Source organism: Streptomyces sp. NPDC023541, from assembly GCF_055559995.1.
Genome location: NZ_JBVHJO010000001.1, coordinates 1 through 224110, shown reverse-complemented (window position 1 = coordinate 224110; position 224110 = coordinate 1). Strand labels below are relative to the sequence as shown.

General features: G+C 72.3%; 213 protein-coding genes, 6 pseudogenes and 1 riboswitch (1 of these 220 cut by a window edge). Of the genes and pseudogenes, 132 read left to right on the top strand and 87 right to left on the bottom strand.

Annotation, left to right across the window (positions count from 1 at the left end; all coding sequences use genetic code 11):
* Positions 1-391: the 3' portion of a PaaX family transcriptional regulator C-terminal domain-containing protein gene (locus ACZ3X1_RS01095; RefSeq protein WP_467275430.1), read on the top strand. It extends 5 nt beyond the left edge of the window; 391 of the gene's 396 nt are visible here — the last part of the coding sequence; its start codon lies off the left edge, out of view; its stop codon occupies positions 389-391.
* Between the two features lie 48 nt (positions 392-439).
* Here ACZ3X1_RS01095 and katG (ACZ3X1_RS01090) read toward each other — a convergent pair whose 3' ends face one another.
* Positions 440-2656, bottom strand: coding sequence for a catalase/peroxidase HPI (gene katG / locus ACZ3X1_RS01090; RefSeq protein WP_390074403.1), 2217 nt, complete (start codon positions 2654-2656; stop codon positions 440-442).
* A 216-nt stretch (positions 2657-2872) separates the two neighbouring features.
* Here katG (ACZ3X1_RS01090) and ACZ3X1_RS01085 point away from each other — a divergent pair, with 216 nt between their 5' ends.
* The 3 genes from ACZ3X1_RS01085 to ACZ3X1_RS01075 all read left to right on the top strand — a co-directional run bounded on the left by ACZ3X1_RS01085 (position 2873) and on the right by ACZ3X1_RS01075 (position 4288).
* A complete protein-coding gene (locus ACZ3X1_RS01085) occupies positions 2873-3283 on the top strand; it encodes a Fur family transcriptional regulator (protein WP_362631876.1) in 411 nt (136 codons plus the stop codon).
* A gap of 175 nt (positions 3284-3458) precedes the next feature.
* Positions 3459-3827 carry an STAS domain-containing protein gene (locus ACZ3X1_RS01080; protein ID WP_356814512.1) on the top strand — a complete coding sequence of 123 codons (369 nt, stop codon included), beginning with the start codon at positions 3459-3461 and terminating at the stop codon, positions 3825-3827.
* Positions 3828-3841: 14 nt separating this feature from the next.
* Positions 3842-4288: an ATP-binding protein gene (locus ACZ3X1_RS01075; protein ID WP_356814511.1), complete on the top strand. Its 447-nt coding sequence runs from the start codon at positions 3842-3844 to the stop codon at positions 4286-4288.
* A 54-nt stretch (positions 4289-4342) separates the two neighbouring features.
* Here ACZ3X1_RS01075 and ACZ3X1_RS01070 read toward each other — a convergent pair whose 3' ends face one another.
* The 4 genes from ACZ3X1_RS01070 to ACZ3X1_RS01055 all read right to left on the bottom strand — a co-directional run bounded on the left by ACZ3X1_RS01070 (position 4343) and on the right by ACZ3X1_RS01055 (position 6929).
* Entirely contained in the window at positions 4343-5254 is a 912-nt protein-coding gene (locus tag ACZ3X1_RS01070) for a SigB/SigF/SigG family RNA polymerase sigma factor (protein WP_356814510.1), read from the bottom strand.
* A 108-nt stretch (positions 5255-5362) separates the two neighbouring features.
* A complete protein-coding gene (locus ACZ3X1_RS01065) occupies positions 5363-6094 on the bottom strand; it encodes a metallophosphoesterase family protein (RefSeq protein WP_356814509.1) in 732 nt (243 codons plus the stop codon).
* Entirely contained in the window at positions 6091-6345 is a 255-nt protein-coding gene (locus ACZ3X1_RS01060) for a hypothetical protein (protein WP_356814508.1), read from the bottom strand. Before ACZ3X1_RS01060 ends, ACZ3X1_RS01065 begins: the two co-directional genes overlap by 4 nt.
* Positions 6342-6929 (bottom strand): nucleotidyltransferase family protein, encoded by a 588-nt coding sequence (locus ACZ3X1_RS01055; protein WP_390074706.1) that lies wholly within the window; start codon positions 6927-6929, stop codon positions 6342-6344. The genes ACZ3X1_RS01060 and ACZ3X1_RS01055 overlap by 4 nt, the downstream gene beginning before the upstream one ends.
* Before the next feature lie 266 nt (positions 6930-7195).
* Between ACZ3X1_RS01055 and ACZ3X1_RS01050 the strand changes: the two genes are divergently transcribed.
* The 5 genes from ACZ3X1_RS01050 (at position 7196) to ACZ3X1_RS01030 (ending at position 14720) form a co-directional block, all read left to right on the top strand.
* The gene (locus ACZ3X1_RS01050) at positions 7196-7876 is read left to right on the top strand and encodes an HAD family hydrolase (protein WP_467275426.1); all 681 of its coding nucleotides are present in this window, start codon (positions 7196-7198) and stop codon (positions 7874-7876) included.
* A gap of 72 nt (positions 7877-7948) precedes the next feature.
* Complete coding sequence (locus tag ACZ3X1_RS01045) at positions 7949-8431, top strand: DUF6328 family protein (protein ID WP_356813696.1); 483 nt, start codon at positions 7949-7951, stop codon at positions 8429-8431.
* Positions 8432-8637: 206 nt separating this feature from the next.
* On the top strand, positions 8638-12597 hold the full coding sequence (locus ACZ3X1_RS01040; protein WP_467275424.1) for a Pls/PosA family non-ribosomal peptide synthetase: 3960 nt from the start codon (positions 8638-8640) through the stop codon (positions 12595-12597).
* Positions 12598-12692: 95 nt separating this feature from the next.
* Positions 12693-14015, top strand: a complete 1323-nt coding sequence (locus ACZ3X1_RS01035; RefSeq protein WP_356813694.1) for a M1 family metallopeptidase — start codon at positions 12693-12695, stop codon at positions 14013-14015.
* A 234-nt stretch (positions 14016-14249) separates the two neighbouring features.
* On the top strand, positions 14250-14720 hold the full coding sequence (locus ACZ3X1_RS01030; RefSeq protein WP_467275422.1) for a hypothetical protein: 471 nt from the start codon (positions 14250-14252) through the stop codon (positions 14718-14720).
* A gap of 87 nt (positions 14721-14807) precedes the next feature.
* Here ACZ3X1_RS01030 and ACZ3X1_RS01025 read toward each other — a convergent pair whose 3' ends face one another.
* Positions 14808-15362, bottom strand: a complete 555-nt coding sequence (locus tag ACZ3X1_RS01025; protein WP_467275420.1) for a hypothetical protein — start codon at positions 15360-15362, stop codon at positions 14808-14810.
* Positions 15363-15433: 71 nt separating this feature from the next.
* The gene (locus ACZ3X1_RS01020) at positions 15434-17299 is read right to left on the bottom strand and encodes a serine/threonine-protein kinase (protein ID WP_467275418.1); all 1866 of its coding nucleotides are present in this window, start codon (positions 17297-17299) and stop codon (positions 15434-15436) included.
* A 408-nt stretch (positions 17300-17707) separates the two neighbouring features.
* On the opposite strand from ACZ3X1_RS01020, the gene ACZ3X1_RS01015 reads away from it, so the two are divergent.
* Together ACZ3X1_RS01015 and ACZ3X1_RS01010 are read left to right on the top strand one after the other, a co-directional pair.
* Positions 17708-19531 (top strand): VanW family protein, encoded by a 1824-nt coding sequence (locus ACZ3X1_RS01015; RefSeq protein WP_467275416.1) that lies wholly within the window; start codon positions 17708-17710, stop codon positions 19529-19531.
* A 183-nt stretch (positions 19532-19714) separates the two neighbouring features.
* Positions 19715-22351 carry a SpoIIE family protein phosphatase gene (locus tag ACZ3X1_RS01010; RefSeq protein WP_467276263.1) on the top strand — a complete coding sequence of 879 codons (2637 nt, stop codon included), beginning with the start codon at positions 19715-19717 and terminating at the stop codon, positions 22349-22351.
* 37 nt (positions 22352-22388) lie between these two features.
* Here ACZ3X1_RS01010 and ACZ3X1_RS01005 read toward each other — a convergent pair whose 3' ends face one another.
* A complete protein-coding gene (locus ACZ3X1_RS01005; RefSeq protein WP_467275414.1) occupies positions 22389-22691 on the bottom strand; it encodes an antibiotic biosynthesis monooxygenase family protein in 303 nt (100 codons plus the stop codon).
* A 130-nt stretch (positions 22692-22821) separates the two neighbouring features.
* Here ACZ3X1_RS01005 and ACZ3X1_RS01000 point away from each other — a divergent pair, with 130 nt between their 5' ends.
* Complete coding sequence (locus tag ACZ3X1_RS01000; RefSeq protein ID WP_467275412.1) at positions 22822-23820, top strand: RNA ligase family protein; 999 nt, start codon at positions 22822-22824, stop codon at positions 23818-23820.
* Between the two features lie 37 nt (positions 23821-23857).
* Here ACZ3X1_RS01000 and ACZ3X1_RS00995 read toward each other — a convergent pair whose 3' ends face one another.
* Entirely contained in the window at positions 23858-25942 is a 2085-nt protein-coding gene (locus ACZ3X1_RS00995) for a SpoIIE family protein phosphatase (protein ID WP_390074416.1), read from the bottom strand.
* 312 nt (positions 25943-26254) lie between these two features.
* On the opposite strand from ACZ3X1_RS00995, the gene ACZ3X1_RS00990 reads away from it, so the two are divergent.
* The gene (locus ACZ3X1_RS00990) at positions 26255-26608 is read left to right on the top strand and encodes a hypothetical protein (RefSeq protein ID WP_356813684.1); all 354 of its coding nucleotides are present in this window, start codon (positions 26255-26257) and stop codon (positions 26606-26608) included.
* Positions 26609-26646: 38 nt separating this feature from the next.
* Here the strand turns inward: ACZ3X1_RS00990 and ACZ3X1_RS00985 are convergent, their stop codons facing one another.
* Entirely contained in the window at positions 26647-28014 is a 1368-nt protein-coding gene (locus ACZ3X1_RS00985; protein ID WP_467275409.1) for a pyridoxal phosphate-dependent decarboxylase family protein, read from the bottom strand.
* Positions 28015-28119: 105 nt separating this feature from the next.
* Positions 28120-28644 carry a flavoprotein gene (locus ACZ3X1_RS00980; protein WP_467275407.1) on the bottom strand — a complete coding sequence of 175 codons (525 nt, stop codon included), beginning with the start codon at positions 28642-28644 and terminating at the stop codon, positions 28120-28122.
* A gap of 153 nt (positions 28645-28797) precedes the next feature.
* Here ACZ3X1_RS00980 and ACZ3X1_RS00975 point away from each other — a divergent pair, with 153 nt between their 5' ends.
* Entirely contained in the window at positions 28798-29631 is an 834-nt protein-coding gene (locus ACZ3X1_RS00975; RefSeq protein ID WP_467275405.1) for a hypothetical protein, read from the top strand.
* 217 nt (positions 29632-29848) lie between these two features.
* Here ACZ3X1_RS00975 and ACZ3X1_RS00970 read toward each other — a convergent pair whose 3' ends face one another.
* Entirely contained in the window at positions 29849-29983 is a 135-nt protein-coding gene (locus ACZ3X1_RS00970) for a hypothetical protein (protein ID WP_467275403.1), read from the bottom strand.
* A 101-nt stretch (positions 29984-30084) separates the two neighbouring features.
* On the opposite strand from ACZ3X1_RS00970, the gene ACZ3X1_RS00965 reads away from it, so the two are divergent.
* From ACZ3X1_RS00965 to ACZ3X1_RS00955, 3 genes are all read left to right on the top strand, one after another.
* On the top strand, positions 30085-30777 hold the full coding sequence (locus ACZ3X1_RS00965; RefSeq protein ID WP_390074421.1) for a DUF6882 domain-containing protein: 693 nt from the start codon (positions 30085-30087) through the stop codon (positions 30775-30777).
* 570 nt (positions 30778-31347) lie between these two features.
* Positions 31348-31992, top strand: a complete 645-nt coding sequence (locus ACZ3X1_RS00960; RefSeq protein WP_356813677.1) for a DUF4360 domain-containing protein — start codon at positions 31348-31350, stop codon at positions 31990-31992.
* Positions 31993-32041: 49 nt separating this feature from the next.
* A complete protein-coding gene (locus ACZ3X1_RS00955) occupies positions 32042-32737 on the top strand; it encodes a DUF4360 domain-containing protein (protein WP_467275400.1) in 696 nt (231 codons plus the stop codon).
* 83 nt (positions 32738-32820) lie between these two features.
* Here the strand turns inward: ACZ3X1_RS00955 and ACZ3X1_RS00950 are convergent, their stop codons facing one another.
* Both ACZ3X1_RS00950 and ACZ3X1_RS00945 read right to left on the bottom strand, forming a co-directional pair.
* Positions 32821-33009 (bottom strand): hypothetical protein, encoded by a 189-nt coding sequence (locus tag ACZ3X1_RS00950; RefSeq protein WP_467275398.1) that lies wholly within the window; start codon positions 33007-33009, stop codon positions 32821-32823.
* Complete coding sequence (locus ACZ3X1_RS00945; RefSeq protein WP_467275396.1) at positions 33003-33227, bottom strand: hypothetical protein; 225 nt, start codon at positions 33225-33227, stop codon at positions 33003-33005. The genes ACZ3X1_RS00950 and ACZ3X1_RS00945 overlap by 7 nt, the downstream gene beginning before the upstream one ends.
* A gap of 161 nt (positions 33228-33388) precedes the next feature.
* Between ACZ3X1_RS00945 and ACZ3X1_RS00940 the strand changes: the two genes are divergently transcribed.
* The 3 genes from ACZ3X1_RS00940 to ACZ3X1_RS00930 all read left to right on the top strand — a co-directional run bounded on the left by ACZ3X1_RS00940 (position 33389) and on the right by ACZ3X1_RS00930 (position 37851).
* Positions 33389-33940, top strand: coding sequence for a GNAT family N-acetyltransferase (locus ACZ3X1_RS00940; protein WP_467275394.1), 552 nt, complete (start codon positions 33389-33391; stop codon positions 33938-33940).
* A 220-nt stretch (positions 33941-34160) separates the two neighbouring features.
* Positions 34161-35240 (top strand): DUF7847 domain-containing protein, encoded by a 1080-nt coding sequence (locus ACZ3X1_RS00935; protein WP_467275392.1) that lies wholly within the window; start codon positions 34161-34163, stop codon positions 35238-35240.
* A 457-nt stretch (positions 35241-35697) separates the two neighbouring features.
* A complete protein-coding gene (locus tag ACZ3X1_RS00930) occupies positions 35698-37851 on the top strand; it encodes a discoidin domain-containing protein (RefSeq protein WP_467275390.1) in 2154 nt (717 codons plus the stop codon).
* Between the two features lie 69 nt (positions 37852-37920).
* On the opposite strand, the gene ACZ3X1_RS00925 is transcribed toward ACZ3X1_RS00930, so the two are convergent.
* From ACZ3X1_RS00925 to ACZ3X1_RS00910, 4 genes are read right to left on the bottom strand one after another with little or no spacing between them, the layout of a single operon-like run.
* The gene (locus ACZ3X1_RS00925) at positions 37921-39300 is read right to left on the bottom strand and encodes a GH1 family beta-glucosidase (protein WP_356813670.1); all 1380 of its coding nucleotides are present in this window, start codon (positions 39298-39300) and stop codon (positions 37921-37923) included.
* Positions 39297-40190, bottom strand: a complete 894-nt coding sequence (locus ACZ3X1_RS00920) for a carbohydrate ABC transporter permease (RefSeq protein ID WP_356813669.1) — start codon at positions 40188-40190, stop codon at positions 39297-39299. The genes ACZ3X1_RS00925 and ACZ3X1_RS00920 overlap by 4 nt, the downstream gene beginning before the upstream one ends.
* A complete protein-coding gene (locus ACZ3X1_RS00915) occupies positions 40180-41229 on the bottom strand; it encodes a carbohydrate ABC transporter permease (RefSeq protein WP_356813668.1) in 1050 nt (349 codons plus the stop codon). Before ACZ3X1_RS00915 ends, ACZ3X1_RS00920 begins: the two co-directional genes overlap by 11 nt.
* A 10-nt stretch (positions 41230-41239) precedes the next feature.
* Positions 41240-42604, bottom strand: coding sequence for an ABC transporter substrate-binding protein (locus tag ACZ3X1_RS00910; protein ID WP_467275386.1), 1365 nt, complete (start codon positions 42602-42604; stop codon positions 41240-41242).
* Between the two features lie 195 nt (positions 42605-42799).
* Between ACZ3X1_RS00910 and ACZ3X1_RS00905 the strand changes: the two genes are divergently transcribed.
* From ACZ3X1_RS00905 to ACZ3X1_RS00890, 4 genes are all read left to right on the top strand, one after another.
* Complete coding sequence (locus ACZ3X1_RS00905; RefSeq protein ID WP_467275384.1) at positions 42800-44104, top strand: ROK family transcriptional regulator; 1305 nt, start codon at positions 42800-42802, stop codon at positions 44102-44104.
* A 79-nt stretch (positions 44105-44183) separates the two neighbouring features.
* Positions 44184-45011 carry a class I SAM-dependent methyltransferase gene (locus ACZ3X1_RS00900; RefSeq protein WP_467275382.1) on the top strand — a complete coding sequence of 276 codons (828 nt, stop codon included), beginning with the start codon at positions 44184-44186 and terminating at the stop codon, positions 45009-45011.
* A 64-nt stretch (positions 45012-45075) separates the two neighbouring features.
* Positions 45076-45696, top strand: a complete 621-nt coding sequence (locus ACZ3X1_RS00895) for a nucleoside/nucleotide kinase family protein (RefSeq protein ID WP_467275380.1) — start codon at positions 45076-45078, stop codon at positions 45694-45696.
* A 127-nt stretch (positions 45697-45823) separates the two neighbouring features.
* Positions 45824-46351 (top strand): hypothetical protein, encoded by a 528-nt coding sequence (locus tag ACZ3X1_RS00890; protein WP_356813663.1) that lies wholly within the window; start codon positions 45824-45826, stop codon positions 46349-46351.
* 54 nt (positions 46352-46405) lie between these two features.
* On the opposite strand, the gene katG (ACZ3X1_RS00885) is transcribed toward ACZ3X1_RS00890, so the two are convergent.
* A complete protein-coding gene (katG, locus tag ACZ3X1_RS00885; protein ID WP_467275378.1) occupies positions 46406-48598 on the bottom strand; it encodes a catalase/peroxidase HPI in 2193 nt (730 codons plus the stop codon).
* A gap of 310 nt (positions 48599-48908) precedes the next feature.
* Here katG (ACZ3X1_RS00885) and ACZ3X1_RS00880 point away from each other — a divergent pair, with 310 nt between their 5' ends.
* The gene (locus tag ACZ3X1_RS00880) at positions 48909-49337 is read left to right on the top strand and encodes a Fur family transcriptional regulator (protein WP_467275376.1); all 429 of its coding nucleotides are present in this window, start codon (positions 48909-48911) and stop codon (positions 49335-49337) included.
* Between the two features lie 56 nt (positions 49338-49393).
* Here the strand turns inward: ACZ3X1_RS00880 and ACZ3X1_RS00875 are convergent, their stop codons facing one another.
* Positions 49394-49615: a hypothetical protein gene (locus tag ACZ3X1_RS00875; protein ID WP_467275374.1), complete on the bottom strand. Its 222-nt coding sequence runs from the start codon at positions 49613-49615 to the stop codon at positions 49394-49396.
* Between the two features lie 272 nt (positions 49616-49887).
* Between ACZ3X1_RS00875 and ACZ3X1_RS00870 the strand changes: the two genes are divergently transcribed.
* Positions 49888-50643 carry a crotonase/enoyl-CoA hydratase family protein gene (locus ACZ3X1_RS00870; RefSeq protein WP_467276261.1) on the top strand — a complete coding sequence of 252 codons (756 nt, stop codon included), beginning with the start codon at positions 49888-49890 and terminating at the stop codon, positions 50641-50643.
* A 48-nt stretch (positions 50644-50691) separates the two neighbouring features.
* A complete protein-coding gene (locus tag ACZ3X1_RS00865; protein ID WP_467275373.1) occupies positions 50692-51300 on the top strand; it encodes a 2'-5' RNA ligase family protein in 609 nt (202 codons plus the stop codon).
* On the opposite strand, the gene ACZ3X1_RS00860 is transcribed toward ACZ3X1_RS00865, so the two are convergent.
* Entirely contained in the window at positions 51289-52218 is a 930-nt protein-coding gene (locus ACZ3X1_RS00860) for a LysR family transcriptional regulator (RefSeq protein WP_467275371.1), read from the bottom strand. The genes ACZ3X1_RS00865 and ACZ3X1_RS00860 overlap by 12 nt on opposite strands.
* A gap of 71 nt (positions 52219-52289) precedes the next feature.
* On the opposite strand from ACZ3X1_RS00860, the gene ACZ3X1_RS00855 reads away from it, so the two are divergent.
* Positions 52290-52940 (top strand): maleylpyruvate isomerase family mycothiol-dependent enzyme, encoded by a 651-nt coding sequence (locus ACZ3X1_RS00855; RefSeq protein WP_362631804.1) that lies wholly within the window; start codon positions 52290-52292, stop codon positions 52938-52940.
* 327 nt (positions 52941-53267) lie between these two features.
* Here the strand turns inward: ACZ3X1_RS00855 and ACZ3X1_RS00850 are convergent, their stop codons facing one another.
* Entirely contained in the window at positions 53268-53462 is a 195-nt protein-coding gene (locus ACZ3X1_RS00850; protein ID WP_362629590.1) for an antitoxin, read from the bottom strand.
* A gap of 105 nt (positions 53463-53567) precedes the next feature.
* Positions 53568-53885 carry an SCO4225 family membrane protein gene (locus ACZ3X1_RS00845; protein WP_390074435.1) on the bottom strand — a complete coding sequence of 106 codons (318 nt, stop codon included), beginning with the start codon at positions 53883-53885 and terminating at the stop codon, positions 53568-53570.
* 256 nt (positions 53886-54141) lie between these two features.
* Here ACZ3X1_RS00845 and ACZ3X1_RS00840 point away from each other — a divergent pair, with 256 nt between their 5' ends.
* A complete protein-coding gene (locus tag ACZ3X1_RS00840; RefSeq protein WP_030036182.1) occupies positions 54142-54378 on the top strand; it encodes a hypothetical protein in 237 nt (78 codons plus the stop codon).
* A gap of 210 nt (positions 54379-54588) precedes the next feature.
* Here the strand turns inward: ACZ3X1_RS00840 and ACZ3X1_RS00835 are convergent, their stop codons facing one another.
* Entirely contained in the window at positions 54589-55035 is a 447-nt protein-coding gene (locus ACZ3X1_RS00835; protein WP_390074437.1) for a C40 family peptidase, read from the bottom strand.
* A gap of 312 nt (positions 55036-55347) precedes the next feature.
* Here ACZ3X1_RS00835 and ACZ3X1_RS00830 point away from each other — a divergent pair, with 312 nt between their 5' ends.
* Genes ACZ3X1_RS00830 through ACZ3X1_RS00820 form a run of 3 tightly spaced genes read left to right on the top strand, consistent with a single transcriptional unit; the run spans position 55348 to position 58258 of the window.
* Positions 55348-56679, top strand: a complete 1332-nt coding sequence (locus tag ACZ3X1_RS00830; RefSeq protein WP_467275365.1) for an MFS transporter — start codon at positions 55348-55350, stop codon at positions 56677-56679.
* On the top strand, positions 56676-57884 hold the full coding sequence (locus ACZ3X1_RS00825) for an anhydro-N-acetylmuramic acid kinase (RefSeq protein WP_467275363.1): 1209 nt from the start codon (positions 56676-56678) through the stop codon (positions 57882-57884). Before ACZ3X1_RS00830 ends, ACZ3X1_RS00825 begins: the two co-directional genes overlap by 4 nt.
* Positions 57869-58258: a YbaK/EbsC family protein gene (locus ACZ3X1_RS00820; protein WP_467275361.1), complete on the top strand. Its 390-nt coding sequence runs from the start codon at positions 57869-57871 to the stop codon at positions 58256-58258. Before ACZ3X1_RS00825 ends, ACZ3X1_RS00820 begins: the two co-directional genes overlap by 16 nt.
* A gap of 18 nt (positions 58259-58276) precedes the next feature.
* Here the strand turns inward: ACZ3X1_RS00820 and ACZ3X1_RS00815 are convergent, their stop codons facing one another.
* A complete protein-coding gene (locus ACZ3X1_RS00815; protein ID WP_356812940.1) occupies positions 58277-58777 on the bottom strand; it encodes a hemerythrin domain-containing protein in 501 nt (166 codons plus the stop codon).
* A 78-nt stretch (positions 58778-58855) separates the two neighbouring features.
* On the opposite strand from ACZ3X1_RS00815, the gene ACZ3X1_RS00810 reads away from it, so the two are divergent.
* Together ACZ3X1_RS00810 and ACZ3X1_RS00805 are read left to right on the top strand one after the other, a co-directional pair.
* Positions 58856-59980 carry a serine hydrolase domain-containing protein gene (locus ACZ3X1_RS00810; RefSeq protein WP_467276255.1) on the top strand — a complete coding sequence of 375 codons (1125 nt, stop codon included), beginning with the start codon at positions 58856-58858 and terminating at the stop codon, positions 59978-59980.
* Positions 59981-60069: 89 nt separating this feature from the next.
* Positions 60070-61620, top strand: coding sequence for a glutamate synthase subunit beta (locus tag ACZ3X1_RS00805; RefSeq protein ID WP_467275358.1), 1551 nt, complete (start codon positions 60070-60072; stop codon positions 61618-61620).
* Between the two features lie 86 nt (positions 61621-61706).
* Here the strand turns inward: ACZ3X1_RS00805 and gap are convergent, their stop codons facing one another.
* From gap to ACZ3X1_RS00780, 5 genes and pseudogenes are all read right to left on the bottom strand, one after another.
* Entirely contained in the window at positions 61707-62705 is a 999-nt protein-coding gene (gap, locus tag ACZ3X1_RS00800) for a type I glyceraldehyde-3-phosphate dehydrogenase (protein WP_356812938.1), read from the bottom strand.
* Between the two features lie 117 nt (positions 62706-62822).
* On the bottom strand, positions 62823-63779 hold the full coding sequence (locus tag ACZ3X1_RS00795; protein WP_356812937.1) for a GlxA family transcriptional regulator: 957 nt from the start codon (positions 63777-63779) through the stop codon (positions 62823-62825).
* A gap of 289 nt (positions 63780-64068) precedes the next feature.
* Positions 64069-65793 carry an acyl-CoA dehydrogenase family protein gene (locus tag ACZ3X1_RS00790; RefSeq protein ID WP_467275356.1) on the bottom strand — a complete coding sequence of 575 codons (1725 nt, stop codon included), beginning with the start codon at positions 65791-65793 and terminating at the stop codon, positions 64069-64071.
* Positions 65794-65883: 90 nt separating this feature from the next.
* On the bottom strand, positions 65884-66456 hold the full coding sequence (locus ACZ3X1_RS00785; protein WP_356812935.1) for a PadR family transcriptional regulator: 573 nt from the start codon (positions 66454-66456) through the stop codon (positions 65884-65886).
* Between the two features lie 198 nt (positions 66457-66654).
* A pseudogene (locus ACZ3X1_RS00780) lies at positions 66655-67140 on the bottom strand (MFS transporter); the annotation flags it as partial.
* Positions 67141-67248: 108 nt separating this feature from the next.
* On the opposite strand from ACZ3X1_RS00780, the gene ACZ3X1_RS00775 reads away from it, so the two are divergent.
* From ACZ3X1_RS00775 to ACZ3X1_RS00735, 9 genes are all read left to right on the top strand, one after another.
* On the top strand, positions 67249-67578 hold the full coding sequence (locus tag ACZ3X1_RS00775; RefSeq protein WP_467275354.1) for a hypothetical protein: 330 nt from the start codon (positions 67249-67251) through the stop codon (positions 67576-67578).
* 136 nt (positions 67579-67714) lie between these two features.
* Positions 67715-68023 (top strand): alpha/beta fold hydrolase, encoded by a 309-nt coding sequence (locus ACZ3X1_RS00770; RefSeq protein ID WP_467275352.1) that lies wholly within the window; start codon positions 67715-67717, stop codon positions 68021-68023.
* A gap of 262 nt (positions 68024-68285) precedes the next feature.
* Positions 68286-68411 (top strand): hypothetical protein, encoded by a 126-nt coding sequence (locus ACZ3X1_RS00765; RefSeq protein WP_467275350.1) that lies wholly within the window; start codon positions 68286-68288, stop codon positions 68409-68411.
* 492 nt (positions 68412-68903) lie between these two features.
* Positions 68904-71249, top strand: coding sequence for a DUF6777 domain-containing protein (locus ACZ3X1_RS00760; RefSeq protein ID WP_467275348.1), 2346 nt, complete (start codon positions 68904-68906; stop codon positions 71247-71249).
* Between the two features lie 249 nt (positions 71250-71498).
* Positions 71499-71951 carry a hypothetical protein gene (locus ACZ3X1_RS00755; protein WP_467275346.1) on the top strand — a complete coding sequence of 151 codons (453 nt, stop codon included), beginning with the start codon at positions 71499-71501 and terminating at the stop codon, positions 71949-71951.
* Between the two features lie 819 nt (positions 71952-72770).
* On the top strand, positions 72771-73373 hold the full coding sequence (sigK, locus tag ACZ3X1_RS00750; RefSeq protein WP_390074454.1) for an ECF RNA polymerase sigma factor SigK: 603 nt from the start codon (positions 72771-72773) through the stop codon (positions 73371-73373).
* Positions 73370-74122: an anti-sigma factor gene (locus tag ACZ3X1_RS00745; protein WP_362629537.1), complete on the top strand. Its 753-nt coding sequence runs from the start codon at positions 73370-73372 to the stop codon at positions 74120-74122. Before sigK ends, ACZ3X1_RS00745 begins: the two co-directional genes overlap by 4 nt.
* A gap of 136 nt (positions 74123-74258) precedes the next feature.
* Positions 74259-75524, top strand: a complete 1266-nt coding sequence (locus ACZ3X1_RS00740) for an NAD(P)/FAD-dependent oxidoreductase (protein ID WP_467275343.1) — start codon at positions 74259-74261, stop codon at positions 75522-75524.
* Complete coding sequence (locus ACZ3X1_RS00735; RefSeq protein ID WP_390074708.1) at positions 75518-76267, top strand: DUF1365 domain-containing protein; 750 nt, start codon at positions 75518-75520, stop codon at positions 76265-76267. The genes ACZ3X1_RS00740 and ACZ3X1_RS00735 overlap by 7 nt, the downstream gene beginning before the upstream one ends.
* Positions 76268-76359: 92 nt before the next feature.
* Here the strand turns inward: ACZ3X1_RS00735 and ACZ3X1_RS00730 are convergent, their stop codons facing one another.
* The gene (locus ACZ3X1_RS00730; protein WP_467275341.1) at positions 76360-78486 is read right to left on the bottom strand and encodes an MMPL family transporter; all 2127 of its coding nucleotides are present in this window, start codon (positions 78484-78486) and stop codon (positions 76360-76362) included.
* Positions 78487-78738: 252 nt separating this feature from the next.
* Between ACZ3X1_RS00730 and ACZ3X1_RS00725 the strand changes: the two genes are divergently transcribed.
* The 3 genes from ACZ3X1_RS00725 to ACZ3X1_RS00715 all read left to right on the top strand — a co-directional run bounded on the left by ACZ3X1_RS00725 (position 78739) and on the right by ACZ3X1_RS00715 (position 81237).
* Positions 78739-79353, top strand: a complete 615-nt coding sequence (locus ACZ3X1_RS00725) for a dihydrofolate reductase family protein (protein ID WP_362629525.1) — start codon at positions 78739-78741, stop codon at positions 79351-79353.
* 3 nt (positions 79354-79356) lie between these two features.
* On the top strand, positions 79357-80640 hold the full coding sequence (locus tag ACZ3X1_RS00720; protein ID WP_467275339.1) for a ClC family H(+)/Cl(-) exchange transporter: 1284 nt from the start codon (positions 79357-79359) through the stop codon (positions 80638-80640).
* Positions 80641-80721: 81 nt separating this feature from the next.
* The gene (locus tag ACZ3X1_RS00715; protein WP_467275337.1) at positions 80722-81237 is read left to right on the top strand and encodes an SRPBCC family protein; all 516 of its coding nucleotides are present in this window, start codon (positions 80722-80724) and stop codon (positions 81235-81237) included.
* A gap of 56 nt (positions 81238-81293) precedes the next feature.
* Here ACZ3X1_RS00715 and ACZ3X1_RS00710 read toward each other — a convergent pair.
* The 6 genes and pseudogenes from ACZ3X1_RS00710 to ACZ3X1_RS00685 all read right to left on the bottom strand — a co-directional run.
* Positions 81294-81637: pseudogene (locus ACZ3X1_RS00710) on the bottom strand (IS5/IS1182 family transposase); the annotation flags it as partial.
* A 348-nt stretch (positions 81638-81985) separates the two neighbouring features.
* Positions 81986-82942 carry a TIGR03557 family F420-dependent LLM class oxidoreductase gene (locus tag ACZ3X1_RS00705; protein ID WP_467275335.1) on the bottom strand — a complete coding sequence of 319 codons (957 nt, stop codon included), beginning with the start codon at positions 82940-82942 and terminating at the stop codon, positions 81986-81988.
* Between the two features lie 190 nt (positions 82943-83132).
* The gene (locus ACZ3X1_RS00700) at positions 83133-84053 is read right to left on the bottom strand and encodes an SDR family oxidoreductase (RefSeq protein ID WP_467275333.1); all 921 of its coding nucleotides are present in this window, start codon (positions 84051-84053) and stop codon (positions 83133-83135) included.
* Positions 84054-84248: 195 nt separating this feature from the next.
* Positions 84249-84611 carry an Asp23/Gls24 family envelope stress response protein gene (locus ACZ3X1_RS00695; RefSeq protein WP_467275331.1) on the bottom strand — a complete coding sequence of 121 codons (363 nt, stop codon included), beginning with the start codon at positions 84609-84611 and terminating at the stop codon, positions 84249-84251.
* Positions 84608-85330 carry a hypothetical protein gene (locus tag ACZ3X1_RS00690; RefSeq protein WP_467275329.1) on the bottom strand — a complete coding sequence of 241 codons (723 nt, stop codon included), beginning with the start codon at positions 85328-85330 and terminating at the stop codon, positions 84608-84610. The genes ACZ3X1_RS00695 and ACZ3X1_RS00690 overlap by 4 nt, the downstream gene beginning before the upstream one ends.
* Positions 85321-85995 (bottom strand): RNA polymerase sigma factor, encoded by a 675-nt coding sequence (locus tag ACZ3X1_RS00685; protein ID WP_390074466.1) that lies wholly within the window; start codon positions 85993-85995, stop codon positions 85321-85323. Before ACZ3X1_RS00685 ends, ACZ3X1_RS00690 begins: the two co-directional genes overlap by 10 nt.
* A gap of 158 nt (positions 85996-86153) precedes the next feature.
* Here ACZ3X1_RS00685 and ACZ3X1_RS00680 point away from each other — a divergent pair, with 158 nt between their 5' ends.
* The 5 genes from ACZ3X1_RS00680 (at position 86154) to ACZ3X1_RS00660 (ending at position 88582) form a co-directional block, all read left to right on the top strand.
* The gene (locus ACZ3X1_RS00680) at positions 86154-86639 is read left to right on the top strand and encodes an Asp23/Gls24 family envelope stress response protein (protein ID WP_356812911.1); all 486 of its coding nucleotides are present in this window, start codon (positions 86154-86156) and stop codon (positions 86637-86639) included.
* Between the two features lie 87 nt (positions 86640-86726).
* Positions 86727-86906 carry a hypothetical protein gene (locus ACZ3X1_RS00675; RefSeq protein ID WP_356812910.1) on the top strand — a complete coding sequence of 60 codons (180 nt, stop codon included), beginning with the start codon at positions 86727-86729 and terminating at the stop codon, positions 86904-86906.
* A 47-nt stretch (positions 86907-86953) separates the two neighbouring features.
* Positions 86954-87313 (top strand): Asp23/Gls24 family envelope stress response protein, encoded by a 360-nt coding sequence (locus ACZ3X1_RS00670; RefSeq protein WP_467275327.1) that lies wholly within the window; start codon positions 86954-86956, stop codon positions 87311-87313.
* A gap of 40 nt (positions 87314-87353) precedes the next feature.
* A complete protein-coding gene (locus tag ACZ3X1_RS00665; protein ID WP_467275325.1) occupies positions 87354-87935 on the top strand; it encodes a DUF6286 domain-containing protein in 582 nt (193 codons plus the stop codon).
* 47 nt (positions 87936-87982) lie between these two features.
* On the top strand, positions 87983-88582 hold the full coding sequence (locus ACZ3X1_RS00660) for an Asp23/Gls24 family envelope stress response protein (RefSeq protein WP_356812907.1): 600 nt from the start codon (positions 87983-87985) through the stop codon (positions 88580-88582).
* Between the two features lie 102 nt (positions 88583-88684).
* Here ACZ3X1_RS00660 and ACZ3X1_RS00655 read toward each other — a convergent pair whose 3' ends face one another.
* Positions 88685-89230 carry a hypothetical protein gene (locus tag ACZ3X1_RS00655; RefSeq protein ID WP_356812906.1) on the bottom strand — a complete coding sequence of 182 codons (546 nt, stop codon included), beginning with the start codon at positions 89228-89230 and terminating at the stop codon, positions 88685-88687.
* 261 nt (positions 89231-89491) lie between these two features.
* Here ACZ3X1_RS00655 and ACZ3X1_RS00650 point away from each other — a divergent pair, with 261 nt between their 5' ends.
* The 5 genes and pseudogenes from ACZ3X1_RS00650 (at position 89492) to ACZ3X1_RS00630 (ending at position 93400) form a co-directional block, all read left to right on the top strand.
* Entirely contained in the window at positions 89492-89767 is a 276-nt protein-coding gene (locus ACZ3X1_RS00650) for an isoamylase early set domain-containing protein (protein ID WP_356812905.1), read from the top strand.
* Between the two features lie 67 nt (positions 89768-89834).
* Positions 89835-90236, top strand: a complete 402-nt coding sequence (locus ACZ3X1_RS00645; RefSeq protein WP_467275322.1) for a cofilin family protein — start codon at positions 89835-89837, stop codon at positions 90234-90236.
* Positions 90237-90510: 274 nt separating this feature from the next.
* A pseudogene (locus tag ACZ3X1_RS00640) lies at positions 90511-91158 on the top strand (class I SAM-dependent methyltransferase); the annotation flags it as partial.
* 263 nt (positions 91159-91421) lie between these two features.
* Entirely contained in the window at positions 91422-92588 is a 1167-nt protein-coding gene (locus tag ACZ3X1_RS00635; protein WP_467275320.1) for an alanine--tRNA ligase-related protein, read from the top strand.
* A 527-nt stretch (positions 92589-93115) separates the two neighbouring features.
* Complete coding sequence (locus ACZ3X1_RS00630; protein ID WP_467275319.1) at positions 93116-93400, top strand: hypothetical protein; 285 nt, start codon at positions 93116-93118, stop codon at positions 93398-93400.
* Here the strand turns inward: ACZ3X1_RS00630 and ACZ3X1_RS00625 are convergent.
* Together ACZ3X1_RS00625 and ACZ3X1_RS00620 are read right to left on the bottom strand one after the other, a co-directional pair.
* Entirely contained in the window at positions 93397-95853 is a 2457-nt protein-coding gene (locus ACZ3X1_RS00625; RefSeq protein ID WP_467275317.1) for a CehA/McbA family metallohydrolase, read from the bottom strand. The two genes, ACZ3X1_RS00630 and ACZ3X1_RS00625, sit on opposite strands and share 4 nt — an antisense overlap.
* A gap of 158 nt (positions 95854-96011) precedes the next feature.
* Complete coding sequence (locus ACZ3X1_RS00620) at positions 96012-96803, bottom strand: SDR family NAD(P)-dependent oxidoreductase (protein WP_467275315.1); 792 nt, start codon at positions 96801-96803, stop codon at positions 96012-96014.
* 148 nt (positions 96804-96951) lie between these two features.
* On the opposite strand from ACZ3X1_RS00620, the gene ACZ3X1_RS00615 reads away from it, so the two are divergent.
* Positions 96952-97524 carry a TetR/AcrR family transcriptional regulator gene (locus ACZ3X1_RS00615; RefSeq protein WP_362629476.1) on the top strand — a complete coding sequence of 191 codons (573 nt, stop codon included), beginning with the start codon at positions 96952-96954 and terminating at the stop codon, positions 97522-97524.
* A gap of 197 nt (positions 97525-97721) precedes the next feature.
* Here the strand turns inward: ACZ3X1_RS00615 and ACZ3X1_RS00610 are convergent, their stop codons facing one another.
* A complete protein-coding gene (locus ACZ3X1_RS00610; RefSeq protein ID WP_356812896.1) occupies positions 97722-98258 on the bottom strand; it encodes an NUDIX hydrolase family protein in 537 nt (178 codons plus the stop codon).
* A 213-nt stretch (positions 98259-98471) separates the two neighbouring features.
* On the opposite strand from ACZ3X1_RS00610, the gene ACZ3X1_RS00605 reads away from it, so the two are divergent.
* Together ACZ3X1_RS00605 and ACZ3X1_RS00600 are read left to right on the top strand one after the other, a co-directional pair.
* On the top strand, positions 98472-99692 hold the full coding sequence (locus ACZ3X1_RS00605) for a cytochrome P450 family protein (protein WP_362629473.1): 1221 nt from the start codon (positions 98472-98474) through the stop codon (positions 99690-99692).
* Between the two features lie 72 nt (positions 99693-99764).
* A complete protein-coding gene (locus tag ACZ3X1_RS00600; RefSeq protein ID WP_467275312.1) occupies positions 99765-100718 on the top strand; it encodes a helix-turn-helix transcriptional regulator in 954 nt (317 codons plus the stop codon).
* A 47-nt stretch (positions 100719-100765) separates the two neighbouring features.
* Here the strand turns inward: ACZ3X1_RS00600 and ACZ3X1_RS00595 are convergent, their stop codons facing one another.
* A complete protein-coding gene (locus ACZ3X1_RS00595; RefSeq protein ID WP_467275310.1) occupies positions 100766-101101 on the bottom strand; it encodes an STAS domain-containing protein in 336 nt (111 codons plus the stop codon).
* 377 nt (positions 101102-101478) lie between these two features.
* Positions 101479-102276: a peptidoglycan recognition protein family protein gene (locus tag ACZ3X1_RS00590; RefSeq protein ID WP_356812892.1), complete on the bottom strand. Its 798-nt coding sequence runs from the start codon at positions 102274-102276 to the stop codon at positions 101479-101481.
* Positions 102277-102653: 377 nt separating this feature from the next.
* Between ACZ3X1_RS00590 and ACZ3X1_RS00585 the strand changes: the two genes are divergently transcribed.
* Both ACZ3X1_RS00585 and ACZ3X1_RS00580 read left to right on the top strand, forming a co-directional pair.
* Complete coding sequence (locus ACZ3X1_RS00585; RefSeq protein WP_467275308.1) at positions 102654-104159, top strand: hypothetical protein; 1506 nt, start codon at positions 102654-102656, stop codon at positions 104157-104159.
* A gap of 115 nt (positions 104160-104274) precedes the next feature.
* A complete protein-coding gene (locus ACZ3X1_RS00580; RefSeq protein ID WP_467275306.1) occupies positions 104275-104487 on the top strand; it encodes a hypothetical protein in 213 nt (70 codons plus the stop codon).
* Positions 104488-104490: 3 nt separating this feature from the next.
* On the opposite strand, the gene ACZ3X1_RS00575 is transcribed toward ACZ3X1_RS00580, so the two are convergent.
* Together ACZ3X1_RS00575 and ACZ3X1_RS00570 are read right to left on the bottom strand one after the other, a co-directional pair.
* Positions 104491-104922 carry a hypothetical protein gene (locus ACZ3X1_RS00575; protein ID WP_356812889.1) on the bottom strand — a complete coding sequence of 144 codons (432 nt, stop codon included), beginning with the start codon at positions 104920-104922 and terminating at the stop codon, positions 104491-104493.
* Between the two features lie 11 nt (positions 104923-104933).
* The gene (locus ACZ3X1_RS00570) at positions 104934-105290 is read right to left on the bottom strand and encodes a hypothetical protein (RefSeq protein WP_467275304.1); all 357 of its coding nucleotides are present in this window, start codon (positions 105288-105290) and stop codon (positions 104934-104936) included.
* A gap of 606 nt (positions 105291-105896) precedes the next feature.
* Here ACZ3X1_RS00570 and ACZ3X1_RS00565 point away from each other — a divergent pair.
* Positions 105897-107408: an MDR family MFS transporter gene (locus ACZ3X1_RS00565; RefSeq protein WP_467275302.1), complete on the top strand. Its 1512-nt coding sequence runs from the start codon at positions 105897-105899 to the stop codon at positions 107406-107408.
* A 662-nt stretch (positions 107409-108070) separates the two neighbouring features.
* The gene (locus tag ACZ3X1_RS00560; protein ID WP_390074486.1) at positions 108071-108520 is read left to right on the top strand and encodes a helix-turn-helix domain-containing protein; all 450 of its coding nucleotides are present in this window, start codon (positions 108071-108073) and stop codon (positions 108518-108520) included.
* 89 nt (positions 108521-108609) lie between these two features.
* On the opposite strand, the gene ACZ3X1_RS00555 is transcribed toward ACZ3X1_RS00560, so the two are convergent.
* Positions 108610-109212: a ClpP family protease gene (locus tag ACZ3X1_RS00555; RefSeq protein WP_356812690.1), complete on the bottom strand. Its 603-nt coding sequence runs from the start codon at positions 109210-109212 to the stop codon at positions 108610-108612.
* Position 109213: 1 nt separating this feature from the next.
* Positions 109214-109852, bottom strand: a complete 639-nt coding sequence (locus tag ACZ3X1_RS00550; protein WP_467275299.1) for a ClpP family protease — start codon at positions 109850-109852, stop codon at positions 109214-109216.
* A 396-nt stretch (positions 109853-110248) separates the two neighbouring features.
* Here ACZ3X1_RS00550 and ACZ3X1_RS00545 point away from each other — a divergent pair, with 396 nt between their 5' ends.
* Positions 110249-110965, top strand: coding sequence for a LuxR C-terminal-related transcriptional regulator (locus ACZ3X1_RS00545; protein ID WP_467275297.1), 717 nt, complete (start codon positions 110249-110251; stop codon positions 110963-110965).
* A gap of 965 nt (positions 110966-111930) precedes the next feature.
* On the opposite strand, the gene ACZ3X1_RS00540 is transcribed toward ACZ3X1_RS00545, so the two are convergent.
* Complete coding sequence (locus ACZ3X1_RS00540) at positions 111931-112413, bottom strand: DedA family protein (RefSeq protein ID WP_467275295.1); 483 nt, start codon at positions 112411-112413, stop codon at positions 111931-111933.
* A 500-nt stretch (positions 112414-112913) separates the two neighbouring features.
* On the opposite strand from ACZ3X1_RS00540, the gene ACZ3X1_RS00535 reads away from it, so the two are divergent.
* On the top strand, positions 112914-113090 hold the full coding sequence (locus ACZ3X1_RS00535; RefSeq protein ID WP_467275293.1) for a hypothetical protein: 177 nt from the start codon (positions 112914-112916) through the stop codon (positions 113088-113090).
* Between the two features lie 577 nt (positions 113091-113667).
* Here the strand turns inward: ACZ3X1_RS00535 and ACZ3X1_RS00530 are convergent.
* Positions 113668-114798 (bottom strand): NADH:flavin oxidoreductase, encoded by a 1131-nt coding sequence (locus ACZ3X1_RS00530; RefSeq protein ID WP_467275291.1) that lies wholly within the window; start codon positions 114796-114798, stop codon positions 113668-113670.
* Between the two features lie 154 nt (positions 114799-114952).
* On the opposite strand from ACZ3X1_RS00530, the gene ACZ3X1_RS00525 reads away from it, so the two are divergent.
* Entirely contained in the window at positions 114953-115489 is a 537-nt protein-coding gene (locus ACZ3X1_RS00525) for a MarR family winged helix-turn-helix transcriptional regulator (RefSeq protein WP_362629427.1), read from the top strand.
* A 127-nt stretch (positions 115490-115616) separates the two neighbouring features.
* On the opposite strand, the gene ACZ3X1_RS00520 is transcribed toward ACZ3X1_RS00525, so the two are convergent.
* Entirely contained in the window at positions 115617-116228 is a 612-nt protein-coding gene (locus ACZ3X1_RS00520) for a hypothetical protein (RefSeq protein ID WP_362629424.1), read from the bottom strand.
* A gap of 496 nt (positions 116229-116724) precedes the next feature.
* Between ACZ3X1_RS00520 and ACZ3X1_RS00515 the strand changes: the two genes are divergently transcribed.
* The 4 genes from ACZ3X1_RS00515 to ACZ3X1_RS00500 all read left to right on the top strand — a co-directional run bounded on the left by ACZ3X1_RS00515 (position 116725) and on the right by ACZ3X1_RS00500 (position 119583).
* On the top strand, positions 116725-117429 hold the full coding sequence (locus tag ACZ3X1_RS00515; protein ID WP_390074490.1) for a helix-turn-helix transcriptional regulator: 705 nt from the start codon (positions 116725-116727) through the stop codon (positions 117427-117429).
* A gap of 32 nt (positions 117430-117461) precedes the next feature.
* Positions 117462-117986, top strand: a complete 525-nt coding sequence (locus tag ACZ3X1_RS00510) for a DUF3291 domain-containing protein (RefSeq protein WP_390074492.1) — start codon at positions 117462-117464, stop codon at positions 117984-117986.
* Between the two features lie 94 nt (positions 117987-118080).
* Entirely contained in the window at positions 118081-118497 is a 417-nt protein-coding gene (locus tag ACZ3X1_RS00505) for a response regulator (RefSeq protein ID WP_356812679.1), read from the top strand.
* A 210-nt stretch (positions 118498-118707) separates the two neighbouring features.
* A complete protein-coding gene (locus tag ACZ3X1_RS00500; protein ID WP_356812678.1) occupies positions 118708-119583 on the top strand; it encodes an alpha/beta hydrolase in 876 nt (291 codons plus the stop codon).
* Between the two features lie 237 nt (positions 119584-119820).
* On the opposite strand, the gene ACZ3X1_RS00495 is transcribed toward ACZ3X1_RS00500, so the two are convergent.
* Together ACZ3X1_RS00495 and ACZ3X1_RS00490 are read right to left on the bottom strand one after the other, a co-directional pair.
* Positions 119821-120942 (bottom strand): nucleotide disphospho-sugar-binding domain-containing protein, encoded by a 1122-nt coding sequence (locus ACZ3X1_RS00495; RefSeq protein ID WP_356812677.1) that lies wholly within the window; start codon positions 120940-120942, stop codon positions 119821-119823.
* A gap of 175 nt (positions 120943-121117) precedes the next feature.
* Complete coding sequence (locus ACZ3X1_RS00490) at positions 121118-121612, bottom strand: DUF4232 domain-containing protein (protein WP_467275286.1); 495 nt, start codon at positions 121610-121612, stop codon at positions 121118-121120.
* A 355-nt stretch (positions 121613-121967) separates the two neighbouring features.
* Here ACZ3X1_RS00490 and ACZ3X1_RS00485 point away from each other — a divergent pair, with 355 nt between their 5' ends.
* Positions 121968-122603, top strand: coding sequence for a carbonic anhydrase (locus tag ACZ3X1_RS00485; protein ID WP_356812675.1), 636 nt, complete (start codon positions 121968-121970; stop codon positions 122601-122603).
* A gap of 19 nt (positions 122604-122622) precedes the next feature.
* On the opposite strand, the gene ACZ3X1_RS00480 is transcribed toward ACZ3X1_RS00485, so the two are convergent.
* From ACZ3X1_RS00480 to ACZ3X1_RS00465, 4 genes are all read right to left on the bottom strand, one after another.
* Positions 122623-123636 (bottom strand): L-threonylcarbamoyladenylate synthase, encoded by a 1014-nt coding sequence (locus ACZ3X1_RS00480; RefSeq protein WP_467275284.1) that lies wholly within the window; start codon positions 123634-123636, stop codon positions 122623-122625.
* Positions 123637-124035: 399 nt separating this feature from the next.
* Positions 124036-124764 carry a serine/threonine-protein kinase gene (locus ACZ3X1_RS00475; protein WP_467276251.1) on the bottom strand — a complete coding sequence of 243 codons (729 nt, stop codon included), beginning with the start codon at positions 124762-124764 and terminating at the stop codon, positions 124036-124038.
* Between the two features lie 659 nt (positions 124765-125423).
* Positions 125424-126248, bottom strand: a complete 825-nt coding sequence (locus ACZ3X1_RS00470; protein WP_356812674.1) for an ABC transporter permease — start codon at positions 126246-126248, stop codon at positions 125424-125426.
* A complete protein-coding gene (locus ACZ3X1_RS00465; protein ID WP_467275282.1) occupies positions 126245-127165 on the bottom strand; it encodes an ABC transporter ATP-binding protein in 921 nt (306 codons plus the stop codon). Before ACZ3X1_RS00465 ends, ACZ3X1_RS00470 begins: the two co-directional genes overlap by 4 nt.
* Before the next feature lie 265 nt (positions 127166-127430).
* On the opposite strand from ACZ3X1_RS00465, the gene ACZ3X1_RS00460 reads away from it, so the two are divergent.
* Entirely contained in the window at positions 127431-128552 is a 1122-nt protein-coding gene (locus tag ACZ3X1_RS00460) for a sensor histidine kinase (protein ID WP_467275280.1), read from the top strand.
* Positions 128549-129211, top strand: a complete 663-nt coding sequence (locus ACZ3X1_RS00455) for a response regulator (RefSeq protein ID WP_467275278.1) — start codon at positions 128549-128551, stop codon at positions 129209-129211. Before ACZ3X1_RS00460 ends, ACZ3X1_RS00455 begins: the two co-directional genes overlap by 4 nt.
* A 1039-nt stretch (positions 129212-130250) precedes the next feature.
* Here the strand turns inward: ACZ3X1_RS00455 and ACZ3X1_RS00450 are convergent.
* The 6 genes from ACZ3X1_RS00450 to ACZ3X1_RS00425 all read right to left on the bottom strand — a co-directional run bounded on the left by ACZ3X1_RS00450 (position 130251) and on the right by ACZ3X1_RS00425 (position 137252).
* Entirely contained in the window at positions 130251-130478 is a 228-nt protein-coding gene (locus ACZ3X1_RS00450; protein ID WP_467275276.1) for a hypothetical protein, read from the bottom strand.
* Between the two features lie 637 nt (positions 130479-131115).
* The gene (locus ACZ3X1_RS00445; RefSeq protein ID WP_467275274.1) at positions 131116-132054 is read right to left on the bottom strand and encodes a DUF2637 domain-containing protein; all 939 of its coding nucleotides are present in this window, start codon (positions 132052-132054) and stop codon (positions 131116-131118) included.
* Complete coding sequence (locus tag ACZ3X1_RS00440) at positions 132035-132349, bottom strand: hypothetical protein (protein ID WP_467275272.1); 315 nt, start codon at positions 132347-132349, stop codon at positions 132035-132037. The genes ACZ3X1_RS00445 and ACZ3X1_RS00440 overlap by 20 nt, the downstream gene beginning before the upstream one ends.
* 1198 nt (positions 132350-133547) lie before the next feature.
* Complete coding sequence (locus ACZ3X1_RS00435; protein ID WP_467275270.1) at positions 133548-134528, bottom strand: anti-sigma factor RsbA family regulatory protein; 981 nt, start codon at positions 134526-134528, stop codon at positions 133548-133550.
* Complete coding sequence (locus tag ACZ3X1_RS00430; protein ID WP_467275268.1) at positions 134525-135421, bottom strand: MEDS domain-containing protein; 897 nt, start codon at positions 135419-135421, stop codon at positions 134525-134527. Before ACZ3X1_RS00430 ends, ACZ3X1_RS00435 begins: the two co-directional genes overlap by 4 nt.
* A 952-nt stretch (positions 135422-136373) precedes the next feature.
* Complete coding sequence (locus ACZ3X1_RS00425) at positions 136374-137252, bottom strand: helix-turn-helix domain-containing protein (protein ID WP_467275266.1); 879 nt, start codon at positions 137250-137252, stop codon at positions 136374-136376.
* Between the two features lie 1271 nt (positions 137253-138523).
* Here ACZ3X1_RS00425 and ACZ3X1_RS00420 point away from each other — a divergent pair.
* Positions 138524-138862: a helix-turn-helix domain-containing protein gene (locus ACZ3X1_RS00420; RefSeq protein WP_467275264.1), complete on the top strand. Its 339-nt coding sequence runs from the start codon at positions 138524-138526 to the stop codon at positions 138860-138862.
* A 304-nt stretch (positions 138863-139166) separates the two neighbouring features.
* Complete coding sequence (locus ACZ3X1_RS00415) at positions 139167-140213, top strand: fatty acid desaturase family protein (protein WP_356812663.1); 1047 nt, start codon at positions 139167-139169, stop codon at positions 140211-140213.
* A gap of 1105 nt (positions 140214-141318) precedes the next feature.
* On the opposite strand, the gene ACZ3X1_RS00410 is transcribed toward ACZ3X1_RS00415, so the two are convergent.
* A complete protein-coding gene (locus tag ACZ3X1_RS00410; protein WP_467275262.1) occupies positions 141319-142038 on the bottom strand; it encodes an MBL fold metallo-hydrolase in 720 nt (239 codons plus the stop codon).
* A 185-nt stretch (positions 142039-142223) separates the two neighbouring features.
* On the opposite strand from ACZ3X1_RS00410, the gene ACZ3X1_RS00405 reads away from it, so the two are divergent.
* Together ACZ3X1_RS00405 and ACZ3X1_RS00400 are read left to right on the top strand one after the other, a co-directional pair.
* On the top strand, positions 142224-142793 hold the full coding sequence (locus ACZ3X1_RS00405) for a GNAT family N-acetyltransferase (RefSeq protein WP_467275260.1): 570 nt from the start codon (positions 142224-142226) through the stop codon (positions 142791-142793).
* 138 nt (positions 142794-142931) lie between these two features.
* A pseudogene (locus ACZ3X1_RS00400) lies at positions 142932-143033 on the top strand (hypothetical protein); the annotation flags it as partial.
* 128 nt (positions 143034-143161) lie between these two features.
* Here ACZ3X1_RS00400 and ACZ3X1_RS00395 read toward each other — a convergent pair.
* Together ACZ3X1_RS00395 and ACZ3X1_RS00390 are read right to left on the bottom strand one after the other, a co-directional pair.
* The gene (locus tag ACZ3X1_RS00395) at positions 143162-143665 is read right to left on the bottom strand and encodes a hypothetical protein (protein WP_467275258.1); all 504 of its coding nucleotides are present in this window, start codon (positions 143663-143665) and stop codon (positions 143162-143164) included.
* Between the two features lie 515 nt (positions 143666-144180).
* Positions 144181-144801: a hypothetical protein gene (locus ACZ3X1_RS00390; RefSeq protein WP_467275256.1), complete on the bottom strand. Its 621-nt coding sequence runs from the start codon at positions 144799-144801 to the stop codon at positions 144181-144183.
* Between the two features lie 992 nt (positions 144802-145793).
* Between ACZ3X1_RS00390 and ACZ3X1_RS00385 the strand changes: the two genes are divergently transcribed.
* The 6 genes from ACZ3X1_RS00385 (at position 145794) to ACZ3X1_RS00360 (ending at position 150278) form a co-directional block, all read left to right on the top strand.
* Complete coding sequence (locus tag ACZ3X1_RS00385; protein ID WP_390074515.1) at positions 145794-146168, top strand: DUF6247 family protein; 375 nt, start codon at positions 145794-145796, stop codon at positions 146166-146168.
* The gene (locus ACZ3X1_RS00380; RefSeq protein ID WP_356812656.1) at positions 146165-146428 is read left to right on the top strand and encodes a hypothetical protein; all 264 of its coding nucleotides are present in this window, start codon (positions 146165-146167) and stop codon (positions 146426-146428) included. Before ACZ3X1_RS00385 ends, ACZ3X1_RS00380 begins: the two co-directional genes overlap by 4 nt.
* 330 nt (positions 146429-146758) lie before the next feature.
* Positions 146759-147064 (top strand): protealysin inhibitor emfourin, encoded by a 306-nt coding sequence (locus ACZ3X1_RS00375; RefSeq protein WP_467275253.1) that lies wholly within the window; start codon positions 146759-146761, stop codon positions 147062-147064.
* 117 nt (positions 147065-147181) lie between these two features.
* Positions 147182-148660 (top strand): RNB domain-containing ribonuclease, encoded by a 1479-nt coding sequence (locus tag ACZ3X1_RS00370; protein ID WP_467275252.1) that lies wholly within the window; start codon positions 147182-147184, stop codon positions 148658-148660.
* Positions 148661-148904: 244 nt separating this feature from the next.
* A complete protein-coding gene (locus tag ACZ3X1_RS00365) occupies positions 148905-149432 on the top strand; it encodes a GtrA domain-containing protein (RefSeq protein ID WP_467275250.1) in 528 nt (175 codons plus the stop codon).
* Between the two features lie 480 nt (positions 149433-149912).
* Complete coding sequence (locus ACZ3X1_RS00360; protein WP_467275248.1) at positions 149913-150278, top strand: hypothetical protein; 366 nt, start codon at positions 149913-149915, stop codon at positions 150276-150278.
* On the opposite strand, the gene ACZ3X1_RS00355 is transcribed toward ACZ3X1_RS00360, so the two are convergent.
* On the bottom strand, positions 150262-150384 hold the full coding sequence (locus ACZ3X1_RS00355) for a hypothetical protein (RefSeq protein WP_467275246.1): 123 nt from the start codon (positions 150382-150384) through the stop codon (positions 150262-150264). The genes ACZ3X1_RS00360 and ACZ3X1_RS00355 overlap by 17 nt on opposite strands.
* Before the next feature lie 226 nt (positions 150385-150610).
* On the opposite strand from ACZ3X1_RS00355, the gene ACZ3X1_RS00350 reads away from it, so the two are divergent.
* Genes ACZ3X1_RS00350 through ACZ3X1_RS00340 form a run of 3 tightly spaced genes read left to right on the top strand, consistent with a single transcriptional unit; the run spans position 150611 to position 152558 of the window.
* Positions 150611-151036, top strand: a complete 426-nt coding sequence (locus ACZ3X1_RS00350) for a nuclear transport factor 2 family protein (protein ID WP_356812649.1) — start codon at positions 150611-150613, stop codon at positions 151034-151036.
* The gene (locus tag ACZ3X1_RS00345) at positions 151033-151944 is read left to right on the top strand and encodes an NmrA family NAD(P)-binding protein (RefSeq protein ID WP_390074519.1); all 912 of its coding nucleotides are present in this window, start codon (positions 151033-151035) and stop codon (positions 151942-151944) included. The genes ACZ3X1_RS00350 and ACZ3X1_RS00345 overlap by 4 nt, the downstream gene beginning before the upstream one ends.
* A gap of 14 nt (positions 151945-151958) precedes the next feature.
* Positions 151959-152558: a TetR/AcrR family transcriptional regulator gene (locus tag ACZ3X1_RS00340; RefSeq protein ID WP_467275244.1), complete on the top strand. Its 600-nt coding sequence runs from the start codon at positions 151959-151961 to the stop codon at positions 152556-152558.
* Between the two features lie 3 nt (positions 152559-152561).
* Here ACZ3X1_RS00340 and ACZ3X1_RS00335 read toward each other — a convergent pair whose 3' ends face one another.
* The 3 genes from ACZ3X1_RS00335 to ACZ3X1_RS00325 form a co-directional block, all read right to left on the bottom strand.
* Positions 152562-152894, bottom strand: coding sequence for a GYD domain-containing protein (locus ACZ3X1_RS00335; RefSeq protein WP_467275242.1), 333 nt, complete (start codon positions 152892-152894; stop codon positions 152562-152564).
* A gap of 198 nt (positions 152895-153092) precedes the next feature.
* Positions 153093-155219: a discoidin domain-containing protein gene (locus tag ACZ3X1_RS00330; protein WP_467275240.1), complete on the bottom strand. Its 2127-nt coding sequence runs from the start codon at positions 155217-155219 to the stop codon at positions 153093-153095.
* A gap of 85 nt (positions 155220-155304) precedes the next feature.
* Positions 155305-156090: a type 1 glutamine amidotransferase domain-containing protein gene (locus ACZ3X1_RS00325; RefSeq protein WP_356812644.1), complete on the bottom strand. Its 786-nt coding sequence runs from the start codon at positions 156088-156090 to the stop codon at positions 155305-155307.
* 288 nt (positions 156091-156378) lie between these two features.
* On the opposite strand from ACZ3X1_RS00325, the gene ACZ3X1_RS00320 reads away from it, so the two are divergent.
* The 5 genes from ACZ3X1_RS00320 (at position 156379) to ACZ3X1_RS00300 (ending at position 159913) form a co-directional block, all read left to right on the top strand.
* Positions 156379-157413 (top strand): AraC family transcriptional regulator, encoded by a 1035-nt coding sequence (locus ACZ3X1_RS00320; protein WP_467275238.1) that lies wholly within the window; start codon positions 156379-156381, stop codon positions 157411-157413.
* Between the two features lie 82 nt (positions 157414-157495).
* Positions 157496-157558, top strand: a riboswitch (guanidine-III (ykkC-III) riboswitch).
* A gap of 75 nt (positions 157559-157633) precedes the next feature.
* Positions 157634-158086: an Ohr family peroxiredoxin gene (locus ACZ3X1_RS00315; protein ID WP_467275236.1), complete on the top strand. Its 453-nt coding sequence runs from the start codon at positions 157634-157636 to the stop codon at positions 158084-158086.
* The gene (locus tag ACZ3X1_RS00310; RefSeq protein ID WP_467275234.1) at positions 158079-158519 is read left to right on the top strand and encodes a hypothetical protein; all 441 of its coding nucleotides are present in this window, start codon (positions 158079-158081) and stop codon (positions 158517-158519) included. Before ACZ3X1_RS00315 ends, ACZ3X1_RS00310 begins: the two co-directional genes overlap by 8 nt.
* A 245-nt stretch (positions 158520-158764) precedes the next feature.
* Positions 158765-159043 (top strand): WhiB family transcriptional regulator, encoded by a 279-nt coding sequence (locus tag ACZ3X1_RS00305; RefSeq protein WP_356812639.1) that lies wholly within the window; start codon positions 158765-158767, stop codon positions 159041-159043.
* A 297-nt stretch (positions 159044-159340) separates the two neighbouring features.
* Complete coding sequence (locus ACZ3X1_RS00300) at positions 159341-159913, top strand: EF-Tu/IF-2/RF-3 family GTPase (RefSeq protein WP_467275232.1); 573 nt, start codon at positions 159341-159343, stop codon at positions 159911-159913.
* A gap of 6 nt (positions 159914-159919) precedes the next feature.
* Here the strand turns inward: ACZ3X1_RS00300 and ACZ3X1_RS00295 are convergent.
* Positions 159920-160717: pseudogene (locus ACZ3X1_RS00295) on the bottom strand (IS5 family transposase); the annotation flags it as partial.
* An 818-nt stretch (positions 160718-161535) separates the two neighbouring features.
* Between ACZ3X1_RS00295 and ACZ3X1_RS00290 the strand changes: the two are divergent.
* The 15 genes from ACZ3X1_RS00290 (at position 161536) to ACZ3X1_RS00220 (ending at position 182136) form a co-directional block, all read left to right on the top strand.
* A complete protein-coding gene (locus ACZ3X1_RS00290) occupies positions 161536-162117 on the top strand; it encodes a carbonic anhydrase (protein ID WP_467275230.1) in 582 nt (193 codons plus the stop codon).
* Between the two features lie 23 nt (positions 162118-162140).
* On the top strand, positions 162141-163589 hold the full coding sequence (locus ACZ3X1_RS00285; protein WP_467275228.1) for a SulP family inorganic anion transporter: 1449 nt from the start codon (positions 162141-162143) through the stop codon (positions 163587-163589).
* A gap of 453 nt (positions 163590-164042) precedes the next feature.
* Positions 164043-164801 carry a hypothetical protein gene (locus tag ACZ3X1_RS00280; RefSeq protein ID WP_467275226.1) on the top strand — a complete coding sequence of 253 codons (759 nt, stop codon included), beginning with the start codon at positions 164043-164045 and terminating at the stop codon, positions 164799-164801.
* An 848-nt stretch (positions 164802-165649) separates the two neighbouring features.
* Positions 165650-167134 (top strand): aldehyde dehydrogenase family protein, encoded by a 1485-nt coding sequence (locus tag ACZ3X1_RS00275; RefSeq protein WP_390074534.1) that lies wholly within the window; start codon positions 165650-165652, stop codon positions 167132-167134.
* A gap of 14 nt (positions 167135-167148) precedes the next feature.
* The gene (locus ACZ3X1_RS00270) at positions 167149-168765 is read left to right on the top strand and encodes a GMC family oxidoreductase (protein ID WP_356812633.1); all 1617 of its coding nucleotides are present in this window, start codon (positions 167149-167151) and stop codon (positions 168763-168765) included.
* Positions 168762-169859, top strand: coding sequence for a quaternary amine ABC transporter ATP-binding protein (locus tag ACZ3X1_RS00265; RefSeq protein ID WP_467275222.1), 1098 nt, complete (start codon positions 168762-168764; stop codon positions 169857-169859). The genes ACZ3X1_RS00270 and ACZ3X1_RS00265 overlap by 4 nt, the downstream gene beginning before the upstream one ends.
* Positions 169860-170115: 256 nt before the next feature.
* Positions 170116-172002: an ABC transporter permease subunit gene (locus tag ACZ3X1_RS00260; RefSeq protein WP_467276249.1), complete on the top strand. Its 1887-nt coding sequence runs from the start codon at positions 170116-170118 to the stop codon at positions 172000-172002.
* Position 172003: 1 nt separating this feature from the next.
* Positions 172004-172990 carry an ABC transporter substrate-binding protein gene (locus ACZ3X1_RS00255; RefSeq protein ID WP_467275220.1) on the top strand — a complete coding sequence of 329 codons (987 nt, stop codon included), beginning with the start codon at positions 172004-172006 and terminating at the stop codon, positions 172988-172990.
* A gap of 422 nt (positions 172991-173412) precedes the next feature.
* The gene (locus ACZ3X1_RS00250; protein WP_356815591.1) at positions 173413-174018 is read left to right on the top strand and encodes a hypothetical protein; all 606 of its coding nucleotides are present in this window, start codon (positions 173413-173415) and stop codon (positions 174016-174018) included.
* A gap of 118 nt (positions 174019-174136) precedes the next feature.
* Positions 174137-174841 carry a hypothetical protein gene (locus ACZ3X1_RS00245; protein ID WP_362629287.1) on the top strand — a complete coding sequence of 235 codons (705 nt, stop codon included), beginning with the start codon at positions 174137-174139 and terminating at the stop codon, positions 174839-174841.
* A gap of 150 nt (positions 174842-174991) precedes the next feature.
* Complete coding sequence (locus ACZ3X1_RS00240) at positions 174992-176107, top strand: LLM class flavin-dependent oxidoreductase (protein ID WP_467275217.1); 1116 nt, start codon at positions 174992-174994, stop codon at positions 176105-176107.
* A complete protein-coding gene (locus ACZ3X1_RS00235) occupies positions 176104-176766 on the top strand; it encodes a CE1759 family FMN reductase (protein WP_467275215.1) in 663 nt (220 codons plus the stop codon). The genes ACZ3X1_RS00240 and ACZ3X1_RS00235 overlap by 4 nt, the downstream gene beginning before the upstream one ends.
* Before the next feature lie 104 nt (positions 176767-176870).
* Positions 176871-180311 (top strand): hypothetical protein, encoded by a 3441-nt coding sequence (locus ACZ3X1_RS00230; RefSeq protein ID WP_467275214.1) that lies wholly within the window; start codon positions 176871-176873, stop codon positions 180309-180311.
* Positions 180312-180403: 92 nt separating this feature from the next.
* Positions 180404-180703 carry a hypothetical protein gene (locus ACZ3X1_RS00225; protein WP_467275212.1) on the top strand — a complete coding sequence of 100 codons (300 nt, stop codon included), beginning with the start codon at positions 180404-180406 and terminating at the stop codon, positions 180701-180703.
* A 176-nt stretch (positions 180704-180879) separates the two neighbouring features.
* Positions 180880-182136: a M20 metallopeptidase family protein gene (locus tag ACZ3X1_RS00220; protein ID WP_467276247.1), complete on the top strand. Its 1257-nt coding sequence runs from the start codon at positions 180880-180882 to the stop codon at positions 182134-182136.
* Here ACZ3X1_RS00220 and ACZ3X1_RS00215 read toward each other — a convergent pair.
* Entirely contained in the window at positions 182121-183335 is a 1215-nt protein-coding gene (locus ACZ3X1_RS00215; protein ID WP_467275210.1) for a hypothetical protein, read from the bottom strand. The two genes, ACZ3X1_RS00220 and ACZ3X1_RS00215, sit on opposite strands and share 16 nt — an antisense overlap.
* Before the next feature lie 306 nt (positions 183336-183641).
* Between ACZ3X1_RS00215 and ACZ3X1_RS00210 the strand changes: the two genes are divergently transcribed.
* The 6 genes from ACZ3X1_RS00210 to ACZ3X1_RS00185 all read left to right on the top strand — a co-directional run bounded on the left by ACZ3X1_RS00210 (position 183642) and on the right by ACZ3X1_RS00185 (position 190252).
* The gene (locus ACZ3X1_RS00210; RefSeq protein ID WP_467275208.1) at positions 183642-186206 is read left to right on the top strand and encodes a molybdopterin-dependent oxidoreductase; all 2565 of its coding nucleotides are present in this window, start codon (positions 183642-183644) and stop codon (positions 186204-186206) included.
* Positions 186203-187174 carry an FAD binding domain-containing protein gene (locus ACZ3X1_RS00205; RefSeq protein ID WP_467275206.1) on the top strand — a complete coding sequence of 324 codons (972 nt, stop codon included), beginning with the start codon at positions 186203-186205 and terminating at the stop codon, positions 187172-187174. Before ACZ3X1_RS00210 ends, ACZ3X1_RS00205 begins: the two co-directional genes overlap by 4 nt.
* 262 nt (positions 187175-187436) lie before the next feature.
* Positions 187437-188153 (top strand): ribosome-inactivating family protein, encoded by a 717-nt coding sequence (locus ACZ3X1_RS00200; protein ID WP_362629264.1) that lies wholly within the window; start codon positions 187437-187439, stop codon positions 188151-188153.
* The gene (locus ACZ3X1_RS00195) at positions 188150-188974 is read left to right on the top strand and encodes a hypothetical protein (RefSeq protein WP_356816037.1); all 825 of its coding nucleotides are present in this window, start codon (positions 188150-188152) and stop codon (positions 188972-188974) included. Before ACZ3X1_RS00200 ends, ACZ3X1_RS00195 begins: the two co-directional genes overlap by 4 nt.
* Positions 188971-189747, top strand: coding sequence for a class F sortase (locus ACZ3X1_RS00190; protein ID WP_467275202.1), 777 nt, complete (start codon positions 188971-188973; stop codon positions 189745-189747). Before ACZ3X1_RS00195 ends, ACZ3X1_RS00190 begins: the two co-directional genes overlap by 4 nt.
* A 211-nt stretch (positions 189748-189958) precedes the next feature.
* The gene (locus ACZ3X1_RS00185) at positions 189959-190252 is read left to right on the top strand and encodes a WhiB family transcriptional regulator (RefSeq protein ID WP_356815690.1); all 294 of its coding nucleotides are present in this window, start codon (positions 189959-189961) and stop codon (positions 190250-190252) included.
* Positions 190253-190262: 10 nt separating this feature from the next.
* On the opposite strand, the gene ACZ3X1_RS00180 is transcribed toward ACZ3X1_RS00185, so the two are convergent.
* The gene (locus tag ACZ3X1_RS00180) at positions 190263-190553 is read right to left on the bottom strand and encodes a hypothetical protein (protein WP_356815689.1); all 291 of its coding nucleotides are present in this window, start codon (positions 190551-190553) and stop codon (positions 190263-190265) included.
* A 548-nt stretch (positions 190554-191101) separates the two neighbouring features.
* Entirely contained in the window at positions 191102-191359 is a 258-nt protein-coding gene (locus ACZ3X1_RS00175) for a hypothetical protein (RefSeq protein WP_467275199.1), read from the bottom strand.
* 215 nt (positions 191360-191574) lie between these two features.
* Between ACZ3X1_RS00175 and ACZ3X1_RS00170 the strand changes: the two genes are divergently transcribed.
* The 5 genes from ACZ3X1_RS00170 to ACZ3X1_RS00150 all read left to right on the top strand — a co-directional run bounded on the left by ACZ3X1_RS00170 (position 191575) and on the right by ACZ3X1_RS00150 (position 195457).
* Positions 191575-192102, top strand: a complete 528-nt coding sequence (locus ACZ3X1_RS00170) for a DoxX family protein (RefSeq protein ID WP_467275197.1) — start codon at positions 191575-191577, stop codon at positions 192100-192102.
* Between the two features lie 69 nt (positions 192103-192171).
* On the top strand, positions 192172-192774 hold the full coding sequence (locus ACZ3X1_RS00165; protein ID WP_467275195.1) for a TIGR03086 family metal-binding protein: 603 nt from the start codon (positions 192172-192174) through the stop codon (positions 192772-192774).
* Positions 192775-192845: 71 nt separating this feature from the next.
* Positions 192846-194228, top strand: coding sequence for a mycothione reductase (locus tag ACZ3X1_RS00160; RefSeq protein WP_467275193.1), 1383 nt, complete (start codon positions 192846-192848; stop codon positions 194226-194228).
* Positions 194229-194319: 91 nt separating this feature from the next.
* A complete protein-coding gene (locus ACZ3X1_RS00155) occupies positions 194320-194760 on the top strand; it encodes a VOC family protein (protein ID WP_467275191.1) in 441 nt (146 codons plus the stop codon).
* Positions 194761-194932: 172 nt separating this feature from the next.
* Positions 194933-195457 (top strand): hypothetical protein, encoded by a 525-nt coding sequence (locus ACZ3X1_RS00150; RefSeq protein WP_467275189.1) that lies wholly within the window; start codon positions 194933-194935, stop codon positions 195455-195457.
* A gap of 37 nt (positions 195458-195494) precedes the next feature.
* Here the strand turns inward: ACZ3X1_RS00150 and ACZ3X1_RS00145 are convergent, their stop codons facing one another.
* The gene (locus ACZ3X1_RS00145) at positions 195495-197930 is read right to left on the bottom strand and encodes a bifunctional serine/threonine-protein kinase/ABC transporter substrate-binding protein (protein ID WP_467275187.1); all 2436 of its coding nucleotides are present in this window, start codon (positions 197928-197930) and stop codon (positions 195495-195497) included.
* 175 nt (positions 197931-198105) lie between these two features.
* Between ACZ3X1_RS00145 and ACZ3X1_RS00140 the strand changes: the two genes are divergently transcribed.
* The gene (locus ACZ3X1_RS00140; protein ID WP_467275185.1) at positions 198106-199368 is read left to right on the top strand and encodes a hypothetical protein; all 1263 of its coding nucleotides are present in this window, start codon (positions 198106-198108) and stop codon (positions 199366-199368) included.
* A gap of 24 nt (positions 199369-199392) precedes the next feature.
* Here ACZ3X1_RS00140 and ACZ3X1_RS00135 read toward each other — a convergent pair whose 3' ends face one another.
* Entirely contained in the window at positions 199393-199842 is a 450-nt protein-coding gene (locus ACZ3X1_RS00135) for a hypothetical protein (protein ID WP_467275183.1), read from the bottom strand.
* A gap of 165 nt (positions 199843-200007) precedes the next feature.
* Between ACZ3X1_RS00135 and ACZ3X1_RS00130 the strand changes: the two genes are divergently transcribed.
* The 3 genes from ACZ3X1_RS00130 (at position 200008) to ACZ3X1_RS00120 (ending at position 203147) form a co-directional block, all read left to right on the top strand.
* Positions 200008-200679: a hypothetical protein gene (locus ACZ3X1_RS00130; RefSeq protein ID WP_467275181.1), complete on the top strand. Its 672-nt coding sequence runs from the start codon at positions 200008-200010 to the stop codon at positions 200677-200679.
* A 133-nt stretch (positions 200680-200812) separates the two neighbouring features.
* Positions 200813-202456, top strand: a complete 1644-nt coding sequence (locus ACZ3X1_RS00125; RefSeq protein WP_467275179.1) for a serine/threonine-protein kinase — start codon at positions 200813-200815, stop codon at positions 202454-202456.
* Positions 202457-202565: 109 nt separating this feature from the next.
* The gene (locus tag ACZ3X1_RS00120) at positions 202566-203147 is read left to right on the top strand and encodes a DUF4232 domain-containing protein (protein WP_467275177.1); all 582 of its coding nucleotides are present in this window, start codon (positions 202566-202568) and stop codon (positions 203145-203147) included.
* A 27-nt stretch (positions 203148-203174) separates the two neighbouring features.
* Here the strand turns inward: ACZ3X1_RS00120 and ACZ3X1_RS00115 are convergent, their stop codons facing one another.
* The 3 genes from ACZ3X1_RS00115 to ACZ3X1_RS00105 form a co-directional block, all read right to left on the bottom strand.
* Positions 203175-203432 (bottom strand): hypothetical protein, encoded by a 258-nt coding sequence (locus ACZ3X1_RS00115; RefSeq protein ID WP_356816016.1) that lies wholly within the window; start codon positions 203430-203432, stop codon positions 203175-203177.
* Positions 203419-203706 carry a DUF6400 family protein gene (locus ACZ3X1_RS00110; RefSeq protein ID WP_356816017.1) on the bottom strand — a complete coding sequence of 96 codons (288 nt, stop codon included), beginning with the start codon at positions 203704-203706 and terminating at the stop codon, positions 203419-203421. The genes ACZ3X1_RS00115 and ACZ3X1_RS00110 overlap by 14 nt, the downstream gene beginning before the upstream one ends.
* 502 nt (positions 203707-204208) lie before the next feature.
* Positions 204209-204442: a response regulator transcription factor gene (locus ACZ3X1_RS00105; protein WP_467275175.1), complete on the bottom strand. Its 234-nt coding sequence runs from the start codon at positions 204440-204442 to the stop codon at positions 204209-204211.
* 1047 nt (positions 204443-205489) lie between these two features.
* Here ACZ3X1_RS00105 and ACZ3X1_RS00100 point away from each other — a divergent pair.
* Positions 205490-205906, top strand: coding sequence for a CBS domain-containing protein (locus tag ACZ3X1_RS00100; RefSeq protein ID WP_356816019.1), 417 nt, complete (start codon positions 205490-205492; stop codon positions 205904-205906).
* A 185-nt stretch (positions 205907-206091) separates the two neighbouring features.
* Here ACZ3X1_RS00100 and ACZ3X1_RS00095 read toward each other — a convergent pair whose 3' ends face one another.
* A complete protein-coding gene (locus ACZ3X1_RS00095; protein ID WP_467275172.1) occupies positions 206092-206280 on the bottom strand; it encodes a hypothetical protein in 189 nt (62 codons plus the stop codon).
* 101 nt (positions 206281-206381) lie between these two features.
* On the opposite strand from ACZ3X1_RS00095, the gene ACZ3X1_RS00090 reads away from it, so the two are divergent.
* The 5 genes from ACZ3X1_RS00090 (at position 206382) to ACZ3X1_RS00070 (ending at position 211944) form a co-directional block, all read left to right on the top strand.
* Positions 206382-206621 carry a hypothetical protein gene (locus ACZ3X1_RS00090; RefSeq protein ID WP_356812251.1) on the top strand — a complete coding sequence of 80 codons (240 nt, stop codon included), beginning with the start codon at positions 206382-206384 and terminating at the stop codon, positions 206619-206621.
* 558 nt (positions 206622-207179) lie between these two features.
* The gene (locus tag ACZ3X1_RS00085; protein WP_467275170.1) at positions 207180-209153 is read left to right on the top strand and encodes a LodA/GoxA family CTQ-dependent oxidase; all 1974 of its coding nucleotides are present in this window, start codon (positions 207180-207182) and stop codon (positions 209151-209153) included.
* Entirely contained in the window at positions 209150-210343 is a 1194-nt protein-coding gene (locus ACZ3X1_RS00080; RefSeq protein WP_467275168.1) for an FAD-dependent monooxygenase, read from the top strand. Before ACZ3X1_RS00085 ends, ACZ3X1_RS00080 begins: the two co-directional genes overlap by 4 nt.
* Entirely contained in the window at positions 210340-211059 is a 720-nt protein-coding gene (locus tag ACZ3X1_RS00075; protein ID WP_467275166.1) for a hypothetical protein, read from the top strand. The genes ACZ3X1_RS00080 and ACZ3X1_RS00075 overlap by 4 nt, the downstream gene beginning before the upstream one ends.
* Before the next feature lie 249 nt (positions 211060-211308).
* Positions 211309-211944 (top strand): class I SAM-dependent methyltransferase, encoded by a 636-nt coding sequence (locus ACZ3X1_RS00070; protein WP_467275164.1) that lies wholly within the window; start codon positions 211309-211311, stop codon positions 211942-211944.
* Between the two features lie 351 nt (positions 211945-212295).
* On the opposite strand, the gene ACZ3X1_RS00065 is transcribed toward ACZ3X1_RS00070, so the two are convergent.
* On the bottom strand, positions 212296-212703 hold the full coding sequence (locus tag ACZ3X1_RS00065) for a DUF3662 domain-containing protein (RefSeq protein WP_356812250.1): 408 nt from the start codon (positions 212701-212703) through the stop codon (positions 212296-212298).
* Positions 212704-213068: 365 nt separating this feature from the next.
* Here ACZ3X1_RS00065 and ACZ3X1_RS00060 point away from each other — a divergent pair, with 365 nt between their 5' ends.
* From ACZ3X1_RS00060 to ACZ3X1_RS00050, 3 genes are all read left to right on the top strand, one after another.
* Positions 213069-213752 (top strand): maleylpyruvate isomerase N-terminal domain-containing protein, encoded by a 684-nt coding sequence (locus ACZ3X1_RS00060; RefSeq protein ID WP_467275162.1) that lies wholly within the window; start codon positions 213069-213071, stop codon positions 213750-213752.
* Positions 213753-214288: 536 nt separating this feature from the next.
* Positions 214289-214927, top strand: a complete 639-nt coding sequence (locus ACZ3X1_RS00055; RefSeq protein WP_467275160.1) for an HAD family hydrolase — start codon at positions 214289-214291, stop codon at positions 214925-214927.
* 476 nt (positions 214928-215403) lie between these two features.
* Positions 215404-215997, top strand: a complete 594-nt coding sequence (locus ACZ3X1_RS00050; RefSeq protein WP_356812244.1) for an isochorismatase family protein — start codon at positions 215404-215406, stop codon at positions 215995-215997.
* Between the two features lie 379 nt (positions 215998-216376).
* On the opposite strand, the gene ACZ3X1_RS00045 is transcribed toward ACZ3X1_RS00050, so the two are convergent.
* Complete coding sequence (locus ACZ3X1_RS00045) at positions 216377-216661, bottom strand: chaplin (protein WP_467275158.1); 285 nt, start codon at positions 216659-216661, stop codon at positions 216377-216379.
* 405 nt (positions 216662-217066) lie between these two features.
* Between ACZ3X1_RS00045 and ACZ3X1_RS00040 the strand changes: the two genes are divergently transcribed.
* Positions 217067-217459, top strand: a complete 393-nt coding sequence (locus tag ACZ3X1_RS00040) for a hypothetical protein (RefSeq protein ID WP_467275156.1) — start codon at positions 217067-217069, stop codon at positions 217457-217459.
* A 33-nt stretch (positions 217460-217492) separates the two neighbouring features.
* Here ACZ3X1_RS00040 and ACZ3X1_RS00035 read toward each other — a convergent pair whose 3' ends face one another.
* A complete protein-coding gene (locus ACZ3X1_RS00035; protein ID WP_356812241.1) occupies positions 217493-217777 on the bottom strand; it encodes a hypothetical protein in 285 nt (94 codons plus the stop codon).
* Positions 217778-217895: 118 nt separating this feature from the next.
* The gene (locus ACZ3X1_RS00030) at positions 217896-218525 is read right to left on the bottom strand and encodes a hypothetical protein (RefSeq protein WP_467275154.1); all 630 of its coding nucleotides are present in this window, start codon (positions 218523-218525) and stop codon (positions 217896-217898) included.
* A gap of 943 nt (positions 218526-219468) precedes the next feature.
* Here ACZ3X1_RS00030 and ACZ3X1_RS00025 point away from each other — a divergent pair.
* Positions 219469-219771 (top strand): hypothetical protein, encoded by a 303-nt coding sequence (locus ACZ3X1_RS00025; protein WP_467275152.1) that lies wholly within the window; start codon positions 219469-219471, stop codon positions 219769-219771.
* 902 nt (positions 219772-220673) lie between these two features.
* Here ACZ3X1_RS00025 and ACZ3X1_RS00020 read toward each other — a convergent pair.
* The 4 genes and pseudogenes from ACZ3X1_RS00020 to ACZ3X1_RS00005 form a co-directional block, all read right to left on the bottom strand.
* Positions 220674-221015, bottom strand: coding sequence for a DUF5713 family protein (locus ACZ3X1_RS00020; protein ID WP_356812238.1), 342 nt, complete (start codon positions 221013-221015; stop codon positions 220674-220676).
* Between the two features lie 33 nt (positions 221016-221048).
* Positions 221049-221332: pseudogene (locus ACZ3X1_RS00015) on the bottom strand (lamin tail domain-containing protein); the annotation flags it as partial.
* Between the two features lie 12 nt (positions 221333-221344).
* The gene (locus ACZ3X1_RS00010; RefSeq protein WP_356812237.1) at positions 221345-221821 is read right to left on the bottom strand and encodes a cupin domain-containing protein; all 477 of its coding nucleotides are present in this window, start codon (positions 221819-221821) and stop codon (positions 221345-221347) included.
* A 239-nt stretch (positions 221822-222060) separates the two neighbouring features.
* Entirely contained in the window at positions 222061-222366 is a 306-nt protein-coding gene (locus ACZ3X1_RS00005; protein WP_390074570.1) for a hypothetical protein, read from the bottom strand.
* Between the last annotated feature and the right edge of the window lie 1744 nt (positions 222367-224110).

Below are 224110 nucleotides of genomic sequence, written 5' to 3'. Positions count from 1 at the left end.
CGTACGGCTCGGCCTCAGCGCGTACGTGCACCTGTTCGCCGCCGACCACGCCGCGTTCAGCGACCTGCCCGCGACGGTCAGCTCCTGGTGGGACTTCCCCGCGATCGAGGAGCAGTACGCCGGGTTCACCGAAGCGTACGGACCCGTCGCCGCGGCCCTGGCACAGCGCGGCGACATCGAGAGCACCGAGGCGTTCCGCCACTACGTCCCGATGCTCACGCAGTGGCGCCGCCTGCCCTACCCCGACCCCGGTCTGCCCGCCGAACTGCTCCCTGCCGACTGGAACGCGGTGGCCGCGCGCCAGATCTTCCAGCAGCTCAACGACGTACTGGCCGCTCCCGCACCGCGGCACGTCCAAGAGGTCACCGGCCTGCCGGAGGAGACGGCCTAGGAGCGATCGGGGCCGGCCGGCACAGCCCGGCCGGCCCCGACTGCGACATCAGGCGAGGTCGAACCGGTCGAGGTTCATCACCTTGTCCCACGCGGCGACGAAGTCCCGGGCGAACTTCTCCTTCGCGTCGTCGCTCGCGTAGACCTCCGCCAGCGCCCGCAGCTCGGAGTTGGAGCCGAAGACCAGGTCGGCACGGGTGCCGGTCCACTTGACCTCGCCGGTGGCGGTGTCACGGCCCTCGAAGGTGTTGGCGTCCCCGCCCGCCGACGTCCAGGTCGTGCCCAGGTCCAGGAGGTTGACGAAGAAGTCGTTCGTCAGCGTGCCCGGGCGGTCCGTGAATACGCCGTGCGCGGTGTCGGCGTGGTTGGCGCCGAGGACGCGCAGACCGCCGACGAGGACGGTCAGCTCGGGCGCGCTCAGGCCCAGCAGGTTCGCCCGGTCGAGCAGCAGGTACTCGGCGGGCAGGCGGTTGCCCTTGCCGAGGTAGTTGCGGAAGCCGTCGGCGGTGGGCTCCAGCGCGGCGAAGGACTCGGCGTCCGTGTGCTCCTCGGTGGCGTCCACCCGGCCCGGGGTGAAGGGCACCACGATGTCGTGGCCGGCGTCCCGGGCGGCCTTCTCCACGGCGGCGGCGCCGCCGAGGACGATCAGGTCGGCCAGGGAGACCTGCTTGGCGCCGGAGTTGAACTCCGACCGGACGCTCTCCAGGACCCGCAGGACCTGCGCCAGCTCGTCGGGCTCGTTGACCTCCCAGCCGGCCTGCGGCTGGAGGCGTACGCGCGCGCCGTTGGCGCCGCCGCGCTTGTCGCTGTTGCGGAAGGTGGAGGCCGACGCCCACGCGGTGGAGACCAGCTGGGAGACGGTGAGGCCGGAGGCGAGCACCGCGTCCTTGAGGGCGGCGGTGTCGGCGGCGTCCAGGGGCTCGCCCTGGGCCGCGGGCAGCGGGTCCTGCCACAGCAGGGTCTCCGCCGGGACCTCGGGGCCGAGGTAGAGCGACTTCGGGCCCATGTCACGGTGGGTCAGCTTGTACCAGGCGCGGGCGAAGGCATCGGCGAACTCCGCGGGGTTCTCGTAGAACCGGCGCGAGATCTGCTCGTAGACCGGGTCGAAGCGCAGCGACAGGTCGGTGGTGAGCATGGTCGGAAGGTGCTTCTTCGACGCGTCGTGGGCGTCGGGGATGATCGCCTCCGCATTCTTCGCCACCCACTGGTGGGCGCCGGCCGGGCTCGCCGTCAGCTCGTACTCGTACTCGAAGAGGTTCTTGAAGAAGCCGTTGCTCCACTGGGTCGGCGTGGTGGTCCAGGTGACCTCCAGACCGCTGGTGATCGCGTCAGCGCCCTTGCCGGTGCCGAAGGAGTTGGCCCAGCCCAGGCCCTGCGCCTCGATGGGGGCGGCCTCGGGGTCGTCGCCGACATGGTCCGCCGGGCCGGCGCCGTGGGTCTTGCCGAAGGTGTGGCCCCCCGCGATCAGGGCCACCGTCTCCTCGTCGTTCATCGCCATCCGGCGGAAGGTCTCGCGGATGTCGCGGGCCGCGGCGATCGGGTCCGGGTTGCCGTTGGGGCCCTCGGGGTTGACGTAGATCAGACCCATCTGGACGGCGCCGAGGGGGTTCTCCAGCTCACGGTCACCGGTGTAGCGCTGGTCGTCGAGCCAGGTGGTCTCGGGACCCCAGTACACGTCCTCGTCCGGCTCCCAGACATCGGCGCGGCCGCCCGCGAAGCCGAAGGTCTCGAAGCCCATCTGCTCCAGCGCCACGTTGCCGGCGAGGATCATCAGGTCGGCCCACGACAGGCTCTGGCCGTACTTCTTCTTGACCGGCCACAGCAGGCGGCGGGCCTTGTCCAGGTTGCCGTTGTCCGGCCAGCTGTTGAGGGGCGCGAAGCGCTGCTGGCCCGCACCGGCGCCGCCGCGTCCGTCACTGATCCGGTAGGTGCCGGCGCTGTGCCACGCCATGCGGACCATCAACGGGCCGTAGTGGCCGAAGTCGGCGGGCCACCAATCCTGGGAGGTCGTCAGGACCTCAGCGATGTCCTGCTTCACCGCGGGCAGGTCGAGGGCCTGGAACGCCGCCGCGTAGTTGAACTCCTCGCCCAGCGGGTTGGCCACCGCGGGGTTCTTGGCCAGGATCTTCAGGTTCAGCCGTTCGGGCCACCACTGGCGGTTTCCGCCGCCCTGGGTGGGGTGCGCGGCCCGCTCGTGCGCCACGGGACAGCCGCCCCCGCCCTGCGCCTTGTCGTCCGTGACGATCGCGTCGTGGTTCTCAGACATGGGAATCCTTCCGTACCAGGGAGATCGCGGTGCCTAGATCGCCGTCCCGTACTCCCGCCGTTCGGGAGTCTTCCTACCTCTTGGTTATGAACGGAACCGATCCTACGATGGACCCAATCCAAGTCAAGATGAGTACCAAGCCCATATTCGATCGGATCCCGCAAGCCCGCCGGCGCACGGAGGGCAGACCGCGGAATCCTGGTTGGGGGAGCCGATATGAGTGACCTGCTGGAGCGGCTGCGAGGGCGCGGCTGGCGGCTTACGTCCCAGCGCCGGGTCGTCGCAGAGGTCCTCGACGGGGACCACGTGCACCTGACCGCCGACGAGGTGCACGCCCGCGCGGTCCGGCGGCTGCCGGAGATCTCCCGGGCCACCGTCTACAACGCCCTGGGCGAGCTCGTGGCCCTCGGAGAGGTCGTCGAGGTCACCACCGACGGCCGCGCGAAGCGCTACGACCCCAACGCGCACCGCCCGCACCAGCACCTGGTGTGCTCCGGCTGCGGCGTCATCCGCGACGTCCACCCGCACGGCGACCCGCTGGCCGTGCTGCCCACGGAGGAACGGTTCGGGTTCACCGTCGCCGCGGTCGAGATCACCTACCGGGGCCTGTGTCCGGCCTGCGCCTGACGCGGGGCCGCCACCCCTGGATTGACGTCCCGCATGCGGGGGTAGGCGCCGTGCAGAACCGGGCGAGCGACGCCGGAACGACCTCGGCGGACGCGGCCGATCACCGGTCGCGGAGCGCGGAGGGCAGCAGGACGAAGGCCCACACGTACCTGCTACTGGGAAGAGGTGGTTCCCGATGGCCCCGCCGGCGGACGGTGAGCGATTCGCCGTGGAGGTGCGGTCCGAGGGCGACGTGCTCGTCTTCACCCTGAACGGGGAGCTGGACCACGACACGGCCGAACCCCTGCGCGCGGCACTCACCGCGGCCGTCGACGGCGGTGCCCGCAGGCTGCTGGTGGACTTCTCCGGGGTGCGGTTCTGCGATTCCACGGGTCTGAACGTGCTCCTGCACAGCCGGCTCTCGCTGCGGGACGCGGGGGGCAGCATCGCCTTGGCCGGGCTGCGCGCACCTGTCGCCCGGATGTTCCGCATCACCGGTGCCGACGGGATCTTCCCCGTACACCCCGACGTGGCGCACGCGTTGGCCGAGCCGCGGCACGCGTGAGGGAGGAGCGCGCCATGGAGCCACGGCCACTCGACCGGAGGCGGAGCCTCCTGCTGACGGGCATGACGGACGTCGTCACCCGTTGCCGTGACTTCACCCGTGCCGCCCTGATCGACTGGAAGTGGATGCCGAGCGCCCGCGACGACGCGGAGGACGTCCTGCTGCTGGTGTCCGAGGTGGTCGCCAACGCCTGCCTGCACGCGGGCGGGCCGCACGCGCTGCTGCTGGAGTGCACGGACGACCGGCTGCGCGTCGAGGTCACCGACGGCAACCCCGCCGCCCCCACCCCGCGCCGCTCACGTCCGGATCCGGCCCGCCCGGGCGGTTACGGCCTTCTCATCGTGGAGCGGATCGCCCGGCGCTGGGGCACGCTGCCCCTCGCGGACGGAAAGTGCGTGTGGGCGGAGATCGACTCACCACTGCGGTCCCCGGACCTCTGGGGACCGCAGCCCGTTTCCTGACGCGCCCAGTGGCCGGCGGGGGGCGCGCGCCGCGCGGCGGCCTCCGCGCCGGCCTCAGTGCACGCCGTCGTCCTCCGGCGGGTGCGCCCGCTCCTCGCCGTCCTCGCCGTCCTCGGCGTCCTCCAGCATTCCTGCGCGCAGCTTCGCCATGATCCGGCTGAGGAGCCTGGACACGTGCATCTGCGAGATGCCGAGGCGCTCGCCGATCTGCGACTGGGTGAGCTCGTCGCCGAAGCGCAGCTGGAGGACCAGCCGGTCGCGCTCACCGAGCGCGGTGAGAAGGGGCTTGAGGGTCTCCAGGTCCTCGATGCGCTGGTACGCCTCCTCCTCCGAGCCCAGGGAACGCGGCAGGGAGCCGCCGTCGGAGTCCTGGCCGACGGAGGTGCTGAGGGACTCGGCGACGTAGCAGTTGGCGGCCTGCCGGCCTTCGGCCAGGGTGTCGTCACTGACGCCGAGGTGTTCCGCGAGCTCGTGGTCGGTCGGCCGGCGGCCCAGGTCCTGTTCCATCGCGTCACAGGACTTCGCCATGTCCAGGCGCAGCTCCTGGAGACGCCGCGGTACCTTCACCGACCAGCTGGTGTCCCGGAAGAAGCGCTTCATCTCGCCCGTGATCGTCGGTACGGCGAAGGTGGCGAACTCCACCCCGCGCTCGACGTCGTACCGGTTGATGGCCTTGATCAGGCCGATCGTGCCGACCTGGACGATGTCCTCGAAGGGTTCGCTGCGGTTGCGGAAGCGCCGGGCGGCGTACTTCACCAGGCTGAGGTTCAGCTCCACCAGCGTGTTGCGGACGTAGGAGTACTCAGGAGTGCCCTCGGCCAGGGAGCGCAGACGGTGGAAGAGCGCTACGGACATGCTCCGGGCGTCGTCCGTACTGACGGCCAGGGGGTTCTCGGGAATCTCGATGGTGTCCGCCGGGAGCCCGGTATGGACGCGGTCCGCGGTGCTGCGGGGCAGGGGGGTCATCAGTTTCCTCCGACGGGTCGGGGGGCTGCGCGAGGCGCAGCGGGGCCGTCGTGGGTTTCCCGTTCGGTTATATACCCGATCGTCGCGCGCTGACCCTTCCGGCGCCCCTCAGCCGGGCGACGGGGAGAGGTGGTACACGGCGAAGGCGCGGTCGATGACGGGCATGGCGACGTTGCGTACCCGCACCCCGCCGCTGGTCATCCCGTGTTCCGTGCCGAGGTGGGCGTGGCCGTGGACCGCGAGGTCCGCCCCGGCGCCGTCGATGGCCTCCGCCAGCAGGTAGCTGCCGAGGAAGGGGTAGATCTCCAGCGGTTCGCCCGCCAGGGTGTCCGGCACGGGCGAGAAGTGGGTGAGGGCCACACGGAGTCCGCTGCCCCGGGCGTCCAGCTCGCGCAGCGTGCGGCCGAGCCCGTCCGCGCACGCCCGGGAGTACCGGATGAAGGCCTTCATCTCCGGTTCCCCGAACTCTGTGGCGCTGCGGCCCGCGAAACCCCCGCCGAATCCCTTCGTCCCGGCGATCCCCACGGTGACGCCCCGGATGTCGAAGGTGGCGCAGTCACCCTCCAGGACGTGGACGCCTCCCTCGGCCAGCTCACGGGCCACGAGGTCCGGCTGGTCGCTCTGGTAGTCGTGATTGCCGAGGACGGCGACCACGGGCACGGGCAGGCCGGCGACCTCGGCGGCCACCACGCGGGCCTCCTCGCGGGTGCCGTGCCGGGTGAGGTCACCGGCCAGCAGCAGCAGGTCGGCGCAGTCACCGAGGGTGTCGAAGGCAGGCCGCAGGGAGCCGGCGCTGTCCGGTCCGAGGTGGATGTCCCCGACGGCGGCGATGCGGATCACGACAGCACCTCCGCCGGCCCGGGCGGCCCGACCCGGTGCACGGTCAGGTCCTCGTGCCAGGGCACGCCCTCCAGTTCCTCCGCGGCGATCCGCAGCACGGCCGCCCTGGAGGCGGCGTCGGTGACGACGCCCCAGACCATCACCCACGCCCCGCGCGCCTCCACGCGTACGCCCAGCTCGGCGATGTCCTCGCGCGCCAGGCGGTCGCGCAGGTGTCCCACGCGGTAGTCGAGGTTCTCGACGGAAGTCATGAGGTCCCCTTCCCCCGGTCGATGACCCGGAGCCGGTCGAGGAGGTACAGGAAGGCGTCGGGGAGCGGGGAGTCCCGGTGTACGCGGTCCAGCCGGCCCCAGTCGATCTGCTCGCGCAGCATCCGGGCCATCGGCAGCAGGTCTCCGAAGTCGCAGTAGTGCTCGGACAGGGCGGCGAGCAGGCTGTCCATCAGGTCGGTGGGGGCGAGGACCGGCATCCACACCGAGTCCACCGACTTCACCGGCGCCCGCTCCAGCAGCTCCGTGCTGACAGGCCGCCGGGCGAGCTCGAAGATCAGGTCGATCTCCTCCCCTCCCGTACGGCCCTTGACCAGCCAGTCCTCCGCGGCCCGGCGCATTTCGATGCCGCCGGCCTCCAGTGCCTTGATCGCCGCGTCGGCGTCCTCGCGCCGCATGCAGAAGTCCGTGTCGTGCTGGAACCGGGCCGGGACGCCGTGGGCGAACGCGGCCACGCTGCCGGCGAGCGCGAACGGCTGCCCCGACTGCTTCAGCAGCGCCGCGACACGTTTGGTGACCTGCAAGATCGCCTGGGTGTGGTCCTCGGGGAGCTGGCCGTCGGTCATGGTGGGCGGGCTCAGGGCCTCCTCCGGGGGAGGAGCCCCGCCGGAGGTGTCGGCCGGAGGGTTGTTCACGGAGGACCTCGCTCGTTCGATCCGGTAGACGGGCCGGGGATCCGCGCTGACGGCAGGCACCTTACCCGTCCGGCGCCGCCGAAACCCCCGTGCGGGGCCGGGCGAGTGGCCGGGAGAGCCGGGGGTAGGCGCCGTACGAGGCGGGGGCACCGGCGTTCCCGCACGGCCCCGGCCAACGATCCGTAGGGAGGCGGAAGATGAACCGCGCCGCTCTGTTCGATGTCGACGGGACCCTCGCCGACACCAACCACCTGCACGTCACGTGCTGGTGGGAGGCTTTCCGCCAGGCGGGCCACGACGTGGCGATGCACGACATCCACCGCGCCATCGGCCTTCCGGGCGAGGACCTCCTCGTCCACCTGCTGGGGGACGACCGCGACACCAGCGGGGACGAGCGGCTCACCGCGGCGCACGACACGCTGTACGCCACCTGGTTCGACCGGCTGCCCGGTCTCGACCGTGCCGCCGACCTGCTGCGCGAACTCGACCGCCGGGGCTGGCGGGTCGTCCTGGTCACGTCCGCGAGCGAGGCCGAGCTCACCGCGCTGAGGAGAGCTGTCGGCGCCGACGACGCCATCACCGCCACCACCAGCTCCGACGACGTCAGCGAGGGCAAGCCGGCCCCGGATCCGGTACGCCATGCCCTCGAACTCGCCGGGGCGGCCGCGCGCGACGCCGTGTTCGTGGGCGACACCGTCTGGGACATGAAGGCCGCGACGCGGGCCGATGTCGTCTGCGTGGGGCTGCTCAGCGGCGGGATCCCCCGGCGGGACCTGGAGGAGGCCGGGGCGCGTGCCGTCTACCGGCACCCGGCCGACCTGCTGGCCCGCCTCGACGACAGCCCCTTCGCCGACGGGTCCGGCAAAAGTGGGAAGTAGCACTCCGCCCGGTGAGCCGGGGCGGCGGCGCCCCGGGCCACACGAAACCCCACACGAAACCAAGGAGAGGGAATGACCGGCACCACCGAGGGACGGGACGAGAGCAAGCAGGAGCGCGCCGACCGGCAGTGGCAGGAGCTGATCCAGGAGATAAGGGTCGCCCAGACGGGCGTGCAGATCCTCTTCGGCTTCCTCCTGACCGTGGTCTTCACGCCCCTCTTCCACGAGCTCCCCCAGACGGACCAGACCATCTACGTCGTCACCATCGTCCTCGGCTCCCTGGCGACCGGCGCGCTCATCGGGCCCGTGGCCTTCCACCGCATCGTCTCCGGCCGGCAGATCAAGCCCGAGGCCGTGGCCTGGGCCTCGCGCCTCACCTTCGCCGGCCTCATCCTGTTGCTGGCCACGTGCACGGCGGCGCTCTTCCTCGTCCTGCGGGTGGCCGCCCACGACGCCCTCGTGCCCTGGCTGGTGACCGGCGTGCTGGTCTGGTACCTCCTGTGCTGGTTCGCCTTGCCCCTGTGGGCGCGGATCCGCTACACGGTCGAGAAATGACGCGGGAACCGGATCAGGAACCGAAAGCCACCGATCCCGGCCGGACGGGAGACCGTCGCCAACCGGCCAGACCCGAGGCTTCAACGAGAAAATCCTTGACCGCGCACTAGGCTGGGGGGTTGTTCGGCAACAGACCGGAACAAAAGGGGTGAGACAGGTCTCAGCCGGGGGAGCGGACCAACTGCCGGAACGACACGCGAGGGCCGATGCCAGCCACACCAGAACGCACTGAACTCGCCCTCCTCGACGACCGCGGCATCTACGACGCCACGGACGGAGCAACGGGAACGCACGAGGAAACCGCCAAGGCCGCCCGATTCCGCGCCGGGCCCGCCGCCCCGCCCCGCACGCTCGTCGACATCCTCGAAGCCACCGTACGGGCGTACCCCGACGAACCCGCCCTCGACGACGGCGCCACCCGCCTCACCTACCGCGCCCTGGCCGCCGAGGTCGAACGCGGCCGCCGCGCCCTCGCCGCCGCCGGGATCGGTGCCGGCGACCGCGTCGGCGTACGCGTCCCCTCCGGCACCGGCGATCTGTACGTGGCGATCCTCGCCGTCCTCGCCGCGGGAGCCGCCTACGTGCCCGTCGACGCCGAGGACCCGGACGAACGCGCCGACCTCGTCTTCGGCGAGGCCGGAGTACGGGCGGTGGTGGGCGCCGGACGGCACATCGACATCACGGGCGCCGCCGGCACCACGGGCGTCAGCGGCCCCGGCGGTGACCGCTCCGCCCGCCCCGGCCCCGACCACGACGCGTGGATCATCTTCACCTCCGGCTCCACCGGAAAGCCCAAGGGCGTCGCCGTCACCCACCGCAGCGCCGCGGCCTTCGTCGACGCCGAAGCCGCACTCTTCCTCGCCGAGGAGCCGATCGGACCCGGCGACCGGGTCATGGCCGGCCTGTCCGTCGCCTTCGACGCCTCCTGCGAGGAGATGTGGCTGGCCTGGCGCCAGGGCGCCTGCCTCGTGCCCGTCCCGCGCAGCCAGGTCCGCAGCGGCGCCGACCTCGGCCCCTGGCTGGTCGAACAGGAGATCACCGTGGTCTCCACGGTCCCCACCCTGGCCGCCCTCTGGGAGAGCGAGGCCCTCGGCGAGGTCCGACTGCTCATCTTCGGCGGCGAGGCCTGCCCGCCCGAACTGACCCAGCGGCTGGTCACCGAGGGACGCGAGGTCTGGAACACCTACGGCCCCACCGAAGCCACCGTCGTCGCCTGCGCCGCACTCCTGACCGGCGGGGAACCCGTCCGCATCGGCCTCCCGCTGAACGGCTGGGAACTCGCCGTCGTCGACGGAGCCGGCGACCCGGTCCCGATGGGCGGCAGCGGCGAACTCGTCATCGGCGGCGTCGGCCTGGCCCGCTACCTCGACCCCGACAAGGACGCCGAGAAGTACGCCCCCCTCGCCTCCCTCGGCTGGCAGCGCGCCTACCGCAGCGGCGACCTCGTCCGCGCGGAACCGGAAGGGCTCGTCTTCCTCGGCCGCGCCGACGAGCAGATCAAACTCGGAGGCCGCCGCATCGAACTGGGCGAGGTCGACGCCGCCCTCCAGGCCCTGCCGAACGTGGCGGGCGCCGCGGCCGCCGTCCGCACCGCGCGCAGCGGCAACCAGCTGCTCGTCGGCTACCTCGTCATCACCCAGGACGGCTGGGACCGTGCCGCGGCCGTCGAACGCCTGCGCGCCGAGCTGCCCGCTGCCCTCGTACCGCTCCTCGCGCCCGTCACCGAACTGCCCACCCGCACCTCCGGCAAGGTGGACCGCGACGCACTGCCCTGGCCGCTGCCCGACCAGGAGACCGCCCGCCCCGCCGAAGAGCTCCACGGCACCGAGGCCTGGCTCGCCGAGCAGTGGCGGGAGGTCCTCGGCGCGGCCGTCACCAGCGCGTCCGACGACTTCTTCGCGATCGGCGGCAACAGCATCGCCGCCGCCCAGCTCACCACCCGGCTGCGCACCCGCTACCCGAGCGCGGCCGTGCTCGACATCTACCAGCAGCCCACCCTGCGCCAGCTGGCCCGCCGCCTGGGGAAGTCCGTACCGGACGCGGGCGCGGCCCGCCCCGTCGCACCGGTGCCCTTCCGCTCCCAAGCCGTCCAGTCCCTCCTGCTGCTGCCGCTCCTCACCGTGCTCGGCCTGCGCTGGACGGTCGCGCTGCTGGCGCTCGGCAACGTACTGCACTGGTTCGGCCCCTACCCATGGGCGCCGTCGGCCTCCTGGTGGCTCGTGGCCGCCGGCGCCGTCCTGTTCTTCAGCCCCCCGGGGCGCCTCGCCATCGCCGCCGGCGGCGCCCGCCTGCTCCTGCGCGGGGTCGAGGCCGGACGGCACCCGCGCGGCGGCAGCGTGCACCTCCGGCTGTGGACCGCCGAGCGGCTGGCCGAATGCGCGGGCGCGACCTCCCTGACCGGATCCTGGCTGGAACGCTACGCCCGGGCCCTGGGAGCCAAGGTCGGTCCCGAGGTGGACCTGTACGCCCTGCCCCCCGTGACCGGCATGCTCAAGCTCGGCCGCGGCTGCGCCGTCGAGGCCGAGGTCGACCTCTCCGGGCACTGGCTGGACGGGGACCAGCTCGAGATCGGTCCCATGAGGATCGGCGCGGGAGCGGTGGTCGGCACCCGCAGCGTGCTCTTCCCCGGGGCGCGGATCGGCAAGCGGGCCGAGGTCGCCCCCGGCTCCGCCGTGGTCGGGACCGTCCCGACCGGCCAGCGCTGGGCCGGCGCGCCCGCCGTCAAACTCGGCAAGGCCAAACGGAACTGGCCCGACGAACGCCCGCCGCGCGCGGTCCACTGGCGCGCCATGTACGGGACCACCGGTTTCTGCCTCACCGTGCTGCCCGTCCTCGCCACCGTGCCCGCCCTGCTCGTGCTGAGCCGCTTCGTGCCAGCGGACGCCGGGCTCGTCGAGGCCCTGCGCGGGGCCCTGGTCGCACTGGTGCCCGCGGCGCTCGCCTTCGGCTTCGCCTACGCGCTGCTGCTGCTGGTCGGCGTACGCCTGCTGAGCCTCGGCCTGCGCGCCGGGAACCATCCGACGCACAGCCGGATCGGCTGGCAGGCCTGGGCGGTCACCCAGCTCATGGACCTGGCCAGGGAGACCCTCTTCCCGCTCTACGCCGGTCTGATCACACCGGTCTGGCTGCGCCTGCTCGGCATGAAGATCGGCCGCGGGGCCGAGGTGTCCACCGTACTGGCGCTGCCGAGCCTCACCACGGTGGGCGAAGGCGCGTTCCTCGCCGACGACACCCTCACCGCCCCCTTCGAACTGGGCGGCGGCTGGGTGCGGATCGGACACTCCGCGATCGGCCGCCGGGCCTTCCTCGGCAACTCGGGCATGGCCGCTCCCGGCCGCACCGTGCCGGACGACGGGCTGATCGGCGTGCTGTCCGCCGCCCCGAAGAAGGCCAAGAAGGGCAGCTCGTACCTGGGCCTGCCCCCGGTCAAACTGCCTCGGTCGGCCGCCGCCGCCGACCACAGCCGGACCTACGACCCGCCCGCACACCTGCTGTGGGCCCGCGGCCTGGTGGAGCTCTGCCGGCTCCTGCCCGTGTTCTGCTCGGCGGCGCTGGCCGTGCTGGCCGTGGCGGCCCTGTGCGCGCTGACCGCGCGGAGCGGCCTGGGCATCTGGGGCGCGGCACTGCTGTCCGGAACCGTCCTGCTGGCCGCCGGAACGGCCGCCTGCTGTGTGGCGGGCACCGCGAAGTGGCTGCTGGTGGGCCGACACCGGCCGAGCGAGCACCCGCTGTGGAGCGGCTTCGTCTGGCGCAACGAACTCGCCGACACCTTCGTCGAGGTACTGGCCGTGCCCTGGCTGGCCGGATCGGTGCCCGGGACGCCGCTGATGGCCTTGTGGCTGCGCGGGCTCGGCGCCCGGATCGGCCGCGGCGTGTGGTGCGAAAGCTACTGGCTGCCCGAGACCGACCTGGTCACCTTGGGCGACGGGGTCAGCGTGAACCGCGGCTGTGTGCTGCAGACCCACCTCTTCCACGACCGGATCTTGAGGACGGATACTGTGATCCTCCGCGAGGGCGCCACCCTGGGCCCGGGCGGCATCGTCCTGCCCGGCAGCACGGTCGGGGCGCGCAGCACCCTGGGCCCCGCCTCCCTCGTGATGGCCGGGGAGTCCGTCCCCGCCGACACCCGCTGGCTGGGCAACCCGATCGAGGCGTGGCGGTCCTGAGGGGCGGTGGCGCCGGCCGGGACGGGAGCGGCAGCGGGCACGACAGGGGCACACCAGCACGGCGTACGAGCACGGCGCAGGGAGCGGAAGCGGCAGTGAGCGGCCAGACCACAGCGGTATCGGACCCGTACTTTCCGGCCAACGGGGACGCCCGATACCGCGTGCACCGGTACGAGCTCGCCCTGGACTACCGTCCCGCCCCCAACCGGCTGGCCGGAACGGGCCGCCTCAGCGCGATCGCCGGCCGGGCGCCGCTCACCGAGTTCCACCTGAACCTGGCCGATTTCAAGATAGGCCGAGTCCTGGTCGACGGGCGGGCGCCGCAGTACACCCACCGCGGCGGCAGGCTCCGCATCCGGCCGGCCAAGCCGCTGCCGGCCGGAGCCGCCTTCACCGTCGACGTGCAGTGGTCGGGCAACCCCAAGCCGGTGCGCAGCCCCTGGGGCGGCCTCGGCTGGGAGGAGCTGACCGACGGCGCCCTCGTGGCCAGCCAGCCGGTCGGCGCCCCCTCCTGGTACCCGTGCAACGACCGCCCCGCCGACAAGGCCTCGTACCAGATCTCCGTCAACACGCCGTCCGCCTACACGGTCGTGGCCGGCGGCCGGCTGCTCACCCGGACCACCAGGGCCAGCACCACCACCTGGGTGTACGAGCAGCCCGCGCCGACCTCCAGCTATCTGGTCGGCCTGTCCATCGGCATGTACCAGACGGTGCTCCTCGGCGACCCCGGGCTCGGCGGCGTGGCACAGAGCGCCCACGTGCCCGCCCACCTGCTCCCGCGGTTCGCCCGGGACTTCGCCCGGCAGCCCGCCATGATGCAGCTCTTCGAGGAACTCTTCGGCCCCTACCCCTTCGGCGAATACGCGGTGGTCGTCGCCGACGAGGAACTGGACGTGCCGGTGGAGGCGCAGGGCCTCTCCCTCTTCGGGGCCAACCACGTGGACGGCGTACGCGGATCGGAGCGCCTCATCGCCCACGAACTCGCGCACCAGTGGTTCGGCAACAGCGTGACGATCACCGACTGGCGCCACATCTGGCTCAACGAGGGCTTCGCGAAGTACGCCGAATGGCTCTGGTCGGAGCGCTCCGGCGGCCGCACCGCACACGAGCAGGCGGCCGCCGCGCACCGGTCGCTGACCGCCCTGCCGCAGGACCTGCGGCTGGTCGACCCCGGCCGGAAGCTGATGTTCGACGACCGCCTGTACCAGCGCGGCGGCCTCGCCGTCCACGCGATCCGCCGCGCCCTCGGTGACGAGGCCTTCTTCCGCATGCTGCGCGACTGGGCCACCGTGCACCGTCACGGTGTGGTGAGCACCGCCGCCTTCACCACCCACGCCGCACGCTACGCGGCCGATCCGCTGGACGACCTGTACTCAGCCTGGCTGTACGAGGCACCCCTCCCGCCCCTGCCCGGGTAGTTTCCGGACGCGTTGCGTCCCCACCGCTCCACCCCTCCTCGGTGATCGTGCAGGTCAGAGGCTTGCCCGAGGCGGCCGGAAGTCGGTGTGGAGGGGCAGGGCCGCCCTTGCCCGGGGCCTATGCGGCTGCCAGCATTCAGCGCGCGCCCCGCGGGGCGCCGGGGCGGGAGCAGATCCCGGCGCCCCCCGTCGCACGGTTGTCGTCCGGTGAACAACGAGCCAGGAGTGCATCCCGTGATCCGATCGAAACTGCGTACGCTGCTGCTCGGTGGCGCCAGCGCGGCCGTCATGCTGGCCACCGCCCTCGCCCCCGCCACCGCGTCCGCCTCCCCGGCCCCGCACGCCACGGCCACGGCCGCCGGCTTCTGGTCCTGTACCGTCCCGCCCGGCTACACCTTCTCCTCCACCGCCAACACCCTGAACTGCGGGGGCAGCGGCTTTCGCACCTACTACTTCGTCCAGCCGCCCAGCGACGGACTGTGGGCCTGCACCGTGTCCGACGGGTTCACCTACTCCTCCACCCAGAACACGCTCGACTGCTCCACCGGTGGGGGCTTCCGCACCAAATACCTGCTGCGCACGCCGACGACCGGTCTGTGGGCGTGCACCGTCCCCTCCGGCTTCACCTACACGAGCACGCAGAACAGCCTCGACTGCTCGACCAGCGGCGGCTTCCGCACCAAGTACCTCCTGCGGGCCTTCTGACGCGGCGTCCGGGCGCCCGCCGGAGCGGTACGCACGCTCCGGCAGGCGCCCGGCTGCGGCCCCAGCGGCAGCGGCGCCGGCCGGGCACTACGTTCGCGGCGTGGGGGTGGGCGCCGGGGAGGTGGTGGTGGAGCCGCCCGCCTCCAGGCAGGTCAGGGACATCACCACCATGGCCTGAATGCCCTGCGCCGGCTCCGGGGCCGGGAAGCTCGCCAGGACGGTCCAGTTGCCCTTCGTGAGGGTCAGCGTGCCGCTGCCCAGGTCGGGGCCGGCCTGCCAGCCGTACTCGGAACGGGCCCGCGCGAAGGCCGACTTGAGCGCGGAGTCCACGGTGTCCGGGGCATGCCGGCCCGACAGCCGTTCACTGCACCGGCCCAGGGTGTCCGAGGGCTGCCGGGTGACCGTGACGCCCTCCGCCGCGAGGGCCGACGTCATCTCCGACACCACCGTCTCCGCAGGCAGCGGCGGACCCGAGAAGCGCGGGGGCAGCGGGCCGAGGTCCTGCAGGGCGGTGCCGCAGGCCGTGGCCGTCGCCGTCATCATTACCGCCATGACCAGGGACGCCAGGGCTGCGTGCCCCTGTTGCCGTCGCACGATGGTGTCCGCCCTCTCGGTTCGCCGTACGGTCGGCCAGTGTGCCATCCCGCCGATCGTGACGAACATCGGCCACCGTCGCGGGCGCGTCGGCCGGCCCTGATCCGCCGGACACCCCCTCAACCCTGCTTCGTCCAGCGCTGGGACGTCTCCCCGCCGCAGGTCTTCGTCACCAGGCCGCTGCTCATGCCGAGGTCCAGGCAGCCGCCGCCGAGGTCGCTGCGCAGGGCACCGCCCGAGCCCGTGCGCCACACCCGGCCGATGTCCTGGGCGCAGTCGCCGACGAAGACGGCCTGGCCGAGGCCGTTGGAGTAGAGGCAGCCCCCGCTCTGCTGGTTGACCAGCTTGAAGCTCCCGTCCGACCTGCTCTGTACGGTCCACCGGGCGGAGCCGCTCGCACAGTCCCCGAAGTCCGATGACCCGAAGACCTGGGTGATGCACTTGCCGTTGTTGCCGTTGCGGTAGCGGTAGGTGCCGGAGTCGAGGGGCGGGGGAGGCTGCGCCGGGGCCTTGGTGGGCGCCGTCGACGTCCCTCCGGCGGGCGGCCCGGATCCGCCGCCGTTGCCGCCGCCGGCGTTCGCCGAGCCTCCTGGGCCGCCCGAGCCCGGTGGGGCGCCGCCGCCGGGAACCGTGCCCGCGCCGGGACCGGTTCCGGCACCGCCGGCCGCCGTCACCGGTGCGCCGCCCGTGGCGCCCTGCGCCTGCCCCGGGACCTGGGCCGGCGGCTGTGCGGGGGAAGCCGTACCCGACGGGCTGCCACCGGCCGCCGACGCCGGGTCGGCCTGGGCCGTCACGGGAGCCGTCGGGGTGTTCTGTGCTCCGGCCCGCGGCGAGGAGGCGTGCGGCAGGTACTGGATGGCGAGTGTCGTGCCGCCGGACACCACGACGACGGGGAGGACCGCGAGGAGGACACGGGTACGGCGGCGCCGCTCGCGCCTCCCGGGCCCGTCCGGGGCGGACCCGACGACGGGCGTGGGCTCGGGTCGGCGGGCCTCGGCCTCCTCCTTCCCCGCTGCTGCCGGGTCCGGCCCCTCACTGGTGAGCGGGAGCGTGGGCACGTCGACGTCCTGCACGTTCGCGGCGAAGGCGGCCCGTTCGGCCAGGCGCTCGTCGATGGCCACCGGCCACAGCGGTCGCGTGAACGGGCCCTGCCGGGCAGCGCGTGCGAGGAGTTCCGGGGCCGTGGGACGGTCGTCCGGATCCTTGGCGAGGCAGGCTTCGACGAGCCCGGCCAGCTCCGGCTCCAGCCCCCGCAGCGGCTCCAGGTCGGGCTCCTCGTGGACGATGCGGTACAGCACGCCGTGCCCCGACTCGTCCCCGAAGGGCGGCCGGCCGCACGCCGCGTACGCGAGTACCGAACCCAGCGCGAAGACGTCGGTGGCGCCGCTCACCCGCCGCTTCCCCGACGCCTGCTCGGGAGCCATGTAGGCGGGCGTGCCCACGACCATGCCGGTCCTGGTCAGCCGGCTCTGTTCGGCGGCCCGGGCGACGCCGAAGTCGATCAGGGTCAGCCCGTCCAGGGTCAGCATGACGTTCGAGGGTTTGAGGTCGCGGTGCACCATGTCCAGCGCGTGCACCGGCGCCAGGCTCGCCGCGGCCTCCCGCAGCAGCAGCCACAGCGCGTCCGCCGGCAGCGGCCCGCCGTGCAGCGTGATGGCTTCCCGCAGGGTGAGCCCGGGGATGTAGGCGGTGGCGAACCACGGCGGCTTCGCCTCGCGGTCACTGGCGAGCAGCGGCGCGGTGGCGTCGGCGGGCAGCCGGGCGAGGTTGTCCAGCTCGTGCCCGAAGCGGCGCAGGAAGTCCTCGTCCTCGGCGACGACGGAGGACAGGAGCTGCTTGACGGCGACGTACTGTCCCTCACGGACGCCGAGGAACACCCGTCCCATGCCGCCGGCCCCGAGCCGCCCCGCCAGCGGGATCGGTCCGATTCGAAGCGGATCCTCCGCCTCCAGCGGCTCGGCCCCGCTCCCCGTCAGCTCTAACACGTCGCCTGCCCCGCTTGATGTGGAAACAACTTCCGGAAATCTATCCCGATGGTCCCAAGAGGGCAACGAGCCTGATGGGCAGCCGAGTTGCCGCTCCGCGGCGGGTGCGGACCGTATGGCGCCACGAGGCGGGGAGCCCATGACCGCCCCCGGTCGGCGGCCGGCTCGGGAGATACCCGGGGCGGGTGTGGGCGGACGATGCGGTTCCCCGTCCGGGGCCGGGCCGCAGCGGCCGCGCCGACAGCGGGAGGATCGCCGCGGCCCGCCCCGGCAGCATCGTGAGAATCCTTACATTCATCCCTCAATTGCCCCTTTTGGGGGAATCATGATTGCCGGTAACTGTCGTCTATGAGCCGCGCGAGCCGCGGCCCGCGCCGTCCGGGGACGGTCGGCGCCACTGGGAGTGACATGGGACGCGTGCGCGGCTTGACGGGCAACCGGCGGACGGCCCTGCCGATGGTGGCGGGCGGAGCCGTCGTCCTCGGGCTGGGCGGCCTCTACGTCACCGGCCTGGTGGCCGGCGGCGACGTCGACCGGGGCACGCGCGTACACGGCGTGGACATCGGCGGAATGACCGCGGCGCAGGCCCGCCGGGCGCTGGACCGGGAGCTCGGCCCCACCGCCGCGGCGCCCGTCGCCCTGAAGATCGGCGACCACGTCGAGAAGGCCGATCCCGCCGCGCTCGGGCTGTCCCTCGACACCGAGGCGACCGCCGACCGCGCCGTACGCAAGGGCTACGACCCCGTCACCGTCATCGGCGGCCTCTTCGCCTCCGGCCGGCGCGACGTCGAACCCGTGATCCGCGCGGACGAGGAGAAGGGCCGGGCCGCGCTCGACCGCATCGCCGAGACCACCGCCCGCGCGCCCCGCGACGGAGCCATCGCCTTCGAGAAGGGCGCGGTGAAGGCCGTCACTCCCCTCCCCGGCGTCACCCTCGTCGCGGACCGGGCCCTCGCCACCGTCCGCGACTCCTATCTGGGCACCGGCACCTCCCCGGTCGTGCTGCCGGTCGAGCGCACCGAGCCGGCCGTCGGCGCCGAGGAGACCGGGCGGGCCCTGAAGCAGTTCGCGCAGCCCGCCATGTCGGGTCCCATCGCGCTCACCGTCGCCGGCAAGAGCATGTCCATCACGCCCGCCGTGCTCGGCGAGCACCTGAAGATGCGGCCCGACGCCCAGGGCCGTCTCGTGCCCGCCCTCGACTCCAAGGGCCTGCTCGCCGAGCCCGCCGTGGCCCGCCCGATCGAGGAGGCCAGCCGTCCGCCCCTGGACGCCGCACCCCACGTCGGCCCGGACGGCACCGTGGTCCTGGCCCAGCAGAGCCGTGCGGGACGCAAGGTCACCGAGGACGCGCTCGGCAAGGCCGTGCTTCCGCTCCTGACCCGTACGGGCGCCGCCCGCAGCGGCGAGGTCGCCACCGTGGCCGTCCAGCCGGAACTCACGAGCGAGGCGGCCCGGCTCGGCATCAAGGAGAAGATCTCCTCCTTCACCGTCGAATTCCCCGCCGCCCCCTACCGCAGCACCAACATCGGCCGCGCCGTGGAGCTCATCAACGGCTCCGTCGTCCAGCCGGGCAAAGAGTGGAGCTTCAACCGCACGGTCGGTGAGCGCACCAAGGAGAACGGTTTCGTCGACGGCATCATGATCAATGACGGCCAGTACGTGAAGTCGCCCGGCGGCGGCGTCTCCGCGGTCGCCACGACCATGTACAACGCCGTGTTCTTCGCGGGCCTCAAGCCCGTCGAGCACGGCGCCCACTCCTTCTACATCGAGCGCTACCCCGAGGGCCGCGAGGCCACCGTCGCCTGGGGCACCCTGGACCTGCGCTGGATCAACGACTCCGGCCACCCCGTCTACATACAGGCCGAGTCCACCGACACCTCGCTGACCATCACCCTCCTGGGCATCAGGAAGTACGACGAGATACGCGCGACCAAGGGGCCGCGCAGCAACATCACGCAGCCTGCGAAGCGCACCGGGACCGGCCCGGCCTGCGAGGCCCAGACCCCCCTGGAAGGCTTCGACGTGACCGTCGGCCGCGTCTTCGTCCAAGGCGGCAAGGAAGTCCGCAGGGAAGAGTTCAAGACGCACTACACCCCGCGCGACGAGGTCGTCTGCACCCCGGAAACCCCCGGCGGGCCGCAGCCCCCGGCCCCGACGGCGCAGGCCGCGCCCGCCCCGTCCGCCGCCGCGGCCGGCCACTTCAGCGCCGCGGGCGCACCCCGCTCGTCCTGAGCGACGGCTCGGGACAAGGGGTGACACTCCCAGCGCGGATTGTGCATGCCGGGAGCCATGGAGGCCCGGAAGTGCTACAACTGGGTTCGTGACCATTCCTCGCCACCCGTGCCGGGCACGTCGGTGCGGTCACCTCTAGGCAACCGCTTCAGGAGCGTCGCCGGCCAGGTATTCGTCCTCCAGGTGGCGATCGTGGTGTTGCTCGCCGCCGGAGCGCTCCTGGCCCTCGTCCTCCAGTCGCGGCACGACATCGACCGCGAGGCACGCAACCGGTCGGTGTCGGTAGCCGAGACCTTCGCCCACTCCCTGGGCCTCCGGTCCGCGCTGAAGACCTCCGACCCCTCCGCGGTCCTGCAGCCCCTCGCCGAGGAGACGCGCAAGGCCGCCGGCGTCGACTTCATCGTGGTGATGGACACCGACGGCATCCGCTACACCCACCCCCAGCCGGACCGCATCGGGAAACGGTTCGTCGGCACGATCAAACCCTCCCTCGCCGGGAACGTCCTCACCGAGAGCGTCCAGGGCCCGCTCGGCAAGGAGATCCAGGCGGTCGTCCCGGTCAAGGACCCCGACGGCAAGGTCGTGGCCCTCGTCTCGGCGGGCCTCACCGTCGAGAACGTCACCGGCGCCCTCGACCGCCAGCTCCCCGTCATCCTCCTGGCCATCGCCACGGGCCTGGCCCTGGCGACGGTCGGCACCTGGCTGATCAGCAGACGCCTGCGCCGCCAGACCCACGGGCTCGGCACGCAGGAGATGACCCGCATGTACGAGCACCACGACGCGGTGCTCCACGCGGTCCGCGAGGGCGTCCTGATCACCGACGGTGACGGACAGCTACTGTTGGCCAACGACGAGGCCAAACGCCTGCTCGGCCTGCCCGACGACGCGGAGGGCCGCCACATCGGCGACGTGCCCGGCCTGGAGCGCCGGATGGCCGACCTGCTGCTCTCCGGCCGCGAGGCCACCGACGAGGTGATCGGCTCCGGCGACCGCCTGCTCGTCGTCAACCAGCGGCCCACCCACCCCCGCGGCCGGCCCGAGGGCGCGGCGGTCACCATCCGCGACTCCACCGAGATGCAGATCCTCACCACGCGGGCCGAGACCGCCCGCAGGCGTCTCAAGCTGCTGTACGACGCCGGCGGCGACGTCGGCACCACCCTCGACGTGGTCCGTACCGCCGAGGAACTCGCCGCCGTCGCCGTCCCCCGCTTCGCCGACTTCGTCACCGTCGACCTCGCCGACCAGGTCATCGACGGCGACGAGCCCGCCCCGGGCGCCGACATGCGGCGCACGGCGATCAGCGGCATCCGCTCCGACCACCCCCTCTACCCCGTCGGCCGACTGATCGACTTCCTGCCGTCCACCCCGCAGGCCCGCGGCTACGGCACCGGCCGGGCGGAACTCGTACCCGACCTGTCCAAGGCGCCGGGCTGGCAGGCCCAGGACCCGCCGCGCGCCCGCGCCATCGTCGACTACGGCATCCACTCGCTCATCGCGGCCCCCCTCATGGCCCGGGGCGTCGTCCTCGGCGTGGTCAACTTCTGGCGGTCGCAGAAACAGGAGCCCTTCGACGAGGACGAGCTGTCCCTCGCCGAGGAACTCGTCGCCCGCGCGGCGGTCAGCATGGACAACGCCCGCCGCTACACCCGCGAGCACGCCCTCGCCGTCACCCTCCAGCGCAGCCTGCTGCCGCGCGCCCTGCCCGAACAGAGCGCCATGGATGTCGCGCACTTCTACCTGCCCGCCCAGTCGGGAGTCGGCGGCGACTGGTTCGACGTGATCCCGCTCCCCGGCAGCCGCGTCGCCCTGGTCGTCGGCGACGTCGTCGGACACGGCCTGCACGCCGCCGCCACCATGGGCCGGCTGCGCACCGCGGTCCACAACTTCACCTCCCTCGACCTGCCGCCCGACGAGATCCTCGCCCGCCTGGACGACCTCGTACAGCGCATCGACCACGACCACAACGGGGACGCCGACGACGCGGACGGCGGCGGCGTCCTGGGCGCCACCTGCCTGTACGCCGTCTACGACCCGGTGTCCCAGCGCTGCACGATGGCCCGGGCCGGGCACCTTCCTCCGCTCGTCGTCGCCCCCGACGGCACCACGGAGATCGTCGAGCTGCCCGCCGGACCGCCGCTGGGCCTGGGCGGCATGCCGTTCGAGACCGCGGAACTGGAGCTGGCCGAAGGCAGCCAGCTGGTCCTCTACACCGACGGGCTGGTGGAGGAACGCACCCGGGACATCGGCGAGGGGCTGGAACTGCTCCGGGCGGCGCTGAGCCACCCCGACCGCGACCCCCACGACAGCTGCCGGGCCGTGCTCGACATGATGCTCCCCGCCCGGCCGACCGACGACGTGGCCCTGCTCATCGCGCGGACCCGGACCCTCGGCCCGGACCGGGTCTCCCAATGGGACGTGCCCTTCGAGCCGAGTGCGGTCGGCGCCATGCGCAGCGTCGCCGCCAAGAAGCTCGACGAATGGGACCTGACGGAACTCGGCTTCGCCGCGGAACTGATCCTCAGCGAGCTGATCACCAATGCGCTGCGGCACGGAAGCGAGCCGGTGCGGGTACGGCTCCTGCGCGACCACAACCTGACCTGTGAGGTGTGGGACGGCAGCAGCACCGCCCCCCACCTGCGGTACGCCGCCACCACCGACGAGGGAGGACGCGGACTGTTCCTGGTGGCGCAGCTCAGCGAGCACTGGGGTACCCGCTACACGCCCGACGGCAAGGTCATCTGGGCGGAACTGGCCCTGCCGGGTACCCCCGGCGGCGGCGAGGCCGTCCTCTCGGCCTTCCTGGACGTCGACCCCCTCTGACCGCCCTGACGCCTCTGACCCCTCTGACGGCGCACCCTCAGGGGGTGCCGGGCTCGGCGAGCAGGTCGTCGACGATCTGCAGACGGGTCTCCGGGAAGCGCTCCTCGACGGCCACCGCCATCATGGCCACTCCCTCCGCGTCGGGCACCGAGCACCGCTCCCGCGCCGCCTCGTCGGGCCAGCGGGCATAGGCCACCCAGGTGCCGTCGTCCGCCCGGTGGAGCCGTGAGCCGTAGCTCCCGCACCGGGCGTGGATGGCCGCCGTCACCCGGTGCCAGCCCTCGGTGAACCGGTGCTCCATGCCCGGACGGAGCCGCCACCGGTAGATCACAGCGAACATGCGAGGTTCCCCCTCGTCGCGGGTCGGTCGTACTGCCGTGGTCATCTTGCCGGTCGGGCGGGGCCCGGTGTGCCGTCCCCCTCCCGGAAAAGACCTGCTCCGCACGGGCCGTGATCGCTACCATCGCCCGGTGCACCGTGAACCCGACTGGTCCCCCTATCCCAAGATCCCCGCGAACACCCGGCTGGGGGAGGCCCGCGGCCGGACGTGGGTGGCCCACGAGAAGATCCACGGCGCCAACTTCGCCGTCGTGTGCGACGCGGCGGGCGTCCACCCCGCCAAGCGGCGCGAGCTGCTGGCCGACGGCGGACTGGACGACTTCTTCGGCGTCGGCCGGATCTGGCCCGCGCTGGCGGTCGCCGCGGCCCGTTGCGCGCGAGCCCTGCGGGCGGCCGCCGGCGCCGAGCCGTCGGCGGTCGTGACCGTGTACGGCGAACTGGCCGGCGGCCGCTACCCCCACCCCGACGTACCGGCCGTGCCGGGCGCGGGGCCCGTACAGACCGGCGTCTGGTACGCCCCCGACCTGATCTGGCTGCCCTTCGACGCGACCGTGACCGACGAGGACGGGCCGTGCTGGGTCGCCGACCGCACCCTGCGTGCGGCGGCGGAGTCGGCGGGCCTGCTCTGCGTGCCGCTGCTGGCCGAGGGGCCGCTCGCACGGCTCCAGGAGCTGCCGGCGCTCTTCCCGACCAGGCTGCCCGGCCTGCTCGGTCTGCCGGCGCTGCCCGAGAACCTCGCGGAGGGATTCGTCGTCAAACCCGCGGGGGAGTCCCGGGGGCCCGTCCGGCCCATGGCCAAGGCCAAGCAGCCCGCCTTCGCCGAGGACGAGCGGTTCGACGGCGCGCGCCCCTACCAGGCGCCGGCCGAAGGCGCCGCGGGCGTCCCCGGCTGGCTGCTCGCCCACGGCACCGGCCTGCTCACCCCGGCCCGCGCCGCGTCGGCGGTCAGCAAGCTGGGGCCCCGTACTCCGCCGGCGGACGTGGCCGCCGAGATCGCCCGGGACGCCGCCGAGGAGGCCGCCCAAGAGCTGGGCGGCCTGGACGGGGCCATGCAGCGGGCCCTGGAGGACTCCCTCCACGCGGGCGCCCTGGCCCTGGCCCGCTTCGACGCCTCCGACCGCCGGTCCTGACGCCGCGGCCCGCCGGCAGGCGCGGCCGGCCCGGGCCTCACCGGCCGGTCCGGTGGTTCCTGCCGATGCGGGCCGTCAGCAGGGCGATGTCGTCGTCGGCGGACGCCGGGACGAGGTGGGCGATCAGAGAGTCGCACAGGTGGTCGAGGGGCTGGAGGGGTTCTGTGAGGAGGCCGGTCAGCTCGCCCAGGCGCTCGTCGATGTCACGGTTGCGGGCCTCGATCAGCCCGTCGGTGTACAGGACGAGCAGGCTGCCTCCGGGGAGGGTGATGTCGGTGGTGGTGAAGGAGACCCCGCCGACACCCAGCGGCGCGCCGGGCGGGGTCTTCACCAGGTAGACGGTCCCGTCGGGCTCGGCCACGGCGGGCGGCGGGTGACCGGCGCGCGTGACCGTGCAGTGGCCGGTCGCCGGGTCGCACACCACGTACAGGAACGTGGCGAGCATCGGCTCCGCGAGGTCCGCGAGGGTCGCCTCCAGCTGGTGCAGCAGTGCGGCCGGCGGCATGTCGAGCCGTGCGAGGGCGCGGACGGTCGCGGAGAGGCGCCCCATCACCGCGGCGGCGGCGATGCCGTGCCCCATCACGTCGCCCATGAGCAGGCCGGCCCTGCCACCGGTCAGGGGGACGACGTCGTACCAGTCCCCGCCCACCTCGTTGACGTCGCTGGCCGGCAGGTACCGGTGGGCGATCTCGATGCCCGGCGGCGGGGTGATGTGCTGCGGCAGCATGCTGCGCTGCAGGACGACCGCGGTCTCGTGCTCGTGGTGGTAGAGGCGGGCGTTGTCGATGCTGATGGCGGCCCGCGCGGCGAGCTCGCCGGCGAGGGTGACGTCGTCGGAGCCGAACGGTTCGAAGGGCCGGGTGCGGAAGAAGGAGGCCACACCGAGGACGAGACCCCGCGCGATGAGCGGGACCATCATGAGCGAGTGCACGCCCGCCTCGACGAGCTGCGCGGGCCTCGGGGTGTGCCGGGCGGCCGAGGCGACCACCATGGCGTCGAGGTGGGCGACCAGGAAGGGCTGGCGGGCCGCGAGGGCCTGGGTGTAGGGGGCGGTCGCGGGGAAGGTGAGGGTCCTGCCCAGCGGCGCGAGGATCTGTGTGACCGTGGTGCCAACCAGCGGGGCCTTGCCCAGACGGCGCAGCGCCACGCCGCCGGTCAGCCCCATTCCCGGTTCGTTGCCGCAGGCGAGAGAGTCCAGGACGTCGACGGTGACGGCACTCGCCAGGTGCGGGACGGCCAGGTCGGCCAGCTCCTGCGCGGTGCGTTCGAGGTCGAGGCTGGCGCCGATGCGGGAGCTGGCCTCCGTGAGCAGGGCGAGCCGGCGCCGCCCCGCCTCGGCCTCGGTGTGGTCGCGCTGCTGCGTGGTGATGTCCAGCAGGGAGGCGATCACGCCGATCGGCTGGCCGCCGGGGTCCTCGGCCCGTACGTACGAGCACGCCCACACGTGGTCGTGGTCGGGGTCGGCGGGGGTCCTGCCACTGCGCAGGCGGTTGAGGACCGGTTCACCGGTCTCCAGCACCTGGCGCATGGCCTCCTCCATCTCGCCCGCGTTCACCTCCGGCAGCACCTCGGCCAGACGCCGGCCCACATGGGCCGACTCCGTCAGACCGTTCATCGCCTCCAGAGCCGGATTGACCTGCAGGAACCGCAACTGCGTGTCGAGGACGGCGATCCCGACGGGCGAGCGGGCGAACAGGCCGTCCCACACCGCCGACGCCCCCCGGATCCGGCGTGCCGCGTGCGCGTCCGCGGCGAACACCAGCACGGCCGAGGCGCCGTGCCGCCGATCTGGAACGGGGCAGGCCCAGATCTCCAGTTCGAGCGGATGGCCGTTGCGGTGCCAGGCGGTGACCGTACCCATCACCCCGCGGCCGGTGGCGGCCGTCTCCCACAGGGAACGGCCCAGACTGCGGTCGGCGCCGGGGTGGAGGAGGTCGGCGATGTGCCGTCCGAGCACCTGCGGCGGGTCATAGCCCAGCAGCTCCTGCGCGCCGTGGTTCCACCGCACGATCATCCCGTCGCCGCTCGTGGCCACGAGCGCCACCGGCAGGGCGCCCAGCCATCCTCCGGCGTCCTGTGCGGCGCTGCTGATCAGGTCCTCCAGCGGCATCTCCTCATGCATCCCGCACCCGCTCCTTCCGGGCGGACCCGGCCCGGCCGCACGGCCGGCCCGGATCGCGGCGCAGCTCCCGGCGGCCGCTCGCCGAGTGCGGTCCGCGGCTGCGTCTGTTCCCCTTCATCACCTTCATCCTCGCTCCGGGCGACGGGCGGCGCCCCCCGGCCGCCGCACTCGGGTGCGCGGGTCGCCCGTGTGCGGCGGCCGGCCCGTACCGGTCGGGTTCATCCGGTCGGCCGAGCACAGCAAGCCACCCGTGCCAGGCCGGGCCACGCTGTGGGCAAGGACCGCCACCACCGCACAGACGAGGACCGCACCATGTCCCACAGGCGACGTATCGGCATCATCGCGGGGGCCGCAGCGCTGCTGCTCAGCGCCACCGCTTGCTCGGGTCTGGGTCGGACCACGGTCGGCCAGCTCAGCTTCCGGGGCCATGACTCGCCGGTCGAGATCAACTACAACAACACCCTCGTCACCGGTTGCCACCGGATCGCCATCCCGGACGGGGCCACGCACGTCGCGAACCACACCCTCGTCGACGTCATCCTCTACCAGAACTTCGACTGCAGGCAGACCGACGAGCCCGACGACGGGATCTACGTGGCGACGACCCTCTCGGACGTGACGGCCCCCAGGACCCGCCCCTGGCGGAGCTTCAGCGTGGTCCACTGAGGCCTGCCAGTCGCTGCCGGCCAGGCGCTGCCGACCGGTCAGGGGCCGGCGGCGGCGCGGCGGACGGAGTCCAGCGCTCGCGTCACGTCGTCGTCGTTCGTCGACCAGTTGCTCACCGAGATGCGCATGACGCGCCGGCCGTGCCAGGTGGATCCGCTGATCCACGTCGTACCGTCGTCGAGCAACCGTGTGAGTACCCGCTCGGTGCGCTCGTCGCCGCCGAAATCGGCGCACACCTGCGTGAACACCACTTCGTTGAGCACCCGGGCGCCGTCGATGGCGGCGATGCCGTCGGCGAACGCACAGGCGTGCCGGCACAGTCGGTCGACGAGTTCGGCGACCCCCGAGCGGCCGAGCGACCTGAGCGCCGCCCACACCGTGAACGCCCTTCCGCGACGGGAGAGCTCGGGGACCGTGTCGACCGGGTCCCCGTGTTCGTGCTGGATGAGGTAGTCGCCGCGCAGACCCATCGCGGCCCGGAGCGCGGACGGGTCGCGCACGACGGCGAGACCACAGTCGTAGGGGACGTTCAGGGTCTTGTGCGCGTCCGTCGCCCACGAATCGGCGTACGCGCAGCCGTCGGTCAGGTGCGCGTACCGCGGAGAGGCGGCCGCCCACAGCCCGAAGGCCCCGTCCACGTGCACCCACGCGTCCGCTTCGCGGGCGGCGCGTACGGTCTCGGCGAAGGGGTCGAATGCGCCGGAGTGGATGTCTCCGGCCTGGAGGATCACGATGGCGGGACCGGGCCCGCCCTGGACCAGGACGCGCCGCAGGGCCTCCGGATCCATGCGCCCCTGGTCGTCGGCCTCCACCAGGGCGGGGGCGCCGAGCCCCAGGTAGCGCAGCGCCAGGTCCACGGCCATGTGCCGGTCCGCGCCGGCGACGGCCCGTACGGGCGGACCTCCGACGAGGCCGTCACGGGCGGCGCTCCAGCCGGAGCGCCTCAACACCTCGTCGCGCGCGGCGGCGAGGCAGGTGAAGTTCGCCATCGTGGCACCGGTGGTGAAGCCGACGCCGCAGTCCTGCGGCAGACCCAGCAGATCGAGCAGCCACGCGCCGGCGACCTCTTCCACCGCCGCGTACGCGGGCGAGGCGGCCCGCATCACGGAGTTCTGGTCCCAGGCGCTGACCAGCCAGTCCGCGGCGAGCGCGGCAGGCTCCGTACCACCGACCACGAACCCGTAGAACCGGCCGCTCGGGAACGCGGTCAGTCCCGGCTCGCAGGCCGTTGCCAGCAGGTCGACGACATCGGCCGGAATGCCGGGGGCATCGGGCAGTTCGGTCCCGAGCGCGCGCACGATCTCGTCGACCGAAGCGCGTGCGGGAACCGGCCGCTCGGACAGGCTCGCCAGCCACCGGACGGCATGCTCGTGCGCCCGCCGGAGCGCGGCCTCGCGCGCGTCCATACTTCGGACTATGGGACAGGAGCCGCCGCCCCGCAAGCCGCGGCTCGTACGTACGTTCTCCCTCGGTGGCGGTCCGTTCGGATCCGGGCGGTCGGTCGGCGCCGGTCAGTGCTGGACGGCGGTGTGGTCGAGGCCGCCCAGGGCGGCGCCCCAGGGGAAGGGGGTGGCGTCGGCGGCGGTGGTGTCGTGCTGGAGGAGCTGGACCCCTGCGTTCCGCAGCGTGGTGAGGGAGGTCTCGTACTGGGGGTGCGCGGCGAGGGCGCTGTTGGTGCACGAAATGGCGGTGACGGGGGTGCCGTTGCCGAGGGCTTCGGCGGCGAGGCCGATGGCGAGCCGGTCGGTGAGGCCCAGGGCCCAGGCGTTGACGGTGTTGAAGGTGGCGGGAGCGTAGAGGAGCGCGTCGGGGGTCGGCCACTGGTCCGGTTCGCCGGGCAGCTGGTACTGCCAGAGGACCGGGTGGCCGGTGAGTGCGGCCAGTCCGTCGAGGCTCTCCGCGAGCCAGTGTGCGGCGGTGGGGGTGAGCCCGAGGCAGACGTTCCAGCCGCGGGCCTGGGCGTCTTCGATGACGTGGGCGACGTCGAACACGGGTGGCGCGGCGGAGCAGAGCAGATAGAGGGTCTTCGTGGTCATGCGGCAATATGATCATATCGCTTGACCTCAAGTGTGGTTGAGGGAGCAAGATCGAGTCCATGGACACCGCACGGAGCGAACTCCTCCGGGGGGCCCTGGGCGGAGTTCGGCGCCCCTGTCGCAGCGCAACCGCCGGTGGGGGACAGTGGAGCTGTGGTCGATGTCGACGCGGTGGCAGCCGAGCTGTACGGGCTCAGGCCGGAGGAGTTCACGGCCGTCCGGGACGCTCACGCGGCCACCGCGCGCAAGGCGGGGCAGCGGGCAGAAGCGAAACGCATCGCCGCCCTGCGCAAGCCCACGCTCGCGGTGTGGGCCGCGAACCGGCTCGCCCGTGCCGACGCAGACCAGGCCCAGCACCTGCTGGAACTGGGCCGGGATCTGCGTGAGGCGCACCGGACCCTGTCGGGCCAGGACTTGCGCAAGCTGTCCCACCAGCAGCACGTGGTCATCGCGGCGATGGCCGGCGAGGCCCGTCGCCTGGCCGGCGAAGCGGGGCAGGACCTTTCCGCCGGGGTACAGCGGGAGGTCGAGCAGATCCTGCGCAGCGTCCTCGCCGACCCCGAGGCGGCCGACACCTGGGCGCGCGGAGTACTGGACAAGACGCCGTCCCCGGCCGTCGGCTTCGCCGAGGTGGCACCCGCACCGGGTACGGCGCCGCGACCGCAGCAACCCGAGCCCGAGACCGGGCCGCAGCGGCAGCCGGAACCGAACCCGAAGGCCGACATGCAGGAGGCGGAGCGGACGAGCCGGGAGGCCGAGCTGGCCGAGGAGGCCCTGGCGCTGGCGGAGACGGAGCGGGAACGGGCCCGCACCGGCCTCGGCGCGCTCGACGAGCAGATCGCACAGCTGGAGGAGCGGCTGGACCGCGCCCGAGCGGAGCGCGAGCGACTCGCGGCCGCCGCGGAGGCCGCCGAACGCAGCCACCGAGAGGCCGTGCGGGAGGCGAAAAGGGCCCGCACGGCGGCCCGGAAGGCCCGGCGCAGCTGACCGGACCGCGCCTCAGTTCAGGGGTGTACGGCCAGTCCGCACAGGCCGATCCCGTTCCGAGAGGCGTGCCGCCACAGGCGCATCGGGCCGTCGAGGACCCCGCTCCTCGCGTCGGGTGCAGGAGAGCCAGTCCTGGGAGTCCGCCGCGGCGCGTTCGACCGGCTGAAGGACAGCGCGCGCCCCACGGCCCCCAGGTGCTGCCGGACCTGAGCGGAGGTCAGCAGGGGGTACCCGCACCAGCCCGGCAGGAGGGCCGCTCGGGCGGACCGATGGCATGGAGGAAGGACGCGACCGGGTACTCCTCGAAGTGCACGGAGATGAACACGTGCTCCTGCGCCTGCTCGGCCCACACGTGTCCTTCCCCTCGGCCCTGCGGGCCCGGGGAGGCCCCATGGCGCCAGACCCCGCTCCTGATCCCGCCTGATAGACGGGACACCCCGTAGGGTCCTACGCATGATCATGAAGACTGAGTTCAGCGACGCCTTCCTGCTGGAAGCCGAACGGCATGCGGCGTGGGGGGCCGCACAACTGGAGGCCCTGACCGCGTTCATGCCGGCGGGACCCTGGACCGCGGACCTGGAGGCGTGTCTGTACCGGCAGGGCGATCTGCAACTCCGGGTCGCCGTGCTCGGCACGTACGACTTCCGCGAGCGGTCCTGGATGTGGGGCTGGGCCAACCCGGGGCTCCGCGGCAGCGAGGCCGTCGCCCTGACCGGCGCGATCGAGCGCTATGGACGGGCCCACGGGATCGCCGAGTTCACCGAGGAGGTCCTGGACCTGTCCGGCTTCGAGGACCCCCGCCGGGCCGCGGAGACGCTGGCCTTCGCGGGCATGGGTGTGGCCGAGGCGCCCGGGTACCTGGGCCTTCCGGCGGGGCCGGACAGCCAGGTCTACTTTCTGCCGGACGATCCGCAGGTCCCGCGGGCCGGCCTGGACGCGGTGTCGCTGCCGCGCCAACTCGTCACCGGAGCCGGCCTGATCGGCCGTTCTGCCCGGCGGGTGGTCACCGGCTATCTGGAGCACCACGGCCTGCCGTCCCGGGAGGACGGGCGCCTGATCCGGACCGACCTTCCCGGCGGCAGCGCGGCGGAGATCGAGTTCGACGACGCGGGCCGCATCGCCGCCGTACGCCTTACCGCGGTCTGACCGACGGACCGCAGACGCCGGGTCCTGTACGCACCCCACCCCGCCGCAGCCGCCCTCGGGCGGCCCCCCTCGCGGACCCTCCCCAGGACGCCGCCGGGCCTCCGTGCCCGGTTTCCGGACCGCGCCGACCGGCCTGCCCGCCCCGCCGCCCGCCGCGGCGGGGCACCCGGGCCGGTCGCTCCGGCCAAGTTGCGCAGCGTGCCTCTCGGGCCGTCAGTCCCGGCCGCTCCGGCGGCCCGCCGCCCCACCTGCGTCGCGACGTACCGCGGCCCGGCCCGGCGGGCATGGAACGCCAGGGTCGGCTGCGCCTGCTGGGGAGGGAGTCGACCTCGCCCGCCCCACCGAACCGGGCCATTCCGGTCCATCATGGGCATCACCGCCGGTCGGGTGGGAGGCCTCCGGCCGTCGCGGCCGGATACGCGCCGTCGTAGCGGAATTCGGCCACTGGACGGGTGCGCGCAGCGTGTCGGGGCGGTTGTCCATATCCCGTCCTGTCGCCGCACCGGCCCCCGTGGTGGCATGTGCATGCCGAAATCGGATCGGCGGCCCCCGATGAATGGAGAAACAAGGATGTTGCTCCGCAGGCTGACGGTCGGCGCGGCGGTGGTGGCGTTGTCCACCCTGGCGATGCCGGCACAGGCCCACGACGTCACGTATCCACCCGGGAGAATCACGGTCGACGTCGTCGGCGTGAACGGTTCGGGATGTCCGCAGGGAACGGCGAGCGTCGCCGCCGCCTCCGACAACACCTCCTTCACGGTCACGTACAGCGACTACCTTGCCCAGACCGGCGCCGGCTCCGGCGGGACCGATTTCCGCAAGAACTGCCAGCTCGCCCTCCAGATCCACGTGCCGCAGGGCTTCACGTACGCCATCGCCCGGGCGGACTACCGCGGCTTCGCCCACCTCCAGCGCGGGGCCTACGGCCAGGAGCGCGCCAACTACTACTTTCAGGGCATGGCTCAGACGACCCGCAGAACCCACCAGTTCAACGGCCCCTATTCCGACAACTGGCAGGCGAGCGACCAGACGGAGTACGCCGACCTGGTCTGGGCGCCGTGCGGCGAGGAGCGCAACCTCAACGTCAACAGCGAACTGCGCGTGTACGCCGGAACATCGAGCCCGCAGGCCCTGAGCTTCATGAGCATGGACTCCACGGACGGCAGCGTCAGCACGGTCTACCACTTCGCGTGGAAGGAATGTCCTGCGGTCTGACACGGCGTGAGCCCTCGGAACCAGCACATCACGGTCAGGAGTGACAACGATGTCCCATTCCTTGCCCCGCACCCTGTTCACCGGCGCCGCGGCCGCGGCACTGATCGCCACGGCGACCCCGGCCGGAGCCGCCGGTCCCACCCCGCAGATCACCGCACCGCCCGACAAGATCGTGATCGAACTCGCCACGGTGAACGGGTCCGGCTGTCGGGAGGGCACCGCGGAAGTGGCCGTCGCCCCCGACAACACTGCCTTCACCGTCACCTACAGTGACTACCTGGCCCAGGTCGGGCCCGGCGCGCCGCCGACCGGATTCCGCAAGAACTGCCAGCTCAATCTGCGGGTCCACGTTCCCTCGGGATTCACCTACGCCATTGTCCAGGCGGACTACCGCGGATTCGCATTCCTCCAGCCGGGCGCCTGGGGTCAGGAGAAGGCGAACTACTACTTCCAGGGAATGCCGCAGACCACCCAGCGCACCCATCAGTTCAACGGCCCGCTCAATGACAACTGGCAGGCGACCGACAGGACGGAGTACGCGGATCTCGTCTGGGCGCCGTGCGGTGAGAAACGCAATTTCAACATCAATACCGAACTGCGCGTCAACGCGGGCACGTCCAACCCCCAGACGGCCACCAGCTTCATGACGATGGACTCCACCGACGCGAGCGTGAGCACGCTCTACCACCTCGCCTGGCAGGCCTGCCCGGCTCCCCGGCCCCGTCCGAGCCAGGTCGGTCCGTAGGGCCGGCATCCTGAGCGGACCGCCGAGTGAGACACAACGGCGGTACGGGCTCCGCGGCCCGTACCGCCGTGCGCGTGGCCCGCTCAGGCGGTGCGCCGCGTCCCCGACGGGAAGTGGGCGCGTGCCTCGGGCGGGTACATGGGGACGACGGCGGCCGCGGCCGGCACATCGGGCAGGGCGTTGACGACGGCCCACCAGGCGGGGTCGATCCCGTCCATGCCGAGCCCGCCGACCCGCAAGGCCAGGAACACCGCACCCACGACCGTCAGCACCGCCCGGGCCCACCCCGCCCGGCCCGCATCCGGGCCGCCACGACCAGCCACGAGCCCAGGAGCACGGCCGGCACACCCGCCGACCGGGCGAGTTGGGTGGTGGCGGCGCTCCGCCCGGCGAACCCGGTCAGCTCCTCCAGGCCGGTGGGCGCTACCACGAACACCCCCAACACCCAGACCAGACCTCCGCCGCGACGGCCGCCAGGGTGAGTGCCCACGCCGCCTCCACCTGCTTCGGGCGCCCTGGGCCCGCGCTGCCGGTACCTGCCTTCATGGGGGCCCCCTCCCGGTCACGCCCCGTGGGAGTGCGAACGGGACGCCGAGGTTCCCCCGTCCACCACGCGCGTGCGCGGCACCGGTGATCGGTTAGGTTGGCGCCATGTCCGAACTGCGAACCGAACGCCTGGTCCTGCGCGAGTGGCGGGACTCCGACCTGCGACCCTGGGCGGCGATGAACGCCGACCCCGACGTCCGCGAACACTTCGACGGAGTACTCACCCGCGAGCAGAGCGAGGCGTCCGCGGCCCGCTTCCAGGCCGCCATCGAGCAGCGGGGCTGGGGCTGGTGGGCCGTCGAGGTGCGGGACACCGGCGAGTTCATCGGCTTCACGGGACTGGACCCGGTGGACGAGGACATGCCCTTCACGGGGGTGGAGGCAGGCTGGCGGCTGGCCCGCTCGGCCTGGGGACACGGCTTCGCCACCGAGGCCGCCCTCGCCGCCGTGGCCTTCGGATTCGACACCCTCGCACTGCCCGAGCTCCTCGCGGTGACCACGGCCGGCAACCTCCGTTCCCAGGCGGTGATGCGCCGCATCGGGATGACCCGTGACCCGGCCGACGACTTCGACGACCTCACCGTGCCCGACGGACCGCTGCGCCCGAGCGTGGTGTACCGGCTCCGGGCAGAGAGCCGCCACCCCGCCGGGAGGTGACCGGCGCAGGACGGCGCATCCGCGCACGCGGCCGCCCCGACAGGAGCCGCCCCTTCGCCACGGTCGGCGGTCCAAGGCGGCTGACCTGCGCGGGAGACGGCGACACCGGGACGGGGGCTCTGTACGGCCGCGGCCCGGGGCGGGTTACCGTATCCCTTCATTCGAGGGGGAAACAGAGATGTCGCACAACACGGGGTGGGCGCAACACCCGGGACAGCCCATGCCACAGTGGGGAGGCGGCTGGGTGCCGCCGTCGGCGCCGAAACCGGGCGTCATACCCCTCCAGCCGCTCAGCGTGGGCGACATACTCGGCGGCGCCTTCTCGGCCTTCCGCCGAAACTGGAAGGCCTTGGTCGGCATCGTCCTCGCCGTACAGGGCATCGGAATCCTGCTCGTGACCCTCGCGATCGGCATCGCCGTCGCGGTCGTGCACGACCGGTTCTCCGCCGTCTTCGACCTCGGGCCGGGGGAAACCGCCGCCCCCGACGACGTGATGGCCCTGCTCCTGGCCTTCGTACCGGCCGCGGTGCTCCTCATGGTCACGTTGACGGTCGGCGCGGCGATGATCAGCGCGCTGGGCCCGGCCGTGGTCCAGGAGGCCGTCGTCGGCCGCACCACGACGTTCGGCGCGATGTGGCGCCGCTGCTGGTCCCGGCTGCCGGCGGTGCTCGGCACCGTGCTGCTCGCCGGGCTGATCGCGGGTGGCCCGATGCTGCTCGTCTATGCGGTCTGCGTGCCGCTGGTCATCATGTCCGCCGACGGATCCGGGCCGCCGGCCGCACTGTTCGTGCTGATCCCGGGCGTCCTGGTCTGCCTGCCCCTCTCGGTGTGGCTCGCGACGCGCCTCGGCCTCGCGCCCGCCGTCGCCGTGTGCGAGGGACTCGGGACCGTCGCGGCGCTGCGGCGCTCCGCCCAGTTGGTCAAGGACGGCTGGTGGCGCGTGTTCGGCATCTCCATGCTGGGCTATTTCGTGGCGATGGCCGTGGGCTACGCCATCCAGATGCCGTTCAGCTTCATCGGGATGGCGGCGTTCCTGCCGAGCATGCTGGAGGCGGGCGACGGTAGCGCGGACCCGAGCGTGGCGATCGTCGGACTCGGCGTGTACGTGATCTGCACCGTGATCGGCGGCCTGGCCGGCGGGATCTTCCAGTTCGGCTTCCCGCCGCTGGTCCTGGCCCTGCTCTACGTCGACCTGCGGATCCGCAAGGAGAACCTCGCGGAGTCCCTGATCGCAGCGGCGATTCCGACCGACGCCCCGGCCCCGCCCCCGGCGGCGGCTCCGGCACCCGACCAGCCATGACAGTGCCCGCTCAGCACGGAGGATGACCGCCCGACCGACAGGGCCGTCGCCCCCCGACGCACGTTCCCGGCCGGCGACATGACTTCCGCCGGCGACCGCGGTGCCGCCCTAGACCTTGGGCGGCACCGCACCCGTCTCGGTGTCAGACATCGAACGCATCATGCGCCACCTCCTCCCCGCAGGGTCATTTCCTGAAGTGCCCACGGAAGCCATCCGACCCATCGGGGTGACGGGAGCGGTCGGCTGATCGATCGGCTTCGCCAGTACAGCGACGGGGAGATTTTTCGTCAACACTTTTCACAAGGATTGAAGAAACTCCGAGTTCACAGCCTTGGCACGCAGATGACGTCCCATCCGGCCTTCGATTCGTGAACGCTCAAGCCCTTGACGGCCTCCCCGCTGGGCAGTTCACTCACGCTTCGATCCCCCGGATCCACGACGTCAGGAGCACCCCCACATGCCTCCACGCCCCAGGCCGTCCCTCGCCGCGGCCCTCGCCACCGCGCTGGTGGCCGCCCTCCTCGTGCTGCTGCCCGGCAGTACGACCGCCCAGGCGGCGCCCGTTCTGCTCTCGCAGGGGAAGCCGGCCACCGCCTCCAGCATCGAAGGCGCCGGCACCCCCGCCTCTGCCGCCGTCGACGGTGACAACGGCACCCGCTGGTCGAGCCGGTTCGCCGACCCGCAGTGGATACAGGTCGACCTCGGCGCCGCTGCCCAGCTGAGCCAGGTGGTGCTGCACTGGGAGACCGCCCACGCCCGCGCGTACCGGATCGAACTGTCCACGGACGGATCGAACTGGACCACGGCCCACTCCACCGCCGCCGGCACCGGAGGGGTGCAGACCCTCGACATCACCGGCACCGCCCGCCACGTGCGGGTGTACGGGACCCAGCGCGCCACCGCCTGGGGCTACTCGCTCTGGGAGTTCCAGGTCTACGGGACCACCGACACCGGCCCCACCCTCCCGGGCGGCGGCGACCTCGGTCCGAACGTGATCGTCTTCGACCCCTCCACCCCGGGCATCCAGGCCCGGCTCGACCAGGTCTTCCAACAGCAGGAGTCCGCGCAGTTCGGTTCCGGCCGCTACCAGTTCCTGTTCAAGCCCGGAACCTACAACGGCCTCAACGCCCAGATCGGCTTCTACACGGCCGTCTCCGGCCTCGGCCTGAGCCCGGACGACACCACCATCAACGGTGACGTGACCGTCGACGCCGGCTGGTTCAACGGCAACGCCACCCAGAACTTCTGGCGCTCCGCCGAGAACCTCGCCCTCAACCCGGTCAACGGCACCGACCGCTGGGCCGTCTCCCAGGCCGCGCCGTTCCGCCGGATGCACGTCAGAGGAGGCCTCAACCTCGCCCCCAACGGCTACGGCTGGGCCTCAGGCGGATACATCGCCGACTCCAAGATCGACGGTCAGGTGGGCAACTACTCGCAGCAGCAGTGGTACACCCGCGACAGCTCGATCGGCGGCTGGTCCAACGGCGTCTGGAACCAGGTCTTCTCCGGCACCCAGGGCGCACCCGCGCAGGGCTTCCCGAACCCGCCGTACACCACCCTGGACACCACTCCGGTCTCCCGCGAGAAGCCCTTCCTGTACCTCGACGGCGACGACTACAAGGTGTTCGTGCCCGCCAAGCGGGTCAACGCGCGCGGCACCTCATGGGGCAACGGGACCGCCCCGCAGGGCAGCTCCGTCCCGCTCAGCCAGTTCTACGTGGTCAAGCCGGGCGCGAGTGCCGCGACGATCAACCAGGCGCTGGCGCAGGGCCTGCACCTGCTCTTCACCCCGGGCGTCTACCACGTCGACCGGACCATCCAGGTCAACCGGCCCGGCACCGTGGTCCTGGGTCTCGGCCTCGCCACCATCGTCCCGGACAACGGGGTGACCGCCATGAAGGTCGGCGACGTCGACGGGGTGCGCCTGGCCGGATTCCTGATCGACGCCGGACCTGTCAACTCGCCCTCACTGCTGGAGGTCGGCCCCGCCGGCACCACCACCGACCACGCCGCCGACCCGACCACCGTGCAGGACGTGTTCATCCGCGTCGGCGGCGCCGGACCTGGCAGGGCCACCCTCGGCATGGTCGTCAACAACCACGACACGATCGTCGACCACACCTGGATCTGGCGGGCCGACCACGGCGACGGAGTCGGCTGGGAGACCAACCGCTCCGACTACGGCTTCCGCGTCAATGGCGACGACGTACTGGCCACCGGGCTGTTCGTGGAGCACTTCAACAAGTACGACGTGCAGTGGAACGGCGAACGCGGCCGGACGATCTTCTTCCAGAACGAGAAGGCCTACGACGCCCCCAACCAGGCGGCGATCCAGAACGGCTCCGTCAAGGGCTACGCCGCCTACCAGGTGGCCGACTCCGTCAACGTCCACGAGGGCTGGGGACTGGGCAGCTACTGCTACTACAACGTCGACCCGACGATCCGTCAGGAGCACGGCTTCCAGGCGCCGGTCAAGCCGGGCGTGAGGTTCCACGACCTGCTGGTGGTCTCGCTCGGCGGCAACGGCCAGTACGAGCACGTGATCAACGGCACGGGAGCCCCTACGTCGGGCACCTCCACCGTCCCCTCCACGATCGTCTCCTTCCCCTGACCCCCTGACCCCCTGACGGCGCTGCGGGGCGGCCGGAGCCGCCCCGCAGCGCACTGCCCGCAGCCGCTGTCACCCGGTCCGATGGGCGGCGATGATCCCGGCGTAGTGGCGGCCGCTCGACTTGACCGTGCGCCGCTGGGTGGCGTAGTCGACGTGGACCAGGCCGAAGCGCTTGTCGTAGCCGTAGGCCCACTCGAAGTTGTCCAGCAGAGACCAGGCGTAGTAGCCCGCCACCGGCGCCCCCCTGCGGGCCGCCCGGGCACAGGCGGCGAGATGGGCCGCCAGGTAGGCGGTCCGTTCCGGATCGTGCACGGTGCCGTCCGGGGCGACGGTGTCGGGGTAGGCCGAGCCGTTCTCGGTGATGTGGACGGGCCCGGCGCCGTACTCCAGGTGCAGCCGCATGATCAGGGTCTCGAGACCGCCGGCGTCGACCTCCCAGTCCATGCCGGTGCGGTGGACGCCGGGGCGCGCGACCTGCCGGGCGTACGGGGCCGGACCGTCCGGATCGGCGGTGACGACCTGCGGGAAGTAGTAGTTGAGGCCGATCCAGTCCAGCGGAGCGGCGATGGCGGTGAGGTCCCCGGCGCGCTCGGGGAGGTCGACCCGGTACACGTCGCGCATGTCGGCGGGGAAGCCGCGGCCGTGGACCGGGTCCAGCCACCAGCGGTTGACGTGGCCGTCCATACGGCGGGCGGCGGCCAGGTCGGCCTCGCGGGGGGTCGCGGGCGCGACGGTGGAGAGGTTGTTCACGATGCCGATCCGGGCGCCGGGCGCGGCAGCGCGCACGGCGCGGGCGGCGAGCCCGTGCCCCAGGAGGAGGTGGTAGGAGGCCCGGACGGCGGCGGTCAGGTCGGTCAGCCCGGGGGCCATCCGGCCCTCCAGATGGCCGATCCAGGCGGAGCACAGCGGCTCGTTGAGGGTGGCCCACTGGGTGACGCGGTCACCGAGGCGCGCGGCCACGAGCCCCGCGTACGAGGCGAAGTGCTCGGCGGTCTCCCGTACGGGCCAGCCCCCGCGGTCCTGGAGGGCCTGCGGCAGGTCCCAGTGGTAGAGGGTGACGGAGGGCTGGATGCCGGCGGCGAGGAGCCCGTCGACGAGGCGGTCGTAGAAGTCCAGGCCCCTGGGGTTGGCCGGGCCGTCGCCGCCGGGGACGACGCGCGGCCAGGCGACGGAGAGCCGGTAGGCGTTGGTGCCCAGCTCCCGCATCAGGGCGATGTCCTCGGGCCAGCGGTGGTAGTGGTCGCAGGCGGTGTCACCGGTGTGGCCGCCGTCGACGGCGCCGGGGACACGGGAGAAGGTGTCCCAGATGGACGGGCCCCGGCCGTCCTCGGCGACGGCTCCCTCGATCTGGTAGGCGGAGGTGGCGGTGCCCCAGAGGAAGTCGCGGGGCAGCGCACCGACGTCGACGGCGTCCACGCCGGTGTCGGGGAGGCTTTCGGAGAGGGTCATTTGACGGCTCCTGCCGTGAGTCCGGCCACCAAGTACTTCTGGAGCAGAAGGAATCCGGCGACGACGGGGATGCTGACGACGAGCGAGGCGGCCATGATCTGGTTCCAGTAGACGTCGTTCTGCGTGGAGTAGCCCTGGAGGCCGACCGCCAGCGTGCGGGTGGTGTCGTTGGTCATGACGGAGGCGAAGAGGACCTCGCCCCAGGCCGTCATGAAGGCGTAGACGGCGACGGCGACGATGCCGGGCACCGCTGCGGGCACCACCACGCGGAAGAGGGCGCCGAGGGGCCCGCAGCCGTCGACGGTGGCCGCCTCGTCGAGGTCGCGCGGCACCGAGTCGAAGTAGCCGATCAGCATCCAGATGGAGAAGGGGAGGGAGAAGGTGAGGTAGGTGAGGATCAGCGCGCCGCGGGATCCGTAGAGGGCGATTCCGGTGGCGTTGCCGATGTTCACGAAGATCAGGAAGAGGGGGAGGAGGAAGAGGATCCCGGGGAACATCTGGGTGGAGAGCACCGTCAGGGTGAACAGGCGCTTGCCGCGGAAGCGGTGGCGGCTCACGGCGTAGGCCGCGAAGACGGCGATGACGACGGACGCCACGGTGGCGGTGCCCGCCACGATCAGCGAGTTCACCAGGTACTTGGCGAGCGGGACGGTGTGCCAGATGTCGGTGTAGGGGCGCAGCGTGAGCCCACTCGGGATCCACCGGAACCGTCCGGTGACGTCCTGGAGCGGTTTGAGGGAGCTGGTGACCATCACGAAGACGGGCAGCAGTGTGAAGGCGGCGAGCAGGGTGAGGAATACGGCCCGCAGCGCCCGGAACGAGGCCGGCGGATCGAGCGGGCCGCGGGTGCGGCGGCCGCCGCCCCTGGAGGAGTGCGTACTAGCGGGCATCGGCGTCCTTCCGGCCGCGACCGGTCAGGAGGAGGTACGCGGCGGTGACGAGGAGCAGGAAGAGCAGCAGCAGGACGGACATGGCCGAACCGGTGCCGAAGTTCCAGGTGACGAAGCTCGATTGGTAGATGTGGATGGAGACGAGGTCGGCGGCCTCGGGGGCCGATCTGCCGAAGAGCAGGAAGGGGGTGTTGAAGTCGTTGAAGGTCCACAGGAACAGGACGAGGACCAGGACCTGGTTGACGGCGCCGAGCGAGGGCAGGGTGATGCGCCGGATCTGCTGCCACACGCCGGCGCCGTCGAGCGCCGCGGCCTCGTACAGGTCCCGGGGGATGTTCTGCAGGGCGGCCGTCACGATGAGGAAGGCGAAGGGCCAGCTCTTCCAGACGGAGACGGTCAGCATGGCCCAGAAGCTGTTGTCGCCGATCAGCCAGAAGGTGTGCTCGGCGCCGCCGAGGCCCAGCTGGTCGTGGATGACGTGGTTCACCAGGCCGTTGTCCCGCTGGAACATGAACGCCCAGGTGATGACCGCCGCGTAGGCGGGCAGGGCGTACGGGACGAAGAACAGCGCGCGCAGCAGACCGCGGCCGCGGAAGGAGTGCTGGGTGAAGACGGCGGCCGCGGTCCCCAGCAGCCAGCACAGGGCGACGGACAGGAAGGTGAACAGGCAGGTGGTGAGGAAGGAGTCGAGGAGTGCCTTGCCGACGGGCCGGTTGACGTCGACGGCGAGCTCGTAGTTGTCGAAGCCCGTCCACGGGGCCCGGGACCAGTCCCGGATGAAGAACTGGGTGAGCTTGCGGAAGCTCATCAGGATCCCCATCGCCATCGGGACGAGGTGGACGAGCAGTTCGAGGAGCAGGGCGGGCAGCAGGAGCAGGTAGGGCAGGGCGCCGCGGCGGGCCCGCCCGGGGCGGCGGGGGCCGCCGCCGGACCGGCGGACGCGCGCGATGACGCCTCCGGTCCCGCGCGCGGTGGTCCCGGCCGCGGCGGTGGTGTGGGAGCCGGTCCCGGGTGGGACCGTACTGGGGGCGGAAGTCATGGCCGGCGTCTCAGTTCGCCATCTGCTGCTGGGCCTTGGCGAGCTTGGCCCTGACCGACTCGGTGGTCACCGGCCGGCCCGCCGCGGCATCGGCGAAGAGCTCCTTGACGGCCGTGCCGACGGTGGTCTCGAACTGCGACTCCTCGGGCACCTGGGGGAGCGGGGCGGCGCTGGTGGCGAGCGTGTCGCGCAGTACGGTGAGGTCCTGGTCCGCGAAGGCGGGGTCGCTCTGCGCCGCCTTGACGGGCGGGATGGAGCCGTAGGTCCTGTTGAGCACCTTCTGCTCCTCGTCGCTGGTCATGAACCCCACGAACTTCAGGGCGCCGTCGAGGTTGTCGGTGTTCTTGAAGACGGCCATGTTGATGCCGGCGACCATGGAGTTGACGTTCGCGCCGCTCGCGTCCGTTCCCGGGGCGGCGCCGGCCGGGACCGGGACGGGGGCCGTGCCCCAGTCGCCCTCCTTCATACCGTGGGCCTTGAACGAACCGGCCGCGTTCTGCCACAGCACCATGGCGGTCCGGCCGCTCGCGAAGTCCTGGAGGGACTGGTTCTTGTCGTATTCGGCATTGCCCGGCGCGACGATCCCGTCCTTGGCCATCAGGTCGACGTACTGCTTGACGGCGTCGACGTTGGCAGGGGTGTCGAAGGTGGGCCTGCCGGCGGCGTCGAAGAAGGAACCGCCGTGCTGCCGGGACAGGACGAAGACCTGGTGGATGTTGTTGGCGAGGTTGGCGCCCTCGGCCCCCAGAGCCCACTTGCCGGACTTTCCGTCGCCGCTGATCCTCCGGCCGGTCTCGACGAGCTCGTCCCAGGTGGCGGGCGGCTTGTCGATGCCCGCCTCCTGGAACATCTTCTTGTTGTAGTAGAGGGCGTACGCCATGGAGTAGAGGGGGACGGCGGCCGGGTCCTGGCCGGCGGCCCCGGCCGAGCCCATGGCCGACGCCACGAAGCGGTCCCGGCCTCCGACGGCCTCGAAGTTCTCGGTGTTCCAGGGCAGCAGCGCCCCGGTGGCCTGCAGCGAGGCGGACCAGGTGTTGCCGATGTTCAGGACGTCGGGTCCCTGCCCGGAGGCGGTCGCGGCGAGGATCCGGTTGAGCAGGTCGGACCAGGGGATCACCTCCAGTTTGACCTTGATGCCGGTCCGCTCCTCGAACTTCTTCAGCTCCGGGCCGAGGGCGGCCTGGTCGGCGGCTATGTCGGCGCCCTGGTTGGAGGCCCAGTACGTGAGCTCGCCGGGGGCGGAGTTCGAGCCGGCGCCGTCGGCGGAACCGCCACCGCACCCGGTGGCGGTGGCGAGCAGGGCGGCGACGGTGACGGCTGCGGCCGTGGCTTTGACCGCGGCTCTGGCCGTGGCTGTGGCTGTGGCTGTGCGCATGGCGGCTCGGTCCCTTTCGGAGAGGTCGGGAGGAAGGCCGGTGTCCTGCGGAACGCCTGCCGCGCTGGACCGACCGGTTTGGCCCAGGGCTTAATTTAGGACGTGAGTTAAGCCTCGTGGAAGGGTCGCGTCAAGTGGTCGCGCAAGGGTATGTTGCGAGCGGTGTCACGAGGACGTGACGGTGGAAGGGGCCAGATGACCACAGGGCGAAGCGGACGCACGGTACGGGACCTGCGGCGCGGCAACCGCAGCGCCGTGCTCCAGCGGCTGTACTTCGGGGGCCCGATGAGCCGCCAGGAACTCGGACCGGCCACCGGGCTGAGTTCCGGATCCGTCAGTAACGTCGTCGGCGAACTCGTCGCCGACGGGCTGCTGGAGGAGGCCGGGGTCGTCGACTCGGACGGCGGCCGGCCCCGCACCCTGCTGCGCGTCCGCCCCGGCAGCGCACACATGATCGGCGTCGACGTCGGCGAGACCCGGGTCCGCGTCGAGCTGTTCGACCTCACCCTGACCGAACTCGCCCGCACCGAGATGCCGTTGCTGCCGCGCGGCTGCTACGACGTCGGCCCGATCGTCGACCACGTCAGGACGGGCATCGCCACCGTCCTGGCCGACGCGGAGATCGGCGCGGACCGGCTGCTGGGCGTCGGGGTCGGCGTGCCGGGCATCGTGGACCACGACGCACCGGGCGGATCCGTGGTCCACGGCCAGACGATCGGCTGGGACGCGGTCCCGCTGGAACGGCTGCTGCGGGCCACCGGGGCCCTGCCCGAGGAGGTCCCCTACATCATCGACAACGGCGCGCGCACGCTCGGCCAGGCGGAGATGTGGTTCGGCGCCGGACGGGGCGCCAAGGACGCGGTCGTCGTGCTCTTCGGCTCGGGCGTCGGCGCGAGCCTGATCACCGACGGCTCCCCGGACGGCGGAAGCACCGAGGGCACCCCCCTCGAGTGGGGCCACCTGACCGTCTCCGTGCGCGGCAGGCGCTGCCGTTGCGGCGCGCTGGGCTGTCTGGAGGCATACACGGGCGCGGAGTCACTGCTGGCCCGGTGGGCGGAACGCGGCGGCGGCCCCGGCCGGCCCGGGGCGGTGGACGAGGAGGAGGCCCTCGCGGACCTGCTCGCAGCGGCGCGCGCGGCGGATCCGGTGGCCGTGGAGATCCTGGAGGAGACTGCGGAGTACCTGGGCGCCGGCCTGTCGGACCTGGTCAACCTGTTCCAGCCGGAGCGGATCCTGATCGGCGGCTGGGCGGGCCTGCTGCTCGGCCCCTACATCCTGCCGTCGGTCCGGGAGCACACGACCCGCTACTCGCTGCGCCACCCGGCCGGACGGGTCACGGTGGGCCTCGGTTCGCTGGGACCGGACGCGGTCACGGTCGGCGCGGCCACGCTCCCGCTGTCGGCCTTCTTCGCGACGGGCGGCCGCCGGGCCGCGCCGGAGCCGGCCGCGGAACCCCCGGCCTGGCACGCCTCGCTCTCCACCCGGGCGGGCGGAGCCTGACGGCGCGTACACCCGGCCCGGTCCCGTGCGGCGGGCCGAGCGCCACGCGCGCACGGCCGATCGACGGGACAATTGCCCCATGGCTGACACAGGACTGTCACCGGACGGCGCCGGCTCCCCGGGCGAGGGGCGTTACGGCGAGCGGGTCTTCCGGCCGGACCAGGGAGGCGAGGGCGACCGGATCGACCTCGGAGCCCTCACCTACGACGACACGACCATGGCCCGGCTCCGCACGCTGGGAGCGGGCCCCGGCTGGACCTGCCTGGAGGTGGGAGCGGGAACGGGCACGGTGGCCCGCCGCCTCCTGGAGGAAGCGGGCGTCGCCGAGGTCCTGGCCGTGGACCGCGACGTGCGCTTCCTCGCCGCGCACCCCGTGACCGGACTGACCGTGCTCCAGGCGGACGTCACCGCCGACGACTTCACTCAGGGCGCCTTCCGGCTGGTCCACGCCCGGTTCGTGCTCATGCACCTGCCCTCACCGCAGCGCATGGTCGCCAGGCTGAGCCGGCTTCTCGCACCCGGCGGCGTACTCGTCGTCAGCGACGCGGTCGACCTGACCACGGCCTCCGCGCCCGACACGCCGTACACCCGCGCCATGCGGGCCATGTGGCAGGGGCTGCGCGAGAGCATCGGCACGGACGTCTCCCAAGTGCCGCGTCATCCCGAACTGTTGCGGGAGGCCGGTCTGGAATCCGTGGCGGCCGAGATCCACGTACCGCCCCTCCAGCCGGGCAGCCCGATCAGCAGGTTCTGGGCCGACACCTGGGAACGTGCCCGCGAGGCCATGGTGGGCACCGGCCTGGTCGACGACGGAAAGCTCGACGAGGCCGTGCGCTACCTCGATTCCCCCGGATGCACGGGATTGTCACCGGGCATGCTCACGGCCTGGGGCTGGAAGCGGCCTTGAGCAGGCACTCACGGTCCTCCGTGCTTTCCGCCCGCGGGGCGCGGGCCTCGGGCAGGATACGCACGTGAAGACGACGACGGAGCTGGTGGCGAGGGCGGCCGCGCTGGCCGCGCAGGGCGGCCGGCGGATCCTCGGGGTGGCCGGACCGCCGGGCGCCGGCAAGTCGACCCTCGCCGCCCGGCTGGCCGAAGCGCTCGGTCCGCGCACGGCCGTGGTGGTCCCCATGGACGGGTTCCACCTCGCCCAGGCCGAGCTGCACCGGCTGGGGCGCGCCGACCGCAAGGGCGCCCCGGTCACCTTCGACGCGGCCGGATACGTGTCGCTGCTGCTCCGCCTGCGCGCGCCCGACGGGGCCACGGTCTACGCGCCCGCCTTCGACCGCTCCATCGAGGAGCCGATCGCCGGCAGCATCCCCGTCCCTCCGGACGTACCGCTGGTGATCACCGAGGGGAACTACCTGCTGCACGACGCGGGGGACTGGGCCGGGGTGCGGCCGCTGCTGGACGAGACCTGGTACTGCGCCCCGGACGAGGAGGCACGGGTCCGTCGCCTGGTCGAACGGCATGTGCGCCACGGCAGGGAGCCGGCCGACGCGCGTGCGTGGGTGGCCCGTTCGGACGAGGCGAACGCCCGCCTCATCGCCCGCGGCCGCCACCGTGCCGACCTCGTCGTCGACGCCGGCTGAGGGCGGCCGGGGGCCGTTCGGGGGTGCGGGCGTGGCGGAATGGGGTTGTCCGAATCCGCTGTTAGGGTGACGTGTGCTCGTCAAGGTGAGCGCATTTCGGTTCCTGACATTCCAACGGGGTTCAAACGTGAAGTTTCGTCATGTCCGTGCCATAGCCGTCTTCGGCATCGCCATCGTCGCGCTGACGGGTGCCCGGGGTTCCCACGGCGCCAGCTGTGGCGGAAGCAGCAGCTCCAGCAGCTCCGGCGGCAGCAGCGGTAGCACCACCAGCGGTAGCGGCGGCAGTGACAGCACCAGCGGCACCAGCGGTACGAGCAGCAGCTCCGGAGGCACCACCACCGGCGGTACCAGCAGGGACAAGGCCGAGCGCGACATCAGGATCGACAGCTGCAAGCTGGACAGCTCCGGCAAGAACCTGGTCGCCCGGCTGACCGTCACCAACAGCGGCTCGCTGGACCAGACTTACAGCATCACCATGAAGTTCAACCCGGCCGCCGGCTCCAGCGCGGTCGCGGCCCAGGCCCGGGTGACCGGACTCAAGGTCAAGGCCGGCGCCTCCCAGCAGACCGAGGCCACCACGCCGTACACCGGCAAGGGCGACGGCAGCGAGTACAAGGAGTGCGTCGTCTCCACCGCGTCGAAGAGCTCCCTCTGACACACGGCTGACGTCCCGGCCGGCCGCCACGAGCGGCCGGCCGGGACTCCCGCTTCAGACGAGGTCGAACCGGTCGAGGTTCATGACCTTGTCCCAGGCCGTCACGAAGTCACGGACGAACTTCTCCCGCGCGTCCTCGGACGCGTAGACCTCTGAGATGGCCCGGAGCTGGGAGTTCGCACCGAACACGAGGTCCACGGCGGTGGCGGTCCACTTGGGTTCGCCCTCGCCGCCGGCGTCGCGTCCCTCGAACACGTTCTCGTCCGTGGCCGACGCCTTCCACTGCGTGCCCATGTCGAGCAGGTTGACGAAGAAGTCGTTGGTCAGCGTCTCCGGCCGGTCGGTGAACACACCGTGCGCGGCGCGCCCGAAGCCGGTGTTCAGGGCCCGCATACCGCCGACCAGCACTGTCATCTCGGGTGCCGTCAGGTTGAGCATGCTCGCCCGGTCCAGCAGCAGGGTCTCCGGCGACAGCTTCTCTCCCGCCGGGAGGTAGTTGCGGAATCCGTCGGCCCTCGGTTCGAGCACGGCGAAGGTCTCCACATCGGTCTGTTCCTGCGTGGCGTCCGTGCGCCCCGGCGCGAACGGGACCGTGACGTCGTGCCCGGCGTTCTTCGCGGCCTGTTCGACCGCCGCACACCCGCCCAGGACGATCAGGTCGGCGAGGGAAACCTTGGTCCCCCCGTCCTGGGAGCCGTTGAAGTCCTGCTGGATCCCTTCAAGGGCCCGCACCACCTCGGTCACCTCGGGCAGGTCGTTGACCTCCCAGTCCTTCTGCGGCGCGAGCCGGATCCGGGCGCCGTTGGCCCCGCCGCGCTTGTCGGTGCTGCGGAAGCTGGCCGCGGACGCCCAAGCCGTGGTGACCAGTTGGGAGACGGTCAGTCCCGAGGCGAGGATCCGGCCCTTGAGGGCGGCGACGTCCCCGGCCGAGACCAGCTCGTGGTCGACCGCGGGGAGGGGGTCCTGCCACAGCTGCGGTTCGGGGATCCACGGGCCGAGGTACCGCGAGATGGGCCCCATGTCGCGGTGCAGCAGCTTGTACCAGGCCTTGGCGAACGCCTCGGCGAGCTTGTCCGGGTTCTCGTGGAAGCTCTTCGAGATCGGCGCGTAGACCGGATCCACCTTCAGCGCGAGGTCCGTGGTCAGCATCATGGGGGCGTGCCGCTTTGCGGGATCGTGCGCGTCCGGCACCGTGCCCTGCGCCGCGGCGTCCTTGGGCGTCCACTGCTGCGCGCCGGCGGGGCTCCTCGTCAGCTCCCAGTCGTACGTGAACAGGTTGTCCAGATAGCCGTTGTCCCACTTCGTCGGCTCGGTCGTCCACGCGCCCTCGAGCCCGCTGGTGATCGTGTCGACGCCCCTGCCGCTGCCGTGCGAGTTGTGCCAGCCGAGGCCCTGTTGCTCCAGCGGGGCGGCCTCCGGCTCCGGACCGACGTACTCGGGGTCGACCGCACCGTGACACTTGCCGAACGTGTGGCCGCCGACGATGAGCGCGACGGTCTCCTCGTCGTTCATCGCCATGCGCCCGAACGTTTCACGAATGTCCCTGGCGGCGGCGATCGGATCCGGATTGCCGTTGGGGCCCTCGGGATTGACGTAGATCAAACCCATCTGCACCGCGCCGAAAGGACCGGTGAGTTCCCGGTCGCCGCTGTAGCGCTCGTCCCCGAGCCAGGTGTCCTCGGGGCCCCAGAAGACCTCCTCGGGCTCCCAGATGTCCTCCCGTCCGAAGCCGAATCCGAACGTCTTGAACCCCATTGATTCCATAGCGCAGTTGCCCGCGAAAACCAGAAGGTCGGCCCACGAGATCTTCCGGCCGTACTTCCGCTTGACCGGCCAGAGCAGACGGCGCGCCTTGTCCAGACTCGCGTTGTCCGGCCAGCTGTTGAGGGGGGCGAAGCGCTGCGCGCCGGAACCTCCGCCGCCGCGGCCGTCGGCGATGCGGTAGGTACCCGCGGCGTGCCAGCTCATCCGGATGAAGAGCGGCCCGTAGTGGCCGTAGTCGGCGGGCCACCACTCCTGCGAGGTCGTCATCACCTCGAAGACGTCCCGCTTCAGCGCGTCGACGTCCAGGGTCGCGAACTCTTCCGCGTAGTCGAAGCCCTCGCCCATCGGATTGGCCTGGGGCGAGTTCTGGTGGAGAACCTGGAGGTCCAGCTGATTCGGCCACCAGTCCCGGTTCGTCCTGGGACGAGTGGGCGCGGGGGTCGGGGAAGGGATTGCTGGGTTCTCGCTTTCGCTGCCGGACACGTCCGTCCTTCTTCCTGTCTCGGTGCTTCCAACTGCTGGCTGCTCGCTCTTGACGGCGTCCGTATGGTCGCGCACCGCGGACCGCGCGGCGGAGAGAACACGCAGGGCTTTCCCGCCCAACCGGCTTTCCCGGTTTCCGCCCGCGCGGGAAAGAGGGGATAAGGGGAAGGATCGTAGGATCATCGTTATCACGCAGGCGTTGTGGAAAGCCCCGCCCGCATCATCGCCGGGTAACCTGTAGCTCGCTTTTCGGGCCCGTGACAGGTCCGCCCACTTCCTTTGTCCCGCCGAGCCCGAACGGGTGAGCGAAATGAGTGACCTGCTGGAGCGGCTGCGGGGACGCGGCTGGCGCATGACGTCCCAGCGGCGTGTCGTCGCGGAGGTCCTCGACGGCGAGCACGTGCACCTCACCGCCGACGAGGTGCACGCCCGCGCGGCCCGGCGGCTGCCCGAGATCTCCCGGGCCAGCGTCTACAACACCCTGGGCGAGCTGGTTGTCCTCGGTGAGGTCGCGGAACTCTCCGCGCACGGGCGCGCCAAGCGCTACGACCCCAACGCGCACCACCCGCACCAGCACCTCGTGTGCTCCGGCTGCGGCCTCATCCGCGACGTCCACCCGACCGGCGACGCGCTGGCGGGCCTGCCGACGCAGGAGCATTTCGGCTTCGCGGTGTCCGACGTCGAGATCGTCTACCGCGGGCTGTGCCCCTCCTGCGCGGCCGGTCCGCCGCGCGCGTGACCCTGGTCCGCCGCGTGCGTGACCCTGGTCCGCCGCGCGTGACCACGGAGCGACGGCTACCACTCGGGGTGGACGTCGTGACTGTCGTAGCGATCGCCCGCGGCGCTGACCCAGGGCCGGAAGCGGCCGGGCCCGGTGCTGTCGTGGGCGTAGCTCACCGGCTCGCGGGTGTCGTCGGTCACGATGACGGCCCCGGCCCGCTGGGCACTGCGCAGCGCATGCGTCCAGTGACGGCCGCGGTGGCCGGTGCGGTAGTCGGGGATCTTGCACTGGGACATCTCTGGTCTCGCCGTCTGGGTCTCTTCACCGAATCCGGACAGGACGTATACCCCTTTCGGCCCGGTTCGAACGTGTGTGTCCGGGCGGCCGGCCGTGCCGTGCACCGCGCCCCTCTCGTGCCGGGCGCGCGATGGCCCCAGAGTGGTCGTTCGCACCTCCTCCGCATCCGACAGCACCACTCGACCCATGGAGTTCCGCCGTGGCCGCGACCTCCGCATCACCGGGAACGACACCCGCCGCCACCCCGCCAGCAGAACCGGGCGCCGTCCGGATCGAACGGGACGGCCCCGTCACCACGGTGATCCTCGACCGCCCGGGGGTCCGCAACGCGGTCGACGGCCCGACCGCGGCCCGGCTCGCCGAGGCCTTCCGCGCCTTCGAGGCGGACGAGGACGCGGCCGTCGCCGTCCTGTGGGGCGAGGGCGGTACGTTCTGCGCGGGCGCCGACCTGAAGGCCGTCGGGACCGACCGCGGCAACCGGGTGCGGGCCGAGGGCGACGGCCCCATGGGTCCCACGCGGATGGAGCTGAGCAAACCCGTGATCGCCGCGATCAGCGGGCACGCGGTGGCGGGCGGGCTCGAACTGGCCCTGTGGTGTGATCTGAGGGTGGCGGAGCAGGACGCGACCCTCGGTGTGTTCTGCCGTCGCTGGGGAGTGCCGCTGATCGACGGCGGTACGGTGCGGCTGCCCCGCCTGATCGGCGAGAGCCGCGCCATGGACCTGATCCTCACCGGCCGCCCCGTGACCGCCGCCGAGGCCCACGGGATCGGGCTCGTCAACCGCCTCGTACCGCCCGGGGAGGCCCGCACCGCGGCGGAACGCCTCGCGCACGAGATCGCCGGGTTCCCGCAGGCCTGCCTGCGCCACGACCGGCTCTCCGTACGACAACAGCACGGCCTGGGGGAGCGGGAGGCCCTGGCGGCCGAATACCGGCACGGCCTCGTTCCGCTCACCACCGGTGAGACCCAGGCCGGCGCCGACCGTTTCGCGGCCGGAGCGGGCCGCCACGGCTCGTTCACCGGCTGAGGTCGCCGGCCCACGCCCTTGGCCCGTGTCCGGGGGCATCATGGCCGTGTGAACGTGTCCCCGGCCGCCGACGGCGGAGCCGGCGTCCCCGGCGTCCCCGGCTTCCTGGGGGTGGCACCCACGCCCCGGACCGCCGTGGTGTGGCTTCCGCCGGCCGGACTGTGGCCGGCCGTCCAGAGCATCCGGGCGGAGCACGACCCCCAGATCCGCCGCTGGCCCCCGCACGTGAACCTTGTCTTCGGCTTCGTCCCGGAGGACGACTTCGACCTTGCCGCCCCGCTGCTGGCGGCCGCGGCCGCCGGCATCGAGCCGTTCGACATCCGGCTCGGCGGGGTGCGCGCGTTCCGGCACCGCGGCTACGCCACCGTGTGGCTGGACCCCGCCGCGGCCGGCCTCGCCCCGTGGACGGCGCTCCAGGAGAGCCTCGCGGAGCCCTTTCCGGCATGCCGCGGCCGGTTCCCCTCGTTCACCCCGCACCTCTCCCTCGGGCGTACCCGCGACCCCCGGGGCCTGGCCGCGCAATGCACGGCCCGCCTGGGCAGCACGGCGGCACGGGTGGACGAGGTCGTGCTGCTCTCCCGCCGCGGTGACGAGCCCATGCGGCCCCGTGCCACGATCGGCCTGGGCACGGGCACGACCACGTGGTCAGCGCGGTGACGCCGTCCCCCTGCTCTCGGGCAGAGCGTCACGCAGGCGCTCCAGGAGCGTCCGCGCGGCAGGGCTCGCGGGTCCGGTGGCCGGCCAGGCGAGGACGATACGGGCACGCAGGCCCGGCTCCACGATCCTCAGGGAGCGCAGCACACCGCCGGGACGGGGTCCCTCTTCCCCGAGGGGCATCACCGCGATGCCCAGCCCGCGGGCGGCGAGTTGCGCGAGGACCTGCGGGGACGCCGCCTCGAAGGCCACCCGGGGCCGGAACCCGGCCCGGGCGCAGCCCCGTTCGAGTGCCGCCCGTACGCCGGTACCGCGCGGCAGGCAGATCAGCGGCCGGCCGCGCAGCTCGGCCAGGGGAACCGTGGTGCGGCCGGCGGGGGCGAGCAGCGGGTCACCGGATGCGACGGCGGCGCCGAGCGGCACGTCGACGACCGTCCGGTGGGTGAGGCCGGGCGGGGGCTCTTCCCCCGTGGGTCCGAGGAGGGCGATGTCGATCTCGCCGGCCAGCAGCGCGGTCTGCATCCGCTCCGAGGTGTCCTCGGTCAGGGCGATCTCCAGGGCGGGGTGGGCGCCGTGGAACTCCGCGAGGAACGCGGCGACGTCGAAGGCACGGCCGGTCGCCCCGGAGACCAGTCCGAGCGTGACCCTGCCGCGCAGCAGCCCGGTGTGCTCGTCCACGGTCTGCCGCACCGCGTCCGCGGCGGCCAGCGCCGCCCGTGCGTACGGCAGGACGGCCCGGCCCACCTCGGTCGGCGTCACCGACCGACCGGACCGGTCGAGCAGCGGCTGCCCGAGCTCCTTCTCCAACTGGCGGATCTGGGCGCTGAGCCCGGGCTGGGCCAGATGCAGCCGGGCGGCGGCGCGGGTGAAACCGCCCTCCTCGACGACGGCGACGAGATAGCGCAGCTGGCGGAGTTCCATAACCGATGATTCTAGGCAGGAGCAGATCAATCTATTGGAGGTATGGCGGCGTTGGCCGCAGGCTGGATCACATGGCGAACACGACTTCTCACAAGGTGCGGAAGGCCCAGATCAGGGCTTTGATCGCGGCGGAACGCCACGAGTTGGCCGATCTGCTCGACGCCCTGCGGGACGACCAGTGGAACGAGCCCAGCCTTTGCGTGGGTTGGCGGGTCCGCGAGGTCGTGGCCCACATGTCGATGGGGTTCCGGCTCTCCCTGGCAGCGACCATGGGCGAACTCGCCAAGGCCCGCGGGAACCTGCACCGCATGACCGACCGGCTCGCGCGCAGGGACGCGGCCGCCCATTCGACGGCCGAGCTCTCGGCGTTCCTGCGGGACGGCGCCCACCACCCGTGGACGCCGCCGGTCGGCGGGTTCGCGGCGGCCCTCGGCCACGACGTGGTGCACGGACTGGACATCACGGTCGCCCTCGGCCTCGACCGGCGCGTCCCCGAGGACCGGCTGCGCGTCCTGCTCGCCGGGATCCGGCCCAGCGGCCTGCGGTTCTTCGGGGTCGACATGGACGGAGTACGGCTGTGCGCCGAGGACCTGGACTGGTCGTACGGCTCCGGCTCGCCCGTCCGGGGCACGGCGCAGGACCTGCTCCTGCTCGCCTTCGGCCGCCGGCTGCCGCCCGGCCGACTCCGCGGCGAAGCGGGCGCCCGCTTCACCGCGGCCTGAGTCATGCGGCCCGCCCCGGCCGTGGCCGCTGGTGCCGGGGCTCCGCCCCGGACCCCGCGCCTCAATCGCCGGCGGGGCTGGGTTCGGCTGCGCGTTCCGGGAGCGAGCCGGTCGGTCCGGGATCCGGGCACGGCGCGGGCCGGTCCGCCGAGCCGAGGAGACACTCCGGCGGGGCACCGCCCCACACCACCAGCCCCGCCGGCGATTGAGGCGCGGGGTCTGGGGCAGAGCCCCAGCACCCACCGGCCAGCCGCAGCCGAACCGCATGCGCGAAACCAGCCCGCCCGGCGCAAGGGCGGGCACCGGCTGGCGTCGCGTGAAACGGGGTCAGCCCTGAGGCGGCGGCGGGTTCCCCTGGTCGCGGCGCAACTGCTCCCTGAGCTTGTCCTGGGCGGTGTCGACCTGACCGCTGTACTTGTTCTGGGTCTTGCCGTCGACGTAGTCACCGGCCTTGTCGATGCCCTGGTCGGCCTGGCTCTCGTGACCGCGCAGCATCTGCTTGAGCTTGTCCATCACTGACATGACGGCCTCCTTTGCGTCCGTCCCCCACGGCAAGGGTTGCCGATGATCGCCCAGGCCGCATCTGCGAGGCTCTGACCTCAGCGAATACCGTCTCGACCCGCGCCGTCAGAGGTCCGCGCGGCTCGTTCCCCGGCGTACCGCACGGACGATCAGGCCGAGCAGGAAGGCCTGGAAGAGGTACGAGAAGGCCAGGATGCACCAGATGGTGGCGTCGGTCTGCGCCCACGATCCCATCGAGTTGACCACCGAGAGCAGTACGGCCCCGGTGGGGACGGCCAGCATCAGGGCGAACAGCCCGGCCGTCTGGTCGCCTCCGTCGCCGGCGCCTATCAGCAGCAGGAACGCGGCCAGGCCGAGGTACATCCCCGACAGCCAGTTGCCGAAGGTGACGACGGCGAAGGTGCGCACCGGTCCAGAACGCATGGAACTCCTCGTGATGCCCGGGTGGGACGGCCGTGTGGCCCTGATGATCACCATGGTGGGGCCGCCCCGCCTGGCGCGTCAGAGTACGCGTACTCAGCACAGGTACTCGGCACACGTACTCAGTGTGCGTACTGCGCACACGGCTCCGTCAGCAGCACTGCCAGGTCAGGGCCCCGGCGGGAGCGGGCTGTCATTGCGGGTGGCCGACGCGCTGCCAATGGGCGGGACACGGGGGTCCGCATGGAACGATCTCCGCATGACAGAGAGCATGAGCCCGTACATGTCCTCGGCGCGGGTCACCGTCCTGGGGGTGCAGCCCGGCGACCCGCCCTTCCGGATCGTCGAGATCGACGGGGAGGTGGTGCGTATGGCGACATCCATGACCGACGTGATCCTGGCTGCCGCGGACGCGGGGATCACCATCCACGACCTCGACGATCCGGACGCGGTCCGCTGGGTCGGCGGCGGAAAACTCACCTGGCGGCTGCACTAGGGAGTCGGACACCTCCTGGCGGCACCGGGGCCCCGGGGGGCCGTGCCGAGCGGCCGCGCCGTGCCGTCGCCCGCTTTCCAGGTCACGCACACCACCGAGAAAGGATCGGTGACCGGGGGGCGGTCGACGTGCACGCGCGCGTGCGCCGGCCACTGCCGGCCAGGCGGTGAACGCGAACGCGCCGCGAACGGGTGGTGGATCATTGCTGGATCAGGTGGCGCGTCCGTATCGGACCGCTTCGCTCCAGATCCGTTCCAGCCGTACGACCGTGCCGGGACGGGGAGCGTGCCAGATCCTGTCGTGGCCGGCGTAGATGCCGACGTGGGTCATGGTCGCTCCACTGGGGAAGAAGACCAGGTCCCCGGCCGTGCGATCGGCCTTGGGGATGTGGCGGGTGTGCTCGTACTGCTGGTCGGCCGTGCGCGGGAGGCGTTTGCCGGCCTTCTTGAAGGCGTAGAGGGTCAGGCCCGAGCAGTCGAAGCGTCTGGGGCCGGTGGCGCCGTAGGCGTACGGCGAGCCCTGTTTGGAGGCGGCCACCTCGACGGCTTTCGCGCCGTACGACGGTGTCGCGTGAGCCGGGTCCGTGTGGCCGGTCAATGCGCCGGCCGCGAGGAGCAGTATGAAGAAGACGGCGCGTGCTCTGGGGCAACAGCACATCGGAGAAGTGCCCTTCAGGGCCTTTCGGAAGTCGGTCCTGGAGCAGGACATCATGACACCTCCGCAATCGGTTGGCAGGCGACAAATCAGATCAGCGGCCTGGTCCTGTTCTCGGTGGCAGTCGTCTTGGCTCTGACGGCGGACCAGTTTTCCCGCACGCCCTGCCTCTGCCGCATCGGACACGAAATGATCTGTCCCGATTTTGCGTTCGATTGGGGATGATAGGAACCAATGACCATCACGCCGCCGCCGATGTGCTGAATCGGGACGCCGACAGGTATCGGCCCGCCGCCGAGCGGGCACGCAGCACGGGTGACCCCGACCGAACTGCTCCCGGCGCCGCCGCACGCCGCTGCCCGCCGGGCCCTGCTCGCCGGTTCGGCGGGCAACCTCGTCGAGTGGTACGAGTTCGGCGTCTACGGCTGCTTCGCCACCGTCATCGCGGCCAACTTCTTCACCCCGCACGCGGGAGCCCCCGGCGGCGGCTCCGGAGCGCTGGTCGCCACGTACGCCTCGTTCGCCCTCGCCTTCTTCTTCCGGCCCGTCGGCGCCCTGCTGTTCGGGCGGATCGGGGACCGTTTCGGCCGCCGCCCCGCCCTCGTGCTCGTCATCGGCCTCATGACGCTCGCCACCACCCTGATCGGGCTCCTTCCCACGCGCGCCGACATCGGCGCCGCCCCCTGGCTGCTCACGTTCCTGCGCGTGCTCCAAGGGCTCTCCGCCGGCGGGGAGTTCGGCGGCGCGGTGTCCTTGATGGCGGAGTACGCCCCGCCCGGCCGCCGCGGCCTGTACGGCGCGTGGCAGTCCTTCACCGTCGCCCTCGGCCTGCTGGCCGGCGCCGGAACGGCCGCCGCCCTGGCCGTGGTCCTGCCGGCCGAGGCGCTGTACGGGTGGGGGTGGCGCATCCCCTTCCTGCTGGCCCTGCCACTCGGAACGGTCGCGCTGTGGCTGCGCACCGCGCTGGAGGAACCTCCGGGCGCGCCCCCTGCCGGCCCGCCCGGCGCAACGGAGTCATCCGAGGCGGTCGAGCGAAGCGGCCCGACCGCCTTGGGCGAGCAGGCCCGTGCCGTCGTGCTCGGCATCGCACGGATCATGGGCTGGTCGGCGGCCGGCTACACCTTCCTCGTCGTGCTGCCGTCCCATCTGCAGTCCGCGCTCGGCGCGTCGTTCCGGGACGCCCTGCTGGCCACCACCCTGGTCAACCTCGGCTTCGCCGCGTCGATCCTGCCCGCCGGACTGCTCAGCGACCGCGTCGGGCGGCGCCCCGTCATGCTCGGCGGTGCGCTCGGGATCGCCGTACTCGCCCATCCCCTGATGCAGTTGCTCCAGTCGCCCGGGGCGTCCCCGCAGACCCGTGCCGCGGCCGTGGTCACGGCCGGGGCGCTGGTCGGCCTGCTCGCCGGTCCGGGGCCGGCCATGCTCGCCGAGATGTTCCCACGACGCGTCCGCTGCACCGGGCTCGGACTCTCCTACGCCCTCGCCAACGCCGTGTTCTCCGGCTGCGCGGGGCTCTTCATCACCGCGCTGACCGCCCGGACCGCAGACACCGCCGTCCCCGCCCACTACGCCGCCGGCGCCTGCGCCCTCAGCGCCGCCGCGCTGCTGACCCTGCGCGGCAACGACCACCGGGAGCCGCTGCGATGAGGGTGATCGGCGTGATGTCAGGGACCTCGTACGACGCCGTGGACGCCGCCGCCTGCGACCTCGACCACCGGCCGGAGGAGCGCGCGCTGCACCTCACCCCCCTGGGCATGGTCAGCGAGCCGTACCCGGCCGGCCTGCGGGCCGACCTCGAACGGGCCCTGCCCCCCGCCCCCACCGCACTCGCCGAGGTATGCCGTCTCGACACCCGCATCGGACAGGCCTTCGGGCGGCTCGCCGTCCGGGCCGACCGCGAACTGTGCCGAGGGCGGGCCCAGTTGGTCGCCTCGCACGGCCAGACCGTGTACCACTGGGCGGCGGACGGACAGGTCCACGGCACCCTCCAGCTCGGCGAACCGGCCTGGATCGCCGAGGCCACCGGCCGCCCGGTCGTCTCCGGCTTCCGCACGCGCGACGTCGCGGCCGGCGGACAGGGCGCACCGCTGGTCGGCCTGGTCGACCTGATGCTGCTGCGCGGCCGCCCCGGAGTGCCGGCCGCCCTGAACATCGGGGGGATCGCCAACGTCACCGTCGTGCCCCGGCACGCGGACCCCGTGGCCTTCGACACCGGCCCGGGCAACGCGCTGATCGACGCCGCGGTACGCGAACTGAGCTGCGGACGGCTCGCGTACGACGAGGACGGCGCGCTCGCCGCCGCCGGTCGCGTACACGAAGGCCTGCTGCGACAGTTGCTCACCGAGCCGTACTACCGGCTGCCCGAGCCGCGGACGACGGGCAAGGAACTGTTCCACCCGGGGTATCTCCGCTCCCACCTGGGGGAGTTCGGACAGCTTCCGCCGCAGGACGTCGTCGCCACGCTCACGCGCCTCACGGCCCGGACCGTTGCCGACGCTCTGCGGCGGCTGGGCGCCACCGAGGTCTTCGCCTCGGGAGGCGGGGTGCGCAATCCGACCCTGACGGCGATGCTCCGCGCCGAGCTGGCCGGTACGCGGCTGCGCGCCTCGGATGAGCTCGGGCTGCCCGCCGCGGCGAAGGAGGCGTACGCCTTCGCCGTACTCGGGTACCTCACCCTGCACGGCCTCCCTGGCAACGCGCCCGGCTGCACCGGGGCCGCCGGCCCCCGCCTCCTCGGGTCGATCACCCCGGGCAGCCGCCCGCTCCGGCTGCCCGCCCCGCCGCCCCTCGCCCCGCACTCCCTGTCCGTGCGAGCGGACGGTGTCAACGTGCCGGTGTGCGCGCTGCCATAGGGCCCTTCGACGATGCCGTGCCGGCTCCCGACTGCCTCGCGGCCGCCGAACGCGGCGGCGCGACCACTCTCGCTGCCTGCCTGGTGCCCTCCGCCGACCGGGCCGACGTCAACGGCGCCGTCCGGCGCCACCTGGGCGCGCGCCAGGTGTCCTTCCCGCCGATGGACACGGCCGTGGAAGCGACCGGCACGGAGTACGGCCGCATCACCCCGCTGGGCCTGGCGGACGGCTGGCCCGTTCTGGTGGATCCGGTGGTCGCGCACATGCCCTGCGTACTGGTCGGCAGCGGGCGCCGCCGCGGCAAACTGATCGCTCCGGGCACGCTGTTCGCGCAGCTCCCCGGCGCGGAACTCATCGACGGCCCCGCCCTCTGACGTCCCGGCCGGGGCCCGTCACCTGCCCACGATCTTGCGAACGTTCTCAATGCTGCCGCAGTCCGACGCCAGCAGCCTCTCCCGCTCCGCCAGGAACGCGGCACCCAGCTCCGCCCGGCGCTCGTCCGGGACGTTCTCCCTGGCGCCGTTGAGGATGGTCCGCTCCTCCTCGTCCAGGTGGTGGGAGACCGCCTTGACGAGGTCCTCCAGACGTTCGTCCCACTCGTCGGAGCCGACGTCGTCCACCTCCAGGAGCTTCAGCAGCGCCTCGTTGCCCTCGGCGTGCTCCTCCTCGCCGTGCTCCACCTCTTCGTCGTCGACGCCCCTGAAGCGCTTGAGCGCACCGTAGACCTTGGCCTCCTCGGCCTCACCGTGGGCGATGAGCAGCGCCGAGAACTGGTCCCGGGCCGCTTCGCGGTCGGCCTCGATGCTCCGCATCCGGCGGAACAGCTCCTCCATCGTCCGGTGGTCCTCGAGAATCACCGCGACCACGTCCTGGTCCTTGCCCTGGTCCGCCATTCCACACGCCTCCTCGATCGGGGTTCCGGTCAGGCGCTTGCTCGCTCGCCACGACCTGAAACATCCCAGTGGGAGCCGCTGTCAGCGGCGGAGCACCTTGCGGGACTGGTGGACAGCCCCGACGGGCCCCCGGGAGTCATCGCCGTCCTGCGCGACGCAGATCACACCGAGGTCTACCGCGCGGGTGTGGCCGACCTGGAGAGCGGCAGGCCGCCGAGCGTGACCGACCACATGCGCATCGCAAGCGTCGCGAAGGCCTTCAGCGGAGCGGTGGCCCTGAGCCTGGTCGACCGCGGCCGGCTGGACCTGGACGCCACCATCGGTGAGGTCCTGCCTGATCAGCCGGCCGCGTGGCACGAGGTGACGTCGCGTCAACTCCTCAACCACACCAGCGGACTGCCCGACTACTCGGCCTCCCGGGAGTTCATCGACATCGTCTCCGAGGACCCCCGCCACCACTTCGACTCCCGGCGCCTGCTGGAGTTCGCCGACGAGGACCTCGGATTCCGGCCGGGCAGCCGCTACCACTACTCCAACTCCGACAACATCGCCGTCGCCCTGATGGCCGAGGCCGTCACCGGACGACGGTACGAGACGCTGCTGCGCGAGCTCGTGTACCGGCCGCTGGGCCTGACCGCCACCAGCCTGCCCCAGGGCCACCGGCTGCCCGAGCCCTTCCTCCACGGCTACCGGATCGACCCGCAGGACGGGCCCGTCGACGTCAGCGAGGCCGTGAGCGCCTCCGGGGCCTGGGCGGCCGGAGGCATCGTCTCGACGCCGAGGGACCTCACCGCCTTCATCCGGGGCTACGCGGGCGGCGACCTCATCTCGGACCGCACCCGCCGCCAGCAGTTCAAGTTCATCCCCGGCGCGCTCTCCCAGCCCCCCGGCCCCGGCCGCACGGAGGCGGGCCCGGCGATCTACCGCTACACCACCCGCTGCGGAACGGTGTACGGCCACACCGGCAACACGCCCGGCTACACACAGCTCGCGGCGGCCCCGGCGGACGGCAGCCGCTCGCTGACCTTCACCATCACCACCCAGACGTCCCTGACCGACAACCCCGAACTGCTCGCGCGGGTCCGGGAGGTCCAGGAGGACTTCGTCTGCGCCCTGCTGCGAGACTGGCCGCCGCGCCCCCCCGAGAGCCGGCGGAGGCGCAGGGCCGCGCGGCCCTGCGCGCCCGCCACGGAGGCGGCGTAATCTGGTCGGGCCGCCACTGTGAGCGCGCGCCGGGTGTACGGGTGCGCGCACCCGTACACCCCGCCGCGAACGATCCAGGGAGGCGGCGAGTGACCGATCCGTTCGGCTTCCTCAGGATCCCGCGCGAGCCCGTCCCGGCCCGCCCCGTCGAGGAACGGCTCGGCGACTGGCGCGAGGTCCACGCGGGCCAGGCCCTGCTCCCGCTCGTCTCCCGGCAGGCCGACCGCTGCATGGACTGCGGAATCCCGTTCTGCCACACCGGCTGCCCCCTCGGGAACCTCATACCCGAGTGGAACGCGTACGCCGCCCACGGCGACTGGCGCGCGGCCTACGAGCGGCTGCACGCGACCAACAACTTCCCGGAGGTCACCGGACGGCTCTGCCCGGCGCCCTGTGAGGACGCCTGCGTCCTTACGATCAACGCGGACCCGGTGACCATCAAGAACGTCGAGCAGACGATCGCGGACGAGGGACTGCGGCGCGGCTACATGGGGCCGAGGCCGCCGGAGCGGCACAGCGGCAAGACCGTGGCGGTCGTAGGCTCCGGTCCGGCCGGACTGGCCGCCGCACAACAGCTGACCCGGGCCGGTCACGCCGTCACCGTCCACGAGCGGGCCGACCGCATCGGCGGCCTGCTGCGCTACGGCATCCCCGAGTTCAAGATGGAGAAGACCCACCTGGACCGCCGGATCGAGCAGATGCGCGCCGAGGGCACGGTGTTCGTCACGGGCCACGACGTCGGAACCGCGGCAGACGCCGATGCCCATGCCGATGCACATGCACATGCCGAAGTCGACGCCGCAGAGCTGCGCGGCCGGTGCGACGCCCTCGTCGTCGCGACAGGAGCCGGCGAGCGCAGGGAACTGCCCGTCCCCGGGCGCGGGCTCCACGGCATCCACCAGGCCATGGACTATCTGACCTGCGCCAACCGGATACAGGAGGGCGACCTTGTCGACTCGCCCGTCACCGCCGAAGGCAGGCACGTGGTCATCGTCGGAGGCGGCGACACCGGATCCGACTGCATGGGGACGGCGCTGCGGCAGGGCGCGGTGTCCGTGGTCCAGCTCGACATCAACCCGGAGCCCGGCCCGGGCCGCACCGACGCCGAGCCGTGGCCGGTGTATCCGAAGACGTACCGGATCTCCCACGCCCACGACGAGGCCCGCGGCCGCGAGGGCCGTGACCCCCGGCTGTTCGCCTGCGCCACCCTGCGCTTCGAGGGGGACGCCTCGGGCCGGGTACGGGCCCTGCACCTGACCGCCGTCGAGCCGGTGGGCCGCAGCCCGCTGGCGGGCAGCGAGCGGGTCCTGCCGGCCGGGCTGGTGCTGCTGGCGCTCGGCTTCTCCGGCCCCGAACGGGCGGGTGGCCTGCGCGAGCAGCTCGGCCTGGAACTCGACGAGCGCGGCAACTTCGCGCGGGACGCCGGCTTCGCGGCGCGCGGCGGGCGGGCGCCGGGGGTGTTCGTCGCGGGCGACGCGGGCCGGGGCCAGTCGCTCGTGGTCTGGGCCATCGCCGAAGGCCGTGCGGCGGCCGCCGCCGTGGACCGCTACCTCACCGGCTCGACGTGCCTGCCGGCCCCGGTCGCCGCGCACGACATGCCCATGTCGGCGCTCGGCCGCATGCGCTACGGGGACTTCTGAAAACGGCACGCCCTGGAAAACGGCACGCCCCGGCCGGCCCGAGGGGGCCGGCCGGAGCGCGGGTCACTGACGGCGGGGCGGCTGCCTCAGCCCGCGGCCAGGAGCGTGAGGGTGTCGATCACGCGGTTCGAGAAGCCCCACTCGTTGTCGTACCAGGCGACGACCTTGACGTGGCGGCCGTCGACGCGGGTGAGCTCCGAGTCGAAGATCGACGAGGCGGGGTTGCCGGTGATGTCGGACGACACCAGCGGGTCGTCCGAGTACTCCAGCACACCGGCCAGCGGGCCCTGCGCGGCGGCGCGGTACGCCTCGAGGATCTCCTCGCGCGTCACCTCGCGGGAGACGGTCGTGTTGAGCTCCACGATGGAGCCCACCGGTACCGGCACCCGGATCGAGTCGCCCTGCAGCTTGCCGTCGAGCTGCGGCAGCACCAGGCCGATCGCCTTCGCGGCGCCCGTGGAGGTCGGCACGATGTTGACGCCGGCGGCGCGGGCGCGGCGGGGGTCGCGGTGCGGGCCGTCCTGCAGGTTCTGCTCCTGCGTGTAGGCGTGCACCGTCGTCATGAAGCCGTGCTCGATGCCCGCGAGCTCGTCGAGAACCGCGGCCAGCGGGGCGAGCGCGTTGGTCGTGCACGACGCGTTCGAGACGATGGTGTGCACGGCCGGGTCGTAGGCGTCGGTGTTGACGCCGTACGCCAGCGTCACGTCGGCGCCGTCGGACGGCGCGCTGACCAGGACCTTCTTGGCCCCCGCCTTGAGGTGGGCGCGGGCGGCGCCGGCCGACGTGAAGCGGCCGGTGGCCTCCAGCACAATGTCGACGCCGAGCTCGGCCCAGGGCAGCTGCTCCGGCTCCCGCTCGGCCAGCACCGTGATGCGGCGGCCGTCGACGACCAGGGTGTTCCCGTCGACGGTCACCGGGCGGCCGAGCCGGCCGGAGGTGCTGTCGTACGCGAGGAGCCGCGCGAGGGCCTTCGGCTCGGTGAGGTCGTTGACGGCGACGACCTCGAGGTCGCTTTCGCGCTCGAGCAGCGCGCGCAGCACGTTGCGTCCGATGCGGCCGAATCCGTTGATGGCGATGCGAGTCATGAGCGAGTCCCTTTCGTTCGCCATCAGGTTCGCGTCCCGGGGCCACCCGCGACAGCGGCGTGATCGCCACTGTTCAAAAGGATCTCGCCAGCCGGCGTGGCGGGATCCTCACGGGCCCTACTCGCCCTTCGTGAAGGTGCGCCGGTACTCGGTCGGAGTGGTGCCCAGGATCCGCTGGAAATGCAGCCGCAGGTTCGCGCCGGTGCCGAGGCCGACGTCGGCGGCGATCTGCTCGACACCGCGCTGCGAGCGTTCGAGCAGCTCACGGGCCACGTCGATGCGGGCGCGCATGACCCACTGCATCGGCGTGTAACCGGTGTCCTCCGCGAACCGCCGCGAGAACGTACGGGGCGACACCCCGGCGTGCCGGGCCAGCGACTCCAGTGTGAGGGGCTCGCCGAGCCGGATCAGCGCCCACTCCCGCGTAGCGGCGAACCGCTCACCGAGCGGCTCGGGCACGCTGCGCGGCACGTACTGCGCCTGGCCGCCGCTGCGGTAGGGGGCGGCCACCAGGCGCCGCGCCGCGTGGTTGGACGCGGCCACACCGAGGTCGCTGCGCAGGATGTGCAGACAGAGGTCGATGCCGGAGGCGGCGCCCGCCGAGGTGAGGACGCTGCCCTCGTCGACGAACAGGACGTTCTCGTCGACCCGGACGAGCGGGTGCTTGGCCGTGAGGGCCCGGGCGTAGTGCCAGTGCGTCGTGGCGCGCTTGCCGTCGAGCAGGCCGGTCGCGGCGAGCGCGAACGCGCCCGTGGAGATGGCGGCGAGCCGCGCGCCGCGCTCGTGGGCCGCGATCAGCGCGTCGAGGACGGGCCGCGGCGGGTCCTCGCGGTCCGGGTGGCGGTAGCCGGGGACGAAGACGATGTCGGCCCACGCGAGGGCGTCCAGCCCGTGCGTCACGTGGTACGAGAGGCCGTCGCCGCCGGCCACGAGCCCAGGGGCCGCGCCGCACACCCGTACCTCGTACGGCATGCTCGCGCGGGTCGTGAAGACCTGCGCGGGGATGCCCACGTCGAGCGGCTTCGCGCCTTCCAGGACGAGGACGGCGACGCGGTGGAGGCGGGAGGCTGACACGGGGTCGAGCCTACGCGGCGCACCGCGGGCGTCCTCCCGGGGCGGTCGCCGCCGGTGTGGTACAAGAGGCGGCCAGGGCCCAGGGCCGGCGGGGAGCCTTCGTCTTCGCAAGGGGCCGGCAGGACTCCCGGGAGCGGCACGACGCCGCGATGGAGCGGAAGATCGGGTCGCGCACGTGGGGTTCGAGGACTACGTGGCCGTCCTCGTCCCCGCCGACAGCTGACGGCGGCGCGCGCCCCCGGCGGGCCGCACGGTGGTGGTGTGCGGACCGCCGAGGGGAGTGGTGTGGCTACTGCGCCATCTCGTAGGCGCCGGCGAGGGCCTCGACGCGGGACCAGACGCGTGCCGAGCGGGCCTCGTCGATGACCGGGCGGCGGACGGCGGCCAGGGCCCAGGTCTGCTGCTCGGGCGTGCTGGAGTCCTTGCCGTGCAGCTCGACGGCGTGCTGGGAGAAGTCGCGCACGAGCACCGAGAACAGCTCGTCCAGCACGGACTCGTCCAGGTCCGTCAGGCGGGCCTGCTCCAGGATCAGCTGCCCGTGGACGACCAGGGCGAACAGCTGCCCCACGGAGAGGAGGAAGTCGAGGTCGCGGCCCTGCGCCTCGTCGGGCGCGACGGTGGCCGCGAACTCGGCGAGCGCGTCGGCCTGTTCGCGGAAGCGGGCGACGTTCGGCACGGCGGCGTAGGCGTCGTACGCCGGGCGCCAGTCGTGGAAGCGTACGGAGCCCAGGCCGCGGGCCGGTCCCTGCCGGAACAGGAAGTCGTCGTCGGCCGCGTCGCGGCGCGTCGGGACGGGCGCGTACTCGGCCGGCTCCAGCAGGTGGTTGCGCATGAACTTGAGGATCAGCGCGAGGTTGACGTGGACCGTGCCCTCGAGCTTCGGCAGTCCGCGGATCTCGACGGCCGCCTGGGCGAAGTAGTTGTCCTTCTCGAAGCCCTTGGCGGCGATCACGTCCCACATCAGGTCGATGACCTTCTCGCCCTCCGTCGTGACCTTCATCTTGGTCATCGGGTTGAAGAGCAGGTAACGGCGGTCGTCCGGTCCGGCGGAGCGGAAGTAGTCCACGGCGCGGTCGCTGAACAGCTTCATCCCGACGAGGCGGACGTAGGCGTCGGCCAGCTCGCGGCGCACGTGCGGGAAGGCGGTGACGGGCCGGCCGTAGAGGATCCGGTTGTGCGCGTGCGTGACGGCCTCGTACATCGCGTGCTCGCAGATGCCGATCGAGGCGGTGCAGAGGTTGAACTTGCCGACGTTCACGGTGTTGAGCGCGGCGTCGAAGGCGGCGCGCCCTGTGTGCAGGACGTCCTCGGCGGCCACCGGGTAGTCCTCCAGGCTGAACTCGCTGACGTACTTGGAGGAGTCGACGACGTTCTTCACGAGCCGGTACGCCGGGTGGCGGCTGTCGGCGGCGAAGAAGACGTAGCCGTCGGGGCCCTCGACGTCGGTGCGGCGGCCGAAGACGGAGACGAGTCCGGCGGCGTTGCCGTTGCCGATGTAGTACTTGGAGCCGCTGGCGCGGAAGCCGCCGTCGCCGTCGGGCTCCAGCAGCATGTCGGTGGAGTAGATGTCGGCGCCGTGGGTCTTCTCGGACAGGCCGAAGGCGAACACCTCGCCCTCCGACAGCAGTTGCGCGGCGCGCTCCCGGGCGGCGGCGTTGTCGCTCTGCCAGACCGGGCCGAGGCCGAGGATGGTGACCTGCCAGGCGTACCAGTAGTCGAGGCCGTAGAAGCCGAAGATCTCGTTGAGGGCGGCGATCCGTGCCGTGTCCCAGCGCTTGTCGGGCTCGTCCTCGCCGGCGGCGGCCGCCGGGGTCAGGAAGGTCGCGAAGAGACCTTCCTTGGCGGAGAAGGCGAGGAAGTCGGCCAGCCAGGCACGGGTGCGGTAGTCCTCGATGATCCGCCGCTTGCCGCGGGCCTCGAACCAGTCGACGGTCGCGCGCAGCAGCCTGCGGGTCTCCGGGTCGAAGTGGGCCGGGTCGTAGGTGTGCGGGTGGAACAGCAGGGGGTCGGACATGGCGGATCACCTTCCGAGGGGTCGGAGTCGGGGGTCGCGCGGGTGCGCGGAGGGAGGGAAGAGGAGGCGGGGTGGCGCGCCGGGTACGGCTCAGTCGGTCGCGGGCGGCGCGCTGCGGCCCAGCCGGTGGAGAGTGGTCAGGACGTCGTCGAGCCAGGCGATCGTCATCCGCTCCTGCGCGATCCCCCCGCGCAGCACGACGTGCTGGAGTTCCTGGCCGGCGTCGAGCGGCGCCGGGGCGTCGGGCCCGGTGAAGTCGCGCAGCTCCCCGGCGAGAAAGCGCGCGAGGCGGTCCCGGTGGGCCTGCTGGTGCCGCTCCACCTCGCGGATCAGGGAGGCCGGGTCGTCGAAGGCCGCCCCGCGGATCTTCACGGCGAGGTCGTGCCGCAGGCTCTCCGGCTCGATCGGCTCGTGCAGCCACTGCGCGAGCGCGGCCCGGCCGGGACCGGCGGCCGAATACTCCTTCTTGTCCGGCCGGCCCTGCTGCGGGATCGTACGGACGGCGAGCATGCCGTCGCTCTCCATGCGCCCCAGCACGCGGTAGATCTGCTGGTGCGTGGCGGTCCAGAAGTAGCCGATCGACCGCTCGAACCGGCGGGCCAGCTCATAGCCGGAGCCCGGCTTCTCCAGCAGGGAGACGAGGATCGCGTGTTCGAGCGCCATGCCCCGATCCTGCTATGCAACTCGTTGCATAGACAAGCGGCGGTGCCCAGGTGAGACGCGGCTCACCCGGGGGCTGGCCACGCGCCGCTCACAGCCTCTCGCCCGCGCCGGATCAGGCGGCGGCGTCGGGGATCCGGGAGCCGTGGATCATGGCCGGGACCCGGCGCGGCAGGTGGATGGTGGCGACCGGCGGGACCGTCAGGTCGGAGGCGTCCCAGGACGAGCAGATGCGAGGCGCCTCGACGGCAGGAGCGGGGCGGGGTGCCGCCGTTCGACCCGGACGAAGAGCGCGAGCAGGCCGGCCGCCGCGCCGAAGGAGCCGAGGACCAGGGGGTCGGTCCAGCCGGAGTGGCCCGCGGCCGTGAGCCCGTACACGAGCGCGACCAGGCCGGAGGTAACGGTGGGGCATCCGGCCACGTCGAGCCGGGAGCGGGGTCCTGCGGCCTCCTTCGGGTCGGCGGGTACGAGCCGCGCAGTGGCGGCGATGACCGCCGCGGCGCCGATGCCGGACGCGTGGAACACCCAGGGCCATCCGGGGCCTTCGGTGAGGATCCCTCCGAGCAGGACCCGGGCCGCGCCGCCCGCGCCGGAGACGGCACCCCAGACGCAGAGGGCCCTGGCGCGGGCGGGCCCGGGTGGATGGAGCCGCCTGACCAGGGCGAGTGCGGCGGGCGCGATCGCGGCTGCGCCGACGCCCGGCGCCCGCGCCGGGGGGTACTCACCAGGGCGTGGGCGGCACCTGGGTACACCCGCTCAAGCGGTGCCGGACACCCTCCGCATAGCCTGCCGTTCATGAGCCACCTGAAGCAGGACGCCGATCCGGCACACCAGGAAGACCCGCGACGTCGCGGCACGGGATCGCTGGTATCGGGCGTCACGGCCGTCGTCGCGTTCTGCTGCCCGTTCCTGCCCGAAGCGCTCCCGCCCCTGGTCCGCTTCCTGCCCCTCTATCTCGTCATCCCGCTCGGCATCTGCGCCGTCGTCTGGGGCAGTCCCGACCTCTGGCGGGCGCGGCGCAGCGAGCGGCCGGCTCCGGTACGGGCCCGTCTCGGGGTCCTGCTCGGCACCCTGGGCATCCTGGGGCCACTCGTCTGGTTCTTCTTCTACCTCGGCGCCGGCTGACCGGACGGCGGGTGGACATCGGCGGTGGGCGGAGCCTGTACCTGCACTGTTCCGGCTCCGGAAGCCCGACCGTGGTCCTGCTCTCCGGGCTGCACGAGGCTTCCGACCCGTGGTCGCTGACCGACACCGCCCGCCCGTGCCGAAGGCCCCGGCAGTGTTTCCCGGCGTCGCCGCGTTCACCCGCGTGTGCACGTACGACCGGCCCGGCACCATCCGCTACACACAGCCGCCCACGCTCAGCACCCGCAGCACGCCCGTGCGCGGCACCCGGGCGCTGCCCGCCATGGTCCAGGACCTGGACCGGCTGCTGACCGCCGCCCGCGTACCGGGCCCGTACCTGCTGGTGGGGCACTCCTTCGGCGGGATGCTCGCCCTGCGGTACGCGCAGGAGCACCCGGAGCGCACGCGCGGGCTGGTCCTCGTCGACGCGCTGGGCCCGCGTTGAAGCCCGCGATGGGGGCGGACTGGTCGGCGTACGTCGAAGCGCTCCGGCATCCCGGTACGCCGTTCGACGCCGACCGCGCATTCGAGCAGGTCGACATCGACGGCGGGGCCACCGCCATCGACCGCGGCGGCCCGCTTCCGCCCGTCCCCGTCGCGGTGCTCAGCAGGACCGAACCCTTCGCCGCGCCGCGCCCACCACGTTTAAGGACCTGCCGGCGAAGCTCGAGGCCGCCTGGCCCAAGGCCCAGCAGGCACTGGTGGGCATGCGGCCGCAGACCCCCCACCTGCTGGCGACCGGCAGCGACCACTACGTCCAGCTCCACGACCCGGATCTCACGATCGCGGCAGTACGCCTGATCGTCGACCGGCCGGCGGCGGCCCGGCCGTAACCGGCGCGGTTGTGTCAAGTCCCGAATGGTCGCGACATGACGCGGCCCGGGGGCGGGGGGCTTACTCAGGGGACGGGCTCACACCCAGTACGTGGCCCCACCGATGTCGCAGGTGACCAGACGGCCCCGCCCGGGGTCGTCCCTTCGCCGACTTCTGCTGCGCGGCACCGGTTTCGAGGTTCCCCTCCGGGATGTGGAGGCGTTGACGGCCAGAAGGAGCGAGCGCATGCGAGTCACCAAGATTGTCCCGGTGCCCTGTGTCAGGGGGCGAGAGTCGTGAGTTCCATACCTTCTTCGTCCGAGCACCCCACGGGCCCTCCGCCCGGTCCGCTGTCGGGACGGGGGTCGCAGCCGCAGCCCGCGCCCCCGCCGGAGGCTCCACCGCCGGTGCCACCGCCGCCGCCTCCGTCCCGGCCGACGGGCCCCCCGGCGTCCCCCGGCGGCGACGCGGAAGGGCGTCGCAAGCGGCGCTGGCGGTCGCGCAGGACCTTGGTGAGTGCGGGCACGGCGGCCGCCGTGGTCTCGGCGGCGATCGTCAGCTTCACCGTGCTGGGCGGTAACAGCGCGGCCGGCGGCGAGGTCTTCCTGGAGGCCGCCGCGGCGGCCGGACCCGATCCGTTCACCCCGTCGACGGCCACGGAGCCCGAGGAGGCCGTCGCCGCGCCCGGGACGACCGGGACGGTACGGGGCGGTACGGGCGGGGCGCGCACCCTCGAAGTCGACGGCGGACACCCGGGCCTGTACGGGGGCACCCGCAACGTCGCGAGCTGTGACGTGGAGAAGCAGATCAAGTTCCTCACGCAGCACACGGACAAGGGCGGTGCCTTCGCCGCCACGCTGGGCGTCCGGGAGGCCGGCATCCCCTCCTACCTGCGATCGCTCACGCCGGTCCGGCTGGGCTGGGACACCCGGGTCACCAACCACGGGTACAAGAACGACGCGCCCACCGGCTACCAGGCGATCCTGCAGGCCGGTACGTCCGTACTGGTCGACGGCCATGGTGTCCCGCGGGTCCGGTGTGCCTGTGGCAACCCTCTGACGCCGCCGGTCGCGGTCCGGGGGAAGGCCAGGCTCAGCGGTACGGAGTGGTCCTCGTTCCGGTCGGGAGAGCTGGTGGCGGTCAAGCCCGCCGCGAAGCCGGTGAAGGCCGTCACGGTGTTCGACGCGGATCGCAAGGCCTGGTACGAGCGCCCGAGCGGTGCGGTGAGGGGCCGGTCGGACCGCGAGGTCGAGCCGCCGCCGAGCCGGCCCGCCGGCTCGCCGTACCCGGCCCTGCCCCCGGCCCCCCAGGGATCGGTCCGGACGAGTCCCGCAGGCGCGGACACGAAGCCGCCGACGAGCCCGGACCGGGGCCCCGACCCGGCCCCGGGAGTGGCCCCCGGCCGAAACCCGGACCCTGCGCGGGAGTCAGGCGGCGAACGACACGGGGACGAGGGCGAGGCCCCGCAGAAGCACTCCCCGAAGCCCCGTGAAGGGCGCCCGGACCATGGCAACGACCCCGGGAAGGCGCCGGACGAGGCTCCGGTGAAGGAGCGGGGCACCGGCCGGGGTGACGAACCCGCGAATGCGCCCGGCAAGGCGCCCGGCAAGGCGCCCGGCCAGGAGCCGGGGTCGGGCCGGGGAAAGGAGCAGCCGGGCAAGGCCCGGGACGAGGCTCCGGTGAAGGAGCGGGGCACCGGCCAGTCCGAGGAACCTGGTGGGGCGTCGGGCAAGGACCCCGCGAACGCGCCCGGCAAGGAGCCGGGGACGGGCCGGGGACAGGATCCCGGCAAGGCGCCCGCGACGGCCCCGGACAAGGGCCCGGAGCCCGACGAGGGGGCCGGTCAAAGCACCGGCAAGCCGCCTGGTAAGCCGCCCGGTAAGGCTCCGGCGAAGGAACCGGGCACGGGCCACGGGAAGGACCCCGGCAGGGTGCCGGACGAGGCTCCGGCGAAGGAGCCGGGCACGGGTAGCGGCGACAAGCCTGCCAACGATCCCGCGAACGTTCCCGGCAAGGTGCCCGGACAGGAGTCAGGAACGCGCCCGGGCAAGGCACCGGGCCAGGAGCCGGGCACCGGTCACGGGTCGGACAAGGCGCCCGGCCAAGGCACGGGCAAGGTGCCGGGTCAGGAGTCCGGCAAGGGCAACGGTCAGGGGCCCGGTCCGGGATCGGGCACGGGCACGGGCCAGGCCCCTGAGAAGAATCCGGGACGGCAGGAGCCGGGCTCCGGCGGCCAAGGGTCGGGCCAGGCACCCGGGCCCGTGCCGCAGGAACCCGGAGGCGTGCCGGACAAGGGCTCGGGCAAGGCGCCCGGTCAGGAGACCGGTAAGGCGCGCCAGGGCACCGGCAGCGCCCCCGGCCAGGATTCCGGCGGCGGCTCGGGCCAGGAGCCGGGCGGCGGTCCCGCCCAGGGCACGGGCAAGGCACCCGCCCAGGGCACCGGGAAGGTGCCCGGCCACAGCACGGGCAAGGAGACCGGTAAGGCGCGCCAGGGCACCGGCAGCGCCCCCGGCCAGGGTTCCGGCGGCGGCTCGGGCCAGGAGCCGGGCGGCGGTCCCGCCCAGGGCACGGGCAAGGCACCCGCCCAGGGCACCGGCAAGGGCACCGGGAAGGCGCCCGGCCAGGGCACGGGCACCGGCAGCGGCCAGGTCCAGGGCGGGGGACAGGGGCAGGGGTCGGGGCAGGCGCCCGGCATGGGAACGGGCGGCGGGGACCAGGGCCGGAAGACCGGGCGGGATGCCGGCCACGAGCCCGGAAGGGACCGGGTCCAGGACGGCCCTGCCGAGGGGGGCGCGCAAGAGCAGTCGCGTCGATCCGACGGTTCGGGGAGCCGGGAGGAGGAGCCGCTGCTCAGGTAGCCCCCTGGATGCCGCAGCCGAGGCCGCCCCTTCCGGACCGGGACTCGAACCCGGCCGTGAGCGCAACACGGTCCGAGCAGCGTCGACAGGGTTCACGGCACCCACTCCGAAAGGAGAGATATGGCGGTTTGAATCTCTTGGCAATCTTTCACCCCGTTCGTCACGAATCTGTGGTGACGCTCCAGATGGTGAAGGAGCAGACAAAGCCGAATGCTTGATGAACCTGATGAAAGGGAGGAGGTGAGCCCGATGACCGCTTCGATGCACATGAAGCGCGTGGTCGTCGGAGTCGCATCCGCGGGGCTGCTGGCAGGCGGCTCGCTGCTGGGTCTGTCCGGTACGGCGAGCGCCGCCCCCGCGGCGGCGGCGACGGCGAACTCGACGGCCCCCGGCACCGGCACCAGCGACCGTGGTCACGACCGTGACCGTGACCGCAACTGGGACAACCGCCACGACCGCTGGGACCGCCGTGACCACGATCGGTGCACCTGGGTCAAGGGCCACTGGGCGACCGACAAGTGGGTCAAGGGCCACTGGGAACACATGTGGCATCCGGGTAGCTGGCACCACGGCTACCGGGACCACCACGGCAACTGGCACGACGGCTGGTGGAGCAAGGGCCACTGGAAGCAGCACTGGGTGCCCGGCCACTCGGTGAACCACTGGGTGCCCGGCCACTGGAACTGCCACAGCAAGTGGTAGCGCCGACCCGGGCCCGGCCGGGGTTCCGGGGCCACGGCCCCGGAACCCCCGCCGATCCACCCCCTGTCAGCGACCAGGTCTCAGGAACGACCACGGACACCGCCATCGCCACTGCAGCCGCACCCGCCCCCCACGGCGCCGTCAACGGTGCACCACCCCTGCCACCAGGCCCGCAGGCCGCCCGAGAAGCCCGCCGCGTGGCCGCTGTCTGCTCGCCGTCCACTCCGCGGACCGCCCGCACGACACCACGGAGGCCGTCCTCGTCATCGTCTCCGAGCTGAGGGCCAACGCCGTCCGGCACGCCCGACCGCCCTACGCCCTCACACTCGGTGTGCAGTCGGGCCCGGCCGGGATCGCCCTCAGCGACGCCTCCCGCTCGCCGCCCCGGCAGCCCAGCGGCCGCGGCCCGCCGGCGACGCGGGGGCGCGGCCTGGCGATCATCCGCGCCTCGGCGCCGAGTTCTTCGTCAGCCCCGCGCCCCTCGGCCAGCAGGTCATCGCGGCGCTCACCCGGCCCGAGCCCTGACCCACGACGCGTGTGGTGCGGCCAGGCGGAGGCCGGGCACGGCCAGACGGGCAGACAGGCAGGCCGCCCTGCCCCCCGTGCCCGGGCGCTCCGCCGGCACGCTCATCTGCTCCGTTTGCCAAAAGTCCGGCCATCCGTGCGCACTTCCGCTACGAAGAACCCTCGGACACACCTCACGGCCCGGCTCCACGTACCCAGGACAAGGACAAGGACCACCATGCGATGGACACCCCGCCCCCGGCAGGCCGGCATCGGCTGCCCCTTCGCCTTGTCGCCGCAGCCGGAGCCCGCCCCGTGAACCAACCACTCCCGTTCGGTCCAGGTCGCACGGGCCGTGTCAGTCACGCCGGCCGCAGCGACCTCTCCGAGGTCATGGACGAGGTCGCCCACGGCGACAAACAGGCCTTCTCCGCCCTCTACGACGCGCTCGCACCCCTGGTCTTCGGGATCGTGGTCAGAGTCGTACGCGACCGGGCCCAGTCGGAGGAGGTCGCGCAGGAGGTCATGATCGACCTGTGGCGGCAGGCCGCCCGCTACCGGCCGGACCACGGCAGCGTCACCGCGTGGGCGGCGACCATCGCCCACCGGCGGGCCGTGGACCGGGTCCGCTCCGCCCAGGCGTCCGCCGACCGGGAACAGGCCCAGGCGGCACGCGAGCACCAGACGGCGTTCGACGAGGTCTCCGAGCAGGTCGAGACCCGCCTGGAGAGCGAGCAGGTGCGCCGCTGCATGCGCGGACTGACCGAACTCCAGCGCCAGGTCGTGACCCTGGCCTACTACCGTGGCCTGACCTACCGTGAGGTCGCCGAAGCCCTGCGCACACCGCTGCCGACCATCAAGACACGCATGCGCGACGGGCTGATCCGGCTCCGCGACTGCATGGGGGTGACCACATGAAGCAACACCACTCCGACGTCCACACCCTCGCCGCCGCCTACGCCCTCAACGCCCTGGAGCCCGCCGAGCGGCAGGCGTTCACCGAGCACCTGCCGCAGTGCCAGGCGTGCCGCGAGGAGGTGGCCGAGTTCGAGGCCACCGCCGCGCGCTTGGCGGACGCCGCCGCGCAGTATCCGCCGGCCGCTATGAAGCACCACGTCCTGGCCGCCGTCGACGGCGTACGCCAACTGCCCCCGCGCGTCCCCGACACCGCGCCGACCGCGTCCATCGGCAGCGCGCTGCGGCGCCGGGCCGTACCCCTCGCGCTCGCCGCGAGCGTGGTCGCGGCCGCGTCGTTCGCCGGCCTGGCCGCCTGGCAGAACCAGCAGAGCGAGCAGTACCAGCAGCGGGCCACCCGGGCCGAGCAGCGTCTCGACGACGTCAGCACCGTCCTGGCCGCCCCTGACGCCCGTACGGCCCACGGCAGGGCCAGCAACGGAGCGGCCACCACCGTCGTCGCCTCCCAGCGGCAGAACAGGGCCGTCTTCACCGCATCCGGCCTGCCCGCACCCGCCCCCGGCAAGACCTACCAGCTCTGGCTCGACCACGACGGCACCATGCGCCCGGCCGGGTTCATCCGACAGGACGGCACCGTCCTCATCGACGGGGACACCGCCGACGCCGGCGCCGTCGGACTCACCCTCGAACCGGCCGGGGGTTCCCGCCGCCCCACCTCCGCCCCCCTGATCCTGATGGCCCTGCCCACCTGACGCCCCCGTCCGCGCCCCGGCGCGCACCCCGCCGATCCGCCCACCCTGCGATCTCCACCAATCCGCCCGCCCCTCCGCCGCGAAGAACGGGTGCGCGACCGCACCCGGCGGCGCGGTGAGTGGCGGGAGTGCTGAGGTGGAACACCGGAAAGCAGCGGTGATCGGCGCCGGGGTCGCGGGCCTGACGGCCGCCCACGTCCTGGCGCGCTCGTACGAGGTCACCCTCTACGAGGCCGACGGCCGCCTCGGCGGCCACGCCCACACCCATGAGCTAACCGGCCCGGACGGGCGGCCCATGGGCGTGGACTCGGGGTTCGTCGTGCACGACGAGCGCACCTGTCCGACCCTGCTACGGCTCTTCCGCGAGCTGGGGGTCTCCACCCAGGACGCCGAGATGAGCATGTCGCTACGGTGCGACGGCTGCGGCCTGGAGTACGCGGGCGCCCGCGGCCCGGCCAGCCTGCTCACCGGCCGGCCGGCGCTGCGCGGCCGCTACCTGCGCCTGCTCGCGCAGGTGCCCGTCTTCCACCGCAAGGCCCGCCGGCTGCTCGCCGACCCGCCCTCCCCTCACGTCACCCTCGGCGACTTCCTCCGCGAAGGCCGCTTCTCCCCGTACTTCGTCAGCCATTTCGCCCTCCCGCTGGTCTCCGCGGTGTGGTCGTGCCCCGCACGCACGGCGCTGGCCCACCCTGCCGCCCACCTCTTCACCTTCCTGCACCACCACGGCCTGCTGTCGGTCACGGGCTCCCCGCAGTGGAAGACCGTCACCGGCGGATCCGCCACCTACGTCGAGGCCGTGGCCAAGAGCGTGCACCGCGTCCGTACCTCCAGCCCCGTGCAGGCGGTCCACCGGGCCGCGCGCGGCTCCGGCGCCTGGATAACCACCGAGAACGGCGCCACCGACGGCTACGACGCCGTCGTGATCGCCACCCACCCCGACCAGGCCCTCCGCCTGCTCGCCGATCCCACCCCGGACGAACGGCGGCTCTTGGGCGCCTTCACGTACGCGCCCAACCCGGCGGTCCTGCACACCGACAGGAGCCTCCTGCCCCGCTCACCCCGTGCCCGGGCCAGCTGGAACTACCACCTGCCGGCCTGCGAACCCTCAACCGAGGCCGTCCGCGTCAGCTACGACATGAGGCGCCTGCAAAACCTGCCCGACGGTGCCGACCACGTGGTGACCCTCGGCGCCGACGACCGCGTCGACCCCGGCCGGGTGGTGCGCCGCATGCTGTACGAACACCCCGTCCACACGCCCGCCTCGGTCGCCGCGCAGAAGGAACTGCCGCGCCTGAACACCGGCGTGACCGCGTACGCCGGAGCGTGGCACGGCTGGGGCTTCCACGAGGACGGCTGCCGCTCGGGCGTGGCAGCCGCCCGCGCCCTGGGGGTGCGCTGGTGACCGGGGGAGCGGCGCCCGCCGCCGCGCTGTACGAGTGCGTGGTCGTCCACACCCGTAGCGCCCCCCTGCGCCATGACGTCCGGCACCGCACCTACCTGTGGTGCGTGGACCTCGACCGGCTGCCGGTCCTGCCGCGCCCGCTGCGCCCCCTCGCCCGGTTCGACCCGCGTGACCACTTCGCGGGCCGGGCACCCACGATCCGCGCCGGTCTGGAGGAGTTCCTCGCGTCCCGCGACATCGACATAGCCGGCGGGCGCGTGGTGATGCTCGCCCACGCCCGCGTCTTCGGCTTCGTCTTCAACCCCCTCAGCGTCTACTGGTGCCACGACGCCTCAGGGTCCCTCGTGTGCGTCGTCGCGGAGGTCCACAACACGTACGGGCAGCGGCACTGTTACCTGCTGCACCCGGACGCGGGCGGCCGGGCGAGGGCGGAGAAGCGGTTCTACGTCTCGCCGTTCTTCCCGGTCGAGGGCCACTACCGGATGCGCCTGCCGCTCCCCGAGGAACGCCTCCACCTGACCGTGCACCTCGACACCGAGGCCGGCCGGCCGTTCACCGCCACCGTGCGAGGACGGGCCCGTTCCGCCACGGCCCGCGCCCTCCTGCGGGCCGCCGCCCGCCGGCCCTGGTCGACCGCCGCCGTCCGGGCGGGGATCCACCTCCACGGCGTCCGTCTGCTCCTGCGCGGCCTGCCCGTACAACCCCGCCCCCGGCACACCCCGCAGAAGGGAATGGTTCCGTGATCCGCCCGGCCACCACGCCCGACCACCAGCCCCGGACGTCCGGGTTGGCCGTGTGGGCCCCGGGACTCGACTTTCCGTAGCCGGCCTGGTGATCACCGAGCCCGCGCCGCCGGTGCGCTGTGCGGGCCGGTTCCCCCGCCCGGCCGGGACAGCGTGCTGGGCCACCAGGCGCGAGGGCCGATGTCGATGATGAGGGCCGGCACCAGCAGGGAACGCACGACGAGGGTGTCCAGCAGGACGCCGAACGCGACGATGAAGGCGATCTGGACGAGGAAGGCCAGCGGGATCACCATCAGCGCGGCGAAGGTCGCGGCGAGGACGACTCCGGCGGAGGTGATGACCCCGCCCGTGGTGACGAGCCCCCGCAACACGCCCTCGCGGGTACCCGATCGGACGGTTTCCTCGCGCACCCGGGACATCAGGAAGATGTTGTAGTCGACGCCGAGGGCGACCAGGAACACGAACCCGTACAGCGGTACGGACGCGTCGGTCCCGCTGAAGCCCAGCAGGTGCTCAAAGACGAGCGCGGAAACCCCCAGCGTGGCGAGGAAGTTCAGCGCGACCGTCGCCACCAGCAGGACGGGCACGAGCACCGACCGCAGGAGCGCGACCAGGATCAGCAGGATGATGCCGAGGACGATCGGGACGATCACGGTGCGGTCGCGTGCCGAGGTCTGCTGGGTGTCGAACTGCTGGGCCGTGTATCCCCCGACGAGCGCGTCGGCCCCCGGCACGGCGTGCACGCGCTCGCGCAGCCGCTGGACCGTCCGCTTCGCGGCGTCGCTGTCGGCCGCCGCTTCCAGGGTGGCGTCCAACCGCACCCGGCCGTCCACGACGAGCGGAGCGCCCGGGCCGCCGGGTCGTCCGCCGCCCGCGGTGACGGGGACGACCGCCGCGACCCCTTCCGTGCTCTCGGCGGCCGCCCGTACCTCGGCGGCCCGGTCGGCGTCCGCGATGACGACGGCCGGATTGCCCGAGCCGCCGGGGAAGTGCCGGGCGAGGCTCTGCTGGGCGCCGACCGAGGGGGCGCCGCCCACGAAGATCTCGTCCAGCGGCACGCCCTTGGACGACAGCGCGGGGGAGAAGCCGGCCAGCACCACGAGCAGTACGGAGGTGGACACCCACACGCGCCGCGGCCCCCGGTCGATCAGTGCGGCGACACGGCGCCACACGCCGTGCCCCTCGCCCGCGGCGTCGGCCGGCCCGGGCACGGCGGGCCAGTACGCGGTGCGGCCCAGCAGGACCAGAACCGCCGGCAGGAAGGTCAGCGAGCTCAGCACCGCGCAGACGATCCCGATCGCGCCGACCGGCCCGAGAGCCCGGTTGTTCGTCAGATCGCTCGCCAGCAGGGCGAGCAGTCCCAGCGCCACGGTCGCCGCGCTGGCGGTGACCGCCCCCGCCGACCGGCGCACGGCGGCCAGCGCCGCGTCCGCCCGGTCGCCCCGTACGGCGAGCTCCTCGCGGAAGCGCGCCGCGACGAGCAGGGCGTAGTCGGTCGAGGCGCCGATCACGAGGATCGACAGGATCCCCTGGACCTGGCCGTCCACACGGACGGCGCCCCGGTCGGCCAGCGCGTACACCACCGCGCACGCAAGGCCCAGGGCGAACACCGCACTGATGATGATCACCAGTGGCAGCAGTACGCTGCGGTACACCAGCAGCAGGATCAACAGCACCGCTCCGAGGGCCACGCCCACCAGCAGCCCGTCGATCCCCGCGAACGCGTCCGACAGGTCCGCCTGGGTGGCTGCCGGGCCGGCGATCCCCACCGAGGTGCCCGGCACCCTTTGCACCGTCTGCCGCACCTCGTCCAGGACCGCCGGAAGTTCCTCACCCAGGTCGGGCGCGAGCGGGACGACCGCCTGGACGGCCAGACCGTCGGCGGAGACGACCGCCGGCGAGGGCGCGCCGGTGATTCCGGGCCGGCCGGTGAGGCCCGCGACGGCCCGCGCGGCGGCCTCCTGCTGCCCGGCCGTCACCGGGGCACCGTCCGCCGTCCACACCACGACCGCCGGGACGGACTGAGCCCGCTCGAAGGCCTTGCGGGCTTCGATGACCTGCGTCGACTCGGCGCTGCGCGGCAGGAACGCCGCCTGGTCGTTCGTGGCGACCTCGCGCAGCTTCCCCGCGTACGGTCCGAGCGTCCCGCCGATACCGAGCCAGACGAGCAACAGCGCGAGCGGAACGATCCAGCGGGCCCAGCGCGGTGCGTTTCTCAATGCGAGTCCTTGGGTTGTGACAGGTGCGTCGGCCGGTGAGGACCGTCCATGTCAACGACGGTCCCTCATCTCCCTTCCGGGGAAGCACCCGATCGGGTTGCACTTTCTCCGCACACCATGCAGGGAAAGTGCCGGGGTCGACCGGGGGCGACGCAGCCGCCGTGCGGGTGAATGGCCCGGGTGCCGACTACCGCGTGCCCTTGGATGGGGTCCGTACGCGGACGGACCGACCACCAGCTCCCGGAGACCGGTATGAGGAAGATCAAGGCGCAGCTGTTCATCTCGCTCGACGGGGTCGTCGAGGCACCCGACCAGTGGCACTTCCCCTATTTCGACGAGGAGATGGGCGCCGCCGTCGACGCCACCCTCGGCCGGGCCGACACCCTGCTGCTCGGACGCAGGACCTACGACAGCTTCGCGGGCGCCTGGCCGGAGCGGGAGGCGGCGGGCGGGGAGGACGCACCGTTCGCCAAGGTACTGGGCGACGCCCGCAAGATCGTGGTGTCGAACGGCCCGCTCGCGTTCACCTGGCGCAACTCCGAACAGCTCGCCGGTGACCTCACCGAGGGAGTCGCCGCACTCAAGGAGGAGCCGGACGCCGGGACACCCGTCTGGATCAGCGGCTCGGTCTCCGTCGTGCGCCGGCTGATGGCCGCCGGACTCCTGGACGAACTGAACCTCCTGCTGCACCCGATCGCCGTGCGTACCGGCATGCGCCTGTTCGGGCAGGACGCGACCCCGGTCCCGCTGGAGCTGCTGTCCTGCGAGACGTTCCGCACCGGGGTGCTGAACCTCTCGTACGCCCTGGCCGCCGCACCCGGCGGGGCGGCGTACGACGACGCCAAGACCCACCTCCCCCAGCACTAGCCGATGGCTGCCGCAGGCCGGGGGAGAGGCGGCCGCGCCTTCGTGGCCGCGGCGCTCGCGGGATGTCTGGTGGGGCTGGTCGGCGGCGGCTTCCGCTGGTGCCTGGAGCACGCCGACCTGCTGCGCGCGTCGCTGCTGGAAGCGGCCGCCGCACAGGGCGGGGCGGGCCGCCTGATTCCCGTGGCCCTCACCGCGGCGGGCGCGGCGCTGGCCTGCGCGATCGCCCGGCGGGTCCCGCACGCCCCGGGCAGCGGGATCCAGCACGTGGAAGCGGTGTGGCGGCAGGAGTCGGAGGCCGGTTCGGCCCGGTTGCTGCCGGTGAAGTTCGTGGGCGGACTCATCGCGATCGGTTCGGGCCTGGTGCTGGGCAGGGAGGGGCCGATCGTCCACATGGGTGCCGCGATCGGGTCCCGGGCGGGCCGGCGCGGCCGGCTGGACGCCGAGGGCGCCCGCATGCTGCACACCGCGCTGGGCGGGGCCGGCCTGGCGGTGGCGTTCACCGCCCCGCTGGGCGGGCTGGTGTTCGTCTGCGAGGAGGTCACCGGCACGGTGCGGCCCCGCCTGGTGCTGCTGACGCTCGTCGGCACGCTCTCCGCCGTGGCCGTCTCCCAGCCCCTCGTGGGAGACGCGCTCGTCCTTCCCGTCGCGGCCCTCCCCGCGCCACCGCTGTGGATGCTGCCGGTCTTCCTGCTGTGCGGGGTGACCGCCGGGGCGCTGGGCGCCGCGTACAGCGCGCTGGTCGTGGGGACCCTGGAGGTGTGCGACCGGCTGACCCGGGTTCCGCTCGTGGCCCGGGCGGCCGTCATCGGGGCCCTGGTCGGCGCGCTGATGGCCTTCGATCCGCTCCTCACGGGCGGCGGCGACCAGCTGAGCGAGCGCCTGCTGGCGGGCGGAGGCCTGACGGCGGCGGCCCTGACGGTCTGCCTCGCCGTACGGTTCGTGGCCGGCCCGCTCAGCTACGCGGCCGCGACGCCCGGCGGGCTGTTCGCCCCGTTGCTGGCCCTCGGCGCCCTGTGGGGGACGCTCACCCATGCCCTCGTCTCCCCCCTGCTCCCGGCGGACGCTGCGGGTCCGACCGCGTTCGCGGTAGTGGGAATGGCCGCCGTGTTCACCGGCGTGGTGCGGGCACCGCTCACCGGCATCGTCCTGGTGACCGAGATGACGGGTGCCGGCGTGCTCCTGCTGCCCCTGCTGACCGCCTGTTTCGCCGCCGCCGTGACCGCGGACCGGCTGGGGAGCGACCCCCTCTACGACACCCTGCGGCGCCGGATGCAGGAACGGTCCTGACGGGGCCCGGGCCGCGGGGCGGGGGCGACGATTGCGGGCGGGGCGGCTGCCGCTACCGTCGTGCCCCGAGGAGGGAGCCACATGCCCCGTACGTTCAGCGTCCGCGACTCCATCATCGTCGAGGCCGACCCGTCGACGGTCTACCAGCACGTCTCCGACCCGGCCCTCATGGGCCGTTGGAGCCCGGAGAACCTGGGCGCGACCCCGGCGGAGGGCCCCGGCACCGCGACCCGCGTCGGGATGGTCTTCGACGGCCACAACAAGCGCGGGCCGTTCCGCTGGACGACCCGCTGCACGGTGACGGCCGCCGACCCGGACGAGGTCTTCCGGTTCAGGGTCCACGCCATAGGCCTGCGCCGCCCGTGGCTGCGGGGCCCGATCGCCACCTGGGAGTATCGTTTCGCCACCGTACCCGGGGGCACCGAGGTCACGGAGTCGTGGACCGACGACCGGCGCGGTTGGCCCGACCCGGTGGCCAACACGTTCGACAGGATCGCGACGAGGGGGCACACCTTCGCCGAGTTCCAGCGGAAGAACATCCGGGCGACCCTGCGCAAGCTGAAGTCCGAGCTGGAGGCCCACCCCGACACCCCCTGAAGGGTGGTGCAGGGGCTCCGGCTCGGGCATGCGTGAGGAGTGCTCGGCCTGCCGTTTCACCGCGCCAGGGTCAGGTTGTGCACGGTGGCGACGGCCTGGACGGCGGGGTGGAAGCCGTCCACCTCTGGCGGCGGTCACGAAGGATCTACCCTCTCGATGCGGGCGAAGGTGTGCTCGATGCGGGCACGGACCCTTCGGCGTTCGGCGTTGGGCGTCGTCCTCCTCCTGCCCACGCAGGAGGGGACGTCCGGCCCTTCCGCCGTGCCGGACGATCGGCCCGGTGCCCGGGCAGGGCACCGTCCGCGATCACCGTCGCCCCGGCCGCGACGGCCGGCACATCGGCCTCGGGCCAGACATGGGCACCGGCCTTGGGGCCCGGCGCCGGCCGGGCCGACGCGATGGGATGGCGAAGTCGATCACCTGGGCCGTCGGGGCCCAGCAGCACGTTCGACGGCTTCAGGTCCGGTGCACCCGCCCGGCCGCGTGCACGCCGCGAGCGCCGGCTCCTCGGGGGCCGCCGACTCCGCGGGCGAGGGGAAGCGCCGTCTGAATCCGGATCCCGCGCCGGCCCGGGATGCACCACCTGCACGGCCACGCTGCGCCCGCCGCCTGCAGGGCCGGATAGACCCGTCCCATGCCCCCGCTGCCGAGCCGCGCGACGACGCGGTAGGGACCGACCGTTACGCGATCATCCGGAATCAACGCTTTCACTCGGCCCCCCACCTCGCCGGGGCGTCTCAACGCCCGCCTAGCTGACGAGGGCGGGCAGCAGTTTGTCGCGGGCGGCGGCGAAGAACGAATCCTGGTCCGGTCCGATCTGCCCGACGTACACCTCGTCGAAGCCGGCGTCGACGTAGCCGCGGACGGCTTCCAGGTGCTCCTCGACGTCGTCGCCACACGGCACGTTGGCGGACACCTCTTCACGGGTGACGAGCCGGCTCGCCTGCTCGAAGTGGGCAGGAGTGGGGAGGATCTGGGCCAGTTCACCGGGAAGGTGCTCGCTGGGCCACAGCCGGTGCGCGGTGTCGACCGCCGCGTCCCGATCCGCGCCCCAGCACACCTTCAGGCCTCCGATCACCGGCTTCCCGCCGCCGCCCGCGTCCCGGAAACGACAGATGGCCTCCTCGTCCGGGCCCATGGTGACGAAGCCGTCGCCGATACGGCCGGCGAGCTCCGCCGCCTTGGGACCGAAACCGGAGACGTGCACCGGCAGCCGCCCGTGCGGGGCGGTGTAGAGACGGGCGTTGTCCACCGTGTAGTGCCTGCCGCGATGGCTGACCAGGCGGCCCGTGAAGAGGGCCCGCATCACTTCGACCGCTTCCTCCAGCATGTCGGCGCGTTCGTCGAACGAGGGCCATCGGTCCCCGAGGATGTGCTCGTTCAGCGCTTCGCCGGTTCCCACCCCCAGAGCGAACCGGCCGTCCAGCAGCCGGCTGGAGGTGGCCGCCGCCTGGGCGGTCACCGCCGGGTGCAGGCGCACGGTGGGGCAGGTGACCAAGGTGGTCACGGGCAGGTCCACCGTCTGCGACAGGGCCCCGATCATCGACCAGACCAGCGGGCTGTTGCCCTGCGCGTCGTTCCACGGGTGGAAGTGGTCGGAGATCGCCAGACGGGTGAATCCCGCGTCGGCGGCCTTGCGGGCCTGGTCCAGGAGCTGGGCAGGGGTGAACTCCTCGCAGGAGAGGAAGTATCCGAAGGTCGTCATGGATCTCGTGCCTCCAGGGTGGCAGAGGTGGCGGACAACGGTCGGCCGTCGGTTCGCGCGTGCCCGTGCCCCCGGCGGCCAAACTTCCCGGGTCCCGGCCTCGGCGGGGCCCGCCCGGGTCGCCGCTCGACGCCTTCCCCACGACGGCGCCACAGTGGCCGTCCCCGCGCGGCACCGCCTCTGCGGCGGCTCAAGAGTCCCGGGGCGGGTTGAAGGCGTGCCAGTCGGCGAGGCCTCCGGCGCCCAGGACGCCGGCCTCGGCCGTCAGCTCGCCGCGCGCGGGGGTACGCAGCTCACGTCGGGCGATGCGGGCGACGATCGGCGGGAAGAGCGGCCGCAGTGGCTGGCACCAGCGCAGCCAGGGCGGCGCGTAGACGGAGTGGGAGCGGCGCGTGATCCCCTCCGCGAGCCAGCCAGCGACCTGCTCGGGAGTGCGGACCCGACGGGCGAACCGGGGTTGGTGGCGGCGCAGGGCCCGTAGTACGGGGAGCTCGTCGAGGCCGCTGATCATGTCGGTGCCGGTCCAGTGGACGTAGGCGATCCCGACGGCGACACCGTCGGGCTCCACCTCGCTGCGCAACGCCAGGGCGAAGGACTCGACTCCGGCCTTGGAGGCGCAGTAGGCGCTCATCATGGGGGAGGAGCCCAGCGCGGCGGTGGAGGCTACCTGGAGGAAGTAGCCACGCGTGCGGGTCAGCTGGGGCAGGAATGCCCGGGCGGTGTTGGCGGAGCCGGTGAGGTTGACGTCGATGACGCGCTGCCACAGGTCGACGGCCGTACGGTCGAAGGGCCCGCCGACGGCGATCCCTGCATTGGCGGCGACCACGCTGGCCGGTCCCAGCACCTCTTCCACGTGCCGGGCGGCGGCCTGCAGTGCCGCGTTGTCGGTGACGTCGGCCTCGACGCAGACGCTCCGGTTCGGCAGGTTGCTCGCCGTCGCGCGCAGGGACGCCTCCTCGCGGCCCAACAGCGCCACGGACATCCCCGCCCCGGACAGGTCCCGTGCCAGTGCCGCCCCGATTCCGCGTGCGGCGCCGGTCACGACCGCGACCCTTCCCCGCAGCGGGGTGCCGGGGTGGCGGTGTCGGCCGGGCGTGGAGATGTCGCGCATGCGCCCCTCGTTCCTCGTGCGGGCAGAGCCCGTTGGCCGGCCTCCGGCCTACGGCATCGCGCAGGCCGCACGGCCTCTCTAACAGTCCCGGGCTCCGCAGCCGGCGCACCCCCGCACCGGGCCCCACGTGTCACCCCGGGTGGCGTACATCGAGCGGACACACGGGGCGAAGTGCCGGCGCGTCCGGACGACGAGCTACTCGGTGCGGGTGACCACCACCAGGACGGTGACCGGTCCGGGGCTGCCGTGCTGCGCGAGATGGGCCGTCACCGCCGCCCGTACCCGCTCGCGGACGTCTCGGGCTACGTCGACCACGCGCCGGTCCGAGCGCAGCACGCACCGCACTTCCACCTGCCAGCCGTCTTCCGGCGTGTGCCGGCAGCGGATGCCGGAGAGGGGACGCCCGGCGGCCGTGTCGCCCGCGAGGGCATGCCTCGTCCGGGAGGCGACGCGGGAGAGAAGGTCACCGAGGGCGGGCTGAAGACCTTCCACCCCGGATACCCCGAGGGCGGCGCGGGCCGCAGCCCGGTGGACGTCCTCGCGTGCGGCGGCGGTCATCGGTCGCCACCCGTCGATCGGTCGCCATCCGTCGATCGGCCGCCACCCGCCGACCGCCCGTCGGCCGTGGCGCGGGGAACGTCCAGCACGGCGTTGATCGTCAGGTCGACCGCCGTGACCTGCAGGCCCAAGCCGCGGTGAGCCGCGTGCAGGACGGCTCGGCGCACCTCCTCGGCCCGCTGCGGCAGCGGCTGATCGAGTGCGGCCGCGATGGTGAGGGCGACGGTGTGCACGGCCCGTCTCCCCTGGACGAGCATGAGGCGGCAGCTGATGGCACGGGCGCCCGGCACGGTGTCGACGGCGCGGCGCAGCACCTTCGCGGCGGCGCTCTCGGCGATGTGCAGATCCTGACCCGGGTCGTCCAGCAGGAGCATGGCGCCCAGGCGCGTCTCGGCACGGACCACGCCGACGACGCGCTGCGCGAGAGTACGGCCGTCGGGCTGTTCCTCGGCGCGCAGGGCACGGGCGGCCCGGTCCAGGGCCGTCAGCCCCTCGACAGCCTGCCGGCACCACGTGCACGTACTGGTGTGCGGGTCCGCAGCGGCGACGCCGGCGGGCCTGCGCGCCTGTTCCCAGGCACGGCCGACGGGGCGCCCGCAGGGCAGCAGCTCGGCGCCGGCCCGCACCTCGGCCTCGTGGAGCGCCGGGGGCGGTGCCTCCACGGCGTCCACGGGCTCGGGGCGGTCGCCCGAGGGTCGGTGCGGGTCGTCTAGCGCCATGGGCGCATCGCCTCCGTCAGTGCGCGTCGTGCGCGGAAGAGCCTCCCGCGCACTGTCTGTTCGCTGGTCCCCAGGACGTGGGCGATCTCCTCGTAGTGCAGTTCGTGCAGCTCCCGCAGGACCCAGCACGCGCGCAGGTCCGGGGCGAGTTCCAGCAGCGCCCGCTTGAGGGCGGCGGTCGCGGCGTCCCCCTCGCACACCCGCGGCGGGGAGCTGCCGGCGTCCGCGGCGGCGGGCTCGGGGAGGGCGTCCAGGGGGAGGGGGCGGGGACGCCGGCGCAGGACGTTCAGGCAGCGGTTCGTCACGATGCGGTACATCCAGGTGCCGAAGGACGCCGTGTGGTGGAAGTCCGGCAGGCGTCGCCAGGCACTGAGGAACGCCTCCTGTACGGCGTCCTCGGCGTCCGCCCGGTCTCCCAGCAGATGCTGTGCCAGGGCGAGCAGCCGACCGCTGTGCCGCCGGACGAGGACGGCGAACGCGTCGTCGTCCCCCTCCGAAGCCCGGACGGCCAGCATGCCGTCGTTCAGGTCGTCAGGAGCGCCGGGAGCGTCGGGACAGCCGGCGGCGCCGGGGTCCCCCCGCCCGGCGGCGGAGCCGGTGGCCGGCTGCGGCGCAGGCAGGAACTCCGCCTCGTAGGGGGGTGGGGGCCCGGGCCGGTTGCGCATCGCCGCCCACTTTCGTCGGGAACGGTCCTCGCAGTCGCGTACGCACTTCAAGGGTAGGTGGAACGGATCGTGCGACAAGGGTGACGAATGCGTCCGGGGCGTGTCCAAACAGTCGAGGGCGCCACACCGGCACCCGTACGACCCTCGGGAGGTCCCTCATGTCGGACACCATCAGCCCCACAGCGGGTGGGAGCGAGCCCGGCGCGGGCTCGGCGGGCAAGACCCTGAAGGGCCGCAGTGGCGCCGGGGCGGCGCCCGAGACACGAGGCCGGACGTCCATATCCGACAGTGTGGTGGAGAAGATCGCGGGCATGGCCGCCCGTGAGGTGCCGGGCATCCACAGCCTCGGCGCCGGCGTGACCCGCACGCTCGGGGCCGTGAAGGACATGGTTCCGGGCGGCCGTCCCAGCGTGAGCCGCGGGGTGAAGGTCGAGGTGGGCGAACGGCAGGCCGCCATCGATCTCGATGTGGTCGTCGAGTACGGCGTGGCCATCGTGGACATGGCCGGCGCCGCCCGCACCCATGTCATCTCGGCGGTGGAGAGCATGACCGGCCTGGAGGTCGTCGAGGTGAACATCACCGTCGACGACGTTCACCTGCCCGACGAGGAGGACGAGGAGGCGGGCGAGGGCCGTGTGCAGTGACCCTGTCGCGCCCTCCTCGCCCTGTGGGCGACCGCGCACGGCGCACGACGCAGGACACACGTCGACGTGAGGATTCAGGTGAGTGAGATGAGCGCAGCAAAGGTGGGCCTGCTGGCCGGCATGGCCCTCGGCTTCGCCGCATTCTTCGGAGGCTTCTGGGCGTTCCTGCTCGTGGCCGTCCTGGGCGCGGTGGGCCTCATGATCGGCCTCATGGTTCAGGGCGATCTCACGACGTCCGACTTCAAGCGTTCCGGCGGCCCGCGGTGACCTCGCGGCCGCCCGCAGCCACGCCCGACGCAGGGGCCGCTCCGGCCTTGCCGGCGCTGCCGGCGGCCGAGCGCGGCGCCACGGTGGTACGGGACAAGGTGGTGGCCCGCATCGCGGTCCGCGCCGCACGGGAGGCTCTGGCCGCACGGGACGACACCTCACCGGCCCGCACGGATCTGGCCGCCCCACGCGCCTCGGTCACGGTCGGTGGCGGCACGGCGCGCCTGGGCCTCTCCCTGGACCTGCCGTACCCCCTCGACCTCGCCGACGTCTCCCGTCGACTGCAGCAGTACGTCAGCGATCGGGTGAGCCAGCTGACCGGGATCAAGGTCACCGAGGTCACCCTGGCCATCGAGCACCTGGTCCCCTTCGGCGGTGCGGGCCCGGAACGCGGGCGCGTGCAATGAGCCCGGGTTCGTGACGACCCCTCCCGGAAGGAGCGCCGGAATGAAAACGGATCCCGACCAAGCGCCCGCGCGAGACGTACCTCCCGCGCGCCGCCGACCCTGGTCCGAGCGCCGGATCCCCGCCGCACTGACGGCCCTGGTCGTCGCAGCCGCCACCGGAGCCCTCCTGTTCGACATCGTCCGGGTCCGCGCGGGCGGGAACGCCGCCGCCTGGCGTACGAGCCTCGCCCCGGAGCTGGCCACGCGCCCGCTGGACGACGTCTGGATCCGGGTCGGCGCCGTCGTCCTCGCCCTGCTCGGTCTCTGGCTGATCGTGCTGGCACTCACGCCCGGCCTGCGTCACCAGTACCCCTTGAAGTCCCCGGACGCGCACGTACGGGCCGTGCTGGACCGCGATGCGGCGGTCATGCTGCTGCGGGACGCCGCCCTGCGCGTTCCCGGCGTCAGCGGTGCGAGGATCCGCATGCGCCGTCACCGGGTCGCGGCACGCGCGGACGTACGGTTCCGCTCCCCGGCCGATGTCCGGGCCGATCTGGAGGCCGCCCTGCGGGAGCAGATCGACCGGCTGGCCCTCGCCGACCCGCCCGGGCTCGCCGTCCGGACCCGCTCCCGCCGCACGTGACGCGTCGTGGACGCCCTTCGTCCGCGACACGAGACAGGACGGATCTCATGAGGAAATCCGCGATCAACCGGATCCTGTTGGCCCTGACGGGCATCGTCATGCTCGGCTTCGGCGTCCTGATGCTGGCGGGCGGCTTCGACGTCTACCGGCGCTGGTCCCTCTCGTCTCCCGACGGGATGCCGTGGACCGCTCCCGACGCTGTGGTGCTGGAGGACGCGGACCGTACGCGGTGGACGGACGAGGCATGGTGGTGGCCCGCCGTCATCGCCGCCCTGGCCGTCGTGTTCCTGCTCGCCCTGTGGTGGCTGGTGGCGCAGCTGCACCGGACCCACCCCGGCCACATACGGCTGGGCGAGCCCCCCGCGGACGGGGTGGAACTGCGCGAGCACGCCCTCAGCGACGCGCTGGCCGCCGATGCCGGCCGGCAACCGGGTGTCACCCGCGCGCAGGCGCGCATGATCGGCCCGCCACGCCGTCCGAAGGCACAACTCGACCTCACCCTCACCCAGGACAGCGAACCCGGCCCCGTCCTGCGGACGCTGTGCGACGGCCCCCTGACCCGCGCCCGCCGGTCCACCGGCCGCGCCCGGCTGCCCGCCGAAGCGCGGATGAGGGTCACCCCGCACAAACCGCACCGCGCCCAATAGGGCCGGCGGCCCGGACGGTCGTGCGGCGGTGCGGGGCGGCGAGCGGGCGGCGGCGCGAGCGGCGGTGCGAGGGGCGGTGCCGGGCGACGGTGCGGGCGACGCTCACCCCGACAGCTCGGCCCGCCACTGCCGCGGCCACTGCCCCGGCGGCGGGGGAGCGCCTGCGATGCCCAGGTCCCGCCGCGCACTCTCGTAGAAGGCGTCCCGTGCCGCGCTCGCCAGCCGGTGCGCCTTGGTCCAGAGTTCGCCGTCGACCGAGTCCTCCCGTATCAGCAGCTGTATGGTCCAGATCGTCTCGTGCCAGCGCCGTGCGGCCGCGACCGTCGCGGCGTCCCCCACCAGGAGGACGGCCTCCCATTCCGTCGCACGGTGGGATTCGGCGTCGGCGAGCAGGGGCAGGCCGTCGGCCGGTGCCAGCGGATCGACCACGTCCGAGTATCCGAGTGAGGCGCCGATGCGCTGGGTGAGGCGGAGCTGCGCCTTGAGGGCGTTGGCGTAACGGCCGTACGTCTCGAAGCGCTTCTCGTCCCACCGCTCCTCCCGCTGCCGCGTCCACCGCCGGCGCTCGGTCAGTGTCTGCACGGCGTAGGAGCCGAGCGAACCGACCACGACGCCGATGAGCGCCGGTAGTTGATCGAGCAGTGCCACAGTCCCTCCCCGAACCGTACGCCTGGTGCCGCACGTTCGGTGCGTCGCGGCAGACAGCTCCTACCCACCTTCCGCACGGAGCACATGCGTTCGGCCGCCCCTCCTGTCCCAGAGCTGCCGCCGGTGCCGCCGGAGGCCGGCAGGCGCGGCCAGCCGGGTGACTTCTGCCCGTACCCCGGCCCGGTGCCACCGCGGCGCACGCACGCTGGCGTGAGGATGCACGGGCCGGTTCCCCCGTCCCTCCACCGCTGGAGTGTCCCAGTGCTCGAACGCAAGAAGCTCAAGGGCCGTACGCAGGTCACCTTCGTCCTCCCCGCGGAAACTCCGGACGGGCCGGTCAGCGTGGTCGGGGACTTCAACCACTGGAATCCCGCCGCCCACCCCCTGGAGCCCCGCGGCGACGGCACCCGCGCCGCGACTGTCGCGCTGCCCGCCCACAGCGCCCACTCCTTCCGCTACCTCGCCGCCGGCGACTACTGGTTCGACGACGAACACGCCGACGCCCACGACGGCACCAACGGCCGCATCCACACCTGACGGCAGCCGCTCCCGTCCCCCTGCCGCCCCACGCCGCCCGCACTGACCAGCACCGAGGTGAGACCCAGTGAGCAGCCCGATCGGTCTGTCGGAAGGCTGCGTTGCTGCCGTTCAGCACCTGAGGGAGCTGCGGGAGATCAACACCGTGGTCCTCCGCTACGCGGACCCCCCGGACGGCCTTGCCCCGGAGCTGGAGGCCAACCTGACCCACGACGAGCTGGTGCAGGGCCTGCCGTCGGACGAGCCCCGGCTGGTCCTCCACGAGCTGTCCTTCGCCAGCCCGGAGGGCACGCGGCGCAACGAGCTGCTGCTGATCTTCTGGATGCCGCCGGCGGCCGGTGAACAGGAGGAGATTTACACGGCGGGGTACTCCGCACTGAAGGAATACCTCGCCGATGTCCACGTCCACCTCACCGCCAGGCGCGCGGACCAACTGGCCTACCGAAGGCTGGTCGCCCTGGCCGGCTGATCCGGCCGCGCAGGCGACCGTGGCAGCCGCCGACGTCGAGGCACGGACGACCCCCTTCCACTGGAGCAAGGAGGCCCTGCGGCACGAACGGGGCTACCGGGTCTCGTCCACGCCGGCCACGGACAGGGCCTCGCGCTCCCGGCGGCCAGGACCTCGTAGGGCTACCTGGCCTGGGTGCGGGAGACCACCCCGCGCCGGCGGACAAGGGCGCCCCGGCCGCGCATGCCCTAAGGTCGTCCCCTGTGGCCGAACTCCCCGACTCCCCGAACTCCCCGCGTACCTCCGTGAGACGTCCGACGCCTACGACTCCGTCGTCGTCCGCTACGCGGATCTCGCCCGCGACTGGCTCGACGGCGTTCCGCTGGACCGCTCGGTCCTCGCCGCGTTCGCCGAGCTCGCGCTGACCGCCGACGCCGGGCCGGTGGCCGAACTGGGCTGCGGTCCGGGATATGTGACGGCTCATCTGCGCGGTCTGGGACTGGACGTCTTCGGCGTCGACCTCTCACCCGCCATGATTGACTTCGCCCGCGAGGCCCACCCCGACCTGCGGTTCGACGTCGGTTCGATGGACGCCCTGGGGCTGACCGACGGCGAGCTGGGCGGCATCGTGTCCTGGTACTCGGTGATCCATGCCCCGCCGCGGGAACTCCCTTCGTACCTCGCCGAGTTCCGCCGCGCTCTGGCTCCGGGCGGGCCCCTCCTGCTCGCCTTCTTCGAGGCCGAGGGCGGTCCAGTGGCGGCGTTCGACCACAAGGTGACGACCGCCTACCGGTGGCCGATCGACGACCTCGCGGAGATGGCCCGCGAGGCCGGGTTCGGCGAGGTCGGGCGGATGCTGCGAGAGCCCGGTCCGCAGGAGCGCTTCCGCCGGGGCCACCTCCTGATGCGGGCGCAGGACCGGCTCGGCGACGAACCGGGGTGAGCGTCTCCGCGACGTCCGGGCGGGCGAAAAACCGCGTGCCCGGCAGGCACCACCGCGCTACCGTTGCCCGCATGAACGTCAACGGCCCCAGCACCACCGCGACCGCGCGAGCGACCAGCTCGCCGGTTGCCGCCGCCTGACCTTCCCCTCCCCCCGGCGACCGGAAACGGTCCGTCGGCCATGCCGTGGCGTCCCCGCCCCGGCCGGAGACCCTCGGTCCCGTTCTCCGGTGCCCTCCCGCTGCGATGCCAAGGAGCCACCCCATGAACACCGAACAGCTGGTCGACACGTTCGTCGAGTACTTCGAGGAGCGCGAGCACCGCCGGATCATCGGCTCGACGCTCCTGCCACCACCCGGCGACCCCGTGCTCTTCACCACCTCCGGCATGCACCCGCTCACCCCGTACCTGGAAGGCCGCCCCCATCCGCAGGGCAGGCGACTGGTCAACGTACAGCGCTGCCTGCGCACCACGGACCTGGAGGAGGTCGGCGACGACACGCACCTGACGGTCTTCGAGATGCTCGGCACCTGGTCGCTGGGCGACTACGGCGGACCGCTCAGCCTCGACTGGGGATACGGTCTGCTCACCGAGGGACTCGGCGTGGATCCCCGCCTGCTGTACGCCACCGTCCACGCCGGCGACGACCGGACCGGGCCGGACACCGCCTCCCTCCGCCTGTGGCAGGAGCGGGGCGTCCCCGTCGAACTCACCGCCGAAGACAACTGGTGGTCCAACGGCCCGGTCGGCCCCTGCGGCCCCGACTCGGAGATCTTCCTGTGGAGCGGCGACGGCCCGCCCCGGTCCACTCCCACCCGCGACGACCGCTGGGTGGAGGTGTGGAACCACGTCACGATGAGCCACCGCCGACTCGACGACGGCTCCCTTGTGCCCCTGCCCCAGCGCAACGTCGACACCGGGCTCGGTCTGGAACGGCTGGCCTCACTGCTCCAGGGCAGGTCCTCGGTGTTCGAGTGCGACGTCTTCGACCCCTGGCGCCGCCTCGTACCGCACCTGTGGCACCTCGACGAAACGTCCCTGCGCGTGGTCTGCGACCACCTCCGCTCGGCCGTCGTGGTGCTCGGCGACGGCGTGCGCCCGGCCCACACCGGACGCGGATACGTGCTGCGGCGGCTGGTGCGACGGGTGCTCACGGTGCTGTGGCGCGACGACCCCTCCCACGGCATCGGGGACCTGCCGGAGGAACTGGTCTGGCACACCCTGGACCACTTCCGGCAGGACATGCCGCCGGGCGACGTGCTCCGGCTGCTCCGTGAGGAGGAGCACCGCTTCCGCGGGCTCCTGGAGCGCGGCCGCCGGGTGCTCGCCCGCCCCCGGTTCCACGGACTGCTGACCGAGGAGGACTTCCACTACCTCCACGACACCCATGGTCTGCCGCGCGGCCTGGTCACGACCCTGCGACAGGAATGACGACGACGACGCGGACGAGGTTGCCGACGCGGCGCGTTCACTTCGGCGCGACGGCTCCCGAGTCCGGCGACTGCTGCAGTCCGGACGCGTCGACCGCCTCGAAGTCGGACCCCTTGAAGGCCTTGAGCCCGGCGAGCTGGGAGTTGTCCCAGCCGGAGTTCTCCTCACCGGAGATGAACCAGGCCGAGCCGTTGTCCGCGACGAGCGACGACCCGGACCTACGAGGAGCGGCGCCTGGAGCTGATCCGGATCGGCTCGCTGCGGTTCACCGGCTGGACCTTCGCCGACGGGGCGGTCCGGGTGCTGCGCAGTCAGGGCCACTGCGCCGGGCATGTGATCGCGCACCTGAGGGACTGCGGCGTCCTCCACCTGTTCGACGAGGGGAACGGGGCTTGCGGTGCGAAGTACGACGCCGACCAGCTCAAGATCCAGACCGTGCGCGGCGCCGTCGCCGGCCTCTTCGAGCAGGGGAAGCCGCGATCCTCACCGACGGGCACGCCTTCGCGCTGCACCGGGCTGCCGCGGCGGTGTCCCACCTGGACGGGCTGCCGGTGCAGGCCACCGTCCTCCGGACGGCGGCACTGGGGCTGACCGGCGCGAACGGGCAGGTACGGCCGAGTACGTACACCACCCGCTACGCGCAGGCCCTCGCCGACGGGGGAGTGGGCGGCGCCGAGCCCAACCCGGTGTTCACCGCGATGATGGCGCTCGACGAACTCGCCGAACTCGACGAACTCGACGAGCTGGGCCTGCGCCCGGAACGGGGCGACGACGCCGACGCACCCTGGTCCCGCCCCGCAAAGGCCCCTTAGCCCGCGCTGATGGCCGCCACGTGGGTGGTGCCGTCGCGGAGGGCGGCGATGCGGACCTGCCCCGCGGGGAAGGGGTCCCTGCCGTTGGGGCCCGGTATCCGACCGAACGGGGTCCAGGAGCCGTCCGGCCTCCTGACGTTGTGCCAGACCCGTCCGTCGAGCCCGACCGCCACGACCTGGGCCGAGCCGTCCGGCGTTCCCGCGATGCCGATGGCGCTGGCCCCCATGGTGGCGGTGGTGGCGCCCCTCGGGGCCCGGAAGCCGCTCCAGGAGCCGTCCGGCCGCCGCAGTTGGTGGTAGACGATCCCGTCGATCCCGATCGCCAGGACCTGCGACGACCCGTCGGGCAAACCCGTGATCGCCAGGGCGGGGCCGGAGAACGTCACCGCACCGTTGTAGCCGGCCAACCGTCCCCACGGCGTCCACGTACCCGTACGCCCGCGGACGCAGTGGTACATGGCACCGTCCGTGCCGTAGCTGAGCAACTGGGCGGACCCGTCGGGCATGGCGGTGATCGCCACCTTCGTCGCACCCCAACGGCTCGTCGCGGTGGGACCGGGCACGGCCCGGAACCCGGGCAGCCCGCCGTCGGCCCGCCGCATCTGGTGGTACGTGGTGCCGTCCATGGCCGTCGCCACGATCTGGCAGGTGCCGTCGGGGAAGGCCGTGATGTCCGCCTCCCTGACGGTGAAATCGGTCGATCCGTCCGGCCCCGCGACACGTTTCCAGGGCCGGAGCGTGGCCGCACCACGCACGGAGGTCAGCCACAGGCCGTTGTCGGGTGCGATGCCCAGCACCGTCACCGAGCCGTCCGCCATGCCCGCCACGGCGCTCTGCACCCCGGCGAACGAGGCGGAGCCGCCGGCACCCGGCAGCGGACGCATGCCGCTCCACGATCCGTCGGGACGACGCTCGGTGTGGAAGAGCACGCGCCGCTCGACGTCGTACGGGGGCAGTCGGGCGGAGTAGAACCACACCGGGTTGGTGATGGCCACCAGTTGGTCCAGCGTGGTGGACGCGGGCTTGGGGCGGCGCACCTCCGCCCGGGCGAACAGGGACGCCTTGCCCCAGCCGCGCCACCTCAGCTGACCGCGGCCGCCGGCGTCGATGCAGGTGGCGGCCATGATGCCCCACTCGGTGTACAGCGCGGCGATGCTCTCCGGGGCGCCCGTCACGTTCAGGGTCACGTCGACGGCGTCGAAGAACGACAGGGGCAGCTCCTCGCCGGGCCCCGCCACCGCCGCGCCGGCGCGGGCCGTGAAGTCCACGGTCACGGCCGCGGATTCGACGGCGTACGAGCGCCCCGTGCGCAGCGCGTCCAGGACCGCCGGAGTTGACAGGCTGTCGGCGCGCACTACGTTGTGCGGCCGGCCGACGGCGTCCGCGGGGCTGTGGGCGTCGCTGTTGCCGACGGCCGCGACCCGCTTGCCGAGGCAGAGCATGACGTGCCAGGCGGCGATGTTGGCCGCGTCGTCCAGGGTCCACGGTCCGTTCCACACTTCCAGCGCGTCCACGCGGTCGAGGCCGAACTCCCAGAAGGATCCGGGTGCCGGGGTGAGCGGATGGGCGGCGATCGTCAGTCCGCCCAGACTGTGCACGCGCCGTGCGTGTCCCTCGAACTCGCCCTGGTTCGCGGGTCCGTAGCGCCAGTCCACCCATTCGCCCTGCGGCAGGCCGACGGCCAGCCAGTGGCCGTGCCGGGTGGTGACCTCCTCGGCGTTGATCACCAGCAGGTCGGCCGGTACGTTCCCCTTCCACGTGACGCCGGTCGAGCTGGTGTTGTGGTCGGAGGTGGCGATGAAGTGCAGCCCCTCCTGGCGTGCGGCCGCCACGATCTCGTCCACCGTGCGCTGGCCGTCGGAGTGCACGCTGTGCAGGTGCAGATCGCCCCGGTACCAGCCGGGGCCGCGTCCGGGCACCGCGGCGGGCAGGATGTCGTACGGGGTTCCGGGCAGCGGAGCCCCTTGGTGGAGGGTGACGTCGACCTGCCAGGCCATGCCGTCGGGGCTGCCGACCATGGGGCCCAGGATGACGGACCAGCGGCCGGGCTCCACCGGGCCGGGCACATAGCCGGGGGTGGCGTCCGACGCGGCGAGGGTGAAGCCGGACCGTGCGCCGCCCGACCAGCCGCGGAAGCCGGTCGGGCCGAAGATCCCGAGGTCCAGGATGCCGGCGGAGCCGTCGTGAGCGGTCGATACGGAGATTCGCTGCACTCCGGCGTCGACGTCGAAGGCGACGTACGCCCATTGGTCGTTGCCGTAGGGGGAGCGGCCCGTGTAGGTGGTGGTCACCGTATCGGTGCCCCGGCCCCTCGTCGCGGCGTGCGCGACCGGTGCCGGCGCCAGCGCGGCGGTCCCGCCCGCGGCCAGCAGTGCCCCTAATCGCAGCAGGGACCTGCGCTCGACCTGCGGGCCGGCCCCGGGCCCGTCACTCGGGAGGTGTCCACTTGGCACAGCCGTGCTCTCCGTTCACATGGGGTGGCATGGAAGGCGTGCAGGTGCGAGGACGAACGAACGACGCGAGGAGCAGAGGAGCAGAGGAGCAGAGACGCGGGAGGCGCGGCCCAGGTCGGGTGGTCAAAGCCCCGCCAGGCCGGCGGGGCCGACACGACCTAGCGGCGTGCGCGCTGGGCGTCGACGATCTGTCGCACGGAGCCGTCGACGTCCGTACGGGCCTGGATCCGCTCCGCGAAGCCGGGGAACTGCCCGGCTATGGCGCTGAGCAGCCGCAGCTCCAGCGGCGCGACGTTGACCTCGCACAGGTCCCGGCGGACGGCCCGTTCGACGCCGTCGGCCACCTGGCCCGGCGTGACGGTCCGGATGCCGTTCGGGGTGGCTGCGCCGGTGGCCGCGAACATCCCCGCGTCCCGGACGAAGCCGGGCTGGACCAGGGACACCCCCACCCCCGTGCCCCTGAGCTCCTGGCGCAGGGCGAGGGCGAAACCCCGCAGCCCGAACTTCGTCGCGTTGTACAGGGAGGTCGACTTGGTCGCCGCCTTGCCCGAGATGGAACCGACCAGCACGATGTGTCCGCGGCCGCGGGCCACCATGTGTTCCGCGAGCAGCCGGGACAACAGGACGGGAGCCCGCAGGTTGACGTCGAGGGCGCGGTCGAGCTGCTCCTCGGTGTAGTCGAGGAGGTCGCCGCTGGCGGGCAGGGCGGCGTTTGCGACGAGGACGTCCGAGTCGGCGCAGGCCTCGGCGAGGCGCATGACGTCCGACCGGACGGCGAGATCGGCGAGCACGGTCCGGGCCCCGCAGGCGTCCGCGGCGGCCTTCAGGGCGGCCTCCTGCCGGCCGGTGACCGTGAGGCGGGCTCCCTGCGCGGTCAGGCGTGCGGCCAGGGCGGCGCCGATGCCTCCGGTGGCCCCGGTGAGCAGAACGTTCGATCCGGACATCTCCACGACGACTCCCGTACGGCGTTACGGCGTTCTTCCACTGTTCGTTCGAACGAACAGTAGGGACCGCACCGCTGGTTGTCCACACCCCACCCGTCCCCAACTCCCCGGCCCCGCACGGCGATCGCGTCGTCCGATGGGGCAGAATGCGGACATGCCCCACGCTTCCGCCACCCGCCAGAGCATCATCGACGCCGTACTGCGGATCATCGGGCAGGACGGCATCGCGGCCGTCACCAACCGGCGGATCGCCAAGGAGGCAGCGGTCTCCCTGGGCTCCGTCACCTACCACTTCGCCACCCAGCACGAGCTGCTGCGCGAGAGCCTGCTGCACTTCGTGGCCGAGGAGACCCGGCACTTCACCGCGCTCGCCGACGAATGCTCCGACGAGCACTTCGACATCGGCCGGGCGGCCGAGGTGGTGGCGCAGGTCGCGGGCGGCAACGCCTTCGACAGCCGCCACATCGCGCCCTTCGAGCTGTACGTGCAGGCGGGCCGGGACGAACGGCTGCGTGCCGCCGCGGCCGAGTGCTTCGCGGCCTATGACCTGCTGGCCACGCGGATCCTGACCCAGCTGGGCGTGCCGGACCCCGAACGCCTGGCCGGCGCGGCCGTGGCCCTGGTGTTCGGGCAGCAGCTGCGCCGCCTGGCCACCGGAGCGCCCGCCGAGGACCTGGTCGACACGCTGCTGATCCTCACGAACTTCACCCCGGCGCACACCGCTTGAGGGCTGTCCCGCCATCCCCGGCGGGCGCACGGCGACCGCTACGGCGCCCCGCCGCGTTGTCGGAACGCCCGGATACGCCCAGCCCGGTATCAGGACGCTCCTGCGCCTTGCGGTGCACCGCATCCGGCGCCGCGCGCCGATCCACCGGGGACTACGGGACAGCCCTCAGGCGGTGTCGTGCCGCGGTGCGGCGCGGCTCAGTACGCAAGTCCCACGTGCGCGAGGGCCTGCTTCAGCAGCACCGCGTGGCCGCCCGGCATCTCGCCCTGCACGGCCTGCGAGGCCGCTTCCTGCGGGCTGAACCAGACCAGGTCAAGGGCGTCCTGCCGGGGACGGCAATCCCCCGTCACCGGCACGACGTAGGCCAGGGACACCGCGTGCTGGCGGGGGTCGTGGAACGGGGTGATGCCGGCCGTGGGGAAGTACTCGGCCACGGTGAAGGGCTGGAGGGAGGCCGGCACCAGGGGCAGGGCCACAGGACCCAGGTCCTTCTCCAAGTGGCGCAGCAGCGCGTCACGGATCCGCTCGTGGTGCATGACCCGGCCGGACACCAGCGTCCGGCTGATCGTTCCCTCCGCGCCGATCCGCAGGAGCAGTCCGACACTGGTGACTTCGCCGGTGGCGTTCACGCGCACGGGAACGGCCTCGACGTACAGGATCGGCATCTGGGCCCTGGCCATGTCCAGCTCGTCACTGGTCAGCCAGCCGGGCGTCGTTTCGGTCATGTCAGCCATTTCTTGATCATACTTTCCGCAGTGGGCGTTGGCCCAGATCGCGCGTCCATCGGAAACCGGCCGGCCGTCAGGTTGTCGTCAAAGCGGACAGTCGACGGGCCGTCGTGACGGTCCGCGACGGCTCCTCCGCCATGACCGAAAAGCAGCATTCATGGAGACTCGGGCGCATATCCTCACTTCCCATGGAGAGGGTGACCTATTCCGGGAGGCACGATGAGTGAGCAGCCGGTCCTACTTCCCTACGCCGACCAGGACTTCCTCGCAGACCCCTTCCCGCTCTACGGGAAACTGCGCGAGGACGGCCCCGTACGCCGTGTCGTCGTCGCGGGCGGCCTGGATGCCTGGCTCGTCACCCGGTACGAGGACGGGCTCGCGGCCCTGTCCGACCCCCGCCTCAGCAGCGACGTCCGCGACGCCTCGGATCCCCGGCTCCTGGCCCAGCTGCCCGAAACCGAGCGCGAGTCGATGCTCAGCAACATGCTCCGCAGCGACCCGCCCGACCACACCCGCCTGCGCCGCCTGGTCTCCCAGGCGTTCACCGCCCGCCGGGTCGCGCAGATGCGGCCCCGGATCCAGGCCATCACCGACCGCCTGCTCGACGAGATCGTGCCGGCCGGCCGCGCAGACCTCGTCGCGGACTACGCCCTCCCGCTCCCCGTCACGGTCATCGGCGAACTGCTCGGCGTGCCGGTCGACGACCAACACGACTTCCAGCACTGGACCGACCGCATGATCATGCGGGGAGCGGAGCCGCCGGACCCCGCCGTCGTGAACGAGGCATGGCAGCACATGCGCGCCTACGTCACCGACCTCATCCGGGCCAAACGGGCCCACCCCGGCGACGACCTGCTCAGCGGCCTGATCACGGCGCGGGACGAGGAACAGCGGCTGAGCGAGGACGAGCTCATCGCCATGGTGTTCCTGCTGCTGGCCGCCGGCTACATCACCACCGTCAACCTGATCAGCGGCGGCATCGCGATGCTGCTCGCCCACCCCGGCCAGCTCGACCTCCTGCGCTCCGACCCCGACCTCCTGGCGAGCGCCGTCGAGGAGTTCCTCCGCTACGACGGCCCCGTGAGCCCCGGCATCGCCCGCTTCGCCCGCGAGGACGTCGAGATCGCCGGTGTGACCGTCCCGCGCGGCGCCACCGTCCTGATCGCCTCGGCCATCGCCGACCGCGACCCGGCACGCTTCCCGGACCCCGACCGCCTCGACATCACCCGGCAGGACAACGCCCACCTCGCGTTCGGCCACGGCGTCCACTACTGCCTGGGCGCCCCGTTGGCCCGGCTGGAGGGGCACATCGCGATCGGCACCGCGCTGCGCCGACTCCCCGGGCTCGCCCTCGCCGTGCCGCCCGACGAGATCCGCTGGCGCCCGGGCGGACTGCGCGGCCCCCTGAGCCTTCCGGTGACCTTCAGCGCCGGTAGTTAGCCTGCCGTCCACGGCATACTGGAGGCTCCGGCGGCCAGCAGGTCGTGCCGAGCGTCGGCGAGGGAGAGCCCGATGACCAACCTCTTCTTCGAGAGCGGGAACCTGGAAGCCACGGAGGCGTTCCTTTCCGCCGCCTACACCCCCATGCAGATCGGCGGGCGCCCCGCGGACACCCGGGCGCGGATCTCCCGTACCGAGGTCGGCGGGCTGAGCGTGGACCGTCTGTCCTTCGGCTACACGATGGCCTACGACGCGGGGTGCCTGGGCAAGGTGTGTCTGGTGACGATGCACAGCGGAACCATCGTGGACACCACGGGCGGCCGCGAGGAGGTCTACGGCCCCGGCGAGACCTTCCTCCTGGCCCCTCACGACCGGCCGTACGAAGGGCAGGTGCGCGAAGCCCGGTACACGATCACGATGTTCGACCCCGGTCTGCTGGGCCGGGTCGCCGGCGTTCCCAGGGGGAAGGACGTCCGCATCACCGGTGCCCGGCCCGCCGGCCCCGCCGAGAACCGGCGGCTCGGCGCGGCCGTCGCCTACCTCCGGGACCACGTCCTCGACGACAGCGCCGCGGCCGCCGACCCCGACGGGCTGCTCGTCTCGACCGCCGCCCAGCACCTGGCGGCCTTGGTACTGGGGACCCTGCCGAACACCGCCCGCGGTGACGCGGCCACCCCACGGGAGACGCGCGACGCGCACAGCGACACCCTGCGCCGCGCCGTCGCCTTCATCGAGGCCAACGCCCACCGCGACATCACGCTCACCGACATCGCCGCCTCGATCCCGGTCACTCCGCGCGCGGTGCAGTACGCCTTCACCCGCCACGCCGACACGACGCCGCTCGGCTACCTCCGCCGGGTCCGGCTGACCCGGGCCCACTCCGAGCTGCTGTCCGCCGACCCGGCGGGCGCCACGACCGTCGCCGGCGTCGCCGGCCGGTGGGGCTTCGCCCACCAGGGCCGCTTCGCCGCCGCCTACCGGCAGGAATACGGCGTGCCGCCCTCCGTCACGCTGAGATCGGACTGAGCGGCCGCGGTCAGCACGCCGCGTCGGGCGAACCCGCCCGACACCTCCTAGGAGAGGTCGAACAGGGCGTCGGTGCCGGTGATGCGCAGCAGACGGTGGAACTGCGGGCCGGGATCGGCGAGGGTCAGGGTCCGCCCGCTCTGCTCGCACAGGGACCGTGCGTGGAGCAGGGCGTTGAGTCCGGTGGAGTCGCAGAAGTCGAGCCGCGAGAGGTCGACGACCACCCGCTCCGGAGCGGTGGGAGCGGTGCACGCCTCCTGGAGCGCCGAGCGCAGGGGGCCGACGTGGTCGAGGTCCATGTCGCCGGTGAGGGTGATGACGCTGCGGTCGGCGCGGGTGGCGAGCGTGACACTGTGCGGACCGCGGGCGGCCAGGGGGTTCATCTCGGTCCTGCCTTCGGTGTCCTGCCTCCGGGGGCGGGGCGGACCTCGGCAGCGGTCGCCCCGCCCCGACGCTATCCGGGCGGGCGGGCGCGTACAGCCCCTCAGACGAAAACCTGCAGGTGTTCGTTTGATGGACTGGCGGTCAGGGCGCGGCCCCTGATGCGGTGACCCGGCGGCTTGCGCCGGTGTTCAACGCGGCGGCCGGTTCCGCGCGCCGCCGGCTGCCGAGCCGGCGGTACGTGCTGGTCAAGTGGGACCGTGACGCACGGGCTCACCACCCGCCTGCACCTGCGCAATCGAGCCCACGCCGTGGGGACGCCCTGCGCGAAGGCTGCGGCTGACGCCTCGTCGGATGCGTGGGGGCGCCCGGTGCTCCGTCAGGACAGGAGGCCCGCCGGCAGGTGCTCCCCGATCGTCGCGGCCGGCCGTCCGGCGGCCTGGCGTACCAGGTCCCACAGCGGGTCCTCCCCCTCCGGGTCCGACAGGGGCCTGCCGAGGCGGGCGGCGACGTCCTGGCGGAGCTTCGGCAGCAGGGCGTACAGCCGGTCACCCGGGCAGGACGTGGCGTTGAAGTCCCGGTGCCCGTAGATCTCCGACGCGGGCAGGCCGTACTGGTCGCAGATGTGGGCGCACAGGTCGGCCAGCGCCGCGTACTGCGCCGCGGGCGGGGTCTGCGAGGTGTAGGTCCCCTCGTTCTCGATGCCGATCGACACGGTGTTCTGCCCGACGCAGTGCGCCGCGCGCACCTGGCGGGTGCCGGTGCGCAGCTCCGCGAGGCTGTTGTGGCGGCCCTCCATCACGAACGCCCCGCGGCTGACGGTGAAGTGCTGACCGGTGTCGATCCAGCCCTGCGCGTCCATGTGGTACGTCTGGATCGCCCGGGCCAGCGCGAAGGCGCGCTGCTTCGTGTAGTCCGTCACGTTCGCAGTCGCCGTGTGGTGGACGACGATCCGCTCCGGGCGGTTGGCGAGGACCACGACGGGTTCGGAGGCGGCCCGCGCACCCCAGGTGGCGCAGGCGATGATGTCCGGGCCCGCGGCCGAGTACGCGCGTCCGGCCGCGGCGACGGGCAGTGCCGCCGCGGTGGCCAGGGCGAACGCACCCGTGAGGACTGACCGGCGGGAGTACCGGCCCGCAGCGGGTGCCGGCTGGTGGTGCGGTGCGCGGAGGGTCATACGGTGCCCGTTTCCGTAGGAGGCTGCCCATTCAAGGGAGCCCGGCCGCACCGGTCGCGCAGACACACCGAGCGGCGACCGGACTCTCCCCGACCGGCCGTGGCGCCGACTCGCGCGACCGGCCCCCCGCCGCGACGGCGCTCATCGCGGGGCGGTTTGATGGGCGTGGACGAGCACGGGGGAGTAGGACGGGCCACGCCGCTCGGCGCGCGGGTCCGCCACCTCCGCCCGGCCGTTCGGCGGGTCCGGCGCCCGCATGTCCGCTCGGCGCGCGGTCCGGCACCCCCGCCCGGCCGTTCCGGACCCTCCCGCCGCCGTGACACAGGAGAACATCGACACCCCTGCCCGGGCGTCGTCCGCCCACATGACGGAGCACCATGGCTGACCAGCTCGAACCGCACACCACCCTCAACGACCAGCCGTTCCCCGAACTGCTGGGACTCGCCTGCCAGGCGGTGGTCAGCAGCGACGGACAGTGGCTCGCGGTCAGTTCGGTGATGCACCGGTACAGCCGGATCGCCGTCTACCGCACGGACGACCTGTCCTGCGCACACCTGCTGACCTTCACGATGGAAGCCGAATCCATCGCCTTCCACCCCGCACTTCCGCTGCTCGCCGTGGGCCTCGACAACGGCGACGAGTACTCCCGTGCGGGCGGACTCACCCTCCTCGAAGCCGACACCGGACACCGCGTCGACTTCACCGACCCCGCATGGGGCATCGATCCCCTCCGCTGGCTGGACGACCGCACGCTTCAACTCACCTTCTTCGCCATGGACGACGGCATCGACAGCCGCGTGGCGCGGGCGACCGTCGTACGCGAGGACTGGCGCGGTCTCCGCCCCGACGCCCTCGATCTGACCGGTCTCGACCGGACGGCGCAGGACCCGGGGGACCCGGGGGAACCGGGGACGTACGACGACGCGCCGCCCCCGCTGCAGACGCTGCGCACGCTCGCCGAGCGGGCGGGACGCGGCTACGAGGAGCAGGGCGCGGTCCGGGCCGTGGCGGGACTCGGCGACGGCCGGGTGCTCGCCACCCGCCGGGACGTGGCGGTGGAGTGCCGGGGCGCTGACGGTTCGGTCCTGTGGAGCGTGCCCGCGCCGTCCTCGTACGGCGGCACCCGGATCGAGCCGGCCGCCGACGAGCGGACCGTACGCGTGGCCGCCCCCGGTCCCGACAGCCGCACCCGGACCGATTTCCTGCTCGTCGACACCGCCGACGGCAGGGTCCTCGACCGCCGCTCGGTGCCGTTCTCGGCCGCGATGTGCGTCCGTACCGACGGGGTTTGGGCGATCCGGGACACCTACGACCGCTGCCTCGGGGCGGAGCCGCCGGCCCCGCCCAACACCCGGATCTTCGCCGCCGACGGACGCCCGCTGGGCTCGCTCCACGTCGCGGACCGCTACGACCTCGTCCCGCTCGACGCCCGCCGCTGCCCCGAGCTCCTGTTCGTGCGCGGGCGCCGCGACGTGGTCGCGCTTGCCCCCAACGGGGCCCCGGAGACGGTGCTCTTCAGCGCCGACGCCCCGCTGGGCCGCGCCGTGCACGCGGACGACGGCACCGGCGCCGCGCTGTACCACGGGCGGACGGAGCTCGTCCGCAGGGCCTTCCCGTCCGGCGGGGTCCAGTGGAGCAGGCCGCTGGAATCCGAGGTCATCGGCCTCGACACGCACGCGGGAGTGCTGCACGCCCTGTGCGCCGACGGCACCCTCGTCTCCGTCGACACGGCCGACGGCGCGCTCGTCGCCACGCGTCGACTGCCCCCGCACGGGCCGCTCTCCCTGCACGCGGCACCCGACGGAGCGGTCGTCGTCGGCACCGCCGCCGGCCAGGTGCTGCGCTGTCCGCCGGTCCGTGTGCCGAGCGGGACACCCCGCTGAACGGTTCGCCGCGGCCGACCGGTGAGCGGGTGGCGCGTACGGCGTGTACGGGGTCTACGGCGTGTCCACCGCCGTGCGGCGGGGAGGGCCGGCTCCGGCTGCCTACCGTGCTCCCATGAGCAGACGTCCCGCAGTGCCGTCGGCCCGGGTACGGCATCCGGCCCGCCCGGCCCTCCGAGTCCTGGAGTCCGGCAACATCACCAACATCCCCTTCCACGAAGGGTTGGGCTTCCGCGTCACCGGTGAGATCAGGCTTCCGGACGGCGGCCCGACCTCGTGGCCGATGTGGCGCGACCCGGCCCACGCGGACGACCGGAGCCCCGGCTGACGCTCAGGTCTGGCACTGCTTCGTCGCAGCGGGGGACCAGCCGCTCCAGGCGGCGCCGTCGGCCCGGGCGTGAACGCGGATCTCGACCTTCACGGGGCCGCACACCCGGGTGCTGCTTCCCACTTCGAGAGGACCGACGGACTCGCCGGCGCGCACGTAGGTGCGGCCACTGCCCAGCTTCTCCCAGTGACCGCCGTCGACGACGCGGAAGAAGGCCTCGTAGGCGACGTTGACTCCCTTGCTCCCGGTGTTGCGCGCCTTGATGTACGCCGTGATCTCGCGCGTGGGGAACCTGCCGGCGGATCCGCGCTGGGCGCTGATGCACCCGTTGACGGCCACCCGGCCGGTCGACGTCCCGCCGCCGCAGGCGACGGCTGCGGCGTCCGCGGTGGCCGGGGCCGCCAGTACGGCCAGTGCGGCCGCGGCCAAGATCATTCCAATGCGCCTCAGATGCAACGTTCCATGCCCTTCGTGGGGTCCGCCGAGTCAGCCGAGTCCGCCGTCTCGGAACAGACCATGGCCCGCTTCGGGCCCGAGGGGCAGGGGTTCCCTGGATCTTTCCCCCGAACGGAGTGGTGGGGGCTCTCGCGGGCGACGCGCCGCAGCTCGACGCCCCCGTCCCGCCAACCGGCGGGAGCGGCCCAGTGCGGGTGGGTGCACAGGCGGCCGGACAGCGCGATGAGCCGCCGACGCAGCAGGGTCGTCCCACCCCCGGCGGGCACCTGCGCGAGCTCGGCATAGGAGCGCAGCCACGCCGCCTGCAGCGCGACCAGGTCATCAGGGAACCGGAATGAAGCCGTCACCCCTACATTGCAACACATGTTCGATTTCCTGTGCGAGCGACGCGTGCGTTTCAGAAGCCTTGCCGGCCTTCCGGGACTCACCAGCCGGCGATCCCCCCGCCCTCGCCCGGCGCCGGCTCGACGCTCTGTAGGCCCTCATCCGCGGCCAACGCACCCTCGACAGCCGAACCTCGGTGATTCCTGATCGGCGAACTCGCCCGCGCCTTCGGCCTCGGCGGACGCGACCGCCGCGCCGGCGCCGCCTCCGAGCGGGCCCCGGCCGCGGTCACCCAAGCCGTGCGCAAGGGCCTGCGCCAGCAGGCGGCTACCTCCGCCACCTGGTCGTAGGGGCGGAAGTCAAGGTGGTGCAGCCGGTCATGTCGCTTGGAGGGCGGCGCCCAGCGGCCCGAACAGCCGGCAGCCGGCAGCCGGCCGACTCGGACGCACTGCTCGTCGCTCGGCGGCCGACGACCGAGGACGACCCGGGTGAGGCCGAGCAGGACCCTGTTCCGGGTCGGAAATGGTTTGAGCTTGGACGGCGGCACCGACAGGATCGGAGGCGACCGATGAGTTCTTCCCGGCGTCGCAGTCTGTCAGTGTGACCTGCCAGGTACGGAGGACACTCACATGACGGAAGGCATCATGCCCGCACCACACGCAACGCCCACCCTCTCGCCCGCCCGCGTTACCGCCGTGCTGCGCATCCTCGTGCTGTCCACGTTCGTCGTCCTCCTCAACGAGACGATCATGGTGAACGCGATCCCGCGGCTCATGCGCGACTTCGAGGTCACCGCAGCGGCCGCAGGGTGGCTGTCCACGGCTTTCATGCTCACCATGGCCGTCGTCATCCCGGTGACGGGGTGGTTCCTCCAGCGCGTGACCACCCGAACCGCCTTCGGTCTCGCGATGGCGCTGTTCCTCGCCGGCACCGCTCTGGCCGCGGTCGCCCCCGCCTTCCCCGTGCTGCTGGCCGCCCGCGTCATCCAGGCCGGCGGCACCGCCGTCATGATGCCGCTGCTCATGACGACGCTGATGACCCTTGTACCCCCGCATGACCGAGGCCGCGTCATGGGCAACATCACCCTCGTCATCTCCGTCGCACCCGCCCTCGGCCCCGCCGTCTCCGGTGTGCTGCTGCAGCTGGGCTCGTGGCGCCTGCTGTTCCTGGCCGTCCTTCCCATCGCCGGAGCCATGGCCGTGTTCGGCCGGCGCAACCTGATCAACATCGGCGAGCCGCAGGCCGCCCCCATGGACTGGATGTCCGTCCCCCTGGCGGCAGCGGGCTTCGGCGCCCTGGTCTACGGCCTGAGCGGACTCGGTGCTGAGAACGCCGCCCAGGCCCTCGTGCCCCCGGAGGCCACCACCCTGGCCGGCGCCGTGCTCGTAGGGCTGTTCGTATGGCGACAACTGGCACTGCAGCGCTCCTCCACCCCGCTACTGGACCTGCGCGCCCTGGCGTTTCGTCATTTCTCCGTGGCCTTGGGCCTGATGTGTCTTTCGTTCATGGCCCTCATGGGTGCGTTCATCCTGCTGCCGATCTACCTGCAGGAGGTGTGCGGCCTGACCTCCCTGCAGACCGGGCTGCTCCTCATTCCCGGCGGCCTGGCCATGGGCCTGCTCGGACCACAGGTCGGCAAGCTCTACGACCGACTCGGCGCACCACGCCTGGTCGTACCCGGCGCCGTACTCACAGCGCTGTGCCTCGCACTGTTCGCACTCACGGGCGAACAGACCTCCCCGTGGCTGGTGCTCGCCCTTCACGTGGCCCTGAGTGCGGGCATGGCGTTCGTCTTCACCCCCGTCTTCACCTCCGGCCTGTCCGTACTGCCGCCGCACCTCTACCCCCATGGCTCCGCCATTCTGGGTTCGCTCCAACAGGTCGCGGCCGCCGCCGGCACGGCCCTGGTCATCAGCGTCATGTCAGGACAGGCAGCCACAGCGGCAGCCGAGGGCGTCGACGCCGCCGGCGCCCTTGCCACGGGCATCCAATGGGGATTCGGCGTCGGCGCCGCGCTCGGCGTCCTGGCCGTGCTGGTTGCGTTGCTGATCCGCACCCCACCCGCGCCTCAACAGCCTGCTGCGCCGGAGGTCCAGGACGACGACGGCACAGCGACGAACACAACCGTCCACACACCCTGATACCGGGATCGGCTCGGCCCGGTGCCCGCCGCGACGAGGGGTGAACTGTTCCGCGAACACCGGGGGCAAGGGTGCACACGGGCGCGAGAGGGCGAAAGGCCAAGACGGCACAGGGGCCGTGCGGTGGTCGAATCGCCCAAACCTGGCCTTTCGGCCGCCTCGACCAATCCCTCTACCCGCAGGACGCCTACCACGTGCTGTCGGTGACGGTGCGACCTCGCGGGCCGAACGGCACGCGGCGACCGGGCCTGCGCCGAGGCCGTCCGCCGCGTTCATCGGTGTGCGCGCCTGGCGCCGGGTGAGGGCCGCGGTTCGGCGGGACGGTGACCCCGGTGAGTACACGGGGTAGCGCCCGTACCGTACTGCTGCCCGGCGGCACGGTTCCTCCCGGCGAAATCGTTCTGGGGTGCACCGCTGACGGTCAGGCGCAGCGGTTCGGCCAGGAGGCCGGAAACTCGCTCGCGCAGGACCTCCTGCAGTACGCCCAGCCGGAGCGAAGGCGCTCCCCGTCACGACGATCAGGGTCTGGCCCGCCATGTCCGGACCGAGCCGCCGCACCACGTTCAGCGCCGGACCCGCGTCGCCCCGGGCACCGGCGCGGCTTCACCCAGGGCAGAAGGCCACTCCCTTCCCCCAGCGCCCCGGAGCCCTAGGGTGAGGGGGTGAGCACTCATGCGCCGAACGAGTCCCGAGTCAACTCCCTGCGCCCGCAGGCTCCGTCGCCCGGTTCCGGCGGGGCGGCCGGCGCCCCGAGGCGACCCGTGGGGGCTCCACAACCACGCCCGCCGAGGGAGCCCCTGTGGCGTGACCTCGTCGGCGACGTGCTGCGGCGCGAGCGGCTCGCACAGGAGCGCACGCTCAAGGACGTCTCGGAGGCGGCCCGGATCTCGATGCCGTACCTGTCGGAGGTGGAGCGCGGACGCAAGGAGGCATCCTCCGAGGTGCTCGCGGCCGCCGCCCAGGCCCTCGGGCTCGGCCTCGCCGACCTGCTCCTTCTCGCCGGTGACCAGCTGGCCCGGCACGCCCGGAGCCGGGTGGTCCGGAGCCGCACATCGCCCACGTCGCCCACGTCGCCCACGGCGCAGTACGACGGCTTCTGCCTCGCCGCCTGACCGGACCGTGGGCCGACGGCCGGTACGGCGGGGGCGCGCCCCCGCCGTACCGGCCGCCCGCCGGCCCTCGGCCACGGCCGGGTTCGGGCTCAGACGAACGCGAACCGTCGGCTCAGTACCTCGTCGGCGAGGCCGTAGGCCACGGCCTCCTCGGCGGTGAACACCTTCTCCCGGTCCATGTCCGCGCGCAGCGTCGCCACGTCGTGGTGCGTGTGCCGGGACAGGACCTCCTCCACCTGCGAGCGGACGCGGACCATCTCCTTGGCCGCGAGGCTGAGGTCGGAGACCGTCCCCTGCCGGCCGCCGCTGGCCGGCTGGCCGAGCAGCACCCGCGCGTGCCGGAGCACGAACCGTCGCCCGGGATCTCCGCCCGCCAGCAGCACCGCCGCCGTCGACGCCGCCTGACCGACGCAGAAGGTGGAGATCGGCGCCTGCACGAACGTCATGGTGTCGTAGATCGCCATCAGCGAAGTGAAGGAACCTCCGGGCGAGTTGAGATAGATCGAGATCTCCTGCTCCGGGCTCGCCGACTCCAGGTGCAGGAGCTGCGCGATGACCACGTTGGCGACCCCGTCGTCGATCTCGGTGCCGAGGAAGATGATCCGCTCGTTCAGCAGCCGGCTGAAGACGTCGTAGGACCGCTCGCCCTGCGCGGTCCGCTCGATCACGTAGGGAACCGTGTACGACCCCATGTCACAGCCCCGTCCGTCGGCGCGGCGTGGCCGGGCGGATGTCGGCGAGCGACTCCACCACCCGGTCCACCATCCCGTACTCCCTGGCCTGTTCGGCCGTGAACCAGCGGTCCCGGTCGCCGTCCCGCGCGATCGTCTCCTCGCTCTGCCCGGTGTGCTGGGCGGTGATCCGCTCGACGGCCTTCTTGGTGAACTGGAGGTTCTCCGCCTGGATCTCGATGTCCGCGGCGGTGCCGCCGATGCCCGCCGAGGGCTGGTGCATCATGATCCGCGCGTTCGGCAGCGCGAAACGCTTTCCGGGCGTCCCCACGGTGAGCAGGAACTGGCCCATGCTGGCGGCGAAGCCCATCGCCAGCGTCGAGACGTCGTTCGGGATGAGCCGCATCGTGTCGTAAATGGCGAGACCCGCGGTGACCGACCCGCCGGGGCTGTTGACGTACAGGCTGATGTCGGAGCGCGGGTCCTGCGCCGACAGCAGCAGCAGCAGCGCGCACACCCGGTTGGCCGACACCTCGTCGACCTGGGTGCCGAGGAGGACGATCCGCTGGTCGAGCAGCCTTGCCGCGAGGTGGTCGTCGAAGTGGCCGGGCGGTGTGTCGGCCTCCTCCGCGCGGGGCGCGAGCATGGTGAGGGGAGTCATCTCTTCTCCTTTTCGAGGCGGATGCCGTCGACTCCACTCTTGACCCCGGGAACCCCCCGGACGCCGTTCCTCTGCCCCCGGCAGATCCGCCACGGGCGGACACCACGTCACGGCACTGGTGGTCGCACCTGATCAGTTCCTTGCCCACGCTGGACTCGAACGGCCTGCTCCACGTCTTCAGCACCACATGGTGCAGTCCGGTCAGCTCCGTGCCGGCCGCGCCCGGCGGGTGCGGGCCGCTGGTGCGGGTGTCACACCCGGTCGCTGGGCTGAGCGAGTGGATTGGGCCGGGGGCGTTGTAGTCGGTCCGGGCCGGGTATGCCGGGTGCCGCGGGGGGTACTGGTCACGGCGCCAACTCGCAGCGGCGTCGCAACGCCGGGAGGAAAGGAAAGCGCGTGAGTCGCGTCTTGATCGTCGAAAGTCATGACCGGTCCGGCCTGCGGCCGGTACTGGAGGCCATCGAGGCGATGGTGGTTGTGGGTGAAGCGGCTGATGCTGTGCAGGCCGTCAAAGCCGCCAAGGAGTATCAGCCCGATGTCGTGATCATGGATGTGTCCCTTGCCGGCCAAGGTGCGGTCGAGGCCACCCGCCAGTTGTTGGGGCTGGGCTTCCCTCCGAGGATTCTCGCGATGATCACCTCCAGCCCGGGCGGGAGGCTCCTTGACGTGCTCCGTGCCGGAGCCTCGGGCTTCGTCGTGCAGGACTGCGGTCCTGACGAGCTGGCTCACGCGGTGCGGATCGTGGCTGTCGGCGGCAACGTCCTCGATCCGAAGATCATGCAGACGCTGACCCGAGGCCGTCCTTCCGCGGGCGCCCATGATCTGCTGCAGAGGATCGGCAGCCTCACGGACACGGAGCGGCAGATGCTGGCCCTCATCGGCGGCGGGCACACCAACCAGCGGATCGCCGATGAGTGCCGTCTGTCCATCACCACTGTGAGGACACACGTCTCGCGCCTGGTCCAACGACTTGGACTGGAGCATCGGATCCAGGCCGCGGTCCTCGCCTGGGAAGCCGGGATCGTCGGACGGGACGGATTGCCGCAGGCGGCAGGACGGGCCCCCGGCGACGCTCACAGACACCCGGCCGCCGCTCAGTCGTCCCGGTGGTGAGGGCCGGCCCCTGCCCGGTCTGCGCGGGCGGGCGCGGCACTCGGTGTTCGCGGCCTCGCCGTTCGCGGTGCCCACACCCCGGACGCCACCGGCATGGTCCTGGAGGAGGCCGACCACGCGGTGTCCCAGCATGAGATCCACACCCGGTGTCGCAGCGGCGATCTCCCGCAGCAGGGGGTCCAGCTTGCTGCGTGGCAGGCCGCACCGCGGCGCCCATGGGCTACCAGAAATCCATTTGTTGCGGGACGTCGTGCGACGACGCACCGTAGAGCACCACGTCGCCGTTGTGCTGCGCAAACTGGCAGGGCGCACCGGTCGGAAGCCGCTCGATACGCCCGGCGAAACGACGTGGCCGCTCGCCGGCCTCCCGTCACCCCGCCGTCCCGGACAGGGTGATCGAGCAGCTGGAAGGGCGGAGCCCGACGGCTCTCCGCACGTCCGGTGTCGTGCGCGGGTGCTGCGCCCCGCCCGAGACCGGCCGCGTCGCCGCCCGGCGTGCAGTGCGGGGAGGTGCGAGGAGAGGGCTCCGGCGTGAACGGCGATGAGAGGGCCCCGGCGTGAACGGCGGTGTCAGCGCCGGGGGTCAACCCTCGCCGGCCCGCGTCACACAGGATGCGGAACCCTGCGCTTCTGTGGCGGGGCGATGGCCGGCCCCGGCTATGGTCGGGCGCAGTCCGCGCCGATAGGGCGTGCGCGGGCGAGGCCCGGTGACCAGAGCGCTCTGGCGGCAGTAGCACCGGGCCGCCCCACCATCCGCCGGACCGCTCGCGCGACGGTGTCGTTCGGCACGGGGTTGGTGCATCCGGGCCTCGGGGAAGGGCACCGGAGAACCGGCTGCGTGCGGCGCCTCGTTCCGGTGCCCGGCTGCGCCCGCATCCGGTTCAGGTCTCCACGACATCGGCCGCCACGGCTCCCGGAAGCCGGCCCGGGCCGAAGCCGCGGCACCGTGGCGCCCATGGGCCGGCCTACGATTCGTCGGCCGCGGTGTCACCGCAGGACGGGGCCGCCCTGCGTCTGCGGTACACCACCGCCCCGCACACCGCGAGGAGGAGGACGGCCACGGCGGAGACCGCGAGGGCCGGCCGCAGGGCGAAGAGCCTCCCCAGCACCTCGAGCACGCCGAGCCCCGCTGTCGCGTAGATCAGCGCCCAGGCCGCTCCGCCGACGAACAGGGCGGGGAGGTAGCGGGGCAAGGGCATGCGCATGCTGCCCGCGAGGAAGTTGGCGGCGGTCTGGAAACCGACAGTCAGGAAGGAGACGGCCACCACCGGCGCGCCCCACCGCTGGATCGCCCGCTCGGCGCGCTGGAACCTCGTCGTGGAGATGCGCCCGGCGAGCCTGGTGCGCCGGGCCCCGGCGCCGGCGAGCCACCCGACGGCGAACGTCCCTCCGGCGCGGAGCAGGACGATGACGTACAGGGCTCCGGCCGTGAGCGCGATCTTATCCACGAGGCATCGCCCCGATCTCCGGGCCGCACCCCGGCATGCCCGTCATCCGCATGCTCGGCCCGCCCCGGCGGGCGCACGACGCGCACAAGCCCGGTCACCACCTCTCACCTGCGCCCTGCCTCTGCGCGTTCCGCCTGGTTGCCGCCTGCGGCACCAGACCCCTGTCCGGTACGCCTGCACGTCAAACGAGGTTAGCCTAACCGAACACGCATACGGGATGCCGGGCTACCGGGCTACCGGAGGAGGAACGGCAGGGGCCTTGCACTGGCTGTTCACCCCGTCCCCGGCAAGTGCGCGGCGGTGGTGAAGATCGCGGTGGCGTGCCCGAGGCGGACGATGCCCACGGGCTTGGTGGCGAGGAGGGCGGCGGCGGAGGGCTGCCGTACGTCGGCGATCCCCGAAGGAGCACCGGCGGGGCCTCGCGGACGGCGTGAAGGGCAGTCCTGCGATGAGGGCCCCGTGCACCTGCCGTGCCTCCTCGGAGATCAAGGCGGTCCTGAGTGCGTCCCCGAGACCAGGGGTGGTTTCCCGCCACCCGTGACATCGGCGCCGGGCTCGCCCGCGAGGCGTGCCCCAACTGGCGGGCGGCCGCGGTCACACTGCTGCCGCTGCTCGTCAGGTGTCGCGAGGAGTCGCGCCACGAGGGCGTGGGCGTGCCGCTCGCGCCCCAGTGCTGAGAGGACGCGACCCCAGTGCCGCCCGATGTCCGCCAGGTGGACTGCAGCCTCGTGGACATCGGTGAGGAGTGCCCAGTCCCCGGCCAGGACGGTGCGCACCGCGGGGTCGGTGAGATCGCCGAGAGCGGCAAGGACGAGGTCCGGTTGCCCGTGGCGCCCGACGAGGTGGGCGGCCCTGCGCCGTACCTCGTCGGGGGTCGCCGAGCCGGGTCGGCGACCCGCTTCGACGGCCTCGGCCAGGACTTGCGCCGGTCAGGCCGCAGAGCAGGTCCATCGCCTCGCGCCGTGCGAACGGCTCTGCGGTGCGGGCGAGGCCGAGGAGCCGGATGGGGACCGGCCCGGTGCGGTCGGCGCGTACGGCCTCGAAGAGTGCGATGCGGGCGGGCAGCGGTCCCGTCGGCCACCGCTGCGTCCAGCCACTTCACGAGCCGGGGCGGGGGTCGCCCTTCCGTGCCGAGGATTCGTTCATGCTGCCGATCTTGTCACACGGTCACCGCCTCGAAGGGGCACAAGCGGCCATTGCTCCGGGAGGCCGGTGGACCGGACTCCCGGGGCAATCGCAGACAGGCGGGTGCCGCTAGCGGCTGAGCGACTTGAGGGCCGCCGCGTCGTACGGCTGCAGCTCATCGAAGCGGTTGCCGAGGACCTTCGCCGCCCACTGCGGGTCCTGGAGCAGCGCGCGTCCGACGGCGACCATGTCGAACTCGTCGCGGTCCATGCGGTCCAGGAGGTTGTCGATGTCGCCCAGCGCCGCACCCTCGCCGGCGAAGGCGCGGATGAAGTCGCCGTCGAGGCCCACCGAGCCGACGGTGATGGTCGGCCGACCGGTGAGCTTCTTGGTCCAGCCCGCCAGGTTCAGGTCCGAGCCCTCGAACTCGGGGAGCCAGTAGCGCCGGGTGGAGGCGTGGAAGGCGTCGACGCCGGCCGCCGCCAGCGGGGCCAGGATAGCCTCCAGCTCCTGCGGGGTCTGGGCGAGCCGGGCGTCGTAGGCCTCCTGCTTCCACTGCGAGTAGCGGAAGATCACCGGGAAGTCGGCCGAGACGCGTTCGCGGACCGCCGCCACGATCTCCGCCGCGAACTTCGTACGGGCCACCGCGTCGCCGCCGTACGCGTCGGTGCGGCGGTTGGTCCGCTCCCACAGGAACTGGTCGAGCAGGTAGCCGTGGGCGCCGTGCAGTTCGATGCCGTCGAAGCCGATCCGCTCGGCCTCCGCGGCTGCGTCGGCGAACGCGCCGATGACGTCGTCCAGGTCGGCACGGGTCATCGCCCTGCCGGTTCCCTCGGTGCCGTCGACGCGGATGCCCGAGGGGCCGACGGCGGGCGCGTCCGCGTACGGTGCCTCACCCTGCTTGCGCACCATGCCTATGTGCCACAGCTGCGGAACGATCGTGCCGCCGGCCTCGTGCACGGCTGCGGCGACCTTCGCCCATCCCGCCAGCTGGTCCTCGCCGTGGAACCGCGGCACCCGGTCGCTCTGCCCGGCGGATTCGTGACCGACGTAGGTCCCCTCGGTGACGATCAGGCCCACACCCGCGGCGGCCCGGCTGGCGTAGTACGCCTGCACGTCCTCGCCGGGCACGCCGCCGGGGGAGAACATCCGCGTCATCGGCGCCATCGCGATGCGGTTGGGGACGGTCAGGCCGTTCAGCGTGACGGGCCGGGAGAGGATCTCGGCCGCGCGGAAGGCGGTGGACGGGGTGACGGACATGAGGGTCCTCCGGTGTGAGGCTGTGGCTCGTCGGGGTGACAACGAGAAGTGCATAGTACACACGCTATGTATCATGCATATTGCTGCGGGGCCCCGCCGCAGAGGTCCGCCGGTCTGCCGGTCCGCCGGTCCGCCGGTCCGCCGGTCCGCGATAATGGAGCGCCGGAAAGGAGCGGGAGGCGGAGTGCTGGAAAAACTGGAGCGGGAGCTGATGCTTCTCTCGCGACACCAGGTGCTGGCTCGGCGCGAGCGCGACGCCGAACGCCTGGAGCGGTCGGCGTACCTGCTGCTCAGCCGGATCGACACCCAAGGGCCCATGTCTATCGGACAGTTGGCGGAGGCCTTCGGCCTCGACACCTCCACCGTGAACCGCCAGACGGCCGCACTGCTGCGCTGCGGACTGGCCGAGCGTGTCGCGGATCCGGACGGCGGCATGGCCCGCAAGCTGCGCATCACCGCCGAGGGCGGCCGCCGGCTCGAAGGAGACCGTGAGGTCAACCGGTCCTGCCTGGCCCGGGTGGTCGCCGACTGGTCCCCAGAGGAGGTGCAGGAGCTGGAGGACGTGCTGGTCCGGCTCAACCGCAGCGCCGAGGCCCTCGAAGGACGGCACTGGCCGCGCGCGGAGGAAGACGACACCGGCACCGCCTGCCGCCCGCAGGCCCCGCACGAACAGGCGCCGCCCGCCCCGTAGACCGGGGGCCGCCGGCCCGGTGTGGGTGGCACGTCGACGACCCGGCCGGCGCCCCCGCAGGGGGCGACGGCACCGGCCAGATCCGTCGAGGGGCGGGGCGTACGGGCCGGTCGAATGGCCGGGTCGACTACGCGGGGCGGGCGGGGAGGGTGTCGGTGGTGGATGTCCGTCGGCCCAGGGGGGCGAAAGCGAGGAGGTAGCAGAGTCCTCCGAGGGGCAGCAGGTCCAGGTCGATCGCGTTCGCGGCCGTGCCCAGTACGAAGAGTGCCTGCGCCCGGATGGCGGCACGCCCCTTGAGGGTGGCGAGCAGGATGATCATTCCCAGGTAGAGGAAGAGCGGTCCAACGGTGTAAACGGCCGGCATCACGCCCGGGACGTCCTGGACCCGGCCGAACAGCTCCCGCATCTCCGGCTTGTCCGCCGCCCGAAACCCCACATACAGGTCGATCAGCGCCTGCGTGGCGGCCGCCGCCACCCCCAGCAGCCCGGCCACGAGCCCGGCCTTGGCCAGCCGTCGCCGTACCGGCCCCGCGCCGGCCGTCGCCATGCGGTTCACCCCCGTGCATACCGCCCCGAAGAACAGCACCCCGAGCAGGAACGCGAGGTGGCCGACGGTCCAGGCTGCGCCGGGTTCTTTTGATCCCTCCGCCAGGAGGCGGACGGAGCCGTAGGCGATGAGGAGGACGGGGGCGGCGACGAAGGAGATACCGGCGAGACGTGCCGGCGCGTTCGGTGTCATGGCCTCACCCTGCCGCCCGCCCGTGCTGCGGGACATGGGTGATCGCCCCGACAACACCCCCAGGGGCCCTGGGGGTTGAGCCAGGGTCGGCGATGGGGCGGTCTCAGGGGTGGACGGGGCCGGGGACGGAGGGGTTCGAGAGCGCGGGCACTTCGACGGTGAACGCGACTCGGTCCAGTCCGGGGCCGTCGTAGTCCTGCTTCACCCCCCCCGGGGCCGTGAAAGCCAACCGGGTGGGGAACGCCTGCGATGCCGCGTTCTCCGGGCTGGTGATGCAGCGCACCCGGCGGCGCCCATGCGATCGGGCGAATTCGAAGAGGGCCCGGTAGCGAAGAGGGCCCGGTAGAAGGTGCGCCGGTACAGCCGGGGTAGCAGCAACGCACGTTCCGCCGCTCCCGCCCCTCCTCTGAGGCCGCCCCACCATGCGTCCAGCACGGCGAGCACGCGGAGGTGGTCGCCTTCTATATCCCACCTGTGTTGTTTCTAGAATGGCAGGGTGGAGGACATCGATGTGATCGCGGTGCTGCAGGATCCGGTGCGGCGCCGACTGTACGAGTACGTGGCCGCCCAGGGGCGCGAGGTCGGGCGCAACGAGGCGGCCGAGGCGGCCGGGGTGGCGCGGACGCTCGCCGCGCACCATTTGGACCGGCTGGCCGAGGCGGGGCTGCTGGAGAGCGGTAGCCGCCGCCTGACGGGACGCTCGGGGCCGGGCGCCGGCCGTCCCGCCAAGGTGTACACCCGGGCGCGCGTGGAGCGGTCCGTTTCGCTGCCCGCCCGCGACTACCGCACCGCCGCCGAGCTGCTCGCCGAGGCCGCCGAGGAGGCCGGGCTGGACGCCGGGCTGTGCGCGGCGGCGCGCCGCCGGGGGGAGTCCCTGCGCGGCGCGGCGGCGCCCTGCGGCGGGCTCGAAGAGGCCATGAAGCTGCTGGTCGCGCGCGGCTACGAGCCGCACCTGGAAGGCGGCGACGGCGACAGCGGCCACGACGGCGAAGGAGGTGAGGGAGGCCGGGAGCGCGTCGTCCGTATGCGCAACTGCCCGTTCCATGCCGTCGCCGAACGCTTTCCGCCGCTCGTCTGCGGCATGAACCTCGCACTGCTGGAAGGGCTGCTCGGCGCCAACGGCCCCGTCCGTGCGCGCATGGACGCCCGGCCGGGGGAGTGCTGCGTCGTCGTCGAAGCTTCTAAAGACAATGAGCATTGACATAGAAGTGGACTACGTGCTGGGATGAGGCCATGACCGAACCCGCGCACGCCTTCCACCTCGCCCAACTCAACGTCGCCACGCTCCTGCACCCCTTGGACGACCCGCGCATCGCGCCGTTCGTCGAACTGCTCGATCCGGTCAACTCCGCCGCCGACGCGGCGCCCGGCTTCGTGTGGCGGCTCGTGGAGGAGGGGGAGGCCGACGCCACCGGACTGCGCCCGGCGGGCGAGGACGTCATCGTCAACCTGTCGGTGTGGGAGAACCAGGAAGCCCTGTGGGACTTCGCCTACCGCAGCGGGCACCTGGAGGTGATGCGGCGGCGCCGTGAATGGTTCGAGCGGCACGTCGAGGCACACATGGTGCTCTGGTGGATTCCCGCCGGCCACCGGCCGACCGTCGGCGAGGCGCTGGAGCGGCTGAGCGACCTGCGGGCGCACGGGCCGTCGCCGCGAGCGTTCACCTTCGCCTCCTCGTACACCGCCGCCGAGGCCGCCCCGCACCTGGATGCCCGGCGCGCGAGGCCGGCCGACGAGGCGCGGGCGGCGGCGGTCTGAGGCGCGCGCCCGGTCCAGTCCAAGCCCGGTACGGCCAGCCCCTCCCCATCTCTCCCGGGTCGCCCCGCGCTGCGCCGGAAAGCACGATGGGAGGGTGATGACGGTATTGGTGGTCGGTGTGCCCGAGGGCGAGCAGCTGGAACTGCTCCGTTCGGGCATCCAGCGCAACCCGCACTTCCAGGTCGTGTCGCATGCCGACGACCCCGCCGTCGCCCTCGCGCACGCCCGGGTCCTGCTGCCCGACATCACGGTCCTGTCCCTGCCCGCCGGGATCGACAGCATCGACTCGGACCCGGCGGTCCTCCGCGTGTTCCGCGGAGTGCGGGGGCTGGACCCGCCCAGCGGGGTGGTGCTGCGGACGCCCTCCGCGCGCGTGCCCCGTGCGGTGTCGGGCCTCGTGGCCGAGGGAGCCGTCCATGTCGTGCGCGAAGGGGACTTTGAGGCCCTGATGCGGGCCCTGCGCACGATCGGGCTCCGCCGGGCCAGTTGCGACCCCGACGAGATGCCCTGACCCGGCCCCGGACCGTCACCACCCTCTCCGCCGACGGTCGACGGCGCGCGGGAGGCCGGGCGCCAAGCGGAGGAACCCGTACCGATTGATTTGATGATCATTCTCTGCGTACTGTCCTGAGGGGAACCCGGCAGGAGCTCGCCGCCACCCGGTGCCACCGGTGTCCCACCGATTCCTCGTGACCGACGGAGAGAGTGAGCGATCAGACAGATGCAGCCGACCCCCACCTTCGTCCTCGTTCACGGCGCCTTCGCGAACTCCTTCTCCTTCGCGCCGCTCCAGGCCGAACTCGGCCTCCTCGGGCACCGCTCCGTAGCCGTCGACCTGCCCGGTCACGGCTTCGAGGCCGGTTACCAGCGCTCCTACCAGGCACCGCAGGACCTCGAAGGGCTCGCCGCGGCGCCCGGCTCGATCCGGGGCGTCACGCTCGCCGACAACGCCAAGCACCTGATCGGCGTCCTGGAACGGGCCAAGCAGAACGGGCCGGTGGTCCTCGTCTCGCACAGCCGCGGCGGAATCACGGCCACCGCCGCCGCCAACGCACGGCCGGACCTGATCGACCGCATCGTCTACGTCGCCGCCTGGGCCCCGGTCGACCTGGAGGTCGGCGCCTACTACGCCGAACCGGAGATGGCCACGGTCGACGCGGCCTCCCTCAGCCTGGCGCTGGCCGGCAACCCCGCGGAACTCGGCCTGCTGCGCGTCAACTTCCGCACGGCTGACCCCGCCGCCCTCACCGCGTTCAAGGCGGCCTTCCTCGCCGACGGCACCGACGAGGAGTTCCTGACCTTCCTGAACACCTTCCAGCCCGACGAGAACCTCGACACCGGCACCTCGGCAGACCGGGCGCAGGCGGCGACCTGGGGCACGATCCCCAAGACCTTCGTACGCCTGGCCGACGACGCGAGTCTGCCGCTCGCCCTGCAGGACCGGCTGATCCGCGAGGGCAACGCCCTCACGCCGGACAACCCGTACGACGTCCGCACCCTGGCAAGCAGCCACCTGAAGTGGCTGGTCGACCCGGCGCCGGCGGCCCGGGTCCTCGGGGAGCTCGCCGCGCTCACGGTGCCGACGACCGGTTCCTGACGCAGCGCAGCCGGGTGAGGAGTGCGCCCACGGTGACCGCGCCGCCGCGCCGGGGCCGGTGAAGGGTCCTCAGTCCGGGGCCGTCCGCCGGACCCGGGTGGGCCGGCAGGGACCCTCGCGGCCGCCCTTCGGCAGGGGGTGTCCTGCTTGCCGATCATGCCGGGCTCCCGCGTCGCCCGGACAGGGGTCGTTCCCCGTCCGGGCTCCTGCGGGCCTCGGCGATCGCGTGGAGGAGGCTCAGGCGGCGGCCAGGGCCTCCAGGGCGGGGACCGTCTCGGCCGGGCTCGGCAGAGCGGCGTTCTCCGCGCGGAGGCGTTCGGCGGCCTCGCGCAGGGCCGGGTCGGCGATGAGCCGCGTCAGGAGCGCGGCGTCCACCTCGTCGGAGGCGGAGCGCAGGGCGGCGCCCGTCGCGGTGAGGGCCTCGGTATTGGTGAAGTGGTCGGCGCCCTGAGGGAGCAGGAGCTGGGGCAGACCGGCCTGGAGGGCGGTGAGCAGGGTGCCGGAGCCGCCGTGGTGGATCAGCGCGTCGGAGGCGGTCAGCAGCTCGGCCAGCGGGACCCACGGCAAGGGGCGGACGTTGTCCGGGAGAGTGCCCAGCGGCGCGAGGTCGGTGTCGCCGACGGCGAGCAGGAACTCCGCGTCCACCGACGCCGCGGCCTCGATCAGGCCGACGATGGCGCGGACGCCGTCCAGCTCGGTGAGCACCGTACCCAGGGTGACGGCGACGCGCGGGCGGGTACCGCGGCGGAGCAGTTCGAGGGGGACGGTGCCGCCGCCGTTGTACGGGAGGTAGCGCATCCGCAGGCCGCCCGGGTCGCCGCCGAGGGAGGCGGGGACGATGTTCAGCGCGGTGGACTCGGCGGGTCCGTCCACCCCGTACGTCTCGTACGCCTCGGTGAAGTTGGCGGCGAGCCGGCCGACCATGTCATGGCCGGAGGTGACGCCGAAGTTCTGGATCACCGAAGGGATCTTGAGCTTGGCCGCGACCAGAGGTGCCGAGGCCTGGAAGGAGTCGTAGACCAGCAGGTCGGCGCGCCAGCTTTCGGCGGCTTCGAGCAGACCGTCCACGGTGGAACGGGAGATGAGCGCGAAGCCGTGTGCCGCCCGGTCGAGTATCTGGTCAGAGGTCATGTCGGGCGCGACGTAACGCACCTCCTCGCCCGTGGACTGTTCGAACACGTCCCGGATGCTGCGGCCGTCGCCTATCTCGACGAGCGGAAAACCCGCCTGGCGCAGCTGGTGCAGCGGCTGCGAGCCGGCGAACAACACGTCGTGGCCGGCGGCGCGTAAGGCCTGCGCCGTCGGGACCATCGGAAAGAGGTGCCCGGCCGAGGCCGGGCCGGTGAAGAGTATGCGCACGGCTTCTCCTTGCCCATGGTGTGCCGGTCGGGGACGAGTCGTGCGGGCCCGCCCCCGGTTCCACCCGTTGAACTGCCGGAACGACGCGCGGTGTTCCCCATGGGAGATCGAAAACCAGACGTTCTGGGAGGACCGTGGGCAAGGCGCCGCCTCAAGGCGCGCATCAGAGCGCCGGCTAGCCGTTGCCGGATGACCTGAACAGGAAGTGCTCGACCACGCGCAGATCGGTGTTCCAGTACGTGACACGGGGGTTGGGACCGACGGTGAGGGTGCCCACCTCGGCCGACAGCCTGATGTCGAGCGGCGCCACCTCCCGGTTGCTGTCGGGGGCGCGGTCCTGGTAGCCGAGGGAGAACGAGGTGACGGTCCTCGTCTGCTGGCCGGCCCGGAAGACGAACACGCCGGCGTACGCCTTCTCCTTCGGCCCGATCGTGGCGGCGGCCCGCGGCTTGGACTCCGTCGGGGCGACCGGATCGCCGATGTCCGTGCCGAAGCGGACGTACGGGTAGTGGTAGAGGGTGCAGGCCTTGTCGGTGAAGTTGGTGGCCGTGATGAGAAGGTGTTGACCCGAGTCCTGCCGCCATCCCGACGTGTCGATCGACAGGTCGTTGTCGGCGATGGCCGCGGCCCCGAGGCTGTAGGTCTTCCAACTCTTGCGGGCAGTGCGCATGGTGGTCCCCGTGTGCCTTCACATGGCTTGAATGGTGCGGTCGACGCCCCGGTTCTGCCCCGCGCAGTGCCCGAAATGTGCGTCCCAGGGGACCCGTTACGCACTCAGGACGTGACGGCCCGTTCGGCCGACAGCGCGAGCAGCGCCTGGCTCGTTCAGCGGTTGTGCAGGACGTACGCAGAGCTGGGGACCCGTACGGGGCCGGGCAGCCGAGCCGCGCGCTGAGGTTCTGCCTCAAGGGCGCCCTCGCCCGGCGCCTGGGGTCCATGCGGGGGCCGGGCGACGTCGCCCGACCCGGCGCCTTCCGGCGGGACCGGTCCCAGCGCCGGCCGGTTCCGCCTCGTAAGCTGCGGCCATGACTGAGACCCAGACGCCCCGCGACGCCTTCGAGCTGCTCATGGCCGGCAACCAGCGCTTCGTCTCCGGCACGCCTGAGCACCCGAACCAGGACGCCACCCGCCGCACCCAGACCGCACCGTCCCAGCAGCCCTTCGCCGTGCTGTTCGGGTGCTCCGACTCCCGGCTGGCCGCCGAGATCATCTTCGACCGCGGCCTGGGCGACCTGTTCGTGGTCCGCACCGCCGGGCATGTCGCCGGTACAGAAGTGCTCGGCAGCATCGAATTCGGCGTGAGCGTCCTCAACGCGCCCCTGGTCGTCGTCCTCGGCCACGATTCGTGCGGGGCCGTCGCCGCGGCCTGCTCCGCCCTGGAAGACGGACAGACGCCAGGCGGCTTCGTCCGGGACGTCGTCGAACGTGTGACCCCGAGCGTGCTGGCAGCCCGCGCCGCCGGACGCGGGACGGCCGAGGAGATCCTGGACGAGCACATCGAGCAGACCGTGGACCTGCTGCTCGAACGCTCCCGCGTACTGGCCGAACGGGTCGCCGACGGCCGCCTCGCAGTGGTGGGGCTGTCCTACCGGCTGGCCGACGGCACCGCACACCCCGTCGCCGCCCGCGGCATCGATGCGGCGGTCCCCACCGCGTCCTGACCGTCCCAGTTGCGGCCGCTCACCGGGAGGGCCGGGGCCCCGCAGCCCGGCGAAGCCGGTTGGCGATCGCCAGCCCCAGCCCGTCCTCCAGCGGCAGGGAGGCGATGATGAGGTCGCACCCTTGCTGGTCGAGCTCGCGCAAGAATCCATACAAGCCGTGCGCGTAGGCGTCCATCGAACCGGGGACCGTCACCACCGCGTGCGCCTTCACCGGGGCGTCGGCGAAGGAGCCAGGCACAAAGACGCCGACCTTGTGCCCCAGCCCTTGCGCGAGCTCGGCCTCGGCAACGACCTTCTCCGGCTCGACCAGGACGACCCGCGCACGCGGCGCGTAGTGCGACGGGTGCTGGCCCGGTACCCGGACATGACTCGTCGAAGGCACCGCGATCGAGCGCTCCAGTACCGCTTCGAGGTCCTCGCGCGTCACCCCGCCGGGCCGCAGGATGCTCGGGATCTCGCCCGTGACATCGACGATGGTCGACTCGACGCCGACCTCGCAGGAGCCGCCGTCGAGCACGAAGTCGACGGCATCACCAAGCTCCGTACGGACATGTTCGGCCGTCGTGGGGCTGACCGAGCCGAAGCGGTTGGCGGACGGGGCCGTGACGCCGCCACCGAAGGCCGCCAGCACCGCGAGGGCGGCAGGGTGGTCGGGCACGCGCACGGCCACCGTCTCCATCCCACCCGTCGCTTCCAACGGCACCCGGTGGCCGCGCCGCAGGACCAGGGTCAGCGGTCCCGGCCAGAAGTGTTCGGCCAGCAGACGCGCGGTCGCGGGCACGGTCTCGACCCAGTCGTCCAGATGCTCCGCGGCGGCGATGTGGACGATCAGCGGGTGGGAAGGCGGACGCCCTTTCACCTGGAAGATACGCGCGACGGCGGCAGGATCCTCGGCGTTCGCGCCCAGACCGTAGACGGTCTCGGTCGGAAAGGCCACCAGACCGCCGGCGCGCAGCACCTCGGCCGCCCGCTCGATGTCACTGGTCGTTGCCGTCACCATCGCAGTACTCCATTGTTCCGTGCCCACGTCCATGACCTCGCCGGCAGATGACGGCAAGGACACGCCCTACGGACCTCATCATGCCGACCCGGCCCGGCGGTCCACCGCCAGGGCCGAGCCGGCCAGGGCCGCGCCGCCACCTGCGCAAGACCCGGAAGGGTCGTAACATGGTGCGGCCCCGGGTGCCGGGCAAGGTACCGGGGCCGCCGACCTGCACACGTCCATGAAGCGCCTTCTACGACCCGCACACGCCTCACCCCCACCAACGCCGCCGCACCGGTAAGGGCACGATCGGCGTCAACACCACAGCCTTCCCGCCTCACCTCGGACGACGCCCTCATGCAGCCGCTGCCCACTCCGTGCCCCACCGGCCAGTCCCTGACGCCACCGCCGTCGATGCCTTCAACGCCGCGTGCAAGCAAGCCGACGTACTCATGGCCGACCCGGACCACACCATGAGCGATGCCGCGTCCGAAGCGATCCGCGCCGCCGTCGTCCGCCTGTTCCACGCGCGGGAGGTCCGCTCCGACTCCTTTGGCCGGTGGCTGCGTAGACCAGGGTGGCGCCGAGCGCGTAGACATCTGCGGCCGGACCCACGTCACCACCGCGGAGCTGTTCGGGCGCCATGTAACCGGGGGTTCCCGGTGTCATGGCGGTCGTGGTGATCTGGGTGTGGTCGCCGGCCCGGGCGATGCCGAAGTCGATGACGCGCGGGCCGTCGTCGGCCAGCAGGACATTGGAGGGTTTGAGGTCGCGATGGGTGAGGCCGGTGCTATGAATCGCCTCCAGGGCGGCGACGATGCCGGCGGCGAGCACCCGCAGCGAGGCTTCCGGCAGCGGACCGACGGAGACGACAGCCTCGGTGACGGAGACACCTGGGATGTACTCGGTCGCCAGCCAGGGCCGCGGGGCGCTGGGGTCGGCGTCGAGGACCGCGGCCGTGAAGCGGCCGTCGACACGTCGGGAGGCCTCGACCTCGCGGGCGAAGCGACGCCGGAACTCGGCGTCGTGTGCATACTCGGCATGGGCGGCCTTGACCGCGGCGAGCCGCTGGTCGGCGGAACGGCCGAGGAACACCTCCCCCATGCCGCCGCTGCCAAGGCGGCCCACCAGTTCGTACGTGCCGATCCGCTCCGGATCACCGGCCTCCAGCGGCTGCATCACCAGGGTCCCCTCCCATCGTGCGGGAATGAGCGTACCGCCGATGCTGCCGCCAATCGGGGCTACCTCGGCGGGCTGCCGGCGCCAATCCGCTCCTTCCGCCGCCGGCCTGCTGCGAGTACCGGCGGTCGAACTGGTATCCGCACGGGGTGGTGTACGTTCACGTGTACGCCGACATCGGCGCGTCCTGGGCGGTGCGCATGCGTAGTTCCACCCTCCACAAGGTGCAGGCGCCGCTGATGGTGCTCATGGCCGTAGCTGCTGGACACGCACACCACCACCCGGTGAACCCTCGCGCTGCCGCTGTAGCGGGCGAAGGCCACCCGCAAGGTCGGTAGCGACAGCAGCAGGAGAGGCTGCCTGCGGTCTTGATGTCCACCGAGAACAGCAGAAACGCCGGACGGGAAGCACCGACTCGAACGCGACCCGAGCCGCTGTCCCGAGGACCGACTTCCGCAGCCCGCCACCCATCCCCGTCAGCCCACCTCCCCGTCAGGGTCGACGGTCCGGTCAGGTCTGCGGGAACCGTGCTCCGAACGCCCCGGCTCGGCCCGGTCGGCCCAACGCGGCCGCATGGACAGGAAAGAGGCACGCCGATCCCATGATGGGCCTTGCCCCCGGAGCGTGCATAGCGCGATGTGCGCGTCCTGGAGGCACGCTCAGACGTCGCGGCGCCTGATGACGAGCACGGCGAGTGCGACCGTGATCAGTGGCCAGAGCGCGTAAACGATCCAGGAGCCGGGGACCGTGGCGGTGTAGCCCAGGGATCCGGGATCCGGCTCCCAGGTCTGGACCAGGCGCTTCCAGGCGGCTGACACCATTGCATGGTTGATGTCCGCCGACCAGCGAGCGCTCTCCGAGAACATGGGGGGCAGCATCAGCAGGGTGAAGACGGTGGTGACCAGGGTCGCGGCGCTGTGGCGGAGCAGGCCGCCGAGGCCCAGACCGATCAGTGCGCAGACAGGTGCCAGCAGCGCGGATGCCACCAGTGCCCGGAGCACCCCGGGGTGGGTGAGGGGGACCCCGGCGTGCCGCTCGCTGAGGATGGCCTGGGAGACGAGGAAGGAACCGGTGGAGATGACCGTGCCGACCGCGGTCCACAGCGCGGCGGTGACGGCCGCCTTGGCCAGCACCACCGAGCCGCGGGCGGGGACGGCCACAGTGGTGGTGCGGATCAGGCCGCTGCTGTACTCGCTCACGACGGTAAGGGCGCCGACGCTGCCGGCGACGAGTACCAGCGTCCAGTAGCCGGCCGGCGGATAGGCGTCGAAGGGGAGGAATTCAGCGGGGCCGGAGCGGGCGGTGCTGTCCGCGAGCGTGGCTACGGCAGAGGACCCGATGACGAACAGGACGGTGAGTGCGATCGTCCACGGGCTGGAGCGCAGAGACCGCAGCTTGATCCACTCGGAGGCAAGCAGGTCACGGAAGCGGACGGGTGGCCCGGTGACGGCGGTGGTCGGGGGGACGGGGGCGGGCGTGGTCATCGGGGCTGTCCTGCCTGGTATTCGACGCTGCCGGCGGTGAGTTCCATGAAAGCCGCCTCCAGTGAGGCGGTGCGGGTGGTCAGCTCGTCCACACGGATGCGGTTTTCGAAGGCGAGCGCTCCGATCCGGTCCGCCGGGAGCCCGGTCACGGCGAGCTTCTCGGCGCCCGCCGAGCCCTCCGGCTCGACCGTGGCGCCCGCCGCGGTCAGCACCGCTGCCAGCTCGGCGGCCTGTGGTGTCCCGACCACGACGCTGAGGTGGGTGCCGCGGGCCGCGAACTCCCGTACCGACTCGGCGGCGATGAGCCGGCCCCGGCCGATGACGACCAGCTGGTCGGCGGTGTTCTCCATCTCCGACATCAGGTGGCTGGATAGGAAGACCGTGCGTCCCTCGGCGGCCAGGCGCCGGAAGAGTCGGCGCACCCAGAGCACGCCCTCCGGGTCCATGCCGTTGATCGGCTCGTCGAACACGAGTACGGGCGGGTCGCCCAGCAGGGCGGTGGCGATACCCAGCCGCTGCTTCATGCCGAGGGAGAACCCGCCGATGCGGCGGTTCGCCACCTCGGCCAGTCCCACTGCCTGGAGCACCTCGTCCACCCGGCGTCGCGGGATGGCGTTGCTGCGGGCGAGGGCGGACAGGTGGGCGGCGGCGCTGCGCCCGCCGTGGACCTGTGCGGCGTCGAGGAGGGCGCCGACGTGCCGCAGTCCGCGCGGGTGGTGGTGGAAGGGGACGCCGCTGACGGTGGCGCTGCCGGTGGTGGGCACGTCCAGGCCGAGGATCATCCGCAGGGTGGTGGACTTGCCGGCTCCGTTGGGGCCGAGGAATCCGGTGACCTGGCCTGGCCGCACGGTGAAGGACAGATGGTCGACGGCGGTCTGGCCGCCGTAGCGTTTGGTGAGTTCGTTGACTTCGATCACGGCACCCACAGTGCCGAGAGACCCCCCGTCCGGACATGGGGCCGTGGGCGGCAATCGCGCGGCCGGGTTAGCCCGTGGGCGTACGTCCCGGGCCTAATGCTGCGCGGGCGGTGGCCGGTTAGTCTCGCGGCGTGGACCTCATAACGATCACCCCGTTGCCTGTGCGTGTTGCGCACCGTGGCCTTGTTCCCGAGTGGGGGGCACGCCGCCGATGACGAGAACGAAGGCCGTGGCCTGGGCGGGGGCTGCCTCCCACCTTCTCGTGGTGGGTCTGCTGGTGGGGGGCGCGCCGCGGGCGTCGGGCACGGTCCACGGTGTCGGGTCGCTGATGGCCGTGAGCCTGCTCATCGGCGTGGTACGACGGATGCCGCTGCTGGCTCTGGCAATGGCGCTCTTCGGATCCACCGCCGTGGTGGTGGGCACTCCAAGCTCCGTCCATGCGGGCCTGTCGGTGGGGTATCAGGGCCAGTTCCTGTCGTTTGTGGCGGTGGATCTCGTCCTGGGCTTCATCGTCGCCACCTGCAGTCGGCGAGCCTCGCTCGCCGCCGTGGCCGTGTCTTTCGTCGTGCAGCTTTTGGTCATCGGCGTCTTCGCGCACGGGGACAACCTGACCGTCAACGTCGTGATCGCCCTCTTGGCGATGGCCGCATCCTGCACGGTCGGCCTGCTGAGCCGCGAGCGCCGGGAGCACGCGGTGGCGCTGCGTGCGCAGGAGGTGGCCGAGGCCGTGACCGCCGAAAGGCTGCGGATCGCACGGGAGCTGCACGACCTGGTCGCGCACAGCATCGGCATCATTGCCATCCAGGCCGGTGTGGGGAGCCGGGTCATCCAGACCCAGCCCGCGGAGGCCCGCGAGGCCCTGCGGGCCATCGAGGCCACCAGCAGGGAGACCCTGTCGGGTCTTCGGCGCACGCTGGTGTCGCTCCGTCAGGCCGACCTGGGCGCGACCGTATCGCAGCAGTCACCGCTCGCACCTTCGCCGGGGCTGGCGGACGTCGAACGGCTGGCGGCAGCGACCGCGGATGCTGGGATACGCGTCGACGTGCGCCGCAGCGGGGAGCAGCGTCCTTTGCCGGCCGACATCGATCTGTCCGCCTATCGGATCGTGCAGGAGGCGCTGACCAACGTGGTCCGTCACGCGGGCACCAAGCGTTGCCGGGTGGCCATCGACTACAGGGCGGAGGAGCTGTCCGTGGAGGTCATCGACGATGGGCGCGGCGCCACCGGGGACAGCTCGGCCCGCGGCTTCGGCATCATCGGAATGCGGGAGCGGGTCGCCCTGCTGGGCGGTGACCTCAGCGCCGGGCCGCGGACCGGGGGCGGCTTCCGGGTGGCGGCCAGGCTACCGCTTCCCGCACGCGTCGGAGTTCCGGTGGAGGCCCGATGACCGTTCGGGTGGTGCTCGCCGATGACCAGCCGCTGGTGCGTTCCGGTCTGCGCGTACTCATGGCCGATCACCCCGACCTGGAGGTCGTCGGTGAGGCCTGCACCGGTGCTGAGGCGGTCCAGCTGGTCAGGAATGTCAGCCCCGACGTCGTGGTGATGGACATCCGGATGCCCGGCATGGACGGGATCGAGGCCACCCGCCTGATCATGGCTGGTCCGGCGACGACCCGCGTCCTCGTCCTGACCACATTCGACGAGGACGACTACGTCTACGGCGCGCTCCGGGCCGGCGCGAGCGGCTTCATGGTCAAGGACATGGCGCTGGACGACATCCTCGCGGCGGTCCGCGTGGTCGCCGCCGGCGACGCACTGATCGCGCCGGGTGTGACGCGCCGTCTGATCGCCGACTTCGTCGGGCGCCCCGAAGTTGTCCCGCAACGCTCCCTGCGGCCGGTCGAGGGCATCACCGAACGGGAACGGGAAGTGCTGACTCTGGTCGGACGCGGACGGTCGAACACCGAGATCGCGGAGGACCTCTTCATCACGGTGGCCACCGCCAAGTCGCACGTGTCACGGCTGCTCACCAAACTGGGCGCCCGGGACCGGGTCCAGCTCGTGATCACCGCCTATGAAATGGGGCTCGTCACGCTGCCTCGCTGATGGTGCCCCTGGACCACATGGTGAGGTCGGAGATGTCCTGTGGCTCCCGTGTCGTGTACGAGCCACTGAAAAGGGCCGTCCTGGAAGTCAGGCGGGCTCCTCAGTGGCTCCGTCTGAACCTGGGCCGGGACAACCCAGGGTCGAAGAAGGCCGCGAACCAGTGCAACCGGACGGGTCCAGTGCGGTGCAGCCGGCCGAGGCAGGCCAGACTTCATAGGTGAGGGCGAGCGTTTTGGCCAGGGTTCGCCCCTGGCAAAGGACACCGCCTGAACTGCACCGTTCCTTTCGCTTAACGGACCCGTGGGTCGGGCTGTGTGCTGGAACGCCCGCGGGTGGTTGCAGGCTCACTGGTGCCGGGTGGGTGGTTCACGTGATTCGCCGACATCCGGGTCCGGCAGGCACAAGGGTGGGGTCGGGTCCGCAGCGAGGTGGAGCCGGCGCAGGGTGGATTCGGTTTCCCGCGCGAAGTGCTCCACGGAGATCAGGCGCTCCCAGAGGGGGTCGGGCATACCGGGCACCGCGGCGCCGCGGGCAGTCCACTCCGCTGCGAGCCGCGCATACAGGGGCGCGGATTGGTCTGCGACGTCTTCGGGGCCGCCGCGGCGGGCATGCCGACCGGATCCGGCAGCGTACGGCCGGATCTGCGTGGGAATGAGGGAACCGGGCATGAGCCGGGCCTGCCCCAGGACATGAGGCAAGAACTGTCGCTGATCAGCGGTCACGATCCTCAAAACGATTCTTGCGCCCGCCCGACACCGCTGCCCCGAACGCTACGGATCCTTGTGCGGCGGGGTGGTCCGAGGCCGGGGCATGATCACGGCACGTATGGATCACCGCCTCGTGGAAGTCCCGGGGCCCGATGGCACATCGGGGTGGACGGCGCTGGAGGGCGGCGCCGAGCACGACACTGCCGCGTCGAGGGCTGTCCGTGACGCGGTGGCCTGCCGGCACAACGAGCACATCCATCACCGCCGAACAGGATGGCATCGCCCGCGCGCGGCTTCAGCCCCGGCTGAGAAGGACCCGGTGCCCTGCCGATTCACCGTTGATGCTGCAGAGCGTCGGCACCTGCGGCGATGATTACGGCGAGCCGGTTGGCGAAGTCCGCGTTGCATCCTCCGAGCCGGACGAAGCCGTGGCCGGCCACTGGCCCGTCGTTGCTCAGGGAGGGAAGGGTCAGGTCTGCGAGCGCGAGCGCCGCCTGGAGGTTGCTGACAGCCTCTTCGCCGGCCCGGTAGGCGGCGTCCTGGCGCCGCTTGTACTGCATTCGTTCAGCGTGGGACAACTCGTACACCATGTTGCTGACCTCTTGTGGTAAACGTGGGGGATGAGGCGCCGGAGCGCGTTGTGTAGTCGGTCGCCGTGGGGGCCCGCCTCGCCCGGGCAGGACCGTTCCCCACGGCACGCCGCTCGGATGTGCCGCATTGACCGGACGTCTGGGGTGCCGGAGGTGCGGTCCGAGGCGCATCGCGGTGGATAGCCCCAGGCTCCGATGGGGCACGGGTGGGTAGACCGTCGGGTTGAGTCTGTGCACGGCCCGTGACTATCGGTTTCGATCTTCGTTTCAAAGGTGCAGGCGAGCGCCCCTTTGATGTGTGGGAAGGACTCGGGTGGCCAGGGAGTCAGCGGCTGCTACCGCCTTTGTGCTTCGCGGTCGCCGCCCATGGGATGCTCGACCCTCTTGCGTCGTGGTCCGACAGTGCCGTTTCCGGTGGGACGCTCGCCCAGCATTCCCACTTCCCGCGCGTGGACGGCGGACCGATCTCGCCGACGGCAAGACTGTCGGCCAGTCAGACTCCGCTGACAGTGCGGACTCGAGTAACCCAAACCCATGGCCCGAGCCTGGGACCGTGACATTGACTTGCACGAGTGGCACTGCTCCACGCGTACGACCGTTATGCGTCTTATCCGAATCTGTGACCGTGAGACGGAGAGCGGACAGCTGTGGTGTCTGCCGCGGGGTAGCCGGGAGGGAAACTGACCGGCCTGCGTCTGACTGCGGCCGTCTTCCCCAGCGGAACGGACGCAGAAAGCCTCGGGGTTCGATGTCGCGGAGCGGCTTGGCGCGGCGGTCGCGTGAGTGTGATCTGGCGGACCAGCTGTTGGAAGCAGGCCAGCGCCGCGACAGCAGGAAGAGCAGCCCCCGCCACGGCGGCGATCGTTCTGGGTGCCTGGGCTACGCACAGAAGCGTGGCCAGGGTGGAGAACAACAAAACGATGGACCAGGAATGAAGCGCGCGGCGCTGGTGCAGAGCGGATCTGAGGACGGACAGGGAGGCGACCACCCAGGGGCCGTAGATCAGCAGGGGCCACCAGGTGGCCACCTCGCGGTCCGTGTGGGGTTCGGCGCTGTGGCGCAGGGCGTCGCAGACGGCGAGCCCGCTGAGGACGCTGACCACAGCGGCGATGGCACCGACCAGCACGGCGGTGAACACACTGCCCGTTTGCAGCAGGGTCACTGCCGGTGGCTTCGACGGGTTCCGGCGGTGTCCGCCGGAGGCTTGTGTGGGCAGGCGCCCGGTAGGGGTGTGCTTCAGCCCCGCAACGAGGCCGAGCGTGCTGACCGTGTCACCGGTGACCCCGGTGACCCCGGTGTCGTCGACGTCGACGCCGACTCGGGTGAAGGGCTCCGGTTGCCCGGGCGCAGCGCTCTCCTGGAGAAGGATGGCGAGTTCCTCCACCGGGTCCCACGGCGGATGCACCTCACCGGGCACGCCGAGCGGTTGCCCGGTGGAGGCGTGCTGTACGTTCTCCGGCCGGTCCCAGAACGCGGAGGTCTCCGGCTGGGGGTGGACACCGTGGATGTCCGGGTACCCGTACGACTCATACACGTGAGCTGCCACCCCAGCACTCGCCGACAGCCGTCGCGGACGCCAACGTGTTCTCCATGCGCCTGCCGAACTCGACCTGGATCATGCTCATCGTGTGGAGGAAGTCCTCAAGGATCGGGGAGGAGTACCGAAGATCGATTTCCAGATCCTCGTGTCTCAGCGTGGCGTTCCGGGTCTCGCCCCAGCCGGTGGAGGGCGGAGTGAACATCCACTTCCCGATCCGGGTGGCCTCGGAGTGAAATCTGCCTCCCTGTCCGTCTTCCAGCGCAGTCCTGCGGAGGAAGACGGGGAGCTTTGCTGTTGCCATATTCCATAAACGCTCCCCGTGTCGGTCTGGGTGTGTGCCATCCGGGTGATGGTGGTCGACGAATAGGCGTTGACGCCGGCCAATCAGTTTTCCATGCCAACCAGGAGGGCAGTAGCCGCGCCCCATTCGGCGCCGCCATGCCCGCGACTCGGGAGGCGATGAGCTGCGGGCCACACACGCAGCGCGACGGACCCTTCACCCCGTCCCGCGCCGGCCTGGCAGCCACGCGCATGTTCCGATGCGACGGCCCTGCTGCGTGCCGCGCACCCGCGGCGGCGGCTCATGCGCGGCGGGATCGTCTCCGCATTTCGCCGGCTCTTGCCGCAAGCCGTCATCCCTCTCTGCCCCTCAGGTTGAGCCCCCATCGCCGGCTCCGTTGACTCCGCTTTCCGCCTAGCGGACGGCCCCGTAGCCCCACGGAACCGCACCGATCCTCGGCCTGCGGTCCGCCGGGTCACCTCCCCCCCCGTGGCCACCACAACCACCGACTGATCATCAAGGGAAGGCCGCGGAGACGGCCACAGCCAAGCGCCTCGTCGTCGGCGGTGACATCGTTCCGCGAGCCGTGGCCTGAAGAGCCCGACGCAGCAGGCTGGTGCGCCACCCAATTCCGCACCCCAGGTCGGAAAGGCGGCTGATACCGCCGAAAAACCCCGGCAATCCGTTCCGTACATTGCACGTGCATTAAAACCCCGGCAATCCGGACACCGGTGAAGGCGTACAAAAACCCCGACAATCTGTGCATTACCCGTTTCTGGCTGCTGAATGCGGCGTGGTGAAGCAGGGGTAGAGAATGAGGTCCCGCGGGGCCCGGCTGCGGTTCCTCCAACGCCTCGGAGACCTTCGGGGCCAGCTTGTCCACCTGCGGCGCCGGATCACCGCACCCCTGATGGTGCAGTCTGCTCATGGCTGCAACCGGGGCCGGTGTTGCTTGTCAGAGTCTGCTGAGGGGGATGGCACGGGCCATGCGCTGGTAGCCCGGCCTCGTTGGGGTTGATGTGGTCGCCGCTTGCACACCACCGGCCCCCGCCGGATCGGTTCGGCGTGCCCGCTGCGGCGACAGCCAAGACGTCAACGCGCAGTCGGCCTACGGGCGGCCGATCCAAATCTTCGGGCGGCGGGCCGGCTCCGCGGGGCACCGGTGCCGGCGGAGGGCCGGGCTTTCGCCACGAGCCCGGCCCCGGGCGGGAGAGAGGGTTCAGACGAGGTTCAGGTGCAGGCGGACGGTGGTGCCCCGGTCGCCGGTGTGTACCTCCGCCAGGTCGCACAGCTGCCGGACGGTCCACAGACCGTGGCCGTGCGGCCGCTTGGGGTCCGGTGGCAGGTAGCCCAGGACCCAGCCGGCCTCGGCAGGACCACCGGCACTGCCGAGATCCTTGACGTCGCAGATGACCCTGTGGCTGGTACGCCACACGGTGATCTCCCCGGCGCCGCCGCCGTGCTGAATGGCATTGGTGGCCACCTCGTTGGCGGCGAAGACCAGACGGTCCGCCGCGTCCCGGGACATCCCCAGCGACAGGGCCGTGCCGTTCACGAAGGACCGCACAGCGGTCAGGTCGGCGTCGAAGCGCAGGACAGCCTTACCGTCCGCGGGAGCCGGTGACAGCTCCCGACCCCAGGTACCGCCCAGAGGATCGGCGTAGTGACTGCTGGACTCGGCGGCGGGGCCGGTCACCAGCTGCGGATGGGTGCGCCGGGCGTCGGCCACCACGGCCTCGGGCAGGGCACGGGTGTCGTAGGGGCACACGATCCAGGCCGGGCAGTCGGCGAACGCGACATTGATGACCGACTCGTACCGGGTCCACTCATCGGTCTCCAGCACGTCCCGGCCGTGCCAGACCGGTTCACCGATCACCCGCACCTGCCGGTGACGGCCGGTCGCGGTCCGCTCGTCGACGTAGCGGTAATAGGCGGCCAGGGTCCGTCCCGGTGCCTGGTACCAGTCGTCGGCCCCGATGAACTCCACACTCTTGGCGGCGCTGCCCAGCTGCTGGCGCAGCAGGTCGATGTTGGCCGGTGTGGTGACGGCCAGGACCGCCTCGTCCTGTTCCAGACCGTCCAGGCAGAACGGGACGGTCGCGGTGAGGAAGGCCTCATCCGATCCGTAGACCAGGCCTTGGTGCACCAGGTGCGGAGCCTGGCCGGGCTGCTTGCCGTGCATGTCGATCCCAGTGTTCACGCCCGGACCTCCGAGGGGATGACGACCAAGGTGTCCTGCTGGTCGAAACCTGCCACGCTGATCACGTGGCACAGCATCGGCGCCAGCCCCGTCACCCGCAGACGCCGGCCCCGTGTCAGCTGCCCGGCGGTGTGCGCCAGGGCCCGCAAACCCGCCAGGTCGATGAACTCCAGCGCGCCCAAGTCCACGCGCACATCCCCTGACCATCCCAGAACCGTCTCCAGAGCCGTGGCCAGCGCACCGGTGGTGCGATAGTCCACGGTGCCAGCCATGCGCAGCACGCGTTCACCTTCCTCGAACGCAGGCAGGATGTGCAGCACACCGTCGCTGTGGAGAGGCTCTGCCTCCACCGTGCCGGGGTGGCACCGGTCGAATGCGTCCAGCTGATCCGGAGCGAACAGGCGGGCGTCGTACTGGCAGACCGCCGACGCGCGCTGGCCCGCGAACACCGCGTTGACCTTCGCCTCGTACTCGGCGAGCTGGTCGACTCCGGGGACGTCGCGCAGGCCCCAGCTCATCTCCCCGCTGACACGCAGCCCCGTATAACCTGCCTTGAGACTGTCGGTCACCTCCTGCCGCAAGGTGGCGACCATGGTTTCGGCGTCGAACCGGCCCGCCGCCAGATAGCTGTCGTCGGCAGTGGTCACCCGCAACTGACCCCGCGCTACAGCGGTGTCCACCTCCGCGCCAGCCGGCCGCAGCCATTCGAGCACCACGGCAGGATCCTGCTGCTCGGCGAAATACAGCACCCGCTCCCCGCGGGCAAGCCCTTCATGCAGGTATGCCGTGAGGACCCGGCGCTGCTCGGCGTCGTCGGCGAACGCCAGGCACACATGATCACCATGCCCCAGCTCCTGGACCGGCCGCTCCCTGCCGTCCTGTGTGATCACCACTGCCTCACGCTCCTTCCCGTCGACACATGAACCGGGCCCCGCGCCCACGCCTGGCGCCCGCCTGGACCAGGCCGCAAACGAACAATCTTACCGCCCAGCAGTCGCCTGCCGCGCCGCCGCTTGCGCTCGTCCGGCTCCGGCCGACATAGATGTGCGTGCGTTCGACGGGGGTGCCCCTATGGGTTTGGTCAAGGTGATGGGGCGGGGGCGTCGAAGGTGCCGTCTTGGCGAAAAGTCGCTCCTCGCAGCCCGGTGCCCACACCCTTGAGGCCCGCAAGGAGGGCAAGCGCGCGGTCACGGTCGCGTGGACTTCAGCTGCCCGCGCAGCCAGGCCCGCAAGGCGATGGCGGCGCGGATGCCGGCTCGGGCGGTCGCGGCCTGGGTCAGGCTGAGCGGACGTTTCTCGAGCTCACCGGTTCGGCCCATCGTCCGTACGGGCGGGCGCCTCCGGCCGTTCTCCTGACGGGGCCAGCTCGTGCAGTCGGCTGACCAGCCGAGCCAGGCCACGGGGAGCGGGTTGCGCTCCGCCCGGTCCGCGCGCCGGACCTCGGTCGCGGTGGGTGGTGGGGCGGCCCGGTGCTACTGCCGCCAGAGCGCTCTGGTCACCGGGCCTCGCCCGCGCACGCCCTATCGGCGCGGACTGTGCCCGACCATAGCCGCGGGCGGCCAGCACCCCGCAGCACAACCACAGCGTTCGGCATCCCGTGTGAATGCGGGGGTCGGCGTTGACGCCCGGCGCTGACACCGCCCCTTCCATGAGAACCCGCCCCGCGGATCCCTCTCCCGCGTCCCACCGGGGAGCAGATCCTTCAGGCGGTCCGCGGCGGCGACGACGCGGCCATCCGCACCCTGCTGGCCGACCTGGCCGACCTGGCCGCCACCGCGGACACCGCCGCCCTGCTGTACCTGCGCGAGCGCCTGTACGCGACGCAGTGACCTGCGGCTGCGGTGGTCACGGCCGGCCGGGCAGCGATGCGGCGATCGGCAGCTCGTCGGCGGCGCGGGTGATGAAGTGGCGGGTGTGCTCCGGGCTCAGGGCCTGGGCCTGGAGATGGTCGTACATGACTCTGTAGTGCTGCACGTCGGATCGTTTCTCCAGGTAGAGGTCGCTGGTGAACCGCTCCAGATACACCGTCCCCGTGGCGGCGCCTGGGAAGTCGAGGATGGAGAACTGTCCCGAGATGCCCGGATGGGCTCCCGCGTCGTGCGGGAGAACCTGCACGGTGATGTGTGGCTGCGCGCCGAGACGGTTCAGGTGCTGGAGCTGTTCACGCATGACCTGCCGGCTGCCGACGAGGCGGCGCAGGGCGGATTCGTCCAGCACGACCCATAAGCGGAAAGGGCGGGCCGGGTGGTGGGCCCGGGACTGGCGGCGCAGTCGGACCTCATGGCGTACGGCGATCTGCTCAGGGGTGGCGAGAGGGATCGTTTCCTCGATGACGGCCCGGGCGTAGGCGGGTGTTTGGAGCAGGCCGGGGATCACCAGGGGCTCGTAGGAGCGGAGGGAGGAGGCTTCCGTCTCCAGGCCGATGTAGGCGGCGTACGGGACCTCGCCGCAGGCGACCCACCAGCCCTGCCGGTCCGCTTCCGTGGCCATCTGCATCAACGCGTCGACGACCTGCGGGTCGGTGACTCCGTAGAGCCCGCACAGGTCCCGCACATCGCGGGGCTTGATGGCACGCCGGCCGTTCTCCAGGTGGCTGAGCTTGGGCTGGGAGATCAACAGGCGTGCAGCCACCTGCGTACTGGTCAGACCACGGGCCAGGCGGAGCCGGCGCAGTTCCGCGCCCAGCCTGCGTCGTCTGACGGTGGGGTTTCCGTTCACCGCCACGGGCGGTCTACCTCCGGCTCGGGACTGACTGCCGGCCACGGGCATTGCCGCAGCCGGGACCCGGGCGAACGACTTCGCCGCGCAGCGATGATCAACGGGGCCCTGTCGGCGAGTGTCACGTCGCGCGAGTACGGGCGCGTGCACTGTCCGAGCAGAGTTCACCCGGATGCCATGATCTTCCACCTATCTGGAAGCGGCGGACTGCGCTGGTCGGGTGCGCTGCTTGGTGCCATGGCGGGGGTAACGGCTGTGACTGGGTGTCATTGCATCAGGCGACCGGAGGCAAGACCGTAAGCGCCCTCCTCGCCCGGCAGCGCCAACACGCCGCCACCACCCGGGGCGACCGGTCGCCCCCTGCTGTCTGCCTGGTGCTTGTGGCCGGGCCCGTGGCGGTTAACCCGGCGGTGACCGCCTCGCGCCCTGCCCGTGTCGCTGTTCGAGCCCGATTACCTCGCTGTCGACACGCGAAAATCTATGTCGGCCGGAGTAGACATTGGGTGGTGGTGTGGTTATGGTTTCTCTCGTAACGCAGAGAGACCGCAGGGCCTGGCAGAGATGAACTGCCGGGCAGTAGTACTCGCAGTACCGCAGTTCCCGTAGTTGCAGTGCGTAGGACGGTGCGGTGGTGGAGTTTCGAAGCCAGAGCGTTTGCAGGACGGCGACGGGACTGGCGACCGGACCGGGTGGCCCGCAGTGATCAGGGGCTGCCGTGAGCAGGAGCAGTACCGCAGTTGATGCAGTGGCAGTACCCGTAAGTGCAGTACCCAGCAGTGAGGTCAGTGAGCGGTACCTCGGTGAAGGCGTCGGCTGCGGGCGCGCGCGCCGGGAAGTTCGGCAGTGGGGTTCTAAGCCAGAGCAGATGCAGGATGGGCGACGGGGCTGGCTGCCGAAGCGTGGCGCTTGGGTGAGGCCACGAGCAGTACGAGCGGTTCGCAATACAGCAGTACCGGAAGTACGCAGTACCAGCAGTACAAGTTCCCGTTTGGTAGGACCGAGGGAAGAACGGAGGAATTGGGCGCCATCAGGATCGCCCGGGCGGAAGTCGAGCCCGGGTACCGCAGGACATCGATAGTGAGGTGGTCTCCGGTCACGCATCCGCGATCCCCGCACCCCGACGGCATCTCGGTCGGGCATGCGGACACAGAAGGCCGGCGCAGTACTGAGGGCCGGCAGATGGTGTAGCAGTTCCTTCGGGGCCCTGGTGTCGTACGCACCAGGGCCCCTCCCCGCGTTCTGACCCCTTTCCCCCACCTGTTTCGCAGTGAGGTGCGATGACAGCAGACGACCCGATCAGCCGTCTCGACGACGACGGCTACCCCGCCTACACCATGGGCCGGGCCGCCGACATGCTCGGCACCACCCAGGGCTTCCTCCGCGCCATCGAAGAGACCCGCCTGATCACCCCGCTCCGCTCCGCCGGCGGACACCGCCGCTACTCCCGCCACCAGCTGCGCATCGCCGCCCGTGCCCGGGCACTCGTCGACCAGGGCACGCCCATCGAGGCCGCCTGCCGCATCGTCATCCTTGAAGACCAGCTCGAAGAAGCCCAGCGCATCAACGCCGCATACAGCCGCACTGCCGAAGCGGCGAACCCGACGGCCGCGGCCTGAGGCAGTACGCGCCCTCCCGGTCCGCGGAGACCACGTCGTCGGCGTCCATCCGGTGCCTGCCGCCGGAGGGAGCCCACGGCGAGGACGGCGTGGAGCAGCCCGCCTCAGCGGCAACGCCGGGCAGGCCGCGGCCGGCGTCCAGTCGCCGGGAGTGGGAACGGAAGGGGCGAACCGAGGCGTACGTCGATTCCTTTATCCCGGGTATGCGCGGTATGGGGAGGGCCACCCGCGTGCCGGGCGCAGCCCCGGGTAGGGCGCCCTGGCCCCCTCCTCTGTCCGACGGAACGGAAAGTGGCTTCTGATCATGAATTCCTCCGAGACGGTGCGTCCCCCTCTCATGCGGGCGGATGCGGGGAGCGACTTCGCCCGGCTCTCCCGGAAGATCCAGGAGGCCGGACTCATGGCCCGACGCCCCGGGTATTACGCACTGCGCATCGCGGCCGTGACGGCCCTGTACGCCGCCGGATGGACGGCCTTCGTTCTGATCGGCGACAGCTGGTGGACGCTGCTGGTGGCCGCTTTTCTGGCCTTCGTGTTCGGGCAGGTGGCGCTGCTCGCGCACGATGTCGCCCACCGGCAGGTCTTCCGGCTGCGCAAGGGCAGCGAGGTGTCCGGGCGCGTCGCCGGGAACCTCGGCATCGGCATGGGGTACGGCTGGTGGCAGGACAAGCACACCCGTCATCACGCCAACCCCAACCACGAGGACCTCGATCCCGACCTCGACCCGGACATCTTCGTCTGGACGCAGGACCAGGCCCGCGCGGCCAGGGGGCTGCCGCGCCTGCTCGGCCGCTCGCAGGCGCTCCTGTTCTTCCCGCTGCTCACGCTGGAAGGGTTCAACCTGCACGTATCCGGGGTGCGGTCGCTGTTCGACCGCTCGCTCAAGCACCGCATGTGGGAAGGGGCCCTGCTCACGGCGCACCTCGCCGCCTACCTCGGCGCGTTGTTCCTGGTGCTGCCGCCCGGCAAGGCGGTCGTGTTCCTCCTCGTCCACCAGTGCCTCTTCGGCGTCTACCTCGGCTCGATCTTCGCCCCGAACCACAAGGGCATGCCGATCCTGACGGGCGCCGAGCGGCCCGACTTCCTGAGGCGCCAGGTCCTGACCTCCCGCAACGTCCGCGGAGGCCGGTTGACCGACATCCTTCTCGGCGGCCTCAACTACCAGATCGAGCACCACCTCTTCCCGAGCATGCCCAGCCCGCACCTGCGCAGGGCTCAGACCATCGTCCGCGGGTATTGCCAGGAACTCGGGGTCAGCTACCTGGAGACCAGCCTGGTCGACTCCTACCGGCAGACCCTCGCCAGTCTCCACGCGGCGGGAGCCCCCTTGAGAAGGCCGCGGACCACCTGACGCCACCACCAGTCGGCACGCGCGAGGCCAGCTGGTCGGCGGGACACCGGCCGCAGCCGGGGGCCCAGCGGCCGGCGCGGGTCGGACCGGGCGCAAGGGACACAGGCCGCATTGCGAACGCTGCTACCGCTCCCCGATGTCCGTCCGGTGGATCACCGGGCACCCCCGTCTCGGGCGTGCGAGTGGCGGCGGACGACGACATTGCAGTCGGACACCCCGGGCATGTCCCCGGCCCGCCGGCACGCGGCCCGCCGTACCGCAGCGCCCGCGCACTCCGGACAGCCGGGGGCGGGTTCGGGCTCGCGCCGGGGAGCGTCACGTGCACCGGGCTGCCCTGGCCGACGGTGGGCGTGCCGGGCCTGCTGTCATACGCCATCGCCCTCAGAGCCCTTTCTCAACACGGTCCCCGTGACCGTTCCCCGAACGGAAAGGTTGAAGCCGGCGTGACACGGGCCTCGCCGCGTGGGGTGCGGTCAGAGCACGGCGACGGTGAACGGCCTGTCGGCGGAGTTGCCGCTGCTGTCGCTCGTGACGCTGAGTTCTTCACCGTCTGCGGCGTCGACTTCAGCGCGGCCGGGCCGCGGCTTCGTCGTACGCGGCGAGGGTGCCGAGAGAAGGGTGCTTGGCGGTGGCGGTGACGGAGTCTTCGTGCATGTCGCCGTCGGCTCTGGCGCGCGAACATCCGCCGCCGTCGGCTCCTGCCCGCGCCCGCCTCCCGGCTGTAGGTCTCCTCGGCAGCGGGCCCGCTCCCGCCCCAGCTCCCTCACCGCGGCAGCCCCCGGTCAGCCAGCACCGGCCGAAGCCGCGGTACCTGCCCCGGCAACAGTCCGCGCCTGCCAAGAACGCGGGGTACCGGCCGACGTCGATCCCATGCACCTCACCGGGCAGTACCCGGTCGCGGTCCTCTCCGGCCGGGTTGTCCGACGGGACGAGCCCGCTGGTCCGCCCTCTCGCGAGGGCAAGCCGCTCCCCGGCGGGTCTTGAACTCGGGCCTGGTCAAGCACGAAGGCCCCAGACCGTGCTGCATGGCGAAGGCGTACACGAGGAGCACGGCGGCGACCTCACCTCACCCGCAGGACTGATCCGACATCAGCAACGGGCCTCCTTACATCCAGTCACCCTCTGGAGCAGCTGCCCGGAGCGCAGCGCCCCCGTTCTTCATCAAGGGCTCGCCGTGGGGCACGCACACGGTCTCGACCTCTAGCGCGGCCAACCGCCGGAAGGAAGCGATGGCCTCCTCCCTGTCCACGTTGAACGGACCAAGGATGGCCCGGCCCTCTGTGGTGGCAACGATGTCGCCTGTGAACAGCACGCCGCTGGACATGAGATGGAGGGCGATGCTCCCCGGGGTGTGGCCTGGAACATGCAGGACGTGGACGGGCTCGGCCCAGCCGTCGAGGGTGTCGCCGTCGCGGAGCTCAACGTCCACTGGAACATGCTCCGTAGGAGGCACGCCCGCGTCGGCGAGTCCCGCCATGACCTGCTCGTGAAGGGCACGTTCTGAGGCAGTGAATACGGGCTCGGCTTCGGGGGCGGTGCCGCGGATGAACGGGGCATCCAGCGCACCGGCCAGAACTCGGGCGCCCGTTGCCGCGACGAGATCCGCAGCCGAGCCCATGTGATCGCCGTGGGAGTGGGTAAGAACGATCTGCCGCACGTCTTGAGGACGGCCACCGAGCTGGTCGAGGGCCTCCAGGATCGCCGGGGCGGACCCTGGCACACCGGTATCGATCAGGGCGTACCCGTCCGGCAGACGCACGATGTGCACGTGTCCGACGGGGAAGGGTATCTGCCAGACGACAGGGGTGATCTGAGTAAGTTCCATGGCGCGACGCTAAGGGGCGCCGGAGGAGCAGCCGGTCGCTTTGTGCTGCGGGCGAATTCTGCGCAGCGTGAACTCGCGGCCACGAGACGCCAATGGCTCCAGGGGCGGAAAGTCCCATGGGCGCAGACGTCCGCTCGGTACGACCGCCAGCAAGGTATTGAACAGCGCCGACGGGTGACCCCGCCATGGCTGTGATCGGCGCAGAAATCGGTTTGCCTCAGGGTGCTGCACGAGCAATGCTCGCCGCCATGACCGCAGATTTCATCGTGCGTCCTGCCCGGCCCGCCGATGCCCGGACCTTGGCCGAACTGCGTTGGACGTTCAAGCAGGAGGACCACGCAGGGCAACCGCCAGCTCCTGTTCGGCACCTGGAAGAGGCCGAGCACTGGATCCGCGACCGGCTCAGCGCCGGCCACTGGTTGGCATGGGTCACGGAGACCGAAGGCGAAATCACCGGTCACGTCTTCCTCTGTCAGGTGGAGCGGATTCCGGAGCCCTACGAGGACAACAACCCGGTCGGCTATGTAACGAACTTATTCGTCCTACCGTCACAACGGAACAAAGGAGCTGGCTCGGCGCTCCTTGAGGTGTTGAAGCAGCACTCACGCAGCGCCGGTCTCGAAGGCCTGATCGTCTGGCCATCAGAGCGCAGCCGCCCGCTCTATCAACGGTCCGGCTTCCAGCCTTCAGAGGAACTGCTTGAGCTTGAGTTCGGCGTTGACGTGCCTGTTGAGGGGAGCAGTCGAGGCGGTTAGTGGTTGAGCCACTGGTGCCAGCGGGTTGGGGTGGAGAGCATCGGCCTGAGGCGATGGCCCTCTCTATGGCGAGGTCGATGAGTTCTTTGTCCGACCGGAGGCGGCCGTGCGCGTCCGGAAGGTTGTTTCCGGAACCGCGACTACGTGGCGGCGTCGACGACGGGTCTGGGCGGCGAGCGGGTCCGGGTCCGGTTCATGCCGCATCACGACTGCCGGATCGAGGCGTTCGACGCCGCCACGGGCCGATACCTGGGCCCGGCCGAGCCCGCGGGCCCCGCGAGCGGTGCTGTGGTGCTGCCGCAGCCGGGCCGCGGCGTCCTGAGCAAGGCGGCGGTGCTGCGCGGATGTGCGCCGTCCGCCCGCCGGGCTCACGCGTGTGTCCACTCCCGCAGGAGGGCTTCGCGCTCGGGCGGCTTCGGCGTGCCAACGCTGTGGTCCCGGCTCCAGGTTGTGAGGGTCCGGGGGTCGGCCGTGCCCTCCCGGAAGCGGGCCAGGAGGCGCTGGGACAAGGTGATCTCCCGGGAGGTGTAGCCCCTGGTCGCCGCCGGCACTCGCACCTCCTCCGCACCGTCCTGCGTCTCCAGGACCAGGTACATCTGTGGCGGCTCCTCTCCGCCGTAGCTGGATCCCAGTGTGGCCACCGCTTCCAGCACCGCCGCCAGGAATCGGCCTCCGCCCCTTGCGTTGCCCTCCACGGGCGCGGCGTTCACGCCTGCAGAGCGCACGATCGACCACGGCCACGCCCGGATGCCGTCCGGGCCCCGCGCCTGTACCCCTTCGGAGGTGATACGGACGCAGTGCCCCTCCGCGTCCGGCGGGGAACCTACGTAAACCGAGTCCTCGGTGATCCAGAACAGTCCTACCATCGCCACGGCTGACTCCTGATGTGCGTGCCGGTCCGTCTCAGCTCCTACGATCGTTTCAATCGCCCTGCGGCGCCTGGTTCCAGTAAGCCCCACCCTGCCGAGCGGAGCATGACCCTGCATCTCGGGGCTTGACCGTCCGCGGGACAGCGCCCTCGGCCGCTGCTGCGCTTGAGCCGGCCCCGCGGCCGTTGGCGGGTACCCAGTCCGCAAGAGCGCCGGGCGTACCGATCGACCTTCGTGACGGCAAGGCGCTGCCCGGCGGCTGGAAGCTTGGCGTGAATCCTGGGCTGGTCAAGTCGGAGGGTCCCAGACCGTGCTGTGGGGCGAGGGCGTACCCGAGGAGCAGGGCGACGACCTCAACCTTGCCCGATACATCAAGGCCTGAGGACGTCGTTTGCCGTCGGGAGTTGATGTAGGGAGCGGACTGGCCGGCGATGGCCCGACAGCTCGACGGGCTCCAGCAGGCCGATGCCCCTGAAAGTCCTCGTGAGGAGCAGCGGGCGGGCGCCGCGGGGCCGAGGTCAGGGGATGCGGAGGCTGGCGAGGAGCCGCTCTTGCATTGCCTTCAGTGCCTTCTCGTTCGCCTCGGGACCGAGGACCAGCGCCTGCACGAGGTGCTTGTCGTCGGCTATGAGGCGAATAGAGCCGGTCAGGGGCTCACCGTCTGTCTCGGAGGTCAGACGCGCGTCGAGAGCAGGACGGCCGTCGAACGTCATCTTGCGAGCGTTGCTGCTGGTCAGAGGCTCGGCCGTGTTGATCATGTATGACTCGAGAACGCGCTGGAGATTGTCCTCGAGCGGGTACTGGTCGCCCGGCATGTCGTGGACGGCGAAGCCGACCGCTCCGTCCGGGGTATCCAGGCCGTACACGCGTGCGTCGACGGCCTTGCCTTCGATGGAAACGGTCGCCTTCCGGACGGTGGCCTTCCCGGGAAGCTCGGCGGTGATGCCACTGGGCGGATCGGCGGTCTCCACCCAGTCCACGGTGGGCGTACCGGTCATGGCCGTGACGTGCAGCGACGCAGGGGCGGAGGGGGCGGCGAACGCTGTGGTGGAAGCCGGCACACCCCCTGCGATCAGGACTACCGAGGCCGAAAGCATCACAAGGCGCTGTGTTCGAGAACGGTGAGTCATGCCGATCACTTCCCATGACGTGCTCGCTGACCGACGGCTCGGGCGCCCGCTCCCGAGCCCTCTCCCAGCGTCCGTCCGGATCTCTCCGGATGCACCCGGACGCACATGGACGGCGCCCGACTCCCGCCGGGCGCGGAAAACCCCGTTGTCGCTGAGACCAGGCCCCGAACCAGGCCCAACGCTGTTCTGGCCGACCGCGCCTGCTCCTCACGTGCCATCGGGGCCGTCTGCGGCGCCGGGGAATCCGCGGGAGGATGCGGCCGCGGCTGGGGCGCCGGGGGAGCGGGACCGGTATCAGGGGCCGGTTCACGGTCAGTGCGGATGCGGAGGTGCGGGCTCTGCTGGGGCTGTGGAAGGGGAACGTGGCCGCTGTCCATCGTGGGTTGACCGCTCGCGGGCCGGGGGCGAGGGTGTTCTAGCGCCGTCGATTCCGACGCTGCACCGTGCGATCCGGCGTGATCGGACGCCGGGGGAGTGGGCGGTCACAAGGGCGACCGGAAGGCCCCGCCCAAGCACGTTGCGGACGACCGTGACAGGAGGCCGCTGACCGCCGTGGACGAAGGGGCAGTGCGCCTGGCCGACGTCCTGGAGGCCCACCCGGACACCAGCGACCCCGGACTCCAGCGACGTCACCGACTCCGGCACCCGCGGCGACATCGTCTTCACCGCGGCCGGGGGTACGTGGGTGCTCGACTTCCAGGCCGGCGCCGACGGCAACGTGTTTCGGGACACGACCGGTGCCCCGGCCCCGGCAGACGGCCCCACTGCCGACGTGCTGCGCGACGTCGTCGTCCCCGCGCTCCTGGCCCACCCCGCCTTCGAAGCCATCACCGCCGACGGCGACACCCTCACGATCCACCTGGCCACCGGCCGCCACTACACCCTGGCCCTCAGCCCCGCCGCCTGGCCCGGTCGGCACACCACGGGCCGGGAACCGACATCGGCAACTGCTCGGGCCCGGGCCCTCGTGCCGCCGCTCACCCCGCAGGAGGGATCCGCCCATGACCGCACCCGCGGCGATCCGGCGCGCGTACCGTTGCGGTACGACCCGCCGCCGGGAGGAACCGTCGATGAGCGCCCAGCCCGACCACAACCCTGTCACCCCGCACGCCCCCGCACCCGGGGCGCCGGCCGACCTGCTCGCCCAGCTGCGCGCCGACCCGCGCGCCGCACAGTGGGTGTCGGCCTTCGAGCGGGATTGGGCGGCCGCGCTGGAGGAGTCCCGCCGAACCTTCTCCCTCGCCGGGCTGTACGAGGTCGTCCAGGACTGGCAGGGCCGCCTCGCCCACGCCCCGGCGGTCGACACGTTCGCCGCCTCCGGCTACGACGACAGCGAGGCCATCGACATGGCGGAGCTGCGAGGAAGGCGCCGGTGACCGCACAGCAGCCGTACGCGGTCCGCCTTTCCGCACCGGCCGCGAAGGTCCTCGACACCCTGCCCGAGCACGCCGAAGGCACCGTGTGGGACGTCCTGGACGCCGCGGCCGCAGACCCGTGGGGCTTTGGCCAGTGGAACGCCGAGGACCCCGAGGGTGAGGACGTGCGCTACGCGTCCGTCGGTCGGCTCTCCCTCACCTACTGGGTGAACCGGCCCCTGCGCCGCCTGACGGTCCTGAACATCGTCTGGCTCGGATAGCCCCCGAACCGGTACCCCGTGCCCGGCTCCGCGAGCAGGCCGGGCCGACGCGCGGAGCGCCGCGGGCGGGGTACTGACGCCGCGGGGAACCGGCCGCGGCGCTCGTCGGCGAGGCGGCGCCCGGGCGCATCGGCGAACGCTGGACGCTGACGCCCGGCCACGCGCCCGCGTACCCGGGCCCACGCTGGCCCCTCCTGACAGAAGTGATCGAAGGGGCGGAGACGGCGATCCTGAGCGGCATGCCATCCCGGTCGCCGCCGTGCAGCGGCGGTTTCCGGACGTTCGGGGGGAACGGGCCCCGCCGGGTGACAGCGGGCCGCGGTTCGGGGCATGCGCGCCAGTGGCTGCGACGCGCAGACCGTGTGCCACACCAGCGACCAGGAAGGAACGGCCATGCTGATAACGGTCACCCGCTCCGGAGGCTTCGCCGGCGGGGAGAAGCTCAGCGCACTCGACACGTCCGGCCGCACGGACGCCGCGGACCTCGAAGAGCTCGCCAAGCGGGCCGTCACACCCGTCGCCGACGGCTACCGCTACCGGATCACCGTCGACGACGAAGTGCTCGACCTCCAGGACCCCTGTCTGTCCGACGCCCAGCGCACACTGATCCGTACCGTCCTCGGCGTGGGCGGCTGACCGGCTCACCACGGGCCGGGCGGGCCGCCCCGCGGCGACCGGCGGCGGCGCGCCGGCCCGGCCCCCGGACGGGTCGCCCGCCGTGCCGGGACATGCGCGCCGCCCTACGCTCGGGGCATGCCACGCCGCCCGATGCGCCTGTCCGAAGCGGCCGAGGCCGCTCTGGCCACCGCCTTGAAGAAGCTCCGGACCGATCTGCAGGCCCGCTCGGTCTTCCCCGATCCGGTGCTCGCGGCGGCCGAGGCCGCCGCCCGCGCCCCACGGCTGCCCGACAAGGACGCCACCGACCTGCCGCTCTTCACGATCGACCCGCCCGGATCGAAGGACCTCGACCAGGCCATGTACCTCGAGCGGCGGCCCGGCGGCGGGTTCCGCGTGCACTACGCCATCGCCGACGTGGCCGCCTTCGTCACCGCCGGCGACGCGCTGGACGCCGAAGCCCACAAGCGGATCGTGACCCTGTACTTCCCCGACGGCAAGGTGCCGCTGCACCCGCCCGTCCTGTCCGAGGGCGCGGCCAGTCTGCTGCCGAACCAGAAGGTCCCCGCCCTGCTGTGGGAGCACGACCTCGACGCCCACGGCGAGGTGACCAGGTCGTCCGTGAGCCGTGCCCTCGTCCGCAGCAAGGCCAAACTCGACTACGCGGGCGTCCAACAGGCCATCGACTCCGGCACCGCCGAGGAGCCCCTGGCACTGCTGCGCGACATCGGCACCCTCCGCGAGGCCGTCGAGGCCGAGCGCGGCGGCATCTCGCTCAGCCTGCCGGACCAGGAGGTCACCTTCGAGGACGGATCGTTCCGGCTGAGCTACCGGGCCGCGCTGCCCGTGGACGGCTGGAACGAGCAGATCTCCCTCATGACCGGCATGGCCGCGGCCACGATGATGCTGGCCGGCGGTCCCGGCATCCTGCGGACCCAGGAGCAGGCTCCGACGCACGAGGTCGCGCGTCTGCGCCGCATCGCCCAGGGCCTCGGCATCGACTGGCCGCACCACGTGTCGTACGCCGAGCTGATCCGCTCGCTGAATCCGCACGACCACAAACACGCGGCGTTCCTCCACGAGGCGGCCGGCGCCCTGTTGCTGAAATCGGTCTACCGGTCTTTCCGCGACCGCGACGACATCCCCGCGCAGACGGTCCACGCGGCGATCGCGGCACCGTACACGCACTGCACGGCGCCGCTGAGGCGCCTGGTCGACCGGTACGCGGGCGAAGTGTGCGTGGCCGCCGGCGCGGACCGGGACGCGCCGGAGTGGGTACTGGCAGCCCTGGACGACCTGCCGGGCACGATGGCGAGGGCGAAGGGGAGTGCGGCGGACCGGCAGTCCGTGGACCTGGTGGAGGCGGCGCTGCTCATGGACCGGGTGGGAGCCACCTTCGACGCCGTGGTCATCGACACCGACGCGGAAGGGTCCCGACCGAACCCGCGGGAGGGGGAGGTGCAGCTGGCGGAGCCCGCCGTGCTGGGCAGCGTCACCTCTGCCGCCGCCGAGCTCGAGCTCGGCGCGAGCGTCCGGGTCAAGCTCCAACGGGCCGACCCCGCCTTCGCCGACAAGAACAGGCGGATCCTCTTCAGCCTGGTTGAGGGCGAGGGGTGACCGTCCCTGAACCCCACGCCCACACCCATTCCACCCGGACCCAAGAGCGGTCGTGTTGGTAAAGGCTTGGCCGCATTGGCACTGCTCCTGACCTGCGCATTCAACGGTTGCTCGCGGACGTGGCGTCAATTATGGCTCGACGTGGTGCCATTGCTGCGCCATAATGGCGTCATGAGTGGCGCGCCCGGGTCCTTCACCGACCGGTGGGCGCGTTCGCGGGTGGGCCGTCGAAGGGGTGGGGATCATGGAGACAGTGCAGAGCGGGCAGCGGGCGACGCGGCCCGGCGCCATCGCCGCCTTCGCCCGCTTCGTACTCTGCGGCGGCGGAGTGGGGCTCGCCTCCAGCTTCGCCGTGGGCGCCCTCGCCTCCTGGATTCCCTGGGTCCTGGCCAACGCCCTGATCACCGTGGTCTCCACGCTCCTCGCCACCGAGCTCCACGCCCGCTTCACCTTCGGTGCGGGCGGGCGCGCGAGCCGGCGCCAGCACGCGCAGTCGGCCGGGTCCGCGGTGGCCGCGTACGCGGTGACCTGTGTGGCAGTGCTGACCCTGCGGCAGCTGGTGGCGGCGCCCGATCCGATGCTGGAGCAGGTCGTCTACCTGTCGGCCTCCGCGCTCGCCGGTGTCGCGCGGTTCGCGGTGCTCCGCCTCTACGTGTTCGCGCGGACCCGCTCGCAGGCCGCGGGTCCCCTTCGTGCCGCTTGCACCCTTCCCGCCACCGTGGCCCGGCCCTCGGCCCACGCGAGGCCCGCCGAACTCTGCCGCGCCGCCTGACCCGTTCGGGGTGTGGGCGGGGGAGCGGTGCGGAGCCCCGGAAGCCCGGCGTCCAGAAGCGGCGCAGGAGCCGGACGGGCGTGGCGATCGGGATCGTCGCGGCCGTCCGGCGGCTCCCCCGAGGCCACCACCCACCGCCCCACCGCCCCGCCGCCCCGCCGTTCCCAGGGCGGCTACGACTCGAGATTCGCGACCCGGAGCCGGTCGTCGACCGGTACACCTCCGAGTCCCCGCCGGGGAACGGGCGCCCTCGTCATCTCGGGCGTGTGCGGCCGGTTCAAGGCCGCGCCTCGGTCGGAGTGAGCCCCGAGGCCCGTCGGCCGATCGGCTGACCGCCGCGAACGGCTCTAAATGATCGCAGAGTTATGCCCAAAAGGTGACTTTCCGGAGTTTGGGTCGGTCGGATAGCAATGGTGCGGCGCCTGGCACGGCCCGCCGACGGTCGGCGGCGAACCCGGTGCGCCGAGGAAGGAACGTCTCGTGCTTCGCACCCGTTTCGCCGTCACGCTGGCCACCATGGCCGTTACCGCCCTGGCCGTCACCGCGAGTCCCGCCTCGGCGGCCCCCGGAGACACGGTCAACATGTGCGCCAGTGCGCTCACCCCGGAGGGCTGGGTCGACGTCCAGTGGTGGAACAGCGGCGGGTGCGGCTCCGGCTTCACGCCCAACATGAAGCAGATCAAGGACCTCAGGGGCTACCCCGTGGGCACGCAGGTCAACGCCTGCGCGTCCACGTGGCCGCCTGCCGGCTGGACCATCACGAGCACCTACTACTCGAGCGGCTGTCGCTACTCCGCCGTCCCGAGCTTCAACCCCAACACCTGGACGCTCAAGCGCACTTCCTGACCTCGTCGAAGTCGAAGCCGAAGCCGAAGCCGAAGTCGAAGCCGAAGTCGAAGCCGCAGCAGACCCCCTCGCGGGTCGGCTGCGGCTTCGCCGCTTTCGTCGTCACTCCAGCGCGATCATCAGCGCTTCGCCCCTCGGCCGGTGCCCGGACCGCCGTGCAGGCCGAGGGCTTCAGGGGCGTCATCTCCCCGCGGCGGTTGCCAGTCGGGCGCCGGGCGCTGCTTGCTAAACGGACCGGCGGTCCGTAGGCTCGAGATCATACGGACCGACGGTCCGTTTATGTGCCCACGCGTGCGCCCGTTCCCGCTGCGAGCAGATCGGAAGCCTGAACCATGACCATCCCCATGACGGCCGCGGAGCTGTACCGCCACGGCCTGGAACTGCTGTTGGAGAAGGACATCCCCGCCTGGGTCGACCTGTGGGACACCGGCGGTGTCCTCGAATTCCCCTTCGCCCCCGAAGGATGGCCCCCGTGCCTCGAGGGCAAGGCCGCGGTCGGCGAGTACATGCGCCACTACCCCGACCACGTCGACCTGCACGACTTCCCCGAGGTGAAGATCCATCAGACCGCCGTCCCCGAAACCATCGTGGTCGAGATGCGCGGAGTCGGCCGCCTGGTGAAGACCGGCACCCCCTACGACATGACCTACATCGCCGTGGTCACGGTCCAGGACGGCCTCATCACCTCCTACCGGGACTACTGGAACCCGCTCGCCGCATCCCAGCCCGGCGCCGACTTCACGGGAGCCGGCCGATGACGACGACCGCCCCCGCCCCCGCCACCCTGGTCATCGGGGCCACCGGGACGACCGGCCGCCGCGTCACCGCCCGGCTGACCGCCGAGGGCCGGAGCGTCAAGGCGGCCGGCCGGACCGCCACCCCGCGCATCCCGCACCCGGGCGCCGAGGCCGTCCGATTCGACTGGAACGAGCCCGCGACCTGGGCCGAAGCCCTGGACGGCGTCGACCGCGCCTACCTGATCCCACCCATCGGCTCACCGGATCCGGCCGCCGTCATGCTGCCCTTCCTCCACAAGGCCCGCGCGTCAGGCGTACGCCGCGCGGTGCTGCTCAGCTCCTCGGCGATCCCCGCGGGCGGCCCTGCGGTGGGCCGGGTCCACGAACAACTGCCCGGTCTGTTCGAGGAGTGGGCGGTGCTGCGGCCCTCCTGGTTCATGCAGAACTTCGCCGGCTCCGCCCCCCACGCACGTACCATCCGCGAGGACGGCGCCATCCTCACGGCCGCGGGAGACGGCCGCGTCGGATTCGTCGACGCCGAGGACATCGCCGCCGTCGCCGTACGCGCCCTGACCGACGGGCGGGCCCCCGACACCGACCTGATCCTCACCGGGCCGCAGGCGCTGAGCTACGCCGACGCCGCCGCGATCATCACCGAGGTCACCGGCCGGCCCGTCGTGCACCGGCAGCTGACCTTCGAGGAACTGCGCGACCGCTGGGCGGCCGGGATACCGCTGGAGTTCGCCACCATGCTGGCGCAGATGGACCGTGCCATCGCCGGCGGCGCCGAGGACCGCACCACGGACACCGTGGAGCGCCTCACCGGCCGCCCCCCGGGGAGCCTGCGGGCCTTCGTCGAACGGGAGCTGGGCGCGACCCGCTCACACCAGCCGGCCGAATATCATTCCCCGGGGCCGAAGAGGCCGTAGACGAAGGAGGACCCGTGGCCCGACGTACGGAGCGCACGGAGCGCACGGAGCGCGCCGACGCCCAGCGCAACCGGGAAGCCGTCCTGGCAGCCGCCGACGCCCTGTTCGCCGCCAGCAGCAGCCCCCACGGCGTGTCGATGGACGACATCGCCGCGGCGGCGGGCGTGGGCAAGGGCACCCTCTTCCGACGCTTCGGCGACCGCGCCGGCCTCATCGCCGCCGTGATCACCTCCCGCCTCGAACCGCTGCAGCGCACGGTGCGCGAGGTGCAGGAGGCGACCGGTACCAAACCGCGGCAGCGGGTGCTGGCCCTCCTCGACACCTCGCTGACCTTCAAGATCGAAAACCGGAACCTCATGGCGGCCGCCGAGGACGCCGGGCTCAGCAGCCCGTACCGGGCCCAGCACTACGACTGGTGGCACGAAACGCTGCGGGCGGCGCTCGACCAGGTGCCCGGCGTCCACGACCCGGACTTCACCGCCCACGCACTGCTGGCCGCCATCCGGGCCGACCTCGTCGCACACCTGATCGACGAACAGAAGATGTCCCCCGAAGGCCTGCGCGGCTCGCTCGCGGCCTACGTCGACAACGTCCTCGGCGGCGAGGGCGGGTAGTCCTCACTGCTGCCGGCCGGGAGCCCGGTAGCGGATCTGCTCGGCATTGCGCAGGGCGTCCAGCGTTTCGTCGATGGTGAGCAGCACGGTCGTCTCGAACGAGCTGAGCGCCCCGCCCCCGCTGATCGCCAGCGCGACCGAGGCCATGGAGACGTTGTCGGGGGCCTCCCACAGGTTGTATCCGTCGTGGGTGCCGAAGGCGTACCAGAAGCCGTGCAGCTTCCCGCCGACGGACTCGATGTAGGACCTGGCGGCCGTCGTACGGTCTTCGGGGTGGCTCATCAGCCGTGCCCATGTGTCCGGGGTGTAGCTGAACCTCGACAGGTAGAGCGGCATCGTGCACCTCTTTCGTTGTGGGGAAGAGGTGCCCGCGGTCGGCCGGGGAAGGGCACGTGAGGTCCTCGGATCCCCCGGACGGCCGCCTCCGGACGGCCCCGCAGGCTCACCCCCGCAGGCGGCACGCCGCCCCCGCGGCCGACGCCGGCGAGGTGCCCCCGGGCCGCACGCGCCGGGGGCACCTCGGTCCGCCCGCCCCTACGGCGCCGCCGCCACCGGCATGACGTGACCGAGCAGGCCCTCCCGCGAGTACGGCCCCTCGCAGTCGGCGCGGTGGGAGACGAAGTGGTCGAAGACGGACGGTATGTAGCACCGGTAGAGGGGTACCGAGCCCGGCACCGCCTTCGTGTACACGTACCCCACCGCGCCGAGGGGCTGCAGGCCCTCGCAACCGGGATCCGGGGTCAGCAGCGAGTGGTTCGCCGCCTTGCACTCGTAGAGCCGGACCGTGCCGGGCGCGGGGTCCCGCAGCACTTTCCAGACCGCCTCGTGGGTGAAGCCGGCGGGCAGCGGCCGAGAGGACGCCAGGTGCCCGGCGTGCGGGCGGTAGCCGCGCACCAGGGGCGCGTACGGGGTGGTGTGGCCGTGGGCCCGGCCCCACGTGCGCAGGTAGCCCTCGGCGCCCCGCATGAGCTCGTCCACCACGTCCTGGCCGCCGGTGACCCGGATGTCCTCGATCCAGTCCGGTACGAGACCGTAGTGGGTGCCGCCGCCGTCCGTGTTGACGTCCCACACGCGCGAGCCGGTGACCTGCCGGTCGAGGAGCGAGCCGCCGTCCGGGCTGCGGAAGGGATAGCGGACCTGATCGCCTGCCGCGGCCCGGGGACCGGGCAGCCAGGCGAAGCCGTTCATGTCGGTGCCGATGCCGTACCCGGCGCCGTACCGGGCGCGCAGGGCGGCGTGTTCGCGTGCCTCGGCGGCGAACGCGGGGGCTTCGAACATGTGGCCCGTGATGAATCCGCCCAGGCGGTAGACCCGCTCGGTCCAGTTCTCGTCCATCCAGCCGTGCGTGGACAGGACACCGGAGTAGCGCTCGGCTTCCAGCACGCGCAGCGCCTGGTTCGCCGCCTTGACGCTCATGTGGTCGATCTCCAGCATCATGCCGCGCTTCATCATGCCCAGCACCGCGTACTCGCCCAGCGCGGTCAGGCCCCGGCGGTTGCACTGTGCCGCCTGCAGGGAGGCGCCGCCGTACTCCGGGAGTTCGACGCCTTCGGGCAGGGCTGCCCGGATACGGGCCGCCGCCTCGGCCTCGGTCTGCGGTGTTCCGGAGTTCGCGGTGTCACCGGTGAGCCCTGCGTGCTCGGCGGATCCCGCCGCCAGCCCGAAGCCGATCGGGTTGTCGTGCTCGGGCCCGGGGCACGGCTCCGTGCTCCAGAAGGTGCCCGTCGACAGGAACTGGCCGGCGTTGATGGCCATCCCCTGGGTGCCCGAGTCGAACCGTATGCCGCACAGGGCGTTGTCGAACTTGTGGCACAGGAACATGCTGCGCACGCCCAGGCGGTGCAGTTCGTCCAGACCGCGGTCGATGTCCTCGATGGTGCAGCGGGCGCTGTCCAGCACCTGCTTGCAGCCGAACGGTTCGGAGGTCTCCACCCCGAGGACGACGGCCAGCTTGCCCTCCTGGATGACCCTGCGCGCCTGGTCGGGGTCGGTGACGACCCGGAACCAGCCCTTGCCGCCGCCGCCGTACATGGCGTCCACGTAGGCCTGGAGCTCGTAGGTCTTCTGGATCTGGAGCCGGATCGCGGTCATCTCGTCACAGCCGCGGTCCTTGAAGAAGTACAGCGAGCAGATCACCCCGTTGGTGACCATGTCGTTCACCAGGATCCGCTGCCCGCCCCGCCAGGCCCGCTCCACCCAGGCGTAGTACGCCTGCTGGTGGGTGGCGGAGTCATGGGCCGGCCAGTCGCGGAACGTCGGCCAGCCGTTCGGGTCGTGGCGGCCGTCGCCTCCCTTGGTGATCATGTCGAAGAGGGCGAGGACGCCGTTCGGGTAGTGCTCGGGACAGTCCTTCAGCGCGTCGGCCACACCGGCGGTGGAGAAGACCTTTCCGCAGACCAGCCGCCCTCCGAAGCCCTCGTCGGACATCAGGTGGACGTGCGCGTCCACGTATCCGCGCACGCGGCCCTGGGCGTCGGTCCCGGTGAACGGCTCCCCGGTGACGTTGACCTGCGAGTCCGGGGCCGGGCGCGCCACGGGCTCCCACCACGGCGGCCCGGTCGGCGCGCCGGCGGCCGCGGGGCCGAGGGCCAGCGTCACCAACGCGAGGACCAGGCCGATCAGCAGGTACCGGCTCCGTCCCAAGGCTCTTCGTCGATTCATCCCCATCCCTTTCACGAAGCGTTCACGACACTGCGGAGATGGTCTTCCTCGGCCCCGGACGGCACCGCGTGCGCGGTCGCGGAGGTCAGACCGGGCGGTCCACGGCTCCCGCCGAACGCGCACGGACCAGGGCCAGGTAGTCCGCCGCGAGGCGGTGGCAGTCACCGGGCCACCGCGCCGAGACGTAGTTGCCGTCCGTGACGGTGAAGCCGCGTCCGGGCCGGGCGGCGGTGTCCCGTACGGGCAGCGGCGGGCCGGTGAGGAAGTGGCGCGGATCGGCGAGCGCCGCCGTGACCTCCTCCTGCACGGTGGTGGGGTAGGTGCGGTAGTAGCGACCCAGCCACAGCCGGGTGAGGTTCCACCCCGTCAGCTCCAGCAGGGAGGTCAGAGCCGTGGTCCGCCGGCCGTGGAGGACCGAGCGGCCGGTGGCGGGATCCTGGGCCCGGGCGGCGAGCAGCACCCCGTGGCAGACGGCGCCCACCGGCAGCCCCCGGGTGAAGACCCGGGCGAAAAGCCGCTGGGCGGTGGCGTCTTCGAGCAGCGTCCGCATGCGGGGGGCGTGGCCGCCCGGTACGAAGAGGCCGGTGATGTCGGCCGGACCGACCAGCGCGTCGGCGTCCGCGTACGAGAGGGGAGCGAGGAAGGAAGGGTCCTCGGTGAGGCGCCGGTAGGCGGCCAGCTCGGCGCGACGGGTCATCAGCCAGGGCGACAGCCAAGAGAAGCCGAGGTCCGTGAGCCGGGGATCGGCGAGCGCGACCTTCCCGTCCGGAGTGGCGAACCGCACCTCGAAGCCGGCGTCCCGCAGCGCGGCCCAGGGCACCGCCGCCTCGGTGGGGTCGTAGTCGCCTGCCGGGAGCAGGAAGAGAATCACGGCGTACTCCTCTGAGCGGAGTGATCAGGGCAGCACGTCGCTTCCGCGGCCCAGGGGCCCGACCCCCGATCTCCTCGGTGTCCGAAGGACGACCCTAGGAGCGGCGCGTGGCCCCGTCATTGACTCCGACGGCCAAGGCGTTGACTCTCCCGACCCCGACCCCGACCCCGACCCCGACCCCGACCCCGACCCCGACCCGACCCGCACCCCGCCGCCGCCCCCTCCCCGCGTGCGGCAGTCCGGCGGACGCTATTGACGGGGGTGGCGCGCCCGCATTGACTGACGGCCGTGTCCACCGTCGAGTCCCCCTCCGTCACAGGACCCTCCGTCAACGCCTCGTACGCCCTCGCGGTCCTGAGCGCGACGGCCGAGGCGGGCACCGGCGGAGCCGACTCCCGGGCCATGCCCACGGACCGGCTGGAGTACGGCGAGATGCGCGCCCTGTGGGACGAGGTGCTGGCAGCCCGGAGCGCCGGCCCGCACACCGGACTCCTCGTGGGCGACCGCATGCGGCCCGACGGCCTGCACATCCTCGGCCACCTGATCCTCACCTGCGCCAGCCTCGCGGACGCCGCACGGGCGGCCGAGCGCTACCACCCCCTGGTGAGCCAGGCGGGCACGGTGACCCTGCGCCGCCTGGGCGGCGCCGGCCGCATCTGCTACCGGCCGACCGTCGGCCCGCCCGCCATGCACCCCCAGCAGGTGGAAGCGGTCGTCAGCAGCATGGTGCGGGCGGCCCGCTGGATCGCGGGCGACGACTGGACGCCCCTGGCCGTGTCCTTCACCCACCCCCGTGCGGGCTCTGCGGAGCCGTACGCCCGCGTCTTCGGCTGCCCCGTCGCCTTCGACGCCCCGGAGAACGCGATCACGGTAGCCGGCGAGGACCTCGACAGGCGCCGCCCCCTCTACGACCCGGCGCTCAACGGCCTGCACCGGGCCTACGCCGACCGCCTCCTGCACCAGCTGTCCGCAGCGGCCCCGACCGTGGCCGAACGCGTCCGGCAGTGGCTGGAGCAAGCGGCGCTCGAGGACGCCGGCCCCGAAGGCCTCGCCCGGCAGCTCAACCTCAGCGTCCGTACCCTGCGCAGGGCCCTGCACGCGGAGGGCACCTCGTGGCGCGCGCTCCTCGACACCGCCCGACACGGCCGGGCCAGGCGGCTGCTGGAGACCACGGCCCTGCCCCTGGACCGGATCGCCCCGCTCGTCGGCCTGAGCGGGGCCACGGCCCTGGTCCGTGCCTTCACCCGGTGGGAGGGCATGCCGCCGGGCGCGTACCGCAGCCGGTACCGGCCCGCATCCCAGGCCTGCGACGGGACCGGCTGAGGGAGCGGGAACGGGCGGGGGAGCGGGTGAGGCACCCCACCTCCGGCGTATCCCCGGCCGACCGGGTCCGGTGCTAGATTGTCCGGCGGCCGGATCCTGGCCCCGGACGAGATGCGCCGTACCCGGTTACGCACGACGACGCGCGAGGTGCCGCACGAGCGGCACCGCCCGCTGTCCGCTCCCGGGCAGCGTCCTCGTCGAGCAAGATAGGCCGAACGCCATGACCGTGCCACTCACACGCAGCCTGTACCGGACGACCGCGCACGCCGTCGGGGGACGCACCGGATCCGTCCGCACGGACGACGGGCGCCTGGAGGTCCGTCTCGCGCCGCCCCGCAAGAAGGTGCCCGGCACCACCAACCCCGAGCAGCTGTTCGCGGCCGGCTTCGCGGCCTGCTTCACCTCCGCGTTCGCGGAAGTCGCCGCCGAGTTCGGGGCGGACGCCTCCGCCGCGCGGGTGGCCTGCGAAGTGGAGCTCGGTACGACGGACACACCCGCGGGCTACGGCCTCGCGGTGGTCCTCACCGTCAGCCTGCCGGGGTGGCCGGCGGCGGACCTCCAGCCGCTGCTGCACCGGGCGGACGCGGTCTGCCCGTACTCGCAGGCGGTACGGGGCAACGTACCGCTGACGCTCCTGGCCGTGGACGACCCGGCCACCGACGACCGTGCCTGAGCCGGAGCCGGCGGGCGAGGTCCGGGGCGTCCCGGCACCCCAGCGCGGCGCCTGGTTGCGGCGCGGCATCAGCCGCAACGGCGGACCGGTCGTCGAGGACCGGGACACCCAAGTGGTGTGGCTGCAGGCGGGGTCGTACTACGCCGACAGCCGCGGCTTCGCCGGTACGACCTCATTCGACGGCTTCCAGGTGCGCTTCCACCACCTCACCGGCGAGCCGGGCGACGACACCGGCACACTGCGCCGGGACGGCGCGAACCTCGTCGAGCGGGGCACCAACCCCGACGGCAGCACCTTCCTGGAGATCTGGACCCCGCTGCCCGGGGCGGACGGTGTCACCGGCTCCTGGTCCGGTCCCGACCACCACGTGGTGCGCGTCGGCCGGCACGTGGTGCACGTCGATTCCCGGGCGGGGACGTACTGGCGGCTGTGAGACCCGGCTGCCGCTCATCAACCGACAAAGAAACCGCAGGTCCCCGGCCTGCGGGCCTGGTATCGACACCTGCGTGCCGCCTCCTCACGGGGCGTGCGGCTGTTCGCCGGTGGTGTCGACACCCTTGGCGTCGGCCCGGCGCATTCCGCCGGCATCGGCCCGACCACGCATGGACCCGCGGGTTCCGGTGATACGAGCGGAACAGGCGGTCACGAAGGGCCGCCCCTGCCGGAAGGAAGCCGGGCGTGACCGACAACTCCCGTACGGACGTACTCCTCGACCCCCGACACGATGCGCCGCTCGACGGACCGTGCCGCTCCGGGGAACGGGAGGTCTTCGAGCGGGGCGCGAACGAGCGGGCCGAGGCCGCCCGGGAGCGCGAAGAGGCCGCCAAGGCCGTCTGCCAACGCTGCCCGGTCCGCCTCCCGTGCCGCCGCCACGCCCTCGCCGACCGGGTCCTGCACGGTGTGCGCGGCGGCCTCACCCCGGACGAGCGCCACCTCCTGTTGGCCCACACCCAGTGATCTGGTTCGGAGATGCGTGAGCGGTAGCGGCAGATGCGGTCGAGGGTCTGGTCGGCGGTCTGGGTCCCTTCGAAGGGCCGGGCCTCGTCGTTCCAGACCTTGATCCAGTTCTCAAGGGCGGCCTTGAGGTCGTCGAGGGAACAGAACACGCCGCGCTCCAGGCAACGCCGTTCAAGTTCGCGAACCATCACTAGGGCCTGTCCGATGGGACGCAGCACCGATCGGGCACAGGGTGGCCGCTGTTCGCTGTTAGCCTCGGCAGTCCGTTAATGGCTGGTCGTTGGGAAGGGAGCCCAGATGGAAGCACCGGGTAAGCCGTTCCTGATGCATATCGGAGATATCTTCTGGCAGAACCAGGGCGGGGTGGTCATACTGACCGGCCTGATCGAGCGCGGGCGGGTTCGTAAGGGCGACGCGGTGGAGATCGTCGGTTTCGGTGGGACCGCGCTCGTCGGCGTCGAACAGATCGAAGCTTTTCGTCGGTATGTCGACGAGGCGAGTGCAGGCATGAGCGTGGGCCTGTTGATACGTGGGACGGCGGCCGGCGAGGTGGAGCGGGGGCAGGTGCTGGCGGCACCTGGCTCAATCAGTGGACACGTCCGTTTTGCTGCGGACATCACGCTCTTGTCCGAGGAACACGTTGCTGCTGAGGTGCGCACTGGTGAGCGACTCCGCTTCTACTTCGGCACTGCCGCTGTAGCGGGTGACGTGATGCTTACCCGGGGATTGGATGTCTTGCATCCGCTCCACCGGGGTGACGTGACGATCACGCTCGAACGGCCTGTTGCCCTGGAGGAAGGGCAGTCCTTTGCTTTTCGGCACCGCGGACGGGCTGCTGGCTCCGGGCATGTGATGCGCCTTCTCGACTGAGCCTCGTCAATGGAGCCAGAGCCGAATCGTTGCGGCAGTGACCGTGCCGTGGAAGACGTAGACGCGCTTGTCGAAGCGTGTCGTCACGGCGCGTGATCCCTTGAGGTCATTAATCGTTCGTTCTACCTCGTTCCTGCGGGCGTAACTGGCCCGGTCGAACCCGGCAGGTCTCCCGCCCTTGCTGCCACGCTTCTGTCGATGGTCTCGCTGATCCCGGCGCTCGGGAATGGTGTGCTTGATCTGTCGGCGACGCAGGTAACGTCGGTTGCGGCGGGAGCCATACGCCTTGTCGCCGCTCAGGTAGTCGGGCCGAGTGCGAGGATGGCCGCCGGCCGGGCGCGGTACGCGAATGCGCTCCAGTACAGGGATCAATTGGGGCCCGTCGCCAGCCTGACCGGGTGTGACCAAGATGGCCAGCGGACGCCGACCGCCTTCGCCCGCCAAGTGGATCTTCGTGGTCAGCCCTCCTCGGGAACGGCCCAGCCCCTCGTCTCCCCGATGATGGGCAGGGCGGGCCCGTCTGCCCGGAACCCGTGGAGGCCCCTTGCGGGCGCCCGCCGCGTGCTGATGTGCACGGCACACCGTCGAATCCACGCCCACCATGGACCAGTCGATGCGGCCATCGGCATCAGCAACGGTCAAGACGGCCTGCAGTATCCCGTCCCACGTGCCGTCCGCCGACCAGCGGCGGTGCCTGTCGTGCACGGTCTTCCAACTCCCGAAACACTCAGGCGAATCCCGCCAGGGGATGCCCGTCCGTTGCCGGAAGAAAATGCCGTCGATGATCACACGACGACTCTTCCACCGATCCGGCAGACGGACCCCATCGACGCGGTCGGCGAGATAGATCAGCGCGGCCTGCGGGTCCATGCCGCAGGCGGCGGCGACGAGCTTGGGGTCCATGGTGTTGACCAGGTAGAGCAGTCGAGTGCCGCGGATCATGGGTGGGAAGCCGCAGGCGTCGAGGGCGTGACTGACACAGGCCGTGGACGCCGGCCCACGGCTGGACTTCGTCTGCCGGCTGACCATCACATGCGGGTTGCCCGTCCGCTGGTCTTCGCGGTGGGCCAGGCAGCGTTCCCCTGCCGCCCAAGACAGCGGATGCCCACCTGCTGCGAGCCGGGACAGACAGATTCGAGCCAACGAACCTCGCACTTTCGGGCTCTCTTCCGTCCGACACGTTGCGTTAACCGCGCAAACAACTTTGCCGCGTTAACGTGTTTCTTGACCAACCGTTGACTGGTTCTTGGTGAGTGCAACAGATGTCTTTTTCAGCTGGAGGGGTCGATGTTGCGAGGTGCGACAGCCGGGACTGCGGTCGCGGTCCCCGCCGCCGCCCTGCTCGCCGCCTGGTGCCGACAGGTGTCGCGGTGTTCGCACACGCGCACGGATCCCGATGTGCCACCGCCGGAGCCCAGTCCGGAATCCAGTCATCGGGGTAGGTGCCGCGCGCCCTCACCGGTCACGGCGAACCGCTGCCTCGACGGGCCGTCAGGCCCTCGCGCAGACCCGCCACGTCCCGGCGGCGCTCCAGGTCTTCCGCTGCTGACAGCGAAGCAGCGCCTGCCTCTGTCCTGCCCGTCCGACGCGCTGCCATGGCGCGCCAGGAGGAATGACCACGCATGCAGCCCCTCATCGACAACGCCCGCACATTCGGACAGCGCCCTGAGGAGTTCGCCAAGCTCGCCGAAGGCCAGTCACCAGAGGTCCTGTTCATCACCTGTTCCGACTCCCGGGTCGTACCGGCCCTGATCACCGGCGCTGCCCCCGGTCAGCTCTTCGAGCTGCGTACCGCGGGCAACATCGTCCCGCCGTACGCCTCCGAGCGGCCCACCTCCGAGGCCGCCACCATCGAGTACGCCGTGGAAGTGCTCGGCGTCCAGGACATCGTCGTCTGCGGCCACTCGCACTGCGGGGCCGTCGGCGCGCTGGTCCGCGGCGACGACCTCGACCCGGTCCCGGCCGTGCGGGACTGGCTCGCGTACGCCGCGAGCCGGCCGGTGTCGGCCGACCCGGACGACCCGGCGGTCGCCGAGTCCGTGCAGCACCACGTTCTCGCCCAACTTCTGCGTCTGCGTTCCTACCCCTGCGTGGAGAAGGGGCTGGCCGAGGGGTTTTTGCGGGTACGCGGCTGGTACTACGAGGTGCACACCGGGTCCGTACTCGAACACCGCGCGGGAACCGACACCTTCGAGGCTCTGTGAGCGGCACCGTGAACGCTGTGATCATGTCTCCCCATCTCAGGCGTGACTTTGCCGCCTCCCTCGTCGTCTTCCTTGTCGCGCTGCCGCTGTGCGTCGGCGTGGCCGTCGCCTCCGGCGTCCCGGCGGAACTCGGCCTGGTCACCGGCATCGTGGGCGGCATCGTCGCGGGGCTGATGCCCGGCAGCAGCCTGCAGGTGTCCGGGCCGGCCGCGGGTCTGACCGTGCTCGTCTTCGAGGCAGTCCGCCAGTTCGGGCTGGCCGCGCTCGGTGTGATCGTGTTGGCCGCCGGGCTCCTCCAGCTCCTCATGGGCGCGCTCCGGCTGGGCCGCTGGTTCCGGGCCATCTCGGTGTCGGTGGTCGAGGGCATGCTGGCCGGCATCGGGCTCGTGATCATCGCGGGCCAGCTGTACGCGGCGGCGGGCCTGAAGGCGCCGGCGTCCGGCATCGACAAGATCGCGGGGCTGCCGGAGGCCCTCGTCCGTGCGGTCGGCAGCACCGAGGCCCTGGCCTCGCTCGGAGTGGGCGCGGCCACCATCGCGGTGATGGTGCTGTGGAAGCGCATGCCGAAACGGGCCCGGGCGGTGCCGGGCGCGCTCGCGGCGGTGCTGCTTGCCACGCTGGCCTCGCTGGCGTTCGGGCTGCCGGTCGCCACGGTGGAGGTGCAGGGGCTGCTCGGCGCGATCCAGCCGCCGGGGGCCGACGCCTTCGGCCAGCTGGCCCAGCCCGCGGTCCTCGGCACCGTCCTGGCGTTCACGTTGATCGCCTCCGCCGAAAGCCTCTTCAGCGCAGCAGCCGTGGACCGGCTGCACGACGGGCCGCGCACCGAGTATGACAAGGAGCTCATGGCGCAGGGCGCCGGCAACACCGTGTGCGGGCTGCTCGGCGCGCTGCCGATGACCGCCGTGATCGTGCGCAGCTCGGCCAACGTCCAGGCGGGCGCGAAGACAAAGGCCTCCCGGGTGCTGCACGGCGTGTGGCTGCTGCTGTTCGCGGCGCTCCTGCCGTCCGTCCTGGAGCTGATCCCGCTGCCCGCGCTCGCCGGCATCCTCGTGCACGCGGGTTGGAAGCTGATTCCGTTCCGGCAGGTAGTGCTGCTGTGGACGGCGTACCGCGGTGAAGCGCTGATCCTGGTGGTCACGGCCGTGGCGATCGTCGCCGTCAACATGTTCGAGGGCGTGCTGATCGGTCTGGCCCTGTCGGTCGCCAAGACCGCCTGGCAGGCCTCGCACGTCAAGCTGGAGGTGATCGACAAGGGCGCCGGCCCGGTCCGCGTGTATCTGGCGGGCAACGCGACGTTCCTGCGGCTGCCGAAGATCCTCGACAGTCTCGAGGCCCTGCCGCAGGACCGCCCCGTGGAGCTGGACCTCTCGGGGCTGCACCACGTCGACCACGCCTGCCGCACGGCCCTGGAGAACTGGGCCGAGCGGCACAGCGCGGCAGACACGGAGCCGGTGCGGGTCACCGCGCCGTAGCCGCACCCTGTGTGGGCCGCGGCGCCGCACGCGCGCCGCCGCCCGCCGCGATCCCGCCGTGGTCGGGGAGGCCCGCAGCAGCGTCGACCGGCTGGCATCGCGCTGGTCGACCCCAGCCAAGCGGGCCGGCCTCACCGCGCAGTCCCTCCAGGTGTCCCGGCCCGTGCCTGGGACTCCGGCATCTCTCGCAGGGCGTCTCGGTATCCGGAGGCTGCCGCGAGTCGGGCCAAGCGCACTGCGCTCTCCTGGCCTCCGGCGCGCTCCCGCATCCACGCCAGCATGGCGTAGGCCGAGGGGTCATCGGCCTCGGAGCCCACAACCGGATCACTCAGCCGTTTCGCCACAGTCCCGTCCGGTCGGCCCACGGGCGGCGTCGCTGCTGTGACGACGTTCCCTGGGCCGGCCACGGGTACACGGTCAAGGCCCCACCGCGCGCGGCCATACGATCGGCGGATGATCAGACGGCTGCCTCCGCCTTCCCGCTCCGTGTGCTTCGACATGCCCGACGGGCACGGCGTCATCGAGGTGATCGGCGACGAAAGCGGCAGCCTGCTCCTGCTCGCCGGCGATCCGGCGGTCCTGGAGGCCAACGACGGCTGCGGCAGCCTGGGCTGGCTGGCGGCCCGCGCGGGCCCGGGCGGGCCCGGGCTGTCGGAGGTCAAGTACCTCACCGAGTGGCTCGGCGCCCCCGGCCTCGTGCCCGATCCGCGGAACGGTCACGCCGAGCCACCGGATCCGCAATGTCTGCGCCCGCTGCTGTCACTCCTCGCCCCGGGGCGGTACGTGATGACGGCCGCGCTCGCTCCGCACCACCTACGAGTGGTCCATCCGCGTGCCCGCCGGGTCCAGAGCTGGTACGCCGACGAGGAACTCGCCCTGGTGACCACCGACGCTTGGCCGCCCCGCGACCACAGGGCGGTGCGCGGCTACGGCGACCGCATCCGTGCCGGCGGCGGCCTTCCGGCCCTGGTCGCGCTGTTCCCCACCGCCGAAAGCTCCGTCGGCCATCTCCTCGACGGGCACCACAAGCTCGCCGCGTACGAGCGCGCGGGAGCCCGTCCCCTGGTCATCAGGCTGGCCCCGCAGGAGCCCCGCCCCTTCCGGCGCGACGACGTCGACCGCGCCCGGGCGGCATTCTCCGAAGGCGCGCCCCGACCGCAGCGCGACGTGCTGGGCGGGGTCTTCTCCTCCCTGCGGACGGAGTCGGTCTGAGGCTCGGCCCTGGACGGCCGCACCGTGTGGGTCCGCCGGCCGGACGCGATGGCGCGGCGTGTGGCGGGGGCAGTGGGTCGTGTACGACGCCGAGAGGGGGAGCGGTACCGCTACCGCCTGGTCGACATGCGCACGGGCGCGACCTCCGGCCTCGACGCTCTGCATAATTCGTCATGTGCCTGACAGTGAGGCGCGCTCCACACTCCCGCGAACGGCACCACGCCCCGAAGGGAGCGGTCGGTACATGACCAGGCCTGAGAGCGCCGGACACGGATGCGAGAACGGACACGGCGACGACCACGCAAGTGAACTCGCCTACGACGTCGTCATCAGCGGAGCCAGCCTCGCCGGCCGCGCCGCGGCGATCCTGCTGGCCCGCCGCGGTGTTCGCGTCGCACTCCCGGAACGGCGCTCGGACCCCGAGGCGTACAAGGTGCTGTGCACCCACTCCATCACGGCCAGCGCCTACCTCGCACCGTCGCGCGGCCGCACGACCGCCCGCACACCTGTCACGTACGCAGTCCTGACCGCGCTCCGCGCCCGTTCCGCCGCCGTTCCGCCGCCGCGCGTTGCCGCTCCGCCCAGGCCCGCGCCCCCGGCCCGGGCGGGCCGCTGCAGTCGGAGGCCCGCCCGTCGTCACGCCCCGCCCTGCGGTTCCCGGGCGGCCCGGCACGCCCATCGATGTCCGAATTGTTCGTATATACCCCAACTCCTTGCGGTGCGACGGAGAGTGACTCCCGTCACTTCCAGTGACGGATGGGACATGTCTTGCGTGGACCGGGGCAAGCGCGCCCGAGCACCACCACCGCGGGTACACCGCGGTGCCCGAATCGGAGGTACAGCGCGTCGTGTCCGAGCAGACGACCATCCACATCGCCGGGACCTGGCGTTCCGCGATATCAGGAGCCACGCGAGAGATCCTCGACCCGGCGGACGCCACGGTCCTCGCCGTGGTCGCAGAGGGCGGCACCGCGGACACCGACGCGGCCGTCAGCGCCGCCCGCGCGGCCTTCGACGGCGGGCAGTGGCCGCAGACCCCCGTGCTGGAGCGGGCCGCACTGCTGCGCCGCGCCGCCGTCCTGCTGCACCGCGACCGCGAACGCCTCGCGCTGCTGGAGAGTCGCGACGCGGGCAAGACGCTGGAAGAGGGCCGCGTGGACGTGGACTGCGTCGCCGACGCCTTCCTCTACTTCGCCGACCTCGTCTCCGGCGAGAGCGCGGGCCGCGTGATCGATGCCGGCACCCCCGACGTCCACAGCGTCGTCGTCCACGAACCGGTCGGGGTCTGCGCCCTGATCACACCCTGGAACTACCCGCTCCTGCAGGCCTCCTGGAAGATCGCCCCCGCCCTCGCCGCCGGCAACACCTTCGTGATCAAGCCCAGCGAGATCACCCCGCTGTCCACGGCCGCCCTCATCGGTCTGCTGGTGGAGGCCGGTCTCCCGCCCGGCGTGGCGAACCTGGTCACCGGTGCCGGCGACCCCGTCGGCGCGCGCCTCGCCGCCCACCCCGACGTCGACCTCGTCTCCTTCACCGGCGGTCTCACCAGCGGTACGAAGGTGATGCGCGCGGCCGCCGACTCCGTCAAGAAGGTCGCCCTCGAACTCGGCGGCAAGAACCCCAACGTCGTCTTCGCCGACGCCTGCGCCACCCGGGAAGGCTTCGACACCGCCGTCGACCAGGCGCTCAACGCCGCCTTCATGCACAGCGGCCAGGTCTGCTCCGCGGGCTCCCGGCTCATCGTCGAGGAGAGCGCCGCCGAGCGCTTCGTCGCCGAACTCGCCCGCCGGGCGGACCGGATCCGCCTCGGTCGCGGCACCGACCCGGGCGTGGAGTGCGGGCCGCTGGTGTCCGCCGCGCAGCGCGAACGCACCGAGGAGTACGTGGCCTCCGCCCTCGCCGAGGGAGCCGTACTGCGCTCCGGCGGCGAACGGCCCGACGGACCCGGCTACTTCTACCGCCCGACCGTGCTGGACGGCTGCCACCGGGGGATGCGCGTCGTCCGGGAAGAGGTCTTCGGGCCCGTCCTGACCGTCGAGACCTTCCGCACCGAGGCCGAGGCCGTCGCCCTCGCCAACGACACCGAGTACGGCCTCGCCGGCGCCGTGTGGACCTCCGACGCCGGACGCGGCCGCCGCGTGGCGGGCCGGCTGCGCCACGGCACCGTCTGGATCAACGACTTCCACCCCTACCTCCCGCAAGCGGAGTGGGGCGGCTTCGGCAAGTCCGGCACCGGGCGCGAACTCGGCCCGTCGGGCCTGGCCGAGTACCGCGAGACCAAGCACGTGTACCAGAACCTCGCCCCGCGCCCGGTGCGTTGGTTCGCGGGCTGAAGGAGGAGCAGAGCATGACCACCCCCACGCACATCCCCACGCCCGCGGACCCACACGAGTCGGTACACGAAGACGAGTCCGCGCACGAGCCCGAGTCCGTGCACGAGTACCGGTACGACTACGTCGTCGTCGGCGGCGGCACCGCCGGCTCGGTGATCGCCTCCCGCCTGACCGAGGACCCGGACGTCACCGTCGCCGTCATCGAGGGCGGCCCCAGCGACGTCGACCGCCCCGACGTGCTCACCCTGCGCCGCTGGATGGGCCTGCTCGGCGGCGAACTCGACTACGACTACCCCACCACCGAGCAGCCCCGCGGCAATTCGCACATCCGCCACAGCCGCGCCCGCGTCCTCGGCGGCTGCTCCTCGCACAACACCCTGATCTCCTTCAAGCCGTTGCCCTCCGACTGGGACGAGTGGGAGGCGGCGGGGGCCGAGGGCTGGCACGCGGCCGCCATGGAGCCCTATTTCGACAAGCTCCTCAACAACATCGTCCCGGTGGCCGAGAAGGACCGCAACGCCATCGCGCGCGACTTCGTCGACGCCGCGCAGAACGCCCTGGGCGTCCCGCGCGTCGAGGGCTTCAACCGCAAGCCCTTCCACGAGGGCGCCGGCTTCTTCGACCTCGCCTACCACCCCGAGGACAACAAACGCTCCTCCGCGTCGGTGGCCTACCTCCACCCCGTCATGGACGAACGCCCCAACCTCCGGATCCTCCTGGAGACATGGGCCCACCGCCTCGAACTCGACGGCACCCGGGCGCGCGGAGTCCGCGTACGCGCCGCGGACGGCACGGAGTCCCTCCTCACCGCACGCCGCGAGGTGATCGTGTGCGCCGGCGCCGTGGACACCCCGCGGCTCCTGCTGCACTCGGGCATCGGCCCGCGCGCGGACCTGGAAGCCCTCGGCATCCCGCCGGTGCACGACCTGCCCGGCGTCGGGGAGAACCTGCTCGACCACCCCGAGTCGGTGATCGTCTGGGAGACCGACGGCCCGATACCTGAGAACTCCGCGATGGACAGCGACGCGGGCCTCTTCGTCCGGCGCGACCCCGAATCCGCGGGGCCCGACCTGATGTTCCACTTCTACCAGGTCCCCTTCACCGACAATCCCGAGCGCCTCGGCTACGAACGCCCCGCGCACGGGGTGTCGATGACCCCCAACATCCCCAAGCCGCGCAGCCGCGGCCGCCTCTACCTGACCAGTGCCGACCCCGAGGTCAAGCCGGCCCTGGACTTCCGCTACTTCACGGACGAGGACGACTACGACGGCCGGACCCTGGTGGACGGAATCAAGCTCGCCCGCAAGATCGCCGCGACCGAGCCGCTCGCCGGCTGGCTCGGGCGCGAGGTCTGTCCCGGCCCGGAGATCACCGGCGACGAGGAGCTGAGCGCCTACGCCCGTTCCGTCGCGCACACCGTCTACCACCCGGCCGGCACCTGCCGGATGGGCGCCGCCGACGACCCCGGGGCCGTCGTCGGCCCGGACCTGAAGATCCGCGGACTCGAAGGCATACGCATCGCCGACGCATCCGTCTTCCCGACGATCCCCGCTGTCAACCCGATGATCGGAGTGCTCATGGTCGGCGAAAAGGCAGCCGAACTCCTCACCCGGGACGGTGGTGCCCGATGAACACCACCCCCGCCACCGCCCCTGCGCCCGCCGATCCCGCCGCGACGTCCGTCTTCTCCGTGGACGGCCTCTGGAAGGTCTTCGGCCCCGACAAGGCCGCCGCGAAGGTCCCCGGCTCCGCCGACGCCGACCTGTCCGCCGCGGAACTGCGCGAGCGAACCGGCTGCACCGCGGCCGTCCGCGACGTCACCTTCGACGTCCGCAAGGGTGAGGTCTTCGTCGTGATGGGTCTCTCGGGATCCGGCAAGTCCACCCTCGTACGCTGCCTCACCCGGCTGATCGAGCCGACCGCCGGAAGCCTGGCCATCGACGGCGAGGACGTCCTGGCCATGGACGCCACCCGGCTGCGCGCCCTGCGCCGCCACCGGGCCGCGATGGTCTTCCAGCACTTCGGCCTGCTCCCGCACCGCACCGTCCTCGACAACGTTGCGTACGGACTGGAGATCCAGGGCGTCGGCCGCGGCGACCGCCGGGACAAGGCCGCCGAACTCGTCGCCAAGGTCGGCCTGGACGGACTGGAGCACCGGCGCCCCGGCCAGCTCTCGGGCGGCCAGCAGCAGCGCGTCGGCCTGGCCCGCGCCCTCGCCGCCGACCCCGAAGTGCTCCTGTTCGACGAGCCGTTCAGTGCGCTCGACCCCCTCATCCGGCGCGAGATGCAGGAGGAGGTCGCCAGGCTCCACCACGAGGAGGGCCGCACCATGGTCTTCATCACCCACGACCTGGCCGAGGCCCTGCGCCTGGGGGACCGGATCGCGCTGATGCGCGACGGCCGCATCGTCCAGCTGGGCACGCCCGAGGAGATCGTCGGGTCCCCGGCCGACGACTACGTACGGGACTTCGTCCGCGACGTCCCGCGCGAACAGGTGCTCACCGTCCGCACCGCGATGCGCCCCGCCACCGCCGGCGAGGCCGAACAGGGTCCCGCGCTGGCCCCCGCCACCACCGTCGTCGAGGCCATCCAGGCCGTCGCCGTCAGCGGCGGACCGGCCCGCGTCGTCGACGGCGGCCGCTGCCTGGGCGTCGTCGACGACGCCGGGCTCCTCGCCGTGGTCGCCGGGCTCCCGGCTCCCACCGGACGGGGGGTGGCGGCGTGACCTGTCCCGCCCGTCCCGCGGTCCCCGTCCCCGTCCCTCACACACGGAGGTGGTCCGCATGACCGCGACTGCGGCCCACACGACAACGCACACCCCGGCCCGCGTTCCGGGCTCCCGCGCCGCCGCCCCCGAGGGAGCCCCGCAGGCCACCGACCGGCCCGGCGGCCCGGCGCCCTCCCACACCGCGCCCGCTGCTCAGGACCGCCCCCGCAGAGGCCTGCGCGGCCTGGCCGCGGGCCGCGCGTTCCTCCTCCCCATGGGCGTCGCCGTCGCCCTGTTGATCCCCCTCGCCATGGCCTTCCCGGCCGCGGGCAGCTGGCCCGCGGCACTCGCCGTGGACCTTTCCGGCCCGCTCGGCCGCGCCGGCGAGTGGATCATCGACCACCGTGACAGCCACCCCCTGTTCCTCTACTTCTTCGGCCATGTCAGCAACGCCGTCGTGGTGTCCGTCCGCGCCGTGTACGTGCTCCTCCTCGCCGCCGGCTGGACCGGAGTCACCGCCCTGGCCGCCCTGGTCGCCTGGCGCCTCGCCGGCATCCGGCTCGCCGCGACCTGCGCGGCCGCCTTCGCGGCCTGCGGACTGCTCGGCATGTGGGTGCCGACCATGCAGACCCTCGCGCTGATGGTCGTCGCCGTGGCCGCCTCCGTCGTACTCGGCACCCTGCTGGGCCTCGCCGCGGGGCTGTCCCCGCGCGCCGACCGCGTACTGCGCCCCGTACTCGACACCATGCAGATCCTGCCTGCCTTCGCCTACCTGCTGCCGATGGTCCTGGTCTTCGGCATCGGCGTGCCCGCCGCCGTCCTCGCCACCGTGGTATACGCCGCCCCGCCCATGGCCCGCCTCGCCGCCCTCGGCCTGCGCGAGGCCGACGCGGGCGTCATGGAAGCCGCCGCCTCGCTCGGCGCCACCGGCCGCCAGCGGCTGCTCACCGCCCGGCTTCCGCTCGCGCGCCGCCAGCTCCTGCTCGGCGTCAACCAGGCCATCATGACCGGCCTGTCCATGGCCGTCATCGCCTCCGTGATCGGCGCGGGCGGCCTGGGCGACCGCGTCTACCAGGCCCTCGCCTCCGTGGACGTCGGCGCCGCCCTCGCCGCCGGCATCCCGATCGTGCTGCTGGCCGTGGTCCTGGACCGCACCGCCGACGCCGCGGGCTGGCGGCTCGGCGCCGACCCCGTACCCCTCGGCGAACAGCACCTGCTGCGGCGGGTGTTCTCCGGCTGGTACGGACGCCTGCTCACCCTCCTCGCAGCGGTGGCCGTCGCCGTCGTCGGCCGGATGGCCGGCACCTCCGTATGGCCCGAGTCCTGGACCGTCTCCGTGGCCGATCCGGTGAACTCCGCCGTCGCCTGGATGACCGACCACCTCTACTCCGGCGTACCCGTCGTCGGCGGCACCGCCGACTGGGCCGCCCGCTTCACCGGCTGGATCCTCGACCCGCTGCGCGGCGGGCTCCAGGCCACCCCCTGGTGGCTGCTCCTGCTCGTGGCCTGCGCGCTCGCCCTGCTCGCCGGCACTTGGCGCACCGCCCTCACCGCGGTCCTCGCCCTCGGCGCCGTCGGGGTGCTCGGAGTGTGGGAAGCCTCCCTGGACACCCTGTCCCAGGTCCTGGCCGCCGTGGCGGTCACGCTCGTACTCGGCTTCGCGATCGCCCTGGGAGCCGCCCGCAGCGCCCGGGCCGAGCGGATGCTGAGGCCCGTCCTCGACATCTGCCAGACCCTGCCGCAGTTCGTCTACCTCATCCCCGTCGTCGCGCTGTTCGGCGTCGGCCGCGCCCCGGCCGCCGCGGCCGCGGTCGTGTACGCGCTGCCCGCCGTCGTCCGGATCACCGTCCAGGGCCTGCGCGAGGTGGACCCGGCCGTCGTGGAATCCGCCCGCTCGCTCGGCGCGACCCGCGCACAGCTGCTGCGCCAGGTCCAGCTGCCGCTCGCCCGGCCCGCCCTGCTGCTGGCCGTCAACCAGGCCGTGGTCCTGGTCCTCGCCGTCGTCATCATCGGCGGCCTCGTCGGCGGCGGCGCACTCGGCTACGACGTCGTCCTCGGCCTCGCGCAGGGCGACCTCGCCACCGGCCTGGTGGCCGGCGCCGCGATCGTCTGCCTCGGCCTGCTCCTCGACCGTGTCACCCAGCCCGCGAAGGAGGCCTGACATGCGCGGCACGAACCACCGGCGCACCCTGCGCCGCCCGCGCGGCGCGGCCGTCCTCGCCGCCGCCACCGGACTCGCCGTCCTCACCGGCTGCGGGGCCGCCGACATGACCCGCCAGTCCTCCCCGTACGCCGCGGCCGAGGGCGCGAAGACCGTCACCCTCTCCGTCCAGTCGTGGGTCGGCGCCCAGGCGAACACCGCCGTCGCCTCCTATCTGCTCGAACACGAGCTGGGCTACCGCGTGGACACCGTCCAGGTCGACGAGGTGCCCGCGTGGGACGCCCTCAGCCAGGGGCGCGTCGACGCGATCCTGGAGGACTGGGGACACCCCGAACAGGAGAAGCGGTACGTCGAGGGCAAGAAGACCATCACCCGCGGCGGAGACCTGGGGGTGACGGGCCACATCGGCTGGTTCGTCCCCACGTACTTCGCCGAGGCGCATCCCGACGTCACCGACTGGAAGAACCTCGACAAGTACGCCGACCGGCTGCGCACACCGGAGAGCCGCGGCAAGGGCCAGCTGATGGACGGCTCCCCGTCCTACATCACGAACGACAAGGCGCTGGTGAAGAACCTGGGCCTGGACTACGAAGTGGTCTTCGCCGGCTCCGAGGCCGCCCAGATCACCCAGATCAAGCAGTTCGCCAAGGAGAAGAAGCCGTTCCTGACGTACTGGTACGAGCCGCAGTGGCTCTTCGAGCGCGTCCCGATGACCGAGGTGAAGCTGCCGGAGTACACCGAGGGCTGCGCGGACGACCCGGAGAAGGTGGCCTGCGCCTACCCGCACACACCGCTGCAGAAGTACCTCAACACGAGCTTCGCCCGGTCGGGCGGAGATGCGGCCGAGTTCCTGAAGAAGTTCCACTGGACGAAGGCCCAGCAGAACGAGGTCTCCCTGATGATCGCCGAGGAGAAGCTGTCCCCGGAGCAGGCGGCGAAGAAGTGGGTGGAACGCAACGAGCCCGTCTGGAAGCCCTGGCTGACCTGACGGCCGCCCACCGCGTGCCCTCCCCCGCAGGGGAGGGCACGCGGTGGGCGGTGCGAGGCTGTCCACCTGAACGCTGAGAGGGAGCCACGGCAGACGTCGGCGGCTGGATCCGCGGCGCCCTGACGGCCGAGCTGCGCCTGCGGGCCGACACACTGCCCGGCCGCGTACGTGGTGAGCTGAGCGCTCCGCTCCGCTGCTGAGCGCTCCGCTCCGCTGCTGAGCGCTCTGCTCCGCTGGTGAGCGCCTGCTCCGCTGGTGCGCGCCGCAGGCGGGTCGGCTGCGCCAATCCGGCATCGTCTCGTGGGCCCGGCCCGTGGGCGCACGGGTGAGGGGCGGGGGCGGCGTACGGTCGGGTGACCGGCCGGGTCGCGTCGCCGGCCGGGCCGGTCTTCCCGATGCCATGACCGGAACAGGAGCGGCCGTTGCTTCTCTACGCCCAGACCCCCGCGCGGCGGAACCGCCAGATCCTCGCGGACCTGACCGCGGTGCTCCTGATCGCCGCCGCGGTGGCGTTCGCCCTGGCCGTCCACGACGCGATCATGCAGTTGGCCGAGCCCGGGCGGAAGGTGGAGAGTGCCGGCGACAGCCTGGCCGCCGCCCTCGTCGACGCAGGGGAGACGGCCTCACGGGTACCGCTCGTCGGCGACCTCCTGAAGACGCCGTTCCGGTCCGCTGCCGACGCCGGGACCGGGCTCGCCGACGCCGGACAGTCGCTCCAGGACACCGTCGGCCAGGTGGCCTTCCTGGTCACGCTCGCACTGATCGTCGTCCCCGTGGCCTGCGTGCTCCTGCTGTGGCTGCCCCTCCGCCTGCGCTGGATCCGTCGCAGCGCCACCATCCGGAGCCTGCTCACCACTCCCGGCGGCGCCGACCTGCTCGCCCTGCGCGCCCTCACCGGCCCCCCGGGCGACCTCTGCGCGATCCCCGCCCCGCCCGGCGGCCTCGCGGACGCCTGGCGCCGCGGCGACCCGCAGGCCATCTCCGCCCTGTCCGAGATCGCCCTCGGGCGAGCCGGCCTGCGGCCCTGACGGCCGGAGCCGGCCCCGGCCCGGCCCGGCCGCCCCCACATCGGTCGGCGGCGCCGGCGGAGGTCTGGAAGGATCAAGGGCCTACGGTGCCCTTGATCGCTGTGATGAGGAGGATCTGATGAGCGTGGCCGACGGGGGGCGGCAGTGGCCGGACGAGGTAAGCGTCGAGAACGCGAGGGCGACACTGCTGCAGCTCCTTGCGCGGGCGGGGGTCCCGTCCGATGATGCGCGGCAACTGATCGGGCTCCTGGAAGCGGGCGCCCTGGCCCTCGCACACGAGGAGCTGAGCGCAGCCCGCAGGGCGCCGGGGGAGGAGGGGGCCGGCGCCCGGGACGTACTGGAGCAGCTCGGCGCCGTCGCCGAGCGGACCCTGGTACGGGCCGTCGGCGTGGAAGGCGAGCAGGGCCAGGCGGGGGAGCGGCCCCGCGCCAGGCGCATGGAGGTGGAGCGGGCACGGGTGGCGGTCACGCCCCTGTTCCTGTCGTTCACCGCGGCGTCGGAGCTGGATCCGGAGGTGACGGACGAGGTCCTCGCCGCCGTCCTCGGCACCATGAGCCCCCGGCAGCGGGCCGGATACGCCGGGCGGCTGACGGGGTTCGCCGCGGACCACCGGGCCCGGCTGGAGCGGATGTTCGCCGGGTACGGCCCGGACAGTGCCATCACGATGCACGGCCGCTATTCGCTCCTGCACTCCGCCACGAGCATCGCCGTGCTGGAGCGGCTCGCCGCCGCACCGCGGGAGCTGCGCGAGGAGTGGGACGCCGTGGAGCTGCCGCCCGCGTGGCTGGACGGGCTCACCACCGCCTGGAACGCTTCCGCCTGACCGTCCTCGGTCCAGTCGTCGGCGCCCGGACCGCCGCCCCGACCGTTCCGCCGGCCGCGGCACCCCCACCCCTGCGCCTGCGGGAATACCGCGGGCGCGCCCCTCGTTCCCGATATAGTTGAATCATAAACGACCTCGGGAAGGGGAGCCATGCAGTTCGGAATCTTCACCGTCGGTGACGTCACGGCCGATCCGACGACCGGACGCGTGCCCAGCGAGCACGAACGCATCAAGGCGATGCTCGCCATCGCGCAGAAGGCCGAGGAGGTCGGCCTCGACGTCTTCGCCACCGGCGAGCACCACAACCCGCCCTTCGTCCCCTCCTCGCCGACGACCATGCTCGGCTACATCGCCGCACGCACCGAGAACCTCATCCTGTCGACCTCGACCACACTGATCACCACGAACGACCCGGTGAAGATCGCCGAGGACTTCGCGATGCTCCAGCACGTCGCGGACGGCCGCGTCGACGTGATGACGGGCCGCGGCAACACCGGACCGGTCTACCCCTGGTTCGGCAAGGACATCCGCGACGGCATCGACCTCGCCGTCGAGAACTACGCCCTCCTGCGCCGCCTCTGGGACGAGGAAGTCGTCACCTGGAAGGGCAAGTTCCGCACACCGCTGCAGTCCTTCACCTCCACCCCCCGCCCCCTCGACGGCGTCGCCCCATTCGTATGGCACGGCTCCATCCGGTCACCGGAGATCGCCGAGCAGGCCGCGTACTACGGCGACGGCTTCTTCCACAACAACATCTTCTGGCCGGCCTCCCACACCGAGCAGATGGTGAACCTCTACCGGCAGCGCTACGCCCACTACGGACACGGCACCCCCGAGCAGGCCATCGTCGGTCTCGGCGGCCAGGTGTTCATGCGCAGGAACTCGCAGGACGCGGTGCGCGAGTTCCGCCCGTACTTCGACAACGCGCCGGTCTACGGCCACGGCCCGTCGCTGGAGGAGTTCACCTCCCAGACGCCGCTGACCGTCGGCTCGCCCCAGCAGGTCATCGAGCGGACCCTGTCCTTCCGGGACTACGCGGGCGACTACCAGCGCCAGCTGTTCCTGATGGACCACGCGGGCCTGCCCCTGAAGACCGTCCTGGAGCAGCTCGACCTGCTCGGCGAAGAGGTCGTACCGGTGCTGCGCAAGGAGTTCGCGAACCTGCGCGCGGCCGGCGTGCCCGACGCGCCGACCCACGCCGCCCGGGTCGCGGCCGCCGCCGCGACCGCGGCCCGGCAGACGCCTCAGGAGGAGACGCAAGCATGAAGATCGTCGTCGTATCGGCGGGACTGAGCTCGCCCTCCTCCACACGTCTGCTCGCCGACCGCCTCGCGGCCGCCACCCTGGAACACGTGGACGCCGCAACCGAAGTCATCGAGCTGAGGGAGCTGGCGACCGAGATCGCCCAGCACTTCGTCACCGGCTTCCCGCCCGCCCGGCTGGCCTCCGCGCTCGACGCGGTGGCCGCCGCGCACGGCCTGATCGCCGTGACACCGGTGTTCGCCGGTTCGTACAGCGGCCTGTTCAAGTCCTTCTTCGACCTCATCGACAAGGACTCCCTCACCGGTAAGCCGGTACTCCTCGGCGCGACCGGCGGCACGGCCCGGCACTCCCTGGTCACCGAGCACGCACTGCGCCCGCTCTTCACCCACCTGCGCGCGCTCGTCCTGCCGACCGCCGTGTACGCGGCCTCGGAGGACTGGGGCGAGGAGGGACTGGCGCAGCGGATCGCCCGGGCGGGCGCCGAGCTGGCACGCTTCACGACGCCCGCCGCGGTCCCCGGACCGGGCGCCGCCCCCGGCGTCGACACCGCCGCCGCGATCGCACCCCGTTCGCTGACCGGGGCGATCACGTCCGTGGACCCGGCGGACGGGTTCGTGACGGTGCCGTTGGAACAGCGGCTGGCAGCGCTGCGGGTCCCGTAACCGCTGCCATGCCACGCCCGCCACCCGCTGCGCACCGCCCACGGGCGGCGGGCGCCCGATATTCGATGGGGCCGAGGCCACCTCAGCAGGCACAATGCCCAGCGATGACCTCTACCGCCGACGACATGCTCGTCGCCCTCGAACCCCTCCCGCACGCCGCCCGGCTCCGGTACACCGCCGTCACGGCCCACCGGCTCGCAGCCCGGGAGGGCGCACTGCGGCCCCTGCTCACCGCCCTGGACGCGCGCGGCCCGTACGAGCGCCGCCTCGCCGCGCTGGCCGCCCTCACCGGCGGAGACGTCGCGCACCTCGCCGCGCGCCTCGCCGACAGCGACCCCGTCGTACGCCGCTACGCGCTCCGCGGCGCCCGCCGGCTGCCCGTCCCCGACGTCGCTGTCGAGGCCGCGTACGACGACGCGCCCGCGGTGGTCCGGGCCGACCTGGCACGGCTGCTGCGCGACGGACGACGGCCCCGGCTCGCCGAGCGGCTGGCCCTCCGGGCGCGCACCGAGTACGGCGACCAGGACGCGGCCCGCCTCCTGCCGGGCTGCTCGCCGGAGTTCACGGCGAAGCTGCTGCCCGAACTCGCCGGGGCGCTCGCCTTCGAGGACTGGAGCACGCTGGCCGCCCGCCACCCCGTCGCCGTCCTCGACCACGCGGAGCGCGAACTCGGCGCCCTCCCCGAGCCGTTGCGCGAACGCTGGTGGAAGCGGCACGCCACCGCGATCGCCGCCGCCTTGCCCGCCGCTCCCGGGCGGGTCCTGGACCTGCTGGAACGTTACGGCCCGGACAACCTGCCCGATCCGGTGCACGGCCGGCTGGGCCACCTCGTCGCGGTGGACGCCGAGCGCGTCGCCCGCTGGTTCGCCGACCCCGCCCGGACGGCCGCGCGCTGGGAACGGACCCCCGGCCCGGCGGTCCTGCGGCAGCTGGTGGCGGCGGACCCGCCGTCGCTGCCCGGGCTCGGTGCCCGGTGGTTCCACCGGAACGCCTTCTGCGTCCTGCTGCGGTCGGTGCCACCGGCGCGCCGGCCCGGCTTCCTGGACGCCGTCGTCGCTGAGGGCGGCTCCCGCCGGAAACTCGGCGCGCACGCAGGCGTCCTCGCCCTGCTGCCTGCCGCCGAACGGCACGCAAGGGCCCGCTCCCTGATCGAGGGACTCGGCACCGAACGCCGCACGGGCTGGGAACTGTGGTTCCCGCTCGCCCTCCTGCCGCCCGCCGAGGCCCGCCCCGAACTCCTGTCGGCCCTCGGCACCGGCGACGCCGACGACCGGGGGACGGTCTGGGAACAGCTGACCCTCAACGCCGGCCACACCCGCGATCCGCACGAGGTGGCCGAGGTCCTCGCGCTGGCCGCCGAGCGGCTGGCGGGCGAGCGGGACCCCGTACGCAGGGAGGCCCTGGCCGCCTTCGCCGGCCTGCCCGTACCGCTGCTCGTTCGGGCCCTCGGAGCCACCCCGCCCGTCGGCGGGCGGAGCGGGTCAGAGTCCCTGGAACGGCTGTCGCTGGACGCCCTGCGGGCCCGGGACTGCGCGCCGATGACCCGGGACACCATCCGGACCCTGGCCGTGACCCTGCTCGCCGCCGCCACGGACACGACCGCCGCCCCCGCCGCCCCGAGGACCGCCGTACGCATGCTGGAGGCGCTGACCGCGCACACCGGCACGGTGGAACTCGGCCCACCGGGCAGCATCCGGCGCACCGGCGCGATACGCGCCGTCGTCGACGCCCTCCGCCCGTGGCTGGACCGAGCCGCCGCCCACGGGGACGTGGCGCCCCTGCTCGCGCTGGTCACGGCCTGCGGACACCGCGCCCACCGGATCCCGGAACTCCAGGACCGCCTCGAACAGGCCCTCCACACCTGCCCGGACGCCCGCTTCGCGGAGGTGGCCGCGGCCTGGCTGGCCGACCCCGCGACCCGCGGCGACCGCCTCACGGAGCTGCTGGCGCTGGAGCCCTCCGCGGTGTTCCTGCCCCCGGTGCTCGCCGTACTCGCTGCGGAGCGCACCGACCTGCTGGACCGCGCGCTGCCCCAGGCCCCGCCCCCGGACGGCCGATTCCCGGCGGCCGGCGCGCCCCGGCCCATGCCGCCCTTCCGGTACGCCGACCGGTGGCTGCCCCGGCAGCAGGAGGCCGCGGTAGGGCTGGCCGCGGCCGTCGTCGCCGATCCCGGCCGCGGCCTCGACGAGCGCGCCGCGCTTCTGCGGGCGGTGGCCCCGGTACCCGAGTACGGACGGGCCCTGCTCCAGCGGTACGCGGCCGCGGCCGACGACACCGCGCCCGGCCGGGCGCGGGCCCTGACGGATGCGGCCCTGGACGCGTCCGCCCACACCTGCGACCCCGCCTCGGCCCTCGCCGCCCTGCTCGACCACGCCGGCGGCGAAGGGGCCGCAGCGGCATGGTCCGCGGCCGGCCGGGCGGCGGCCCACGCCAGGCCCAGCCGGGTCGCGGCCCTGGTCGGGGACGTCCTGACCCGCGAGAGCGGAGTGAAGGTCACCGTCCGGAAGGCGGCGGCCCGGCTCGCCGTCCGCCACCTCGCCCCGGGCGCCGCCACCGCGCTCCTGGCCGCCGCGGGCCGTACCCCGGGCGTCCATCCGGACGTGCACGCCACCGTCGTCGGCCTGGCCCCGGCACTGCTTCCGGATGCGGAGATGTGGGCCCTGCTGGAATCGGCGGTCGCCCACGGGCCGGACGTCGCCCGGCGCGCACTGCTGGACTGGAGCCCGGGGGACCTGGCCCCGGCCCACCGGCCCCGGTACGGGGCGCTCGTCGCCAGGCTGCCCCTGGTCGCCGAGGAACACACCGTGGACGAGGCCGTGCGCGAGCTCGCCGACTGGGCTCGGTACGCACCTGCGGCCGGGACGATGCTGGCGGACCTCTACACCGACTTCACCTCACCCCTGCCGGAATGGCGGTCGCGCAGCGGGCTGTTGGAGCTGGCCCAGTCCGAACTGCCGCACCCCGTCGGCGGGGTGGCGCCCGGCAGCCTCCTCCACGGCGTCGTGGAACGGCTGCTGGAACGCGTCGCGGCCGGAGAAGCGGAGGGCGGCGGACCCGGCGGGGACCTGCCGGCACGCCGCCGCCTGCACCACCTCGCCGAGTCGTGGATTCGCGACCGCCGGATCTACGCGGCCCTCGCCCGGCAGATGGCGACGGAACAGGCCGTCACCGCCACCCGCACCGCCCTCCTCGTCCGGGCGGTCGACCTGGCGGCGGCCGAGCCAGAACTGCTGATCGCGCTGCACGAGCTGATCGCGGCGATCGGGGACCGCCCCGTCCTCGCGGGCCGGGTGGCGGAGGACCTCGAAGACAACCACCGGTACGGCGACCCGCTCGCCGACCCCACGGCCGCCCTCGCCGCGGTCCGTTCCCTGGGCGCCGACGGCGGTGTCGTGCAGGGACTCCTCGCCGTCGCCCTGGCCACCGCCCTCGGGTGCCGCCAGAACTGGCCGGACCCCTGCCGCGCCGCCGTCGTCGACCTGCGCCGCCACCCCGACCTGGAAGTCAGGGAGGCGGCGTACGCCACGGACCTGCGCGGGACCTGAGCCCGCCCTGGCACCGCGAACAGGTGCGGACAGGACTGGACGGTCAACGCCTCCGCCGGGCATGGAAAGCGGACACCGCCCGGCGTGAGGCTGTGCGCCGTGAACCTTGGACGTGCGAAGGACGGTACGGCCGCCCCGGCCGCCCCACCCCGCACCGGGGCCCCGCACTCGCGGCGCTCGCCGCAGCGCGGTTCCCCGTGATGCTCGCCACCTCGATCGTGAACGTGGCGCTGCCGCAGATCCGTGCCGGGGCGGGTCTGTCGGACGGCGGGACCCGCTCCCTCGACGACGCTCGCGCGACTGACGCCCCGCGGCCGGTCCGGACGACGGGCGAGCTGCACCCGCCGGCCGAGCTGCACCGCCGGCCGAGCGCTGCGGCGCGCCGCATATGACTCGTCGGCGCGGCGGGCGGGGCGCGCGGCACCATGGCAAGTGCCCGCGATGCTCGTTCCCCTGGAGGATGCGCCGTGTACGTCGCTTCGCCGGCCGGCGGTGGCCCCGCCGAGCCGGACACCCGTCCGATCCGTCCCGCGCACGCGTGCCCACCACCGCCACGGGCGACGCTGCGATGACGCCGTCGGCCTTCGAGGAGCTGCTCGCCGACGCGCGCGCCACCCTGCCCGGCATGGTGGCACTGCGCCGCAGCATCCACCGCCACCCCGAAACCGGCGCGTACCTGCCCCGCACTCAACAGGCGGTCCTGGAGGCACTGGACGGGCTGGGGCTCGACGTGGCCACCGGGGCGGCCCTGAGTTCCGTCACCGCACGCCTCGAAGGCGCCCGGCCCGGCCCGACGGTCCTGCTGCGCGCCGACATGGACGCGCTGCCCCTGGACGAGGACACCGGCCTGGACTTCTCCTCCACGGTGCCGGGCGCCATGCACGCCTGCGGACACGACACGCACACCGCCATGCTCGTCGGAGCCGCCCGGCTGCTCGCGGCCCGCCGCTCACAACTGGCCGGCAGCGTCGTCTTCATGTTCCAGCCCGCGGAGGAATCCGGCGGCGGCGCCCGGCACATGATCGACGAAGGGGTTCTGGAGACCGCCGACGGCGGCCGGGTCGCGGCCGCCTTCGCCCTTCACGTCACCACCCGCTTCGCCGCCGGCACCCTCCACCTGCGGCCCGGCCCCACCTTCGCCGCATCCGACGGGCTGCACGTGACCGTACGCGGCCGCGGCGGACACGCCTCCGCCCCGCACCGGGCACTCGACCCCGTCCCCGTCGCCTGCGAGATCGTCCAAGCCCTGCAGACCATGGTCACGCGGACCCTCGACGTCTTCGATCCGGCCGTGGTCACCGTCGCCTCGATCCACGCCGGCACCACCACCAACGTCATCCCCGAAACCGCCGAGATCCACGGAACCTTCCGCACCCTCACCCCCGCCACCCGGCACCTGGTGCGCGACGGCATCACCCGTATCGCCCAACACGTCGCCGCCGCCCACGGAGCACACGCCGACGTCACGCTGACCGAGGGCTACCCGCCCGTCGTCAACGACCCCGCCCGCACGGCGGCCCTCCACGAGGCCGCGGCCGCGCTCCTCGGTCCCGGCCGGGTCCACCATCTGCCCGCACCGATCATGGGCGCCGAGGACTTCTCGTACGTCCTGCAACGGGTGCCGGGCGCGATGGCCTTCCTCGGGGCGTGCCCGCCCGGCGTCCCGCCGGCGCAGGGTCCCGACATCCACTCCAACCGCGTGGTCTTCGAGGAGGACGCCATGGCCACCGGAGCCGCCGTCCACGCGGTCGCGGCCCTGCACGCGGGAACCCGCCCCGGCGCCGGTGACGGCAGCGGCACAGGCAGCCCTCAGTCCTGCCAGTAGAACAGCAGTGTGCTGACGTCGAGCGGTTCGCGCGCCCCGAAGTAGTACACGCCGAGGCCGGTGACGCGGACGGCGCCGGTGGACCGGTCGATCCAGCGGAAGCCGGCCCCCTCCAGGGCGGCGCGTGCGGCGGGGTCGTCCTCGTGGTCGCCCGCGAACGGCCCCAGCGTGCTGATGTACACCTCGCTCCGGCCGCCCTCCCCGTACCCGATCACGTGGTACGTCCCGCCGCCCTGGCGGTGGGCTTCCCCGCAAGAGAGCGGGGGACGCGGAACCAGCCCCGCCGCGGTCAGCGCCGCCGCCGCCAGGGCCAGTTGCCGCTCCTCGTCCGGCGGCTGCGGCGGCTTTGTGCACAGGGCCTCGATCCGCCATCGCGGGTCGCTCTGCTTCTCGCACTCGTGCCCGTACTCGTGGACGATCGCCCGGCGCAGCTCCTCGTCCAGGCCCTCGACCTCCACCCGCGGGCGCCCCAGAGCCTCGTACACGGCACGGGTCTGCGCCGCGTCACCGGTCAGCCAGTGCAGCGCGAAGGCCGCCCACAGCGCGGCATCGGGGGTGGGCGCCCCGGCGAGGTAGGCGCGGATCCGGTCCGGGCAGGTCAGAAGCGACTGCGCGAGGTGGGCCACGGCGGGGTCGGGGTCGGCGAGCGCGTCGACGACGTCCCCGCCGGCCCGGCCCCGCATGCGCACGGCCGCGGCACGGTCCTCCGGCCGTCCGCCCGCGAGCTCGGCGAGCACCGCCTGCGCCCCGTACCGCTCCGCGAGCGCGTCCAGCCCGGCGTCACCGACGGCCCGCCGGGTCCACCAGTGACTGAACGCGAGGGTCGCCAACTCGGCCGCCGCCGTGAGGTCACCGAGGGCCCCGCGCGCCCGGAGGACCGCCTCCGGCATGCCGTACGCCTCCTCGCGCCGCCGGTCCTCGTGCCGCAGCCAGGGCAGGAGTTCGGCGCGGTCCGACAGGACGTCCAGCAGCGCCTTGCGGACCGTGCCGGTGTCACCGGTGTCGCGGACGCACGCGAGCAGTTCACCCAGGCGTGCCTGCGGCACCCGGCCGGTCAGCGCCTCCACGCAGGCCGTCCGGCGCCACCAGGGCTCCGCGCGGTCGACGGCGCAGCGCGCGAGGCGGTCGGCGTCGCAGGCCCGCAGCCCGGCGGCGTCGATCCGGCCGGCCTCGGGCGCGAGGGTCTTGATGTTCGGCATCCGGGGATGCTACTTCGCGCCCCGGCGTGCCCCGCAGCGGATTTGGGGGCCGCCCGCCGGCTCGCGCACGGCCCGGTCCGATCGATCAGGTCATGACGGCACACCGCGAACGGACCAACCACCGGACGGCTTCCCTCCGGCGTCCGGGGCCCCGGGCCCGGTCCCGCGGGAGCCGTGTCCCGTGCGCGATCGGTCGTGCGCGGGAACGCGCCGGACTGCGCCGGGCCCGGGAGCGGGATATCAAGGAGCGTGACGGTGAGCGCGAGGCTCCGGCGGTCACCACCCCACGGCTGAGGAGTACGTCTCGTGGAGTTCGAGGTCAATGGCGCCCGCCGCACGGTCGACGTGGACGACGACCCGGCCGCCGTGGAGGTGGTGCGCGACCGCCTGGGACTGACCGGCACCAAACTGGTCTGCGCGGGCGGCGTGTGCGGGGCCTGCACGATCCAGGTCGACGGCGAGCCCCGGGTGTCCTGCCTGACGCCCGCCGCCCGGCTGGCCGGACGGCGGGTGACGACGGTCGAGGGCCTGGCGGCCCACCCCGTGGCACGCGCCTTCGCAGGCGAGGACGCCCTCCAGTGCGGCTACTGCACCCCCGGGTTCGTGGTCGAGGCGGCGGCCTTCTTCGAACGGTGGCGCGCCGAGCACGGCCCCACCCGACCCGGCCGCGAGCAGATCGCGGCAGCCCTGGCCGGCCACCTCTGCCGCTGCGGTGCCTACGAGGGGATCTACAGAGCGGTCGCCGCGGCATGCGCCGGCGACTACGACACGGCACCGACCGGCAGGCAGCTGCGGGCCGTCCCGCGCACCGAAGCCCCCGAGAAGACCGACGGATCCGCCCGCTACACCACGGACCTGCACCCCGAAGGCCTGCTGGAGGGCGTGATCATCCGCTCGCCGCACGCCCACGCGCACGTACGCTCCCTCGAAGCCGGCGACCTGCCCTTCGTACCGCTGCTGCCCCCCGACGGCGTGGTCCGGTACGTCGGGCAGCCCGTCGCCGCGGTCGCGGCACCCGACCGGGCCGCCGCACGAGCCGCGGCCGCGCGCGTCACGGTGGACTACGAGGTGCTCCCGGCGGCCCTGGACGCGGGCCTGGCCCGCACCGGCGAGGGACCCCTGGTCTACGAGGACAAGGCGGCGCGCAAGCGGGCGCCCGGGTCCGGCGAGACCCCCCAGCTGGTGCCCGCCCGCTGGCGCGGCAACCTGCGGGGCCCGTCCGCCATGAGCAGGCGCCCCGCCGCGGCCGTACGCCGCATCCAGGAAGCCCGTACCAAGAACCCCGACCGGGTCGTGGAAGGCGTGTTCACCACCGCCTCACAGACCCACACCCCCCTGGAACCGCACGCCTGCCTGGCCCACTGGGCCGACGGCACCCTCCACATCCAGGTGTCCACGCAGTCGGTGAAACGCGTGGCCGAACTCGCCGCCGAACGCTTCGGCGTGCCCCCCGACCGGGTGGTGGCGCGGGCCGTGCACGTGGGCGGCGGCTTCGGCTGCAAGATGGGCCTGACCTCCGACGTCGTCGCCGCCGTGGAGCTGGCCCGACTGCACGAAGCCCCGGTACGGGTCGTGCTGGACCGGGACGAGGAACTCACCGACGGCGGCTATCGGCCCGGCACCCGGATCCGGCTGGCGATGGCCGCCGACGCGGCCGGCGGCCTCAGCGCGCTGGCCATCGACGCGGACACCGACGGCGGGGTCTCGGTGGGCGGCTCCGTGGCGGCACTGGCCCGGTTCATGTACGGCAAGGCCCCCCGCCGGCTCCGGGACTTCGACACGGTCACCCACCGGCCCCCCGGCGCCCCGTTCCGCGGCCCGGGCGGACCCACCTTGTGCTGGGCCCTGGAACAGGCCGTCGACGAGATGGCCCACCGCCTCGGCGAGGACCCGATCGCCCTGCGCCGCCGCTGGGACGGCAACCCCAAGCGGCACGCCCTGTACGAGCGGGCCGCGGCCCTGCCGGTCTGGTCGGGCCGTCGCGGCGGCACCGGGCGGTTCCGCCGCGGCGTCGGCGTCGCGGCGGCCAACTGGCTGTACTTCCTCGATCCCGTCACCGAGGTCGAACTCACCGTCGAGGACGGGGCCGTCGTCGCCCGCTGCGCCGTACAGGACATGGGCACGGGCTCGCGAACCGTATTGCTTCGGGCCGTCGCCGAGGCGCTGGGCCTGCCGGAGGCGAGGGTGCGCGCCGAGATCGGCCACAGCGACGCCGTCCACGGCCCCGTCTCCGGTGGCAGCCGCACCACACCCTCCCTCGTGCCCGCCGCCGTGGACGCCGCGGCCCGGCTGCGAGACGCGCTCGGCGGATCCGATGTCGCCGCCCGGCTGGACGCGGCACACGGCGTACGGGTGACCGGCCGCCGCCCCCGGGACCGCCGGGGCTTCGTCACCCCCTTCACCCTGGGCGGTATCGCCGTCGGCCGCGGCTTCACCGGATCGGTCCAGGTCGCCGAGGTCGAGGTCGACACGCGGCTCGGCCGGATCCGCCCGCTGAGCGTGTGGAGCGGCATCGCCGCCGGCCGCATCCACGAGGACCGGCTGGCACGCGGCCAGTGCGAGGGCGCCGTCGTCCAGGGCATCGGCTACGCCCTGTTCGAGGAGCGGCGCGCCGACCCCGTCACCGGCCGGGTGCTGACCGAGAACCTGGAGGACTACCGCATCCCGGGGATCGGCGACACCCCCGAGATCACCGTCCACTTCCACCAGGAGGGCTTCGAGCACGTCCCCGGCGGCGGGGTGGGCCTCGGCGAGATCGCCACCCTGCCCACCGCGGCGTGCCTGGCCAACGCGGTCCACGACGCGACCGGCTGGCGCCCGTACGACATGCCCATCCGCCCCGACCGGCTCCTGGAAGGACTGCGTACGTGAGCACCGAGCCCGATCTCACCGACCTGTCGGCCGCCGTGCGGGCCTCCGGCGGCGAGTTGCGCGCCGGTGGCACCGACACCGGCGCCCGGCAGCGCAGCGGCGTCTCCACCGGGCCGTTCACCGACCTCGACGGCGCCGCCGACCTGCACGGCACCAGGCCGCTGCCCGGCGGCGGGCTGCGGATCGGCGCCCTGACCACCCTCGCCGCGCTGGCCGCCGATCCGCAGGTGCGCGCGGGCTGGCCGGCCCTCGCGGTGTCCGCCGGGACCGCGGCCACCCCGCAGATCCGCGCCGCGGGCACCCTGGGCGGCAACCTGCTGCAGCGCAACCGCTGTTGGTACTACCGCAACCCGCACGTCAGCTGCCTGCAGAAGGGCGGCGCCGGCTGCCCCGCGCGCGAGGGCGACCACCACTTCGGCGTGGTCAGCGGAGGGGGCCCCTGCATCACCCCGCACCCGTCCACCCTGGCGATGGCCCTGCTCACCTACGACGCCCGGGCCGAGATCCACGGCGAACCCCCGCGTGCGGTCGCCGACTTGTACGGCGACGGCGACCGGCTCCACCGGACCGACCACCTCCTGCCGCCGGACCGCATCCTCACCGCGGTCCGGCTCCCCGCACCCCTGCCCGGCGAACGCGCCGCCTGCCACCGGGCCACCAGCCGGGCCCACGCCGAGTGGCCCCTCGTCGAGGCCACCGCCCGGCTCGCACTCGACGGAGCCACCGTCACGCACGCCGCGGTCGCCGCGGGCGGGGTGGCGCGCGTCCCGCTGCGGCTTCCGGAGGTGGAGGCCGCGCTCATCGGCCGCGAGGCCACCCCCGGCACCCTCGCCGCGGCGGCCGCGACCGTACTGGACCGCTGCCGGCCGCTGCCGCAGACCGGCTACAAGACCACGCTGTTCCGCGACACGGTCCTGGAGGTCCTCGAACAGGCGACCGGTACGCCCACCGCCGGACCGGCGCGCTGACCACATCCCACCGGCCGGGATCGCGCACAGATTTCTTAGCAACAGAGGCCAACTATTGGCCCGTTCACCGCCGGGACGACTACAAAGGTCGAGACCGAACCGAAACCGAATCCGGCGATGGGGACCACGTCACCCGTCGGTGATCGGAATGATGTCGAAGGCGGTGGATGCGCGTGCGTGAGTACAGCGAGGTCGAACCGATTCCGTTCAGATTACTTACGAGGAGTCCGGTTTCCGGCTCCTCCACCTGATGCAGGCGGCCATGCTGAAACCCGTGTCGTTTTCCTCGGCGTACGCATCGGTGGACGAGTATCGGCTCCTGACGTCGGCCATCCGGTCGAGAGCGGCAGATGCTGACGGTCTTTTCAGCATGGCCGGCCCGGGGGATGAGGGGAAAACCCATCTCCCCCTCCGCATTCAACTTCGCGGTGTGTTCATCGAGCTCTACATCGAGCTCCGTCACCACGATGCCGGCCCTCGCATCACCGGATTCCGCAACACCTTCGAGAACGGGCAGGCCCCGCCCGAAGGCTACGTCCGCCACGTGCGGGACGCGGCCCCCCCACCCGGCATGCGCCGAGCGCAGGAACTGCCGTTCGGCGGCCGGCGCCGCGACCTCGAGACGGCCGCGGGCGTGCGGAGTCCGGGGATCCTCCTGGGGCGCCGTCCCCTGGGCGACGCGGTCATGTGGCTGCACCGGAACCGTGATCCGAAATCCACCGCGCACGGAATGCTCGTGCTCTCGGTGATGCTCTGCGACGCCGCCCGATTCCCCGCCCTGGCCGATGCGATGTCACGCATCTGGATGACCGGGGGAACGCTGCCGGACGCAGTGGGCGCCAAAAAATCTTCAAACAGACACCAATCCACAGGCGTTGGGGCGCCGAAGAAGGAACGAGGCCCTCTCCGGGGGCTCGTTTCGACCCCGTACGATCTGCGATTCCCGTCCCGGGGATCAACGGAACAGGAGCGAATGTGATAGTCAAGCGTGCCGGTCGCCACGTGGTTCTCGCCGCTGTACCCACCGCCGTGTTCCTGACCCTCGGTCTTTCCGGACCAGCTCTCGCGGAGGGCGCAAAGGCGTACCAGATCGACCTGGCGCAGCTGAACGAATCGGGCTCCCGCGGCACGGTCATGCTCAGCCTCAAGGGAAACCAGCTGACCGTGCAGATCGAGTCCGAAGGCATGGTGCCCGGATCGCCGTCTGCGCAGCACCTGCACGGCTCGACGAAGGGACACGACTTCAAGTGCCCTGACGCGACCGACGACACCAACCGCGACGGAGTCCTCAACAACACCGAGGCCACGCACGACTACGGCGACATCAACATCTCCCTCACCACGTCGGGTGACACCAAGGCCACCAGCGGTCTCGCCGTGGACCGCATGCCCGTCGCCGACAAGAAGGGCAAGATCTCCTACAAGCGGACCATCACCGTCGGCCAGGACGTGGTCGACCACATCAAGGACCTGCACGTCGTACAGCACGGCATCGACCGCAACAAGAACGGCAAGTACGACTTCGAGGGCGCCGGCAAGAGCGAGCTCGACCCGAAGCTGCCCCAGGAAGCCACGGCTCCGACCAACTGCGGAGAGGTCAAGGGCGCGGCCGTGGGATCCATCCCGGTCGGAGCCATCGAGACCGGCGGTGGTTCCCTCGAGAACGCCTCGGTGCAGGTGACGATGCGCGACGGCGTGGCGATCACCGTGCTCGCCGTGGCGGCCGGTGCGGTGGCACTCACGCGCAAGCGGGCCTCCGCCGTCCCCGTCCGCCAGGACAACACGGGGGGCGGCGCGTGAAGCGGCCCCCCGCACCCGTCGCGACCGCCCCGTCGACCGAGCGGCCCCGCCCCCGCCGTGCCGCACGGCGCACCGTACGCCCCCTGGCCGCGGCTGCCCTCGCCGCCATGCTGCTCGCGGGCTGCGGAGGCCAGAACGCGGCGAAGCCCCCCGCCCCACCGGGGCAGGCCGGGCAGGGCGGCGCACCGGGCGCCGCCGCCCCCGCCGGGAAGCCCGCCGGCGGCGACGCCGCGACATCCGCGGACGGATCGCAGAACGGAACGGGCACAGGCGCGGGCACCGGTAAGGGCGCCGGTGCGGGCCGGGCCGAGCAGGCCCTCGCCCGGTCGGAACCGCAGAAGATCACGATTCCCTCCCTGGGGCTGACCAGCTCCCTGGAGACGCTGCGGCAGAACGCGGACGGCACCATGCAGACCCCGAAGGACCCCGCGCTCGCGGGCTGGTACGAGCCGGGACCGACGCCCGGCTCCCAGGGACCGGCCGTGATCGCAGGACACGTCACGTGGAACGGAGCATCAGCGGTGTTCGAGAAGCTCAAGACGATGAAGGGCGGTGACACCATCAAGGTGACCCGTAAGGACGGCAAGACGGTCACGTTCACGGTGGACCGGGTCAGCGAGTACCCGAAGGCCGAGTTCCCCACGCTGGAGGTCTACAAGAACCTCGACCACGCGGGCCTGCGCCTGGTGACCTGCGGCGGAGACTTCGACCCCAAGAAGCACTACTACGACAGCAACGTGGTCGTGTTCGCCCGTATGACGGGCGCCGCGTAGCACCGCGCTGCACCGCCAGGTCAGGGCGGCGGGTCCTGGAGACGTCCGTCGGCCGCAACCCCCCCACTGCGGTCGGCGGACCCCGCCGACAGGCCCCGTCGACAGCCCCCGCCGTCGGACCCCGTCGGCGGCCCCTCGCGACTGACGTTTCATCCGCGGGATCGTGAGCAGGCGAGCTTTCGTCATCACCATCCCACGGAAGGAGCAAGCAATGTCCGACGTGTCGCGACTCCCGGGCCTGGCCGAGCACCACTGGGCCTGGCAGGCGGAAGCGGCCTGCCGGGGCCTTGGTTCGCGCAAGTTCTTCCACCCGGCGGGGGAGCGCGGTGAGGACCGCGCCGCCCGCGACCAGGCGGCCAAGGAGATCTGCGCCCGCTGCCCGGTGCGGGCCGAGTGCCTGCGGCACGCGCTGAACACGGGGGAGGCCTACGGGGTGTGGGGCGGGCTCACCACGGAGGAACGCCGGGCCTACGCGGCCCGCCGGGCCGTGGGCGCGGCGGCCTGACGGGCGGACCTCAGGGAAGGCCGGTGCTCAGGGGAAGGCGCGCTCCGGCACGTACGGAATCGATGACCGCTTCGTGCAGGGCGCGGCTCGCCTCCTCACTGGGGCAGGGGACGGGGCTTCCCGCGAGGGGGAGCCAGTCGGACGCCCCGCTGTACTGCACCGTGACGTAGGCCAGGCCTTCGACCTCGGTCCACGTGGTGTGGATGTCGAGCTCACCGGTGAGGACGGGGCCCGACTCGCCGGTCTTGACTCCGTCCCGACCGGCGAAGATCCCGCAGGTGGTCCACGATGCCCAGCTCATCCGGCCTCCTTGCCGCACTGCGCACTGCACACTGCACTTTGAACACTGCACTCGTCGTCCTGCCAGTGTGAACGCGCCGGGCCTCCCGCGCCCTGCGGAGCGGGGTGTCGTACCGCCGCGGTGACGGAACGTGCACGGAAATCCCGGTGCGACGGCCTGGCCGGGGCACGTGGTGGCGGCCCGCGCGGTCTGGTCTCCCGGTGGGGGAGGCGACTGCCGGGTCGTGTCGTGCCTCCGGACCGATCGACGGGTATGGATCTTCTTCCCTTTTCCGCTGATGCCGCAGCCGCGGTGGCCGGCTGGCCGGCCTCGGCCAAAGGGGCTGGGCCGCGACCTGGTGAGGGCTCCTGGCCCGGGCCGTCGGGGCGGGCTCCTGCGAGGTCTTCATGCGCGTGCACCCGCACAACGCGTGGGCTCTGCGGTGCTACCAGGGGGGCCGGGTTCGCGCCCGTGGCCCCCGCTCTCGCCCGGGCCTGGAACGAGGCCCAGCCGGTTCGGCTGCGTATGGCTCCGGGGCGATACCGGAGCCCCCGGCGGCCCTACGGGAATCAGCTCGTCCAGGTCTTGGGCCGGGAGGCGACCTCCCGGACCGGGAGCCCGTCCCGCCCCGCCTGGGCCAGGGGGAGCACGCTGTCCGGGCTCGGGCTCGCCGGACGACCGCACGCCGTCAGGCAGGCCGGCGTGACCGTGGCCGCGAACAGCAGGTACCGCACCTCCAGGCTCGGGCCGGGGCACCGGTCCTCCCGACCTCGGCCGCGCACCGGCCGGTCGGCGTACGCGGCCCGGAACGCCGCCGCGCCCACCATCAACGGGGCGCGTCACCGACAGCGCCCGCAGGCGAACGCCGAACCGGGCCCGCGGCGCCGCCGCCGGAACGGCGCCGCGGCCGGGCGTGCGCTGCTCCGCTGGGCGGTCGCCCGTTCGGCGGACCTGCGCGCGGGCCCGGGGTCGCCGCCGCCCTGACGGGATACGGATGTCGTCGCCGCACCACCACCGCGCCGCCGCCTCCGGGGAGACTTCGATGAGCTGGATCAACCGACGCGACCTCGCCCTGCTGGCGCTGCGGGCCGGAACCGGAGCGGTGCTCATGGCACACGGCACCCAGAAGCTGTTCGGGTGGTTCGGCGGAGCCGGTCTCGACAAGACGGCGGCCGCGATGGAGCACATGGGCTACACCCCCGGCCGGCAGAGCGCCCTGGCCGCGGGACTCGGCGAGACCGGGGGCGGGGCGCTGCTCGTCCTGGGCCTGGCCACGCCGGCGGCGGGCGCCGCGGCCGCGGGAGCCATGGCGGGCGCCGTGGCCGTCCACGCGCCCGCGGGCTTCTTCGCCCAGGGCGGCGGGTTCGAGTACCCGGCCTTCCTCGGGTTCACCGCCGCCGCCATCGGCCTCGCCGGGGCCGGCCGCTACTCCTTGGACCACGCCACCGGCCACACCTTCGACCAGCGGTGGATGCTCGCCCTGGCCTTCGCCACCAGCGCCGTCGCGGCGGCAGCCGTCGTCACCAAGCGCGTACGGGACCAGACGGACGAAGGCCAGGAGGAGGAGTGAACGACCGAACGCGTCGGCGGCCGGCCGGACGCGGACCCACCCCCATCGCCAGGAGGAGAGGAGCGGCAGATGGCCGGTAAGACGATTCTGGACCTCGGCGCACAGACCGACGCCGTGGCCCGTCTCGCGGCAGGCGTCCCGGACGCCCGGCTGGACGCCCCGACGCCCTGCCCCGACTACACGGTCGGTGTCCTGCTGGTCCACCTGACCGGTCTGGCCGTCGCCTTCCGCGACGCCGCACGCAAGGACCTGGGCCCCACGACCGACACCGCCCCGGACCCGGCCGCGACCCCGCTGCCCGCCGAGTGGCGTGAGGAACTGCCCCGCGTCCTCGGCGAACTGGCCGAGGCCTGGCGGGATCCGGCCGCCTGGACCGGTATGACCCGCGCCGGCAGCGTGGACCTGCCCGGCGACGTCGCGGGTGCGGTGGCCGTCGACGAACTGGTCGTCCACGGCTGGGACCTGGCCCGGGCGACCGGCCAGGAGTACGCGCCCGACCAGGCCGCGCTGCGCGCCGCGTACGAATTCCTGCTGGCGGCCGCCGAGGACGAGACCCGCGGCGGGGGCATCTTCGGCCCGGTCGTGCCCGTACCGGACGACGCCCCGCTGCTGGACCGGGCAGTCGGCCTGAGCGGCCGCGACCCGGCCTGGGCACCCCCGGCGTCCCCGTGACCAGGCGCGGCGGGCCGCGCGCCGCGTGCCGTGCACGGGTATGCCCGCCGGACGGGGGTACGTTCCGCCGCATGCGAACTCATGATCTCGTGATCGTCGGGGCGGGCTCCGGCAACACCGTCGTCGACGAGCGCTTCTCGCACCTGGACGTGGCCGTCATCGACGAGGGGCCGTTCGGCGGCACCTGCCTGAACCGCGGATGCATCCCCAGCAAGATGCTCGTGCACGTCGCGGACCTCACCGACACGATCCGCGAGGCCGGCCGGTTCGGCGTGGAGGCCCGGCCGGGCCGCGTGGACTGGCCCGCCGTCCGCGAACGGGTCTTCGGCCGACTGGACCAGGAGGCCGCCGAGGGGGAGCAGGGGCGGCGCGGCTCGGCGAACATCGACGTCCACAAGGGCCGCGCCCGCTTCACCGGCGACCGGACGCTCACCGTCGAGGCCGGCGCCGACACCGTCACGGTACGCGGAGAGCAGGTCGTCGTGGCCGTCGGCAGCCGCCCGGCCGTACCCCCGCCGGTCCGGGACGGCGGACTGCCGTACGAAACCTCCGACACGGTGATGCGCCTGGACCGCCCGCCGCGGCACCTCGCGGTGCTGGGCGGCGGCTACGTCGCAGCCGAACTCGCACACGTCTTCCACGCGGCGGGCAGCCGCATCACGGTCATCGAACAGGAGGACACACTGCTCTCCGCCCAGGACGAGACGGTCGCCGCCGCCTACACCGCCATCGCGTCCGAGCGCTACGACGTGCGTACGGGCAGGGCGCTGACCCGCGTCGAGGGCGAGCCGGGACGGCTGCGCCTGGTGTTGGACGACGGCCCGGCCGTCGAGGCGGACACTCTGCTCGTGGCGGTGGGACGCAACCCCAACAGCGACCGGATCGACGCCGGCCGCGCCGGGATCGACCTGCACGACGACGGCCGGATCGTCGTGGACGCCTTCCAGCGGACCAGCGCGGAGGGGGTGTTCGCCCTCGGAGACGTCTGCACGCCCTTCCCGCTCAAACACGTGGCGAACCGGGAGGCGCACGTCGTCGCGCACAACCTGCTCCACCCCGACGCTCCGGTCCGCACCTCCCACGAGGCCGTCCCCGCAGGGGTGTTCACCCGCCCCCAGATCGCGCAGGTCGGCAGGACCGAGCAGCAGTGCCGGCAGGAGGGACTCGACTACGCCGTCTCCGTACGCCGCTTCGCCGACACCGCCTACGGCTGGGCCCTGGAGGACACCACCGGCTTCTGCAAGGTACTGGCGGACCGCCGCACGGGACTTCTGCTGGGCGCCCACATCCTGGGCCCGCAGGCCGCGAGCCTGATCCAGCCGCTGGTGACCGCCATGAGCCTCGGCATCAAGGCCCTCGACCTCGCCCGTTCCCCGCTGTGGATCCACCCCGCGCCGACCGAGGCGGTCTCCAACGCCCTCCTCGACCTGGATCTCGGCGATCGCGGGCGGTAGACCGCCGGAGAGGTGCCGAGAACGCGGCACGGCTCCGTCCCAGGGGTACCGATAGCCGGAAACGAACCGCGATACGCAGAAGGAGCACCGCGTGGCGATCCAGCGGATGGACAACGTGGCCGTCGTCGTCGACGACCTGGAGGCCGCCATCGCCTTCTTCACCGAGCTCGGCATGGAGCTGGAAGACGAAGCGGAGATCGAGGGAATCTGGGCGGACCGGACGGTCGGCCTCGACGGGGTCCGCAGCGCCATCGCGATGATGCGCACCCCGGACGGCCACGGCAAACTGGAGCTGACGAAGTTCCACACCCCGGCGGCGATCACCACCGGACCGCACAACCCGCCACCCAACACTCTGGGCCTGCACCGTGTCATGTTCGCCGTCGACGACATCGACGACACGATCAGCCGCCTGCGCCGCCACGGCGCCGAACTCCTCGGCGAGGTGGCGCAGTACGAGAACGTCTACCGCCTCTGCAACCTTCGCGGCCCGGCGGGAATCATCGTGGCTCTGGCCGAACGGATCGGCTGAGGGCTGTCCCGCAACTGTTGACCGCGGGCGGGACGAGACCAAGCAGCTGAGTAGCGTGACACGGGGGCTCCTGCACGCTGCACCGGGTAATGCCCAGGCATCCCGTCCGGCGTTCGTCCTATCCTGTCCGCTGCCGTCCGCGCCCGGACGGGCTCGACGAAGGAGCGGCGGAGTGCCGGACGTGTACGAGGTCATGCTGGATGCCGAGTTGAGTAAGGCGTTCGACGTGTGGTCCGGCTATCTGAACGCCCGGACTGGCGAGGATCCCCAGGCCCGTGCGCGACTGTGTTCCACGTTGCAGTCGGCCCGCGAGGCAGCCGCGGGGGGCGAGACCGCCTCTGCACGCGCCTTGGTGACGGAGATGTACGGCGACGCCCGAGAGGCTGGCCTTCACCTGGCTCCCGTGGAGCCCGGACCCTGCACGGCGGACCGGCAGGCGCGCGACTACGCCAAGGACGAACTGCGGCAGGTGCTTCCTGTGCAGCTGCGCGAGGATCTCGACAGCATCGCGCTCTTCCTGCGCGTCACGGGGCGCCGCCTCTTGACCGTCCCCGGCCTCGACGCCGCCACGCGTCAGGACATCCTCTACATCTCGGCCCGCGCCGGGATGGCCCTCGATCTCGCCCACCCGACGGCAGCGCGACGGGAGCTCGAACGCCTCGAGGTCATTGCGCGACGCTGCAACGTGGCGCCCTGAGAGCCGAGCAGCCCGGTCGGATCCGCCGCCTGCCGTGTCAGCGGGCGGCGGCGGATCCGCTCGGTACGGTCGCCCAGGTACCGCCGTTCACCTTGTACACCGTCAGCCGGCGGTTGACCGTGTCACCGCTGCCGTCGAAGGCGACCCGGCCCGTGACGCCGTCGAAGGCCAGCCCCGCCACGGCCTGCGGCAGCTTCGCCCGGAGGTTGTCGGGGAGGGTGCCGTCGTTGGCCGCCACCACGGCCTTCACCGCTTCGATCAGCGACCACGTCGCGTCGTACGCGTAGGGGCCGTACCAGCCGGCCGCCTCCGGATAGCCCGCCTTCTGGTACCGGGCGAGGAAGTCCTGCCCCGCCGGCGATTCCTCGGCGGGTGCGCCGATGTTGGTCGCGAGGTCGCCCTCGGCCTTCGGATTCGACGTGAGGTACTGCTGGTCGAAGATGCCGTCGCCGCCCATCAGGGGGGCGTTCACCCCGGCCTGCTTGAGCTGCTGGGAGATCGGCGCAGCGGTGTCGTAGTAGCCGCCGAAGTAGACGGCGTCGGCCCCTGACGACCGGACCCTCGTGGCGAGGCCCTCGAAGGCGCGCTCTGCAGGGTCGACCTGCTCGGTACCGACGACGGTCCCGCCGAGCTTCGTGAACTCGGCCGTGAAACGGGAGCTGAGAGCGGTGCCGTGGGCGCTCGCGTCGTCGACCACGTACGCCTTGGTCTTCTTCGCCTCGCCGTGCAGGTACCGAGCGGCGAACGGCCCCTGGTCCACGTCCGTGGCGACGGTGCGGAAGTAGGTGGAGTACGGACGCGACGTGCTGCCGGCGGCCCAGCCGGGGCCGAGTGTCAGGACGGGGTCGGTGTTGCCCGGTGACACGACGGCCATGTTCGCTTGCGCGAGCGGTGCCACCAGCGTCTTGGCGACACCGGAGTTGAGCGGACCGACGACCCCGAGCACCTTCTCGTCGGACACGAACTGGGCGGCGTTGGAGGCACCCCTGGCGGGATCGGCCCCGTCGTCCAGGGCCTTGATCTCGAAGTTCACGCCGGGAACGTGCCCGGCTTCGTTGGCGGTCCTGGCCGCCAGGTCGGCGGAGTTCTTGATGCCGGCGCCCATCGAGGACATCCCGCCGCTCAGCGGTGCGTCCACCCCGATCACCACCGTGACGGAGGAAGGGGGCGCCCCGCTCCCGGCCGCCTTGCCGCCACCGCGGTCGTCGTCGCCGTGGGTGAGGCTCCAGGTCAGGACGGAGCCAGTGGCGAGGGTCGCCAGCGCCGCGCCCAGGACCACCGAGCGCCGGGTGAGGGTACGTCCCCGGACGGACGTCTGCTCGCCCTGCCTCGTCTCCTGCCTGGTCTCGGGCACGACCGGTGCCTCGGTCGGTGCTTCGGCCGGGGCCTCGGGCGGCGCCTCCGGTGCGGGCGGCGGCCCGCTCGGCCGGTCGGGCACGGAGCGCGGCGGCGTGCCGGCGGCGGACCCGGGGTCGAGGACCGTGGGGGTCGGCACCGACGCCGTCGTCGCCGGAACCGGCTCCGGCTCAGCTGCGTGCTCGGGTACCTGCTCCTGCGCCGGTACGGAGGGGGTCCTCGGGTCGGGCGGGGGTGTGGGCCCGGGCTCCGGTTCGCGCCCCTGCCCGGTGGAGGCATCGGGCAGGGACGGGGAGGACCGCAGCACCGAGGCGAGCATCCCGGCCGCTTCCGCGGCTTCCACGCGCTGCGCCGGATCCTTGGTGAGGAGCGCGTCCAGCAGGGGTGTCAGCGGGCCCGCGTGGACCGGGGGCCGGTGCGGCCGGGTGAACACGGCCACGGCGAGGGCGTGCAGCCCCTCCGCATCGAACGGCGGACGCCCCTCGACGGCGTGGTAGAGGGTGGCGCCCAGCGCCCACAGGTCGTTCGCAGGGGTCGGGCGCTTGCCCTCCAGCTGTTCCGGCGCCATGTACTGGGGTGTGCCGATGACGGTCCCGCTGTGGCTCAGCCTGGTCGTGGCGTCCGCGAGGTGGGCGATGCCGAAGTCGGTGAGGACGACGCGGTCCTTGGTCAGGAGCACGTTGTCCGGCTTGATGTCACGGTGGACGATCCGCGCTCCGTGCGCCTCGGCCAGCGCGTCGAGCAGGGCGGCGCCGATCTCGGCCACCCGCTGGACGGGCAGTCGGCCCTGGCTGCGGATGGCGGCGGCCAGGGACTTGCCGCGGACCAGCTCCATGACGATGACGGGGGCGCCGTCGTGCTCCACGACGTCATGGATGGTGATGATCCCGGGGTGGTTGAGCGTGACCGCCGCGCGGGCCTCGCCGATGAACCGCCGCAGCAGTGCGGCGCGGTCCCCGTCCTCCAGACCTGGCGGAAAGAGGATCTCCTTGACGGCGACCTCGCGCCCGAAGAGGTGCTGGTCGACGCCACGCCAGACCCGGCCCATACCGCCCTGGCCGATGCGTTCGACCAGCTGGTACCGGCCGGCGATGAATTCGGGATTCTGCTCGGTCACGCGCACACTCTAGATCCTGCTGAGCCGATCAGGTGACGGAAGTCTGGCTTGATCACGCCCTCGGTGAGGAGGGCGCCGTGTGCCCGTCCGGGAGAGGCGGACGAACTCCCTTCCCAGGTGTGCTGTTCTCCGGGTTTGGTGCGGGTGGGGGGTGTGGTGTGGATAGCGTCGCCCCATGGGTTTCGGTGGTGTGGGCGACGGCGGTGGTCGGGGGCGGGCGCCGCGGGGGCATGTGCTGTTGTTGGCGGCCGATGCAGCGGTGCGGCGTGGCGGGGTGCTGGTGGCTCCTGGTGTGAACGTCGCCGCGCTGGCGATGGTCCCGGCGGACGTGTTGCTGGGGTGCGAGGTGCCGGCTGACATGGTGTGTCTGGAGGGGGTGCGTGATCCGAACACGGTGTTGGCGCGGGTGCGGGTGGCCGTGGCGGCGACAGGTCCGCTGTTCGTGTACGTGTCCGGCCGGTTGACGGCGGATCGCCGCAGCCGGCGGTTGTTCGTCGCGTTGGCGGGGACGACGGCGGGCAGCGTGCGCTACACCTCGTTGCCGTGGGAGTGGCTGGTGGGGGAGTTGCGTTCGCGTTCGGGGGGTGTGACCACGGTGGTGGTCGACCTGGTGGCGGACAAGGAGGCGTGGCCACTGGTGGGGGAGGCGGGGGCGCTGCCGGGGCTCGCGGAACTTGCCGGGGTAGAGGTGTTCGGGGTGGTGTGCGGGCCGGATGTGCCGGCCGGGGGCGGAGGCGTCAGCGGGTACACCCGGCAGTGGATCGACCAGCTCCGGCGCGCTCCGGTGCGGCCGTCCGACGTGGAGGTACATGTGCTGGCGGTGGGGTCGGCCGCGCCGGCGCCGGGCACGCTGGTGGTGCCGTCCGCGCGCGAGCTGGAGATGCGCCGTTCGCCGGCGCCCGCCCGCCTACGCCGGGAACCGGGTCCTGGCCGGGAACCCGAGCCGGTGGCCGGGCCGGTTGCCGGGCCGGCCTCCCGGCCCGGACCGGTGGTGGAGGGGGACCCGCGGGCACGTCTGCACGCGTTGGCGGTGGAGGGCCGCCACGGCGAGGCGGATGCGCTGGCGAGGGCGTGGGAGCGGAGCGTGGTGGAGCGGTGGGGACGGGCGTCGGCGGAGGCGGTGCGGTGTGCGGAGATCCGTGCTGATCTTGCGCGGATGGCCGGCGATTTCGTGTCGGCGACCCGGTTGTGGGTGCATGCGGGGCGGGCGCGGCTGGAGTGGCAGGGTGGGGACGCGGCCGAGGTCCGTGACGCGGCGGCCGGAGCCCTGTACTGCTGGACGCAGGTGAAGGACCGGGCGGGCGCGTTGGAGGCGGGACCCGGCCTGGTGGATCTGCTGCGGACGCTGCCGCTTCCCGATCCCGGTCATCTGCGGCTGGCGGAGCGGCGGCTGGAAGCGCTGCGTGACCCCGGCCGCTCCGGCGCCCTGAACCCCTGATCCAGGACGCCGCATCTGCGGGTTTCAGTTGCTGCCGCCGGTGGCGGGGGTGTCCTTGTACTGGCCGTTCATGCGGGCGAAGTCGGCGCGCAGCGCCTCGTCATTGGCGACCTGGCCCTTGCCTGCCTGCACCATCGGCCCCTGCAGTGCGGTGCACTTGCCGGAGAGACCGTCGAGGTAGGTTTTCCAGGACTGGTACAGCTCGCTCTGTGCGGCTGCGCTCTCCACGCCGGGGACGGCCGCGCCGCTCTGCCCGGCCTCGAACTCGGCCTTGGCCTTCTTGATCCCCGACACCAGCTGGCCGACGTCGTTGCTGGCCTTGTTCCACACCGCCTGGTCGGATTTGAGGTCCTCGCCGCCCCCGCCCCCGCCCCCGCCGCCGTCGGGTGCGGTGCCGGCGAGGCGCATCTGCGTCGCGGCGGCCGTCCCTCCCTTGAGACCGGCCCATTCCGCGTCGAAGGAAGTACTGCTCATCCGAGCCCCCGTAGAAATCTGCGAATGCAATGATCAAAGGCTCATCCTACGAGTCGGGCCGGCCGTGCCCACCCTCGCCCCGCGGCCAATTGGGCCACCGGGCCGGTATGCCCCGGTTGGAGCTGATCACGCCGCGCCCGTACCGGGCTGGGAGTGCGAAGTGCGTTGTGCAAAGCCCGAGCCGCATCGACCGCCCTGGACGGCGGGGTAGGTGTGCATTGCATACTGCTGGACATGACGCTTTCGCCGGTTGCCCGCATCCATCTGATGATCACGTTCGTCCTGGTGATGTGCGGGGTGGCCGGTGGTGCCTGTTTCGGCTGGCTGCTGGGCGGGCGGGTGACGGGTGTGCTGGCTGCGGTGGCGGCCGCGCTGGGGGCGGGGATCGGCTCCTTCCTCTCGCGCAGGCACGTGGCCGACTTCCTCCGCCCGGCCCCGGCCCCCGAAGCCGTTTCCGTCCCCGTTTCCGTTCCTGTTTCCGCGCAGGCCCCGGCCCCGGTTCCCGCTTCCGATCCGCATCCGCTTCCGGTGGCGGTGGCTGTTTCGGATGCGGTGGGCGGGTATGCCGAAGGCGTCGCCGACGCGGTTCTGGTGAGTCTCGCGACGTACCAGGCGGCGGCCTTCCCACTGACCGCTTTCGGGGTCAGCGAGGAGGAACGGGATGCTCGCCGCGGTGTCGCCTACCGCGTGTGCGCCCACGAGGGCCTGCCGCAGTCGGTGCGGGTGTCGGCGGCCGCCGCCCTGGAGGCGGTCGACCAGGGTGTGGACGCGGGGCGCGCGCATGCCGCGATGAAGGCGCTGTCGCTGGCCGTCTACGACCACCGCACCACCCGCTGACTCGCACTGAAGCGGGAACCCGTGGGGCTGCCTGCGTGCGCGCTGATCCACCGGGGATCACGGCACAGCCCTTAGGGTGTCCTCACCAGGCGACCCGTATCCGGCGGGACGGCAACAGGCGTTGGTGTCGGTGGTGTTGGTGGACCTTCTGCGGCCCGATGATCCGCTGGAGATGGGCGGCTACCGCCTGCTGGCGCGCCTGGGCGAGGGCGGGATGGGTGAGGTGTTCCTGGCCCGTACGGCTTCCGGCCGGCCGCTGGCGCTGAAGACCGTGCACCGGGCTCTGAGTCGGCAGGCGGATTTCGCGGAGCGTTTCGACCGGGAGATACGTACCAGCGACCGTGTGCGGGGGGCGTGGACCGTGTCGGTGGTCGACTTCAGCCCGCCGGGGGCCGCGCCGCAGTGGCTGGCGACCGAGTACGTTCCCGCGCCGTCCCTGGCCGACTGGATCCACCGGCACGGGCCGCTGCCGCGGCCCGCCCTGTACTGCCTGGCCCGGGAACTGGCAGCGGCTCTGGTGACGGTCGGGGCGGCCGGGGTCGTCCACCGGGACATCAAGCCGGCCAACGTGCTGCTGGGCCGCGAACGTCCCTTCCTCATCGATTTCGGGATAGCCCGCGCCGCCCGCGATGCCCGTTACACGCAGACCGGCGCGGTCATCGGCACCCCCGGCTACCTCGCCCCGGAACAGGCCACCGGTGCTGCCGTGTCGGCTGCGGCCGATGTGTTCTCCCTCGCGGCGGTCCTCGTGTACGCGGCCACCGGCTGCGGTCCGTTCCTGGCCGTGGGGGAGGAGCTGCAGCTCCCGGCGCTCCTGTACCGGATCGTCCACGACGAGCCCCGCCTGGCCGGCGTCCCGGAAGACCTGGTCCCGCTGGTGGGGGACTGCCTTGCCAAGGACCCGTCCCAGCGGCCCACCGCCCAAGAACTCCACCGGCGCCTCACCGACGTCGCCGCTGCTCCCGACGAGGGATCGGGGGTGGGGGAGTGGCACGCCGTGGTGCCGCCGATCCTGGCCGCGGACATCGCTCGCCGCGAGAGCGAACTGACCCGGCTCCTCGCCCCGCCGCCCGCTCTCCCACCCGTTGCCGCTCTCCCACCCGTTCCTGCACCGCCGGCACCGGTGCCGGCGGTGCAGGCGGCTCTTCCGCCCCTGCCGCCGGTTCCGACGGCTTCCGCTGCGGGCGTCGACGGGCGGGCGTCCGGCCGGGGCCGACTGATCGCCGTGGCGGGCGCGGCCGCCGTGCTGGCCGTGCTGGCCGCGTTCCCACTGCGGCTCCTCATGGACGGCGACCGCGACCGGGACGGGGGTGGCGGCAAGGCCACCTTGACCCCGACGCCGACCGCATCGGCTTCGGGCCCGGTGTCGGGGCGGGCCGCCCTGCCCGCCGCCTGGGTGGGGACCTGGTCGGGCACCGGGCCCGGAACACCGGACGCGGACGGCATCACCCGGGCCAGGGCGGGCGAGTTCTCCGTCACGGTCACCCTGAACGCCGGGGCGGTGGGCGAGCTCGTGGGCAGGCAGGTCAGCGACGTAAAGGAACTCTCCACCGGGCGGAACCTGGGCTGCACCGAGGCCCTGGAGCTGCGGCAGATCCGCCAGGACTCCGCCGTCTTCGCGGCCGTCACCAGCCACCCCACCGACCGCTCGGCCACCTTCGAATGCCCTCGGGGCAACCTCTACGTGCTCACCATGACGCAGCCCGACCGGCTGACCCTCGAGTCGGAAGGAGCCCAGTCGGCCGGCGCCCCCGAAGCCCTCATCCGCCGCAGCTGACCCGCCCCTCCCCCTGGAATCCGGTGGCCGGGCGGGCCTGGGCGGGCGGTGCCAGGCTGGGAACAGGCCCATCTGCACACCGGCACAGTGCGGCACCCAGAGGAGCATCATGTCCCACACCGTGAACGGCGCCGTGGTCCGCCGCCGGCTGCGCACGGCCCTGGCAACGGCCGCCGCGGCCGCTGCCCTGCTGGCCGCGAACGCCCACCCGGCCACCGCCCGCACCGCCCAGAACGTCCAGAGCGCCGGCACCGGGGCCGTCACCGCGCCCGCGCCGCCGTGCGGTAGCGGCCAGCTCGTACCGGGGGGTGCCGAGCGACTGGGGGTGAACGCGGTGCGGATCACCGTCGTCAACGAGGGTCCCGCACCGTGTGTCCTGCGGGGCCACCCCACGATCGCCCTCGCCGGCCATGGCTCGCCCGCCGCCGCCAGGAGCCTCACCGTGATCCGCCAGGGACCGGCGCGCCCGGTGGAGCTGCCCGTCGGCGGTGCGGCGGCGACCCGTATCGCCTTCGCCCCGGTCCTGGGTGAGGCCGACGGCTACTGCGCCTCCGGCGCGGAGCCGTTCGCCGCCCCCACGATGGTGATCGGCGCCGCCGGCGCACGTCTCCAGCTCGCTCCCGACGACGGCGGGAACTTCGCCCTGTGCGGCACCGCCGTACGCGCCACCGCCTTCCGCCCCGCCCCCTGACCGCGCACGCGCGCATGGCAGGGGTGCTCAAAGGCCGGGCATGGCCCCGGTGATGCGGTCCCAGAGGGAACGGGTGGCACCGAAACCGCTCTCGTGCACCCACACGTGGCTGCACCCCGGGCACTGCAGGTGGAGCAGGCTGCCGGTGTTGGTGAGCAGGTAACGCCAGTGCGCGGAGCAGGTCCGCCGCTCCTGGCAGGGCTCGCAGCCACGCGTGTCCTGGCACTGGGGGCAGGCCACCCAGGCGCGGCGCCCGGGATCGGCCTGCGGGTCAAGCGGCAGCACGGCCGTGTCCACGGTCGGGCAGCACACCGGCCGCGACAAGGTCGTCGTAGAGGCGCTGCTGCTGCGCGTCCAGCCCGGAGTACAGCAGGTCGTACGCGGCCTCCTCACCCAGGAGGACCTCCACCGGGTCCCAGTCGGGGCCGAGGGCCTCCATCACCTGGGCACGCCGGAGCACCTCCTGCGAGGTGAGGTCGACCGCGAAGTCGACCAGCCCGGACCCGCCGGTACCGGCGCTGTCGTCAGGGGAGGGGGCGGAGGGGGTGTGAGGGGCCATGCCCTGAAGTTAGGTAAACCTTCCTTCCCCGGTCAAGAGAGGGTGGGCGGAGTCACAGCCCGCCCCGTCTCTTGGGGTGCGGTGGTGCGGCCTGGGGTTGAGGATGGGCTGGTGTGTGTCCCTTCGTACGGTCTGTCGGGAGTGGTGTCATGTTGGAGCGGGTTTTGCGTAGGGGTGGTACGGAGGTCACGTTCGTGCTGCCTGCGGACGTTCCGCCGGGGCCGGTGAGTGTGGTGGGGGATTTCAACGGCTGGCAGCCGGGTGTCCATACGCTTGTGCCGCGCAGGGACGGTAAGCGTGCGGTCACGCTGACACTGCCGAGTGAGCGCACGCATTCTTTCCGATACCTGGCGGCGGGTGATTACTGGTTCAACGATGAGAGTGCTGGTGACCGGGAGGGCCCGAACAGTCGCCTGCACACCTGACCACTAGCCCGTCTTCCTGTGTGGGGCGGGTCCTGTCTCTGGCCCCGTGCGCGGATGCGTTCTGTGGTGTGAAGGTGTCAGAGTCCGAGTGCAATGGCGATGCGGGTCATCTCGGCGGTGGTGTTGACGTTGAGTTTGGCGCGGATGCGGCGGAGGTAGGCGTCGACGGTGTGCTTGGAGAGGCCCATGTGGCGGGCGGTTTGGAGGTAGGTGCGGCCGGCGGCGATGTGTCGCAGTGCTTCCTGCTCGCGGGGGGCCAGCTCAGGCGTGGGGGCCGCGGGGGTGTGGGGGGTGGTGAGTGTGAGAGTCATGGGATTTCCTCCGCCGGATCGGCTCGGTCATCGCTGCTCGCGTCCTCGGAAGCAGGTGGGACATCCGACCGAATGTCCCGTTTTGTTCTCTTGTTAAGAGCGTGGCGGCGGCATTTCATGGGGCTGTCCGCCGACTGTCACAGGCGTGTGACAGCCCTCTTTTTTCCGCCCGCACGCGGCGGCGGTGGGGCGGCGGCCGGGGTGTTCCGTGCCGTTCAGGCTGTCCCGGATCGGGGGTGGCGTCGTTGCGGAGGAGGCGCTTCTGGGGCTTGTCCGTCCTGTTGCGTGGGGTCGCCTGGACGAAGCGGACCTGTGTGCAGGGCAAGGCTGACTGGTGTCGCACCGGCACGCTGACGCGGTGGTGGAGCCGGGGGCGGTGTTACTGCCGGAACGGGTGTGAGCTGGGCGGATGGCTGGTCTTGAACCGGCGGAGGACCAGGACGCAGCGTGGTTCCTCCCCACCGACGCAGCCGCTCGCTTCTGCGGAAATCGCTCCCCTCTGGGGCACTCCGCGATTCAATTCGCACAAATATTCGAACGGCAGTCGGCGGGGAGGCACCTCCAAAGAAGACGGGTCACGTCCCGAAGGAGGCGCCCGCATGCACCCGCAGGATCACCAGAGGTCAGCTCCACCATGTCCACGGCGGCCTGCCCGCCACCGAGACACTCCGAGGTCTCTGGTGAATCCCGGAAGCGCCGGGTGATCGCCATGAACGACGACGCAGCCTCCACGCCCCCTTCCATTCGCCCCCAGCGCCCACCCCGACCTGTGCGCACAGCTCCTCGCCCTCGCCGAAGGCATCACCCCGCACGTGCAGGCGATTCCTCCGGCTGCCGCAGGCGCCGTGCCTGCGGTGTTTCCATCCTGGCGTCGCCGCCCCCGGCGGCGGGCAAGGCGCGCTGAGGGGCGCGGTCGGCGCCCTGGGGTGGAAATGGGGCGAATGCCGTTACCGGCTGGGGGCAGGGGGCACCCATAGGTGCCGTGACCGGTCCGTGTGAGGGGGCCGGCCCAAGACCCGTGCAGACGAGGATGAAGGAGTACGACGGATGACAACGGCTCGCGAGATCATGACCGCGGACGCGACGTGCATCGGCGCCCAGGAGACGGTCCTTGAGGCCGCGAAGAAGATGACCCAGTTGAAGGTCGGAGCCCTGCCGATCTGCGGCACGGACGAGAAGCTCAAGGGCATGCTCACCGACCGGGACATCGTGGTGAAGGTACTGGGCGCCGGCAAGGACCCGGGCGCGGTGAAGGCCGGCGACCTCGCCCAGGGAGAGGCCGTGACCATCGGCGCCGACGACGACGCCGCAGAGATCCTGCGTACCATGAGCGAGCACCAGGTCCGCCGGCTGCCCGTCATCGACGGGCACACGCTGGTCGGCATCGTCGCGCTGGCCGATGTCGCCCGCGCGCTGCCGGAGGCCAAGGTCGGCGACCTGCTCCAGACGATCTCGGAGAACTGACCGGCCCCACGCGTTGGACGCCTGGGTGTCTCGATGGCGCGGGGCCCCACCGGCCGGTGGGGCCCCGCGCCACGTGCGGCTCAACGCCGCGAAGAGCTGGTAGGGCAGCAGCCGCTGCGGTCTTCTTGCGTACGGTGCGCTCAGGCCTGGGTGCGCAGAGCCGCAGTGTCGGGGATTTCTCGGCCTCAGCCGGAAGCGGCGGCGCTTTCCTCCACGGGGGCGGACGCCTGGGCGGGGGCAGACTCCGGCTTCGACTCGGGGGCCTGGACCTTGTCGGGGTTCTCCTTGTCCACGACCACCGGGTCGGGCTTGTCGGTCTTGTGCTCGCAGTAGACCTTGCCCTGGTAGAACTTGCAGCCCGGCATGTTCTCCACGTCGCGGACCTTGTTCTTCTTGCCGTGGTGCTTCTCGTTCTTCTTGCCCTTGCCGTGCCGCTCGGCGTGCTGGACAGGGGACGGCCGCGCAGGCTAAGGGTATGGAGCAGGCGCCGATCCTCGTGCACCGGATCTCCCCGTCGGGCGGCCGACGGGTCGTGATCAGGATCCGCGGTGTCGACACCGTCCTCGGCGTCGCTCACAGCGATCGGGACCTGATCGAGTTCCTGCAGTCCCTCGACATCCCCGACTGCGACGCGCTGGTCCTCGGCGACTCCGAGGTCATCGCATGGCAAGGCGGGAAGCCGCATCAGTACGAGGTCGGCGAGGGCGAGGAGTGACCGACTCCCCGGCATTCCCGGCGAGCGGTAGGTGGCTGGATCCGGTGGCGCCCCAGGTCGTGTCGTCAGACTCCGCCGGGCCGGCGGGGCCCGCCCTTCGGGCGGCCGACGCACCTTGACGACACTGCGGTACGGCGAGCACGACCGAGGGCCCGACGAACCGGAAGGCGGCAACGGGCGCCGACGCCGAGTACCCGGCCGCGCGCACATTCGGCTCTCCGCCTCACCCACCCGTCCTCATGCACCCCGGACGAGCACCGGCGCACGCTCCGACAACGGTGTGAGCAGGATCGATTCATTTTCCTCCAAGAGGGTTGCCTACCGCGTCCGGGAACGTGCACGGCGGCCGGGGCAGGGAATCCTCTGCAGCAGACGCGGCACAGGAGTGCGGCGCGCCCCGTGGGCCCCACAGAGGGAAGGGGCGGCTCTCGGCTGCCGCCTCCAGCCCGGCCCATCGCCCGGCCCATCGCCCGGCCCATCGCTCGGCCACCCGGCCGCCCGCCGGTGCGGCACGACGCTCTGCGGCCTTCACCATCCCGGAAGGAACCCGCAACCCCCATGAGTGACGACATCGCCTACGCGAAGATCCACCCCGCGATCGGAGTGGCCCGGGTGGGCAACAGCACCCGCGACGACGGGTGGTACTACGGCCCCGAGACACCGGACCCCGACCCGATGCCGGCCGGCTCCCTCAAGGACGACACCGGCGCCTTCAAGCGCCAGGCGGCCCGCTTCCGCCTCTACGGCTACGACAGCGCAGGCAACGTCGTACGCGAGCTGACGAACGACAACGCCTCGATCGAGTGGGGCGTCCACGTCGCGAACCAGAAAGCCGCCTGGTACGAGTTCAGGCTCGCCCTCGACATCCCCGACACTCAGGGCCATAGCACGCCGAGGCGCAACAAGGGCATCGACCGCCGCAGCCTCGTCATCGACCCCGGCCGCAAGACCCTGCGCGCCGGCACCGGCCAGAGCGTGGAGTTCACCGGCGGCACGTTCCAGGGCATCCCGGTCCCGCTGGGCCGGATGCACACCGACGAAAGCGGCCGCCTCGTGGTGCTCGGCGGCTCCGGCCGGTCCGCCGCGAAGAACAACGAGCCACTGCACTCGTACGGAAACAACGACGGCTGGTACGACGACATCTCCGACGGTCCGGTCACCGCCACCCTCAGCGTGGACGGCCGCCGCATCGAGGTCCGACCCGCCTGGGTCGTGGTGGGCCCGCCCAACTACGCGCCGGACATCAAGACCGTGCGCACCCTGTACGACCTGCTCCTCGACGTCTTCGTCAGCAAGGGCCAATTGCCCCGGCCCGCTCAGGTGTCCTTCAAACACCACATCGCGCCCCTGCTCGAGCGCTTCAGCAACCTGCAGTGGGTCAACAAGGGCTTCGCCACCCACTTCGGCTGCGATGGCCCGCAGGACTTCACCACCACCGAACTGCAGCGCCGCCTCTCCCAGCCCGGGACCGTCTACCGCGAGCTGCGCCGCCAGGTGTACACCGCCATGCGCGACTACCAGCGGGACGGAGTGGCGCCGATGACCTGGCCGTGGTTCTACGGCGACGGCATGACCAGCCGCCCCAAGTCACCGCGACAGTACATGACCCTGTCGGCCCTCCAGATGGACATGCTGCTCAGGTGGTCCAAGGGCGACTTCGTCGAGACATCCGGGCCCGACTCCCCGCGCCGCCTGGAGGACGCGCCCCTCGCCGAGCAGCCCGGGCTCCTCGACCGCGCCGCCCTCGACTTCTGCCTCGCCGATGCCTTCCACCCCGGTTGCGAGGTGACCTGGCCGATCCGGCACGCGACGATGTTCGCCGAGCCGTTCCGCATCCTGCACCGCGCCGAGGGAGAGGCGGAGCCCGACTACGGCGAGGAGCTCACTCCGGAGAAGGCCCTGGCCGCAGACGGTCCCCTGCACGCGCAGGGCCCGGGCGGCCTGACCCGGTGGATGGCCGTCCCCTGGCAGACGGACACCGCCAGCTGCCGCTCGGGCTACGAGTCCACCGCCGGCCTGGGCCCCCGGTACGACCCCCATCTGCCGACCTTCTGGCCCGCCCGAGTGCCCAACCACGTGCTGACCGAGCGCGACTTCCGGATTGTCAACAAGGAGGGCGGCCTGACACCCTCCGAGGACGAGCGCACGGCGGCCTTCGCCAACCGGGCCTCCTGGCTGCGAGGCCTGAAGGGCACGTACGAAGACCAGTTGAAGCAGGCCGCCGCGGAGTGGCACCGCTTCGGCGTCGTGGAGACCCGCCGCTACACCGTCCGCGACAACAAGTACCCGCCGCGCTTCCAGGTCGAGTCCGAGCCCGGCTTCGCCCTCGAAGGGGTCTCGGACGACCGGAACCTGGTCACCCTGCACGTATCGCAGACCGCCGACGACACCACCCGGGACGCCGAAGTGTCCCGCCTCGCCGAGGACGTCGGCGTCGCCCCCGAGAACATCACCGTCGGCTACATCGACAAACTCGACCCCTTCGGGGAGGAAGCCGCCAACGGCACCGGCCGCCACGAGGGTTCTTCGTGACGGTGGACCACACCGGTCCCCGGGCCGCCGCCGCGCCCGCGTACGACGTGGTGGTCGCCGGCGGCGGCCCGGCCGGCGCCGCCGCCGCCCTGGCGCTGTGCCGCGCCGGGCGCACCGTCCTGCTCGCCGACGCCGCCACCGGACCGCCGCCCGTCGGCGAGGCGCTCCCGGCAACCGCCCGCGTCCTTCTCCGCGACCTCGACGCACAGGACGTCCTCGACGAGCGCCACCACCTGCCCTGCTACGCAAACCTGTCCGCCTGGGGCTCGGACGACCTCGCCGCCCAGGACAGCATCCTCGACCCGCACGGCCACGGCTGGCACCTGGACCGCGACCGCTTCGACCGGAAGCTGCGCGAGCGCGCCCGCCTCCTTGGCACCGATGTCGCCGAACGCACCACGGCCCGCCCCGCCGGCCGCTCCGGGGACGGCACCTGGACCGTGGAACTACGCGGCCCCCGCGAGCGGCGCACCGTGCGCTGCCGCTGGCTGGTCGACGCCACCGGCCGCCGAGCGGGCCCGGCCACCGCGGCCGGCGCCCGCCGGGTGGTTCACGACCGGCTGGTCGCGCTCTGCCTGACCCTCCCCCCATCGACCACGCCGGCCCCCGACGCCTCGACCCTCGTGGAGGCCGCACCGGACGGCTGGTGGTACACGGCGCTGCTGCCCGCCGGCCACCGGCTGCTCGCCCGATACACCGACGCAGACTTGCTTGCCGCCCGGCAGGGCGGCACCGACCTGCTCACCGACATCGCCCGCACCCGCCACACGGGCGCCCGGGTGTCCGCCCACCCGTGGCCGGCCGCCGCCGCACGGCGCGCGCCCGCCCACACCGTCCGCCTGGACGCCGTCCACGGCGGCGGGTGGGTCGCCGCCGGCGACGCCGCCGCCGCCTTCGACCCGCTGTCGTCCCAGGGCATCCTCACCGCCCTGTACACCGGCATGCGGGCCGGCCAGGCGGTCCACGACCACCTCGGCGGCGACCGCACCGCCCTCACCCACTACGCCGCCGAACTCGACACGATCACCGCCACCCACCTGCGCAACCGGCGCACCTTCTACGGCCTCGAACACCGATGGCCCCGGCACGCCTTCTGGCGCCGCCGCCACACCACCGGCCCGACGGATCCCGCCGACGGCCGACCGAACACCCGACCCGACACGATCCCAACCCCAGGAGTGCCCGCATGACCACCACCGACACCACCTCCGCGTCCGACGCCCGAGCCCCCCGCCACGGCCACAGGTTCCTGCTCATCGGCACCGACACGATCTTCGCCTACCACCTCCCGCTCTACCACGTCGCCGTCCACGCCTTCCAGATGATCACCAAGTTCGGCCTGGACGGGAGCCTGCGGAAGAAGTACCTCAACGACCTCGGGAACCACGAGGACCGGCAGGTGTACTACTCCCTGTTCTCCGAGGGACACTGGCCCCTGAAGGAGATCGTCGACGGCACCCGTACCTCGCTGCAGGTGGAACTCGAGCGGGTGACCGTCGACAGCACCGGCGCTCGCACTTTCACCAAGATCCTCGACGAGACCACCGCCACCTGCCGCAAGCAGGACGTCGTCCACTACAAGCCCCTCGACGCCACCGACTACCCCGAGCACCTCACCTACCTCGCCTTCGGCGAGGGTTCCGAGGTCCACCTCGCCCACCAGCTCGCCGCCTCGCCGAACTGGGACGAGGTCATCACCACCTCGAACCCCGCCGGCTTCGAGCAGAGCGACCTCGATCACGCCGCCGCCCTCACCATCCCCGCCATCAAGGACCCGAAGGGCGTCGTCAAGACGAGCCCCCTGGTGAAGGGCAAGCCCTACGAAGGCCAGATCGGGACGCGCGAGGTCACCTTCACCGCCGGGCGCCAAGGCTGGTGGAACCACAGCAGCCTCAACAACAAGTAGCCGCGAACACCGGGCGCCGTGCTGCATGGCGGGCGGCCATAGTCGGCGTCCTGACGGCGGCTCGCCATGCCGTCGCCGTGGAAGCAGCACCCTGCAACGCGGCCCCACCGGCTTCGGCCGGCGGGGCCGCGTCTGTCCGGGGACAACTGGTTGGGGACAACTGGCTGGGGATACAGGCCGGGCCAGGGGCGGCAGCGGCTCAAAAGGCGTCGTTGCCGCTCGGCTGACCGCGCCGTTACCGTCCGGCGGATGCCTGACTCCTATGCCGATCTGTCGCGCTTCTACGACCTCGTCATGACCTCGGGATACTACGACTACGACGCCTACGCGCATGCCCTCCTGACGCGTATCGGTACCCGCGCGGACGTGCTGGAGCTGGGGATGGGCACAGGACTGGTCGCCGACCGGCTGCTGGCCCTGGGCCCCGAAGACCTGCGCCTCACCGGCATCGACCACACCGACAGCATGCTGGCCCAGGCCCGCCACAGACTGGGCGGCCGCGCCCGGTTCCGCCGCGAAGACGTCCTGGACATGTCCCTTCCCACGGCCTTCGACGTCGCGTACTCCGTCGGCGGCGTCTGGTACATCGTCCAGGACGGCGAGGAGTCCTGGCTGAGCAGCCACCTCATGGAGGAGAAGGACAACGAGACGGGGCTGACCAACCTCGCCGCCGCCATCCGGCCCGGCGGTTCCCTGCTGCTCTCCGTCCAGGGGCCCCACCGACGCGCTGACCGAACCCTGCCCGGAGGTACGTCTGCTCTACACGCAGCACGTCGCGATCGACGCCGAAGGCCGGCACACCAAGGACTACTACATCGAGGACCAAGGACTGGTTGTGGCTCACCAGCGCCTCCGCTTCCGGCTCTTCCCCCGCGAAACGGCTGACCGTCTCCTGACGCGATGCGGATTTCACCTGCAGGGAAGCGACGGCGTGCTGTGGCAGTACGTCCGGCGGTAGGTGCGGCGTGGCAGGGCTCCGGCCCCCGCCTCGGGCGGGGGCCGTGACCTGCTTCAGGAGAGGAGGGGAGCGCGGGCGGGCGATCCCGCCAGCCGAGGCGGTACATCCCCAACCATTGCCGTACTGCGCTCCGACCCGTGTCCAGACACGGCCTTGAAGGCACGGTCCGCCTTCAGCGCCCGCCCGCTGTCGGCGCATTCGGGGTACGCGCTGTTGCGGCGCCGGCCTACCGAGGGACGGCCCCAGAGGTGCTGTCCCTCGGTAGGTCGGCTGCCGGGTTACGCGTCCGGAGCGCTCAGCGGCGTGGAAGTGATGTGTGCCATGGGGGCACAACGGACCTGGTAGCGGCCGTTGGGGACGTGTTCGCCCATAGCGAGCCGCACGGTGAGCAGCCCGGCCCATTCGTAACCCTTGACCTCGCCGTGGCGCTCCAAACGGTCGGTTAGCTCCTGCCCCACGACCGTGAGGTGCGGACCGATCTCGGCGTACACGTCCGGAGGCAGCTCGACGGCGTACACGTTCGGTGCCACGGTGCGGTGGGAGCTGCACACAATGGCCTGCTCGTCGCATGTTCGGAGCAGCGCCTCGACCACTTCGGCCTCCACCGCATCCCTGCCCAACAGCTTCTCGGCCAGTGCCTGCTCAGCCTGTTCGATCGCCCGCTCCCAGCCCTTCAGTGTGCCCATGAACCGCACCTGCCCGGGTTTTGCGACGTCACGCGCCGGCGGCGCGGCGGACATGCCCGGTATCACACGGGGGTGGTTGTTGCGGCCGCCGAGCCGCTGGGAGCGGAGCGCCGCAAGGGCGCCTGGGGGTGAACCGAAGTTTGGTGGGACAGGCCGGGGCTTTGCAGTGTTGGCCAGCCCGCCCCCTGTACCGGGTAAAGGTCAAGGAGCTCCTCCGCGCAGCTGGCACCCTGGTGTCCACCGCGCTGGCGAAGTACAAGGCGCACGGAGCGGGAGGATGGGCACAGGCCCTGTGTCCCTGTCCGGCGCAGGCGGGTGGGCCGAGGGGGTGCGCTTGAACAAGCAGCCGCCCTATCCTCGCGGGCATGTCTTACGAGGAGGAAGGACCGCGTCCGGCCGACGTACTGCGCGCGTCTTACGGTGCCTTCGACGCCGTCGTCACGACCATCACGGATGAGCGGTCGTGGCTGTCGACGGGCTGTGCCGGCTGGGCGGTGCGCGATCTTGTCTTCCACTGCCTGAGCGACGCGCAACGCGGCCTGGTGGCGCTGCACACGCCTGCCGGACGGGCGCCGGACCGTGACGCGGTCACCTATTGGGAGGATTGGCGCCCGGAACCCCTGGGCGCGGCCAACGGTCGGAGGTTCACTCGGGTCGTCGCCAGTATGTTCCTGCACATCAATCAACTGTGCGAGCTGTATTCGCAGACTGCGGCCGCAGTGGTGAACGCCGCGGCCAGTGCCGCACCCGACCAGCCCGTTGCCACCCAGGGCCACGTGCTGAAGGCCGGCGATCTGATCCGCACGCTGGCCGTCGAGGCGACGATCCACCATCTCGACCTCGTCGTGTCGCTCCCTGACGCACCAGGCCCCTCGGCAGAAGGCCTTGGCGAAGCGCGCCGCACGCTGGACGGGTTACTGGGCCGCCCGGTGCCAGCGCCGTGGGACGACGCGCAGTACGCACGCGTGGCGACCGGACGCGCGCCGTTGTCCGATACCGACCGAGATCGTTTGGGTGCGGACGCCGCCCGATTCCCCCTGTTCGCATAGCCCCCCACCCACAGGCCCCCGGACAGGCTGACCGACGTCAGCAGACTGGCCGGGAAACGAAAGACTGCGCAAAGGCTATTGAAGACAAGGCGCATGCCTCATCGGGGCAACCAGCTTGCTTCAGACGATCCCGACGACCAGCTCACCCCATCCCGAAGGTGACAGCCACCGTGCTTCGGCTCCATTCGACGGGCCGCCGTACAACGCTCTGGCGGCGGCGCGCTCCTGAATTCGCACTCCGAATCAAGGCCGAGCTGACCACGCCCCGGCGCACCACCCGCCGTCCCTTCGCCCCTGCCCCGCCCCGCGAGCCAGTCGACCCTGCCCGCATCGGCCGCCAGATCGGCCGCCGCGCCATGAGTTTTGAAGGCACCTGCTGACACAGCCGAGTCGTGTCGGCGGCTCGCAACAGGACTGCCACAACGCTCCGAGATCGCTTGACCGTGCCCCAGAGGGAGGGTCAACAGTGTCCCCAGAGATCACATGAGCGGGCGGTGTGCGCTCGCCGGCTGGCAGGACGAAGTGGGGGAGTTCGAGTGACGGTGACCTGCGTCATTCTCGATATCGGTGGCGTGCTGGAGATCACGCCGGAAACGGGGTGGGTGCAGCAGTGGGAAGAGCGGCTGGCGCTGCCGCTGGGCACTGTGCATGAGCGGATGGGCGACGTGTGGCAAGCCGGGAGCGTCGGCCACATCAGCGAACACGACGTGCACTGGGAGGTAGCAGCCCGTTTGGGGCTCGACGCGCCCGAGGTGGAAGCCTTCATGGCGGATCTTTGGGCGGAGTATCTGGGAACGCCCAACGAGGAACTCATCGCTTATGTGCGAGGGCTGCGGGGAAGCTGCAGGCTGGGCATCCTGAGCAACAGCTTCGTCGGTGCCCGCGACCGAGAGACTGCGCTGTACCACTTCGACGAACTGGTCGAGCAGATCGTGTACTCGCACGAGATCGGCATCGAGAAGCCGGACCCACGTGCCTTCCAGGCCGCATGCGCCAGCCTGGAGGTGCGGCCGGAGAGCTGTCTCTTCATCGACGATTTCGCAGGAAACGTTGAGGCTGCACAAGCGGTGGGTATGCAGGCGCATCTGTTCGAGGACAACACCCGGACGATCAGGCGCATCGCTGCCCATCTGGACGCTGGTCCGCGAGTTGCAGGGCGCGTCCCGCTCGGATGACGTCGCCGCGGCGGCAGCTTCTTCCTCGGTTCCGACGAGACCGAGTCCACGGCACCGCGGACCGTCCGCCACGACACGTTGTCCTTGCGCTCGAGCTCCGGCATCGTCATGCCGCCCCGGTGGTCGCGCCGGATCACGGCGTACAGCTCGACCATCGACGTTTGCGGCATGACCATGGCTTTTCACCAGGGGCACACTGTGTCTTCCGCGGCACCGCGACGGCAGCAGCCCTCGTCATCTGGCTGCGAGCGAGGCAGCCGCGGGCTTCTTCGCGGGCGTGGCGCCACTACCGGCGCCCGACGGCAGCCCTGGCCCCGACTGCGCACCGCACTTGGCCTTTGACTGCCGACCGTGCGAATCGTTCCTGCGGTGAATGTCTGCGGCTGTGTGGGTGAGCGCAGCGCGCTGTGTCTCCGGTGGAGGTGACAGGCCGGTAGAAGACGGGGGTCGTTCCGTCGTACTGAGGGGTGTTCGTGATGAGCCGAGGCTTGATCGTCGTGGATGTGCAGAAGGACTTCTGTGAAGGAGGCAGTGTTCCCGTCGCGGGAGGCGCGCGGATCGCCACCGCGATCGCCGAGCTGGTGGAGCAGGACGCGGACGGTGACTACCAGTACGTCGTGGCCACCCGCGACCACCACATCGACCCGGGCGGCCACTTCTCCTCGAACCCGGACTTCAAGGACAGCTTCCCCGTCCACTGCGTCGCCGGAGACGAGGGCGGAGAATTCCACCCGAACTTCGCCCCCACCGCCGCCGGCGGCAAGGTTCACGCGATCTTCTTCAAGGGCGCCCACAGCGCGTCCAAGAGCGGCTTCGAAGGTGCGGACGCCGAAGGCACCCTCCTCGCGGACTGGCTCCGCGCACGCGGTGTGCGGAACGTCGACGTGGTGGGCATCGCAACCGACCACTGCGTGCGCGCCACCGCCCTGGACGCTGCCGCGGCTGGATTCGGAACCCGGGTACGCCTGGACTACACCGTCGGTGTCGCCCCCGACACCATTGCCTCCACTCTGGACGACTTCCGCCAGGCAGGCGTCAAGGTGTCCGGCAAGGCACCGGCGCCGAAGTAGCCCAGCAGGCACGACAACGCCCTCACCCCGTGGCGGTCCACACTCGGGGAACGGGTTCTGCGAGAGCTCGTTGGCCTGGGGGCGCACGCCCCTGCCCGGGGTGCGTCGATTCCGGCGGGGCGCCCGGGTGCGCTCTGGCGGCAGTAGCACCGGGCCGCCCCACCACCCACTGCGGCAAGAGGTCCGGCGCGCGGACCGGGCGGACCGGGCGGAGCCGAACCCGCTGGCTGGCTGCACGTAGCTGGCCCCGTCACGAGAACGGCCTCCCCTTGGAGGATGAGGGGAGGCCGATCCATGCAGGGGCCTTACACTGCGGCTGGTTCACACGGCGCTGGATGTGCCGGCGCGACGATTGCGCCGGGTCCAGGACTTGGTGCTGTCAGTGCTCGCCGTGGTGGTCGGCCTTGTGGTGGCCGTCGAGGCCGCTGCTGTTGATGCAGGTGTTGCCGAAGGCGGGGTTGAGGATGCCGACGATGTTGACGGTGTTGCCGCAGAGGTTGACCGGGATGTGGATGGGCACCTGGACGACGTTGCCGGACAGGACACCCGGGGAGCCGATGGCAGCGCCCTCTGCCGTGGCGTCGGCGGCGGCCATGCCGGCACCGCCTGCAAGGACGGCACCAGCGGCGGCGGTCACGGCTACGGCCTTGGCGATTCGGAACATCAAGATCTCCTTGAGCTGACTCTGCCGCGGGAAGTGCGGCACGGACGACGTCCCCCACAACGGCCGGAGGCGCCGGCCCGTTACGGAAGATGGGCCGAACCGGTGAGATCTGCCAGCCTTGCCACTCCAAAGTGAGGACGGCTACGGCATTCGGCTGCGTTCCTTCGTGCCGCACCGGGCTCACGCAAGACCCGGCAAGACGTCCAAAGCGCCACACCCGGCTCACACAACTGCCGACTGCACACCCGACTAAGCATCCTTCTACGCCGCCCGACCCGCGCCCTCACCATCGGGGCCGTCACAGGCCTCGCCTTATACCGGGAACACACTTCGCCGACCCCCTCGCCGTCGCCATCGGCGACGCCAGCCTCAGGGAGGCCGCAGCGGCGAACTGGCGCCGCCGGCATGACGACCACCCGGCGCCGGTCGGGCGGTACGACGGCGAGCCCGGAGTTCGACCGGGCTGCGGTCGCCGCCCGGCTCCTGGCCACGGCAAGATCACCGTTCCCAGGGGAGGCCCCGTCCGTCGCCCTGGTCGTCGCCGGAGGCGGCGGTACGCGCCGGTTCCGGCTGGAGGACCCGCACCTGTTCCTGGCCGACGACGCCGAGGACGAGGACGAGGAGAGCCTGTCCGGCTGGTCCACCAACGAGGACGCCAACACGCCCGCCGCCCCTGCCCGGAAGCACGTTCGGGCTGACCGTCAAGCATGTGGCCACGCCCGGAACGCCGCCCTGACCGTCCTGGGCGAGGCAAGCCTGCTCCCGGCCTGGTACGTCACCGTCGGCCTGCACCCCTAAAGACCGCGGTGATGCGCGGGGGCCGGTGTCTGTTCACGTGCCGACGGCGGTCACGCCGAACATCAGGGTTCGGCGGCTGACGTCGTAGTGCACGGTCGGAGTGCTGCGTAGGAGATCCTGGAGGATGTCGGCGTCGTCGGCGTCGACGGTCAGTACCTCTTCCCAGGCTCCTTCGTCCAGCACGAGCTGCAGGGTGAGGGTGCCTGGGGCGGCGGGCTCACCGGCCACCCAGCTGAACTGGTAGTGGCTGAGTTGGCGCACCTTGATGCTGTCGTCTGTGACGGGCTGCGTCACCTTGGTCGTGGTAGCTCTGGCCATATCGTGTCTCCTTGCGTGGATGACGTCGGTTGCGGTGGGCGGATTGGACTTGGGCCGGCGACCAGATGACAGGGGCAGCCTCCGGCACAGGGCCGAAGGGGCCGGCTGGCCTGCAAGTTCAGCAGTGGCCGGCCATCGGGCCGTGGTGGCAGGCGCGGCGTACGGCGGCCATACCGGTTCCCCCGGCCATGACCAAGGGTGAGGCGGCCCGGCGCAGCATCCCCTGCCTCTGCTGCTCAGGGCGCTGCTGCTCGCCGTGCAGGGCGTTCAGCACGAGCACCCCGGCCGTCAGAGCGGGCACGGCCCACTGCAGCAGCGCGAGGTGGCGCTGCGCCTGATCCATTTCCACCGGGTGGTCCTCGGCCGCTGCCCGGTCTTCGGAGTCCGGGGACGAGGCGAGTTCGATCTTCTTGCCCAGGACGCGGCTGTAGGCCGTGGCGGCGAGCGCGGCTCCGGTGAGGACCGTCTTGGCGAAGGTGGAGGCACCCACACCGCTCTGGTAGGCCACCCGTGCACTGTTGGCTCCCAGCAGGCCGGCGCCGCCCACAAGGTGGGCGCCGATCGCGGCCGCGTTCACCGGCGTCCAGGCAGCCCAGCCGGCGCTGGCGATCCGCGAGGCGAGAACCGGCTCCTTCACGGCGTTGCGCGCCGCTCCGTTCAACCCGACGGCCCCCATGAGAGAACCACCGAACCAAGCTGCCAGACCGATGTCATGCAGACTGCGCATGACCGTGTTGCGTTCAGACATGTGAGTCCTTCCAGACACACGCGTGCCCGCGGGCGCAGGCACCGAACTCAGGCTCACGCTGATCGGCCGTGCCTGCCAGACGAGGCGCGCACTTGGACGAATCCGGCCTCCGCACAGCCGGTGCGGGACGGCCAGTGCGCAGCAGCTCCGGCCGCCTTCGCGGCGGGTGCCGCTCCTTCGGCCGTGCCCGTCGGGGCGCCAGCGCAGGAGAAGGCCGATCTGCGGGCCGCCTGGCAGACGCGATGCGCTTCTGGGGCCGCTGACCGAGGGTCTGACGACCGCGCGTACGTCGAAGCCTGACCACTGAACCGCAGCGTGCCCCTGATCCGGCTTGGGGCCGGCTTGGGTCCCGGGCGCCGGCGTGTCTGCTCGTCGTGGGCAGACAGGGCGGTGCCGTCGTACCGCCGCCGCGCCAGGGGCGTGCCGCAGCTCAGTTCGCGGGCCCAGGGGCTGGCCGCGCGGCGCTGGTAGAGGGCGAGGGCCTTGCCGATGAGCCCGATGCCAGCCTGTGTGGTGTACCGCAGCGAGCAGCAGTTTCCGGTGAGGCGGACGACCGCGCTCTGCTCATCCAGAGAGACGATCTCGTAGCGCAACGGGCCGAACGTTCCGGCAGCGTTTCGACAGCCGTTCGGGAGTCACCCTGGCCATCCGCGCCGAGCCGTTGTTCATGACGACGGGAGGCACGGCCCACCGCTGGGAAGTCGTACCGACGGTCTGGGCGTTTCCCGAGCTTGGTCCGACCTTTGGGGAGCATCGGTACAGCAGTGCTCCGGAAGACGACGGCTGCCTCGGCGGTGGGCGGGTTTTCTGGGTCGCCGACCTGGGACCCGCACGCCATGGTTCGAGGCATCTGGGCGACACGGCGGCTTTGGGCATTGATGCCCGTATCCGATACGGCGGCGTGCTAAAGATATGGGAAGAATAGTCCCAAAGCAGGAGGTATATGACGATGCGCACGACTCTTCTCCGTGTGACGGTCGCGTTGGGTGCAACGGCAGTGCTGGCTATCTGCGGGGCCGGCGCGGCCAGCGCCGACGGCGTGGGCAACGCAGGCATCGGCAACACAGGCGTGGGCAACGCAGGCATCGGCAACGCAGGCGTGGGCAATGCAGGCGCTTTCAACGACGGCATCGGCAATGCGGGGATCGCCAACTGGGGTCTGGGCAACGCGGGCATCGCCAACACGGGCATCGGCAGCCACGGCATCGGCAATTCAGGCATCGGCAGCTCCGGCATCGGCAATTGAGACGGGCTCACAGCCCCCGCACCACCGGGCCGCACGACGCGTCCGGCTGACGCCGGGCCGGTCCACCCGGGCTGCCCGCTCCACCAGCGGCCGGCCCGGGTGTGGCGTCGAGTAGCTGGCACGCGAGGATGGCGCACCGCGCGCTCGGCTTCACCTTGTTGCACGAGAACTTGGATGTCCTCCCGCGGCGGGCGGCTGCTGCCGCCCGTGAGCGCAGATCGGCGGCCGCCGCGGGTCACCACCGAGGACACCTTCCGTGCCGCCTGCACGCTAAGGGCTGTCCCGTAATCCCCGGCGGATCAGCGCGCGGCGTCAGACGCGGTGCATCGCAAGGCGGAGGAGCGTGCTGATACTGGGCGTATCCGGGCGTTCCGACAACGCGGCGAGGTGCCGTGGCTGTCGTCGTGCGCCCGCCGGGGATCACGGGACAGCCCTTAGGCGTCGCACGACCCGCTGTGGCTTTCTGCCCCCGTTCTCGTGAACATGGACGGAGGAAGCGCGGCGGCTCAGCCCAGTTCGAACCCGTGCTGGCAAAGATCCGCGGCTCGCATCGGTCCGGGACGGCCACGCGTCCGCCCCGACCGCGTGCGGGCCGACCAGGCGTACGCCTCCCACAGAAACTGCGCCTACCCGCGCCGCCGCGGGATCCGATGCACCATCCCGGACAGGGCCGACCAGGCGCGCAACCGTCGAAGGCTCGGCTCCCGTGGCGGCCGGCCGCCGCACTGCAACCCGGTCGACTACCGCCGGCGCCACACGGTCGAGTGCAAAATCAAACCGCCTCAAGCGCCACCGCGCCGTCGCCACGCGCTACGACAAGCTCGCCGTCCGCTACGAGGCGACCGTCCTGATTGCAGCTCTCCACGAATGGCTTTGATCGAAGGTGGCCTTCCCGTCCTCGTTCACCAGTCCCGGCCGGCGGTCAGCTCCTCCGCATCCGCTTCCATGAACTCGTATGCCGACGCGACGAAGCAGAACTCGTCACAGATCCACTCCCGCGCCACCGTCTCGATTCCGCTTCCGGCCGCCACGAACTCCCTGTCCAGCAGGTTGAACTCCTCCGTCGCAGCCTGGGTGAGCGCATACAAACTCTCAAGGTCCGTCGGTCGCTCGGCCTCAACGCGCTCGCACAGCCGCAGCAGGATCGCCTTTCCCTGGTCGACCACGTGATCAGGGAAGTACGAGTCGTCATACATCTGCCGCAAGAACGCGCGTCCCGTTATCTGCTGGTTTGTGATCGGCATGGCACTTCCCTCCGCGAAAAGCTCACGCGCCGATCATGCACAGCAGCACTGACAACGATGCCTCCAAAGGACGCCAGACCCCACCCGACCAGGACTTTCATAACAGGCCCAGCGGCGGCGGCCCCAGGTCTCGGTGTCGACGGTTCGGCCGCGGTAGTCGCGCAGGGTGGCAGTGTCGGAGCGGTTGTCCCAGACGTAGGCGCGTCGGTCCTGGAAGAGGTCGGTGCGGGTGTCGCGGCCGTTGCCGGTGTGGATGCGGATCGTGGCGCGGCCGGCGATGCGACGTTGTCGAAGCGGTAGTGGTGGCGATTGCCGTCGGGCGTCCGGGGTCATCCGTGCTCGTCCGATGGCTGCTGGGCAGGCTGGACCGACCAGCTCGGTGGCTCGTCGTTGTCTGAGTCCTCGTCGCGCTCCGCGTCGGCGGATGTCGCATGGATCTTGCCCGACGCGTGGTGGACCGGCGCGTATACGGCGTAGAGCTTCATGGTCTCGTCACCGATGTTGGTGACGTTGTGCCACGTGCCAGCGGGCACGAAGATCGCCCAGCCATCCTCGACCTCCCGGTCGAAGTCGAGTCGATCCTTCGTGCGGCCCATCTGGACGCGGCCCCGGCCCGCATCGAGTCGTAGGAATTGGTCAGTCTCCGGGTGGGCCTCCAAGCCGATGTCCTCACCCGCCGGAATCGACATCAGGGTCAACTGGAGGTACTTCCCGGACCAGGCGACCGCGCGATAGTTCGTGTTCTCGAGTGTCGCCTTCTCGAGGTCGAAGCTTTGAGGTTCCGGCCCGATGTCCTTGATGGTCATATTTCTCTTTCGGTCAACCAAGGCGGTACACGCTGGCGTTCTTGCGCCAGCCCACGTCAGCGTTCTCAGAACCCTGGCTCTTCTGGCCACAAACAGGTGAGCCGCTACCGCACAAGCGGTCGCGACCCCTTGCCACATTCCTCCGTGCGTCCGGTCTTGCAGTCGACCGGGGTGGACCTCTAGGCGGGCGAAGGCCGGCGAGGCATCGCCGAGGCGGCCCCTGCTGCGGAAGGCGTACGTCAGGAGCTGGCGCCGCTGACGCCGGGGGCGACGAAGCGCCGGTGCAGGGGGCGGAACTTCGGCTCGGGATCGCTTTGCACGCCCAGTTCGCCCTTGAGTACGGGGGCGACCCGAGCCTCGATGAACCGGTTGAAGTGGTCCTCCGACTCCCAGATGTCCATGACGTTGAGGCCGCCATCGACGAACCATGCGGCGTGCAGCACGCACCCGTCCGGTGCGTCCTCTTCCCAGCGCACCTTCTGGCGCACCGCGTCGTACACATCGGGTGTGATCTCGGGCCAGGAAAAGGTCATCACGACTGCCATGGAGTGTCCTCTCGACCGCCTGGAGGTGCCGCGGCCGGACGGCACGCGGATCGCACTGCGAAGCTAATCCGCCCGTTTCGCCGGTGCACTCCGGGGCGTCCATCCGAGAAGGGCCAGGTTTGCGTCGGCGCTGTGGGCGTGATCAAGCTCAAGCTCCGCATCCTCGGCCGCTGCGACACGCGGGTCGGCTGCCTGGCGGGGATGCGAGAGGGATGGGCTCCTGTGGCAGTGGTGCGGTGTCAGCGCCAGGGGTCAACCCTCGCTCGCGCATGTCACACAAGAGCCGAACGCTGCGCTTCCGATGCGGCTATGGCCGGGCGCAGTCCGCCGACAGGGCGTGAGGGGCGAGGTCCGGTGACCAGAGCGCCCTGGCGGCAGTGGTACCGGCCGCCCAACCACCCCCTGACGTAATCCTGGCGGGTGTTCGCATGCGAGGATCGTTCGGCTGGAGCCGGGGATCCGCTGTGAAGTAGCGGCCCTGGCGGCTCCGCCCCGCATGCCCCCGGCCGGCACCCCGCTGGCCCCGGCCAGCCCACCCCCGGCTGGTCGGGGCTCTTCGGCTCGGAGCGGCCGTTCTCCCGGTTCTTCACCGTCTGCGGCGTCTTCAACGCGGCCGCGAGCCGGGTCTGCGTGACACCGGCCCGCCCCTCATGCAGCCGCGCCCGTTCCGCCGGGACGGCAACCGCGGCTCGCTCTCCAGCCGCGTTGTGTTGCCGGGGCCGGTATCCAACCGGCGCTGGTTGTTGGGCCCCTCCGGGGGTGGGCGCGTGCGCGGGTAGGGCAGGGTCGCAGGCGGGATCCGGCCTGCCTGCCGGCGGGGACGTGGGAGAGGGCGGTGTGCTGGTGGACTGCGACTTCTGGACGGGGGACTTCGGGGACGCGCACGCGGGCGCGGCGGGTGTACTGGTCGGCGGCTGCGAGCCGGGTCCGGTGTACTTCGATGTCGGGAGCGGTCCGAACGTGCCGTCGACCTCGCACTGGTCGCCTACGACGGCCGGGCCGGCCGTCCACCGCCGAGGCCCTCCGGGCCGTGTGCGCGTGCGGATGGCGCAGTCTGGCTCCGTACCGCCTGGACTGGGACACCATCGGCGACCAGCCCTCGCCACTCCGCCTCTGTCAGATCCCCCCGGCCAGTCACGTAAGAGCCAACGAACCAGTGGGTGACATGGGTACGGTCAGCACCTGCGATGCCACCACGCCAACTCCGGGTCTTCCGTCGGCTCGTGATGCGTTCGCCCGAGGAGCACCGCGTCCAGGCGCTCGACCTGCACACGGAGTTCGCTGGCAGCCCTTGGCGGAAGCATGAACAGAGCATCTTGCAGCTTGTCCCGGGCCCAACCCTCGCCGCAGCAGGGGCAGGTGAACTCCGCCTCCCATCGCCTCCATCGGCGCCTCGTGCCGTGGACGCGCACGGACCACACGCTCAGCGCCACCGCCACGATGCCCGGAGACATTCGCTCTCGTTCAAGGACACGGACAGCGGCATTCGCCGCTCCCGACAGGCTTGGAACATCGCGATACCGCACCCAGGGTCTACTCCAGCCGCGTTCCCGCGGTCGAAGTGAAGCTGGTGTTCTACGAGGCACGGCCCCTTCGAATGCAAGTCATGGACCGCATCCTCCCACAGCCCAAGATCGGCCGGACAGAACCTAGTACTGCAACGGTCTTTGGGCTGACTGGTTGGCTGCTTCTGGTGGTGTGTGTCCGCGTCGTTTGTAGTGGCTGATTCGGGCCTGGAACTGGC

Excerpts from the sequence above, each read along its gene's own strand:
- katG (WP_390074403.1), bottom strand. The coding sequence starts at position 2,656 with ATGTCTGAGAACCACGACGCGATCGTCACGGACGACAAGGCGCAGGGC.
- ACZ3X1_RS01085 (WP_362631876.1), top strand. The coding sequence starts at position 2,873 with ATGAGTGACCTGCTGGAGCGGCTGCGAGGGCGCGGCTGGCGGCTTACG.
- ACZ3X1_RS01080 (WP_356814512.1), top strand. The coding sequence starts at position 3,459 with ATGGCCCCGCCGGCGGACGGTGAGCGATTCGCCGTGGAGGTGCGGTCC.
- ACZ3X1_RS01075 (WP_356814511.1), top strand. The coding sequence starts at position 3,842 with ATGGAGCCACGGCCACTCGACCGGAGGCGGAGCCTCCTGCTGACGGGC.
- ACZ3X1_RS01070 (WP_356814510.1), bottom strand. The coding sequence starts at position 5,254 with ATGACCCCCCTGCCCCGCAGCACCGCGGACCGCGTCCATACCGGGCTC.
- ACZ3X1_RS01060 (WP_356814508.1), bottom strand. The coding sequence starts at position 6,345 with ATGACTTCCGTCGAGAACCTCGACTACCGCGTGGGACACCTGCGCGAC.
- ACZ3X1_RS01055 (WP_390074706.1), bottom strand. The coding sequence starts at position 6,929 with ATGACCGACGGCCAGCTCCCCGAGGACCACACCCAGGCGATCTTGCAG.
- ACZ3X1_RS01050 (WP_467275426.1), top strand. The coding sequence starts at position 7,196 with ATGAACCGCGCCGCTCTGTTCGATGTCGACGGGACCCTCGCCGACACC.
- ACZ3X1_RS01045 (WP_356813696.1), top strand. The coding sequence starts at position 7,949 with ATGACCGGCACCACCGAGGGACGGGACGAGAGCAAGCAGGAGCGCGCC.
- ACZ3X1_RS01040 (WP_467275424.1), top strand. The coding sequence starts at position 8,638 with ATGCCAGCCACACCAGAACGCACTGAACTCGCCCTCCTCGACGACCGC.
- ACZ3X1_RS01025 (WP_467275420.1), bottom strand. The coding sequence starts at position 15,362 with ATGGCACACTGGCCGACCGTACGGCGAACCGAGAGGGCGGACACCATC.
- ACZ3X1_RS01015 (WP_467275416.1), top strand. The coding sequence starts at position 17,708 with ATGGGACGCGTGCGCGGCTTGACGGGCAACCGGCGGACGGCCCTGCCG.
- ACZ3X1_RS01005 (WP_467275414.1), bottom strand. The coding sequence starts at position 22,691 with ATGTTCGCTGTGATCTACCGGTGGCGGCTCCGTCCGGGCATGGAGCAC.
- ACZ3X1_RS00995 (WP_390074416.1), bottom strand. The coding sequence starts at position 25,942 with ATGCATGAGGAGATGCCGCTGGAGGACCTGATCAGCAGCGCCGCACAG.
- ACZ3X1_RS00990 (WP_356813684.1), top strand. The coding sequence starts at position 26,255 with ATGTCCCACAGGCGACGTATCGGCATCATCGCGGGGGCCGCAGCGCTG.
- ACZ3X1_RS00985 (WP_467275409.1), bottom strand. The coding sequence starts at position 28,014 with ATGGACGCGCGCGAGGCCGCGCTCCGGCGGGCGCACGAGCATGCCGTC.
- ACZ3X1_RS00980 (WP_467275407.1), bottom strand. The coding sequence starts at position 28,644 with ATGACCACGAAGACCCTCTATCTGCTCTGCTCCGCCGCGCCACCCGTG.
- ACZ3X1_RS00965 (WP_390074421.1), top strand. The coding sequence starts at position 30,085 with ATGATCATGAAGACTGAGTTCAGCGACGCCTTCCTGCTGGAAGCCGAA.
- ACZ3X1_RS00960 (WP_356813677.1), top strand. The coding sequence starts at position 31,348 with ATGTTGCTCCGCAGGCTGACGGTCGGCGCGGCGGTGGTGGCGTTGTCC.
- ACZ3X1_RS00955 (WP_467275400.1), top strand. The coding sequence starts at position 32,042 with ATGTCCCATTCCTTGCCCCGCACCCTGTTCACCGGCGCCGCGGCCGCG.
- ACZ3X1_RS00940 (WP_467275394.1), top strand. The coding sequence starts at position 33,389 with ATGTCCGAACTGCGAACCGAACGCCTGGTCCTGCGCGAGTGGCGGGAC.
- ACZ3X1_RS00935 (WP_467275392.1), top strand. The coding sequence starts at position 34,161 with ATGCCACAGTGGGGAGGCGGCTGGGTGCCGCCGTCGGCGCCGAAACCG.
- ACZ3X1_RS00930 (WP_467275390.1), top strand. The coding sequence starts at position 35,698 with ATGCCTCCACGCCCCAGGCCGTCCCTCGCCGCGGCCCTCGCCACCGCG.
- ACZ3X1_RS00925 (WP_356813670.1), bottom strand. The coding sequence starts at position 39,300 with ATGACCCTCTCCGAAAGCCTCCCCGACACCGGCGTGGACGCCGTCGAC.
- ACZ3X1_RS00920 (WP_356813669.1), bottom strand. The coding sequence starts at position 40,190 with ATGCCCGCTAGTACGCACTCCTCCAGGGGCGGCGGCCGCCGCACCCGC.
- ACZ3X1_RS00915 (WP_356813668.1), bottom strand. The coding sequence starts at position 41,229 with ATGACTTCCGCCCCCAGTACGGTCCCACCCGGGACCGGCTCCCACACC.
- ACZ3X1_RS00910 (WP_467275386.1), bottom strand. The coding sequence starts at position 42,604 with ATGCGCACAGCCACAGCCACAGCCACGGCCAGAGCCGCGGTCAAAGCC.
- ACZ3X1_RS00905 (WP_467275384.1), top strand. The coding sequence starts at position 42,800 with ATGACCACAGGGCGAAGCGGACGCACGGTACGGGACCTGCGGCGCGGC.
- ACZ3X1_RS00900 (WP_467275382.1), top strand. The coding sequence starts at position 44,184 with ATGGCTGACACAGGACTGTCACCGGACGGCGCCGGCTCCCCGGGCGAG.
- ACZ3X1_RS00880 (WP_467275376.1), top strand. The coding sequence starts at position 48,909 with ATGAGTGACCTGCTGGAGCGGCTGCGGGGACGCGGCTGGCGCATGACG.
- ACZ3X1_RS00875 (WP_467275374.1), bottom strand. The coding sequence starts at position 49,615 with ATGTCCCAGTGCAAGATCCCCGACTACCGCACCGGCCACCGCGGCCGT.
- ACZ3X1_RS00860 (WP_467275371.1), bottom strand. The coding sequence starts at position 52,218 with ATGGAACTCCGCCAGCTGCGCTATCTCGTCGCCGTCGTCGAGGAGGGC.
- ACZ3X1_RS00855 (WP_362631804.1), top strand. The coding sequence starts at position 52,290 with ATGGCGAACACGACTTCTCACAAGGTGCGGAAGGCCCAGATCAGGGCT.
- ACZ3X1_RS00850 (WP_362629590.1), bottom strand. The coding sequence starts at position 53,462 with ATGTCAGTGATGGACAAGCTCAAGCAGATGCTGCGCGGTCACGAGAGC.
- ACZ3X1_RS00845 (WP_390074435.1), bottom strand. The coding sequence starts at position 53,885 with ATGCGTTCTGGACCGGTGCGCACCTTCGCCGTCGTCACCTTCGGCAAC.
- ACZ3X1_RS00840 (WP_030036182.1), top strand. The coding sequence starts at position 54,142 with ATGACAGAGAGCATGAGCCCGTACATGTCCTCGGCGCGGGTCACCGTC.
- ACZ3X1_RS00835 (WP_390074437.1), bottom strand. The coding sequence starts at position 55,035 with ATGTGCTGTTGCCCCAGAGCACGCGCCGTCTTCTTCATACTGCTCCTC.
- ACZ3X1_RS00825 (WP_467275363.1), top strand. The coding sequence starts at position 56,676 with ATGAGGGTGATCGGCGTGATGTCAGGGACCTCGTACGACGCCGTGGAC.
- ACZ3X1_RS00815 (WP_356812940.1), bottom strand. The coding sequence starts at position 58,777 with ATGGCGGACCAGGGCAAGGACCAGGACGTGGTCGCGGTGATTCTCGAG.
- gap (WP_356812938.1), bottom strand. The coding sequence starts at position 62,705 with ATGACTCGCATCGCCATCAACGGATTCGGCCGCATCGGACGCAACGTG.
- ACZ3X1_RS00790 (WP_467275356.1), bottom strand. The coding sequence starts at position 65,793 with ATGTCCGACCCCCTGCTGTTCCACCCGCACACCTACGACCCGGCCCAC.
- ACZ3X1_RS00785 (WP_356812935.1), bottom strand. The coding sequence starts at position 66,456 with ATGGCGCTCGAACACGCGATCCTCGTCTCCCTGCTGGAGAAGCCGGGC.
- ACZ3X1_RS00775 (WP_467275354.1), top strand. The coding sequence starts at position 67,249 with ATGAGCCACCTGAAGCAGGACGCCGATCCGGCACACCAGGAAGACCCG.
- ACZ3X1_RS00765 (WP_467275350.1), top strand. The coding sequence starts at position 68,286 with ATGCGGCCGCAGACCCCCCACCTGCTGGCGACCGGCAGCGACCACTAC.
- ACZ3X1_RS00755 (WP_467275346.1), top strand. The coding sequence starts at position 71,499 with ATGACCGCTTCGATGCACATGAAGCGCGTGGTCGTCGGAGTCGCATCC.
- ACZ3X1_RS00745 (WP_362629537.1), top strand. The coding sequence starts at position 73,370 with ATGAAGCAACACCACTCCGACGTCCACACCCTCGCCGCCGCCTACGCC.
- ACZ3X1_RS00725 (WP_362629525.1), top strand. The coding sequence starts at position 78,739 with ATGAGGAAGATCAAGGCGCAGCTGTTCATCTCGCTCGACGGGGTCGTC.
- ACZ3X1_RS00720 (WP_467275339.1), top strand. The coding sequence starts at position 79,357 with ATGGCTGCCGCAGGCCGGGGGAGAGGCGGCCGCGCCTTCGTGGCCGCG.
- ACZ3X1_RS00715 (WP_467275337.1), top strand. The coding sequence starts at position 80,722 with ATGCCCCGTACGTTCAGCGTCCGCGACTCCATCATCGTCGAGGCCGAC.
- ACZ3X1_RS00705 (WP_467275335.1), bottom strand. The coding sequence starts at position 82,942 with ATGACGACCTTCGGATACTTCCTCTCCTGCGAGGAGTTCACCCCTGCC.
- ACZ3X1_RS00700 (WP_467275333.1), bottom strand. The coding sequence starts at position 84,053 with ATGCGCGACATCTCCACGCCCGGCCGACACCGCCACCCCGGCACCCCG.
- ACZ3X1_RS00695 (WP_467275331.1), bottom strand. The coding sequence starts at position 84,611 with ATGACCGCCGCCGCACGCGAGGACGTCCACCGGGCTGCGGCCCGCGCC.
- ACZ3X1_RS00690 (WP_467275329.1), bottom strand. The coding sequence starts at position 85,330 with ATGGCGCTAGACGACCCGCACCGACCCTCGGGCGACCGCCCCGAGCCC.
- ACZ3X1_RS00685 (WP_390074466.1), bottom strand. The coding sequence starts at position 85,995 with ATGCGCAACCGGCCCGGGCCCCCACCCCCCTACGAGGCGGAGTTCCTG.
- ACZ3X1_RS00680 (WP_356812911.1), top strand. The coding sequence starts at position 86,154 with ATGTCGGACACCATCAGCCCCACAGCGGGTGGGAGCGAGCCCGGCGCG.
- ACZ3X1_RS00675 (WP_356812910.1), top strand. The coding sequence starts at position 86,727 with ATGAGCGCAGCAAAGGTGGGCCTGCTGGCCGGCATGGCCCTCGGCTTC.
- ACZ3X1_RS00665 (WP_467275325.1), top strand. The coding sequence starts at position 87,354 with ATGAAAACGGATCCCGACCAAGCGCCCGCGCGAGACGTACCTCCCGCG.
- ACZ3X1_RS00660 (WP_356812907.1), top strand. The coding sequence starts at position 87,983 with ATGAGGAAATCCGCGATCAACCGGATCCTGTTGGCCCTGACGGGCATC.
- ACZ3X1_RS00635 (WP_467275320.1), top strand. The coding sequence starts at position 91,422 with ATGAACACCGAACAGCTGGTCGACACGTTCGTCGAGTACTTCGAGGAG.
- ACZ3X1_RS00615 (WP_362629476.1), top strand. The coding sequence starts at position 96,952 with ATGCCCCACGCTTCCGCCACCCGCCAGAGCATCATCGACGCCGTACTG.
- ACZ3X1_RS00610 (WP_356812896.1), bottom strand. The coding sequence starts at position 98,258 with ATGGCTGACATGACCGAAACGACGCCCGGCTGGCTGACCAGTGACGAG.
- ACZ3X1_RS00605 (WP_362629473.1), top strand. The coding sequence starts at position 98,472 with ATGAGTGAGCAGCCGGTCCTACTTCCCTACGCCGACCAGGACTTCCTC.
- ACZ3X1_RS00600 (WP_467275312.1), top strand. The coding sequence starts at position 99,765 with ATGACCAACCTCTTCTTCGAGAGCGGGAACCTGGAAGCCACGGAGGCG.
- ACZ3X1_RS00595 (WP_467275310.1), bottom strand. The coding sequence starts at position 101,101 with ATGAACCCCCTGGCCGCCCGCGGTCCGCACAGTGTCACGCTCGCCACC.
- ACZ3X1_RS00590 (WP_356812892.1), bottom strand. The coding sequence starts at position 102,276 with ATGACCCTCCGCGCACCGCACCACCAGCCGGCACCCGCTGCGGGCCGG.
- ACZ3X1_RS00585 (WP_467275308.1), top strand. The coding sequence starts at position 102,654 with ATGGCTGACCAGCTCGAACCGCACACCACCCTCAACGACCAGCCGTTC.
- ACZ3X1_RS00580 (WP_467275306.1), top strand. The coding sequence starts at position 104,275 with ATGAGCAGACGTCCCGCAGTGCCGTCGGCCCGGGTACGGCATCCGGCC.
- ACZ3X1_RS00575 (WP_356812889.1), bottom strand. The coding sequence starts at position 104,922 with ATGATCTTGGCCGCGGCCGCACTGGCCGTACTGGCGGCCCCGGCCACC.
- ACZ3X1_RS00565 (WP_467275302.1), top strand. The coding sequence starts at position 105,897 with ATGACGGAAGGCATCATGCCCGCACCACACGCAACGCCCACCCTCTCG.
- ACZ3X1_RS00555 (WP_356812690.1), bottom strand. The coding sequence starts at position 109,212 with ATGGGGTCGTACACGGTTCCCTACGTGATCGAGCGGACCGCGCAGGGC.
- ACZ3X1_RS00550 (WP_467275299.1), bottom strand. The coding sequence starts at position 109,852 with ATGACTCCCCTCACCATGCTCGCGCCCCGCGCGGAGGAGGCCGACACA.
- ACZ3X1_RS00530 (WP_467275291.1), bottom strand. The coding sequence starts at position 114,798 with ATGTCCGTCACCCCGTCCACCGCCTTCCGCGCGGCCGAGATCCTCTCC.
- ACZ3X1_RS00525 (WP_362629427.1), top strand. The coding sequence starts at position 114,953 with ATGGAGCGCCGGAAAGGAGCGGGAGGCGGAGTGCTGGAAAAACTGGAG.
- ACZ3X1_RS00520 (WP_362629424.1), bottom strand. The coding sequence starts at position 116,228 with ATGACACCGAACGCGCCGGCACGTCTCGCCGGTATCTCCTTCGTCGCC.
- ACZ3X1_RS00510 (WP_390074492.1), top strand. The coding sequence starts at position 117,462 with ATGACCGAACCCGCGCACGCCTTCCACCTCGCCCAACTCAACGTCGCC.
- ACZ3X1_RS00500 (WP_356812678.1), top strand. The coding sequence starts at position 118,708 with ATGCAGCCGACCCCCACCTTCGTCCTCGTTCACGGCGCCTTCGCGAAC.
- ACZ3X1_RS00490 (WP_467275286.1), bottom strand. The coding sequence starts at position 121,612 with ATGCGCACTGCCCGCAAGAGTTGGAAGACCTACAGCCTCGGGGCCGCG.
- ACZ3X1_RS00485 (WP_356812675.1), top strand. The coding sequence starts at position 121,968 with ATGACTGAGACCCAGACGCCCCGCGACGCCTTCGAGCTGCTCATGGCC.
- ACZ3X1_RS00480 (WP_467275284.1), bottom strand. The coding sequence starts at position 123,636 with ATGGACGTGGGCACGGAACAATGGAGTACTGCGATGGTGACGGCAACG.
- ACZ3X1_RS00475 (WP_467276251.1), bottom strand. The coding sequence starts at position 124,764 with ATGCAGCCGCTGGAGGCCGGTGATCCGGAGCGGATCGGCACGTACGAA.
- ACZ3X1_RS00470 (WP_356812674.1), bottom strand. The coding sequence starts at position 126,248 with ATGACCACGCCCGCCCCCGTCCCCCCGACCACCGCCGTCACCGGGCCA.
- ACZ3X1_RS00455 (WP_467275278.1), top strand. The coding sequence starts at position 128,549 with ATGACCGTTCGGGTGGTGCTCGCCGATGACCAGCCGCTGGTGCGTTCC.
- ACZ3X1_RS00450 (WP_467275276.1), bottom strand. The coding sequence starts at position 130,478 with ATGCAGTACAAGCGGCGCCAGGACGCCGCCTACCGGGCCGGCGAAGAG.
- ACZ3X1_RS00440 (WP_467275272.1), bottom strand. The coding sequence starts at position 132,349 with ATGGCAACAGCAAAGCTCCCCGTCTTCCTCCGCAGGACTGCGCTGGAA.
- ACZ3X1_RS00420 (WP_467275264.1), top strand. The coding sequence starts at position 138,524 with ATGACAGCAGACGACCCGATCAGCCGTCTCGACGACGACGGCTACCCC.
- ACZ3X1_RS00415 (WP_356812663.1), top strand. The coding sequence starts at position 139,167 with ATGAATTCCTCCGAGACGGTGCGTCCCCCTCTCATGCGGGCGGATGCG.
- ACZ3X1_RS00410 (WP_467275262.1), bottom strand. The coding sequence starts at position 142,038 with ATGGAACTTACTCAGATCACCCCTGTCGTCTGGCAGATACCCTTCCCC.
- ACZ3X1_RS00405 (WP_467275260.1), top strand. The coding sequence starts at position 142,224 with ATGGCTGTGATCGGCGCAGAAATCGGTTTGCCTCAGGGTGCTGCACGA.
- ACZ3X1_RS00385 (WP_390074515.1), top strand. The coding sequence starts at position 145,794 with ATGACCGCACCCGCGGCGATCCGGCGCGCGTACCGTTGCGGTACGACC.
- ACZ3X1_RS00375 (WP_467275253.1), top strand. The coding sequence starts at position 146,759 with ATGCGCGCCAGTGGCTGCGACGCGCAGACCGTGTGCCACACCAGCGAC.
- ACZ3X1_RS00370 (WP_467275252.1), top strand. The coding sequence starts at position 147,182 with ATGCCACGCCGCCCGATGCGCCTGTCCGAAGCGGCCGAGGCCGCTCTG.
- ACZ3X1_RS00365 (WP_467275250.1), top strand. The coding sequence starts at position 148,905 with ATGGAGACAGTGCAGAGCGGGCAGCGGGCGACGCGGCCCGGCGCCATC.
- ACZ3X1_RS00350 (WP_356812649.1), top strand. The coding sequence starts at position 150,611 with ATGACCATCCCCATGACGGCCGCGGAGCTGTACCGCCACGGCCTGGAA.
- ACZ3X1_RS00345 (WP_390074519.1), top strand. The coding sequence starts at position 151,033 with ATGACGACGACCGCCCCCGCCCCCGCCACCCTGGTCATCGGGGCCACC.
- ACZ3X1_RS00335 (WP_467275242.1), bottom strand. The coding sequence starts at position 152,894 with ATGCCGCTCTACCTGTCGAGGTTCAGCTACACCCCGGACACATGGGCA.
- ACZ3X1_RS00330 (WP_467275240.1), bottom strand. The coding sequence starts at position 155,219 with ATGAATCGACGAAGAGCCTTGGGACGGAGCCGGTACCTGCTGATCGGC.
- ACZ3X1_RS00315 (WP_467275236.1), top strand. The coding sequence starts at position 157,634 with ATGACCGTGCCACTCACACGCAGCCTGTACCGGACGACCGCGCACGCC.
- ACZ3X1_RS00300 (WP_467275232.1), top strand. The coding sequence starts at position 159,341 with ATGGAAGCACCGGGTAAGCCGTTCCTGATGCATATCGGAGATATCTTC.
- ACZ3X1_RS00290 (WP_467275230.1), top strand. The coding sequence starts at position 161,536 with ATGCAGCCCCTCATCGACAACGCCCGCACATTCGGACAGCGCCCTGAG.
- ACZ3X1_RS00285 (WP_467275228.1), top strand. The coding sequence starts at position 162,141 with ATGTCTCCCCATCTCAGGCGTGACTTTGCCGCCTCCCTCGTCGTCTTC.
- ACZ3X1_RS00280 (WP_467275226.1), top strand. The coding sequence starts at position 164,043 with ATGATCAGACGGCTGCCTCCGCCTTCCCGCTCCGTGTGCTTCGACATG.
- ACZ3X1_RS00270 (WP_356812633.1), top strand. The coding sequence starts at position 167,149 with ATGACCACCCCCACGCACATCCCCACGCCCGCGGACCCACACGAGTCG.
- ACZ3X1_RS00265 (WP_467275222.1), top strand. The coding sequence starts at position 168,762 with ATGAACACCACCCCCGCCACCGCCCCTGCGCCCGCCGATCCCGCCGCG.
- ACZ3X1_RS00260 (WP_467276249.1), top strand. The coding sequence starts at position 170,116 with ATGGGCGTCGCCGTCGCCCTGTTGATCCCCCTCGCCATGGCCTTCCCG.
- ACZ3X1_RS00255 (WP_467275220.1), top strand. The coding sequence starts at position 172,004 with ATGCGCGGCACGAACCACCGGCGCACCCTGCGCCGCCCGCGCGGCGCG.
- ACZ3X1_RS00245 (WP_362629287.1), top strand. The coding sequence starts at position 174,137 with ATGAGCGTGGCCGACGGGGGGCGGCAGTGGCCGGACGAGGTAAGCGTC.
- ACZ3X1_RS00240 (WP_467275217.1), top strand. The coding sequence starts at position 174,992 with ATGCAGTTCGGAATCTTCACCGTCGGTGACGTCACGGCCGATCCGACG.
- ACZ3X1_RS00235 (WP_467275215.1), top strand. The coding sequence starts at position 176,104 with ATGAAGATCGTCGTCGTATCGGCGGGACTGAGCTCGCCCTCCTCCACA.
- ACZ3X1_RS00230 (WP_467275214.1), top strand. The coding sequence starts at position 176,871 with ATGACCTCTACCGCCGACGACATGCTCGTCGCCCTCGAACCCCTCCCG.
- ACZ3X1_RS00220 (WP_467276247.1), top strand. The coding sequence starts at position 180,880 with ATGACGCCGTCGGCCTTCGAGGAGCTGCTCGCCGACGCGCGCGCCACC.
- ACZ3X1_RS00215 (WP_467275210.1), bottom strand. The coding sequence starts at position 183,335 with ATGCCGAACATCAAGACCCTCGCGCCCGAGGCCGGCCGGATCGACGCC.
- ACZ3X1_RS00200 (WP_362629264.1), top strand. The coding sequence starts at position 187,437 with ATGCTGAAACCCGTGTCGTTTTCCTCGGCGTACGCATCGGTGGACGAG.
- ACZ3X1_RS00185 (WP_356815690.1), top strand. The coding sequence starts at position 189,959 with ATGTCCGACGTGTCGCGACTCCCGGGCCTGGCCGAGCACCACTGGGCC.
- ACZ3X1_RS00180 (WP_356815689.1), bottom strand. The coding sequence starts at position 190,553 with ATGAGCTGGGCATCGTGGACCACCTGCGGGATCTTCGCCGGTCGGGAC.
- ACZ3X1_RS00175 (WP_467275199.1), bottom strand. The coding sequence starts at position 191,359 with ATGGTGGGCGCGGCGGCGTTCCGGGCCGCGTACGCCGACCGGCCGGTG.
- ACZ3X1_RS00170 (WP_467275197.1), top strand. The coding sequence starts at position 191,575 with ATGAGCTGGATCAACCGACGCGACCTCGCCCTGCTGGCGCTGCGGGCC.
- ACZ3X1_RS00165 (WP_467275195.1), top strand. The coding sequence starts at position 192,172 with ATGGCCGGTAAGACGATTCTGGACCTCGGCGCACAGACCGACGCCGTG.
- ACZ3X1_RS00160 (WP_467275193.1), top strand. The coding sequence starts at position 192,846 with ATGCGAACTCATGATCTCGTGATCGTCGGGGCGGGCTCCGGCAACACC.
- ACZ3X1_RS00140 (WP_467275185.1), top strand. The coding sequence starts at position 198,106 with ATGGGTTTCGGTGGTGTGGGCGACGGCGGTGGTCGGGGGCGGGCGCCG.
- ACZ3X1_RS00135 (WP_467275183.1), bottom strand. The coding sequence starts at position 199,842 with ATGAGCAGTACTTCCTTCGACGCGGAATGGGCCGGTCTCAAGGGAGGG.
- ACZ3X1_RS00120 (WP_467275177.1), top strand. The coding sequence starts at position 202,566 with ATGTCCCACACCGTGAACGGCGCCGTGGTCCGCCGCCGGCTGCGCACG.
- ACZ3X1_RS00110 (WP_356816017.1), bottom strand. The coding sequence starts at position 203,706 with ATGGCCCCTCACACCCCCTCCGCCCCCTCCCCTGACGACAGCGCCGGT.
- ACZ3X1_RS00105 (WP_467275175.1), bottom strand. The coding sequence starts at position 204,442 with ATGACTCTCACACTCACCACCCCCCACACCCCCGCGGCCCCCACGCCT.
- ACZ3X1_RS00100 (WP_356816019.1), top strand. The coding sequence starts at position 205,490 with ATGACAACGGCTCGCGAGATCATGACCGCGGACGCGACGTGCATCGGC.
- ACZ3X1_RS00090 (WP_356812251.1), top strand. The coding sequence starts at position 206,382 with ATGGAGCAGGCGCCGATCCTCGTGCACCGGATCTCCCCGTCGGGCGGC.
- ACZ3X1_RS00085 (WP_467275170.1), top strand. The coding sequence starts at position 207,180 with ATGAGTGACGACATCGCCTACGCGAAGATCCACCCCGCGATCGGAGTG.
- ACZ3X1_RS00075 (WP_467275166.1), top strand. The coding sequence starts at position 210,340 with ATGACCACCACCGACACCACCTCCGCGTCCGACGCCCGAGCCCCCCGC.
- ACZ3X1_RS00070 (WP_467275164.1), top strand. The coding sequence starts at position 211,309 with ATGCCTGACTCCTATGCCGATCTGTCGCGCTTCTACGACCTCGTCATG.
- ACZ3X1_RS00065 (WP_356812250.1), bottom strand. The coding sequence starts at position 212,703 with ATGGGCACACTGAAGGGCTGGGAGCGGGCGATCGAACAGGCTGAGCAG.
- ACZ3X1_RS00060 (WP_467275162.1), top strand. The coding sequence starts at position 213,069 with ATGTCTTACGAGGAGGAAGGACCGCGTCCGGCCGACGTACTGCGCGCG.
- ACZ3X1_RS00050 (WP_356812244.1), top strand. The coding sequence starts at position 215,404 with ATGAGCCGAGGCTTGATCGTCGTGGATGTGCAGAAGGACTTCTGTGAA.
- ACZ3X1_RS00045 (WP_467275158.1), bottom strand. The coding sequence starts at position 216,661 with ATGTTCCGAATCGCCAAGGCCGTAGCCGTGACCGCCGCCGCTGGTGCC.
- ACZ3X1_RS00040 (WP_467275156.1), top strand. The coding sequence starts at position 217,067 with ATGACGACCACCCGGCGCCGGTCGGGCGGTACGACGGCGAGCCCGGAG.
- ACZ3X1_RS00035 (WP_356812241.1), bottom strand. The coding sequence starts at position 217,777 with ATGGCCAGAGCTACCACGACCAAGGTGACGCAGCCCGTCACAGACGAC.
- ACZ3X1_RS00030 (WP_467275154.1), bottom strand. The coding sequence starts at position 218,525 with ATGTCTGAACGCAACACGGTCATGCGCAGTCTGCATGACATCGGTCTG.
- ACZ3X1_RS00025 (WP_467275152.1), top strand. The coding sequence starts at position 219,469 with ATGACGATGCGCACGACTCTTCTCCGTGTGACGGTCGCGTTGGGTGCA.
- ACZ3X1_RS00020 (WP_356812238.1), bottom strand. The coding sequence starts at position 221,015 with ATGCCGATCACAAACCAGCAGATAACGGGACGCGCGTTCTTGCGGCAG.
- ACZ3X1_RS00010 (WP_356812237.1), bottom strand. The coding sequence starts at position 221,821 with ATGACCATCAAGGACATCGGGCCGGAACCTCAAAGCTTCGACCTCGAG.
- ACZ3X1_RS00005 (WP_390074570.1), bottom strand. The coding sequence starts at position 222,366 with ATGGCAGTCGTGATGACCTTTTCCTGGCCCGAGATCACACCCGATGTG.